We start from the raw sequence: 227,741 nt of genomic DNA, 5'->3' as shown, positions 1-227,741 counted from the left end.
CCAGCGAATAGGCATGCAGCGCCTCGACCGCCGCGGCGGCGGGCATCGCATCCCGCACATCGAACAGCGCCGCCGACTTCGAGCACGAGAAACGCCCGCAGCCGCTTGCCACCCGTCGCCGCATAGGCCATCGCGTCGCGCAGCGGACCCGCCGGATAGCGTGCGATCGCGGCGTCCAGCGCGGCGCCAACCGCGTGCTGCACCTGAGACAGACGTTCCGGAAACATCACAGACCTTCGACCGGCACCGTCCCGGTGGGTGCGCCATCGGCGCCGAGGGTGATCTTCTCCACCCGCTCCTCGGCCTCCTTGAGCAGTTTCGCGCAGCGTTCCTTCAGCGCGGCGCCGCGCTCGTAAAGCCGGATTGATTCGTCCAGCGGCACTTCCCCGCGTTCGAGCCGCCCGACGACGCCCTCAAGTTCCTTCATCGCCTGTTCGAAGCTCATCGCGGACACGTCGGCATCGCTCATCGCAGGTTCCTTTTTCTTTGACCGCCACGGCATGCCACGGATGGCCCGCGGTTTCCAGCCTCAGATCGGTGCGCGGGTGGGATTGTGAACCCCCGGGGAAATCCCGCCCGGCGGCGTCCGGGCGCGCGGAGACGCTTTGCCGAGAGGGATTCCGCGCCTGCGCGGGCCGAGACATGCGCAGGGCAGCGGCGTTCCGCGGACGAAAACGGGGGGGGCGGTCGCGGCGGGTGGGGCCGGGAACTGCCGAAATAGAAAGGGCCGCGGCATCCGCACGCGGCCCTCCGAGATCTACGGAGATGGTCCGGTTAGGGTCTTGGACAAGATCCATCCGTCCCAGCCAGGGTTCTCGACCCTTGGGGTTGCCCTCAGGCCTCGGCCCCCCTGGCTGTCCCGACACCTCTCTCCAATATCACTCTAGACACTGGACCACCTCCTTTCATGCGTTGCCGATAAGCTGAAGGTGGCACATATCTGGTCTATGGCAAGTTAATTCACGCAACCCGTGGCGTGTTTCTCCAGACGATTGCCCGATAAGGCGTCAAAGCGATTACGGCTATAGCAACTTTGACACACCAATCGGCCAGCCCGAGCGAAACCCACAGTGGAACCTGCGGCCCGACGCCCAGAAGCGGCAGCACCTCGTTCGCCCAGGCGACATCGTTCGAGGGTTCGAGGAAGCTCAGCTGCGCGGCGAAAGCCACGGTGAAGAAGATCGCCGTATCGAGGCAGGAGCCGAGGAAAGAGGCGAACAGCGGCGCCTTCCACCAGCTTAGCCGCCGCAGCATGTTGAAGACCGAGACATCGGTCAGTTGCGCGCACAGGAAGGCCAGCCCCGAGGCGATGGCGACGCGCAGGCTGACCAGCGCGCCGAATTCGCCCTGCATCTGCGAGCCGATGATCGAACAGACCACGCCGACCGCGAAGCCCGCATAGATCACCCGCCGCGCGGCCTGCGGCCCGTAGAGGCGGTTCATCAGGTCGGTGACGAGGAAGGCGAAGGGATAGGTGAAGGCGCCCCAGGTCAGCCATTGGCCGAACAGGTGCTGCACCAGGATGTTGGACACCACGACGACGATCGTCATGGCGAGGATGCCGGGCATCAGACGTTTCATGGTTCACCGTTTTTACATGGTCGCGGGGACATGGTCCGAAGACAGCGGCGCGGATACGCCCGCCCCGCGCCCCGGTCAAGGTTTTTCGGGGCGCAGCCGGTATTCCACGAATTCGGTGCGCTGGAAGAAACGCTGGTTGTCGTCCGAGATCATCGTCAGCCGGATCGCGCCCTGCCGGTCGCGCCAGACGGCGAGCCCTTCGAGATTGTCATGCGTGCCCGCCGAGGTCTCGACCAGCACTTCGCCGCCCGACACGCTGTCCTCGCCGAAATCGAAGACGCGGACCCGGGTGCGGAAACCGAGCAGCCCCCAGAAATCGCGCTCCAGCAGGTAGAACCGGCCATCCGGGCCGAAATCCGCATCCACCGCCAGCCAGCTGTGATCGCGCGGAATCGCGAAGGGCTGGTCCCATTTGCCATCGCGCCAGCGCCAGACCGGGAAGGGCACCGTGGTCCCGCCCGAGCGTTCGGGCAGGGTGTAGACCGTGCCCCGCGCATCCACCGCCAGCGTTTCGAGCGAGGAATTGAGCTGCATGGCGTTGAACGCCATGGGCCGTGGCAGGACGCGCGCGGGCGCATCGTCCGTCGGATACCAGGCGACGCGGGCCAGCCGGTCGCCCTCGAAGGAGATGTAAATCCCGCCATCGGGCGCCAGCGCCAGGCCCTCCGCATCGGCCTCGCGCCGTTGCAGGGGGCGGCCGTCGCGGGCGCGCAGCACTACCGGCCCGCTGGTCCGGGTCACGCCGATGATCCGGTCCGTGGCATCGCGCGCGATCTCGCCGCGCCAGACGGTGCCGCGGTCGGACTGGGTGACGAAATGACGGCCGTCATCCAGGAACTTCAGCCCGGAAAAGCCGCCGAATTCCGGGTCGGGCAGTTTCCACACCCGGCTTTGCAGGAATTCCCCGCGCAGTGCGGGGTGCGTCTGGGCCGGGGTGCCCCGTGGCCCGAGGCCGAGGGCCAGCCCCGCCAGCCCCCCGATCAGCGTGAGGCGAGAACGCTGCGGCATTCGGCGGGCAGATCGGAAAGGGTATAGGTCCTGGCGGTCTTCGGCGCCGGGGCTGCGGGCCGTTTCGGCGGGTTGCGCAATTCGTCCAGATAGGTCGTCACCCACCAGTTCAGCGTGTCATCGCAGCCGTCCCCGCCGTTCGACAGTTCGGCGACGGTGGGTTTCTGCACCTCGCACAGGGGCGAGCCCGGCGGGCATTTCAGCCGGACGTGGAAATGCGTCTCGTGGCCATAGATCGGCCGGATCTTCTGCAACCAGGCGCGGTCGCCCCGGGGCGCGGCATTGCACATCGCGATCTTTGCGGCGGCGGCGACGAAGATCCGCTCGGTGCGCGGATCCGAGGCGGCGGCCTTCATCAGCGCCATGTGGGCGGGGGTCCAGTTGCCGTTGATCCGGGTCTGGTCGGCGGTGCGGATCGGGATCGAGCTGATCTTCTCGCGCTCGGCCCGGCTGAGGTTCAGCCGCTTCGGCGGCAGCATCCAGATATCGGCATCGAGCCCGATCTGATGGCTGGCATGCCCGCCGGTCATCGGGCCGCCGCGCGGCTGGCTGATGTCGCCGATATACAGCCCCTGCCAGCCGGGCAGGGTGGCGGCATAGCGCGACAGATCCTGAAGATAGGACAGCATCACCGGCTGGCCGTAATAGCGGTTGCGGTTCAACCGCATCATCTGCCAGGTCGGCCCGCTTTCGGGCATCGGTTGCAGCCCGGCGGCACAGCCCCGGGCATAGGAGCCGACGGGCGTCGGCTGTTGGTGCGAGGGGGTCTTCGCCGCGCCGAACAATTCACGCGCTAGCGGTTCCGCTCCGGCGGGCAGGGCGGCCAGACAAAGGGCGGCAAGCAGAAGTCTCATGCGGGGGTCTCTCTTGTTGCGCCGGATGATTTCACCCAGGGTAGCAGCACCAGCCCGGCAAGGAAAAGCACGACGAGCGGCGCGATCCCCACCGCCTGGCTGCCGCTCAGATGCGTGGTCACCCCGATCAGCAGCGGCGCGACGAAGGAGGTGGCCTTGCCGGTCAGGGCATACAGGCCGAAGGCTTCGGTCATATGCGCGGGGTCGGCCTGACGCACCATCATCGTGCGGCTGGCCGATTGCAGCGCGCCCCCCGCCGCGCCGATCAGCCCGCCGAGGGCGTAGAAGGCGATGTCGGGCAGCAGGCTGTCGGGCGCGGTCGCCTGTCCGAACACCCGTTCGCGCGACACGAAGGCCACCGCCACCACCACCGCCGTCAGCACCAGCAGGCAAAAGGCAATGACCGCCTTCGGGCCGAGCCGGTCATCGACCTTGCCGCCCGCCCAGGCGAAGACCGCGCCGGTGATGGTGCCGAGGATCCCGAACAGCCCGATCTGGGTGATCGACCAGCCAAGCACGCCTTTCGCATACAGCCCGCCGAAGGTGTAGATCCCGTTCAGCGCGTCGCGGTAAAGCATCGAGGCGATGAGGAACAGCATCAGGCTGCGCCGCTTCGGCAGGCCCTTCAGCGTGGCGCGCAGCGTGGGCCAGGCGTCGCGCGCGGCGCGCAGGACGGAGACCGAGCCCTCCGGTCGCGGATCGCGCACCCACAGGAAGAACGGCACCATGAACAGCGCATACCACACCGCCGTCAGCGGCCCGACGATACGGGTATCCTCGCGCGCCGCGAGGTCCAGCCCGAACAGGGGCGGCAGGCCGATCAGCGTGCGCCCGGTGGCGGGGTTGATCTGCACGAAGCCCAGCATCACGATCAGCGACACCAGCCCGCCGACATAGCCAAAGGCCCAGCCGGTGCCCGAGACCTTGCCCAGCTGCTCGCGCGGGGCGAGCCCGGGCAGCAGCGCATTGGTGAAGGTGGTGGCGAATTCCATCCCGATCAGGCCGATCGCGAAACAGGTCATGATCAGGACCAGGCTGTAATTCCCCGGCGCCGCCTGCCACAGTGCCCAGGCTCCGCCGACATACATCAGCGAAAACAGCACGATGAAGGGCATCCGCCGCCCGGACCTGTCGGCGATCGCACCGAGGAACGGCGCCCCGAGCGCGATCACCAGCCCGGCAAGGCCGATGCCATAGCCCCAGACGGTCTGCGCCGTGGTGCCCGATCCCAGCAGATCGGCCATATAGGGCGCGAAGACGAAGGTCAGCAGGAGCGTATTGAACGGTTGGCTCGCCCAGTCGAAGAACCACCAGCCCAGGATCCGTTTGCTTGGCGTTTTCATCCAATCCTCCATTGCCGGGTGATCAAGCCTCAAACCGGGGCCGGGCGCAACCACCCGCCGATCACAGTTGCGGCGGCCAGGGGCGTTCGTTCTCCGCCCGGATCCAGTCCTGCACCCATTGCGGCAGGGGCGGGCTTTCGGGCGGCAGCCCCATCGCCCGGCACAAGTCGGCGGGCGGCACGATCCCCTTGGGCGAGGTGACCGCCGCGCGGATCAGGATATGGTTGCAGCAGTCGCCGCCGCGAAACATCGCCTGTTCCAGATACAGGAAGCGCTGATCCCAGCCGATGCAGCGGGTGCGCATCTCGAACCGCTGCCACATGGTGATCCGGCGGCGGTAGCGCGTGGTGTTGCCCGCCACGACGATGCCCCAGCGGTTCGCCCGCAGCGCCCGGAACAGCCCCGCCCGGTGCATCTGCGCCACCCGCCCCAGATCGAACAGCGTCAGCGTGCGGCCGTTGTTCAGGTCCATCCACGGGTCGATGTCCCAGGGCCAGGCGATATGCCGGGTCACCAGCGGCTGGAAAATGTCGATCGGGGTGTTGCGGTCGAGCAAAATGGCCTTTGCCAGCCGGATGATTGGATACATGCGGGCCTCCCTTGTGGCCTCTGGGTGCCGCAGCGCGGCACGCCGGTCAACAGGCAAGCATCGCCTGCCCGCCGATAATGCGTCTGATGGGGGCCGGCGCAGGCCGCGCCCGCCGGGGGGCGCGGGCATCCGGTCGCGCCCGCCCTTTCCGCCGGGCGCGGATTCTCCTAATGTGGCGGCGCAACCGGGGGATGCCATGACCGACGAACTCCTCACCGCTGAAGACATCAGCCAGATGTTCACCCGCGCGGAGGGCGCGTATCTTTTCGCCCGTTGGGGCCGGCCCATCGTGCCGGTGGTGTTCGGCGTCGATGCCGCCACGCTCGCCACCGTCAAGGGCGCGATCGAGGCGGTGGTGGCGCTGGCCGGGCACAGGATGGCCGAGACGGATCCCGAACTGGGCGCGAACCTGATGGTGTTCTTCTTCCGCGACTGGCAGGAACTGCTGGAGGTGCCCAATCTCGACCAGCTGGTCGAGGGACTGGCCGAGACGGTGGCCCGGCTCGACGATGCGGGTGCGAACCAGTATCGGGCTTTCCGATTTGACCGGGAGGGCGCGATCCGCGCCTGTTTCGCCTTCATCCGGATGGATCCCGCGCTGGACGAGGTTCCGGCGGAAACCATCGCGCTGTCGCTCGCGGTGCAGGTGATCCTGCTTTGGGGGGAACATGCGTTTGACGCGCATCCGCCGCTGGCGCAGGCGCGGGGTGTCACCGTGCTGCGGCCCGGGGTCGCGGCGCTGATCCGCGCGGGCTATGATCCGGTGCTGCCCGCCTGTGCCGATGATGCCAGCCATGCACTGCGCCTTGCCGCGAGGATGCGATGAGCCACACCTTCCCCCTGCGCGTCTATTACGAGGATACCGACCTTGCCGGGATCGTCTATTACGCGAATTACCTGAAGTTCATCGAGCGGGGCCGCTCGGAATGGGTGCGTTCGCTCGGCATCGACCAGGGCGCGCTGAAGCGGGACCACGGCATCGTCTTCGCCGTCCGGCGGGTAGAGGCCGATTACCTGCGCCCGGCGCGCTTCGACGACGAATTGACGGTGACGACGGATCTGGTGGCGGCGAGCGGGGCGCGGATCGTGCTGGATCAGGCGGTGGTGCGCGCGGGCGAAGTGCTGTTCACCGCCCATGTCACGCTGGTATGCCTGAATGACGCGGGCGCCGCCGCGCGATTGCCCGCGGATCTGCGCCAGAGGCTTGCGCCGCCGCTGCATTGACGGCAATCTGTTGACGGAATGGGCTGTTAACGGAACGGGTCCAGCCCCGTGCTTGCCGCACTGCGGCATGCTTTTTTGCGCGATGACGCAGATGTTATGGCGTTCCCGCTTAACCTCGGGTAGAATCGGCGTAAAGGAACCGCGAAGACGGTTTCGTCAAAGAGCAGTGAACGCCCAAAGGCACCCAAATGGACCAGCAAACTCTCGCCCACGCGCAGGAGCTCGATTTTTCGTTGCTCGCGCTTTTCGTGCGCGCATCCTTCACCGTGAAGATCGTGATGATCGCCCTGACCCTGGCCAGCTTCTGGTCCTGGTCGATCATCGTGCGGAAATTCATCACCTTCCGCGCAGCCCGGTCCGAGGCGGCGGCCTTCGATCAGGCGTTCTGGTCGGGCGAGCCGCTGGATGAACTCTTCGACCAGATCGGACCCAACCCGGCGGGGGCGAGCCAGCGGATCTTTGCGGCGGGCATGCTGGAATGGCGCCGCAGCCACCGGCAGGATGGCGAGTTGATCGCCGGGGCGCAGGCGCGAATCGACCGGTCCATGGACATCGCCATCGCGAAGGAGGGCGAGGCGCTGAACTCCGGCCTCAGCTTCCTCGCGACCGTCGGCTCCACCGCGCCCTTCGTCGGGCTGTTCGGGACGGTCTGGGGGATCAAGGTCGCCTTCGAGGAGATCGCGATTTCGCAAAACACCTCGCTCGCCGTCGTCGCGCCGGGGATTTCCGAAGCGCTGGTCGCCACGGCGATCGGCCTTGTCGCCGCTATCCCGGCGGTCATCTTCTACAACAAGCTGTCGGGCGACGCGGACAAGATCACCGCGGGCTACGAAGCCTTTGCCGACGAATTCTCGACCATCCTCTCGCGCCAGCTGGACGCCTGAGCGATGGGCGCGGGGGTGATGAAAAAGGCGGAGGGCGGGAGCCGCCGCCGGCGTGGCGCCAAGGGGCGCCATGGCGTGATGGCGGAAATCAACGTCACGCCAATGGTCGATGTCATGCTGGTGCTGCTGATCATCTTCATGGTCGCGGCGCCGATGATGACGGTGGGCGTGCCGCTCGAACTGCCGAAGACGGCGGCCAAGGCCGTGCCGACCGAGCAGGAAGAGCCGCTGACGATTTCGCTGCAACGGGACGGAACGGTTTCGCTGATGAACACGCCGGTGGAAGAGGCCGAACTGGTCGAGAAGCTGCGTGCCGTGTCGCAGGAGCGGACCTCGGACAAGGTTTATCTGCGCGCGGATGGCGGGATCGAATATGCGCATGTCGTGCAGGTGATGGGCGCGCTGAACGCGGGCGGCTTCACCAATATCGTGCTGGTGACCGACACCGGCGGGCCGCAGCTGACGGGGAAGGCTCCGACCGGGACGACAGCCGGGGGGAACTGATCCGCCATGAGCATGGACAGGGCAGAGAAGACCGGCAATATCGTTTCGGGGGTGCTCCACGCGGTGGTCGTCCTGTGGGCGATCGTCGGCAGTGAATGGTTTCCGACGAAACCCGCCGAGCCGGTGAAGATGACCGAGGTCGCGGTGATTTCGCAGGCCGATTTCGAGGCATTGCAGGCGGCTGCGGGCGGCGAGGATACCGTGGCCAGGGGCGAGGCCGCGCCTGCCGCGCCTGCGGGTGGTGGTGAACCCGAGACGGCGCCCCCCGAGACGGCGCCCCCCGAGACGGCGCCCGAGGACACGACGCCCGAGGACACGACGCCCGAGGACACGGCGGCCGAGGCGGCGCCTCCGCCGCCCTCCGCGCCCGCGGCCCCGCCCGCGCCTGCGGCGAAGCCCGAGCCGAAGCCCGACCTGTCGCAGGTCGCCGCGCCGACGCCGAAGGCCGAGGTGACGGAGATCCCGCCCTCGATGATGCCGCCGGTCGAAACGCCGGAGGAAACCCGCTCGCCCGATTTCTCGCCGCGTCCGAAGTCGCGCCCGGCGCCGCGCATCGCGCCCGCTCCGGCCCCCGCGCCCGAGCCCGATATGCAAGTCGCGAAGGCCGCCGAACCGCAGGAAAAGCCCGACGAGGCAAAAAAGCCCGAGCCGGTCGAAAAGCCGAAGGAAGCCGCCGCGCCGCCCGAAGCCGCGACGAAGCAGACCCCGGAGCCGACGGAAGAGCCCGAGCAGACCTCGGCGCCCTCCAGCGCCGCGCGTCCGAAGGGGCGGCCGGTAAAGCCGGTGGAAGCGGAGCCGACGGATGACAAGGCCGAGGAGCTGAAGATCGCGGCGGCGGAGAAGGCGGCTGCCGACAAGGCGGCGAAGGAAAAGGCCGCGAAGGCGGCGGCGGACAAGGCCGCCAAGGACAAGGCGGCGAAAGAGAAAGCGGCTGCCGATGCGAAAGCGGCTGCGGACAAGGCTGCGAAAGACAAGGCCGCAAAGGACAAGGCGGCCAAGGAAAAGGCTGCGGCGGATGCCAAGGCGGCCGCCGACAAGGCCGCGAAGGACAAGGCCGCGAAGGACAAGGCCGCGGCGGATGCGAAGGCGGCGGCCAAGAAGGCCGCGGATGCCAAGGCGAAGGCCGCCAGCGGCTCCGGTTCCGGCAAGAGCGGCGGGGTCGAAGGCGCGCTTGCCGAGGCGATGGGCTCCGACAGCGGCACCGGCAAGGGGCAGGGCTCTGGTTCAGGCGGGCTCGGCATTTCCAGGAACGGCCCGCCGGTCACCGCCGGCGAGAAGGAAGCGCTGATCGTGGACGTCAAGGCCTGCTGGAACGTCGGCGCGCTGAGCTCAGAGGCGATGCGGACCTCGGTCACCGTGCTCGTCAACATGAACGAGAACGGCAAGCCCGACACGAAGTCGATCAAGATGTCGAGCTTCACCGGCGGCACCGAGGCGGCGGCGAAGCAGGCGTTCGAGGCGGCACGGCGTGCGATCGTGCGCTGTGGTTCGGACGGGTTCCCGCTGCCGAAGGAGAAATACGGCTGGTGGCAGCAGATCGAGATCGTGTTCGACCCGAACAAGATGAGAATGAAGTGACGCAAAGAACTCAGTCGCACGAAAATCCCGCCGCTCGACGGGATGTGATGTGCCCCGGGGTTCCGAACCGTTAAAACGGGCCAAAGCCCAACGAGGGAAGTTGAGATGTTCCGTTTCGCACTGGCCGCCGTTGCGGCGCTGATGATCGGTCCGGGCCTTGCGCAGGCGCAGCAGGGGCCGCTGCATATCGAGATCGACGAAGGCGTCGTCGAGCCGATGCCCTATGCCCTGCCGGTCTTCGTGGACGAGGGCGGCGCGGGGTCGGCGGCGGCCGAACTGACGAAGATCGTGGCGGCCGATCTGGACAATACCGGCCTGTTCCGCCGCATCAAGGACAGCGCCTATATCCAGAAGATCGGCTCCTTCGGCACCCCGGTCAGCTATGCCGACTGGCAGGCGATCAATGCGCAGGCGCTGATCGTCGGCGGCGTGTCGAGCCAGGGCGGCAAGCTGGTGGTGAAGTTCCGCCTGCATGACGTCTATGCCGGGCAGGAGTTGGGGCAGGGGCAGCAGCTCGCGGCCTCGGCGGCGAACCTGCGGCGGCTGGCGCATAAGGTGGCCGATGTGATCTATAGCCGGATCACCGGCGAGGGCGGCTATTTCGACAGCCGCGTGGTCTTCGTGTCGGAAGCGGGCCCGAAGAACGCCCGCCAGAAGCGCCTTGCGATCATGGATTACGACGGCGCGAATGTGAAATACCTGACCGACAGTTCGACCATCGTGCTGGCGCCGCGGTTCTCGCCCACGGGCGACCGGGTGCTGTATACCACCTTCGAGACCGGCTTCCCCCGGATCAAGCTGATGAATGTCGGTAATGCCTCCGGGCAGTTGCTGCCCGAGACCCCCGGAACGATGACCTTCTCGCCGCGGTTCGCGCCCAATGGTCAGTCGATCGTCTATTCGCTGGAGCAGAACGGCAATACCGACCTGTATAAATCCGGCGTCAACGGCGGCGCGCCGCAGCGGCTGACCAACAGCCCGTCGATCGAAACCGCCCCCTCGTTCAGCCCGGACGGCTCGCGCATCGTGTTCGAGAGCGACCGCTCGGGCGGGCAGCAGATCTACATCATGTCGGCCTCGGGCGGCGAGCCGGTGCGGATCTCCTATGGCGATGGCCGCTATGGCACCCCGGTCTGGAGCCCGCGCGGCGACCTGATCGCCTTCACGAAACAATCGGGCGGGCGGTTCTTCATCGGCGTGATGCGGACGGACGGCTCCGAGGAGCGGTTGCTGACGGCCTCCTACCTCGACGAAGGCCCAACCTGGTCGCCCAATGGCCGCGTCATCATGTTCACCCGCGAAGCCCCGGGCGCGGGCGGCGGCGCACAGCTTTACAGCGTCGATGTCTCCGGGCGGAACCTGCGCAAGGTGGGCAATCCGGGCGGAGCGTCGGATCCGTCCTGGGGGCCGCTGCTTCCCTGATTCCCAACGGAAATCGCATCTGATAACGTCGCCCCGAAGGGCGGAAACAAAAGGCGGAACTGACATGAACTTCGCAACAAAGGCGGCGCTCGCGCTGGCAGTCCTGGGCCTTGCGGCCTGTAACAACCCCGACAAATACGGCAATGGCGTCGAGGATCCCGGTGGCGCCTACGGGTCCGGCCAATACGGTGCCGGTGGCGCGGGCGGCGTGGACGGTATGGCCCTGGGCAATGTCAACGACCCGAATTCGCCCGCCTATTTCAACGCGAAGGTCGGCGACATTGTGCATTTCTCGGTCGACCAGTCGACGCTGTCGTCCGAGGCGATCTCGATCCTTCAGGGTCAGGCGCAGTGGATGAACGGCCATCCGAACTATTCCGCCATCATCGAAGGCCATGCCGACGAACAGGGCACGCGCGAATACAACCTCGCGCTCGGTGCGCGCCGCGCGACGGCGGTTCAGCAGTTTCTGATCTCGCAAGGCGTCGCGGGCAACCGGCTGCGCACCGTGTCCTATGGCAAGGAACGCCCGATCTGCCCGGACGCGACCCAGACCTGCTTCAACCAGAACCGCCGTGCCGTGACGGTTCTGTCGCTCGGCGCGGGGAGCTAAGGGATGCGGCGGGTTCTGCTAGGGGCGGCGATGGCGCTGGCGCTGGCGGCGCCCGCCTTTGCCCAGGACAAGCAGACGCTGGCCGATATCCGCAAGGAACTCGGCCAGTTGTCTTCGCAACTGCAATCGCTGCGCTCGGAGCTGGTGGCTTCGGGCGCGAAGGGGATGCAGGCGGCGGGCGGTGCTTCGGCGTTGCAGCGGATGGATACGATGGAGGCCTCGATCTCGCGGCTGACCTCGCAGACCGAAGCGTTGCAGAACCGGATCGACCGGGTGGTGAAGGACGGGTCGAACCGGATCGGCGATCTGGAGTTCCGGGTCTGCGAGTTGGAAGAGGGCTGTGACCCGGGTTCGGTGGGCAATGCGCCGCTGGGTGGTTCCGGCGGGGGCGATGCGCCGAAAAGCGCGGGGGCCTCGTCGCTGACCGCGCCGGCGCCGAACATGACGAACGCGCCGAAAGGCGATCTTACGGTAAACGAACAGACGGACTTCGACCGGGCCAAGGGGGTGCTCGGTCAAGGTGACTTTCGCGGCGCCGCAGACCTCTTTGCGACCTTTACCCAAACCTACCCGGGTGGCCCCCTGACGCCGGAGGCGGGCTATCTGCGGGGCGATGCGCTGAACCGGGCGGGCGATGTGCCGGGGGCGGCGCGCGCCTGGCTTGATGCCTTTTCGGCCGATCCCGCGGGGCCGCGCGCGGCGGACAACCTGCTCGAACTGGGCAAGGCACTTGGGGCGCTCGGCCAGACCTCCGAAGCCTGCACCACGTTGCGCGAAGTCGCCGTCCGGTTCCCGGGCAGCCAGGCGGCGGGCAAGGTGCCCGGCGCGCAGAGCCAACTGGCATGCAACTAGACCTTCCCCGTTTGCTGCGGGAAAGCCTTGGCCCCGATGCGCCCCCGCGTGTCGGGGTTGCGCTTTCCGGGGGTGGGGATTCGACGGCGCTGCTGCATGCGGCGCTGCTGGCCGGATTTGCGGTCGAGGCGGCGACGGTGGACCACGGCCTGCGCCCCGGTTCGGCGCAGGAGGCCGAGGCGGTGGGCCGCGATTGCGCCGCGCTTGGCGTGCCGCATGCGGTGCTGCGGTGGGACGGGGCGGCGGCGGTGGGTAATGTGATGGATGCCGGACGCCGGGCGCGGCTGCGGCTGATCGGCGCATGGGCGCGGGGGCGCGGGCTGGATGCGGTGTTGCTGGGCCATACCGCCGACGATCAGGCGGAGACCTTCCTGATGCGGATCGCGCGGGAGGCCGGGCTTGAGGGGCTGAGCGGGATGCGCCCCCGGTTCGCGGCCGAGGGGGTGATCTGGCACCGGCCGCTGCTCTCGGTGCCCCGCGCGGGGCTGCGCGACTGGCTGCGGGCGCGCGGGATCGGCTGGGTCGAGGATCCGAGCAACGACAACCCCCGCTTTGGCCGTATCCGCGCCCGGCAGGCGATGGCGGCGCTGCGCCCCGCGGGGGTGACGCCTGAAACGATCGGCGCGGTGATCGGCCATCTGGCGGCGGCGGATGCGGCGCTGAACCGGCTTCTGTCGGACTGGGGGGCGGAGCATGTCACGCAGCAGGGGGGGGAAATCCGGATCCATGCCGGGGCCTTTGCGGGGCTGGATCCGGAATTGCGGCGCAGGCTGCTGAATGCGGCGCTGGTCTGGGTTTCGGGCGCGGAGTATCCGCCCCGGGCGGCGAAGCTGGCCGCGCTGCTCGCTGCGCCGCGCGATGCGACGCTGCACGGCTGCCGGTTGCGCGTCACGCGCGGGCAGATCGTCGTTGCGCGGGAACTGCGGGCGGTGGCAGGGCTGCGCGTGCCGGTGGGGCAGGATTGGGACGGCTGGCGGATCGAGGGTCCGCCGGGCGAGGTCGTGGCCCTCGGTGCGGGGATCGCGGAGTGCCCGGCCTGGCGCGACACCGGGCTCAGCCGGGCCGCCGTGCTGGCTTCGCCCGCCGTCTGGGCCGGAAACCGGCTGCTTGCGGCGCCCGTCGCGGGCCGTCCGGAGGGCTGGAAGACGCTGAACCGGCGCGGCAGTTTCGCCTTTGCGGGATTATGCCGTTGAACCTCGCCCCGTAATGCCTATTTTCACACGAAAGGCTCGGGCGGCGTCCCGCGGCCCGGTCTGATCTGGAGGTGCCTCTTGGGCAACGCACGCAATCTGGCCTTCTGGGCCGTGTTGTTTCTGCTGATACTTGCGCTGTTCAACCTGTTCGGGGACGGCCAGTCATCCATGAACGCACGGCAGGTGGCCTATTCCGACTTCATCAACGCCGTTGAGAAGGGCGATGTGAAGTCCGCCCAGATCGACGGCGAGGACGTCCGCTATCAGACGGGCGACGGCGCGACCTTTTCCACGATCAAACCCGTCTCCGATCCGATCGCCGAAACGCTGATCGCCAAGGGCGTGACGGTGAATGTGGTCAAGCAGCAGCAATCGGGCTTCATGTCGCTCCTGGGTGTGTGGCTGCCGTTCATCGTGATGATCGGGATCTGGATCTTCTTCATGAACCGGATGCAGGGCGGCGGCAAAGGCGGGGCGATGGGCTTCGGCAAGTCGAAGGCCAAGCTGCTGACGGAAAAGCAGGGCCGGGTGACGTTCGACGACGTGGCCGGCATCGACGAGGCGAAGGAAGAGCTGGAAGAGATCGTCGAATTCCTGCGCAATCCGCAGAAGTTCAGCCGTCTGGGCGGCAAGATCCCGAAGGGCGCGCTGCTGGTCGGCCCGCCCGGCACCGGGAAGACGCTGCTCGCGCGGGCGATCGCCGGTGAGGCGGGGGTGCCGTTCTTCACAATCTCGGGCTCTGATTTCGTGGAAATGTTCGTCGGCGTCGGCGCCTCCCGCGTGCGCGACATGTTCGAGCAGGCGAAGAAGAACGCGCCCTGCATCGTCTTCATCGACGAAATCGACGCGGTGGGCCGGGCGCGCGGCGTCGGCATCGGCGGTGGCAACGATGAACGCGAACAGACGCTGAACCAGTTGCTGGTCGAGATGGACGGGTTCGAGGCGAACGAAGGCATCATCATCATTGCCGCCACCAACCGGCGCGACGTGTTGGACCCGGCGCTGTTGCGCCCGGGCCGGTTCGACCGGCAGATCCATGTGCCGAACCCGGACATCAAGGGCCGGGAGAAGATCCTGACCGTCCATGCCCGCAAGGTGCCGGTGGGGCCGGATGTCGATCTGCGCGTCATCGCGCGCGGCACGCCCGGCTTCTCGGGTGCCGATCTGGCGAATCTGGTGAACGAGGCGGCGCTGATGGCGGCGCGCGTCGGGCGGCGTTTCGTGACGATGGAAGATTTCGAGAACGCCAAGGACAAGGTGATGATGGGGGTCGAGCGCCGGTCGATGGTGCTGACGCCCGAGCAGAAGGAAATGACCGCCTATCACGAGGCCGGGCATGCCGTCGTCGGACTGAAACTGCCGAAATGCGATCCGGTGTACAAGGCGACGATCATCCCGCGCGGGCAGGCGCTCGGCATGGTGGTGTCGCTGCCCGAGATGGACCGGCTGAACTACCACAAGGACGAGGCCAAGCAGAAGATCGCCATGACCATGGCGGGCAAGGCGGCGGAAATCCTGAAATGGGGCGAGGAGCATGTGTCGAACGGCCCGGCTGGCGACATCATGCAGGCTTCGGCCATCGCGCGGGCCATGGTGATGCGGTGGGGCATGTCCGACAAGGTGGGCAACATCGACTATTCTGAGGCGCACGAGGGCTATCAGGGCAATACCGGGGGCTTCTCGGTCTCGACCAAGACCAAGGAGCTGATTGAGGAAGAGGTCCGCGAGCTGATCGAGGTCGGCTATCAGGACGCGCGCCGGATCCTGAACGAGAATCGCGAGGAATGGGAGCGTCTGGCGCAGGGTCTGCTGGAATACGAAACCCTGACCGGGGACGAGATCCGCAAGGTCATGGCGGGCGAGCCGATCCAGGGCGACGACGACAACACGCCCTCGGGCAGCCTGCCCTCCGTCACCGCGGTGCCGAAGACGAAGCCGGTGCCGAAGGGCGATGCCTCGCCCGAACCCTCGGCCTGAGCCATGGCGCAGGACTGGAACCCGGAAAGCTACGCCCGGTTTCAAGACCTGCGTCTGCGCCCCGCGCTGGATCTGATCGCACGGGTGGGGGATCTGCCGCATGGCAAGGTGATCGACCTTGGCTGCGGCACCGGCGCGGCGGCGGAGGCGCTGGCGGATCGCTGGCCCGAACGGAAGATCATCGGTGTCGATTCCTCTCCGGCGATGATTGCGCGGGCGGCAGCGACGGGGGCCTATCGCCGGGTCGATCTGGCCGATCTGCGCGACTGGGAACCGGGCAAGCCGCCCGCGTTGATCTTCTCCAATGCCGTGCTGCACTGGGTCGGGGATCACGCCGCGCTTCTGCCGCGGCTTGCCGGGATGCTGGCGCCGGGTGGGATGCTGGCGGTGCAGATGCCGGTACAATGGGGCGCGCCCTCGCACCGTTTCCTGCGCGATTTCGCGGCGGACATGTTCCCGGACCGGTTCGATTTCGCGGATTGGGTGCCGCCCGTGGCCGCGCCGGTGGAATATGCCCGGCTGCTGGCGCCGCTGGGCCTGCCCGACGTCTGGACGACCGAATATGTGCAGCGCCTGCCCCGGGACGGGGGCGTTCATCCGGTGCGCCGCTTCACCGAATCGACCGCGCTGCGGCCCATTGCGGCGGAACTGTCGCAGACCGAACTCGCGGCCTTTCTGGCGCGCTACGAAGCGGCGCTCGACATCGCCTATCCGGCAGAGGCGGATGGTACCGTCCTGTTCCCGTTCCGGCGGCTGTTCTTCACGCTGAGGGTGCGCTGATGCCGTCGCTCGCGCCGACGCAGTTTCAGGGCGAGGTGGTCTTTCTGGGGCTGGTTCCGCCCCGGGGCGGGCTGGCGTCGGTGCCGAAGGCGCGTCTGGTTCTGGGCTTTTCCGGCGCGCGGGGTGAGGCGCATTCCGGGCGGACGCGCGCCAGTTGTTCGCGCGTGCAGGCGCAGCATCCCCCGGGGACCGAGATCGCCAATGTGCGGCAACTGACCCTCCTGTCGGAGGAGGAACTGGCCGAAACCGCCTTTGCCATGCGGATCCCGCGTCTTGCGCCGGAATGGGTGGGGGCTTCGGTCGTGCTGCGCGGGCTGCCGGATCTGACGCATCTGCCGCCCTCGTCGCGGTTGCAGGGGCCGGATGGCGTGACGCTGGTGGTGGACATGGAGAACCAGGCCTGTGTGCTGCCCGGCCGGGTGATCGACGACATCCACCCCGGCGCGGGTCGGCGCTACAAGCCCGCCGCGCAGGGGCGGCGTGGCGTCACCGTCTGGGTCGAGCGGCCGGGCGTACTGGAGCTGGGCCAGATGCTGCGGCTGCACATCCCCGGTCAGCGCGCCTGGGCGCATCTGTCCGACGCGCGGGGTTGAGCCCGGCCTGTGAAGCTGCAATATCGTTGCAACGGAACAGGGGCAGGGCGGATGCGGGATCCTTCGACGATTGCTGACATGACCGGGCTTCGGGCGGAGATTGATGCGCTCGATCTGCGGCTGCTGGATCTCCTCGCCGATCGGGCGCGGCTGATCGACCGCGCGGCGGAGTTGAAACCCGCTCTCGGCTGGCCCGCGCGGATCGAGGCGCGGGTCGAAGAGGTTGTCGCGAATGTGCGCCGCGCCGCCGGGGCGCGGGCGCTCGACCCCGATCTGGCGGAGCGGCTCTGGCGGCAGGTGATCGAATGGTCGATCGCGCGCGAAGAGCGGGTTCTGGGCAAGGGAACTGACATGAGCGTTTTGATTGACGGGAAGGGCTTCGCTGCGACACTTCGGGCCCGGGTTGCGGGGCATGTTTCGGGTCTGGGCGTGGTCCCCGGGCTTGCGGTGGTGCTGGTTGGGGACGACCCTGCTTCGGCGGTTTACGTCCGCAACAAGGGCATCCAGACGCGCGAAGCCGGGATGAACAGCTTTGAGCACCGGCTGCCCGCGGACACGTCCGAATCCGCCCTGCTCGGGCTGATCCACCGGCTGAACGCCGACCCGGCGGTGCACGGGATCCTGGTGCAGCTGCCGCTGCCCGCGCATCTCAACGCGGACCTCGTGATCAACGCCATCGACCCGGCCAAGGACGTCGACGGCTTCCATATCCTCAACGTCGGGCGGCTCGGCACCGGGCAAAAGGCGATGGTGCCCTGCACGCCGCTCGGCTGCCTGATGCTGCTGCGCGACCGGCTCGGCTCGCTCGCGGGCCTCGACGCGGTGGTGATCGGGCGCTCCAACATCGTCGGCAAACCGATGGCGCAGCTGCTGCTGGCCGAGAGCTGCACGGTGACCATCGCCCACAGCCGCACCCGCAACCTGCCCGACGTCTGCCGCCGCGCCGATATCCTCGTCGCCGCCGTCGGCCGGCCGGAAATGGTCAAGGCGGACTGGATCAAACCGGGCGCCACGGTGATCGACGTCGGCATCAACCGCATCACCCGGGACGGCAAATCCCGCCTCGTCGGCGATGTGGACTTCGCCGGCGCCGCCCAAATCGCCGGCGCCATCACCCCCGTCCCCGGCGGCGTCGGCCCGATGACCATCGCCTGCCTGCTGGCCAATACCCTCACCGCCTGCTGCCGCGCCCACCACCTGCCCGAACCCGAGGGCCTGACGGCCTGAGGGGCCCCGGCCCCTCGCGCCGCGCATGCCCCTCGACGGGGCATCGCGGCGCACGCACCTCAAGGGTTGCACCCCGCGCCCCCCGCGCTCATATCAGGGGCCAGACGCGGAGGACGATATGGCGGACGATAAATTCCCGGGCTGGCACGGCACCACGATCATCGGCGTGCGCAAGGGCGGGCGTGTGGTGGTCGCGGGCGACGGACAGGTCAGCCTGGGGCAGACGGTGATCAAGGGCACGGCGCGCAAGGTTCGCAGGCTCAGCCCCGGCGGGCGCGATGTGGTCTGCGGCTTTGCCGGATCCACGGCGGATGCCTTCACCCTGCTCGAACGGCTGGAGAAGAAGCTGGAGGCCGCACCGGGGCAACTCGCGCGGGCCTGCGTCGATCTGGCAAAGGACTGGCGCACCGACAAATACCTGCGCAACCTCGAAGCGATGCTGATTGTCACCGACGGGCGCGAATTGTTCGTCCTCACCGGCGCGGGCGATGTGCTGGAACCCGAACATGACATCGCGGCGATCGGCTCGGGCGGGAACTATGCGCTCGCCGCCGCGCGGGCGCTGATGGAGACGGATCTGGAGGCCGAAGCCATCGCGCGCAAGGCGATGGCGATCGCGGCGGAGATTTGTGTCTATACCAACGGCAACCTGACCGTGGAAACGATCGGCGCCTGACGCCGTGCCCATGCGGAGTGAACCATGACCAATCTGACCCCTCGGGAAATCGTTTCCGAACTTGATCGTTTCATCATCGGCCAGGCCGAGGCGAAGCGGGCCGTGGCGGTGGCGCTGCGCAACCGCTGGCGGCGCCAGCAGTTGCCCGCTGATCTGCGCGAAGAGGTCTATCCGAAGAACATCCTGATGATCGGGCCGACGGGCGTGGGGAAAACGGAAATTTCCCGCCGTCTGGCAAAGCTCGCGAAGGCGCCGTTCCTCAAGGTGGAGGCGACGAAATTCACCGAAGTCGGCTATGTCGGCCGCGATGTGGAGCAGATCATCCGCGATCTGACCGATGCCGCCGTGGTCGAAACCCGCGCGCGGATGCGCGAGGAGGTCAAGGCCCGCGCGCAGAAGGCCGCCGAGGACCGGGTGATCGAGGCGCTGGCGGGCGCGGATGCGCGCGAGGGCACGCGCGAGTTGTTCCGCACCCGGCTGCGCGCCGGGGAGCTTGACGGCAAGATGATCGAGATCGAGGTTGCCGATACCGCGCAGCCCGCGATGTTCGCGCCGCCCGGGATGGAAAACCAGATGCAGGGGCTTCAAGATCTGTTCAAGGCCTTCGGTGGCGCCCGTCGCACCCGGCGCCGGATGTCGGTGGCGGAATCCTATGATGTGCTGATTTCCGAAGAGGCGGACAAGCTTCTGGATGACGAGGCGGTGAAGGTCGCCGCGCTGGAGGCGGTGCAGCAATCGGGGATCGTCTTCCTCGATGAAATCGACAAGGTTTGCGCCCGCGCGGAAACCCGGGGCGGTGACGTCTCGCGCGAGGGGGTGCAGCGCGACCTGCTGCCGCTGATCGAAGGCACCACCGTTTCCACCAAATACGGGCCGGTGAAGACCGACCACATCCTGTTCATCGCCTCGGGTGCGTTCCATATCGCGAAACCGTCGGACCTGCTGCCGGAGCTTCAGGGCCGTCTGCCGATCCGGGTGGAGTTGCGCGCGCTGACCGAGGAGGATTTCGTCCGGATCCTCACCGAGACCGACAACGCCCTGACCCGGCAGTATACCGCGCTGATGGGGACGGAGGAGGTGACCATCGCCTTCACCCCCGAAGGTATCGCGGAACTCGCGCGGATCGCGGCGGAGGTGAACCGCAGCGTTCGAGAATATCGGCGCGCGCCGGCTTTATACGGTGATGGAGCGGGTGTTCGAGGAACTGTCCTTCACCGCGCCCGACCGTTCCGGCGAAACGGTGACGGTGGACGCGGCCTTTGTTGAAAAGCATCTGGGCGATCTGTCGCGTTCGACGGATCTGAGCCGCTATGTGCTCTAGCCGGGCAGGTTGTCGGCGACGCGGAAGCCTTCGGGCACCGCGTCGCGGCCATCAAGGACCAGATCGGCCATCACCGCGCCCACTTTCGGCGCCATGCCGAAGCCGATCTTGAATCCGCCATTGGCGATGAAATGGCCCGGCCTTCCGGGCCATTCGCCCAGCATCGGCGCGCGGCTGCGTGCGCGCGGGCGGACCCCGGCCCAGCGGTCCACCACTTCGGCGCCCTTCAGGGCGGGGCACAGGGCGCGGGCCTTTTCGATCAGCGCATCCAGTTGTCCATCCGTTTCCAGCCCGGTGAATTCCCGCTCCGAGGTCGAGCCGATCGCCACCGTGCCATCGGCATGGGGCACGATATGGACACTTTCGGCATAGATCTGCGGCGCCTGCGCGGCGCTGAACCGCAAGAGCGCGGATTGCCCCTTCACCCCGTTCCCGGCGCCAAGGGCCGCGAGCCCCTCCCATCCGGTGGCATGGATCACCGCGCCCTCGTCCGGCGCCTCGGCCACGATCTCCCCCCCCAAAGCCGTGATTGCCCGGGCCAGCGCGGCACAGGCGGCACGCGGCGCGGCGCGGGCGGTGAGCGTGTCATGCACCACAAGCCCGGTGGCCGTGACCGGGGCAAGGGCGAATTCCGCCGCCGCCGCCACCCGCCACAGCGCCGCATCGCCCCAATGGTCGCGCGCCGTCTCTGCCCGCCGCTGCGCCAGCGCGAGGTGTTCGGCATCCGCGATCGGCTGGATCCGCCCGGTACGCGCATAGCCCGGATCGCCGCCCCGTTCCGCGACCTCGGCCCAGAAGGCGGGCGCCATCAGCAGGCTTTCCAGCTGGAACTGTTTCTTCGGGTTCCATTGCTCCGGCACATGCGGGGCCAGCGCGCCGACCGTACCGCCCGAGGCCCCCGCCCCCACCCGGCGCGGTTCGATCACCGTGACCCGCGCCCCCCGGCGGGCACAGGACCAGGCGCAGGCCAGCCCGAAAATGCCGCCGCCGCGCACCGTTATCCGCTCACCCCTTGCCATCGCGCGCCCTTTTCGACTAATCGGCCCAACGGACAGACCCGTCCGCAGGACTATATCCGATGACCTCCCCTGACCAGAGCCCGGCAGCCCTCGACTGGCGCGACGGGGTGACGCCGGTGTCCACCCGGTTCGACGACCCGTATTTCAGCCTCGCGGGCGGGCTGGCGGAGACGCGGCATGTGTTTCTGGCGGGCAACGACCTGCCCGGGCGGCTGGTGCCGGGGTTCCATGTCGCCGAACTCGGCTTCGGCACCGGGCTGAACCTGATTGCGCTGGCGCTCGCGGCGCGGGTGCCGGTGCGGTTCACCTCCTTCGAGGCTTTCCCGATGTCCGGCGCCGAAATGGCCCGGGCGCTCGCGGCCTTCCCCGAGGCCGATGCCGCCGCGGGCCCCCTGATCGCCGCCTGGAGCCGGGGGGAGCGGCGCTTCGATCTGGGCCTCGTCGCGGTGGAGATCATCGAGGGCGATGCCCGCGCCATGCTGCCCAACTGGCCCGGCCGCGCCGATGCCTGGTTCCTCGACGGCTTCTCGCCCGCGAAGAACCCCGAGCTTTGGGGCGATGACCTGATGGCCGAGGTCGGGCGCCACACCGCGCCGGGCGGCAGTTTCGCGACCTATACCGCCGCGGGCTTTGTCCGCCGCGGCCTGTCCGCCGCGGGTTTCGCGGTTTCCCGCGTGCCGGGCTTTGCCGGAAAACGCCACATGAGCCGGGGAGTTCTGGCATGACGCAGCAGGATACGCGCAAGGGCATCTGGATGATGGTCGCGACGACCTTCATCTTTGCGATGCAGGACGGGATTTCGCGCCATCTGGCGGGGACGTATAACGTCTATCTGATCGTGATGATCCGCTACTGGTTCTTTGCGCTCTTCGTGCTGGCGCTGGCGATGCGGGCGCCGGGCGGGCTACGGGGGATGGCGCGGGTGCGGCATCCGTGGGTGCAGGCGCTGCGCGGCGTGCTCCTGGTGGTGGAGATTTACGTCACCATCGTCGCCTTCGTGAAGCTCGGACTGATCGACACGCATTCGGTCTTCATCAGCTATCCGCTGATGGTGGTGGCGCTGTCGGGCCCGGTGCTGGGCGAAAAGGTCGGCTGGCGGCGGTGGGTGGCGGTGGCCGTGGGCTTCACCGGCGTGCTGATCATCTTGCAACCGGGGTCGGGGGTGTTTTCGGCCAGCGCAGCGATTCCGCTTGTCGCCGCGCTGATGTTCGCGGTCTATGCGCTGGCGACGCGCTATGTGGCGGACAAGGACGCGGCGGAGGTCTCGTTCTTCTGGACCGGCATCATCGGCGCGGTGACGGCGACGCTCGGCGGGATCTGGTTCTGGCAACCGATGAGCGCGGGCGACTGGGGCTGGATGGCGATCCTGTGCGTGACGGCGGTGGCGGGGCACTGGCTGATGATCAAGGCCTATGAGATCACCGAGGCCTCGGCCCTGCAACCGATCGCCTATCTGCAACTGGTCTTTGCCGCGGCGCTTGGCATGTCGGTGTTCGGCGATCAGTTGCGGCTGAACGTGGCGCTCGGCGCGGCGCTGACCGTGGGGGCGGGGCTGTTCACGATCTGGCGCGCGCGGGTCAGGGCGCGGTCGTCGTAGGTTCCGGCTGCGTTTCCGGTGGCGGCGCGCCGCGCAGCTCCTCGGTGAAGCGGATCGGCCCCTGATCGGGCAGGCCCAGCCGCGCGCGATAGACCGGCAGGCTCTCGGCCACGCGCATGACATAGTTCCGCGTTTCGGCGAAGGGGATCATCTCGATCCAGTCGACCACATCCACCGTGGGCAGGCGCGGATCGCCCATCTCCGTCACCCAGCGGCGCGGACGCCCCGGCCCGGCATTGTAGCCCGCCGCCACCAGCACCGGCGAGGTGCCGAATTCCGCCCGCAGCTTTGCCAGATAGGCGCCGCCCAGTTGCAGGTTATAGGTCGGATCCGTGGTCAGCCGGGGCAAATCATAGGGCAGGCTGGTCGCCGTTGCCATCAGCTTCGCGGTGCCGGGCATCAGTTGCATCAGGCCGCGCGCCCCGGCATGGCTGATCACCGTATGGTCGAATTCGCTCTCGCGCCGGGCGATGGACAGCGCCAGTTCCTCCGGCACGCCAAGGTCATGCGTCGTGAGCACCGGCAGCGGGTAATAAGCCTGTACCAGAATGGTGCCGGTTTCGGCCGCGCGCTTGGCCAGGCTGAGCGCGAGATAGGCATCGCCCCAATCCTCGGCCAGCGCGGCGAGCGGCGGGATCTGCTCGGGCGGCAGGCTTTCTTCGAGATGCAGGATGAAGCGCGCGGCCAGGGCGTTGTCCTTCGCCTCATGCAGGGCCTGCGCCGCCTGAAACACCGTCGAGGCGGCATAGGGGCCGCCGTGCCAAGCGGGCAGGGGGGCGGGCGCGGCGAAGGACGGGTCGAGCGGCGCGCCGATCCGCTCCGCGCTCAGCAGCCCGTAATAGGCCGTCTGCCATTGCGCGCCCTGCCGGAAGGCCGCCATCGCCTCGCCGGTGCGGCCGATGACCTCCAGCGCCCGGCCCCGCCAATAGGCGGCGCGCGACAGGCTGATCGGCCCGCCGACCCGCTCGGCCAGCCGGTCGAAATGGCGCAGCGCGGTGGGCGCATCGCCGAGCTTCAGCGCCGCATAGCCGGAGAGCCATTCCAGATCGGCCCAGTCGCCACCGCCCGGATCCATCCGGTGCCGCGCCGCAAGCTTGTAGGCCAGCCGCGCATCCCCCGCGCGCAGGAAGAACCGCGCCAGTTGCGCCCGGAGTTTCGCCCAGGCCGCCGGATCGCCCAGGCTGTCGGCATCGCCCGAGCGCTCCAGCACGATCTCCGCCGCGCCCGGCTCCATGCTGTTGCGCCAGCGCCAGACCGCCCGGTCCCGCGCCAGGCCCGACGAGTCGCGCATATAGGGCGGCACCGCGTTGATCAGCGTATCCACCCCTTTCGCCCGACGTTGCAGCGCCAGCCGCGCCTCGGCCACGGCGCGGGTGCCCGGCGTGACCAGCGGCAACAGGCGCACGGCCTGCGCGGTTTCGCCCCGGTCGAGCAGGAACTGCATCCGGCTGCCATGCCATGGCCGGAGGATGTCGCCGTAACGCGCCAGAAAGGCGGTCTCCTCGGCCTCGGTCAGTTTCAGCGCGCGCCAGGCATGTTCGGCCACGGTGCGGGCATCGTCCTGTTGACCAAGCGCCTGAAGCGCGGCGATCAGCGTCAGCGCACCCTGCCCGGTCTGCGGCCGACCCTGCGCGAACCAGCGGACGACCTCGGCGGGCGCGGCCTCGGTCAGCTTGTCCTCGGCCTTGCGGCGCAGAAGGTCCATGCCGGGCCAGTCGGCGTTGCGCGCGGCAAAACCGGCGTAATCGGCAAAGCTGCCCTCGCCCGCGCGCAGCCGCATCCAGTCGATCACATCGGCCTGCACCGGCCCCGCGGCCTTCCCCTCGGAGCGCGCGAAGGTCCAGTCGCCCCGCCCCGCCAGCGCGAGCGCCCGGCCAAAGGCCAGCCGCGACAGTTCGGCCGGGGGCGGCAGGGGCGCGGCAACAGCCGTCTGCACCGCCTGCGCGGCGCAGAACGCGGGCGCGGCGGCGATCAGGGCCGCCAGAAGGGTGGCTCGGACAGGGGTCGGGATCATCGGCTGCTCGTGTTTTCCCCTTTTTGCCCGGATGCGGGGGCGATGCAATTCACAAGTTCGGAAAATGGTTTATTGGCAAGACGCGGCGCCTCGCCTATGTTCCGCGCGATTTTCAACCGGACGAATCCGTCCAATCCAAGGAGCGTGTCATGTTCAAAGGGTCTTTCCCCGCACTGGTCACGCCGTTCAAGAACGGCGCGCTGGATCTGGACACGCTGAAAAAACTCGTTGAATGGCATATCGAACAGGGCTCGAACGGCCTGGTTCCGGTGGGCACCACGGGCGAAAGCCCGACGCTGAGCCATGAAGAACACGGGCTGGTCATCGAGGAGGTGGTGAAGGCCGCCGCGGGGCGGATCCCGGTGATCGCGGGGGCGGGCTCGAACGCCACCGCCGAAGGGGTCGAACTGATCCGCCGTGCCGAACAGGCGGGCGCGGATGCGGCGCTGGTGGTGACGCCCTATTACAACAAGCCGACGCAGCGCGGCATGGTGGCGCATTTCACCGCGATGCACGATGCCGCGACCCTGCCGATCATCATCTACAACATCCCCGGGCGGTCGGTCGTCGACATGACGCCCGAAACGATGGGCGAGCTGGCGAAGCTGCCGCGGATCATCGGCGTCAAGGATGCGACCGGCGATCTGGCCCGGGTGGCGAAGCAGCGGATGACCTGCGGCGCCGGTTTCGTGCAGCTTTCGGGCGAGGATGCGACGGCGGTCGGTTTCAATGCCATGGGCGGCGTGGGCTGCATTTCGGTGACCGCGAATGTGGCGCCGAAGCTCTGTGCCGAGATGCAGGCGGCGACGCTGGCGGGGGATTACGCCAAGGCGCTGGAATATCAGGATCTTCTGATGCCGCTGCATGTCGCGATCTTCCTCGAACCCGGCGTGGCCGGGGCGAAATATGCGATGTCGCGGCTGGGCCTGTGTTCGGCCGAGGTGCGCCTGCCGCTGACCGGGGTCACGCCGGAAACGGCGGCGAAGATCGACGCGGCGCTGAAGCACGCCGGTCTTCTGTAACGGCGGCTTCTGTAACAGCCGGGGCGCTCACCCCATGAGCGCCTTTCGCAGCATGTTTCCTGCGAGCAGGAGGATGGTGCAGGCGAAGGTGGTGCGCAGCTGCGCCGGGCTGAGCCGATGCGCCATCTTCACGCCGATCGGCACGGTCAGGGTCGAGGCCACCGCGACCAGCACCACGGCGGGCAGGTTGACGTAGCCTAGGGTGAACGGCGGCCGCCCCTCCAGCCCCCAGCCGGTGAGCAGGAAGGTCACGAAGGCCGGCACCGAAATCAGCAGCCCGAAGCCCGAGGACGTCGCCACCGCCCGGTGCGGCGGCACGCCATAGGCGGTCAGCAGCGGCACGGTGAACGACCCGCCGCCGATCCCCATGATCGCCGAGAAAAACCCGATCAGCCAGGCATAGACAGAGCGCAGCGCCGGCCCCGGCAGCACGTCGGAAATCCGCCAGTCGCGCTTGCCGAAGGCCATATAGAGGCCGAGGCAGACGCCGATCGACCCGAACACCAGCTGCAACTGGTCCGAATGCAGCGCCGCCGCCGCGAACACCCCGATCACCGAGCCGAGGGCGATGAACGGCCCCCACTGCCGGATCATCGCGAAATCGACCGCGCCGCGCTTGGCATGGCCCTGCACCGCGCGGATCGAGTTGAAGATGATCGTGCCGGTCGAGGTCGCGACGCAGACCTGCATCACATGGTCCGAATGATAGCCCATCGCACCGAAGACATAGAACAGCGCGGGCACGAGGATGATCCCCCCGCCCACGCCCAGAAGCCCCGATATGATCCCCGCCAACCCCCCGGCAACCGCGATCACCGCAAGCATCATCAGGATTTCCGCCATGACCGCCTCCGTTCCATTTCGGGCGCACCATCGGCGAAAAGCCGGGCGGACACCAGCCCCGTCAGCCCTCGCGGTAGTAGTAGCTGTAACCGTTCAGCGCGGGCGCGCCACCGAGATGGGCATAGAGAACCTTCGATCCTTCCGGGAAGAAACCCTTCTGCGTCAGGTCGATCAGGCCCTGCATGGATTTGCCCTCATACACCGGGTCGGTGATCATCGCCTCGGTCCGGGCGGCAAGGCGGATCGCGTCGTTGGTTTCCTCGGACGGGACGCCATAGGCGGGATAGGCGTAGTCGTTCAGGATGACGATCTCGTCCTCGCGCACCGCGCGGCCCAGATCGACCAGTTCCGCCGCATTGTCGACGATCTGGCGGACCTGCGCGCGGGTCTGTTCGGGCGTGCCGGAGGCGTCGATGCCGATCACGCGGTCCGCCCGGTCCTGCGCCGCGAAGCCGACGATCATGCCCGCCTGGGTCGAGCCGGTCACCACGCAGACCACGATATAGTCAAAGGTGAAGCCCAGTTCCGCTTCCTGTTGCGCGACCTCCTCGGCAAAGCCGATATAGCCGAGCGCGCCGTATTTGTGCACCGAAGCCCCCGCCGGGATCGGATAGGGTTTGCCGCCGGCCTGTTTCACCGAGTTCGATCGCATTCTCCCAGCTTTTGCGGATGCCGATGTCGAAGCCATCCTCGACCAGTCGCGAATCCGCGCCCATCAGCCGCGTCATCAGGATATTGCCGACACGATCATAAACGGCATCATAATGCGGCACCCATTTTTCCTGGATCACGACGCATTTCATCCCGATCTTCGCGGCGGCGGCGGCCACCATGCGGGTGTGGTTCGACTGCACCCCGCCGATCGAGACCAGCGTATCGGCGCCCGAGGCGATCGCATCGGGCAGGATGTATTCCAGCTTGCGCAGCTTGTTGCCGCCCATCGCGAGGCCGGAATTGCAGTCGTCGCGCTTGGCGTAGATCTGCACCTTGCCGCCGAGCGCCTCGGTCAGGCGGGGCAGGTGTTCGATCGGCGTCGGGCCGAAGGTCAGGGGGTAGCGTTCAAATTTATCGAGAAGCGACATCGGAACCTCACTGGTGGATCATGGAGCGAGCGTAGCTTCTTTGAAATGAAAGGTGCTTTCTGATTGGTGTCTGATTGATACGGATATGCATTACAAAGCATGTATTGATTGATGAAAGCATCCGGAACTAACGATGAAAACGGAAGAAAACGCCATACCCGAAATGGACCGAATCGATCTGGCCATCCTGCGCGCGCTTCAGGCGGACGGCAGGATCAGCAATGCCGATCTGGCGCAGCGGGTGAACCTCAGCGCGGCGACATGTCATCGCCGGACGCAGCGGCTGTTCGAGGCGGGCGTGATCGGCACCGTCCGCGCGCTGGTGACGCCCGAACATGTCGGGCTGGGCGCGCTGGTCATGGTGGGGGTGGTGCTGGATCGCTCGACGCCGGAGAGTTTCGCGGATTTCGAGGCCGCCGTGGCGCGGATGCGCGTGGTGCTGGAGTGCAATCTGGTGGCCGGGGATTTCGACTATCTGCTGAAGGTCCGGGTCGGAGACATGAAGGATTTCAACCGGCTGCATGCCGAAAGCCTGATCGCGCTGCCCGGCGTGCGGCAGATCCGGACCTTTTTCGTGATCCGGGAGGTGAAGCGCGACGGGCCGCTGCCGTTCTAGGCTCAGCGCAGCAAAAGCACCGGCACCCGGCAGGAATGGATCATCTGCGCGGTGGTGGAGCCGATCAGCAGCGACCGGATGCGCGAATGCTGGAACGCGCCCATCACCAGCATGTCGAACGCTTCTTCGTCGACGATCCGGCTCAGAACCACGTCGGGCGAGCCCTGCGCGATCCGGGAGCGCGCCTTGATCCCGCCTGCCCGCAGCAGCGCTTCGGCATCCGCGAGCCGGCGCGTGTTCTCCGGCGTTTCGGGGCCGACATGGACGATTTCCGCCGTCAGCCCGGCAAACAGCGGCGAGCGCGCCATGTGGTCGATCAGCCGCAGCGAGACCGCGCTGCCGTCATGCGCCACCAGCACCTTGTTGACCGGGCGGCAGGCCCGCGCCGCTACCAGAACCGGGCGCTTCGCCGTCCGCACGATGCGTTCGAGGTTCGAGCCGAGATGCCCGATCGCATAATCCGCCGCCTCGCCGCGCTTGCCGATCAGCACCAGAGCCGCGTCGCCTTCGTGGCTGGCCAGTGTCGCCAGCAGGTCGCCATGGACGATTTCGGTTTCGACGGCATCGACGCCGCCCTGCCGCACGATCTGCGCCGCGTCTTCGAGGATCGCCGCCCCGCGCAGGTCCACCAGCCGCGCCCGCTGCGCGTCGAGCGCCGCCAGTTCCGCCTGAAGCCCCGAGCGCGCGCCGAGCGGCCCGCCGGTCTGCTCGCGCCGGCCGATGACATGGATGATGTCCACCCCGGCCTCCAGCCGCCCCGCCGCCCAGGCGGCCAGCCCGCAGGTGCTGCTGGAATACAGAGAAGCCATCGACGAAGGCGATGATCCGTTTGTTCATGGCGACCTCATGGCGCTGCGATTGACTATGGCTAACCCGTTCCGCGCGCGGCGGAAAGAGGGCGTTGCGCTTCGCCGCCCGGTAGGGGATGCTGCACCCCAGAAGAGGAGGCGGAACGCTGGCGACAGGCTCTTTCCTGATGCGGTTCATCGCGCGGCTGGGCGCGACGAATATCATGCTGATCGCGGCCGGGGTGGCATTCTATGCCATGCTGGCGGTCTTTCCGGGGATTTCGGCGACGATCGCGATCTGGTCCACCTTCGCCGATCCGGCGGTGATCCAGTCCTATATGGAGGTGGCCGACGATTTCATCCCGCCCGAGGCGTTCGATCTGCTGAACGAACAGGTGCAGGCGCTGCTGGCCGGGCCGCGCGACACGATCGGCTGGGCGACGATCGTGTCGGTGCTGATCACGCTGTGGTCGGCGCGCGCGGGGGTGGGGGCGCTGATCGACGGGCTGAACGTGATCCACGGCACCGAACACCGCAGCACGGTCTTCGGCTATCTGTTCGGCTATGTGCTGACGGTGGCGCTGGTGGGGGTGATGCTGGTGGCGCTGGCGACGGTGGTGATCGTGCCGATCGCGGTGAATTTCCTGCCGTTCCATGCGCTGACGGGGTGGCTGACCTCCGGCCTGCCCTGGGCGGCGATGCTGCTGTTGCTGATGACCGCGCTTGGCATCCTGTATCGCTACGGGCCGAACACGCCCGGCGCGCGCGATCCCGTCCTGAGCTGGGGGTCGGTGCTGGCGGCGCTGGTCTGGGGCGCGGCGTCGATGGGGCTGACCTTTTACCTCGCGAATTTCGGCAATTACAACAAGGTCTACGGATCCATCGGGGCGGTGATCGCGCTGATGATGTGGCTTTACGTCAGCACGATTTCGGTGCTGCTGGGGGCCGCGCTGAATGCGGAAATCAGCGCGACCCGCAAGGAAATCAGTAGAACGCCTGCAACCCGGTGATCGCCCGGCCAAGGATCAGGGCGTGGACGTCATGGGTGCCTTCGTAGGTGTTCACCGTCTCCAGGTTGACCATGTGGCGGATCACCTGGAACTCCTGCGAGATGCCGTTGCCGCCGTGCATGTCGCGCGCCAGCCGCGCGGCATCGAGCGCCTTGCCGCAGTTGTTGCGCTTGATGATCGAGATCATCTCCGGCGCCGCATTCGCCTCGTCCATCAGCCGCCCGACGCGCAGGCAGGCCTGCGTGCCGAGCGCGATTTCCGTCATCATATTGGCGAGCTTCAACTGATACAGCTGCGTCTGCGCCAGCGGCTTGTTGAACTGCTTGCGGTCGAGCCCGTATTGCCGCGCGGCGTGCAGGCAGAATTCGGCGGCGCCCATCACCCCCCAGGCGATGCCGTAGCGCGCCCGGTTGAGGCAGCCGAACGGCCCCTTCAGCCCCTCGACATCGGGGAGCAGCGCGTCTTCGCCGACCTCGACATCCTTCATCACGATTTCGCCGGTGATCGAGGCGCGCAGGCTGAGTTTCCCGGCGATCTTCGGCGCGGACAGCCCCGCCATGCCCTTTTCCAGAACAAAGCCGCGGATCTTGCCGCCATGCGCCTCGGACTTCGCCCAGATCACGAAGACATCGGCGATCGGCGCGTTCGAGATCCACATCTTCGCGCCGTTCAGCACATAGCCGCCATCGGTCTTCTTCGCGACCGTCTTCATCCCCGCCGGGTCGGACCCCGCATCCGGTTCCGTCAGGCCGAAGCAGCCGATCCATTCGCCGGACGCGAGCTTGGGAAGGTATTTCTTGCGCTGTTCCTCGGAGCCATAGGCATAGATCGGATACATCACCAGTGAGGATTGCACCGACATCATGCTGCGATAGCCGCTGTCAACACGCTCGATTTCCCGCGCGACGAGGCCATAGGCCACATAGGAGGCGCCGATTCCGCCGTATTCCTCCGGCACGGTCACGCCCAGAAGGCCCATCCCGCCCATTTCGCGGAAGATCGCCGGATCGGTTTCCTCATCGGCGAAGGCCTTGACCACCCGCGATTGCAGCTTTTCCTGCGCATAGGAATGGGCGGCATCGCGCAGCATCCGTTCCTCTTCGGTCAGCTGCTGGTCCAGCCGGAAGGGGTCTTCCCAGTCGAAGCGGGTCAGATCGGGCGCGTCCTTGGGTTTCAGTGCCATTGCGGTCCTCCATGCGTTTTACGCTTTATGCGGTTGTGCCGCGCGTGAATCCATCGCTATGTTGGCGCGAAACCATGCACGGAACACATGGATGAGCCTGCCGCGCCGCTATATTCCCTCGGTCTCGCTGCTCTCGGCCTTCGAGGCGGTGTGCCGGCTGGGCTCCACCTCCGCCGCCGCGCGGGAACTCAGCCTGACACAGGGCGCGGTGAGCCGACTGGTGCAGAACCTTGAGGGGCAGTTGTCGGTCACGCTGTTCCGGCGCGAGGGGCGGCGGCTGATCCCGACGGAACCGGCGCTGGCCTATGCGCGCGACGTGCGCAAGGCGCTCGACCTGATCGCGCGCGCCTCGCTCGGGCTGAAGGCCAATCCGGGGGGCGGGGTGCTGAACCTGGCGATCCTGCCGACCTTCGGCACGCGCTGGCTGGCGCCGCGGCTGGGGGAGTTCCTGAACGCGCATCCGGGGGTGACGCTGAACCTTGGCACGCGGATGCGGCCCTTTGACTTCGCGGCCGAGAATTTCGACGCGGCGATCCATTTCGGCACCCGGCCCTGGCCCGATGCCGAACATCTGCCGCTGTTCGAGGAGCGGATCGTCGCCGCCTGTTCGCCGGATTTCGCGGCGGAGCATCCGATGGCCCGGCCCGAAGACCTCGCCGCGCTGCCGCTGTTGCAGATCGAATCGCGGCCCAATGCCTGGGGCGGGTGGTTTGCCCATCACGGCATCGACGCCCCCTATCGGCAGGGCGTGATGTTCGACCAGTTCGCGCCGATGCTACAGGCCGCCGCGCATGGGGTGGGGATCGCGCTGTTGCCCGAATTCCTCGCGGATCCGGAGATCGCCGAGGGGCGGCTGATCCGCACCCCCGGCGATGTGGTCTCCGGCGTGGGCCGCTATGCGCTGGTCTGGCCCGCCGATGTGGCGCCTTCGCCCGCGCTGATCGCGTTTCGCGACTGGATCGCGCGGGCGGCTCAGTAGTCCTTCTCGAAGAACAGGCCGACCGAGCTGTTGCCGTCCGATCCGACCGATCCGCGCGCGGTGATGGCGCGCGTCACGTCGAGGTTGAGGTTCAGCGTGGTCTCCCCCCGCCCGTCGAGCGTGACGTCGGTATAGGCCTTTTCCGAGATATATTTGCCCGCCTTCACCGTCGCATTGCCCTGCGCATCGGTGCCGACGTCGAAATCGTCCAGCCCGAAGTTCTGCCGCAGCCGCCCCATGATCCCGTCGCCGCCCTTGCCCGCGAGCGCCGCGACCGAGGAGGCGAGCTGCGCCGCCTGCAAGGCCGAGAGATTCGTCAGCCCCTTGTCGAACAGCAGCCGCGCCAGCACTTCTTCTTCCGGCAGTTCGGGCGACGAGGTGATGGTCAGCGCGGGTTCCGTCGCGTCGCCTTCCAGCTTCAGCGCGATCGCCGTATCGGCGGTGTTCGTCGTCGCGGTAAACGAGATCCACGGCACCATCGCGCCCTGCATCGTGATCGTGCCATCCGTCAGATCGAAGCGCTTGGCCAGGACCGAGAGCCGCCCCCGGATCAGGCTGAAATTGCCGATCGGGACGATATGGCTGGTGGTGCCCGTCAGCCGGATCTGGCCGCCGAGTTCCGCATCCAGCCCGCGCCCGCGCACGAAGAGCGAATGCGGCGCGGCCACGGTGATGTCGAGCCCGAAGCCCGCGCCGCCGCCGCCGTTCTCCTTGCCGTTCTCCTCGCCCAGCAGACCGGCCCGCGCGCGGGTGCTGCGCGAGGCCGCGCCTTCGGCCAGATGCCGCATTTCCGGGATCGCCGCCGCGCCGCCCAGCCCGCCCGAGGGCACGCGGATCTCGGTCTCGTCCAGCGTCAGCGCGCCGCGGATCATCGCGCCGCCCGTCATCGGCCCGGCGATGGTCAGCCCGCCGCTGATCCGGGTGTCGTAAAGCTGCGGGTCGCGCAGCCGCATCCCGTTCAGGTCGATGCGCAGATCCGCGTTGTAGGGCGCGGTGAGGGCGACCGGCCCGCTCAGCCGCAGGCTGCCGCCGCCCTTGACATTGCCGCTGGCCGTCAGTTGCATCCGGCTTTGCGCCAGGTCCGCGCGCAGGTCCAGCCCTTCGAGCGCCAGCCCGGCCCCCGGCACGGTGATCCGCCCGCCCGCCGCGCTGATCCGGCCCGACAGCGCCGCAAGGCCCGGCCGACCGTTCATCCGCAGATCGAAGCTCAGCGGCCCCTCGACCGATTGCGGCGTGATGAAGGCATTCGCCAGCGCCATCTGCGTATTGCCCCGGATCGTCAGGTCCGAGGCCGACATATCCGCCGCGATCGTGCCGGTGACCGTGGCCTGCGTCTCGCCCGGGGCGGTGCCCCTCAGGTCCAGCCGGTAGCTGTTGCCGGTCTGGCCCAGCGTGCCGGTCACGGTGACCGGCCCCGGCAGGTTCGGCTCCAGCAGTGCCGCATTGGCGAGGCGCGCGGAGACGTTCATCCGGCTCGGGTCGCCCTCCGCCGTTACCTGAAGCTGCGGGTTGTTGAGTTTCAGCGCGCGCAGCAGGATCCCCTTGCCCGCATCGGCGGCTTCGGCGGAAAGCGTGGTGTTGCCCGCAAGCAGCCGGTCCAGCTGTTCGTTGCCGATCGCCACGCCATGGGCGGTGCCGTTCGCGGCATAGCGCCGTTCGCCGTTCTGATCCTTGACCGTCGCCGTCAGGTTCACCGCGCCGCGATAGCCCCCGCCCAGCACGGCCAGATCCGGCATCGCGATCTTTGCGTTCAGGTCGGTCGTGCCGGTGGCCAGCAGGCCCTGCGCCTCGGCGGTCAGGTTGCGGGCATTGGCGGTCAGGCTGCGCAGCGTCAGCCCCTTTTCATCGCGCCGGGCCGAGGCGGTGATCTTCGACGCCCCCGCCAGCAGGTTGTCCACCTGTTGCTGGCCGATCTTCAGATCCTGCCCGGCGATATCGGCCGTCAGGTCGAAAGCCCCGGTGAGCAGCGTCGCCGTACCCGTTACCGTGCCCCGCGCCGCGCCCGCAAGCGGCATCCCCGCCACCCGCGCGAAATTCGCCAGCCGCTGCGCATCGAGCCGCAGATCCGCCGTGACATCGACGCCGTTCGACAGGTTGTCGATGCCGATATCGCCCGCCAGCGTCAGATCCTTCGCGCTCAGATCGAGGCCCGAGAGTTTCAGCGGCTGGTTTTCGGTCCAGGCAAAGCCCGTGCTGCCGCGCAGCCGCGCGCCCACCGCCTCGGCCAGCGCGGGATCGGCGAGCGCAAGGCCATCGGCGGTGAAGGTCACCTGCCCATCAGCGGCGGGGGTGCCGGTGGGGGTGATCGTGCCGCCACCCGCAAGGGTCAGCGCGGCGATTTTCACATCGCTGCGGTCCAGCCCGTTCACCACCCCGTCGAGGGTCCAGCGCGCGGATTGGCTTTGGTCGTAGCTCAGCGCGATCGTGCCGTCCTGCACCCGCATCGGTTCGCCGGACACCGGCAGCAGCACCGGCGTGCCCGAGGCGAGCCCCAGCTTCGCCGTCAGGTCGAACCGCGAGGGCATCCCCGAGGCCAGCAGGTCCAGTTGCCCGTCCAGCGTAAAGGCATCCGCCGTCACCCCGAGCTTCGTCAGGTTCAGCATGCCATCGGGCTTCTGCGCGCCGGTCAGCACGAAGGCGACATGATTGCCGAAAAAGGCGCGGTATTCCTCGGGCAGCATCGGGGTGATGTCCCCGGCCAGATTGGCGTCAAAGGTGCTGTCGGCGGCGGTGGCGCCTTCGGGGGTGTGGCTGCCCAGGATCACCTTGCCCGAGAGGCGCGGCTGGCCGTCGGTGCTCAGCACGATGTCCGAGTTGAAATTGTCGAGCGGCCCGCTTCCGGCCACGGCGAGCGTCAGCGCGGGTTCCCCCGGCAGGCCCACCTTCTTTGCGACGATCCCGCCCGCGGCCTCGTCCACCAGCAGGTCGAGCGACAATTGCCGCGTGTCATTCGCGAATCCGGCGTTGAACGAGAACTGCCCCTTCGGCCCGCCGATCCGGTTGACCTTCATCACCGTCTTGCCGGTGCCGCCCGAGAGCGACAGCGACCCGTCGAGATCGAAGGCCACTTCCTCGCCCAGAAGCGGCGCGCCCAGCATGACCTTCTGCGCGGTCAGCTTGCCGACATTGACCGAAACCGGCAGGTCGGGCAACGCGAAGGGCGTCACCTCCGGCGCGGCGGCGTCTTCGTCGGGCGGGGTGACGGGCAGGCGGGGCAGGTCGATTTCCGCCGCCGAAAGCTCGCCGATCTCGATCCGGCCGGTCAGCAGGGCAGAGCGCGACCATTGCATCGCGCCGTTGCGGATCGTCAGCCAGACGCCCTGATCGTCGGAGATCGTCAGCTGGTCGAAGGTCGCGCGCGAGGACAGCGCGCCCTGAAACCCGTCAAGCCGCACCGTGCGCCCGGCGCCCGAGAGGTTGTCCTCGATCATCCCGGTGAGCCAGGACCGGTCGCGGTCGGATTCGTCCGTGGTGGGGGCCTCCTGCGCCAGAAGCGGCAGGGGCAGCGACAGCATGAAGATGAGAGCCAGTTTCCGCATCAGAACGCCTGCCCGATCCCGAGGTAAAGTTGCGCGCCGTCGCCGGTGCCGCCGCTGACGGGGCCCGCGATGTCGAGCCGGATCGGCCCGATCGGCGTCTTGTAGCGCAGGCCGAGCCCGGCGCCCGACTGCCATTCGCCCGAATCGTTGAGGTAGTCCTGCGCGCTGACATAGCCCGCGTCGTAGAAGGCGACGACGCCGATGGATTGCGTGACCGAGGCGCGGAATTCGCCCGAAACGCCGATGAACCGCGTGCCCCCGGTTTTCAGCGTGCCGTCGTAAAGCTCGTAGACGCCGAGCGACTGATAGGGCTGGCCGCGCACCGTGCCGCCGCCGCCCGAGTAGAACAGATAGTCGCGCGGGGTCTTCGACAGGCCCGGCCCGAAGACACCGCCCACCTGCAACCGGCCCGCGAGGACATAGCTGTTGTTTTCGCCAAAGCCCTTGTAGGCGCGGGCGTCGGCGGTCAGTTGCAGGCCCGATCCGGTATTGTCGTCCAGCCCGTAGAACGGCGTCAGCCCCAGCTTGCCGTAATAGCCCCGCGTCGCATCCGAGGGGATGTCGCGGTTGTCCCAGGTCAGCGTGCCGGGCAGCGAGACATAGCGATAGATCTCGTCCCCGCGGTCATAGGTGACCTTCGCCCATTGGTATTGCAGCGCGATTTCGCCCGTCAGCCGTTCGTTGAAGATATGCGACAGCCCCGCGCCGAGGGTGAAGCTGCGCTGCACATAATCCTCTTCGTGGTCGCGCGCGGCCTTGGCGACGACGAAGCCCGAGGTGTCGGGCGTGAAGGTCGCCGGGCGGTCGAGCCGCACGCCCAGGGCATAGTCCGTGCCGCCGGTGGTGCCGCCGATCCCGGTGATCTCGGCGTCGAAGCGCAGCCGCTCGCCACCGCCCAGCAGGTTGCGATGCAGCCAGTAGCCGCTGAGCGACACCCCGTCCGAAGTGCCGTATTCGACGCCGAAGCCCAGCCGGCGGCGCTTGTCCTCGGCCACCTGCAACTGTGCGTCGAGCAGGTTGCCGTTGCGCAGGGTCTCGGCCTCGGTCAGGGTGACCGAACTGAAGATGCCGGTGCGGCGCAGCCGGTTGCGCACCTCCTCCATCCGCTTCGGGGTGAATTTCTCGCCCGTCGGATAGCCCGCGATCTCCATCAGCCGCTCGGTGCGCAGCCGCTGGTTGCCCTTGGCGTGGAGTTCGCCGAAATAGGTGACCGGGCCGGGCGCGAGATAGATGTCCGACGACACGGTATTGCGCCGGTGATCGACGGTGATGCGCTGATCGCCGACCTTCGCCTTGGCATGGCCTTCGTCGCGCCAGCCGCTGACGCCCGTGGTGGCGGCGTTCAGGATCACCCCGGTGCGGGCGGTCTCGCCCTGACGGTATTCGACGGGCAGGGTGGTCTTCGGCGCGACCGGGCCGATCCCGGCATGGGAAAACACCGAGCGCGGCCCGGGAATCACCTGAATGTCGATGCTGCGGATCGTTTCGGGCGCGTCGATCGGCTGGATCGTGGCGGCCTCGCGCCCGTTCAGCCGGATCGAGATCGTGCCGGAGAAATAGCCCTGATCGTAGAGCGTGCCGAGGATGCGCGCGTAATCCTCCCGCGCCGAGGCGAACAGATCCGCCGCCCCGGGTGTCGTATCGCCCCGCACCGCCTGCCGGACGAGCGAGGCGCCCTTCACCGCCGTGTCCAGATCCGCGGACGCACCGGGAACGTCGAAGGTGAATTCCTGTGCCGCAGCGGGGCCGGCAAGCCCTGCGACGATCAGACCTGCCCAGATTGCGGAACCGCGCACCGTAATCCTCCTCGTGAAACTGCCTCGGGGTCGCGGCATGTCCGGAAGTCCCGTCCGCCACGTTAGGCCCAAGATAGCCAGGAAACGGGGCATATCGCAAACAGTTCCGGCGGCGTCACGGCATCGTGCCGAAGATCGCGTCCAGATGCCGGGTCAGATAGATCCGCAACCAGGGCGCGAATCGCCCCGGATGACGGTGCACCTCGGCCACCAGATCGTAAAGCCCGACCCAGCGGGTTTCCGAGACCTCGGCCGGATCGGGGGTCACGGTCATGCCCGGATGCGCGAAGGCCAGATAGACATCGACCCGTTCATGCTCGGTCAGGCCATGGCCGACATCGGCGCGGTACTCGACGCGCCGCACGAAGGCCGGATAGACCCCGGTGATGCCCAGTTCCTCGCGCAGGCGGCGCCGCGCCGCGCGGTCGGGCGGTTCGTTCCAATGCGGATGGGTGCAGACCGTATTCGCCCAGAGCCCGGCCGAATGGTATTTCCCCGCCGCCCGGCGCTGGATCAGAACCTTGCCGTCATCGAGCACGAAGACCGATACCGCCGGATGGCGCAGCCCGCGCCGATGCACCTCCAGCTTGTCCATCGGGACGAGCCGGCCATCGAGCCAGGCGGGGATCAGGGGGTCGGACAAGGGGCCTCCGGAACGAAAACGCCGCCCAGCATGGCGCGGGCGGCGTGATTCGTCATCGGTCGCGGGTGTCGCAGGCTCAGGACAGTGTGGCGGGCTGTTGCGTCCGGCGGGAGACTTCGGCGCGATACAGCGCGACGAAATCCACCGGATCGAGGTTCACCGGCGGGAAACCGCCGTCGCGCGTCACATCCGAGACGATCCGGCGCACGAAGGGGAACATCTGCCGCGGGCATTCGATCAGCAGGAACGGATGAAGCTGTTCCTCCGGCAGACCCTCGATATGGAAGATCCCGCCGTAATCGACTTCGAGCAGGAACAGCGGGGTCTTGTCCGCCTTGTTGGTCGAGGTCACCTTGACCTTCATGTTCACTTCAAACTGGTGCTCCACCGGACGCTTGCGCGCGTCGAGGGAGAATTGCACCTGCATCTCGGGCTGGACCTCGCCAGTTTGCAGGCCCTTCAGCGCGACGGCGTTCTCGAACGACATGTCACGGATGAACTGGGCGAGGATGTTCATCCTGACTTGCGGTTGTTCCGGCGCGGCGCCGTTGGTTTGATCGGTCATGGTATCCTCCTGAAGCCGTCGGGACAGGGTGTAGCATCCGGACGGGGGCGGCTCAATGATCCTGTCGGGTCCAGCCGGAGGGTCCGCGCGGCGGCAGGCTGCCGGGGTCTATCTCGTGGAACTCGCCGTCGATCACGCCGGGGGAGGGAGGGGACGACCAGCTTTGCACCTTCACCTTCGGCGCCATCCGGCGCAGGATCAGCCGCTGCACCGGGGGGATCAACAGCAGCAGCCCCACCGCATCGGTCAGGAACCCCGGCGCGATCAGCAGCCCGCCCGCCAGCGCCGACATCGCGCCCCGCGCCATCGGCGCCGTCGGGTCGCCCAGTTCCGCCGCCGCCCGGCGCATGTCATGGACCGCCCGCGCCCCTTCGCCGCGGATCACCGCAAGGCCCAGCACCGCCGAACCGATGATCCACGCCAGCGTCGGCCACAGTCCGATGATGCCGCCGATTTTGATCAGCAGGGCGATTTCGATCAGCGGCAGGGCCAGCGCAACAATCAGGAACCACATTTCGACCTTTCCGGGCGCCGTGGACTTGATCGCGCCCTTCGCCTACATAAGTGGGGAATGCACGAATGCAAAGAAATCGGAACCGGGTTGTCATGTCCTCTGCCGTCATCCAGCTTATCGTCCTTGCGGCGATCGCGATCTTTCTGATCCTGAGGTTGAAGAACGTGCTGGGCACCCGGGACGGCTATGAAAAGCCCGTGGTGCTCGACCGTCCCACCCCGGCGGAGCGGCGCAACTTCGAGGTGATCGAGGGCGGGCCGGATCGCGACATCATCGACCATGTGCCCGAAGGGTCCGATGCCGCCGCCGCGCTGGCGCAGATGAAGCGGGTCGAGCCCGAGTTCAGCGTGGCGCAGTTCCTGCAAGGCGCGCGCTCGGCCTATGAGATGATCCTGATGGCCTTCGAGACCGGCGATCTGGAGAAGGTGCGCCCCTTCCTGTCGCCCGATGTCTTCGCGGCCTTCGAGCAGGCCGTGGCGGCGCGCAAGGCGCAGGGGCTGGATGTTCATGCCGAATTCCTCGGCCTGCGCGAGTTGGTGCTGAGCGAAGCGAAGTTCGACACCGCCACCCGGGAGGCCGAACTCACGGTGCGGTTCGGGGCGGAGCTGATCTCTTCGGCGCAGGATGCCGCCGGAACGGTGGTCGAGGGCGATCCGCGCGCCGCGCGCAAGCAGCGCGACGTCTGGACCTTTGCGCGCACGATGGGCAATGCCGATCCGAACTGGCTTCTGGTCGCCACGGGCGGTTGAGCCGTGGAGATCCCCGGTTGGGAGCCCGATTGGGAGAATGACGACCACGCCGCCGCCTGGGCGGCGTTTGCCATGACGGACCCCGGCCCCGCGCGGCCGGACCTGTTCGAGCCGGTCGAGATCGGCGAGACCCATTTCACCGGCTATTACGAACCCGAACTTGAGGGCGCCCGCGCGCCCTCGGCGGCGTTTCCGGTGCCGTTGCATGCGATGCCGCCGGACCTGCCGCCGCTGTGGCATCCCCGGGCGGAGATCGTCGCGCGCGACCTGCTGCGGGGGCATGAAATCGTCTGGGTCGAAAGCGCGATCGAGGCGTTTCTGGCGCAGGTGCAGGGCTCGGTGCGGATCCGCACGCCCGAAGGGCCGCTGCGCCTCGGTTTCGCGGGCAAGAACGGCCATCCCTACCGGTCGATCGGGCGCGAACTGGTGCGGCGCGGGGTCGCGCCGGCGGAGCGGCTGACGCCCGAGGTGATCCGCGCCTGGTGCCGCGACAATCCCGGCGAGGTGGCGGCGCTGCTCGACCATAACCCCTCCTATGTGTTCTTCCGCGTGCTGGACCTGCCGCCCGGCAGCGGCCCGATCGGCGCGATGGGGGTGCCGGTTACCCCGGGCCGGACGCTGGCGGTGGATCCGGAGGTGGTGCCCTTGGGCAGCCCGGTCTGGATCGACTGCCCGGGCTTTGGCGCGCGGCTGATGGTGGCGCAGGATGTGGGATCGGCGATCCGGGGCCGCCGTGCCGACATCTTCATCGGATCGGGGCGGGAGGCCGGGCTGACCGCCGGGGCGATCAACGCCCGGGGCCGGATGATCTGGCTCAGGAGGCGGGGATGAGACGGCGCCGCGGCCTGACCGAGGAAGAGCGCGAATTGTGGTCCCGCGTCGCGGCGAGCGCGCAGGCCATGCACCCCGCCCGGCCCGAGATGCCCGCCGCCCTGACCCCGCCGCCGCGCGAACCGGTGGTGGCGCCGAAATCGCTCGCCAAGGCGTTTAGGGTGGGGGAAAAGGCCCGCCCCAGAACCGGCCACGATCTTGCGCCGCCGATCGGCGAGGGGCTGGCGGCGCTGCCGGTGGTGATGGACCGCAAGGCGCATCGCAACATGGTCCGCGGCAAGCTGGAACCCGAGGCGAAGCTCGACCTGCACGGGATGACGCTGGCACAGGCGCATCCCGAACTGATCCATTTCGTGCTGACCGCGCAGGACCGGGGCCACCGGCTGATTCTGGTGATCACGGGCAAGGGCAAGCCGGGCCGCGACGACGATCCGGTGCCGCAGCGCATGGGGGTGCTGCGCCATCAGGTGCCGCACTGGCTGCGGCTGCCGCCGCTGGGTGCGGTGGTGATGCAGGTGACCGAGGCGCATCTGAAGCACGGCGGCGCGGGGGCCTATTACATCTACCTGCGGCGGTTGCGCTAACGGCTGTCACGAAGCTGTGTGCGGACGGGGCTTGCACGCGGAACGAAACATGCTACCTGCTTAGCACGCTAACACCAATTGCCGGTGCGCATTTCCCTTTGTTTACAGTCGGAAGACCCGTCCCATGCCGGATGAAAACACCTCTGCCTCCGAAGAATCGGCGCTTCTGGTGGATGCGCTCGTCCGCGTGATGCGGGAGCTGCGGCGCAATTACGATGCCAGCGCGGCGGAGCTGGGGCTGACGTTTTCGCGCGCGCGGGTGCTGTCCTGCCTTGTCCGCTGCGAAGGCGCGACGCAGGCGGAACTGGCGCAGTCGCTGGGGGTGGAGCCGCCGACGCTGAAACGGCAGATCGACGCGCTGGAAAAGGACGGCTTCGTCGAGCGGCGCGGGCTGGACGGCGATGCGCGCAAACGTGCCCTGTTCCTCACCGACAAGGCGCGGTCGAGCCGTCTGACATCCTATGTCGCCACCCTGCGGCGCGAGATCAGCCGCGGCATCACGCAGGAGGAATCGCGCATGGTCCGCGCCGCGCTGGAGCGGATCGCCGACAATGCCATGGGGCTGAACCGGCCATGAGCGCGGCACCGACCGAAGGGGTTCTGGCGCGGCCTCTGCATCTGGCGATGTTCTATTTCATGGCGGGCGCGCTGTTCGCGCTGTCGCAGGGGCTGGGGCAGGGGTTCGTTTCGGTCAATACCCAGCAGATCGCCGGAGATCTGGGCATCACCCAGACCGATGCCGCCTGGCTGCAAGCGGCCTATATGTTTCCGCGCGCCTCGGTGCCGCTGCTGCTGATCAAGATTCGTACGCAATTCGGCCTGCGCCGCTTTGCCGAAGTGGGGATCATCGCCTATGTGCTGGTCTCCTTCGCCTCGGTCTGGATCGACGACCTGCGCTCGGCGATCACGGTGCAGTTCCTGTCGGGCATCGCCTCGGCGCCGCTGTCCTCGCTCGCGTTCCTTTACTTCCTCGAACCGCTGTCGCGGCCGTGGAAGCTGCGCATCGGCCTGCCGCTGGCGCTGGTCTTCCTGATGAACGGGCCGACGCTGGCGCGGGTGGTGTCGCCGCTGCTGATCGGGGATGGCGGGCTGGAGGGGGTGCATCTGACAGCCTTGGGGATGGCGCTGGCCTCGCTCGCGCTGGTCTATACGCTGAAGCTCACGCCGGTGCCGCACCAGAAGGTGATCCGGCCGCTGGATCTGGTCAGCTTCGCGCTGATCGCCTTTGCCTTCGGCGGGCTGACGGTGGCCTTCATCCAGGGGCCGATCCGGTGGTGGACGGATATGGACTGGATCGGCTGGCTGCTGGCGGGGGCATTCCTGTCGCTGGCGGTGGCGGTGGTGATCGAACTGCACCGCAAGGAGCCGCTGCTCGATATCCACTGGCTTGCCACGCCCGCCATGGTCCACCTGACGATCTGGCTGTTGCTGTTCCGGCTGCTGCTGTCGGAACAAAGCACCGGCGCGCCGCGGATGTTTCAGGTGATGGGAATCGGGCAGGACCAGATGGTCGGGCTGTTCGGCATCATCTGCATCGCCAATCTGCTGGGCGCGCTGGCCTGTCTGGGCTGGATGCGGCCGGGGCGGGAGGCGCAGTTCCACTGTGTCGCGCTGGTGCTGATCGCCGCCGGGGCCTGGATGGATTCGCAGTCCAGCATGGACACCCGGCCCGAACAGATGATCGTCAGCCAGGCGCTGATCGGTTTTGCCGGGATGCTGTTCATGCCGCCCGCGATGATGCAGGGCCTGATCGCGGCGCTGACGAAGGGGCCGAACTACATCCTGTCCTTCGTCATCGTCTTTCTGGCGACGCAAAGCCTGGGCGGCGTGGTGGGGTCGGGCTTCTTCCTGAGCTTCATCAACCATCAGCAGGCGGCGCATCTACAGGTTCTGCGGGAACAGATCACCGCCACCAGCCCGGCCACCATGACCGGCATCGCCAATCAGATGGCGCTGCTCGCGCCGCAGATCGCCGACACCACGCTGCGGCGTGCCGAGGCGCTTGCGCTGATCGCGCAGGATGCCGCGAACCAGGCCTATGTCATGGCCTATAACGATGCCTATCGCCTCACCTTCGTCGTCGCGCTCGTCGGGCTGGCCTATCTGATGCTGCATGTCCTGCGTGATCTGCTCGTCAGCCGGCGCCTGATGAAACAAGCCCCCTCCCCGGAAGCCAGGAAATGAACAAGACCCTGATTTTGCCCACCGCCATTGCCTCTGTCATCGGCCTTGCCGCCGTGCTTCTGGTGCTGTTCGCCTGGCATCTGCCGCCGTTCCACGCCGCGCAGCCGACCACCGAGAACGCCTATCTGCGCGGCAAGGTGACCTCGCTCGCGCCGCAACTGTCGGGCTATCTGTCCGAGGTCGATGTGGTCGATTTCCAGACCGTGAAGGCCGGGGATGTGATCGCGCGGATCGACGACCGCAGCTTCCGCCAGAAGCTCGCACAGGCGGAGGCGGCGCTGGCCGCCGCGCGCGCGGCCTTGCAGGTGAAGGAACAGGCGGTGCATTCGGCGGGGGCCGTCCTGCATTCCAACGAAGCGGCGCTGGTCGCGGCGGAGGCGGGGCTTGCCAATGCGCGCTCGCAAAGCGTCCGGGCGCGGGCGCTGAAGGCGCGGGGGATCAATTCGGACAGCGCGAATGAACAGGCCGAACTGGTGTTGCAGCAGGCCGATGCGGCGGTGCTTCAGGCCCGCGCGCAGATCGACGTTCAGCGCGAGAACGTCAACTCCGCCCGCACGCAGATCGACGCGGCCAAGGCCGAAATCGCCAGTGCCGAGGCGGCGGTGGAACTGGCGCGGATCGACCTGTCGAACACGGTGATCCATGCCCCCGCCGATGGCCATCTGGGGCAGGTTTCGGCGCGGATCGGGCAATATGTGACGGCGGGGACGGCGCTGGTGTCGCATGTGTCGTCGGATCTGTGGATCGTCGCGAATTTCAAGGAAACCAGCCTGAAGGGCATGGCCGCCGGGCAAAAGGTGCGCTTTACGGTGGATGCGATCGGTCGGGAGGTGTTCAGCGGGACGGTTGAATCCTTCTCGCCCGCGGCGGCATCGGAATTCAGCCTGCTGAGCAATACCAACGCGACCGGGAACTTCACCAAGATCGCGCAGCGGATGCCGGTGCGGATCGCGATCGACCCGGGGCAGGAAACGGCGGCGATGGCGCCGGGCCTGTCGGTGGTGGTCGAGGTGCAGACCGATCCGGAGTAGCGGCCCGCGCGCCGGGACAGCCCGCCGCACGGACCCCTCCCGAATGCGCGGGCAAGCGGAGCCTCGTCTTGTGCGTGCGGAGCGCAGGCCGGAAGGGGGCCTTTGGACCACGGCAGGGGGCGCCTCGACTGGGCATATATTCGCAAGAGGAACCGTTTGAAAAGCCATCGTTTTCGGCGCTCCGGGTGTCTCTGAACGGAGGCGTCGATGTCGGCATTTACATGCTCAGCGACCGGGCGGCTTCCCTGCATGCTTGGCAAGGGCGGCGATCAGATCGATTCTTTTGCCGAAATGTTTCCGGAAAAACCTGGGACGTGGAACGGCGATATTGGTCCGCCGCAAGGCTCCCATATCGGGCTCGGTTGGAAAATGTTCAACGTGACGGCGGCGGAAACCAATCCCATCAGAGGGCTATCCGAGTCGGCTCGCTCATTGCATGTGTTCTGCCCCCGGGCGCGTCGCTCCAACGCGATCCGTATACCCCTTGGCATTCGGAAATTCCGGCTTCCGATTGGCGGTTGAGCATGCCCGGGGCCCGCCCTTTTCCAAGGCTAACCGTTGAATCTCCTGAAGAACAAATCTTCGTATTTTGCGAACACAGACGACTTTCCATCAAACGGAAGGTGATCCAGTCCCCCGATTTTCCATGGCGGGACATGGGCGAGATTTTCGGGTATGTGAAATAAAATCAATAGGGTGGCGGAGGGGAGTGGGAGTCGAACCCACCCGGGACAGGCTCGCTGCCCCAACCGGTTTTGAAGACCGGCCGCCCCACCGGGGACGATTCCCTTCCTCAGTCGAACAGATCGACCCTGTGCGGGTTTATGCGCCGCAGATCGCCGCGCCGCAAGGTTACGCCGTGGCGGTCGAAGAAGTCGAGGATCTGGATCGCGACTTTCCGGCCATTGTCCATCCGGTCGCGGAAGGCGGGGGCGCCGAACCAGTCCGCGCCGCCGACATCGCGGGCGATGGCGACCATCTCGCGCGTGGTGGCGCGCGCAAAGAAATGGTCCTGCGCGATCTGATCGGTGCGGCCAAGCCGCTGTGTCAGCTTCAGCACCCGGCGGATTTCGCGCTCGTCCAGCCCCAGGTCCGTGGCGATGTCGCGCACGCGCGGCGGGCGGAAACGGACGGCGCCAAGGAGCATCGGCTGGATCCGCTCCCACAGCGCCTCATCCGCCGGGGTCAGGGTGATTTCATGCCCCGGCAGGCGGATGAAGGCGCCCTCCAGCACCACATGCCCGGCGTCGGATTCTTCGCGCAGAAAGGTCTGGAACAGATCCTTGGGCAGGCGCGGGGTCAGCGCGATGCGCAGCCGCTCGCGGCCCATGCCGGGCAGGTCGGCGTTCTCGGCATGGAATTCGGCCAGCCGGTCGAGGGTGGTCGCGGTCAGTGCGGCGCGCATCGCGGGGAGCAGCACCAGCGGCCCGAGCCGCACCAGATCATCGAGCGGCCCGGCATCATGTAGCCCCCGGTCGCGCAGGAAGGCGGGCAGGTCCACCGGTGCGAGCGCGGCGAGCGCCCGCAGCGCGCGGCCCGGATCTGTCTCGGCGCTGGCATTCAGCAGGGCGATCCGCTCCGGCCCACGCCGCTTGCGGGCCGGGGCGCGCAGGTCGAGGAAGGTGCCGCCGCCGATAGTCCGGCTGGCCGAGGTGTCGCGCAGGATGAACCGGTCCCCCACCGCCGCCGCAATCGGCCGGTCCAGCACCAGTTGCACCGGCCCCGCTTCGCTCGGCGCGATCGGATCGGCCAGGGGCACGATCCGGGCGCCGACCTCGACCGAATGGCTGTGCAGCCGCGCCGGGAACCAGGTGCCGAGCGGCTTCGGCTCGGACGGCAGCACGGTCAGCCGCGCGTCGATCCGGTCGGTCGGCGCATGGAGCGCGGGGGCCAGGACGACATCGCCACGATGGATCGCCTCCTTGTGGATCGCCTCCCCCGCGAGGTTCAGCGCACAGCGTTGCCCGGCGAGCGCCTGCTGCGCGGGGCGGTTCTGCGCATGGATCGAACGGATGCGGGCGGAAAGGCCCGTGGGGCTGACCGTCACCTCGTCGTCGATCCGCGCACTGCCCGACAGCACGGTTCCGGTGACAACGGTGCCCGCGCCCGGCAGGCTGAAACTGCGATCTACGGCGAGACGCATCGGCCCCTCGGCATGGCGCAGGGCGGTTTCGGCTTCGGCGGCGACCAGCGCGGCGCGCAGCCCGTCGATCCCCGCCCCGGTCAGCGAGGATACCGGCAGGATCGGCGCGTCGCGCAGCGCGGTCGGGGCGAGCAGGTCGCGGATCTGCGCGGTGACTTCGGCGATCCGCGCGGGATCGGCCAGATCGGATTTGGTCAGCGCGACGATCCCCCGGCCCAGCCCCAGCAGGTCCAGAATCGCTAGATGTTCGCGCGTCTGCGGCATCACCCCGTCATCCGCCGCCACGACCAGGAGTGCGAAATCCACCCCGCCCGCGCCCGCCAGCATGGTGTGGATCAGCCGCTCGTGCCCCGGCACGTCGACAAAGCCGGTGATCGCGCCGCCGCCCAGATCGGCATAGGCAAAGCCCAGGTCGATGGTGATGCCGCGGGCCTTTTCCTCGGCCAGACGGTCGGCATCGACGCCGGTCAGCGCCTTGACCAGCGCGGTCTTACCATGGTCGATATGCCCCGCTGTGCCAACGATCATAGCGCGGCAAGAAGGTCTTCGTCGCGCCCGAGGCAGCGCAGATCAAGGATCAATGCCCCGTCGCGGATCCGCCCGATCACCGGCGTTTCGCCCGTGCGCAGCCGTGCCGCCAGCGTTTCGGGCGCCGCGCCGGTAATGCGCAGCCCGGCGGAGGGGATGGTGTCCACCGGCAGCGCGCCCGAGCCGACCTGACTGGTGCAGGCGCAGGGTTCGACCTGCCAGCCGGTGCGGGCCGCGACGAGGGGCGCGAGCCGCGCGGCCTGCGCGGCGATCTCGGCCTGTGGCCGGGCCAGCATCCGCAGCGTCGGCAGCCGCTCGGCCAGCCGATCCGGATCGCGGTAAAGCCGCAGCGTCGCTTCCAGCGCGGCGATCCGGATCTTGTCGAGCCGCAGCGCGCGTTTCAGCGGGTTCTTGTCGATCGCCGCGATCAGGTCGCGCCGCCCGACGATGAACCCCGCCTGCGGCCCGCCCAGAAGTTTGTCGCCCGAGAAGGTCACCAGATCCGCGCCCTCGGCCACCGCCTCGGCCACCGTGGGTTCGCGCCGCAGCCCGTAGCGCGCGAGGTCGACCAGCGACCCGGCGCCCAGATCGTTCAGCAGCGGCACCCCGGCCTTCGCGGCGATCTGCGCCAGTTGCGGGGCGGGCACCTCAGCGGTGAAGCCTTCGATCCGGTAATTCGAGGTATGGACCTTGAGGATCAGCCCGGTCTCCGGCCCGATGGCGCCTTCGTAATCGCGCGGATGGGTGCGGTTGGTGGTGCCGACCTCGTGCAGGCGGACCCCGGCGCGGGCCATGATGTCGGGCATCCGGAAGGCGCCGCCGATCTCGATCAGCTCGCCGCGCGAGACGATGGCATCGCGCCCCTGTCCAAGCGTGTTGAGCGCGATCAGCACGGCGGCGGCGTTGTTGTTGACGATGGTCGCGTCCTCGGCCCCGGTCAGCTCGCACAGCAGGCCTTTGAGATGGCTGTCCCGCTGCCCGCGCCCGCCGGTGTCGAGGTCGAATTCCAGCGCGAGCGGCGCCGCCATCGCCGCGCTGGCCGCCGCAATGGCCTCTTCGGCCAGGATCGCCCGGCCCAGATTGGTGTGCAGCACCGTTCCCGTCAGGTTCAGCATCGGCCGCAGGGCAGAGCGCGCCGCCGCCGCGAGGTCTTCGGCCACCTGCCCGGGGATCAGCGCCGCGATCTCGGCCCCCGCCTCGCCCGCCCGGATCGCCCCGCGCGCGAGGTCCAGCCGCCGCCGCAGCGCCGCCACGACCGCCGTCCGGCCATGCGCGGCCACCAGCGCCTGCCCGGTATCCGACAGCAGCACCTGATCGACCGAGGGCAATGCGCGCAGCGCCTGCATCAATACCCCACGAGGAACGGGTCGAATCCGGCGCGGCGGAACGGGCTGTCCTGCATCAGCAGGTCGAGCCCGAGGCTGCCGACATCATCGGCCACCGGGTCGAGCGTCGGGTTCTGCACCGCGTAGAAGATTTTCACCCAGGAATGGCATTTCGAGCAGCATTCGGCCTTCACCGTCGCCGTCGCCGTTTCGGCGGAGCGATAGGTGATGCCCTCGGTCGAGCCGCAGGACAGGCATTTGATCCGCACCTCGTTCCACTGCGTGGCGCAGGTGGCGCAGGTGGCGTAGCGGACGTTTTCCACCTCGCCCACCGTCCGCACCAGCGAGGACACCGGCCGCCCGCCGCAGCAGGGGCAGACCCCGGTCTCTACCGGAACCAGCCGCGCCGCGTCCAGCGTGGCGGCGAGCCGCGCCAGATGCACCTGCACCGCCGCAGCGGCGAACAGATGCGGCGCGGCACTGTCTTCGGGGATGGTATCGGCCAGCACATTCGCGAGCAGCCAGCGCCGGTCGTCCCCCGTGGCGGCGGCCACGGCCGCGAGCGCCAGCCGCGCGGGATCGGGCATCTCAAGCTCCGCCGCCCGCGCGCAAAGCCGGGCCAGCGTGTCGTGCAGTGCCGGATCATCGGCCAGCGCGGCGCGGTCGATCGGCGGCATGCCCCCGGCCCGCGCGGGTCCGACCGGCGCCAGGGGGGGCAGATCCGCCACCAGCCCGGCCTGAACCGTGCTCAGCGCGCCGAGGAACGCCAGATAGGGGCCAAGGTTCGAACTGGGCGCCAGAAAGCCGAACCGCTTCGCCCGCACCGAAAACAGCCGCGCCGGATCCGGCAGCAGCACGAAAGGCGCGCGGGCAACGCCGCCGATGACCGAAGGGTCGGGTTGCAATGTGGTCGTCATCGTCTCATTCTGCCGGGCCGTTGCCCTGCCGTCCAGCCAGTTCGCGCAACCATTTGCGGTGATGGCGGAAGGCCCAGCCGCCGGTCACCGTGCCGCGCGTCATCGCGCGGATCGTGCCCCGGGTCCAGATCGCCGCGTAGACGTGCAGGATGAAGACGAAGACGATTCCGAGAGCCACCAGCGCATGCACCGCCACCGCCACCCGGCGCACCGGGATCGAGACGATATGCGGGAAATACTGTTCCCAGATCATCACGCCGGTGACGATCAGCACGACGATCCCCCCCGCCATCGCCCAGAACACGGTCTTCTGCCCGGCGTTGTACTTGCCAAGCTCGGGCAGGTTTTCCTCCCGCCCGGCCAGCACGTCGGGGGTGTGTTTCGCCCATTCGATATCGTCGCGGTTGGGCAGGTTCAGCCGCCACATCTGCAAGAACAGGATGAAGAAGCTGATGAACAGCACCACCCCCACCAGCGGATGCAGCCAGCGCGCATTCTGCCCGCCGCCGAACAGGCCGGTGAGGAAGAACAGCGCCGGGTGGAAGAACGCCAGCCCCGTCAGCAGCAGCACGATCATGCACCCCGCCGTGACCCAGTGGTTCAGCCGGGTATAGCCCCGGTAGCGGACCACGGTGACGGGTTCGATCGTCTCGATCTCGTCGCCGGGGGCGGAATATTCGCGTTTCATGCCTTATCCTCCCCGTCCTCGATGGCCTCGTGAACCAGTTCCTCGGCTTCCTCTTCCTCATGCGCGGAAACCGCGTTCGGCTTGGCAAAAAGCCCGTGCAGCGCCGCGCCCGCCACGGCGAGGCCCGCCGCCACCAGACCCACCGACTTTGCCGGACCCTTCCAGCCCTCGACCACCGGGGAAATCCGCGGTTCCTCGGGCAGGCCGGCATAAAGCCCCGGCTTGTCGGCGTGATGCAGCACATACATCACATGCGTGCCGCCCACGCCCTGCGGATCGTAAAGCCCGGCGTTTTCATAGCCGCGCGATTTCAGATCCTCGATCCGCTCGGCGGCATGGGCCTTCATCTCTTCCTTCGGGCCGAAGGTGATACATTGCGTCGGGCAGGCCTTGGCACAGGCCGGACCCTGGCCCACCGCCACCCGGTCGGAACAGAGCGTGCATTTGTAGCTCTTGTGATCCTTCTTCGACACCCGGGGGATGTTGAAGGGGCAGCCCGTGACGCAATAGCCGCAGCCGATGCAATTGTCGTGGATGAAGTCCACGATGCCGTTGGAATACTGCACGATCGCGCCGGGCGCCGGACAGGATTTCAGGCAGCCCGGATCCTCGCAATGCATGCAGCCGTCCTTGCGGATCAGCCATTCGAAATCCCCGGTTTCGGGGTTTTCGTATTCGGTGAAGCGCATCAGCGTGAACATGTCGGGCGTCAGGTCGTGGGGGTTTTCGTAAACCCCCACGTTGGTTTCCACGTCCGGATGGGTATCGTTCCACTCGATACAGGCCGATTGACACGCCTTGCAGCCGATACATTTCGACACGTCGATGAGCTTCGCCACCTCGGTCAGCTTCCGGTCGGGCTTCGGCAGGTTCGGCGTGGCCGAGGCCCGCACGACATCCGACGGCAGCAGGTTCGACTCCATCGGCTGCACCGGCGGGTTGGCGGCCGCGGTGGTGGGTTGGGGGGCGCGTTGGGTCATGCCAGAGGCCCTTTCTCCACGGGTTCGATGTTGACGAGGAAGGCCTTGAACTCCGGCGTCTGGATGTTCGCGTCACCGACGAAGGGCGTCAGGCTGTTCGGCCCGAACCCCTTGCGTGCCGCGCCCATGAAGCCCCAGTGCAGCGGGATGCCGATGACATGGACGGGCTTGCCGTCACAGATCAGCGGCCTGATCCGCTTCGTCACCAGCGCCTTCGCCCAGACCTCGCCGCGCGCGCTCCAGACCCGGACCTGCTGCCCGCGTTTGATGCCCTTTTCTGCGGCCAGTTCCTCGCTGATCTCCACGAAGAACTCCGGCTGCAACACGGCATTCACCCGGTTGTGCTTGGTCCAGTAGTGGAAATGCTCGGTCAGCCGGTAGGACGTCGCCACGAACGGGAAGTCCGCGCTGTTGCCCAGTTGCGCCAGGTCGGCCGGGAAGATCCGCGCCGCCGGGTTGCCCCGGATCTTGCGGTTCAGCACGTTTTCGATCGGGCTCTCGAAGGGCTCCATATGGGTCGGGAACGGCCCGTCCACCATCAGCTTGCGCGAGAACAGCCGCCCGCCGCCCTCGTTGGTCATGATGAAGGGCATGACCTCGCCGGGCTTCGCGGTGGGGGCGATGTCGGGCACGTCGTAACCCGTCCATTTCTCGCCGTTCCACTCGATCAGCTTGCGGCTCGGATCCCAGGCCTTGCCCTCCATATCCGCCGAGGCGCGGTTGTAGAGGATGCGCCGGTTCGCCGGCCAGGCCCAGGTCCAGTTCAGGAAGGTGCCCGCGTCGCCGGGGTCGGAATTGTCCCGCCGCGCCATCATGTTGCCGTCCTCGGTCCAGCTGCCGGCAAAGATCCAGCAGCCCGCCATCGTCGAGCCGTCGTCGCGCATCACGCCGAAGTTCGGCAATTGCTTGCCCGCCGCCACCAGCAGCTTGGCCGGATCCTTCGGATCATGCAGATCCTTCAGCGCGCGGCCGTTCATCTCCTTCGCCAGTTCCGCGGGCGTCGGTTCAAGGGCGTCCTCGTATTCCCAGCTCAGGTTCATGATCGGATCCGGGAAGGCGCCGCCCTCCTTGCGGTAAAGCTCGCGCACCCGCAGGAAGATGTTCGCCATGATCCAGGTATCCGGCTTGGCCTGACCCGGCGGCGTTGCCCCCGCCCAGTGCCATTGCAGCCAGCGGCCGGAGTTGATCACCGCGCCCTCGTCCTCGGCGAAGCAGGTCGTCGGAAGTTCCAGCACCTCGGTCTGGATCGCCCTCGGATCGACATCGTTGAACTGGCCGTGGTCTTCCCAGAAATGCGCGGTCTCCGTCTGCAACGGGTCCATGACCACCAGCAGTTTCAGCCGCGACAGTGCCTGCGTCACCTTGCCCCGGTTGGGGAAGGACAGCATCGGGTTGAACCCCTGACAGAAGTAGAGGTTCACCTCGCCCCGCGACATCATGTCGAAGGTGCGCAGGATGTCGTAGGTCGGCACGTCGAGCTTGGGCAGGTAGTGATAGGCCCAGTCGTTTTCGGCCGTCGCGGCATCGCCCCACATCGCCTTCTGGAACGACACGAAGAACTTCATGTAGTTCTGCCAGAAGCTGGTCTGCCCCGGGCGCAGCGGCTTGTTCGCCTTGCCCGCCGCATAGGTGGCGTAATCGACCTCGGTATCGCGCGGGATGTTCATGTAGCCCGGGATCAGGTTCGACATCAGGCCGATGTCGGTCAGCCCCTGGATGTTCGAGTGCCCGCGCAGCGCGTTCACCCCGCCGCCCATCATCCCGATATTGCCCAGGATGAGCTGCAACATCGCCATGCCGCGGATGTTCTGCGCGCCTTTCGCATGCTGCGTCCAGCCGAGCGCATACATCGAGGTCATCACCTTGTCGCGCGCCGAACATTCCCCGATCGCCTCGCAGACCTTCAGGTAGCGGTCCTTCGGCGTGCCGCAGATGGTTTCGACCAGTTCGGGGGTGTAGATCTCGACATGCTGCTTCAGCAGGTTCCAGACGCAGCGCGGATGCGTGAGCGTCGGATCCACCAGCGCATAGCCATCCTCGCCGATCTGGTATTCCCAGTCGGACATGTCATAGGCGCGCTTGTCCTCGTCATAGCCGTTGAACAGCCCGTCGGACCAGCCGAAGCCCTCCTTCACCAGGAAGGCGGCATTGGTGTAGTTCTTCACATACTCCCACTGCACCTTGTCGTTGGCGATGCACCAGCGGATCACCCCCATCAGGAAGGCGATATCCGAACCCGGACGGATCGGGGCATAGTAATCCGACACGGAGGCCGTGCGGGTGAAGCGCGGATCGACCACGATCAGCTTGGCGCCGCGATGCGCCTTTGCTTCGGTGACCCATTTGAAGCCACAGGGGTGGGCCTCGGCGGCATTGCCGCCCATCACCAGCGCGAGGTCGGTGTTCTTGATGTCAGTCCAGGCGTTCGTCATTGCGCCGCGGCCGAAAGTTGGAGCCAAACTGGCTACCGTGGGGCCGTGTCAGACGCGTGCCTGGTTGTCGAAACTCAGCATCCCCATCGAGCGCACGACCTTATAGGTCAGCCATGCGGTCTCGTTGGTGGTTCCGGAGGCGGCCAGGAACCCGGCGCTCAGCCAGCGGTTGACCGGCGTGCCCTCGGCATTCGTGGCGATGAAGTTCTGGTCGCGGTCGTCCTTGATCGCGCGGGCGATCTTGTCAAAGGCCGCTTCCCAGGTGATGTCCTGCCATTCGGTGCCGCCCGGCTTGCGGATGCGCGGCTGGGTGGCGCGGGTCTCGGACTTCACGAAATCCTTCAGCGCGGCGCCCTTGGGGCAGAGCGTGCCGCGGTTCGTCGGGTGGTCCGCATCGCCTTCGATGTGGAGCAGTTCCGCCTGTTCGCCGATCTTCAGATCGCCCTTGGAATACATGATGATCCCACAGGCGACGGAGCAATAGGTGCAGGTGTTGCGCGTTTCGGTGGTGGCTGCCAGCTTGAAGGCCCGGACATGAGCAGCCTCGGCCGCCTCTGCCGCGCCGAAGCCCATGGCCCCGAGCGATGACGCCGCCACCCCCGCCCCGGCCAGCTTCAGGAAGCTGCGGCGCGAAAGGTCGATATTCATGTGACCCTCCTCATTACCTGTCTCAATCTTGATCTTTAGATCGGTATCCTGAGGTATCCCGCTTTTTGACTGCCAAGTCAACGAAACCTGCCGCGCATCACCCGCGGGTAATGTGCGGAAATCGTTGTATCCAAATGGATATAACGAGGGGTGCTTGCCCCCGCCCGCCCGCGGTGGCACACCATTGGAAACAGTCCGAAGGAGACCGCCATGGCCGAAGACATCACCCCGGAAGAGCCGCGCCTGACCTCGCTCGCCCATGGTGGCGGCTGCGGCTGCAAGATCGCGCCCGGCGTTCTGGAAGGCATCCTGCGCGGGGCGACGGCCCTGCCGGTGCCGCCCGAGCTGCTGGTGGGGATCGAGACCTCGGACGATGCCGCCGTTTATCAGGTCGGCCCGAACCAGGCGATCGTGGCGACGACGGATTTCTTCATGCCGATCGTGGACGATCCGCGCGACTTCGGCCGCATCGCCGCGACCAATGCGATCAGCGACGTCTATGCGATGGGCGGCACGCCGATCTTCGCGCTGGCGCTGGTGGGGATGCCGGTGAACCGGCTGTCGCAGGGCACGATCCGGGCGATTCTGGATGGCGGCGCCGAGGCCTGCCGCGCGGCGGGCATTCCGATCGCGGGCGGGCATACGATTGATTCGGTCGAACCGATCTACGGGCTGGTGGCGATCGGGTTGCTCGATCCGGCGAACCTGAAGCGCAATGCCGATGCCCGGCCCGGCGATGTGCTGATCCTGGGCAAGGCGTTGGGCGTTGGCGTGTTTTCTGCCGCGCTGAAGAAGGGCGCGCTGGATCCGGCGGGCTACGCGCGGATGGTGGCCTCGACCACGCGGCTGAACACGCCGGGGCCGGATCTGGCGCGGATGCCGGGGGTCCATGCGATCACCGATGTAACGGGGTTCGGGCTGGCGGGCCATGCGCTGGAAATGGCGCGGGGCGCCGGGCTGCGGGTGGTGATCGACTGGAACAGCGTGCCGTTCCTTGAGGGCGCGCGGGCGCTGGCCGAGGCGGGCCATGTCACCGGAGCCTCGGGGCGCAACTGGGCGAGCTATGGGGCGGAGGTCACGCTCGACGGGCTGACCGATCTCGACCGCGCGCTGCTGAGCGATCCGCAGACCAGCGGCGGGCTTCTGGTGGCCTGCGCGCCGGAAGCGGCGGCGGGGGTGCTGGGCCTGTTCCACGCCGCGGGTTTTGACGCCGCCGCAGTGATCGGCCATGTCGAAGAGGGTGCCCCCGGCCTGACGGCGCGGCGCTGAGCCGGGTCCGGGTGTCCTTCGGACAGGGGCGTGCCCCCTGAATCCGGGGAAGGCCGTGATCCTTCCAGAACCCGGGGGCAGGCCCCCGGATCCCGGCAAGGGCGCCGATCAGGCGCCGCGCAGCGTTCCGCCGGTTGCCTTCGTCACCTTGTCGACGATCTTCGCCGCCACGGCCTCGATCTCGGCATCGGTCAGGGTCTTGTCCTTCGGTTGCAGCCGCACGGCGAGCGCGAGGGATTTCTTGCCCGCGCCCATCTGTTCCTCGGCCTTCGCCCCGGTGAACTGGTCGAACACCGAAACCGCGGTGACCAGCGCCTTGTCCGCGCCATAGGCCGCGTTCACCGCCGTGATCGCCTCGACCGAAGTATCGACGACAAAGGCGAAATCGCGCTCGACCGCATGCAGCTCGGATATTTCCAGCGCGGGCCGCGTCGGCGTTTTTACTTTCGGGAAGGGCACGTTTTCCAGCCAGAGGGTGAAGGCCACCGCCGGCCCCTTCACGCCCATTTCGCGCAGCACACGCGGGTGGACCTCGCCGAAGGTCGCCAGCACGTTCGGGCCAAGCGCCACATTCCCCGCCCGCCCCGGATGCCACCACCCGGCCAGCTTGCGGTTGATCTGCACCCGGGCCGGGGCGCCGATCGCGGCCAGAACCGCCTCGGCATCCGCCTTGGCATCGTAGACGTCCACCGGACGGCGCGAGCCCCAGGGGTCGCGCGGCGCCGAAGCACCCACCAGAAGCCCCGCCGCCTGCACCACCTGCTCGCCCGGTTCGCCGCCGGTGAAGGCCGGGCCGACCTCGAACAGCGCCAGATCGGCAAAGCCCCGCGCCTGGTTCCGCGCCGCCGCCTGCAACAGGCCGGGCAGCAGATCGGGCCGCATATGGGTCATCTCGGACGAAATCGGATTCTCGATCCGCGTGGCCTCCGCCCCGCCGCCGAACAGCGCCGCCGATGTCGCGTCGATGAAGCTGTAGGAGACGCATTCGTTATAGCCAAGCGCCGCGATCGTCCGCCGCGCCATCCGTTCGCGCAGTTGCATCGGCGTCAGCACCGGGCCGGGGACGCCCGCGGTTTCTCGCGGCATCGGCTTGCCCTTGAGCTTCGTCAGCGAAGCGATCCGCGCGACTTCCTCGACCAGATCGGCTTCGCCCAGAACATCGGGGCGCCAGCTCGGCACATGGGCCATATCGCCGTCGAAGGTGAAGCCAAGCGCCAGCAGCGTGGCACGTTGGGTTTCGGCCGGAATATCCATGCCGACGAGGCTGATCACCCGCGCGGGGTCCAGCCGATAGGCGCGATCCGTGTTCGGCACCGCGCCATCCATCACCACGTTCGACGCCTCGCCACCGCACAGATCCAGCACCATCTGCGTCGCCAGTTCCAGCCCCGGCAGGGTGAAGGCCGGGTCCGCGCCGCGCTCGAACCGATAGCGCGCGTCCGAATTGATCTTCAGCGCCCGGCCCTGCGCCGCCACCGGGATCGGATCCCAGTAAGCGCATTCGAGGAACACATCCGTGGTCGCCTCGGTGCAGCCCGAATGCTCGCCGCCCATGATGCCCGCGATGCTCTCGGGGCCGGTGTCGTCCCTGATCACCATCATCCCGGGTTTCAGCGCATAGGTTTTGCCGTCGAGCGCGAGGATCTTGTCCCCCTCGACCGCGGGCACGATCCGCAGATTGCCCGTCACCTTCGCCGCGTCGAACACATGCAGCGGGCGGTTCAGGTCATAGGTGAAATAGTTGGTGATATCGACCAGCGCCGAAATCGGCCGCAGGCCGATCGCCGTCAGCCGTTCCTTGAGCCAGTCCGGGCTTTCGCCATTGGTCACGCCCCGGATCATCCGGCCCGCGAACAGAGGGCAGCCCTTTGCCTTCAGCGCCGGGTCGATCTCCACCCCGATCGGGCTGTCGAAACCGCCGGGCACCGCCTCAATTTCCAGCGGTTTCAGCACGCCCAGACCGCGCGCGGCCAGATCCCGCGCGATGCCCCGCACGCCAAGCGCATCGGGGCGGTTCGGGGTGATCTTGATCTCGATCACCGGATCCACCGCATCGGGGCGGTTCTCGGCCAGCCAGTCGGTGAACTTCTGCCCGACCTCGCCCGAGGGCAGTTCGATGATGCCGTTGTGTTCGTCGGAGAGTTCGAGTTCGCGCTCCGAACACATCATGCCAAGGCTTTCAACGCCGCGGATCTTGCCGACGCCGAGCGTGACATCGAGGCCCGGCACATAGTCACCGGGCTTCGCCAGCACGACGGTGATCCCCGCCCGCGCATTCGGCGCACCGCAGACGATGGTCTTTTCACCTTCGTCCGTCAGCACGGTGCAGACGCGGAGCTTGTCTGCATCCGGATGCTTCTCGGCATGGAGCACCTTTGCCAGCGTGAACGGCGCCAACCGCGCCGCCGGATTGACAACGCCCTCAACCTCAAGCCCGAGGTCGGTCAGCGTATCGGCGATGTCCTCGACGGTGGCAGACGTGTCGAGATGGTCTTTCAGCCAGGAGAGGGTGAATTTCATTTTTGATCCTCATCATTCGCGTAACATATGAAGGCCGCAGGCTATAAAGAGAAGACCCAGGAACAACATGGCTTTCATGAAGAAATCAAAGACGGATTCCGTCTTTTTGAGGCGCAGATATAGATAGGGGAGGAGTGACAGGATAATTCCCTGAAAAATGAGCAATCTACCTCGTGAGGTGAAGAGGAAGACGAGTGACTTATACAACAGATCTGGAAACAGAAGGGCAAAGCTTGCGGAAATGATGTATAATCCGCCCCAAGCCACGCCTACGGCACCTACCAGATAGGTATGAGCGCCATCCCGCCTGTCACTCGAGTCTTTCCAAAGCGGTGTCTCTACACTCCTCAATGAAGGCCATTGTGGGAATACTTCCTTTAGGCTTACGGCAAGAAGTCCGGTAAAAATGAAGCTTACGACGAAAGACAATGCATAGAAGATCGCTCCGATAACGAAATTGTCGGGCGTTGCGATTTTTTCGATGCCACCTTTCGGAAGGGTCGAGAATACAAACGCAACACAAATAAAAAGCGATGTTGCGGCAATGATGCCCCCGGTAAGGGAAAAAATACGGCTCGCGGCTTGCCTGTCATAGGCCAGTTCGCCAGTTAGACTTTCACTCACCGGCTCAGCCCCCCGAACACCGTCGGCAGGTCGAGCGCGGCGAAGCCGTAGTGGCGCAGCCAGCGCAGGTCGGATTCAAAGAACGCCCGCAAATCCGGAATGCCGTATTTCAGCATCGCGATCCGGTCGATGCCCATGCCGAAGGCGAAACCCTGCCATTCGTTCGGGTCGATGCCGCCCGCCGCGAGAACCTTGGGCTGCATCATGCCGGAGCCCAGTATCTCCAGCCACGAATCCCCCTCGCCGATCTTCAATTGCCCGCCGGCCCAGGAACAGCGAATATCGACCTCGGCCGAAGGTTCCGTGAACGGGAAATGCGAGGCGCGGAAGCGCAGTTCGACATCCGGCACCTCGAAGAACGCCTTGCAGAATTCTTCGAGCGTCCATTTCAGGTTCGCCATCGAAATGTCGCGGCCGATCGCCATGCCCTCGACCTGGTGGAACATCGGCGCGTGGGTCTGGTCCATGTCCATCCGGTAGACCCGGCCCGGCGCGATCACCCGCACGGGCGCGCCGCGCTGCTGCATCGCGCGGATCTGCACCGGCGAGGTATGGGTGCGCAGCACATGCGGCGGGCGCGGGTCGTCCGCTGCGCGGGCCATGAAGAAGGTGTCGTGCTCCTGCCGCGCGGGATGTTCGGGCGCGATGTTCAGCGCGTCGAAATTATACCAGTCGGATTCGATCTGCGGCCCCTCGGCCACGGCAAAGCCCATGTCGGCGAAGATCGCGGTGACCTCATCCATCACCTGGCTGACCGGATGGATTGTGCCCTGACGGCGCGGGCGGCCGGGCAGGGTGACGTCCAGCCATTCGCCCTTCAGCCGCGCGTCGAGCGCCGCATCCGCCAGCGCCTCTTTCTTCGCGCGCAGCGCCGCGTCGATTTCCGTCTTCAGCAGGTTCAGCGCGGCGCCCGTGGTCTGCCGCTCCTCGGGCGACATCCGGCCCAGTTCGCGCATCATCAGGCTGATCTCGCCCTTCTTGCCAAGGGCGGCCAGCCGCAACTCTTCCAGCGCCGCTTCGTCCGCGGCCCCAGCGATGCCCTCCAGATATTTCGACTTGAGCGCGTCCATGTCCAACTCCTGTCTGGTCGGGCCCGTGCTAGCCGCGCCCTTGCGCATTTTCAAGCGCAGGAAACAAAAACCCCGCCCCGGGCGAAGCCGGCGCGGGGTTCGTCATGTCTTCCCGAACGGGAGATTACGCAGCCGCGGCAGCCTTCGCCTTTTCGACGATGGCCGCAAAAGCTTCGGGCTCGTGGATGGCCAGATCGGCCAGAACCTTGCGGTCCACCTCGATCCCGGCCAGAGCCAGACCGTTGATGAAGCGCGAGTAGGTCATTTCCAGATCAACGGCCCGGACGGCGGCGTTGATACGCTGGATCCACAGCGCGCGGAAGTTGCGCTTGCGCTGCTTGCGGTCGCGGGTGGCGTATTGGTTCGCCTTGTCGACCGCCTGGGTCGCGGTGCGGAAGTTCCGCGAGCGGGCCGAGTAATAGCCCTTGGCGGCCTTCAGGACCTTCTTGTGCGCGGCGTGAGTGACCTTGCCGGATTTGACGCGTGCCATGTGTCAGGTCTCCTGATCAGCGGTTGTAGGGCATGTATTTCTTGACGATCTTCGCGTCCGCATCGGACAGGATCATCGTGCCCGCGCTGTCGCGGATGAACTTCGTCGAGCGCTTGATCATGCCGTGGCGCTTGCCGGCAGGGCCCGCGACAACCTTGCCGGTCGCCGTGAACTTGAACCGCTTCTTGGCGGCCGATTTGGTCTTCATCTTGGGCATTTCCATCTCCTCTTCCGAGTGGTGAATGTGCGACTCGGCATGCCACATCGGCCGGCCGCACATGACGTCAGGGGGCGGCCATTACAGGACCGCCCCGCGCTTGGCAAGGGTCATTCCGGATCTGTGCGGAAGATCAGCCGCTCGTCGCAGGGCGCGACGCGCAGGATGTTCGTCGTGCCCTGCACGTTGAAGGGCACGCCCGCGACGACGACGATCTGGTTCGTCTCGTCGGCAAAGCCATAGTCGCGCGCGGCGCGGGCGGCGTTGACCACCGCCATCTTGAACCGCTCGACCTCCTCCGAATGCACCGTATGCACCCCCCACCGCAGGCAGAGTCGGCGCAGCGCAACGGTTTCCGGCGAAAGCGCGATGATCGGCACCCGGGGCCGTTCGCGCGCGATCAGCGCCACCGTCTTGCCAGTCTGCGTATAGCAGCAGATCGCGGAAATATCGGTGGATTCCGCGATCTCGCGCGCGGCGGCGACGATCCCGTCGGCGACGGTCTGGCGCTTCACCTGCCGCGATGCCTCGATCACCTCGCGATAGGTGGTGTCGCCCTCGACCGATTGCGCCACGGCGTTCATCGTCTGGACCGCCTCGATCGGATAGCGCCCGGCGGCGGATTCGGCCGAAAGCATGATCGCATCGGCGCCCTCATAGATCGCCGTCGCCACGTCGGAAACCTCGGCGCGGGTGGGCATCGGGCTTTCGATCATGCTTTCGAGCATCTGCGTCGCGACGATCACCGGCTTCGCGGCGGCGCGGCATTTGCGCACCAGACGCTTCTGGATCGGCGGCACCGCCTCGACCGGCAGCTCCACGCCCAGATCGCCGCGCGCGACCATCACCCCGTCCGAGACCTCAAGGATCGCATCAAAGGCGCGTTCGGCGGCGGGTTTTTCGATCTTCGACAGCACGGCGGCACGCCCGCGCGCAAGCTCCTTCGCCTCGATCACATCCTCGGGGCGCTGCACGAAGCTGAGCGCGAGCCAGTCCACCCCGATCGAACAGGCGAATTCCAGATCGGCCCGGTCCTTTTCCGACAGCGCCGCCAGCGGCAGCACCACATCGGGCACGTTCACGCCCTTGCGGTTGGAGATCGTGCCGCCCGTGGTCACCTGACATTCGGCGAAATCCGGGCCGCAATGGACGACCTTCATCCGGATCTTGCCATCGTTCACCAGCAGCCGCGCGCCGGGTTCCAGCGCGGCGAAAATCTCCGGATGCGGCAGGCAGACACGATGGCTGTCGCCCTCCGCCGGGTCGAGGTCGAAGCGGAACTGTTCGCCCTCCTCCAGATCGGCGGCCCCGGCGGCAAAGGTGCCGACCCGCAGCTTCGGGCCCTGAAGGTCGGCCAGAATGGCGATCGGGCGGCCGGTATCGGCCTCGATCTGCCGGATGATGTCGTGCCGCACCTTCTGCTCGGCATGGGTGCCGTGGCTCATGTTCAGGCGGAACACGTCCGCGCCGGCTTCAAACAGGGCGCGGATGGTCTTGTAGTCGGAAGATGACGGGCCGAGCGTGGCCACGATCTTGACGTTGCGAAGGCGTCTCATTCTGCCTCGATGCTTAAGTTTCAAACACTTCGTGGCGCAGGACCAGCTATGGCGCAATTTCCGCGCGCAGGCAACTGGCTCCCCGCCGCATGCTGCCGTAAATCTCTCGTGACAGAAACAGGCGACGCAATCATGACCATCAGCGAAAATTCTGCCTATCATATCATCAGCGAAGGCCGGAACAGCCGCTGGCTGGTGACGGTGGACCATGCCACGAACCGGGTGCCGGACTGGGTTTCGGGCGGCGATCTGGGCGTCGCGCCCGCTGATATGGCGCGCCATATCGCCTATGACGTCGGGGCCCTGGGGGTGGGCGTGGCGCTGGCCGGGCGGCTGAACGCGCCGCTGATCCACAGCGATTTTTCCCGGCTGGTGATCGACCCGAACCGGGGCGAAGACGATCCGACGCTGGTGATGCAGATCTATGACGGAACGGTCATCCCGGCGAATCGCGCCATATCGGCGACCGGGGTCGAGACCCGCCTGACCCATCTGCACCGCCCCTATCACGCTGCGCTGGCGGCGCAGGCCGCGCGCCGCCCGGATACAGTGATCTGCGCCGTGCATTCCTTCACCCCGCGGCTGCGCGGCCTGCCGCCCCGGCCCTGGGAAGTGGGGATCCTGTCCTCGCCCAAGGATCGCCGTCTGGCCGAACCGCTGATCGCCGCGCTGGCGGCGGAGGGGCTGAACGTCGGTGACAACGAACCCTATGCGGGGCACCTTGACGGCGATTCGATCGACCGCCACGCGCTGGCGCCCCGCCGCCCCAACGTGCTGATCGAAATCCGCAACGACCTGATCCGCGATCCCGCCGGACAGGCCGAATGGGGCGAACGGCTGGCGCCGGTGCTGGAAATGGTGCTGGCGGACAGCGGTTTGTAGGACGCGCAGACCCATGGGTCTGTAGTCGGGCTGACACCGCCGACCGCTATGCGGGACAAACCGGACGTTGAAGCCAGTCGGTTCATCCTGCATTGTCAGGCGCGGAGGGGCAACCATGCACATATCACCGACGGGGCGGATCAGGGACGTATTCGGATGGAATTGCTTTCCGGATTCGCTGTTTTACGAGGCGAAATATGCGCTGCGATTCGATCTCGGTGGAGAGATGCCTTCACATCCACTCAGATTTCTGAGGGCGATGGATCGCGCCAGAGAGGTGGCCGCGACGGTCTTTGAGCAGTCACTAAACTTGACTGCCATCGTCTGCTACTACGATGGTGAGCGCAGATCGTCCCGAGCGGCGTCATCCTTCAAGGCGTTGGCACAGATCGGATTTCAGGCGGAATTTAGCAAGCCTGAGCGCATTCCCCTTAACGACCGGGACTATATCGCGGAGTTTGGCGAAGATCTTTGCGCCTATTGGTGCAGCGCGGAAATGAAGCGTTCGTGTGAAGATCGAGACGCTTTGCTATGGGCATGCACGGCACGCGAGATCGGTATTTTCCCGAAGGCGAGATGGTTGAGCAGGATCTACATCGTCGATTTCGACCGGGGCGTCGTCCTGAACGTTTACGATGATCGAGGCATGGATCTCGCTGCTCTTGACCCCGACAAGCTGCGTCCAGCCTATCACGCGTTCAGTGAATGGCTGTTGGATCATGACCGTGAGAGAATGATTATGACCTTCAAGTCCAGAGACACGAGTGACGGCTAAGGGCTCAAATCATCGTCCGAACTGAGCAAACCGATAGCAGGGAAACAGGGCTTCACCCCCGAGGATCAGAAGACGGTCCGAGCGACAGCGCAGGCCCCGCGGGAGCGGGGCCGCCTTTGGTCAGATCGCGTTTTTGCGGGCTTCTTCGATGTAGATTTCGCGCAGGCGTTTCGAGAGTTTGCCGGGCTTGCCGTCGCCCAACACCACGCCGTCGACCTCGACGATCGGCATGACGAAGGCGGAGGCGGAGGTGTAGAAGGCTTCGTCGGCCTGTTGTGCTTCGGCGATGGTGAAGGGGCGTTCCTCGATCTTCATCTGCCGCTCCGCGAGGATCTTCATCAGCGCGGCGCGGGTGATACCGTGCAGGATGTCGTTCGACAGCGGGCGGGTGATGATCGTGTCGCCCTTGACGATATAGCAGTTGTTCGACGACCCTTCGGTGACGAAACCGTCCTCGACGAACCAGGCGTCATCCTTGCCCGCGGCTTCGGCGGCCATTTTCGACAGCGACGCCCAAAGCAGCTGAACCGTCTTGATGTCGCGCCGGTGCCAGCGCAGATCCGGCACCGAAATCACCTTCACGCCCTTTTCGACCTTCGGGCCGTCGAGCATATGCGGCTGTTCCTGCGTATAGAGCACCACGGTCGGCGGGGTGCCGGCGGGCGGGAAGTGGAAGTCCCGGTCCCCGGCATTGCCGCGCGAGACCTGAAGGTAGACGCCGCCGAGCGTCAGCCCGTTTTCCGCGACCAGCCTGCGGTGGATCGCCAGCCATTCCTCCGGCGTGATGTCGCAGGTGATCTGCAATTCCCGCAGCGAGCGCGCCAGCCGCGCCATATGGCCGTCGAAATCGGTCAGCTTGCCGTCGAGGACGCAGGTCACCTCATAGACCGCATCCCCCATCACGAAGCCCCGGTCGAAGATCGAGACCTTCGCCTCCTCCTCGGGCAGATATTCGCCATTCAGATAGACGATGCGGCTCATGCGTGTCTCCTTAGCCCCACAGGCCCGGTTCGGGCGGGAATACCTTGCCACCCTCGTAGCGGAGCGGCGCGTCGCGGTCTTCGGCCAGAAGCAGCGGCCCGTCAAGGTCAACCACCTCCGCGCCCTGCGCCGCCAGCACCGCGGGCGCCATGGCGAGCGAGGATCCCACCATGCAGCCGACCATCACCTGATAGCCCTCCGCCCGGGCCAGGTCGCGCAGCGCGAGCGCCTCGGTCAGGCCGCCGGTCTTGTCGAGCTTGATGTTGATCATGTCGTATTTGCCCTTCAGATGGGCGAGGCTCGCGCGGTCGTGGCAGCTTTCGTCGGCGCAGACCGGCACCAGACGGTCGAGCCCGATCAGATCCTCGTCTGCCGCCGCAGGCAGGGGCTGTTCCACCAGCGCGACGCCCAGCCGCCGCAGATGCGGCGCGAGGTCGAGATAGACCTCCTTCGTCCAGCCCTCGTTCGCATCGACGATGATCGTGGCCTCCGGCGCGCCCGCCCGCACCGCCTCCAGCCGGGGCATGTCGTCGGGCGTGCCGAGCTTGATCTTCAGCAGCGGGCGATGCGCATTCTCCGCAGCCTTGCGCCGCATCGTTTCCGGGGCCGCCAGCGAGAGCGTATAGGCCGTGGTCAGCGGCCCCGGCGCGGGCAGGCCCGCGATCTCCCAGGCGCGTTTCCCCGCCGCCTTCGCCTCCAGATCCCACAGCGCGCAATCCACCGCATTGCGCGCCGCGCCGGGGGGCAGGGCGTGCTGTAGCTCCGCCCGGGTGATCCCCCCCGGGCAGGCTTTCGATCTGTGCGGTCACGCTGTCGAGGCTCTCGCCATAGCGCGCATAGGGCACGCATTCGCCCCAGCCGAGGATGCCGTCGCGGGTGATCCGGACGGTGAGCACCCTGGCCTCCGTCCGGCTCCCGCGCGAAATGGTGAAGACTTCGGCCAGCCGGAACACATCCGCGGTGACGGTGATCATCTGTCTTCTCCCGTCAGATCGCGGCCAGCGCATCGACCAGCTTCGCCGCGCCGAAGCGGAACGGATCGGTGGCGGGCAGGCCCATGTCCGCTTCGACCTGCGCCAGATAGGCCACCGCTTCGGCCTCGGCCATGTGCTGGGTGTTGACCGAAATCCCCACCACCTTGCAGGCCGGATTGCCCACCTGCGCCAGCCGCAGCGCGACATCGCGCAGATCGGCGAGCGAGGGCAGGGTATAGCCGGGCAGGCCGCGCATATGGGGCCGCGTCGGTTCGTGGCACAGCACCAGCGCATCGGGCTGCCCGCCATGCACCAGCGCCAGCGTCACCCCGGAATAGGAGACGTGGAACAGGCTGCCCTGACCCTCGATCAGATCCCAGTGGTCGGCATCATTGTCGGGCGTCAGGTATTCGACCGACCCGGCCATGAAATCGGCGATCACCGCATCCAGCGGCACGCCGTCGCCGGTGATCAGGATGCCGGTCTGGCCGGTGGCGCGGAAGGTCGCCTTCTGCCCCCGGGCGCGCAGCTCCTTTTCCATGCACAGCGCGGTATACATCTTGCCCACCGAACAATCGGTGCCGACGGCCAGCATCCGCTTGCCGCTGCGCTTCACGCCATTCGCGATCGGATATTGCACCGAGGGCACACGCACGTCATGCAGTTCCCGGCCATGCTCCCGCGCCACCGCCACCAGTTCGGGTTCGTCGCGCAGCAGGTTATGCAGGCCCGAGGCCAGGTCGAACCCCTGTTCCAGCGCCGTCACCAGCACCTCTTTCCACGCGGGTGAAATGATGCCGCCGCGATTCGCCACGCCGATCACCAGCGTCCTGCACCCCGCCGCCTTCGCCTGCATCAGGTCCATGTCCGGCAGGCCCATATCCGCCTTGCAGCCCGGCATCCGGTATTGGCCCAGGGCATAATCGGGGCGCCAGTCCCTGATGCCCTGCGCGACCTTGGCGGCCAGCTGGTCGGGCGCATCGCCCAGGAACAGAAGGTAGGGGGGTTTGATCAGCGACATGTGGTCCTCGTATCCTGTCGGGAGGGCGCCCGGTTTCCGGGCCATTCGCCACACAATAGCGCGGGGCGCCGGAATTTCTTGGGAAAAATGCGCGGGGGCGGGGGATGCGACGCAGATTCTTGCGCCTCTGATCCGCTTGGCCGCGGAATTGTGCGCCGGGGGTGGTTCGACGGATTCGGCCGTTCCTGAGGGCCGATTCTGCGGGTGCATCCTCAGGCTTGCGGTGCTGCGCGCAATATTATATCCCGCAATCGAACCATATCGAAACATCGTTACCGTGAGGGAATATGAGCTTTCGTGTCCAGCCAGCCGCGCCCGCCCGTCCGAACCGTTGCCAGTTGTTCGGTCCCGGCTCCCGCCCGGCGATCTTTGAAAAGATGGCGCAATCGGCGGCGGATGTGATCAACCTCGACCTTGAGGATGCGGTGGCGCCCGATGACAAGCCGCAGGCGCGGCGCAACATCATCCAGGCGAGCCACGAGGTCGATTGGGGCGACAAATACCTGTCGGTGCGGATCAACGGGCTCGACACGCCCTATTGGTATCGCGACATCGTTGAACTGCTGGAAGAGGGTTCCGAGCGGATCGACCAGATCATGATCCCGAAGGTGGGCTGCGCCGCCGATGTCTATGCGGTCGATGCGCTGGTGACGGCGGTCGAGGCGGCGAAGGGCCGCAAGAAGCACATCAGCCTGGAGGTGATCATCGAGACCGCCGCCGGCATCGCCCATGTCGAGGAAATCGCGGCCGCATCCCCCCGGCTTCAGGCGATGAGCCTTGGCGCGGCGGATTTCGCCGCCTCGATGGGGATGGCCACCACCGGCATCGGCGGGACGCAGGAAAACTACTACATGATCCGCGAGGGCCAGAAATACTGGGCCGATCCGTGGCACTGGGCGCAGACGGCGATCGTGGCGGCCTGCCGCACGCATGGCCTGCTGCCGGTGGACGGCCCGTTCGGCGATTTCTCGGATGACGAGGGCTTCCGCGCGCAGGCGCTGCGCTCCGCCACGTTGGGCATGGTGGGCAAATGGGCGATCCATCCGAAGCAGGTCGCACTGGCCAACGAGGTCTTCACGCCCTCCGAAGCCGCGGTGACCGAGGCGCGCGAAATCCTCGCCGCGATGGAGAAAGCCAAGGCCGAAGGTGCGGGCGCGGCGGTCTACAAGGGCAGATTGGTTGATTTGGCGTCCATCCGGCAAGCAGAGGTTATTGTCAGGCAGGCAGAAATGATTAAAGCTTAGGCAAATCGTGAACGGCAATTCACGAGCGAATCGGCTCCCGGAGCGGCAGGAAGGGGAGGTCCTGCCTGCATGAGGGAACCTGAACGCCCCGGGCCCCGGTCCGGGGCGTTTCCATTTACCGCTGCGGGCCGCCTTGGTTGCATTTCCGCCGCCGTCTGGGCATATAGACGCCACCGCGTAACGGAGGGTTGCGATGACCACCTATCTCGAGTTCGAAAAACCGCTGGCCGAAATCGAAGGCAAGGCGGAGGAACTGCGGGCGCTCGCACGCGCCAACGAAGAGATGGATGTCGAGAAGGAAGCGGCCGCGCTCGACAAGAAAGCCGCGACCATGCTGCACGATCTTTACAAGGATCTGTCGCCCTGGCGCAAGACGCAGGTGGCGCGCCATCCCGACCGGCCGCATTGCAAGGATTACATCGAGGCGATCTTCACCGAATACACGCCGCTGGCGGGGGACCGGAACTTTGCCGACGATCACGCGGTGATGGGCGGGCTGGCGCGGTTCAACGATCAGCCGGTGGTGGTGATCGGTCATGAGAAGGGCACCGATACCGCCAGCCGGATCGAGCGCAACTTCGGCATGGCGCGCCCCGAGGGCTATCGCAAGGCGATCCGGCTGATGGACATGGCGGACCGCTTCCGGCTGCCGGTGATCACGCTGGTCGACACCCCCGGCGCCTATCCGGGCAAGGGCGCGGAGGAACGCGGGCAGGCCGAGGCGATCGCGCGTTCGACCGAGAAGTGCCTGACCATCGGCGTGCCGCTGATCTCGGTCATCATCGGCGAGGGCGGTTCGGGCGGCGCGGTGGCCTTCGCCACGGCGAACCGGATCGCGATGCTGGAACATTCCGTCTATTCGGTGATCTCGCCCGAGGGCTGCGCCTCGATCCTGTGGAAGGATGCCGAGAAGATGCGTGAGGCCGCCGAGGCGCTGCGCCTGACCGCGCAGGATCTGAAGAAACTCGCGGTGATCGACCGGATCATCAAGGAACCGCTGGGCGGCGCGCAGCGCGACCGCGCGGCGACTATCGCGGCGGTGGGGTCGGAAATCGCCTTCATGCTGGACGAACTGAAGGGCAGGAAGCCCGCCGATCTGATCAAGGACCGGCGCAGGAAATTCCTGGACATGGGCTCGAAGGGGCTCGCGGCCTGACGGCCCTGCCGGTCGTGGCGGGGCTGAAGGAAATCGGCTGGGGGATCGGGATGCAATATTCCGAAGGCTTCACCCGGCTGTGGCCTTGGCCTGATCCACCTCGGCTTCTGGAACGCGCGGCGCGCGACATGCCGTATGCGGTCTGGGGCGGGATCGGCACCGCCGTCATGGCGATGGGGCTTCGGCGCGTGCTGGGCATCACGCTGAAGCGCGTCTGAGTCACTTCACCACGAAGCCATGGGCGAAGGGGTCGCGGTCGTCGATCATGATCGTGTTGAACCCGGTCTGCCGCGCCCATCCGGCGACCGAGGGCACGATGGCGCCGAAGCTCCCGACCTGCGTCTGTGCCTCCACCCGGCCCTTGAAGATCGACCCGATGATGGATTCGTGCCAGAATTCATCGCCGGTGCTCAGCTTCCCCTTCGCCGCCAGTTGCGCGATCCGGGCCGAGGTGCCGGTGCCGCAGGGGCTGCGGTCGATCGCCTTGTCGCCGTAAAGCACGGCGTTGCGGCCATGGGCGCCGGGCTGTGTCGGTGCGCCGGTCCATTGGATATGATGCACGCCGCGGATTTCCGGATGCAGCGGGTGGATGAATTCATACCGCGCCGCAATCGCATCGCGCAGCCGGTTGCCCAGCACGATCAGGTCGGAGGCGGAGTAATCCGCCATGTCGCGGTAACTTTTCTGCGGCTCGACGATGGCATAGAAATTGCCGCCATAGGCCACGTCGAAGACCACCTCGCCCAGCCCCTCGACCTCGGCGGTCAGCCCCTCCGCCATCAGGAAGGAAGGCACATTGGTCAGCCGGACCTCCTCGACGAAGCGGCCCTCCTGCCGATAGGCGATGTCGACCTTGCCCGCCGGGGTTTCGATCGACAACCGCCCGGGCGCGCGCGGCGTGATCAGGCCGTTCTCGATCCCCATGGTGATGGTGCCGATGGTGCCGTGGCCGCACATCGGCAGGCAGCCCGAGGTTTCGATGAACAGCACGGCGACGTCGCAATCCTCCCGCATCGGCGGATAGAGGATCGAGCCCGACATCATGTCGTGCCCGCGCGGCTCGAACATCAGCCCGGTGCGGATCCAGTCGAACTCGCGCAGGAAATGAGCGCGTTTTTCCAGCATGTTGGCCCCCACCAGCCGCGGCCCGCCCCCCGCGACCAGCCGCACCGGATTGCCGCAGGTATGCCCGTCGATGCAGGAGAAGGTATGCACGGCCATGTCAGAACCTTTCGGGGGAGAACGGGGTGATGTCGATCGGCGGGCGCTGCCCGGTGAGCAGATCGGCCACGATCCGCGCCATGGCGGGGGATTGCGTCAGGCCCAGATGGCCGTTGCCGAAGGCATGGATCACCCGGGGCGTCCGGGCGGGACCAAGCGCAGGCAGGCTGTCGGGGAGCGAGGGGCGAAAGCCCATCCATTGCGTGCCGCCCTCGGTGCGCAGGCCGGGCAGGAAGGCGGCGGCCTTGCGCAGCATCGCCTCGGACCGGCGGAAGTTCGGCGGCAGCTCCAGCCCGCCCAGTTCGACCGCCCCGCCGACCCGGATCCCGGTGGAGAGCCGGGTGACGACGAAGCCATGCCCGCCGAAGGTCACCTGACAGCGCAGATCAAACGCGCCGGGGGCAGGGTGGTGTTGTAGCCGCGCTCGGTCTCCAGCGGGATCTTTTCGCCGATGCTGCGTGCGATCCGGTGCGAAAACGCCCCGGCCGCCAGCACCACATGCCCCGCGCGGCGCCCGGCCACGGTGACGCCGGTGGCATCGGGGAGCAGGGCGGTGACCTCGGCGATGTCGATCACCCCGCCGATGGCGCGGAAATGTTCGGCCAGCGCGAGGGTGTAGAGTTTCGGATCCGCGATCGAATACCAGCCGGGGGTGAAGGTGCCATGGGTGAAGCGGGGCGCAAGGCCGGGCTGCACGGCGGCCATTTCGGCGGCTGTCATGTGCTGAAAGGCGATGCCGTGGCGGGCGCGGGCCTCCCATCCCGGCAGGCTCGCGCGGAACTGCGCCTCGCCCTCGTAGACCTCAAGGTTGCCATCCCGGCGCAGCATCGGCAGCGTGCCGGTGGCGGTAAGGAACGGTTCCAGTTCCGCCTTCGCCAGATCCATCATCGCCGTCTGCGCCGCGACCGAGGCCGCCACCCGCCCCGGCGCACAGGCACGCCAGAACCGCCACAGCCAGGGCGCGATGCCGAAGGCATAGGCGGGCGGGATGGTCAGCGGCCCGAGCGGATCCAGGAGCCATTTCGGTGCCTTCTTCAGGATCCCGGGCGAGGCTAGCGGCAGGATGTCGGTAAAGGCAAAGGCCCCGGCATTACCCGCCGAAGCCCCCGCCGCCGGGCCTTCGCGGTCCAGCACCGTGACCGACAGCCCCCGCATCCGCGCCGCGATGGCACAGGACAGCCCGACGACCCCCGCACCGACGACGATGACATCGGTCATTGCAGATCCTCGGGCAAAAGCGCCTCGGGCATGTTCTGATAGCTGACCGGGCGCAGGAAGCGCCGGATCGCCATCGTGCCGACAGAGGTCGCGCCGAAATTCGTGCTGGCGGGGTAGGGGCCGCCGTGGACCATGGCGTCGCAGACCTCGACCCCGGTGGGAAAGCCGTTGACCAGCACCCGGCCCGCCTTGCGCTCCAGCACCGGGCGCAGGCGGCGCGCGAGGGTGAGGTCATCGGCATCCATGTGCAGTGTCGCGGTCAGTTGCCCCTCGAAGCCACGGGCGAGGGTCAGCATCTCCTCGGGGCCGCGGGTGCGGACGATCACGCCGACCGGACCAAAGATTTCCTCACCCAGCAGCGGGTCGGAGAGGAATTCGGCAGCGGTGGTTTCAAACACATTGGGCAGGGCACTGCGGCCCTCGGCGCTGGTGGTGAACAGCGCGCGGACGGTGTTGCGGGCCGCGAGCCGCGCGACCCCCGCGCGGTAGGCGGCGGCGATGCCATCGGTCAGCATCACCTGCGGGCCGCTCCGCGCCAGCGCATCGACGGCGGCATTCACGAACCGGTCGCCATCGGCGCCTTCGGGGGCGATGACCACGCCCGGGTTGGTGCAGAATTGCCCCGCGCCCATGGTGAGCGATCCGGCCCAGCCGGTGCCCAGGCTTTCGGCCCGGGCGGCCAGGGCGGCGGGCAGCAGGAACATCGGGTTCACCGCGCCCAATTCGCCGAAGAAGGGGATCGGTTCGGGCCGACGGGCGCAGAGGTCGAACAGCGCGCGCCCGCCGCCGAGCGAGCCGGTGAAGCCCACGGCCTTGATCAGCGGATGGGTGACCAGCGCCGCGCCGAGTTCATGCCCCGAGCCCTGCACCAGCGAGAACACCCCGGGATCGACCCCGCATTCGCGGATCGCGGCATGGATCGCCTCGGCCACCAGTTCGGAGGTGCCCGGATGCGCCGGATGACCCTTGACCACCACCGGACAGCCCGCCGCCAGCGCCGAGGCCGTGTCGCCCCCCGCCGTCGAGAAAGCCAGCGGGAAGTTCGAAGCGCCGAACACCGCGACCGGGCCGACCGGCTGCTGCATCAGACGGATTTCCGGGCGCGGCGGCTGGCGCTCCGGCAGGGCGGAATCGGTGCGGCGGTCCAGATAGTCCGGGCTTTCGATGAAATCGGCGAACAGGCGCAGCTGCCCCGTGGTGCGGCCCCGTTCCCCGGTCAGGCGCGCTTCGGGCAGGCCGGATTCCTGATGGGCGATTCCGGTCAGGGCGTCGCCGCGTTCCTCGATCCGCGCGGCAATGGCGCGCAGGAAGGCCGCGCGGGTGGCGCGGGTGGTGTAACCATAGCTCCAGAACGCCGCTTCGGCGGCTTCGGCTGCGCGGGCAATCAGATCGGCGGAACCTTCGGAGAACCGATGCGCCGGGCCGCTGGCGGGGGAGGAGGCGAAGGTGCTCTCCCCCGCGATCCAGTTTCCGGCGATCAGGTGCCTGCCATGCGGTGTGAAGCTCATCCGTCCGTCCCCCGGTTTTCCGCCATCATAGATATTGCATTTTATTTGTCGACAATTATGCGCACCCTCGGCCAGCGCCCGTAGCCGGGCGAGGCGTTCGGCGGCGACGGGGATGCCCGCCGCGCGTTCGGCCCGGATGCGGTGGCGCCGCTCGCCGGGGAAATGGTCGAGCCCGGCCGCGCGCATCTTCGCGATCAGCGTTTCGGCGCGCAGGCCGAAGGGCAGGCCGCCCGCCCGCGCCGGGTCGATGCCCAGAAACAGTTGTCCGGTATGCGGGGTGGCCGCGCCGGGGTGGCCGGACCAGTCGAACTCCCAGGAGAAATTCCCGCCGCCGAGCCCCGCGCAGAGCAGCTCGACCATCATCGAGATCAGCGACCCCTTGTGTCCGCCAAAGGGCACCAGCGCCCCGCCGTCGAGGATCGCCGCCGGATCGCCGGTCGGATGGCCGTCGCGGTCCACCCCGGTGCCGGGCGGCAGCATCCGGCCTTCGCGCCGGGCCACCTGCACATCGCCATGCGCGGTGGTGGTGGTGGCCATGTCGAAGACCAGCACGCCCTCCTGCCCTGCCGGCGCGGCCAGCGCCAGCGGGTTGGTGCCGAACACCGGCCGTTTCGCCCCCGCAGGCACCGAGCAGGTCATCGAATTGATCATCGCGATGGCGATCAGCCCCTCTTCGGCGAAGGGCTCGACATCGGGCCAGAGCGCGGCCAGATGGTGTGAATTGCGGATCCCCAGCATGGCGATGCCGTTGTCGCGGATCTTGCGCACGAAGGCGGGGCGGGCGGCGGCCAGCGCGGCCTGGGTGAAGCCGTTCGCCGCATCGGCCATCAGGCAGCCGGGGGCGCGGTCCTCGACCACCGGCACGGCGGTGCCATCGACCCAGCCCGAGCGCAGCGAGGCGAGGTAGCCCTCGATCCGGAACAGGCCATGGCTGACCGAGCCGTCGCGTTCCGCCGCAACGCAATTCGCCGCCAGAATCGCGGCAACCTCCTCGCAGCAGCCGTTTTGCAGGAATATCCGGCGGACGAGGGCGCGCAGGTCGTCCTCTGACAGGAGGTCATCGGTCATCGGGGTCTCCTTCTTCCGCCTCGGGGCTTTCGCCGCAGGGAAAGCCGCCGCGCCGCGGAAGTCAACCGCGGGTGGGCGGGGACATTTTGCACGGCCATCGGAACACCCCGCCCGGCCAAGGCGGTTTTCGGCTGACCCGAGGTCACCACCCGCCAACAGCCCTTGCGGGCCGCGACGGGCCACCGCATCTTTCTGGGCATCTGAGGAGGCAGTCGTGGCGCGACCGGAACGTGAACAGATCCTGGGGGTCATCCTGGCGGGGGGGCTTGCCCGCAGGATGGGCGGCGGCGACAAGGGGCGGCTCCGGCTCGGTCCGCGCAGCCTGATCGAGCACGTCCGGCTGCGGACGGCGCCGCAGGTGGGGCGGCTGGTGCTGAATGCGAATGGCGATCCGGCGCGCTTTGCCGATCTGGGCCTGCCGGTGGTGGCGGATGGCGTGCCGGGCTATCCGGGGCCGCTGGCGGGGATTCTGGCGGGGATGGACCGGGCGGCGGGCGCGGGGTTCAGCCATGTGCTGACGGTGGCGGCCGATACGCCGTTCCCGCCCGAAACGCTGGCGGCGGATCTGGCGGCGGCGCTGGACCCCGCGCCGATCGCGATCGCGGTGTCCGGGGGGCGGCGGCAGCCGGTGTTTGGCCTCTGGCCGGTCGCGCTGCGCGAGGATCTGCGGCGGGCGCTGGTGGCGGGGGTGTCGAAGGTGATGCAATGGGCCGGGCCGCAGGGCGTCGCCGAGGCGGCGTTCCCGGAGGGCAGCTTTCTCAACGTCAACACGCCTGACGATCTTGAGCAGGCGCGGCGGCAGGTGGAGGGCTGAACCATGCGGCTGGCGGCGGTGGTGTTCGACGACGACAGTGTGGATACGGTGATGGCCGATGCGCTGGCCGCACTGCCCGGCAAGCGGGTTCTGGGCTATCTTCAGACCCGCCGCGACCAGAACGATTGCGACTGTTCGCAGATCGCGCTGACGGCGCTGCATGACGGCTCGCGGCGGGTGATCACGCAAAACCTCGGCCGTGAATCGCAGGGGTGCAGCCTGGATCCCGCCGCGTTGGCGGAGGTTGCGGGCCTGCTGGAGACGCAGCTTTCCGGGAGGCCGGATCTGCTGGTGCTGAACCGGTTCGGCAAGATCGAGGCGGAGGGCGGCGGCATGCGGGCCGTGCTGGAACAGGCGCTGGAGGCCGGGATCCCGATTCTGCTGGCGGTGAACCGGAAACATCTTCCGGCGTGGCGCGACTATTGTGGCGGGCTGGCGGAGGAATTGCCCTGCGACGTGGACACGATCCGGAATTTCGCTCTAACCGCATGATATTATAAGGGTTTCCGGAAACACATTCATCGTTTCCGGGGTGTGAGGCAACCCCGCCAATTCCTTTCAATTGTCCGTTGCCCGCCCGATTTCAGCCCGAATTCGCCGTCAGAAACTGGTCAAGAAATTGCTCCTGCTGTGGAAAATGTCATGGACCGCCTGACCGAGATGGAAGCCTTCATTGCCGTTGTGGACCAGGGCGGTTTCACCGATGCCGCCCGCAAGCTCGGCCTGTCGAAATCCGCGGTGTCGAAATACGTTTCGGCGCTGGAAACCCGCCTGGGGGCGCGGCTGCTCGACCGCACGACCCGGCGGGTCGCGCCGACGGAGGTGGGCCTGGCCTATTACGACCGCGCGCATCGGGTGGTGACCGATGCGTCGGACGCGGATTCGCTGGTCAGTGCGCTGCACGCGCCGCCCGCCGGACGGCTGCGGATTTCGGCGCCGGGGGATTTCGGTGTGGCGGGCCTTGCCCCGGCGCTGAACCGGTTCCTGGCGGCCTATCCCGAGGTGACGGCGAATGTCTCGCTGGAGACGCAGGCCCCGACCGAGGGGATGGATGTGGAGATCCGTGTCGGCGGCGTGGATCCGGCGCCGAACGTGCATCGGCTGGCACAGGCGACCCGGCGGCTGGTGGCCTCGCCCGCCTATCTGGAGAAATTCGGCCGTCCGGCGCGGATCGACGATCTGAACAGCCACAAGCTGCTGCATTTTTCCAGCCAGTCCGACGGCAATGTGTGGCAGATCGTGGCACCCTCGGGCGAGCGGCGTCTGGTGCGGGCGGGCGGCTGGCTGACGGTCGGGGATGGCCGGGCGCTGGTCGAGGCCTGTGTCGCCGGGCTGGGAATCGCCTGGCTGCCCGGCTATCTGACCGCCGCCGACCTGGCCGCGGGGCGGATCGAGGAGGTGATCCCCGGCCTGCCGCCTGAGGTCGAGACGATCAGCGCGGTGGTGCCCTCGGTCCGCTATACGCCGCCGAAGGCGCGGGCGCTGATCGACTTCCTGATCCGCGATTTCGCCAGCGCGGGCCCCGGGGCGTGGTGATCAGCGCAGGGCGGTCAGCACCACCTCCACGCGCCGGTTCCGCTCCTGCCCCTCGGGCGTGAGGTTGCTGGCGCGCGGGGCCAGCCATCCCGCCCCTTCGGCCGTGACCTGCGCGGCATTGACGCCATAGGACTGCACGAGCCGGTTCCGCACCGCCTCCGCGCGCTTGCGCGAGACCGCGATATTCGCGTCCAGGCTGCCCGTCGTATCGGTATGGCCGACCAGCACGATCCGCGCGGTGGGGCGGGTCGCCAGATAATCGGCCAGCGCCCGCATCGAGTCGAACTCCCGGGTGTCGAGCGTGGTCGCGCCGCTCTTGAACACGAGGTCATCCAGCGCGACGACGCCCTGCGCCTCGATCCGCGTGCCGAAATCGGAGACGGTCGCGGGCCGGGCCGGTGGCGGCGCAAGGCCATTGTCCGGCACCGCCGCGGTGATCGCGCCCTGCGCGACGGTGGTCAGGTTGACGAAGCCCGATTCGGAACTGCGCGAGACCGTCAGCGCCAGCCACTCCCCCCCGCGCCGCGCCGCGAGATAGCGGAAATCGCCGAGGTCGATGTGCATCTGCGGTTCCTGCACCAGGTCGAGCGCATAACGGAAATCGAACCCGCCGCAGTCATCGGTCGCGCATTCGTAAAGCAGGGTATAGCCCGCCGCCTCGATCTGCGCGCGCAGCGGGGCGAGGATCTGCAAGGTCGTCTGCTGGTTCGCGCGCAGCCGCCAGGCGGTATCGGTCCGCGCCCCTTCCAGCGCGGTCGCGGCACCGCCCTCCGGGGTCCAGGCGCCGGTCAGCAGCCGGTAGGTCGTCGCGGGCGAGGAATATTGCGCGGTCTGCGCCGCATCCGTGCCAGGCCGCAGCGCGACCGGCTCCGCCAGCGCCGGGCCGGCCAGAAGCAGGGCGAGAGCAAGCGCCTTCATTCGCTGGCCTCGCGGCGGTAGTGGTAATGGCTGGTCGGCTGCATCCCCATCCCGGTATAAAGCGCATTGGCCGGGCCGTTCGCCCGGGTCACCACCAGCGCGAGCGTCTCTGCCCCCTCGGCCTTGGCCCAGCGGGTGGCCTCGGCCATGATCGCGGCGGCGAGCCCCATGCGTTGAAAGGCGGGCAGCACCACCAGCCCGTGCAGCATCGCCGTGCCGCCGTGGATCGCGATGAAGGCCGCCCCCGCCGCCCGGTCCTGCCGCCGCCCGAGGATCGCGACCTTGGGCGCCGGGGCGCGCTCCGCCACCGCCTGCCGGGAGGGGCCGATGCCGCAGCTGTCCCAGACCTCGCGCGTGATGGCGAGGGGCGGCCAATGCGCGAAGGCGGTGACGGGGGGCACATTATCGGCCAGCGCGGCGAGCGGCGCGGTGTAGATCGTCACCGGATCGAACGGCTCATACCCCCGCACGGCCAGCGCCGCATCCAGCGCCTCTTCCCCCGGGCGCACGATGAATTTCGGCGGCTGGCCCAGGGCGCGATGCGCGGCGGCGGCGCTGTCGATATCGGCTTCGGCAAAGGGCACTTCCAGGCTGGCCGAACTGACCCGCGAGCCGCCGCCCCGGCCTTCGCGGATGCGGAAGCCCCCGGCCATGTGGCTGGCGGCGGCGGGCCATGTGGCGTCGAGCACGTCGAACAGGGTCATTTGCCCTCCGGGAACGTCGCGCGCAGCGCGGCGAAGGCGGCCCCGACCGCCGCCGGATCTGTCCCCCGCACCACCAGATTGGTGCCGAACTGCCCGGTTTCGGTGATGAAGGGATAGGAGCCCATCGACACCTCCGGATGCGCCCCGGCCAGCGCGCGCAGCGCATCGGCCGCCGCGGATTCGGGCCGCAACACCCGGAGGCTGTGCGTCACCAGCGGAGCGCCCTGCCCAAGCCGCGGCAGCAGCCCCGCCACCATCGCCTGAAACACATCCGGCACCCCGGCCATGACATGGCAGTTGCCGATGCTGAACCCCGGCGCCGCCGAAACGGGGTTTTCGATCAGCGTCGCGCCCTCGGGGATCCGGGCCATCCGCATCCGGGCCTCGGTGAATTCGGCGCCGCGCGCGGCGTAATGGGCGGCAAGAATCGCGTGGGCATCCGCGCGCACCCCGATCGGCTGGCCGAAGGCCTCGGCCACGGCATCGGCGGTGATGTCGTCATGCGTCGGCCCGATGCCGCCCGAGGTGAACAGATGGTCATGCGCGCCGGACAATTCCCGCACCGCCGTGGTGATTGTCGCATGCTCGTCCCCGATCACCCGGATCTGCCGCAGCGTGATGCCCGCCTTCGCAAGCTCCCCCGCCAGAAACCAGGCATTCCCCTCCCGGGTGCGCCCGGTAAGGATCTCGTCGCCGATGATCAGGATCGCTGCGGTCGGATTGGGCATCTGGGGCCTCCTTTGCCCGATGTATAGAACCGGGGGCGCGGCCGGGGAAGCCCGGCTCTGGTAAAACCTCGGGCAGGGGGCTATCTAGGGGCCAGCAATTGCAGGAGAAGGCCAGTGGAAGAGAAGCCGGGGCGCGTCACCAGGGACGGCATTCGCATCTACAACACTACAAGCGATTTCGACGGAATCCGGGCCGCCTGCCAGGTCACCGCGCAGATCCTTGACGAGGTGGCCGATCTGGTCAACCCGGGGATCACCACGGCCGAACTGGACGATTTCATCCGCCACCGGCTGGTGGAGCTTGGCACCACTTCGGCGACGATCGGCTATCGGGGCTACAAGCATGCCTCCTGCATCTCGGTGAACCATGTGGTGTGCCATGGCATCCCGGCGGACAAGGTGCTGCACGACGGCGATATTCTGAACATCGACGTGACGGTGATCCGCGACGGCTGGTTCGGCGACAGTTCGCGGATGTATGTGGCGGGCAACCTCAACCGCAAGGCGGAGCGGCTGATCGACGTGACCTATGAGGCGCTGATGCTTGGCATCGAACAGGTCCGGCCGGGCAACACCTTTGGCGACATCGGCCATGCGATCCAGCAATATGTCGAGGGCAACCGGATGAGCGTGGTGCGCGATTTCTGCGGCCATGGCGTCGGGCGGGTGTTCCACGCGCCGCCGAACGTGCTGCACTACGGCCGCCCGGGCACGGGCGCGGTGCTGGAGGAGGGCATGATCTTCACCATCGAGCCGATGGTGAATCTCGGCCGTCCGGATACCAAGGTGCTGGCCGATGACTGGACCGCCGTGACGCGGGACAAGTCGCTTTCGGCGCAGTTCGAGCATTGCGTCGGCGTGACGGCGGACGGCTGCGAGATCTTCACCCTCTCGCCCGCGAACCGCTTCCACCCGACCTGGCGTTAAGTTCCGGGGCGTTAGATCCCCAGCAGGCCGGGCACGTCGAACATCGAGCCGACGATTTCGGCGCCCACCCCGGCCAGCGCGGGGCTGGCGCCCTGCGGCGCATAACCCAGAACGCGCATTCCCGCCGCCACCCCGGCGCGCGCACCGGTGGCGGTGTCTTCCATGACCACGCAATGCGCGGGATCGGCGCCCAGGCTGCGCGCGGCGATCAGATACAGGTCCGGCGCGGGTTTCGGACAGCCCAGATCCTGCCCCGAGAACAGCCGGTCCTTCAGTTTCGCCCAGATCGCCGGATGCTGGCCCAGCGTCGCCTCCATTTTCATCCGTCGCCCGTTCGAGCCCACCGCATAGGGGACGCCGGTCGCATCCAGCCGGTCGAGCAGCTCCGGCACGCCGGGCATCAGGGCGGTGCCTTCGGCCAGCCGCGCGCACATCCGGGCATAGAAGGTGTCCGCCCAGTCGGCGGGCAGGTCCGCGCCCTTCGCCCGGGCATAGGCGCCGGTTTCCGCGATCGTATGGCCGAGGAACAGCGGCTCCAGCTCCGCAATGGTCATCGACAGGCCATGCGCCGCGAACTCTTCCTGAATCAGGCCGAAGGTGACGGGTTCGCTGTCGACAAGCACGCCGTCGCAGTCGAAAAGAACAGCCTGGGGTTTCATGCGGGGGCCTTCGCAAGGGTGATGGTGGTATCGCCGTAGCGGCGCTGGTCGATCTGTTCGAGCGGGGCGGGAACTGTAGGCGGCGCGCTGTCCTCCCACACGATCATGGCGCCGGGCGCGATCCAGCCCCCCGCAAGACAGGAGGCCAGAGCCCGTTCGCCAAGCCCCATGCCATAGGGCGGATCGAGGAAGATCAGGTCGTAGCCCGCGCCCCGGCATGGCCCCATGTTCGTGGCATCGCGGCGCCACACATCGGTGACGCCCATCGCCCGCATCAATTCGATGTTGCGGCGCAGGAGCACCCGCGCTGGGGTGCCTTCGTCGACGAAGGCCACCCGCGCCGCGCCGCGCGACAGGGCCTCAAGCCCGAGCGCGCCGGTGCCCGCGAACAGGTCGAGCACACGCGCCCCGGGAATCGGGTTGCCGTGGGTGCCGTTGACGAGGAGGTTGAAAATCGCCTCCCGCACCCGGTCCGTGGTGGGCCGCAGGTGATTGCGGGCATCGCCCTCGCCAACCTCCGCGAGCTTCAATCCGCGTTTTTCGCCACCGATGATCCGCATTCTTGGGGCTCCGGATGTTCCGTTGGGGCCGGTGCAAGGCCGTTGCTTCGCCTCTGCTAGCATCCGCCCGCCGTATTGGCCACCACCTTGGCCACGCCAACCGGGCCGGGCGAGAAGGTCGGGCCGCTGGTCCGGCCCGCGAATCGGTGCGTGCTGGGCATATGGCGGCGGGTGCGGGGTGTCGTCATCGGCCCTCCGGCGCCCCCGCTGTGGGCGAACCGCCGCGCCTTTGCGCCGGGATGAACAGAGAATCTGCGGTATCCCGTGGTTCTTTACAGGTTGTTAGCCTGTTCAGAGGATGCTGGTCGGGATTGTTACGGAGTGTCCGATGTCGCAACGCGCCTTTCCGCCCCAGGATCCGTTCGACCCTGCCCTGACGAGCCCGCTCGATTACGCGATCGCGCGCCGAGATAGCGAGGTTCTGTCGATGGTGCAACGCGCGCTGGACCAGCGCGAGGTGCTGCTGGCGTTCCAGCCCATCGTTCAGACCGCGCGGCCCGGTCAACCGGCGTTTCACGAGGGCCTGATCCGGCTCCTGGACAAATCCGGGCGGATCATCCCCGCGCGCGATTTTATCGGCGAGGTCGAAACCAATGAAACCGGGCGCCGCATCGACTGCCTCGCGCTGGAACTGGGGCTGAAGGCGCTGGCGGAGGATCCGACGTTGCGGCTGGCCATCAACATGTCGGCGCGCTCGATCGGCTATCCGCAGTGGCAGCGGACGCTGAAATCCGGCCTGGCGCAGGATGCGACGGTGGCCGAGCGGCTGATTTTGGAAATCACCGAAAGTTCGGCGATGCAGATGCCGGAAATCGTCATCGCGTTCATGACCGAATTGCAGGAGCGCGGGGTCAGCTTCGCGCTCGACGATTTCGGCGCGGGATATACCTCGTTCCGTTACCTGCGGGAGTTCTATTTCGACATCCTGAAGATCGACGGCCAGTTCATCCGCGGGATCGCCGAGAACCGGGACAATCAGGTTCTGACCGCCGCCCTGATCTCGATCGCGCGGCATTTCGAGATGTTTACCGTCGCGGAGGCCGTCGAGAACGCGGCGGACGCGGCCTATCTGACCGAAATCGGCGTCGATTGCATGCAGGGCTATTACTTCGGCGCGCCGAGCGTCATGCCGCCCTGGAAACTGTCCGAGGCAGCGACCGTGCGCAGCGCCTGATCTGCACCCGGGGCTGCGGGGGCGGGCCATGGACCGCGCGGCCGTTCTGCGGGATCGCCGGTTGAAATCCGAAATTTATCAAACGGATCGCTTCGGGAGGGGCGGGGTTCGGCCTGTGCGGCGCGCATTTCCTGATGCGCTTTTTGTCTCCGCTTGGGGAATCCGCTTGACCTGATCCTCCGGTCGGGCATCCTTCCCGGCGAGACCCCGGGCGCCATCGCCCGGGCATCCTGTGAGGAGAGGATCCATGACCAACGTCGTAATCGTTTCGGCTGCCCGCACGGCAGTCGGCAGCTTCAACGGCTCTTTCGCCAACACCCCCGCGCATGAACTCGGTGCCGCGGTGCTCGAAGCGGTTGTCGCGCGCGCGGGAATCGAAAAGGCGGAGGTCTCCGAAACGATCCTTGGCCAGGTGCTGACCGCGGCGCAGGGCCAGAACCCGGCCCGTCAGGCCCATATCCGTGCCGGATTGCCGGTCGAATCGGCGGCCTGGGGCCTCAATCAGGTGTGCGGCTCGGGGCTGCGGGCCGTGGCGCTCGGCGCGCAACAGATCGCACTGGGCGATGCGTCGATCGTCATTGCCGGCGGTCAGGAAAGCATGTCGCTGTCCACCCATGCTGCCTATCTGCGCGCGGGCCAGAAGATGGGCGACATGAAGTTCATCGACACGATGATCCGCGACGGGCTTTGGGAGGCGTTCCACGGCTATCACATGGGCCAGACCGCCGAAAACGTGGCCGCGCAGTTCCAGATCTCTCGCGAGATGCAGGACGAATTCGCGCTTGCCTCGCAGAACAAGGCCGAAGCCGCGCAGAAGGCCGGGCTGTTCAAGGACGAGATCACGCCCTTCACCGTCAAGACCCGCAAGGGCGATATTGTCGTTGATTCGGATGAATACATCCGCCATGGCGCGACGCTCGACGGGATGCAGAAACTGAAACCCGCCTTCGTCAAGGACGGCACGGTCACCGCCGGGAATGCGTCGGGGATCAACGATGGGGCCGCGGCGGTGCTGCTGATGAGCGAGGCCGAGGCCGAGAAGCGCGGGCTGAAGCCGATGGCGCGCATCGCCTCTTGGGCTACGGCGGGGGTTGATCCGACGATCATGGGGACGGGTCCGATCCCGGCCTCGCGCAAGGCGCTGGAAAAGGCGGGCTGGTCGGCCTCCGATCTTGATCTGATCGAGGCGAACGAGGCCTTTGCCGCGCAGGCCTGTGCCGTGAACAAGGAAATGGGCTGGGATCTGTCGAAGGTGAACGTCAACGGCGGGGCGATCGCCATCGGCCACCCGATCGGCGCCTCGGGGGCGCGCATTCTCAACACGCTTCTGTTCCAGATGCAGCGGTCGGGCGCGCGCAAGGGCCTTGCCACCCTGTGCATCGGCGGCGGCATGGGCGTTGCCATGTGTCTCGAAGGGCTCTGATCACGGCGAAGGCTCCGCTGCGTAATATCATTGCGCAGCGGAAAAACACTTCGTAACAATGTTATCAACGCATCGACCAAATGGAGGATACATGTCGAGAGTTGCACTTGTTACCGGGGGCACGCGCGGAATTGGCGCCGCGATTTCCATGGCGCTGAAAGAGGCCGGCTATACCGTCGCCGCCGTCTATGCGGGCAATGACGAAGCCGCCCGGGAGTTTTCCCATGTCACCGGAATCCACACCTACAAATGGTCGGTCGCCGATTACGATGAATGCGAGGAGGGCATTCGGCGGGTCGAGGGGGAGCTCGGACCGATCGACGTTCTGGTGAACAACGCCGGGATCACCCGCGACGCGCCGTTCCACAAGATGTCGCGCACGCAGTGGAAAGAGGTGATCGACACCAACCTTTCCGGCGTGTTCAACATGACCCATCCGGTCTGGCCCGGAATGCGCGAGCGTAAGTTCGGCCGGATCATCAACATTTCGTCGATCAACGGGCAGAAGGGGCAGTTCGGCCAGGTGAACTACTCGGCGGCGAAGGCGGGTGATCTTGGTTTCACCAAGGCGCTGGCTCAGGAGGGCGCGCGGTTCGGCGTCACCGTCAACGCGATCTGCCCGGGCTATATCGCGACGGAAATGGTGATGGCGGTGCCGGAGAAAGTCCGCGAATCCATCATCGCGACGATTCCGGTCGGACGTCTGGGCGAGGCGGAGGAAATCGCGCGCTGCGTCCTGTTCCTCGCCTCGGATCAGGCCGGGTTCATCACCGGCTCAACGTTGTCGGCGAATGGCGGGCAGTATCTCGCCTGACCTCTTGTCAAAGATACGGGAGGCCCGCATGGTGCGGGCCTCTTGGCTTTGGAGGGTTCATGTCGCGCGGTCAGGCAACGGCGATCGGATTTTCGGCGGTCGCGCTCTGGGCGCTGCTGGCCCTGTTCACGGTCGGATCGGCCCCGGTGCCGCCCTTGCAACTCAACGCGATCTGCTTCGCCATCGGCGGCACGATCGGCTTGATCTGGGTCGGCGCGACGGAGGGCTTCAGCATCCTGCGGCGGATCCCGGCGCGGGTCTATGCCTTCGGCACGCTGGCGCTGTTCGGCTATCATTTCCTCTATTTCACCGCACTGCGTCTGGCCCCTCCGGCGGAGGCCAGCCTGATCGCCTATCTCTGGCCGCTGCTGATCGTGGTATTTTCCGGGCTGCTGCCGGGTGAACGGCTGAAGCCGCTGCATGTGCTGGGTGCGGTGATCGCCTTTGCCGGGGCGGCGCTGATCGTGATGCGCGGCGGGATCTCCGCCCGGCCCGAGGCGCTTCCGGGCTATGGCCTTGCCTTTCTCTGCGCCTTGCTCTGGTCCGGATATTCCTTGATGTCCAGACGGTTGGGCGACGTGCCCACGGCTGCGGTCGCGATCTATTGCCTTGCGACCGCCGTGTTGTCGTCGTTGGCGCATCTGGCGCTAGAGCCGACGCATTGGCCTGAAACCCCGATGGGATGGGCCTCCGTCATAGCGCTTGGGCTGGGGCCGGTGGGGTTGGCCTTCTACACCTGGGACATCGGGGTGAAGCGGGGCGACATTCAGCTTCTGGGCACAGCGTCCTATGCGGCGCCGCTGCTCTCGACACTTGTTCTGGTCATCGCGGGGGTCGCAGCCGCCAGTCCGATATTGTTGCTGGCAGCTGCACTGATCGCGGCGGGCGCCTTTCTTGCCGCCCTGGCCGGTAGATCGAAATAGGGGGCTTCCGGCGGGATCTGCCGGGATTAGCTACCTCAGGCCGGGGCCTGCTCAAGCCGGGTGATCTCTTCCTTGATCCGGAGCTTCTGCTTCTTCATCGAGGCGAGCGTCAGATCGTCGTAACCCGGGGTGCGGCGCGCCTTGTCGACCTCCTCCGACAGGGCCTGATGTTTCCTGCGCAGTTCGGTGATGTGCGAAGTCAGTGACATTGCAGTCTCCTCAGCTGTTTCGGTTTCATCAGTGCAGCATGTTTTCTGAGTCGTGTCACGAGAATGTCGTGCTCATTTGGGAACAGTTTTAGAATTGCGCGCAATCTTGCGAAACCTTCAGGAAGAAATGGGCAACGCTTCGCCGCGACGCAGAATGGATTGCGCCATTTCCGTCAAATCTTCGGCATCCCGGGTGTGGATTCTTTGCTGATGCAGCAACAATGGTGCAAGCAAACGGAACGGCCCGCGCCCGCCTTTGCGCGCCAGAACGATCACCCGCCCCGCCGGGCGCCCGGCACGCGCCGCGACCGGCAGCACGGTGACCGAGCCGCCGGGGATCGCGGCCAGCAGCGCGGGCAGACGGTCGGCGTTCTGGATCATCGTCAGCCAACCCTTCGGATGTAGCCGCCGCATCCCGGCCCGCACCCAATCGGCCAGCGGCGTGGCCTCGCGCTGTGCGGTTTCGCGGCCCGGATCGGCAGCGGCGGTGCCGCTTCCGGCATCGAAATAGGGCGGATTCGCGATCACATGGTCGAACGACCGCGCGCGCAGATCGGCGGGCATCCGCGACAGATCGCCCGCGATCACCTCCAGCCCGATCCCGTTCGCCGCGGCATTGTCGCGCGCCAGCGCCGCATAGGCCGGTTGCAGTTCCAGCCCGGTCAGCCGCAGATCCGCCACCCGCCAGCCCAGGCACAGGCTCGCCACACCCGCGCCGCAGCCCAGTTCCAGCACCGATTGCCCGGGCCGCGCCGGGCAGGCGGCGGCCAGCAGCACCGGGTCCATCGCCGCGCGGTATCCGTGCCGGGGCTGCGCCACGATCAGCCGCCCGTCGAGAAACCTGTCCCGCGTCAGATCCTCGGGCGCGAACATCAGTCGGACCCGATCCCGTTGTCGTGCAGCACGGCGCGCGCCATGAACAGGTCGCGCTCCGCCACCATCACGCGGCGCGGCAGAATCCCGAGGCTGCCTTCAAGCACGCTCATGTGGACGTCGAGCTGAAAGGCCGTTATACCCTCGCCCTCAAGAAGGGCCGTCGCCAAAGCGATCTTCACCGGGTCAGTGCTGCGCAGAAGCTCTTTCATAACCCTCACTTAGGGGCTGCGCCGCGGCCTGTCGAGAGGAGGGAGATCGGAAGGAAGAATGATGAGCCTCGACGAAAAGACGACGAAGCCGCATGATCGCCTCGCGCAGGCGCTGGCCGCCGATATGGATGCGGTCAATGCGCTGATCCGGGAACGCATGTCCTCCGAACATGCGCCGCGCATTCCGGAGGTGACGGCGCATCTGATCGACGCGGGGGGCAAGCGGCTGCGACCGATGCTGACGCTGGCCTCGGCGCGGCTGTGCGGCTATCCCGGCCCCTATCACGTCCATCTGGCGGCGACGGTGGAGTTCATCCATACCGCGACGCTGCTGCATGACGATGTGGTGGACGAAAGCACGCGGCGGCGCGGGCGGCCGACGGCCAACCTGTTGTGGGACAACAAATCTTCGGTTCTGGTGGGGGACTATCTTTTCGCCCGCAGCTTCCAGTTGATGACCGAAGCCGACAATATGCGGGTGCTGAACATCCTGGCGAATGCGTCGGCGGTGATCGCCGAGGGCGAGGTGCTGCAACTGACGGCGGCGCAGGATCTGCGCACCACCGAGGCGGTCTATCTTCAGGTGATCCGGGGCAAGACGGCGGCGCTGTTTTCGGCGGCGACGGAGGTCGGCGCGGTGCTGGCCGGGGTTTCCGAAGAGCAGATCCGCGCGCTGCACGATTACGGTGATGCGCTCGGGATCGCGTTCCAGATGGCGGATGACCTGCTGGATTATGGTGGCTCGGCGGTGGCGATCGGCAAGAATACCGGCGACGATTTCCGTGAACGCAAGCTGACACTGCCGGTGATCAAGGCGGTGGCGAAGGCGGATGCCGAGGAACACGCCTTCTGGATCCGGGTGATCGAGAAGGGCGACCAGAGGGACGGCGACCTCGACCATGCGCTTAATCTGATGCGGCGCCACGGCGCACTGGAGGCGACCCGGGCCGAGGCGCTTGGCTGGTCCGAACGCGCGCGCCATGCGCTGCGGCTGCTGCCCGACGATCCGCTGCGCGGGATGCTGTCGGATCTGGCGGATTACGTCGTCGAACGGGTGCGCTGAGCCGTCGCGGCGGCGCTCTGGTCCCCCAGCACGCCGCAGGCAGACCACCAGGACGGATGCGCGACCCGGATCCGGGTCAGCGCGGCCTCGGCCTCCGCCTCGGTCGCGTAAAGTGCGAAGCAGGTCGCGCCGGAACCCGACATTCGCGCCAGCCGGCACCCCGGCGTGGCGCGCAGCGTGGCAAGCACCGTATAGATCACCGGCGCGATCGCCATCGCCGGCGGTTCCAGATCATTGCGCTGCAAGCTCAGCCAGTCGATGAAATCCACGGTCCCGGCAGGCGGGATCTCCGGCAGGGACGGATTCTCCCGGCAGGTCAGTGCACGGAACACCGCAGGCGTCGCGACCTCGACCCGGGGGTTGACCAGAACGGCGGGCAGCGGGGGCAGGGCGACCGGTTCCAGATCCGCGCCGATGCCGCGCGCGCGCGCCGGGCGGGGCACAAGGCACATCGGCACATCGGCGCCCAGCCCCTCGGTCCCCTTGGGCAGGGCAAAACCCATCGCCGCCAGCCCGCGCAGCGCCGCCGCCGCATCCGACGATCCGCCCCCGATCCCCGAGGCGGCAGGCAGATTCTTTTGCAACACGATCCGCGCCGCCCCACCGGCCAGCGCCGCCGCCCGCAGCACCAGATTGCCGGGACCATCGGGCACGCCCGCGGCCTCCGGCCCGGTCACGGTCAGCGATGCCGCCCCGGGTTCCAGCCAAAGCCGGTCGCCGAAGGGGGCAAAGGCCACCAGCGAATCCAGCAGGTGATAGCCATCCGCGCGCCGCCCGGTCACATGCAGCGCCAGGTTGACCTTCGCGGGGGCGAAAACCTCAATCCGCGGCATGGAGCGGCTCCGCGCCCTCGTCCTTCAGCACCTGATCCAGCCCGACCTCCAGCTTGCGCCGCACCCGGTCCATGTCCAGATCCTCGCCGGGGCCGAAGTTCAGCGCGCGGTGCCATTGGAATTCCGCCTCGCGCTTGCGCCCCACGGCCCAATAGACATCGCCCAGATGGTCGTTCAGCAGCGGCTCGCCCGGGTCCAGCTCGACCGCCTTTTCCATCTGCGCCACCGCCTCCGGGTAGCGGCCCAGCCGGAACAGCGCCCAGCCGAGGCTGTCGACGATAGCGCCATCCTCCGGCCGCGCGGCGACGGCGCGTTCGATCATCGACAGCGCCTCGTCCAGGTTCTCCTTCCGCTCGACATAGGAATAACCGAGGTAATTCAGCACCGAAGGCTGATCCGGGCTGAGCTTCAGCGCCTCGCGGAAATCGGCCTCGGCCTTCGGCCACTGGTCGGAGCGGGATTCGGCGATGCCGCGCGCGAAATAGATGAACCAGTCGCCGGGGCCGGGCGTGCCGATCAGCGCGACGGCCTTGTCATAGGCTTCGGCGGAGTCCTTCCAGCGCTCCTGCCGCCGCAGGCTGTCGCCAAGTGCGACCCAGACCGCCCGAAGCTCCGGATGGCTGCGGGTCAGCTTTTGCAACACATCGACCGCTTCGTCTGTGCGGCCCGCCGCCACCATCGCCTCGGACATGCCAAGCTGCGTCGCCGGATAGACCGGGCTGTCGGGAGCGATGCCCGCGAAGGTCTTGATCGCCAGGTCGTATTGCCCCTGACCTTCCATCACCGAGCCCACCAGCAGCGCCGCATCCCCCAGATCGGGCCGCAGCCAGAGCGCCAGCTGCGCATGGACCAGCCCGACCGCCGAAGGCGACTCCGCGCTCAGCACCTGCGACACGGCGTAATAGATCTCGGCCACACCATCGGTCGCCGAACGGATCACGGTGAAGGGCACCGCCTCGCCCTTTTCCAGCCGCGCGCGCAGCGCAGCCATTTCCGGATCCAGATCGGCGCCGAAGGTGTCTTGCAACAGTTTCAGCGCGTCCTTGTCGCGTTCCAGTTGCGACAGCACTTGCAGATGCGCCAGCAGCCCGCGCCGGGTGCCCTGAACCACCTGCGCCTGCTTGCCGGAAAAGATCTTGTCCGCGCCTTCGTAATCGCCGACCATCGCCAGCGCGAGGCCGCGGTGATAGGCCGCGAACCCCTCCAGCCCGCGCAGTTTCGCGACCTTTTCAAAGGCTTTCTCGGCCTCCGCCATCTGGCCTTCGCCGACCTTGGCCCAGCCGCGATACAGCCCGCCGACCAGCTGCCCAGCATCGCCGCCCTGATCCAGAAGCGCCAGCCCCTTGGCGAAATCCTTCGCCCGGGCATCCTGCGCCAGGGCGACCAGAACGGCGATCTGGCTCGGCTTCGGCTCTTCCAGCATGGCATTGGCCAGCGCCGCCGCCCGGTCGTAATCCGCCGTGGCGATATGGGTGATCAGCGCGCCTTCCTGCACGTCGCGGTTCTTCGGATCGACGACCAGCAGGCGGTCGTAATATTCCATCCCCGCGGCGTAATCATTGACGAGCGTCGCCGCGCGCGCCGCCAGATAGGGGCCCGCCATATCCGCAGCCCGGACGGGGGGCGCCGCCAGAAGGGCAGCGACAAGGGCAAGGCGCAGCAGCGGGGGGGTGGCGGGCACGGGGACGTCCTTTCCGAAATTCGCCCCGACCCTAGCCAAGCCCGCAGGCCAAGGCAATGCGGGGCGCCGGAAACACGCCGATGTGACAGCGCCCTCCGCATCCGGAGGGCGCCGGGGCCTTACATATTCGGGTAGTTCGGGCCGTCGCCGCCCTGCGGCGTGGTCCAGGTGATGTTCTGCGAGGGATCCTTGATGTCGCAGGTCTTGCAATGGACGCAGTTCTGGAAGTTGATCTGGAACCGCGGGCCATCCTCGCCCTCCAGCACCTCGTAGACGCCGGCGGGGCAGTAGCGTTGCGCCGGTTCGGCGAATTCCGGCAGGTTGACCCGCACCGGGACCGTCGGATCCGTCAGCTTCAGGTGGCAGGGCTGCGATTCCTCGTGGTTGGTGAAGGAGAACGCCACATTGGTCAGCCGGTCGAAGCTGATCTTGCCATCCGGCTTCGGATAGTCGATCGGCTTGTAATCCTTGGCCTTTCCGGTCGCGAGCGCATCGTTCTTGCCGTGGCTCAGCGTGCCGAAGAACGAGAACCCGAACAGGTCGTTCGTCCACATGTCGAGCCCGCCCAGCACGGTCGAGGCCACCAGCCCCCATTTCGACCACATCGGCTTGACGTTGCGCACCTTCTTCAGGTCTTGCCCGACGGGGCCGTTGCGCAGCTCGGTTTCATAGGCGGTCAGCTCGTCGCCCTCGCGCCCGGCCTTGATCGCCTCGGCGGCGGCTTCGGCGGCGGCGATGCCCGACAGCATGGCGTTGTGGTTGCCCTTGATCCGCGGCACGTTGACCAGACCGGCCGAACAGCCCAGCAGGACGCCGCCCGGGAAGGTGACCTTCGGGATCGACTGGAAGCCGCCCTCGGTGATCGCGCGGGCGCCATAGGCGACGCGCTTGCCGCCCTCCAGAAGCTCCTTCACCAGCGGGTGCTGCTTGAAGCGCTGGAACTCCATATAGGGATAAAGATGCGGGTTCTTGTAATTCAGGTGCACCACGAAGCCGATGAACACCTGATTGTTTTCCGCGTGATACAGGAACGACCCGCCGCCCGCATTGCCGCCCAGCGGCCAGCCCATGGTGTGCGTCACCGTGCCCAGCTTGTGCTTGGCCGGGTCGATGTCCCAGATTTCCTTCATGCCGATGCCGAATTTCTGCGGCTCATGGCCCTTCGACAGGTCGTATTTCGCGATCGCGACCTTCGACAGCGACCCGCGCGCGCCTTCCGCCAGAAAGACATATTTGCCGCGCAGCACCATCCCCGGCTCGTAGCCCGGCCCGGGGGTGCCGTCCGACTCCTTGCCGAATTCGCCCGCGACGACGCCGACCACCCGCTCGCCCTCGAACACCAGTTCCGAACACGACATGCCCGGAAAGATCTCGACGCCCATGCCCTCGGCCTGCTCGGCCAGCCAGCGGCAGACATTGCCCATCGAGACGATGTATTTGCCATGGTTCGACATGAACCGCGGCATCGGCCAGTTCGGGATCTTCATATGCCCCGCCGGGCCCAGGACGAAGAAGTGGTCCTCCTTCACCTCGGTGGTGATCGGCGCGCCCTGTTCGCGCCAGTCGGGGATCAGCCGGTCCAGCCCGCAAGGGTCCAGCACCGCCCCCGACAGGATATGCGCCCCGATCTCGGAGCCCTTTTCCAGCACGACGACGTTCAGCTCGGGGTCGATCTGCTTGAGCCGGATCGCCGCGGAGAGCCCGGCCGGACCACCGCCAACGATCACGACATCATATTCCATGGACTCGCGTTCGATCTCGCTCATCTGCTTGGCCCCCTCGGCTTGGCATCGCTTGCTGGCCCGTTGCTAGCTTACGCCGGGCATCGAGGCAATTGTGACGCTGCGATTGCACGCAACTTTCGTTCGTCTTCCCATGCGCAATGGTCATATGCCGTGCGGCTGCATCCGGGCCGCGTCCCGGCAAAATCTGATCGCGCCTCTTGAACTCGGGGGCGGGAGGACAGATTTACACTCGGTGATCAATTGCAGGCAGCCGGGCAAAGTCCAATGGAAAAGATACCGATGACGCGCGCCGGGTACGATGTGCTCGACGAGGAACTGAAGATCCTGAAGACGGTGGAACGTCCCGCGGTCATCAAGGCGATCGCCGAGGCGCGCGAGCATGGCGACCTGTCCGAAAACGCGGAATATCATGCCGCGCGCGAGAAGCAGAGCTTCGTCGAGGGCCGGATCAAGGAACTCGAAGCGATCCTCGGTCTGGCCGAGGTCATCGACCCGGCGCGGCTCTCGGGCTCGATCAAGTTCGGCGCGACGGTGACGATCTTCGACGAGGACAGCGAAGAGGAGCGCACCTATCAGATCGTCGGCGAGGCCGAGGCGGATCTGGAACGCGGCCTGCTGAACATCCGCTCGCCCATCGCGCGCGCCCTGATCGGCAAGGACGAAGGCGATAACGTCGAGGTCCGCACCCCGGGCGGCGTGCGCAGCTACGAGGTCGTTTCGGTCCGCTTCGTCTGAGGGAGGCGGCAATGCAGGCAGGGGGGTTCAGGCGGCAGATGCCGCAGATCGGTCCGGCGGAGCAGATCGCCCTGGGGGTCAGCGCGATCTGGCTGCTGCTGGTTCTGGCGTTCTGGCTGTTCCTGCCGGGGGGGGAGGGCGGCGCGGCTTCCGTGCTGCTGACCATCGTCGGCGTGGTCCTGCCGCTCGGGCTGATCTGGTTCGCGGCGCTGTCGGCGCGCAATGCCCGCGCCCTGCGGCAGGAGGCGCAGGAACTGCGCGCGATGCTGGACTCCATGCGCGCGGCGATGGACAACCGTCCGGAGCCGAAGCCCGCCGATATGCCGGTCGCCACCTTCACCTCGCATCGCGCCGCGCCGGAGCCTGCGGCCAGCCGCAAGGTCGCGCTGGCGCCAAAGCCTGCCCCTGCGGAGGAACAGCCCGGCCTCGCCCTTGGCACGCCCACCGAGGCGGAGCCGGTTTCCGTGAGCGATTTCATCCGCGCGATGAACTTCCCTGACAATGCCGAGGACAAGGAGGGCTTCCGTGCGCTGCGCCGCGCGCTGGAGGAGCGGAGCGTGGCCAAGCTGATCCGTGCCTCGCAGGATGTGCTGACCCTGCTGGCGCAGGACGGCATCTATATGGACGACCTGACTCCGGAACACACGCGCCCCGAACTCTGGCGCCGGTTCGCGCAGGGCGAGCGGGGCCGCGAGGTCGCGAGCGTGGGCGGTGTGCGCGACCGGTCGTCGCTGGCGCTGACGGCGGGGCGGCTGCGCGCCGATACGATCTTCCGCGACGCGGTGCATCACTTCCTGCGGCAGTTCGACCGGACCTTCACGGAGTTCGAGCGCAATGCCTCGGATCAGGAGGTCGTGGACCTGGCCGATACCCGTACCGCGCGCGCCTTCATGCTGCTGGGCCGGGCGGCGGGGATCTTCGGCTAAAGCGGCAGCGTCATCGTGTGGCAGGTGCCGAAGCCGTAGATCGCCCGGGTCAGGACGCTGCGGCGCGTTCCGCTCGGCCGGAAGCCGAGCCAGTCGTAGAGCTTGCGCGCGGGGGTGTTGCCCTCGATCACGTCGAGATGCACCGCCCGATAGTGCCTGTCGCGCGCGGCCAGGATCAGCGCATTGGTCAGCGCCGCCCCCACGCCCCTGCCGCGGGCGTCCGGCACCACGGCGAGACCGTCGATCACGATCTCGTCCGGCGGCAGATCCTGCGCCAGAATGGCCAGCGCATGGCTGCGCCACCACGCCCCGAACCGGCCATAGACCGCGCGCAGATCCGCATGGGTGCCGCCGACGAAGGCGCCCTGCGCCGTGCGGCAGCCGATCACGCCCAGCACACGGCCCCCCGCATCAATGGCGACGAAGGCGTGATCGGCCAGCATCACCCGGTCGATGAAGGCCAGCGCCTTCGGTTCCGGCCCCATCACCCGCCCGAGCTTGCCGCCGAAGGCCAGCCAATACAGCCGTGCCGCCTCCCTGCGGTGCGCGGGGGCAATGCCCGGCTGAATGGTGACGTCTTGCAGCACGATGACCGCCTGTGGTTCCTGGGTTGCCGCTTCGATTGCGCCCGATACAATCGGCATCTTGGCGCGCCGGTATCTGCCCGATAAGACTGACGCAACGCAATCCGTCGAGCAAGAAATGTCCGTTACCTTAACACTTCGTGCCGCTTACAGGCGCGGATTTCTGGCTGGCCTGCCATTTCTCCTGGTCATCATCCCCTTCGGCGCGCTGTTCGGCGTGGCGGGGGCGGAGGCCGGGATGCGCCTGACCGAGGTGATGGGCTTTTCGATCCTCGTCATCGCGGGGGCGTCGCAATTCACCGCGGTGCAGCTGATGAACGACCATGCGCCGGTGGTCGTGGTGATCGCGACGTCGCTGGCGGTGAACCTGCGGATGGCGATGTATTCCGCCGCGCTGGCGCCGCATCTGGGGATCAGCACGCGCTGGCAGAAGGTGCTGATCGCCTATTTCACCACCGACCAGACCTTTGCGATCTCGGCGCAGGAATATGAGCGGATGCCGCGCTGGACCCTGGCCGAGAAACTCGCCTGTTTCGCCGGGGCCTGCACGCCCACCTGCCTGCCCTGGTCCGTCGCGACGCTGGCGGGCGCGCTCTTGGGCAAGGCGATCCCGGCGGGGATGGCGCTCGATTTCGCGGTGCCGGTGACCTTTCTGGCGATGATCGCGCCGATGCTGCGGTCGCTGCCGCATCTGGTCGCGGCGGTGGTGTCGGTTCTGGCGGCGCTGGTACTCTCCTTCCTGCCCGCCGGGACGGGGGTGCTGATCGCGGCGGTGCTGGCGATGATCGCCGGGGCGCGGACGGAAATCTGGCTGGCGCGGAGGGCGCAATGACGACCGCGGAGTTCTACGGCGCGCCGGTGATCTGGCTGATCATCGTGGTGCTGGGCATCGGCACCTTCGCGCTGCGCTATTCGTTCCTGGGGCTGGTGGGGAAGCGGCGGCTGCCGGAATGGACGATGCGCTATCTGCGCTATACGGCGGTCGCAGTGCTGCCGGGGCTGGTCGCGCCGCTGGTGCTCTGGCCACAGGCGACGGGCGGGCATCCGGATCCCGCGCGCCTGCTTGCCGCGACGGCGACGGTGCTGGGCGGGCTGGCCAGCCGCAACACGCTCGTCGCCATCCTGAGCGGTTTCGTCACGCTTTACCTCGCGCTCTGGCTGCTCTGACTACTTCCGGTTGAAGGGGGTTTCGCCGTGGCGAACCTTCTCGATCTCCACCATTATCACCCCGGAATTGTCGTCGGGGTCGTTGTCCTCGTGCAGCTTGCTGACCACGCCCGGCAGCTTGCCGAAGGCTTCGGAGAGCTTGATCGGCGAGAAGGTGTGCGGGATCAACTCGAACCCCGGCACGTCGCGCAGCACCCCCGACGTATCCCGGGCGCAGAACATCTTGTTCACCGCGCCGTTGCGCTCCACCCGGCGGATCAGCGCCTCGGCCTGCGCCGGGGTGACCGGCACGCGCTGCTCCAGCACGTTCCAGGTCTCGCGGGCATGATAGTCGATATAGAACTTGTACATCCGCTCGGTGATGCCATAGTCGACATCGTTGCGCTCCGGAACCCAGGGGTGGTTCCAGGTGCCCGCGGGGTCAAAGATCACCCGCTGCGATCCGTCGATCATCAGCGCCGAATGCCCGCCCGCGCCGGTGCTTTTGCCGATCACCGTGAACAGTGTCACCGAAGGCGGATTGCCGGTGTGGACGGCGGCCTTGCGCACCACGTCATCGGGCGCCCAGACGGATTGCGCCCCGCAGGCGGCCAGGAACAACGGCAGGATCAGGCACAGGATCAGTCGGCGCACGTCACACTCCTTGGTGGCGGCGCGTCGCGCCTAACCGTTTGCCAGCGCAAGAAATACCAGAAACGCCAGAATGACAATCACCCCGACCGACACGAAGCGCATGAAACCGGCGTATGTCTTTTCCTGGGCACGGATGTCCATCTGCCCATGCTGATATTCGGCCATCGTCTCCTCCCTGTTCTCCCGCGGAAAGGCTAGCGCGGGCGGGCGCGGCTGTCGAGCGTCCAGATCCAGATGCCGTCCACCATCTCGCGCCGGGCCTCGCCGCGCAGCAGCAGGTGGTTCAGATGGGCCACCGCCTCGACCAGCGCGAGGCCATAGACCGCCTCGCCGATCGGGCGTTTGAACAGCGCGGGGAAACAGGCGGCGGCGCTGCGCGGCCCCTCGGCCAGCAGGGCGCGCAGCCGGTTCAGCGCGCTTTCGTGGTTGTCGATCATCTGCCGCAGCCGCAGGGGCAGGCCGGTGAAGGGCAGCTTGTGCCCGGGCAGGACCAGATGCCGCTCCTCCGCCAGCGGCTGGAACCGGCGGCAGCTTTCCAGCCAGTCCCGCACCGGATCGGCCAGCGGTTGCGTCGCATGCACCCCGAGATTGGCCGAGATCGACGGCAGCAACTGATCCCCGCCCAGCACGAGGTCATCGTCCAGCGACCACAGCGTGGCATGATCCGGCGCGTGGCCCTCGCCGATCCGCACCGTCCAGCGCCGCCCGCCGGCGGTGAGCGTGTCGCCCTCCCGGATCCGGCGGTAACCGAGCGGCAGCGGATGCACGGAATCGGCGAAGTTGAACGGCCGTTCCTGCGCGCGCCGCGCGAGCAACCCGGGCTCCATCCCCGCCGCGCGCCAGAAGGCCACCGTTTCGGGCAGCGGCAGCGGCTGTTCGTCCAGCACCAGCATCCGCGTAAAGAGCCAGGACACCTGCGTCGTCCACAGTTCCGCCCCCCGCGCCTGAAGCCAGCCCGCAAGGCCGATATGGTCCGGGTGGTAATGCGTGGCGATCACCCGCCGCACCCGGCGCCCCGCCAGCCCGCGTTCCAGCGCGGCGCGGCAGGTCTCGGTGTCGATCCCGGTATCGACGAGGGTCAGCCCGTCTTCATCCGCGAGCAGGTAGACATTCACATGGCCGAGCGTCATCGGCAGCGGCAGGCGCAGCCATTCCACCCCCGGCGCCACCGTCACGGTGTCGCCGAAGGCGGGCGGTTCGGGCCACGGGTAGCGCAGCCCGTCCTTGGGCGGGGGATGGTTCAGGACAGCAGATCCTCTTCCGAAAGGGCATAAAGCCCCGCCGCGCCCTCCTTCGCCTCGGTCAGGCAGGCGGCGGCGCGCGGCAGCAGGCGGCGGATGTAGATCGCGGCCAGTTTCGCCCGCGCCGACCCGGCCCCCCCGGCCAGCGCGGCGCGCAGGTGGAAATGCCCGCCCAGAACCAGCGCGAAGGCGTTCAGATAGGGCACCGCCCCGGCGAACCGATCCTGATGGCCCTGCGCCACCAGCCATTCGGTATGTTCGCGCAGCGATTCGGCCGCATCCCAGACCGCCCCGGCCAGATCGGGCAGGGTGGTGCGCGCGGCGGCGGCTTCGTCCTCGACCTCCTGCAACAGGCGGAACGCGGCCGCGCCGCCGTCCATCATCTTGCGCCCCACAAGGTCCATCGCCTGAATGCCGTTGGTGCCCTCGTAGATCGCGGTCACGCGCACGTCGCGGTAGAATTGCGCGGCGCCCGTTTCCTCGATGAAGCCCATGCCGCCGTGGATCTGGATCCCGGTGTCGGAGACCTTCATCCCGGTTTCCGTGCCATAGGCCTTGGCGATCGGGGTCAGCAGGGCGGCGCGCGCCTTCTGGGCGTCATCGCCGGTGGCCTGCGCCATGTCGATCGCCACCGCGCAGGCCAGCGCGATCGACCGCGCGGCAAAGATCTCGGCCTTCATCTCGGCCAGCATCCGGCGCACATCGGCGTGCTGGATGATCGGCGCGAACTGCACCCGTTCGCGCGCATAGTCGCTGGCCTTCTGATAGGCCGCCTCGGCCACGCCGATGCCCTGCACGCCCACATTCAGCCGGGCGTTGTTCATCATCGTGAACATCGCCGCCATGCCCTTGTTCGGCCCGTCGATCAGCCAGCCCGTCGCGCCCTCGAAGCTCATCACGCAGGTCGGCGAGCCGTGCAGGCCCATCTTGTGTTCGAGCGACACCACCTTCAGGCTGTTCGCCACGCCCGGATTGCCGTTTTCATCCGGGATGTATTTCGGCACCAGGAACAGCGAAATCCCCTTGGTCCCCGGCACGCCGTCGGGCAGCCGCGCCAGCACGAGGTGGCAGACATTGCTGGTCACGTCGCCGTCGCCCCAGGAGATGAAGATCTTCTGCCCGGTGACCGCATAGGTGCCGTCGCCATTCGGTTCGGCCTTGGAGCGCAGCGCGCCCACATCCGATCCGGCCTGCGGTTCGGTCAGATTCATCGTCCCCGACCATTCGCCCGAGGCCAGCTTCGGGATATAGAGCGCCTTGATCTCCTCCGAGGCGTGATGCTCCAGCGCGTCGATCTGCCCCTGCGTCAGGAGCGGGTTGAGCTGTAGCGCCAGGTTCGCCCCCGCCATCATGTCGTTCACCGCGATCGCCACCGTCAGCGGCAGGCCCATCCCGCCATGTTCCGCCGGGCCCGCGACAGAGACCCAGCCACCCTCGGCGATCTGCCGATAGGCGTCCCGGAACCCGGGCGAAGACCGCACCACCCCGTTTTCCAGCCGCGCCGGATGCAGGTCGCCGTTGCGGTGCAGCGGCGCCATCACCTCGTCGCACAGCCGGCCCGCCTCGGTCAGGATCGCCTCCACCGTGTCGCCGGTCGCCTCGGCGAATTTCGCGGTCGCGGCGACGGGGGCCAGCGGCACAACCTTGTCGAGGATGAACTGAAGTTCGGCAACGGGCGAGCGATAAGGCATGGTTCCTCCTGCGGCGGTCTCTTGGCATCCGCGTGGGGCGTGTTAAGACCCCGGTGCAGGGGCAACTTACCGCACGGGAGGCCCCCTTCAACCGCAACGCAGCGTCACGGAGCCATGAAATGACCGAGATCCTTGCCCCCGGTCCCGAGGGGCTCGCCCGGGGGGCGGCGTTGCTGGCCGAGGGGCGGCTCGTCGCCTTTCCGACCGAAACCGTCTATGGGTTGGGCGGCGATGCGCGCAACTCTGCTGCGGTGGCGGCGATCTATGCGGCGAAGGGGAGGCCCTCATTCAACCCGCTGATCGCCCATGTGCCGGATCTGGCGGCGGCGGAGCGGATCGCGGTGTTTTCTGACCGGGCGCGCGATCTTGCCGCGCGGTTCTGGCCGGGGCCGCTGACGCTGGTTCTGCCCTTGCGGCCCGAGGCGGGGATCTCCGATCTGGTGACGGCGGGGCTCGATACGCTGGCGGTACGGGTGCCCGCGCATCCGGTGGCGCAGGGGCTGCTGCGGGCCTTTGGCGGGCCGGTCGCGGCGCCTTCGGCCAACCCTTCGGGGCGGATCAGCCCGACCACGGCGGCCCATGTGATCGAAGGTCTGGGCAACCGGATCGCGGCGGTGGTGGAGGACGGGCCCTGTCAGGTCGGGGTGGAATCGACGATCCTGTCGCTCGATCCGCCGATGCTTTTGCGCCCGGGCGGGGTCGCGGTCGAGGATCTGGAGGCGCTGCTTGGCCCCCTGCCCACCGGCGGCAATGCGGCGAAGCCGAACGCGCCGGGGCAGTTGACCTCGCATTACGCGCCGGGGGCGGCGGTGCGGCTTGGCGCCGCCACGCGTCAGCCCGATGAAATCTGGATCGGTTTTGGCGATACGCCGGGGGCGGATCTGAACCTCTCCCCTGCGGGCGACCCGACCGAGGCGGCACAGCATCTGTTCGCGGCACTGCGGGCGGCGGACCGGATGGCGGCGGAGCGCGGGCTGAGCCGGATCGCCGTGGCGCCGGTGCCCGAAACCGGGCTGGGCCGTGCGGTCAACGACCGGCTGCGCCGCGCCGCCGCGCCGCGCTAGGCCCGCCCCGCCGCCGCCGAAAGCGTGCGCGGATCGACCCCGATCCCGGCCAGCGCGCGTTGCCATTTCGTGGCATGGTCGCCGTCGAGCGCGATTTCCGCATCGCCCTCCGCCACCAGCCAGCCATTGGCGAGGATCTCCGCCTCCAGTTGCCCCGGCCCCCAACCGGCATAGCCGAGCGCCAGAAGCGCCTGTTGCGGCCCGTTCCCGGCGGCGATGTCTTCGAGGATGTCGCGCGTCGCCGTCATCGCCAGATCGGGCGAAATCTCCATCATCCCGGCATGGCCCCGCCAGTCGCGCGAATGCAGCACGAAGCCGCGCCCCGTTTCGACCGGCCCGCCGAACAGGATCGGCGCCTGTCCGCCCCGGTCCGAGGCCGTCACCGGAATCCCCAGCTGCCCCAACAGATCCGTCAGGCCCGGCCGCGCCATCGGCTTGTTCACGATCAGCCCCATCGCGCCTTCGGGCGTATGCGCGCAGACCGCCACCACCGAATGCTCGAAGCGCGGATCCTCCATGCCCGGCATGGCGATCAGCATCTTGCCCGTCAGGTCCATGGTTTACCTCCCTGTGCCTGGCCTGAAAGTGGCCCCTGCCGCGCGCCCGATCAACCCCGGACTGCGGCAAAGCCGCCACGTCGCGGCGCGTTGGCGTGTTTGTGACTTGGATCGGCGGCGGAATCGGCGTTAACCCTTGGGTATGAAAACACCCGTTGCCATTGTGCTGGGCGCCTGTCTGGCGCTGCCCGCCGCCGCGCAGGATGCGCTGCCGCCCGGCGTGGCGGGGGCCGAGGTGCTGCCCGGCTGGCGCACGCCCGAGGGCGATTACATCGCGGCGCTGAAGATCGAACTCGATGCCGGGTGGAAGACCTATTGGCGTGTGCCGGGCGATGCGGGCATCCCGCCGGTGCTGAATTTCGCCGAATCGGACAATGTGACGGATGTGGCGGTGATCTGGCCCGCGCCGGAGGTGTTCGACCAGAACGGCCTGCGCACGGTGGGCTATCGCAACGAACTGGTGCTGCCGATCCGGATCCGCCCGCGCGATCCGGCGGCGCCGGTCGAACTGGACGCGATGATGGACATCGGCGTCTGCCACGACATCTGCGTGCCGGTCTCGCTGGACCTTGAGGCCGCGATCGACGGCCCCGGCGCCCCGGATGCCGAGATCCGCCGCGCCATGGAGGCCGCGCCGGTGCCCCGCCCCGGTCATGCCCAATGCTCCGGCGAGCTGATTTCGGACGGGATGCGGGTGACCGCGCGGATCGACCTGCCGCCCGAAGCGGATGAGGTCGCGATGTTCGAACTGCGCTCGACGCCGATGTGGGTGTCCGAGCCGGTGATGCGCCGCGAGGGGCGTTTCCTGGTGGCCACGGTCGATTTCGTGCCCGATGACGGTCGGCCCTTCGCGCTTGATCCGCAAGACCTGCGGATCACCGTTCTGGGCGCGGGAGGCGCGGTGCAGATCGACGGCTGCCCCTCGGAGCCCTTGCAGGCGGCGAACTAGCTCCGGAACCCGGCTTCGGCCATCAGCCGGTCGGAGGCGGTTTCGATCGCGCTCTCGATCCCGGCGGTGAAGGCGTGCAGATCCATCCCCGGCGCGATTTCCGGCAGGAATTCCACCACCGCCAGCCCCGGCCTGCGCAGCAGGCTGTGGCGCGCCCAGAACACGCCGACATTGGTCGCCACCGGCACGCAGGGTTGTTTCAGCGCGTGATAGAGCGCCGCCGCCCCGACCTTGTATTCCGCCTTGACCCCGGGGGCGACGCGCGTGCCCTGCGGGAAGATGATCAGCTGCCCCCCGGCGAAACGCGGGTTCTTCGCCGCCGTCAGCATCGCCTTGATCGCCGCGCCGCGCTTGCCGCGATCGACCGGGATGCAGCCGATCAGCCAGGCATACCAGCCGAGGAATGGGGTCCAGACCAGTTCCTTCTTCATCACGAACTTGCCGCGGGGCAGGGCGGAATAGATCAGCAGGATGTCGAGGAAGCTCTGATGTTTGGCCGCGACCAGCACGTCGCCCTCGGGCACCGGGCCGCGCACCTCGGTCCGCAGCCCGACGATCCAGCGCGCCGAAAACCGCACCCAGTGGCAATACAGCCGACAGACCCAGATCGCCGCGCCGCGCCCGCCGATCAGCGCGACGGGAAACAGGCCGACGGCGATCACCGCCATCATCAGATACATCTGCACGATGAAGACGACGGAGCGGAGATATTGCACCGCGATCATGGAATCCCCCGCAGCATGCGCCGCGCCGCCGCGCGGGTCGCCCAGAAGGCCACCGCCGCTGCCAGCACCGGAATGACGAAGGGCCAGAGCCAGCCCCAGCCGCTGAACCCGAGCCCGGTCAGGAACCCGCCCGCCGCATCCGCCGCAGGCAAGAGCGACACCGCCAGCATCCCGAGCACCGTCCCCGCCAGCGCGCCCAGCGTGCCGCGCAGGGTGAAGCGGCGCTCGAAAGCCGAGGCGATGAAATTGTCCCGCGCGCCGACGAGCCGCAGCACCCGGATCACCTGCCCGTTCGCCGCAAGCGCCGCCTGCGCCGCAAGCGTCATCATGCCCGCCAGCGCCCCGCCGATCAGCAGGAGCGACAGCCCGCCCAAAAGCCGCAGCCGCCCCGCCGCCGCCACCAGGGGCCGCCGCCAGCGGGTGTGATCGTCGAGCACCGCGCCCGGCGCCTCGGCCGCCAGCCGCATCCGCAGCCCGTCCGCATCCATGCCCGATGCCGTCTCGGTCAGTTCGATCAGCACGGGCAGGGGCAGCGTTTCCACCGGCAGATCCGGGCCGAACCAGGGGTCGAGCAGCTTCTTCATCTCGGCCTCGTCCAGCGCGTGATAGCTTTCGATCCCCGGCGTGGTCTTCAGCGCGTCCAGAACCGCGCTCGTCTGTGCCTCGACCTGTTCGGGCGGGGCGGAAATCCGGATCGTCGCAGACCGCGCCAGCGCATCCGACCAACGATCCGCCAGCCGCCCCGATGCCGTTGACAGCGCCAGCGCGAAGACCGCCAGAAAGGCCATCGCCGCCGCGGTCAGCACCGTCAGATTCGCGGTATGGGACGAAGGCGGCACCACCCGGTCCACCGCCGAACCCTCCGACCGCAGGAACAGGATCAGCGCCCGGATCACAGGTCGGCCCCCGCCAGATGCAGCCGCCGCCCGGCAATGCGCAGCACCCGCGCCTGCACCTGCTGCTTCGCCTGCCGGATCAGGTTGAGGTCATGCGTCGCGATCACCACCGTCTTGCCCATCCTGTTCAGTTCGACCAGCAGCGACAACAGCCGCAGCGACATTTCCCAGTCGAGATTCCCCGTCGGCTCATCGGCCAGGATCACCTCGGGCGAGGTCATCACCGCCCGCGCCAGCGCCGCCCGCTGACGCTCGCCGCCCGACAGTTGCGGCGGCAGCGCATTTGCCTGCGCCCGCAGGCCGACCCAGCTCAGCAGCTCGCGCAGCTCTGACATATCAACCCCGCGCCCCGCCACCGTCAGCGGCAGCGCGACATTCTCCGCCACCGGCAGATGGTCGAGGAACTGGCAGTCCTGATGCACCACGCCGATGCGTTGCCGGGTGCGGGCGATGTCGTCGCGCCCCATCATCCGCACATCCTGCCCGAACAGGCCGATGAACCCCGCCGAGGGCAGCAGTTCCGCATAGCACAGCTTGAGGAAGGTGGTCTTGCCCGCCCCCGAGGGCCCGGTCAGGAAGTGAAACGACCCGGGCACCAGCTTCAGCGTCATCTCGGCCAGCAGTTCGCTCCCGCCATACCCCACGGCCACATTCTGAAGCTCGATCAACGCGCACCCCTCTGCCGGCACCAAACCCTTGGACATTGGTCTGGCGCTTGCTACAACATGCGCAGACGAATTGCCAGAATGCCGATGAGGCGGAATGGGGAGGGGCATGCGCCTGATCTGCCCGGGATGCGGGGCCCAGTATGAGGTCGAAGATGGTGTCATCCCGGATGCGGGGCGGGACGTGCAATGTTCCGCCTGCGGCCATGTCTGGTTCCAGAAAAGCAGCCCGATCCTGCTGTCGGAGGAAAAGGCCGTCGCCCTGCCGGAGGACGACTGGGAACCGCCTGCACCGCAGGCCGCCGGTGACGCCGATGTGATCCGCCCTGCGCCCGTGCCGGGAGAGGTGCCGCGCCGGGCGCTCGACGACAGCCTTCTGGCGATCCTGCGCGAGGAGGCCGAGCGCGAGGCTCAGGCCCGCCGCGCCGAAAGCGCCCTGCCCGAGACGCAGGAGGAGATGATCCTCGAACCCGCGCCGCAGCCGACACCCCCGCCGAAGGCGCGGGATGTGGCGATCGCGCTGGCGTTGCCCAAGGTTTTCGCCGCGCGCGATCCGCTGGCCATGGCGATGCAGCGCGCGCCCACGTCCCCCGCCGCGCCCGTGCTGCCCCCCGCGCCGGAACCGGCGGCCGCCTTGCCGGAACCGGCGCGTTTCCCGGCACCCGAGCCTGCGCCCGAAGCGGAGTGGGACAAGGTGGCTGAGCCGGAAGTGGTCTCCCTGCCCGATGTCGGAGAGATCAATTCCTCGCTGCGGGCGAGCGTCGACCGGGGGAACGAGCCCGCGGCCCTCGACGCGCCGCAGGTGATGGGCGAGCGCCGCGCGGGGTTCCGGCGGGGGTTCGGCGCGGTGATGCTCGCTGCCGCTGCGGCGGTGGCGCTCTATGGCTTTGCGCCCCGGATCGCGCAGGCGGTGCCCGCGCTGGCGCCCGCGATGGAGCGCTATGTCATGCAGGTGAACTCCGGGCGGATCTGGCTCGACGAAAACCTCCGCGCGGCGATTTCCGAAATGCAGGGCGTGCTGCGCGGCTGATCGGGCAGGGACGTCATCGCGCGGGGGCGCGTACGGGCGACCCGACCCGCAGGGCAGGCACGGCGGTATGGTCCCGAACGGTTGGGCGCAGGGAAAGACGTTCCGGGCCCCGTCGGATCGGCCGGGGGCGGCAACCGTGCACAGGCCCGGCCCCCATCGGATCGCTTCAGTGCGGGGGGCGGCGGGTCAGAACCGGTCGAGCAGCCGCCGCAGATAGTCCAGTTCCGCCTCCGGCCGCAGCCGTTCCGCCGAGCGGCGCCGGATTTCGTCCAGCAGGTCGCGCGCGCGGCGATAGACGTCTTCGCCCTGCAACATGTTGCGCTCGGAGCCGAATTGCGCGCCGTCGCCCGTTGCCCGGCCCAGGGGATCGCGCGGCAGCTCGCGCCCGGGCTGGCCGCCCGTCGCATCGCCCTGCCGCTGTTCGCCGCCCGAGGGTTGGCCCTGTTCCTGCGCCATCGCGTCGCGCATGTTGCGCATGCCTTCGCGCAGCGCCTCGATCGCATCGGCCTGCTGGTCGAGCGCGGTACCGTTGTCGCCCTGCCGCAGCGCCTGCTCGGCGCCTTCCATCGCGCGGCCGGCTTCGTCCAACTGGCGGCGCGCTTCCTCGCCGGCCTCGCCGCCCAGACGCGGCATCAGCCCGCGCTGGCGGTCCAACTCGCCGCGCAGCGCCTGTTGCCGGTCGGCCAGACTGTCGCCCTGTTGGCCGGGCTGGCCGCCGGGGGCCTGCTGCATGTCGCGGAAGGCCTGATCCGAAAGCTCCTGCTGCTCGCGCAGCGTCTGGCCCAGATCGCGCATCGCCTGACCGCCGGGGCCGCCTTCGCCGCCCTGACCCTGCGTGACCTTCAGGTTTTCCATCATCCGGGCCAACTGGTCCAGAAGCTCCTGCGCCTCGGCCATCCGGCCTTCGTTCATCAGGCGCTGGATCTCGTCCATCATCTGCTGGATCTGGTCGCCGGTGATCTGCTGGCCCTGCTGTTGCTGCTGGCCGAACTGCGGGCCTTCCTCCTCCTGCCGGCCGCGCTCGGCCAGCATTTGCAGATAGCGGTCCGTCGCCTGTTTCAGTTCCTGCATCAGCTTGGCGATCTCGTCCTTCGAGGCGCCGTTGCGCATCGCCTCCGACAGCCGCTCCTGCGCCTGCTGCATCGCGGCCAGCGCATCGGACAGCCCGCCATCCTCCAGCAGTTCGGCCATCTGCCACAGCATCTCGGCAATCTCGTCGCGCGCCTGCGCCGTGACCTCGGGCAGGTCCAGCCGCTGTGCCGCGAGCCGCAGCGCCGCCCCCATTTCGGGTGTCGGGAAAACCTCGTCGGGCCGGTTCGAGATCGCGCGCAGCAACTGCGCCGTGGTCCGGGCATTGGCGCGCGACCACAGCAGGTCGCGCCGCATTTCGGCCAGCGCGGCGGCCCGCGGATCAAAGAACCGCCGCCCCGGAAGTTCCAGCGCCTGCGCGCCGGTGGTGCCGGTCTGACCCCGGCCATCCTCCACATCGAGCGTCAGCCGCACGGGAAGGTTCGCCCAGGGGTGCTTTTCGGCATCCTCGATCAGCTGTTCGGTGAACTCCGCGCGCGAGCCCGAAAACGGCATCGGCAGGTCATAGACCAGATCCTCGCGCGGTTCGGGATCCACCGTCAGGCCAAAGCGGCGCGGCACTGTGGCAAGGTCGAGCGTGATCCGCGCATGGCCCGCCACCACCGCGTAATCATCCGCCGCGCGGAACGGCTGCGCGAGCTTGCCATCCGCCCGCCGCTCCGCCAGCCCGACCAGTTCGACCGAAGGCGCCGCGTCGGGCAAGAGCGTGACCTGAAGCCGCCGGGCCGCCGGGCCGCCGATCTCGATCACGCCGGATTGCACCGCCTCGAAATCGCGGCTGTGGACCTCGCCCGCCGTTTCGGGCTGTGGCTGGGCGGCGGGGCTTGACACGCTTTCGGTGAAGGGCAGATCCCTGCCGTAGAACCGGAAGGCGAAGCGCGTGCCCTCGGGCAGGGTGAGCGTGTCGCCCGCGAAACTGTTGAGGTAGATCCCCGGCTTGCCGGTATAGCGCGGCGGCTCCGCCCAGCCTTCCCAGCTTGGCCCCATCGCGGCCACGGCACTGCCGGGCGCGGGGGCGCCGGGGGCAAGGCGGGTCAGCGGCGCGCCGAACACCGCCGCGATCACCACCGCCGTCAGCGCCGTCAGCCGCAGCCCATAAGGGTCGCGCGGTTCGAGGTCCGGTACCGGCGCCACCGCGCGGGCGCCTTCGGCCACGCGCTGCATCCGCGCCAGATGCGCCTGCCACAGTGCCCGCGCCGCCGGATCATCGCCGCCAAGCGCCAAGGGATCGGTCAGCGCGGTCAGCGGGCGGCCGGGCAGGGTGGCATCGAGCCGTGCCACCGCCTCGGCCCGCCGGGGCCAGCGGAAGCGCCAGACGCCATAGCCGACCGCCAGCCCCAACGGTGAGCTCACAAGAGTGCTGCCCCATGGTGGCGGCAAAAACGTCAGCAGGCGGAACGACAGCGCAACATAGATGAGCCCCAGCACCGACAGCGCCGGCCAGAACGCCCGCAGCCCGCGTTCCACCACCATGCCCGCGCGCGTCAGCGCGAGCGGGCGGGCGAAGGCCGCGAGGGGCGAAGGGGCGGGGCGTTGGCGCATCGGTCCTTTCCGGCCCCGGCGGAAGGTCAGAGCCACTCGGGGATGGTATCGCGGGCCAGCATTTCCTCAAAGCCCGGTCTTTTCCGTATGACGGCGAAGTGATCCCCCGACACCAGCACCTCGGGCACCAGCGGGCGGGAGTTGTATTCCGACGCCATCACCGCACCATAGGCCCCGGCGGAGCGGAACGCCACCAGATCGCCATCGGTGAGCGGCGGCAGCGCGCGGGCGCGGGCGAAGGTATCGCCGGTTTCGCACACCGGGCCGACCACATCGACCGGGGCGAGCGGCGTCGCGGGCGCGGCCTCCCGCACCGGAACGATGTCATGCCAGGCGCCATACATCGAGGGCCGCACGAGGTCGTTCATCGCCGCATCGACGATCAGGAAATTCCGCCCCTCGCCTTCCTTCAGATAGATCACCGAGGAGACGAGGATCCCGGCATTGCCGGAAATCAGCCGCCCGGGCTCGATTTCGATTTCGCAGCCCAGATCGCCCAGCGTGTCCCGGATCACACCGACATATTCCACCGGCAGGGGCGGGGCCTCGTTCGAGCGGGTATAGGGAATGCCCAGGCCGCCGCCGAGGTCCAGCCGCCGGATGTCATGGCCATCGGCGCGCAGCTCCGCCGTCAGGGCACGGACCTTGCGGAACGCCGCCTCGAACGGCCCGAGTTCCGTCAGTTGCGAGCCGATATGCACATCGACCCCCACCACGTCGATCCCCGGCAGCCCCGCCGCCAGCGCATAGACCGCGCGGGCCTTGGCGATCGGGATGCCGAACTTGTTCTCTGACTTGCCGGTGGAGATTTTCTCGTGGGTATGGGCATCGACATCGGGGTTCACCCGCAGCGCGACTGGCGCGACGACACCCAGTTCGGTCGCAATCGCCGAAATCGCCAGCAGTTCGGGTTCCGATTCGACGTTGAACTGCCGGATCCCCCCGGTCAGCGCCTGCCGGATTTCGTCGCGCGTCTTGCCGACGCCGGAGAATACGATCCGATCCCCCGGCACGCCTGCGGCCTTGGCCCGCAGGTATTCGCCGCCCGAAACCACATCCATCCCGGCGCCCAGATCGCCCAGCAGCTTCAGCACCGCCAGATTGGAATTCGACTTGATCGCGAAACAGACGAGATGCGGCATCTCGCCCAGGGCCTCGTCGAACAGCCGGAAATGGCGCGTCAGCGTGGCCGCCGAATAGACATAGACCGGCGTGCCGACGGCGGCGACGATCTCGGGGATCGGCACATCCTCGGCGTGAAGAATGCCGTTGCGATAAAGGAAATGGTCCATGGCGCGCTCCTGTCTCGCCCCCGGCTAGCGCAGAAGGCGGCGCCGCGCAATCAGAACCCGGCGCCCAGGCTGACCGGCCCGAGCCGCGTGCCCAGATAGCCGCCGCCCCGGCTGTTGACGCCCATGCTCACCGGCCCGACGCCGGAGGAGACCGAAGAGGTCACCCCGCCCGGCCCGGCATGGACGCCGACCCCCGGCGGATGCACCGGCTGGGTGCAGCCCGCGAGCAGCAGGGCAAGGACGGCAACCCGGATCACAGCCGCCCGACCACGCCCATCCGCGCCTCGCCCGAGACGCTCAGCCCGGGTTTCGTCTGGCTCGGCGCCCTCGGCGGGCCGTCGATGCCGCAGGCCGCAAGCGCCGCCAGCGCGGCGAGGAATACGACAGCCTTCATCCCAGAAGCTCCTTCCAGCGGGCGATCTGCGCGCGCACCTGATCGGGCGCGGTGCCGCCATAGGATTGCCGCGAGGCGACCGAATTGTGAACCCCCAGCACACCGAACACGTCCTCGGTGATCGCCGGGTGGACCGATTGCATGTCCGTCAAGGTCAGGTCCGGCAGGTCCACGCCCTTCGCCTCGGCCATGGCGACCAGCGTGCCGGTGACGTGGTGGGCATCGCGGAACGGCAGCCCCGCCTTGCGCACCAGCCAGTCGGCCAGATCGGTCGCGGTGGAGAAGCCGCCCGAGGCCGCACCCTCCAGCTTTGCACGGTTCACCGTCAGGTCGGAGATCATCCCCGTCATCGCCGCCAGCGCCAGCATCAGCGTATCGGCGGCATCGAAGACCTGTTCCTTGTCTTCCTGCATGTCCTTGGAATAGGCGAGCGGCAGGCCCTTCATCACCGTGAACAGCGCCACCGTGGCCCCCAGAACGCGCCCGATCTTTGCCCGGATCAGTTCCGCCGCATCGGGGTTGCGCTTCTGCGGCATGATGCTCGACCCGGTGGACCATTTGTCCGACATCGCGACGAAGCGGAACTGCGCCGAGGACCAGATCACCAGTTCCTCCGCCATCCGGCTCAGATGCACCGCGCAGATCGACGAGGCCGACAGGAACTCCAGCGCGAAATCCCGGTCCGACACCGCATCGAGGCTGTTCGCCATCGGCCGGTCGAAGCCGAGCGCCGCGGCCGTGGCGAAGCGGTCGATCGGGAAGCCCGTCCCCGCCAGCGCCGCGGCGCCGAGGGGCGATTCGTTCATCCGGCTGCGGGCATCGCGGAACCGCGACAGGTCGCGCGCGAACATCTCGACATAGGCCATCATATGGTGGCCGAAGGTCACCGGCTGCGCGGTTTGCAGATGGGTGAAGCCCGGCATCACCCAATCCGCCGTCGCCTCCGCCCGCGCGAGCAGCGCCCGGATCAGCGCATCGAGCGCCGTTTGCGCCGCATCACATTGATCGCGCACCCAAAGCCGGAAATCGGTCGCCACCTGATCGTTGCGCGAACGCGCCGTGTGCAGCCGCCCCGCCGGTTCGCCGATGATCTCCTTCAGCCGCGACTCCACGTTCATGTGGATGTCCTCCAGCGCGGTCGAAAACGGGAAATCGCCCTTTTCGATCTCTGACAAGACCGTGAGCAGCCCTTCCCGGATCGCCTCGGCATCGCTATCGGTGAGGATGTCCTGCGCGGCCAGCATCGCCGCATGGGCCCGGCTGCCGCGAATATCCTGCGCGTAAAGCCGCTTGTCGAACGAGATCGAGGCATTGATCGCCTCCATGATCGCGTCCGGGCCAGCGGCGAAGCGCCCGCCCCACATGGCGTTCGAGGATTTTTCCGTGCTGTCGGTCATCGGTCGGCCCTTTACAGGAGGCATCATGCTGCGGTCCCTTGTCCTTTATACGGCCCTGAGCCTCTGTGCAAATTCCGTGGCGGCGGCGGATCTGGCGGCGCTGAAGACCGGCGACATGGCGAAGCTGGTGGTCTATGAAGAGCCGCTCGCCGTGCCCGAACTGCCCTTTACCGACGAAACCGGCGCAGAGCGGCGGCTGGCGGATTACCGGGGCAAGGTCGTGCTGCTGAACTTCTGGGCGACGTGGTGCGCGCCCTGCCGGAAGGAGATGCCCGGGCTCGACGCGCTTCAGGGAACGTTGGGCGGGGCGGATTTTCAGGTCGTGACCATCGCCACCGGGCGCAACCCGCAGGCGCAGATCGACCGGTTTTTCCGCGAAGCCGGGGTGACCCGCCTGCCGCGCCATCAGGACGAACGCCAGGGGCTGGCGCGCGCGATGGGGGTGATGGGCCTGCCGGTTTCGGTGCTGATCGACCGCGACGGCCACGAAGTCGCCCGTATGATCGGCGAGGCCGACTGGAACAGCGAAGCCGCACACCGGCTGATCAGGGCGCTGATGGTGCCGTGAGGGGCGCGGAGGGTAAGCGCCACTATCCGGGGCGCTCTGGTCCGGCCTGGCGTGGACGTCTTTCGGGCAACCGTCGCTATCCGGGGCCCTCTGGCGTGGGTCCGACCTGGTGCGGAGGTTTGTCGGGCAAACGCCGCCATCCGGGGCCGCTTGGTGCGGGTCTGACCTGGCGTAGAGGTTTTTCGGGTAACCGCCGCGACCTGAGGCCCTTCGCGCAGGGCCGACCTGTTGACGGCAAGCTGTGCGGACGGTTTTCGCCGCGGTCGGAGACTGTCTCACGTTACCCTTGGGCAATCCCGGCGCGCGTCGCCTGTGCGCAACGATGGGTGCAGGCCGGGATGACGCGGTTGCGCCTTGGCACGGGATGGGGCCGTCGTCGCTTCGTGCTGCGGCGGGGGCACAGGTCCGGTGGCGCCCGCTTTGCGCAATGATGGGCGGTGGCCCGCCGTGACGTGGTTGCCTCTTGGTGCGGATTCAACTTGCCAATGTGCCGCCGGGAGCGGTTCCGTGCTCCGTGCTCCGTGCTCCGTGCTCCGTGCTCCGTGCTCCGTGCTCCGTGCTCCGTGCTCCGTGCTCCGTGCTCCGTGCTCCGTGCTCCGTGCTCCGTGCTCCGTGCTCCGTGCTCTGTGCTCTGTGCTCCGTGGCGCGGGCTTCGGCCTGCGGTCGATGTCAGGGGGTTTCGTGCAGCGGGGGGCGGCAGTCGTGCGGCGCATAGGCCGAAATGCGTGCCTCGATTGCCTTGCGTTTGAGCGGCTTTGTCAGGTAGTGGTCCGCGCCCGCCCGCAGGATCGCGCCATCCTCGCCTTCGAGGGCATAGGCCGTCAGGGCGCAGATCGGCACATGGCTTCCGCTGTCCTTTTCCTCGGCGCGGATTGCCCGCATCGCGGCCTTGCCGTCCATTTCGGGCATCGAGATGTCCATGAAGATCAGGTCGGGCTGGAAGCTGCGCCAGAGCTCGACCGCCTCGCGGCCATTGGCGGCGAACCGAAGCTCGATGTCGATCCCCTTCATCATCTTGGCGAAAACGAGCTGGTTGGTGCGGTTGTCCTCGGCCGTCAGGACGCGCATCTGCCGCTTCGGCCCCTCCGGCGCGGGGGGCGGCGGCGGAAGGGCGGGCTCCGGGACGGACTGCTCCGATGTGCGCCGCTCCGCCGAAAGCTGCTGCAACATCCGGAACAGATCCGAGCGCAGCACCGGCTTCGCCATGCAATGCACCAGCGGATCGACCGCCCGCGCCCGGGCGCAAGCATCGGGTTCCGAGGTCATCACCACGACCGGGGTTTCGCCGTTCTGCGCGCGCAGCTTTGCCGCCAGTTCCGTCGCATTCATGTCCGCCACGCCCTGATCGGCCAGCACCACATCGAACTGCGCCCCGTCATCCAGCAGCCGGTAAGCCTCGGCCGCGCTGCGCACCGCGGTCACGGTCAGGCCATAGGTCTCCAGCTGCCGTTCCAGCACCAGCCGGTTCACCAGCATATCGTCGATCACCAGCGCTGCGCGCAGGGTGATCGGTTCGCTCGGGCGTTCGGGAGGATCGACATCCTCGTCGGCCTGCAAGGTCAGCTCGAAGCCGAAGCACGATCCCCGGTCCTGTTCGCTTTTGACCCAGATGTCGCCGCCCATCATCTTCACCAGATGGCGAGAGATCGACAGCCCGAGCCCCGTGCCCTCGAACCGGCGGTTGGCATTCGCCTCGACCTGGGTGAATTCGCCGAAGACCCGCTCCAGATTTTCGGGCGCAATGCCGATGCCGCTGTCCTCGACCGAGAAATGCAGTTCGAAATGCCGGTAGGATTGCTCGAACCCCACGACGCGCGCCAGCACATAGCCCTCGGGCGTGAATTTCACCGCATTGCCGATCAGGTTGGTGAAGATCTGCCGGATCCGCCCGGGGTCGACGATGAACCGCGTCGGCAGGAACAGGTCGTAATCGACGATCAGCCGCAACCCCTTGTCGCGCGCGGCGGGCATCAGCAGCGCCATCACCTCATGCAGACAGCGCTCGATGTCGAAGGGTTCCGGATACAGCGTCATCCGGTCGGCCTCGATCTTCGAATAGTCGAGGATTTCGTTGATGATCGACAGCAGCGCCTCGCCGGAGGTGCGGATCGTATCGGCATAAAGGCGCTGGTCGCCCTGCAACTCGGTTTCCGCCAGCAGGTCCGCCATGCCGACGATGCCGTTCATCGGGGTCCGGATCTCGTGGCTCATATTGGCGAGGAAGGCGGTTTTCGCGCGGCTGGCGGCTTCGGCCCGGCGGCGGGCTTCCTCCAGTTCCTGCTCCCGGGTGAAGGTTTCGGTGATGTCCTGCACCAGGCAGACCAGATCGCCCTCCACCCCCCAGCGGTCGATCAGCTTGATATGCCGCCCCGAAATGGTGCGCAGCACCACCGGCGGCAGCGTCGTGTGTTCGATCCGCGACAGCATCCCGGCCTGCCAGTCCGCCGGGTCGCGGCCTTCGAGGTCAATCATCCCGTCGGTCGCCAGCGCCCGCACGACGCGCAGGTAATCCACCCCGGCGACCAGCGTGCCGGTCTTGCGGAACAGGTCGTGATAGGCGCGGTTCGCCATCACCAGCTTCAGCGAGGGATCATAGATCGCGAAACCGTCGCGAATCGTTTCCAGCGCATCCCACAGCCGCCGCTGCGCATTGCGCCCAAGCGCCAGCGCGCGTTCCAGATCGTCCCGCACGCGGCTGTTCTCGCCCTTCAGCGAGGCCGCCTCGGTCCGCACCTGCCGCTGTTCCGCCAGTTGATCGGACAGCACCTGCGCGTGCATGGACAGCTTCTGATTGGCCAGATGCAGTTCGCGCCGGAGTTGCTCCATCTGCCGTTCGGCCGCCAGCCGGGCGCGGCGCTCCTTCACCAGCTTGTCCGGCAGGCTTTCCTCCGTCTTCTGCATCCGCGCGTCTTTCCTGCCCGTCATCTGGCCCGCCATCATTCCGGGGCAGATTGGCAGCCGGCTGTGAATTTATGTTTAAGCTGAACCATCTGATTGAACGGACCTGCGGGCCGTGGCACCCTCGTCCGGACCGTGGAGGGAGGAACTCATGCGTCACCTGCTGGCCCCGCTGATGTTGTCCGCGCTGATGGCGCTTCCTGCCGTGGCGGGGCCGGTGCCCGAGCGGCGGCTGTCCTGGGCGGAGGGGCTGGATCTGGTCGGGCGTGACCTGGCGCAGATCCTCGACACCAGCCTTGAGGGCTGTGCGGCGGCCTGTCTGGCCGATAGCGCCTGCGAGGCCGTCACCTTCAATGCGCGCAACAATTCCTGCTTCCCGAAGGCCGATGTCACCGGCACGACGCCCTATCGCGGCGCGTTTTCGGGGGTGATCGTGCAGACCCCGGCGCAGGTTCTGGCGCGGGCCGAAGAGCGGGCGCGGGATCTGGCCTTTCTGGGCGAGACGGTGAATCGGGCGACGGATTTCGCGCGCGACATCGGGCGCCAGCACATGACCGGTTTTGCCCGGCCCGAGGATATTGCGGCGCAGCTGCCGCAGGCGGAGGGCGATCGGGCGCGGGATCTGCGCGGCGCGCTGGTGGCGCTGGAGGATGGCACGGATCAGTGGCTGGACTATGCCCGGCTGCAACTGTCCCATGATTCGGGTTCGGCGGTTCTGGCGGCGGTGAACGGCTATCTGCGCGCCCCCGCCGCCCCGGCGCAGGCCGAGGCGCTGGCCGTTCTGGCGCGGGGGCTGGAACAGATGGGGCAGACGCGGGACATGATCACCGCGCTGCGGCTGGCGGCGGGGCTGTCGAACCGGGCGGAGATCGCCGCCGCGCTTGAGGATGCCGTGGCGAAATACGGCTTCCGGATCGCCGAGCATCAGGTGGAATCGGACGGCGCGATCCCGCGGCTCTGCGCCGTGTTCTCCGAGGATCTGGCGCGTTCCGGCGTGGATTACGCGAGCTTCGTGCAACTGCCGAAGACCGGGCTTTCGGTTGAACCCGAGGGGCGGCAGCTTTGCGTTGCGGGGCTGGAGCGCGGCGAACGTTATGCCGTGACCTTCCGCAAGGGCCTGCCCTCCGAGGGCGGCGAGACGCTGCTCAGGGATGTCACCCTCACCGCCTATGTGCGCGACCGCAAGCCGCAGGTCAGCTTCCCGGGCCGGGCCTATATCCTGCCGCGCGGCGCGGATCAGGGCCTGCCGGTCGAGACGGTGAACACGAAAAGCGTCGATCTGACATTGCTGCGGGTGTCGGACCGGAACCTGGTCGCGGCGATGCGGGAGGGCTATTTCGCGCGCTCGCTGGACCAGTGGGACGGCGAGACGTTCGAGGACCGCATGGCCGAGGAGGTCTGGCGCGGCACCGCCGATGTCGGGCTTGAGATGAACCGCGCGGTGACCACCCGCCTGCCGGTGCAGCAGGTGACCGGGCCGCTGGGCGCGGGGGTCTATGTCCTCAGGGCGTCGATCGAGGGGACCGATCCCGGGGAAACCCCGCCCGCGCTGCAATGGTTCGTGATTTCCGATCTGGGGATGAGCACCTTCAGCGGCACCGATGGGCTGACGGTCGCGGTGCGGCGGCTGTCGGATGCGCAGGCGGTTCCGGGTGCGCAGGTGGCGCTGGTGTCGCGCGGCAACGAGGTGATCGCCACGGCGCCGACCGACGATCAGGGCGTGGCGCGGTTCGATGCGGCGCTGGCGGCGGGGCGGGGCAATGCGGCCCCGGCGCTGGTTTCGGTGACGCAGGGGGAGGACATGTCCTTCCTGTCGCTGACCGATCCGGAGTTCGACCTGTCGGATCGGGGCGTGGCGGGCAAGCCGCCTGCGCCGCCGATCGACACCTTCCTGACCACCGACCGCGGCGCCTATCGCGCGGGAGAGGTGATCCACGCCACGATCCTGACCCGCGATGCCACCGCCGCAGCACTCACCGATGTGCCGCTGACCGTGGTGCTGCTGCGGCCCGACGGGGTGGAATATGCCCGGCAGGTGGTGGCGGATGCCGGGGCCGGGGGGCATGTGGTGTCGCTGCCCATCGGCGGTTCGGCGCCGCGCGGGACGTGGCGGCTGGATGTGCTGGCCGATCCGAAGGCGGCGCCGCTGGCCTCGGCCCGGCTGCTGGTCGAGGATTTCCTGCCCGAGCGGATCGACTTTGACCTCACCCTGCCCGAGGGCGTTCTGGCGGCGGGTGATGCGGCGCGGATCGGTGTTGCGGCGCGCTACCTGTTCGGCGCGCCGGGGGCGGGGCTGGCGTGGGAGGGCGAGGTGCGGCTGACCTCGGCCGACGGTTTGCCGGGCTATGAGGGCTATCGCTTCGGCCGCTACGACGACCCCTTCGCGCTGGTTTCCGACAGCCTTGGTTCGGGGGAGACGGATGACACCGGCGCGGCACAGATCGACGCGCTGTTGCCCGAACAGGCGGCGACGGCGGGCGGGCCGGTGACGGCGAACTTCGTCCTGCGGCTGCGCGAGGGCTCGGGCCGCCCGGTCGAGCGCAGCGTGACGCGGGTGGTGATGCCCACCGATCCGGTGATCGGGATCCAGCCCCTGTTCGACGGCGGCCTGCCGGAGGGGGCGCAGGCGCGGTTCCGGCTGCTGGCGCTCGGGCCGGGGATGGCGCCGGTGCCGATGAAGGCGCATTGGCGGGTGAACCGGGTCGAGACCGATTATCAGTGGTATGCGGTCGGTGGTTCCTGGACCTGGGAACCGGTGGTGCGCCGAACCCGGGTGGCGGAGGGCGATGTGACGCTCGACGGTCCGCAGGAGATCGCCGCGCCTACCGATTGGGGCGATTATGAACTGGTCGTGGAGAGTGTCGAAGGCGCCTATGCCGCCGCCGCGTTGCGGTTCGAGGCCGGGTGGTATGCCCCCGCCGATGTGACGGACAGCCCCGACCGGCTGCAACTCTCGCTCGACAAACCCGCCTATCGCGCGGGCGATACGGCGCGGCTGCGGATCGTGGCCCCCGCGGATGGGGTGGCGCTGGTTTCGGTGCTGTCGAACCGGCTGGTGGCGCTGCAATCGGTGGCGGTGACCAAAGGGGAGAATGCGGTCGATCTGCCGGTGACGGGCGACTGGGGCGCGGGGGTCTATGTCACGGCCTCGGTGATCCGGCCTCTGGGGGCGCAGGCGGGGCGGGCGCCGAACCGGGCGCTCGGGCTCAGCTATGCCGCCGTCGATCCGGGGCCGCGCAGGCTGAGCGCGCAGTTCGACGTGCCCGCGGCTTCGGCGCCGCGCGCCGCGCTTCCGGTCGCGCTGAAGGTCGAGGGGATCACGCCGGGCGAAACCGCCTATGCCACCATTGCAGCGGTGGATGAGGGGATCCTGAACCTGACCGCCTTCAAGGCGCCCGATCCGCTCGACCATTACTTCGGCCAGCGGCGGCTGGGGGTCGGGTTGCGCGATCTTTATGGCCGGCTGATCGACGGGCGGGCGGGCACGCCGGGGGCGATCCGCTCGGGCGGCGATGCGGGTGGGCGGCAGACGCAGGCCCCGCCGCCGACCGAGGAGCTGGTGGCCTATTTCTCCGGCCCGGTGACGGTGGGGGCGGATGGCGTGGCGAGGGCCAGTTTCGACATGCCCGCCTTCAACGGCTCGGTGAAGCTGATGGCGGTGGTCTGGTCGAAGACCGGCATCGGGCAGGCCTCGGCGGATGTGCTGGTGCGTGATCCGGTGGTGGTGACGGCTTCGGTCCCGCGCTTCATGGCGCCGGGGGATAGCTCGCGCGCGCTGCTGGAGATCGTTCATGCCACCGGGCCCGCCGGGCGGATGGGGCTGGATGTCAGCGCGACGGGGCTGGCCTTGGGCGCAGCGCCTTCGGGCGTCGATCTGACCGAGCAGGGCAAGGCGGTGGTCGAGGTGCCGCTGACCGCGCAGGCCGAGGGGGTGCAGGAAATCCGCGTGGCGCTGACCACCCCGGACGGCAAGCTGCTGGAAAAGGTGCTGAAAATCCCGGTCGAGAGTAACGATCCGCCGGTTTCGCGGCAGTCGCGCTTTGATCTGGCGCCGGGGAAGACCTTTACCTTCGATGCCAATGTCTTTGCCGGGTTCCGGCCCGGAACGGCGCGGGCGGTGCTGGCTGCCGGGCCGGTCGGGCGGTTCGACACGCCGGGCCTGCTCGCGGCGCTCGACGCCTATCCCTATGGTTGTACGGAGCAGATCACGTCAAAGGCGCTGCCGCTGCTGTATCTGTCCTCGGTCGCCGGGGCGATGGGGCTGGTGCCGCCCGCCGACCTGCCCGCGCGGATCGACACGGCGATCACCAAGGTGCTGACCAATCAGGACAGTTCCGGCGCCTTCGGCCTGTGGTCTGCGGAATCGGGGGATGGCTGGCTCGATGCCTATGTCACCGATTTCCTCAGCCGGGCGAAGAAGGCGGGCTATGCGGTGCCCGAAACGGCCTTCCGCAATGCACTCGACAACCTGCGCAATCAGGTGAACTACGCCCCGGATTTCGACAGCGGGTCGAATGGCGGCGGCACGTTGCTGGCCTATCAGTTGATGGTGCTGGCGCGCGAAGGGGCGGCGGCGGTGGGCGATCTGCGCTATTACGCCGATGTGAAGGGCGACGATTTCGCCACGCCTCTTGCGGCGGCGCAACTGGGCGCGGGGCTGGCGGCCTATGGCGACCAGACGCGGGCCGATGCGATGTTCGCCCGCGCCGGGCGGATGCTGTCGGCACAGGCGGAGCGGGAGGGCTGGCGCGAGGATTACGGCTCTGGCCTGCGCGACATGGCGGCGGTTCTGGCGATCGCGCAGGAGGCCGGTTCGACGGCGGTCGATACCTCGGTGCTTGGTACCGCGCTGGCCGAACGGCTGCGCCGGGTGCCGCTGTCCACGCAGGAGGCGACATGGACCCTGCTGGCGGCCAATGCGATGATCGACCGGCCCGATGCGGGCGGGCTGACGGTGGATGGTGTGGCGCCCGGGGGGCCGCTGGTCAGCGTGCTGGATGCCGAAACGGCGGGGCGGTCGCTGGCCATCGCCAATCCGGGGGACCGGGCGCAGGTGCTGACCCTGACCACGACGGGCGTGCCGGAAACCCCCGAACCCGCGGGCGGCAAGGGCTGGAAGATCACGCGCACGACCTACACGATGGAGGGCGCGCCGGTGGATGTTGCCGAGGTCGCGCAGGGCACCCGGCTGGTCGCGGTGCTGGAAATCGCCCCGCTCGGATGGCAGGAGGCGCGGCTGATCGTTGACGATCCGCTGCCTGCCGGGTTCGAGATCGACAACCCGAACCTGATCCGGGGCGGCGATATTTCGGCGCTCGACTGGCTCGACGTCACCACCGACACGCGGATGACCGAGTTCCGGCAGGATCGGTTCCTGGCCGCGGTGGACTGGCGCGGGGACCGGCCGTTCCGGCTGGCCTATATCGTCCGCGCGGTCAGCCCGGGCGCGTTCCACCATCCCGCCGCCTCGGTCGCCGACATGTATCGGCCGGAGATGCGCGCCCAGACGGAGGCGGGCCGCGTGGTGGTGCGGTGAAGGCGCTTTTCGCCGCCGCGCTGGCGCTGTTGCTGGCGGCGGGGGCGCGCGATGCGCTGGACGATTGGGTGGCGGCGACGGATCTGCCGCCGCTCTCCGTGGCCGTGGGGACGGAGGTTCTGGCGCGCGACGGCACGATCCTGCGCGCCTTTCCGGTGGGGGAGCAATGGCGGCTGGCGCCGGGCCCGGTCGATGCGGGCTATCTGCGCGCGCTGGTGGCCTATGAGGACGGGCGGTTCTACCACCACGCCGGGGTTGATGCGCGGGCGGTGCTGCGCGCGGCGTGGCAGGCGGCGACGCGGGGGCGGGTGGTGTCCGGGGCCTCGACGCTGACGATGCAGGTGGCGCGGCTTTTGGAGGACGGCCCGACCGGCAGCCTGCGCGGCAAGCTGCGGCAGGCGCGGGTGGCGCTGGCGCTGGAGCGGCGGCTGTCGAAGGCGCAGATCCTTGACCTTTACCTGCGGCTGGCGCCGATGGGGGGGAATTTGCAGGGCGTGCGGGCGGCGTCGCTGGCCTGGTTCGGCAAGGAGCCGCGCCGCCTGACGCCCGCCGAGGCCGCGCTGCTGGTCGCCCTGCCGCAGGCGCCGGAGAGCCGCCGCCCCGACCGCGCCCCCGAAGCCGCCCGCAAGGGCCGGGACCGGGTTCTCGCGCGGTTGGTGGACGAAGGGGTGATCGACCCCGGCGCGGCCACGGCCGCCCGGAACGAACCGATCCCGGCGCGGCGGGATTTCCCCGTTCTCGCCCCGCATCTGGCACAGAGGCTGGCATCGGCGGCACCGCCGGGCGCGCGGATCGAAACCACGATCGACCCGGCCCTGCAACGCGCGGCAGAGGCGCTTGCGCGGCGTGCGGTGGCCGGGCAGCAGGGCACGGTGTCCGCGGCGATGGTTCTGGCCGATCACCGGACGGGCGAAATCCTCGCGCAGGTCGGCGGGGCGGAGTGGACGGATACGGCGCGGGCGGGATTTGTCGATCTGTCGCGGGCGCCGCGCTCGCCGGGGTCCACGTTGAAGCCCTTCGTCTATGCGCTGGCCTTTGACGACGGGCTCGCGCATCCCGAAACGCTGATCGAGGACACGCCCGTCGCCTTTGGCCTGTGGCGCCCCCAGAATTTCGACCGGCAGTTTCGCGGCACGGTGACCCTGCGGCAGGCGCTTGGCCTGTCGCTCAACATCCCGGTGGTGCGGCTGACCGAGGCGCTCGGCCCCGCGCGGCTGCTCGCCGTGCTGCGGCGCGGCGGCGCGGCGGTGGAACTGCCGGGGGAGCCGGGGTTGGCGATCAGTCTGGGCGGTCTGGGGATCAGCCTTCAGGATCTGGTGCAGCTTTATGCGGGGCTCGCGCGGCTGGGCCAGCCGGTGCGGCTCTCGGCGCTGGCGGGCGGGGCGGCGCCGCTGCCGGGCGCGCTGTTCGGGCCGGTCGCGGCGTGGCAGGTGGGCGATGTGCTGGCCCATGTGCCGCCGCCGCCCGGCGGGTTGCCGAACCGGATCGCCTACAAGACCGGTACCTCTTATGGCCACCGCGATGCGCTGGCAGTGGGGTTCGACGGGCGGCTGGTGGCGGGGGTCTGGCTTGGCCGGGCGGATGGCACGCCGGTGCCGGGGGCCTTTGGCGGTGATCTGGCGGCACCGGTGCTGTTTGAACTGATCGGCCGGGCCGGGCCGGGCACGCCGCTGCCGCCCGCGCCGCCCGCCACGCTGACGGTGCCGAATGCCCTGCTGCCGCAGCCGCTGCAACGGTTCCGGATGCGGGACAGGGCGCCCGCCGATGCGCCGGAACTGACCTTTCCGCCGGACGGCGCACAGGTCGAACTGCCCGAAGGCGCGGATCTGACGGCGAAGCTGCGCGGCGGGCTGCCGCCCTTCCTGTGGCTGGTGAACGGGGCCCCCCTGCGCAGTGGGGAACGGGGGCGGGAAGTCGCGCTGCCCTTGGCCCCGGGGTTCGCCACGCTGACGGTGCTGGATGCGAAGGGGCGCTCGGCCTCGGCCCGGGTGCGGCTTACAGCACCGGCGCCATGAGCCGCGCGACCGGCGCGCCGATCCGCAGGCCCAGCGGCGCCTCGGCCAGGGGCCGGGTGTACAGCGTCGAGCGGGCGAAATCGCGTTCCAGCATTCGCGCCACCTCCGCCGCGAAGCCGGGATCGGCCAGCACCGCCGAAGCCTCGAAATTCAGCCGGCACGAGCGGGCATCCAGATTGTGGCTGCCGATCGCGGCGATCTGATCGTCGATCAGCACCGCCTTCTGGTGCATGAAACCGCCGGAATAGCGATAGATCTTCACCCCGGATCCCCGCAGCGCCTCGATAAACGCATATCCCGCCAGCCAGACCAGCCAGTGATCGCGCTCATCCGCCATCAGCACCCGCACATCCGCCCCGCGCAGCGCGGCGAGCCGCAGCGCCTGCATCAGCCCGGTATCGGGGGTGAAATAGGGCGAGGAAATCCACAGCCGTTCCCGCGCGGCGGTGATGGCATGGTTGAAGAACAGCCCGCCCGTTTCCTCGGCATCCGAAGGCCCGGAGGCGAGGATCAGCGCGGGTACGGCACCCGCCTCCGCCGGGGTCCAGTGGAGGTCCAGCACCTCGCCGGTGGCCCAGTGCCAGTCCTCGGCGAAATGCAGCTGCATCTGCGCGACGACCGGCCCTTCGAGCCGGATCATCGTGTCGCGCCACGGGCCCAGCCGGGGATTGCGGCCGACATATTCGTCGCCGATGTTATAGCCGCCGGTAAAGCCGACGCGCCCGTCGATCACCGCGATCTTGCGATGGTTGCGGAAGTTCACCCGGGTCAGCGCCCATTTCCGCTGTGGGTGGCGGGCGTGGAAGTTGGTGATCTCGACCCCGCCCGCCCGCATTTCGGCGATATAGCTGCGGTGCAGGCCATAGCTGCCGACCGGATCATAGAGCACGCAGACCCGCACGCCCTGTTGCTCCTTCTCCAGCAGCAGATCCTGCAACGCGCGGCCAAGGCCGTCGTCGCGCAGGATATAGGTCTCGATCAGGACATAATGCTCGGCGGCGCGGATTGCGTCGAACAGGGCGTGGAAAACCGTCTCGCTTTCGACCAGCAGCCGGACCGCATTGCCGCCGGTGGCGTCGCGCCCGGCGATCGCCTCGAACCCGGTGAGCAGATGCGCGGCATGCGGCGTCAGCCCGATGCGCGAGGCCGCCGGGGTGCTGCCCTCGCTCATCCGCGCGGCGGTTTCGGACAGTTTGCGATCCCGGATCATCGCCGGATAGCGGATGTCGCCAAAGATCACATAGGCCGGGATCGCGATATAGGGCAGGGTCAGCAGGAACACCGCCCAGCCGACCGCGCCCTGTGGGGTGCGCGCGGTGCGGATCGCCCGGAACGCCAGAAGCAGCGCCGTGCCATGCAGCGCGACGAGCCCGAGCGTGACCAGAAGGGCGACCGGCACCCGTCAGTGCTCCCGCATCGTCAGCAGCCGCTGCACCAGCGTGTCGCGCAGGCCTTCGGCGCCAAGCGCGGCATCCACCGCCCGCATCCGCCGCCGGAGCGTGGACACCTCGTCGATCAGGTTCAGGATCAGCGGCACGGCCTCGTCATTCACCGCCATGTCCTCGGTCAGCTCGACGATCAGCCGCAGCCGCGCGAGGTCGGTATCGTCGAACACCTGCCCCCCATCCGACAGCCGTGGACGGACCCAGGCCTGCGCCACGCAGACCGTCAGCCGGTCCCGGGTCAGCCGCGCGACCCGGGTCAGGATTTCCGCTTCGGTCATCATGTCCGGTTCCCCTCCCAGCTTTTGCGCGGGTCATAGGCGGTTTTCGCGCGCCAGGCCCGGATTGCCTCGGCCAGCGCCGGGTCTTCGGTTTCGGGCAGCACGATCTTCAGCGTGACCAGCAGGTCGCCGCCCTTCACGCCCTTGCCGCGCAGCCGCATCACCTTGCCCGAGGAGGCATTGGCGGGCACCTTCAGCCGCACGCGCCCACCCGGCACCGGCACCTCGACCGGGCCGCCCAGAACCGCCTCGTCAATCGAGATCGGCAGATCCATGTGGATGTCGTTGCCCTCGCGCCGGAACACCGGGTCTTCGGCCACGGTGACGGTGACGAGCGCATCACCCGCCGGGCCGCCGTTGACGCCCGGCTCGCCCTTGCCCGCAAGGCGCAGGGTCTGGCCGTCCTCGATCCCGGCGGGAATGGCGATTTCCACCCGGCCGATGCCGGGCAGGGTCACCGGATGCTTGCCGCCCGTGATGGCTTCGAGGAAGGGGATCTCCATGTGGAAATGCCGGTCCTGCCCGCGCATCCGCGCATTGGAGTAGCCCCCCCGCCCGCCGAAGGCGTTGCGGAACAGGTCGCCCAGATCGTCGAACCCGCCTTCAAAGCCATAGCGCCCCGAAGGGTCGGTTTCGGCATATTGCCGGTAATATTGCTGCTGCGGCCGTTCCTGCCCGGAGGCGTCGATTTCACCCGCATCGAAGCGGCGGCGCTTTTCGGGGTCGTGCAACAGGTCATAGGCCGCCGAGACCGCCTTGAACCGATCCGCTTTGGTCGGGTCGTTGCCGGTCAGGTCGGGGTGCAGTTCCTTTGCCAGCCTGCGATAGGCCTTCTTGATTTCGGCATCCGAGGCGGTCTTCGCCACCCCGAGCGCCGCATAGGGATTGTTTGTGTCGTCTGCCATCGGTCATTCCTTTGCGCCCAGGCGCATGATTTGGGAACAATATGGGCGCCTGCCGCCCTGCGGGCAATTCCCCGGCGGGAATTTTTGCCGCTTTTTCAGGCGTTATTCGGGGTTGGCGCCGGGGGCATGGGGGGCGATATGCTGTTCCCTCCAGGGGGCGAGGCGACCCTGCATGACGACGGCCTGCCGGTGCTGTTCGGCAACCTGTTCCTTGAAGTGTGCCGCCGCCCGGGGAGACGCTGCGCCTGCTGGCCACTGGCGGCGCGGGGGATTTCGGATTGGTGCTGCTGTGGCTGATGGTCTTTGTGGCCTCTGGTCACGGGGGATCTGATCGGGTGGCCCGCGGTGGGGTGGCGCTTTGGGTGTTCGCGGCCTGTCGGTTCGGGGCCGAGGCGCATTTCGCCCGTGGCTAGGTGCCGTCGGGCGCGTTTGGGTTGCGGGCGGGGGCGCCCTCGGCCACCACCTTGATCCCGCCCGAAACCTCCTTGACGTCGAAGCGCAGCGCCGGGGCCCTGCGCCAGCCGCCGTGCAGATAGAGCGCCGTCGCCATGATCAGCGTCGAGACCATCGCCGCCGGAAAGCTGAGCCAGAGCGCATCGACGCCAAGCCAGCCCCGCAGCCCGAAGGCAAAGCCCATCCGCACCGGATACATCGAGATGAACAGGATGATCAGCGGCCAGACCACCTGACCATTCGCCCGGATCGTGCCGAACAGCACCATCGTGATGCCGAAGCACACGAAGCCCCAGGTGGAGACCCGGCCGATATGCTGCGCGATGCCCACCGCCGCGCCGCTGTCGCCCAGGAACAGCCCCATCACCGGGCGGTCGGCGAAGAACAGCGCGACCACCAGCCCCCCGGTCAGGATCAGGTTGAAGACGATGCCCCAGCGGGTGATCCGGCCCACCCGGTCCCAGCGGCCCGCGCCGATGTTCTGCGCGGCCATCGCGCTCACGGCGGCGCCAAGGGCCATCGCGGGCATCTGCACATAGGTCCACATCTGTTGCGTCGCGCCGAAGGCCGCCGTGGTATCGACCCCCTCGCGGTTCACCAGCGTCAGCATGGTCAGCATCGAGGAGGACACCACCACCATCTGAATCCCGATCGGCAGCCCCTTCTCCAGCAGCAGCCGCAGCACCGAAGGCACCGGCACCAGAAGCCCGAGTTCCCGCCCGCGCAGCCTGAGCGGCAGATCCTTCGCGTAGATATAGCCGAGCATCGCCGCCAGGCTGATGTAATTCGCCAGCGCCGTGGCAAAGGCCGATCCGCCAATCCCCATCGCCGACACCGGCCCGAGCCCCAGGATGAACAGCGGGTTCAGCACCGTATCCAGCACCACCGCCAGCGCCATGAAGATCAGGGGCGTCATCGAATCGCCCGAGCCGCGCAGCGCCATCATGATCATCGTCATCATCAGCACCGCAGGCATGGCGGCAAAGATCACCCGCAGGAAATCGAGCGCGAGCGGCACCGTTTCCGCCGGCGTGCCCAGAACGCCCAGCAGTTGCGGCGCCCAGATCCAGCCGCCCACCGAGACCAGCACCGCCATCGGCACGAAGGTTCCGAGTGCGGTGCCCACCACCTCGCGCGCGGCGGCAATGTCGCCCCGGCCGATGGATTGTCCGATCAGGATCGTCGAGGCCATGCCGAAGCCGAAGACGAAGGCCGTGAGCAGGAACAGCACCAGATTGCCGTTCGTGGTGGCGGCGAGCGCGTTTTCCCCCAGAAGCCGCCCGATCCAGATCGCGTCGATCGAGCCGTTCGCCGATTGCAGCACCGAAGATCCCAGCGTCGGCAGGGCGAACATCAGGAGCGCCGGAACGATCGGCCCTTCGATCAGGTTCGTGCGGGTTTTCATGGGTTTCCTCCGTTCGGCCCTTCCATTCTAGGGCGCCGCCGCGCATTGTCACGGCCCGGAGGCGCGGATGACGAAAACAATCCTGATCACCGGCTGTTCCTCGGGAATCGGCCATGACGCGGCGCATGGACTACGGGCACGGGGCTGGCGGGTGATCGCCTCGGCGCGCGATCCCGAGGACGTCGCGCGGCTGCGCGGCGAGGGGCTGGAGGCGGTGCGGCTGGATCTGGCGGATCCGGCGTCGATTGCCGAGGGGTTCGCGGCGGCGCTGGGGCTCGCGGGGCGGCTCGATGCGCTTTACAACAATGCGGCCTTCGCGATTCCGGGCGCGGTCGAGGATCTGCCTGTGGGCGCGCTGCGCGAGATCTTCGAGACCAATCTCTTCGGCCTGCATGACCTGACGACGCGCGCGATCCGGGTGATGCGGGCGCAGGGCGGCGGGCGGATCGTGCAGTGCTCTTCGGTGCTGGGGCTGATGGGGGCGCGCTGGCGCGGGGCCTATGTGGCGAGCAAATTCGCGCTTGAAGGGCTGACCGATGTGCTGCGGCTGGAGATGCGCGGCACGCCGGTGCGGATCGTCACGCTGAACCCCGGGCCGATCCCGACGCGGTTCCGGCTCAATTCCATTCCGCATTTCGAACGCTGGGTGGAGTGGCGGGCCTCGCCGCGCCGGGCGCAATACGAGGCCACGTTGCTGAAGCGGCTGTATGACCCCTCCGGCAAGAAGGATCGGTTCGAACTGCCCCCTTCGGCGGTGACGGCGGCGCTGATCCGCGCGCTGGAGGATCCGGCGCCGCGCGACCATTACTATATCACCACAGCGACATGGCTGGCCGCGCTGACCCGCAGGCTGGCCCCGGCGCGGCTGCGCGATTGGCTGGCGGCGAAGGCGTAGTGGTCCATCGCGCCCTTTCGCCCGGGCGTGCAAAGGCCCATATTGGCGCAAAACCCGGAGGCCCCATGCCCATTCTTGCCCTGATCGTCGTCGGCGCCGCCGCAGGCTTCCTTGCCACGCGGCTGATGAAGATGGAGACCGACATCCCCACCACCGTCGCCATCGGCGTGATCGGCGCGCTGCTGGGCGGGCTGGTGCTGCGGTTCCTGATCGCGCTGACCGGCCTTGCGGCGGGCTTCGTGGGGGCGGTGCTGGGGGCGGTCGCGCTGATCTGGCTGTGGCGCATCTATGGGCCGCGGCGATGATCTGGGCGCTGCTCGGCGGGGCCGCGTCGCGGATCGGGCTGTGGGCTCTGGCGCTGGCGCTGTGGCTGTTCACCCGGCCCGGCGGCTGGGCGGTGGTCGCGGTGGCGGTGCTGGTGGGGGTGAAGCTCCTGCCCGGGAAATGAATTTGCCCGCGCGCCGCGCCGGGCTATGATCGCGCGCAATGCGGAGGAACCATGTATTTCGAGGATGTCATCGGCGACAATGCCGTGCTGATCGCGATTGCGGTCTTTCTGATCGTCGCCGTCTTTCTGGGCGTGCGGATCGTGCCGCAGTCGGAAAAGCATGTGGTGGAGCGGTTCGGGCGGCTGCATGCGGTGCTGGGGCCGGGGATCAACTTCATCGTGCCGTTTCTGGACCGTGTGGCGCATCGGGTTTCGGTGCTGGAACGGATGCTGCCCGCCAGCCGACAGGATGCGATCACGGCGGATAACGTGCTGGTGCAGGTGGAAACTTCGGTGTTTTACCGCATCGTCGAGCCGGAAAAGACCGTCTACCGGATCCGCGACGTGGACGGCGCCATCGCCACCACCGTCGCCGGGATCGTGCGGGCGGAGATCGGTAAGATGGAACTGGACGCGGTGCAGTCGAACCGCTCCAGCCTGATCGGCACGATTCAGGCGAGCCTGGCCGATATGGTCGATGACTGGGGGATCGAGGTCACGCGGGTCGAGATCCTCGACGTCAATCTGGACGAGGCCACCCGCGCCGCGATGCTGCAACAGCTGAACGCCGAACGCGCCCGGCGCGCGCAGGTGACCGAGGCGGAGGGCCGCAAGCGGGCGGTCGAACTGGCCGCCGATGGTGAATTGTATGCCGCCGAACAGCAGGCCAAGGCCCGGCGCATCACCGCCGAGGCCGAAGCCTATGCGACCGAGGTCATCGCCGAAGCCATCGCCAAGAACGGCATCGAGGCCGCGCAATATCAGGTGGCGCTGAAACAGGTGGAGGCGCTGGCCGAGGTGGGCAAGGGCGCGGGGAAACAGACGGTGCTGCTTCCTGCCGCCGCGCTCGATGCCTTCAAGGATGCTTTCGGCCTGCTGAAGGGGCGCGGCTGATGTGGCGCGAGCCGTGGCTGTGGATGGTCGCCGGGGTGGGGCTGGCGATCTGCGAGATGTTCCTGCCGGGGTTCTACCTGCTCGGCTTCGCGGTGGGGGCGGTGCTGACGGGGGCGCTGGTCTGGGCCGGGCTCGTCACCAGCCTACCCGCGATGCTGTTCGCCATGGCCGTGCTGGCCGTGGCGGCGTGGTTTGCGATGCGCCGCTGGGCGGGGGTGCGGCGGGGCCAGAAAAAGATCTGGCACCGCGACATCAACGATTAGGCGATTTCGGCAAGGATCGCCTGAACGGCGGCCTTCGGATCGGCGGCCTTCCACACCGGCCGCCCGACGACGAGGTGATCCGCCCCGGCCCGGAGCGCGGCGGAGGGGGTTTCCACCCGCTTCTGGTCGCCCAGATCGGCGCCCGCGGGCCGCACGCCGGGCGTGACGATCAGCCGCCCCGCCGCCTGCGGCAGCGCCCGGATCGCCGCCGCCTCGCGCGGGGAGGCGATGACGCCATCAGCCCCGGCCTCGAACGCCCGGGCGGCGCGTTCGGTCACCAGATCCTGAATATCGCCCGCGCGGATCAGCGCGCCGTCCAGATCCGCCCGGTCGAGCGAGGTCAGGATCGTCACGGCGAGGATCTTCAGCCCGGTCCCGGCGGCGCCTTCCTTCGCGGCCCGCACCACATGGGGGTCGCCGTGGACGGTGAGGAAGTCGAGGTCATAGCGCGCGATGCCGCGCACCGCCGCCTCGACCGTCGCGCCGATGTCGAAGAACTTCATGTCGAGGAAGATCTTCTTGCCGAACTCCCCCTTCAATTCGTTGGCCAGGGCCAGCCCGCCACCGGTGAGCATCCCGAGGCCGATCTTGTAGAAGGACACGCTGTCCCCCAGCGTCTTCGCCAGCTCAAGCGCCGCCAGCGCATTGGGCACATCGAGGGCGACGATCAGGCGGTCGTCTGCGGGCAGGGTCATCGGGGCCTCCGGGATGATAAACGGTCGTCTTTTGCGCCCGTTGCGGGCTGCGGTCAAGTCAAAGCCTGTGCGCATTTTTTGCGCACCGCAGGGACAGACCCCCTTGAAGCGCCCCGAAAGCGGGACCAACTCTGGCTCAAGACCCGGATCAGAGCGTGCCGCCAGCGCGGGCGCCCAAATCCCCCGGGGGCTTCAGAAAAGGAGATATCCGCATGAACATGGAAAAGTTCACGGAGCGGTCGCGCGGCTTCATTCAGGCCGCCCAGACCATCGCGATGCGCGAGGGGCACCAACGGGTCGTCCCGGAGCATCTGCTCAAGGCATTGATGGATGACGATCAGGGGCTTTCGTCCAACCTGATCCGCCGCGCGGGCGGCGAGCCGCAGCGCGTGCAGGAGGCGGTTGACCTGGCCGTGTCGAAGCTGCCCAAGGTATCGGGCGGCGACGGGCAGGTTTACGTCGAGCAATCGCTGGTGCGGGTGCTGGACGAGGCCGAGAAGATCGCGCAGAAGGCGGGCGACAGTTTCGTTCCGGTGGAGCGGATCCTGATGGCGCTGGCGATGGTGAACACGCGGGCGAAGGATGCGCTGGATCAGGGCGCCGTCACCGCGCAGAAGCTCAACACCGCGATCAACGACCTGCGCAAGGGCCGCACGGCGGACAGCGCCAGCGCCGAGGAAGGCTATGACGCGCTGAAGAAATATGCCCGCGACCTGACCGAGGCCGCCGAGGAAGGCAAGATCGACCCGATCATCGGCCGCGACGAGGAAATCCGCCGCGCGATGCAGGTGCTGAGCCGCCGCACGAAGAACAACCCGATCCTGATCGGGGAGCCGGGCGTGGGCAAGACCGCGATCGCGGAGGGCCTCGCGCTGCGCATCGTCAACGGCGACGTGCCCGAATCCCTGCGCAACAAGAAGCTGATGGCGCTCGACATGGGCGCGCTGATCGCCGGGGCGAAATACCGCGGCGAATTCGAGGAGCGGCTGAAGGCGATCCTGAAGGAGATCGAAGCCGCCACGGGCGAAATCATCCTGTTCATCGACGAAATCCACACCCTTGTGGGCGCGGGCAAGGCCGATGGCGCGATGGATGCCGCCAACCTGATCAAACCGGCGCTCGCGCGCGGGGAACTTCATTGCGTTGGCGCGACCACGCTCGACGAATACCGCAAATATGTCGAGAAGGACGCGGCGCTGGCCCGGCGGTTCCAGCCGGTGATGGTCAACGAGCCGACGGTGGAGGATACGATTTCGATCCTGCGCGGGATCAAGGAGAAATACGAACTCCACCACGGGGTGAAGATTTCGGATAGCGCGCTGGTCGCGGCGGCGACGCTGAGCCATCGCTACATCACGGATCGGTTCCTGCCCGACAAGGCGATCGACCTGGTGGACGAAGCGGCGAGCCGGCTGCGGATGGAAGTGGACAGCAAGCCCGAGGAACTCGATGCGCTGGACCGCGAAATCCTGCAAAAGCAGATTGAGGCCGAGGCGCTGAAGAAGGAAGACGATGCCGCGTCGAAGGACCGGCTGGAGCATCTGGAAAAGGAACTGGCCGAGTTGCAGGACAGGGCCGCCGCGATGACCGCCAAATGGCAGGCGGAGCGCGACCGGCTGGAATCCACCCGCGACCTGAAGGCGGATCTGGAACGGGCGCGGGCGGAACTCGATCAGGCGAAGCGCGAGGGCAATTTCGCCAAGGCCGGGGAGCTGCAATACGGGCGGATCCCGGAACTGGAGAAGAAGCTGGCCGACTCCGACGGCGCCGAGGGCACGATGGTGTCCGAAGCCGTGCGCCCCGAGCAGATCGCCGAGGTGGTGGAACGCTGGACCGGCATCCCGACCACGAAGATGCTGGAAGGCGAGCGCGAAAAGCTGCTGAAGATGGAGGATGAACTGCACAAGCGGGTCATCGGCCAGAACACGGCGATCACCGCCGTTGCCAATGCCGTGCGCCGCGCGCGGGCGGGGTTGAACGACGAAAACCGGCCGCTGGGCTCGTTCCTGTTCCTTGGGCCGACCGGGGTGGGGAAGACCGAACTGACGAAGGCCGTGGCCGAATACCTGTTCGACGACGACACCGCGATGGTGCGGATCGACATGTCCGAGTTCATGGAGAAACATTCCGTGGCGCGGCTGATCGGGGCTCCGCCCGGCTATGTCGGCTATGACGAAGGCGGCGTGCTGACCGAGGCGGTGCGGCGTCGGCCCTATCAGGTCGTGCTGTTCGACGAGGTGGAAAAGGCCCATCCGGACGTGTTCAACGTGCTGCTTCAGGTGCTTGATGACGGGCAGCTGACGGACGGGCAGGGCCGCACCGTGGACTTCAAGCAGACGCTGATCGTGCTGACCTCGAACCTCGGGTCTCAGGCGCTGAGCCAGTTGCCCGAGGGAACGGACAGTGCCGCGGCCAAGGCCGAGGTGATGCAGGCGGTGCGGGCGCATTTCCGGCCCGAATTCCTGAACCGTCTGGACGAGATGGTGATCTTCGACCGGCTGACCCGCAAGAACATGGACGGCATCGTGCGGATTCAGTTGCAACGTCTGGAAAAACGTCTGGCGGCGCGCAAGATCACGCTCGACCTGACGCCCGAGGCGCTGAAATGGCTGGCGGATGAAGGCTATGATCCGGTCTATGGCGCGCGGCCGCTCAAGCGGGTGATCCAGCGCACGCTGCAAGATCCGCTGGCAGAGTTGATCCTGGCGGGGAAGGTGCTCGACGGGGCGACGGTGAAGGTCACGGCGGGGCCGGAGGGGCTGAACGTCGGCGGGCATGTGGCGCCCTCGGCACAGGGCGCGCCACAGGATGTTGTCCTGCAATAAAGGGGAAAGGGCGGCGCGGGCCGCCCTTTTTCATTGCGTCAGGGAATGCAGCAGATCGTTGATCTTGTCGCCCAGCGTTTCCTGTTTCGGCGGTGGGGGCTTTACCAACTGACCGTTGACCACGGGCACGCCGCCTTCGGGGATCGGATCGCCCGCCTGCCAGCTTTCGCCCGGCGTGGCATTCGGCCCGGCGGTGCCGCGCCATTCGGAGGGCGAGGCCATCGGCAGAGGGGTGGCGGGTTCGCCCTTCTCCACCCGGGTCATCACCTCCTGCCAGATCTCCGCCGGAAGGCCGCCGCCGGTGACGCCGGTCAGCGGCCGGTTGTCGTCATAGCCCATCCAGACGCCCGCCACATAATCCGCGGTGAAGCCGATGAACCAGGCGTCGCGCGCGGCCTGGGTCGTGCCGGTCTTGCCCGCGACCTCGCGCCCCTCCAGCCGGGCGCGGCGCGAGGTGCCCTGTTCCACGCCCTGGTGCATCATCCAGATCAGTTCGCGCGCGGCACGCTCGGAAATCACCCGTTCGCCGATGCCGCCATCCGCGCCGAACAGCGGCTCGCTGTCGCTTTTCAGCCGCAGCGAGGTCAGCCCGTAGGGTTTCACCGACGACCCGCCGTTCAGGATCCCGGCATAGGCGCCGGTCATTTCGATCAGCGTCGATTCGGACACGCCGAGCGCCACCGCAGGCCCCCGCGCCAGATCGGAGGCGAAGCCGAAATCGGTGGCCACCGTGCGCACCGCATCGAGCCCCACCGCCATCGCCACCCGCACCGTCGCCGTGTTGATCGAACTGGCCAGCGCGCGCCAGAGCGGGATCGAGCCCAGGTAGTTCTTGGTATAGTTCTTCGGCGACCACGGCCCCGACCCCTTGACGTTGACCGTCAGCGGCGCGTCCTCGACGATCGTGTCGGGGGTCCAGCCCATGTCGAGCGCGGCGGCATAGACGAAGGGCTTGAAGGTCGATCCGGTCTGCCGCTTCGCCTGTGTCGCGCGGTTGAAGGCGCCCGAGACCTTGGTCTTGCGCCCGCCGACCATCGCCCGCACCGCGCCATCCGAGGACATCACCACCACTGCGGCCTCGGCGGCGGAGCTGTCCTTCACCTTGGTGTCGAACACCGCCTTCAGCGCCTCTTCCGCCGCGCGTTGCAGCTTCTGGTCGAGCGTGGTCTCGACGATGACATCCTCCGTCGTGTCCCGGGACAGGAAATCAGGCAGCGAATCCATCAGCCAGTCGGCGAAATAGCCGCCCGCGCGCGCCTGCGCGGCATCGGAAAGCGTGGCGGGATGGGCCTTCGCCTCTTCCCATTGCCGCTCCGTCAGGAAACCCTGCTCGTGCATCAGCGCAAGCACCATGCCCGCCCGTTCCTGACTGCGCTTCAGATCCGTCGTCGGCGCATAGGTCGAGGGTGCCTTCAGCAGACCGGCCAGCATCGCCGCCTGTTGCGGGGTCACATCCTTGGCCGAAACGCCGAAATAGCGCTGTGCCGCCGCCTCGAACCCGCGTGCGCCCGCGCCCAGATAGGCCCGGTTCAGATAGATCGACAGGATCTGATCCTTGGAATATTTCGTCTCCATCGCCAGCGCATAGGGGATTTCCTTGATCTTGCGCTTGATCCCTCCGGAGCGGCAGTCACCTTCGTAATCGGCTTCGGTTTTCCACTGTTTCGGGTCGTAGGGCACGCCCAGGCACAGCAGTTTCGCCACCTGCTGGGTGATGGTCGAGCCGCCGTTGCCCTCCAGCGGCCCGCGCCCCTCGGCCAGATTGATCCGGATCGCGGAGGCGATGCCGCGCGGGCTGACGCCCAGGTGGTGATAGAACCGGCGGTCCTCGGTGGCGATGATGGCGTTGCGCAGGTTGGGCGATACGCTGTCCGCCGTGATCTGCCCGCCATAGGTCTCTCCGCGCCAGGCGAACACATCGCCGTGCCGGTCGAGCAGCGTGACCGAGCCGCGGTTCCGCCCATCCAGAAGCGCGGTATATTCCGGAAGCTGCGCGTGGAAATACCAGGTCGCGCCCCCCAGAATCAGCGCCACAACCGCCGCGACCCGCCAGACGGCGCCCCAGACGAGGCGCCACACGAAGGTCACGATCCCGGTGATGAAGCCGAGAATCCCCCCCCGCCGAGGTGGCCGCCGCACCTGTTTCTTCCTCGGCGGCGGTTTGCGCGGAGCTGCGGGTTTTGCCGCAACATAGCGCTTTTCCGCCACCAGCGGCCCGCGCCGCCCGCCTGTTCCCGCCATTGCTCGATCCGTTCTTGGTGTTTTGCGCCAATCTACATGGCTTGGGGCGGGATGTCAGGCCGCAAGCTCGTGATGTCGGATTCTTCTATGGGTGAAATTTTATGCGTTGTGCCTGTTTTGTGGAATTATCCGCCGCAGGCAGGGGGGCTATATGCCTTGTAAAGCATCACGCTGCTTGTCTGAAACGCCCTCGCGGCGCCTTGATGCGGCGTGCGGTGCCCGTCTCTGGCATCTTCGCTGCAAACCATTAGGAAGGGAAATCCAGTGAAATTGATCATTGCAGCAGTCAAGCCGTTCAAGCTCGAAGAGGTGCGCGAGGCGCTCACCGCGATCGGCGTGCGCGGAATGATGGTGACTGAAATCAAGGGTTTTGGTGCTCAGTCGGGTCACACCGAAATCTATCGCGGTGCGGAATATGCAGTGAATTTCGTGCCGAAGGTGAAGCTGGAAATCGTGGTGCCGGACAGCCTGGCCGATGAGGTCGTGGACACCATTCTGAAGTCGGCGAAGACCGACAAGATCGGCGACGGAAAGATCTTCGTTCTCGATGTCGCGCAAGCGGTGCGCGTCCGGACCGGCGAATCCGGCGATGACGCGCTGTAAGACACGCTCAGGGGAAGTGAAAAAATGAAAAACCTGTCGAAAATCACGGGCCTGGCGTCTGCGCTTGCGCTGACGGCCCTGCCCGCGCTGGCCCAGGATGCGGAGCCGGTGCTCGATACCGGCGATACCGCGTGGATGATCGTGGCGACGGCGCTCGTCGCCTTTATGATCTTCCCGGGCATCGCGCTGTTCTACTCGGGCCTCGTGCGCGCGAAGAACGCCCTGTCGCTACTGGTGCAGACCGCGATCATCGCCTGTATGTCGATCGTGATCTGGGTGATCTATGGCTATTCCTTCGCCTTCGGCGGGTCGGAAAGCCCGTTCTTTGGCGGCTTTGGCCGGCTGTTCCTGTCGGGCATCGGGGTTGATTCGCTCTCCGGCACGATCCCGGAATATCTGTTCGTGGCGTTCCAGATGACCTTTGCCGCGCTGACGCCGACGCTGATCATCGGCGGCTTCGTCGACCGGATCAAGCTGTCGGGCGCGGTGCTGTTCTGTGCGCTGTGGGTGACCTTCGTCTATTTCCCGATCGCCCACATGGCCTGGGATGCGAACGGCCTGTATTTCGGCTGGGGCGCGATGGACTTCGCGGGCGGCACCGTGGTGCATATCAACGCCGGTATCGCGGCGCTGGTCGGTGCGATCGTCATCGGCCCGCGCATCGGCCTGGGCAAGGATCTGATGGCGCCGCATTCGCTGCCGCTGTCCTTCATCGGCGCTGCGGTCCTGTTCATCGGCTGGCTGGGCTTCAACGGCGGTTCGGCGCTGGCGGCGAACGGCACGGCGGTTCTGGCGCTGGTCAACACCTTCACGGCAACCGCGGGCGCGACGCTGGCCTGGTGCCTGATCGAGACGCTGGCGCGCGGCAAGGCCTCGGCCCTGGGTGCGATCTCGGGCATCATCGCCGGTCTGGTTGCGGTCACCCCGGCGGCGGGCTTCGTCGGCCCGGTGGGTGCGATCGTGCTGGGTGCCATCGGTTCGGCGGTGGCCTATTTCTTCGTCGCGGTGGTGAAGAACAAGTTCGGCTATGACGACTCGCTCGACGTGTTCGGCATCCATGGCGTTGCCGGGATCGTCGGCGCGGTGCTGACCGGTGTCTTCGCCTCGACCTCGTTCGGCGGCGTCGGTTATGCCGAAGGCGTGACGATGGGCTCGCAACTCGTCGTGCAGATCAAGGCCGTGGTCATCACCATCGTCTGGGGTGCCGTGGTTTCCTTCATCCTCTACAAGATCACCGATGTCATCGTCGGGCTGCGCGTTTCGTCCGACGAAGAGCGCGAGGGCCTCGACAAGACCTCGCACGGCGAAAGCGCCTATCACGACTGATCCTTCCTTCGCCGAAGGAACCGAAAGGGCCCGGGCATCCCCCGGGCCCTTTTTCGTGATCCGCCGCCCGTCGAGAATGGCACAACGCCCGGGAGGATGATCCGCCGCGCGTCCACCCGTGGCCTTGTCGTGCGACTCGCGCGGCCTGCACGGAACAACTTTTCCCTTGGTCTCCCGGCCCGAAAGAACCGCGCCTGTCGAAAGCCCGCCCTCATCGCGGCCGGAGCCACGGCCCCACTGCGACGCGCGCCGGATCTCGGGCGGGTTGGGGATCTGCCGTCATTGCTCCGCCGGGATGATTCATCCGGGAAAGATCGGCATGCGTATGACGGGCATGCTGTCGCTGTCAGCGGGTCTCGGCGCCCTCCGAGGGCACGCCGTACTGCGCCGTCATCGCGGCGATCGCCCTGTCGTTGCCCGCTTCCGCCCCGTGATTGACCGCGCGCAGGCTCTGCGCCTGGCTTCCCGGCCATTCCACGATCCGCACCGGCGGCCCGACATGGCGCACGACCGAGCCCGCCAGCCGTGCCATCCACCACATCCAGATGTCATCCGCCCCGGGGCAGAGCCGGGTGAACAGCTCCGCGCGCGTGGCATCGGGGTGCAGCGCGCCGGGCGGATACAGCACCCCACCGACGCCGGTGCCGAAGATCCCAGGCCCCTCGACCGCGCCCGCGATGTTCTTGTCCCAGTCGGAATAGGGCGCCAGCGCCGTGCCGCGCCATTTCACCCGATGCGCGCGATGCGCCACCACCCGGCCCGGGGCCCCAAGGGCCACCAGACCGGCCAGCCAGTCGGGGCCATAATACATGTCGTCATCCGCGGTGACGAGCCAGGCGTCCGCAAAGGCCCGCAGCGCGGGAACCGACTTGGTATAGACCCGGATCGGTTCGGCTTCGGTGCGGATCTCCAGCCCCTCGGACCGCAGCGCCAGAACCTCCGGCGGCAGCAGCCGGTCATCGCCTTCGGTCAGCCACAGGATCGTGCGATCCGCCTTCACGCTCTGCCGCAGCAGCGCCTTCAGCGTCCATGCCAGCGTCGCAAACCGCGCCGGATAGGAGGTCAGCGACACCACCAGCGGCGCATTCAGCCCATGCGGACGCGCCGTCACCCGCCGCGCCGCGATTTCGCGTTGCGCACGGGAAACGCGCAGCCGCCGTTTCAGCGCCCGGAACCACTCAGCCATCGGGAGCTTCCCAAGCCCGGCGCAGCCAGCCCACGTTGCCGATCCGGCGATACCATTTCTGCCCGCCGCCCCGCAGCGCGACATCCATCTTTGGCGATCCGGCAAAGACCACGATCTTCGCCCCCTCGGGCAGCGACGGATCGCGCAGGAAGCTGTTCACCCCGCGCGGCACGCAATCGTTCTTGAAGCTGACACACCAGCCGCGCGGCCAGTAGTGCAGATGGCCCCGCGCGGCGAGTTGCGCGCTCTGGAACTGCTGGCTGATCTCATAGCGCGCGGTGGCGGCGGAGGGATCGGCGAGGAAGGTGTCGAGGATATAGCCATGCGCGCCGATCTGATACCGGAACACCGAGGAATTCCCGACCGAATGCAGGAAGGCATCCCGCGCCGGGTTCAGCCTGCGCAGCGGCTTTGGGCGGAACAGATCGTCGTCGCGGATGATGAAGAAATCGCCCGGCAGGTCGAAGAACGGCGCAAGGTCGTCGACGATCACCAGATCCAGGTCCAGGAACAGCGCCGTCCCCTCAAGCCCCAGATCCCGGCGGAACAGCGCCAGCTTGCGCCAGCGCGAATCCTTGTGCCCCGGCGGCAGGCCGAGGTCGGGCAGGGGCCGCGCCTCGATCCCCGGCTCCAGCCCCGCCGCGTCATCGGTAAAGCAGATGAACCGATGCGGCCGCGCCAGATGCCGCCGCACCCCACGCGCAAGGTTGTTCACATAATCGGGGCCATAGAGCGTGCCCCATTTCATGGTCAGGATCAGGATGGGGTCAGACACGATGCACTTCTTCTTTCACCTGCTCCTGAAGGTCGGGCCTGTTTTCCACACCCACGGCGAAACGCCCGTCAAAGACCGGAGCGCAACGTGGCGCATCGAGCAGCTTGCGGCTTTCATCCGCAAATTGCCCCGTCGCCAGCCCGTTTTGCATGAAATGCAGGAAAGCATCGGAACGTTTCTGCCAGGTATCTATATCTCTGCGCTCGCGTCCCGATATGACGCCGAACCGGCGCAACCACAAGCGCAGACGGTAGCGCGCACGACGCACTGCGTTCACCTTGTTGGGGCGGGTATAGTCCTCGGGATCCAGGCCTGCGGCGCGGAACATCTCCTGATATATTTCGGTATAGCCAGGGGCCGTGGGGGCACGCCAGCCGCGGCTGTCGCCATACCAGGGCTTCTGCGTGCGGCAGAAATGCACGAAAACCGGCGCGATGGCCCGCGTCAGCCCCAACTCCATCACATAGGCCTGATAGTTCAGGCGCGGGCTAAGCTCGGTCCATCTTCCGTCGAACAGATGCGCGAGGAAATCCTGATCGTAGCGCGCGGCCTCCGGATAGGCGGCGAAATATCGGCGCAATTCGGTAGCGAAGTCGATCCGCAGCCATTTGGCCGTGTCGATCAGCAGCATCCCGGAATTAAGATAACGCCCCGAGGTCACGCCGATCGAAGCCAGCCACTTTTCCCGCGAGACGCCCTTCATGTCGTAGGGAGCGCTGTCGAGCGTGGCAATGTCGCTCACCGCGCCGATCCCCGCTGGAAGCTCGACATTCCAGATCGCCGGTTCCGCCCGCAGCGAAAGAATATCGGCGTCCAGATACAGAAGCCGATCGTATTGTGCCAACACCGATGGCGCAAACAGCCGCATGTAGACGATGCGCGGCCATTTCCGGTCCTCGGGCAGCCCTTCGGGAACCAGATCGCCAAGTTTTTCGTAATGATACCGTATCCGGTCGTTTTGACGGAACTCACGCACGGATTTCGCAGGATCACGACGTTCCACAAAGATATGGACGTCGCATTGCCACTGTTCGGCGAGGCGCTGCGCCTGAAGACCTGCGATATCGGAAAGCCGGTCATCCGTCACAAGATAGATCGCATTCATGGCTTTCCCCTCTTGCGCCTGAAAACCTGCGGATGGCCCGACTGGATTCGCATCACATTATTTGCCCGTTCTCACAACAAAAAACGACCCCGGATGTTCCGGGGCCGTTTCTGACAAGCACAGAATTGCTCAGGCTTCGGCGCCTTCGCTCTTCTCTTCCTTCTTCTCGGCGATCTCTTCGCCGGTCTCCTGATCGACCATCTTCATGCCGAGGCGGACCTTGCCGCGGTCGTCGAAGCCGAGCAGCTTGACCTTCACTTCCTGGCCTTCCTTCAGCACTTCGTTCGGATGGGTCAGGCGCTTGTTGGCGATCTGGGAGACGTGGACCAGACCGTCGCGCTTGCCGAAGAAGTTCACGAAGGCGCCGAAATCGACCAGCTTCACCACCTTGCCGGTGTAGATCTGCCCGACTTCCGGCTCCGCCACGATCGACCAGATCATGTCATGGGCGCGCTTGATCGCCGCCGCATCCGAGGAGGCGATCTTGATCATGCCGTCGTCGTTGATGTCGACCTTGGCGCCCGAGGTTTCCACGATCTCGCGGATGACCTTGCCACCCGAGCCGATCACTTCGCGGATCTTGTCGGTCGGGATCGTCATCGTCTCGATCTTCGGCGCATATTCCGAGAAGCCCTGCGGTGCGGAGATGGCCTTCGCCATTTCGCCCAGGATGTGCATCCGGCCGTCCTTCGCCTGCGCCAGCGCCTGTTCCATGATCTCCGGCGTGATGCCCGCGACCTTGATGTCCATTTGCAGCGAGGTGATGCCGTTCGAGGTGCCCGCGACCTTGAAATCCATGTCGCCGAGGTGATCCTCGTCGCCCAGGATGTCGGTCAGGACCGCCCATTTGCCATCGTCTTCAAGGATCAGGCCCATCGCCACGCCGGCGACCGGCGCCTTCAGCGGCACGCCCGCATCCATCATCGACAGCGACGACCCGCAGACCGTGGCCATCGAGGAGGAGCCGTTCGATTCCGTGATCTCCGACACGATGCGGATCGTGTAGGGGAAATCCGTCGCCGAGGGCAGGACCGCCTGCAACGCGCGCCATGCCAGCTTGCCATGGCCGATTTCGCGACGCCCGGGCGAACCCACGCGGCCCACTTCGCCGACCGAATAGGGCGGGAAGTTGTAGTGCAGCAGGAAGGACGAACGGAAGTTGCCGTTCAGCGCGTCGATGATCTGTTCGTCATCGCCGGTGCCGAGGGTCGCCACGCAGAGCGATTGCGTTTCGCCGCGGGTGAACAGCGCCGAGCCATGGGTGCGCGGCAGGACGCCGGTTTCCGTCACGATCGGGCGCACGGTGCGGTTGTCGCGGCCGTCGATGCGGGCGCCGCCGTTGATGATGTCGCCGCGCAGGATGCCCGATTCCAGTTTCTTGATCGCCGAACCGAGGTTCTTGTCCGCCAGATCGTCTTCCGACAGCTTCGACTTGATCGTCTCGACCGCCGCCGCGATGGCATTGGTGCGTTCCTGCTTGTCGCGCAGCGCGAAGGCGGCGCGCATTTCGGCCTCGCCCGCGGCGCGGACCTTCTCATACAGCGCCGAAATATCGGGCGCCGCGAAGTCGAAGGGTTCCTTGGCCGAGGTTTCGGCGAGCGAGATGATCAGGTCGATCACCGGCTGCATCTGTTCGTGGCCGAACTTCACGGCGCCGAGCATTTCCGCTTCCGACAGCTCATAGGCTTCGGATTCGACCATCATCACGGCGTCCTTGGTGCCCGCGATGACCAGATCCAGACGCTGCTCCGGGTTGTCCCGCAGCTTCGTCATTTCGTCCATCTTCGGGTTCAGCACATAGGCGCCGTTCTTGAAGCCGACGCGCGCCGCGCCGATCGGGCCCATGAAGGGCACGCCCGAGATCGTCAGCGCCGCCGAGGCCGCGATCATCGCAACGATGTCCGGATCGTTTTCGAGGTCGCACGACAGAACCGTCGCCATCACCAGCACTTCGTTCTTGAAGCCTTCGACGAAGAGCGGGCGGCACGGGCGGTCGATCAGGCGCGAAACCAGCGTTTCCTTTTCCGAAGGACGCGCCTCACGCTTGAAGAAGCCACCGGGGATCTTGCCGGCGGCGTAGTATTTTTCCTGATAATGCACGGTCAGCGGGAAGAAATCCTGCCCTTCCTTCGCCGATTTGGCAAAGGTCACGTTGGCCATGACGGTGGTCTCGCCCAGCGTGGCGATGACCGAACCATCGGCCTGGCGCGCAACCTTGCCGGTTTCCAGCGTGAGCGTTTCACCGCCCCACTGGATGGATTTTTTCGTAACGTTGAACATTCAGCGTATCCTCATGGGGACGCCGGGCCCATCCCGGTTCCCCTGTCTATGGCGGCCCCATTGCCGCCGCCCCCATCCTTTGCATGCGCCCGGGGGCCTCAGGGCGTCACATCGCAGATGGGCGGCGCTTTACAGGAAAAACGTGCTCTTGGAAAGCGGCGAGTTGTTTTTCCTGTCGCCCGGTCAGGCGTGTTCGGCCGTCGATGCGGCCTTGGCGGCCTCGGCTTCGGCTTCCTCGGCGGAACTGATCCCGTTGAAGAAGGCATTGAGCGCCACCGCCACCAGCGCCGCCAGCAGGATGCCGGATTCCAGCAGCGGATGCAGGTCGTGCGGGAAGCTCTTGAAGAAATTCGGCGCGACGATCGGGATCATCCCGAAGCCCACCGCGATCGCGACGACGAAGAGGTTGTTCGGCTGGCTCCGGAAATCCACCGCGCCGAGGATCCGCGCCCCGGTGGCCGCCACCATGCCGAACATCACCAGCCCGGCGCCGCCCAGCACCACCTGCGGCACGCTTTCCACCAGCGCCGACATCTTCGGCAGCAGGCCGAGGCAGATCATGATGCCCCCGCCCACCACCGTCACCCACCGCGAGCGCACGCCCGTCACGCCGACCAGCCCGACGTTTTGCGAGAACGACGTATAGGGGAAGGTGTTGAAGATGCCGCCGATCACCGTGCCGACGCCATCCGCCCGCAGCCCGCGGGTCAGCGCATTCCGGTCGACGTGTTTTTCGGTGATTTCACCAAGCGCCAGGAACATGCCCAGCGACTCGATCATCACCACGATCATCACGATGCACATCGTCAGGATCGGCACGAGGTGGAAGCTCGGCATGCCGAAATGGAAGGGCAGGACGATGCCGAACCAGGCCGCCTCGCCTACCTTGTCGAAGTGCATCACGCCCAGCAGCGTGGCCAGCACCGACCCCGCGACGATCCCCAGCAGGACCGCCACATTGCGCATGAAGCCGGTGGTGAACCGCAAGAGCGCCAGAATGACGCACAGCACGAAGCCCGCGATCGCCAGCCCGACCGGCTGCGCATAATCCGGGTTCGGAAAGGCACCGGGAACGCCATCGACCACCCGGGTCACGGTCGGCACCCCGCCGCCGGCCCAGTTGATGCCCACCCGCATCAGCGACACGCCGATGACAAGGATGATCGTTCCCGTCACCACCGGCGGAAACAGCGGCAGCAGCCGCGAGATGAACGGCGCGATGATCACGCCGAAGATCCCCGCCGCGATCACCGATCCGAAGATGCCCAGCAGCCCCGCATCCGTCGAGGCGGCGATGGCGATCATCGGCCCGACCGAGGCGAAGGTCACTCCCATCATGATCGGCATCCGGATCCCCACCCCCGGCAGGCCCCAGGCCTGCACCAGCGTCGCGACGCCGCAGGCGAACAGATCCGCGCTGATCAGGAAGGCCACATCCTGCGGCGAAAGCTGAAGCGCCCGCCCGACGATCAGCGGAACCGCCACGGCCCCCGCATACATCACCAGCACATGCTGAAGCGCCAGCGGGAACAACTGCCGCATGGGCAGCTTCTGATCTACCAGGTCAATGGTTTGGGACATATGGACACGGCTCCGAAACAAACGCGCCAGAATTGGCGCAATGACAGGCCGATCCTATCCAGACTGCGTGGGGTCGGAAACCGCCGGGCTTCCTTCGGAGAGAGGGATGTTTTGCGCCTTCGCCGTTATTGCCCGCGATTTAGGCGCGGGGCGGGGCATCAGGCAAGAATTCAAGCGATGTTCATCAGACTGTCACACCCCCGGACAGCCAAACGCCCGCGTCTTGCGACACGGGCGTGGATGAGTTCCGCCTGGGAAACGGATCAGCGGCGCAGGCCGAGGCGCGCGATCAGCGACTGGTAGCGGGCTTCGTCCTTCTTCTTCAGGTAGTCCAGCAGCTTGCGGCGTTGCGCAACCAGCATCAGAAGGCCACGACGGGAGTGGTTGTCCTTCTTGTGGATCTTGAAGTGCTCGGTCAGGTTCGAGATGCGCTTCGACAGCAGCGCGACCTGAACTTCGGGCGAACCGGTGTCACCTTGCTTGGTGGCAAAGTCCTTGAGGATCGCGTTCTTGTCTTCGACGGTGATCGACATCGGGATCTCCTTTGGTTGAGGGTCATGGCGCAAGCCGGGATGTCGTCCAGCAAGGCCCGTGGAGTATCCGCTCCGCAGCGGATGGGCGCCCATACAGGATATCGGCGCGAAAAGGAAGCCGAATCAGAGCTGCGCGAATTGCGCGGGCGTCAGCAGGGTCACGTCCGCCGCGCTGAGGTTCCCCGCCTGAAGCACCTCGGCCAGACGTTCGCCATTCGCGGTGATCCAGGCGGCGCCCTCGGTTTCGGAGGGTTCGATGGCCAGATGCGGTGCCTCTCCGTCATAGACCAGCACCAGCCGGTCCTGCCCCGGTTCGTAATCCGCCACGGTCGCGGGATGGGCCGGGTCGATCCAGTCGCCGAGCGCGAAGGTATCCGCCCCGTCGCCGCCCGAGGCATGGTCATCCGTGCCCGCGATCAGCGTGTCATCGCCCTCGCCGCCGTTCAGATAGTCCCGGACATCGGTATCGTGGCCGTTTTCATCCGGCACCCGGCCATCCAGCAGATCGTCGCCCCGGCCGCCGAACAGCACGTCATGGCCCGCGCCGCCGGTCAGCGTGTCGTCGCCATCCCCACCTTCGAGCGCATCGTCCCCCGCGCCGCCGGACAGGCTGTCATTCCCCTGTCCGCCGATCAGCGAATCCGCGCCCGCGCCGCCGTCCAGCGTATCGTTGCCGAACCCGCCCAGAAGCGTGTCCGCGCCATCCCCGCCGGTCAGCGTGTCATCGTCGCCGCCGCCCTCCACGGTGTCGTTCCCCGTGCCACCGTGCAGCGTGTCGTTCCCCGCCTCGCCCGCAAGGGAATCGTCTCCCGCGCCGCCGGTCAGGCTGTCGTCTCCGTCATGGCCGTTGATCTGGTCGTCGCCGTCGCCGCCGTCGATCTCGTCCGCGAACAGGTCGCCCCAGAGCGTATCGTTCCCATCGGTCGGCAGGGGGGAGGGGCCGATGTCCGGCGTGTCGACGCCATCCGTAACCTCGGCCGGTTCGCCCTCCTCGCCCGCATCGGGGCCGGGGTCCAGCGGCACCGGATCTTCGCCAGATCCGTCGGTGACCTCGGCGGGATCGCCGCCGGGGGTTTCTTCGCCCGGGATCGGGTCGCTGCCCTGGCTGCCATCGGTCACATTGGCGAGAATGTCGCCCCCGGACCCATCGGGAGACGTTCCCGGGGAGCTGCCTTCCCCGGGGAGGTCGTCATCGGCATCTTCATCTTCATCATGGACCGCCGCCGCCGCGGGCATCATGCCCATCGCCGCACCGGCCGCCACCAGAAGCCCCAGAACACCGCTCATCATCAACACGGCAGCACCTCTTTAACACGGGTCCACGATAGGGTCGTGTCGCTCGGAACGAAAGCTCTATCCGCTTGAATGTGCGGGATTTCTCCGGTTCTGGTTAACCTCGCGGAATTGCCGCGAAGGGGCCATTTCAGCGCCACAATTCGGGTTGGCGATCGTATCCGATATAGAGAGGATGCTTCGGCGCCCCGGCTTTTGTAAGGCCAAGGTGAAACAATTCGCGTCCCGTGCCGCGCAGCAGCCGTTCCACCGCCGCGCCCCGGTCCAGATGCGCGCCATGCGCCCCCCAGGCACAGACGATTCGCGCCCCCGGCCCGGCGGCCCAGTCCACGCTGTCGAGAATCGCGCGGTCGTTCTGTGGCCCCACCGGATCGGGTTGCGCGCGCATGTCCTTCGGGTCCGTCGCGCGCCAGGCGAAGATATTCGTCACCCGGAACGCGCCAAAGCCCAGCGTCCGCGCCCGGCGTTCGCAGCGTTCGACCGTCGGGTCGTTCTGCACCTCGGTCGCGGTGGAGGGGTTGAGCATCACGAAGAGCGCGCGCGGCCCCGCCGGATCCCAGACCCGCGTCAGCAGGTAGCGATACCGCTCGCAATCGGAATAGACCGCGACCGAGGGCGCATCGCCCTTGGTATGGCTGCGGGTGATCATGTGTTGAACACGCGGGTGGGGTGCAGTTCGCCGCCCATGTAGCGGCCCACGGCGATCGCCCGGCCCTCGAAGCTCGCCCAGACCTCTTCGCCGAATTCGACGCCGCTGGCGATGACCATGCCCGGATTGCCGTGCCCAAGCCGCACCGCGCCCTCCGCCGTCGCCCGCACCTCGGGCAGGTCGGCAAGGCCGAGTTCCAGGGGCAGCATCCGTGCGTCCAGTTCCGGCGTGCGCGCCATCCGGTTGATCTCCTCAAGGCTCAGCCCCTGATCGGCGCGGAACGGGCCGGACCATTCGCGCCGCAGCCAGGCGACATGGCCAAGGCAGCCCAGGGCCCGCCCCAGATCGCGTGCGATCGCGCGCACATAGCCGCCCTTGCCGCAGACCATCTCCAGTTCGACATGATCCGGATCGGGCCGCGCCATCAGGGTCAGGCTGTCCACCCACAGCGGCCGCGCCTCCAGCTCCATCACCTCGCCCTCCCGGGCGATGTCATAGGCGCGCTCGCCATCCACCTTCACGGCGGAGAACTGCGGCGGCACCTGCTGGATCTGGCCGCGAAAGGCGCCCAGGGCCGCTTCGATCTGCGCATCCGTCGGGCGCAGGGCGGAGGTCTCGATCACCGCGCCCTCGGCATCGTCGGTATTGGTCGCCGCACCCAGACGCACCACGAAGCGGTAGCATTTCAGCGCATCGGTGATATAGGGCACGGTCTTCGTCGCCTCGCCCAGAGCCACCGCCAGAACCCCGGTCGCCGCCGGGTCGAGCGTGCCGGCATGGCCCGCCTTCTTCGCTTCCATCGCCCAGCGGACCTTGCCGACGACAGCGGTCGAGGTCACGCCCGCCGGCTTGTCGACAATGATCCAGCCCGAGATGTCGCGTCCCTTCTTGCTGCGGCCCATGCGCCCCTCCGTATCAGAAGGCCCGCCTGCTATCGCGATCCGCGGGTTCGGTCAATGCGCGACCACGCCGACGATCGGCCCGACCGGGAAGCCGAAATCGCTGCGCCCCTGCGCGGGCACCGCCAGCCGCGAGATCGAGCCGTCGAAATACAGCGCGTCGCGCGCGCCCAGTTCGTCGCGGAAGAACCGCCCGAAGCGGTGGAAGTTCACCGCCTTGTCGGAGATCACGAACCAGGCCGTTCTGCCCATCCGCCGAAACGCCGACGCCGTTGCGGATATAGGTGCTGTCGCTGTCGGGCAGGAAGCGCGGATGCAGCGCGCCGCCGATCACCAGCATCGGCCCCGATTGCGTGGCATAGCGGCAGGCGGGGCGCTCCGTGGCGAAGGCGGAGGTCTCGATCACCCGCAGCCGCTCGCCGATGCAAAACACGCCATTGGGTTTCAGCCCGAAGTTGCCGCCGGTGGCACGGGTCGCCAGCGGCTGCCCCTGCTGCCCGTCCTCGACATACAGGCCCACCGGTTCGCGCCCGGGGTCATACATCCCGGCATTCATCGCGAAGGCCAGCCGCTCGCCCGGCGCCAGACCGTCCTCGACCCGCGCGGGCGAGCCGATCAGCCGCCCCTGCGGATCCTTCAGCCACAGCCGGATGTCATCCGTCGCCCGGGCTTCGCAAACGGTAAAGGGCACGCCCTCGAAGGCCACCGTGCGGCAGACATCCCCCGCCAGCGCGACCCGTGGCACCATCAGCGACAGCGCCGCGAGCAGGCTATTCCAGATCTTCGTCATCGTCGGGGCGGGCAATGTCGCGCTGCACCTTCTCGTCCGAGAACAGCCGCCGCGTCTCGTCCAGCCGGTCGAAGGTCTCGTCCAGCCGGAAGCGCAGGTCGGGCGCGTATTTCAGCGTCATCTCGCGCGTGATCAGGTGGCGCAGCTCGCCGGTGTGGCGGCGCAGCGCGGCCAGCATCACCTGCGCATCCTCGCCCCCGAGCGTGCCGCCCAGCGGCGCGACGAAGACCGTCGCCACCTTCAGGTCGGGCGAAGTGCGCACCTCGCCCACGGTGATCGACATGCGGTTCAGGTCCGGGTCATGGACCTCGCCACGGATCAGCACGTCCGACAGCGTGCGCCGGATTAGTTCACCGACGCGCAGCTGACGTTGCGAAGGGCCATCGCCCGAGGAAAAACGGTTCTTTGCCATATCCCGCACATAGTGCCTTGCGGGGCCGCCCGCAACAACCAAGGCCTTGCGGGGCCGCCCGCAACAACCCAGGCTGTGCGGCGCGGCCCGCAACTGAGGCTTTGCGCGGCGGCCCATGCGGGTTAGAAAGCGCCAAACAAAGGAGCACGACATGACCGATCTGCCGGGTATCGTCATCACCGGAGCCTCGGGCCGCATGGGCCGGATGCTGGCGCAAACCGTTCTGGCCTCCGACAAGGCGAAACTGGTGGGCGCGCTGGAACGCCCCGGCCATGACTGGATCGGCCGGGATCTGGGCGAAGTGACGGGCGGCGCCCCGGTCGGCGTGACGGTGACGGACGATCCGCTTGAGGCCTTTGCCCGCGCCCGGGCGGTGATCGACTTCACCGCCCCCGCCGCAACGCTGGAATTCGCGAAGCTCGCCGCGCAGGCGCGGGTGGTGCATGTGATCGGCACCACGGGGTTCGAGCCCGAGCAGATCGCGGCGCTTGCGCCCTGTGCGCGCCATGCGGTGATCGTCCGGGCGGGGAACATGAGCCTCGGCGTCAACCTGCTGACCCGGCTGACCCGCAAGGTGGCCGAGGCGCTGGATGCCGATTGGGATGTGGAAATCGTCGAGGCGCATCACAACCGCAAGGTGGACGCCCCTTCGGGCACGGCGCTGATGCTGGGTCAGGCGGCGGCGGATGGCCGGGGCATCGACCTCGCGCAGAACACCGAAGCCGGGCGTGACGGCATCACCGGCCCCCGCGCGCGCGGCGCGATCGGGTTTTCCTCGATCCGGGGCGGCGACATTGTGGGCGAACATGACGTGATCTTCGCCACGGCGGGGGAGCGGATCGTGCTGCGCCACATGGCGACGGACCGGGGGATCTTCGCGCGCGGCGCGCTGAAGGCCGCGCTCTGGGGGCTGGACCGCAAGCCGGGCGAATATGACATGATCGACGTTCTGGGTCTTTAGGCGCCGATCAGAGGCGCACCGGGCGTCTTGATCGACCGGAGGGCAAGGCGCGCGTTCCGGGCCGGGTGTCCTGTTATCGGCTGGCGCACCCCTGACTGGGCGCAGGGGCTGCAAGCCGCGGCAAAATGCGCGCCCTTGTTGCCCGGGGGCCGGGCGCAGTGTCAGGCGGACCCCCGCGCCCCGCCGGGACAGCGGGTCAGAAGTCGACCGCCAGCCCCTTCTTTTCCCAATCACCATAGCGCACGGGCTCCGGCCCGTCGCGCCCGCCGAGTTCCTCGGGCAGGGCGAGCGGCTTTGCCTTGCGGCGGCGTTCTTCGGCCTCGGCAAGCGCGCGTTGCGCGGCGGGGGGCAGATCTTCGCTCATCTCGGGCTTCCTTGTCTGGGACACGGTTCTGATATACGCCGCGCATCTGATCGCAACAAGGGAAGGCTCCGGCGATGAGCATCGACCTTGCCCGCCGGGCGGCCTGCGCGCTGATCGTGGGCGTTACCGAGGACCGGCAGACGCTGGCCGAACAGGCGGGGGGGCTCGACGGCCTGTCGCCGCCCGAACGCGCGCGGGCGCAGCGGCTGACGCTGGGCACCCTGCGCAATCTCGGGCGGGTGGAGGCGATGCTGAAGCCGCATCTGCGCAAGGCGCCGCCCGCCGATCTGCGGGTGGTGCTGTGGCTGGCGACCTATGAGCTTTGCACCGGCGCGCCGCCGCATGGGGTGGTCAATGCCGCCGTGGCGCTGGTGCGCAGCGGCGGGCGCCGGACCGAGGGTTTTACCGGCCTGACCAATGCCGTGCTGCGCAAGGTGGCCGAGGACACCGCCCGGTGGGAGAGCCTGCCGCCGCCCGCGCTTCCGGGCTGGCTGCGGGGGCGGCTGATGTCGGCCTGGGGCAAGGTCGCGGTGCAGCGGATGGAGGCGGCGCATCTTCTGGGCGCGCCGCTCGACCTGACGGCGAAGGGCGATCCCGTCGCCTTGGCCGAAGAACTGGGGGCGGAGCTGCTGCCCACCGGATCGCTGCGGCTGCCCGCGGGGGCGCAGGTGACGGATCTGCCCGGCTATGCCGAGGGGCGCTGGTGGGTGCAGGATGCCGCCGCGGCGCTTCCCGCGCGGGTGCTGGCGCCCCGTGCGGGGGAGCGGGTGCTGGACCTCTGCGCCGCGCCGGGCGGCAAGACGCTGCAACTCGCGGCGGCGGGGGCGGATGTCGCCGCGCTCGACATTTCCGAGGGCCGCCTTGCGCGGCTGCACGAGAATCTGGACCGCTGCGGCCTGCGCGCGCGGGTTGTGGCGGCCGATGCGCTGGAGTGGGAGCCCGAGGCGCCGTTCGACGCGATCCTGCTCGATGCGCCCTGTTCCGCCACCGGCACGATCCGGCGCCATCCGGACCTGCCCTTCGTCAAGGACGCGGCGGGGATCAAGGCGCTGTTTCCGCTGCAATCGGCGCTGATCGACCGGGCGCTTGGCTGGCTGAAACCGGGCGGGCGGCTGGTCTATGCCACCTGCTCGCTGCTGCCCGAAGAGGGCGAGCGGCAGATCGAGGCCGCGATGGCGCGCCATCCGCTGCGGCTGGCGCCCATGACCCTGCCGGGGATCGAGCCGGATTGGGTGGTGCCCACCGGCCTGCGGCTGCGGCCCGATTGCTGGCCGGAGCGGGGCGGCGTGGACGGTTTCTTCATTGCTTGCGTTTACCGTGATTCGTGACCGCAGAACGCGGTGACAGGACACGGGGCCGCGCATATGATGGCATTGAGGCAAAGAGACCCGGAACCGATGGCGGCAGGCGGCATGAACAGGACGGGCAGGGGCCCCCTGGTGCGGGCGCTCGATTCCCTTGCGGCGCGGCGCGCGGCGCGCGGGCAGGGGGCGACGGGATTCGTCAGCCATCCGGAGCCGCGCACCATCGGCTCCTTTGCGCGCGGGCGGCAGCTTCTGGCGGGGAATTTCCAGTTCGCGGGCTATCTGGTCGAGGGGCCGGGGCTGTCGATCTGGGATCTGCCGATGCCCGATCCGCGCTTTGAACAGGCGCTGCACGGGTTCGGCTGGCTCGATGATCTGTCGGCGGTGGGCGATGGCATTGCGCGGGAGCGTGCGCGGGCCTGGGTGTTCGACTGGATCGCGCGCTATGGCCGGGGCGAGGGGCCGGGCTGGACGCCCGAACTGACCGGGCGGCGGCTGATGCGGATGATCAACCATGCGCTTCTGGTGATGAGCGGGATCGACCGGCCCCGGGCGGATCTGTTCTTCCGCACGCTGGGCGGGCAGACGCGGTTCCTGTCGCGGCGCTGGCGCTCGGCACCCGAGGGGCTGGCGCGGTTCGAGGCGCTGACGGGCCTGATCCATGCCGGGCTGTCGCTGACCGGGATGGCGCCCTTGGCGCTTCCGGCCGCGGGGGCGCTGGCGCTCGAATGCGCCACCCGGATCGACGCGCAGGGCGGCATTGCCAGCCGCAACCCCGAGGAACTGCTGGAGGTTTTCTCCCTGCTGATCTGGGCGTCGGATGTGCTGACGGCTTCGGGCCGGTCCCCGGCGCCCGAGCATTTCCACGCCATCGCCCGGATCGCGCCCACGCTCCGGGCGCTGCGCCATGCCGATGGCGGGCTGGCGCGGTTCCATGGCGGCGGGCGCGGCGCGGAGGGCAAGCTGGACGGGGCGCTGGCGGCGTCGGGCTCGCGCAAGCCCGCGCCGGAGGGTCCGGCGATGGGCTTCGTGCGGCTGCATGCCGGGCGCACATCGGTGATCGTCGATGCCGCGCCGCCGCCTGCGGGCGCCTCGGCCCATGCCTCGACGCTGGCCTTTGAACTGACATCGGGGCGCCGTCCGCTGATCGTCAATTCCGGCTCCGGCGTGCTGTTCGGCCCGGAATGGCATCTGGCGGGGCGCGCTACGTCCAGCCATTCGACGCTGGCGCTGGATGGTTATTCCTCCGCCCGGCTCGGCCCCGCGCGGAAACCGGGCGCCCGGCTCGACGAAGCCCCGCGCGAGGTCTGGTGCCGCCCCGAGGCCGATCCTGCCCGCCATGCCCTGTTCGGCCATGACGGCTATGTCGCGACCCACGGCCTGAGCCATATCCGCGAACTGGAGCTCACGCCCGACGGCGGGATCCTGCGCGGGTCCGAGACGCTGGGCGCGATGTCCACCGCCGACCGCAGGCGGTTCGATGCGGTCTTCGTGCGCGCGGGCCTGCGCGGCATGCCGTTCAAGGTGCATTTCCACCTGCATCCGGATGTGGATGCGACGCTCGACATGGGCGGCTGGGCGGTGTCGATGGCGCTCCGGACCGGGGAGATCTGGGTGTTCCGCTTCGATGGGCCGGTGGAGATGGCGCTCCTGCCCTCGGTCTATCTCGACAAGACCCGGCTGAGGCCGCGCCCGGCGAAACAGATCGTGCTTTCCGGCGCGCTCTTCGAACATGCGGTCCGGATCGACTGGACCTTGGAACGTGCTCAGGTTACTCCGGCAGCGATCCGCGACAGTGGCGCGATGCCGCTGCCTTTTGACATCTGAGCATAAGGACTGCCAGCCGTGACCAGACCTGTCCCCCTCACCCGCGCCCTGATTTCCGTTTCCGACAAGACCGGGCTGATCGACTTTGCCCGGGCGCTCGCCGCGCGCGGTGTCGAGCTTCTGTCCACCGGCGGCACCGCCAAGGCGCTGCGCGAGGCCGGGCTGTCGGTGCGCGACGTGGCCGAGGTCACGGGGTTCCCGGAGATGATGGATGGCCGGGTCAAGACGCTGCATCCGGTGGTGCATGGCGGCCTTCTGGCGCTGCGCGACAACGAAGAGCATGTCGCTGCGATGCAGGCGCATGGAATCCAGCCGATCGACCTGCTGGTCGTGAACCTCTATCCGTTCGAGGAGACCGTGGCCAAGGGCGCGGGTTACGACGACTGCATCGAGAATATCGACATCGGCGGCCCGGCGATGATCCGCGCGGCGTCGAAGAACCATGCCTTCGTCACCGTGGTGGTGGATGTCGAGGATTATGCCGCCGTTCTGGCGGAACTGGATGCCGGAGACGGTGCGACCAGCTACGAATTCCGCCAGCGGCAGGCGCAGATCGCCTATGCCCGCACCGCCGCCTATGATGCCGCCGTCAGCACCTGGATGGCGCAGGCGATCGGCGCGGAGACCCCGCGCCGCCGTGCCTTTGCCGGGACGCTGGCGCAGACCCTGCGCTATGGCGAGAACCCGCATCAGCAGGCGGCCTTCTATCTGGACGGGTCGGACCGCCCCGGCGTCGCGACAGCGAAGCAATGGCAGGGCAAGGAGCTCAGCTACAACAACATCAACGATACCGATGCCGCCTTTGAGCTGGTGGCGGAATTCCCGGTGGATCAGCCCGCCTGTGCGATCATCAAACACGCCAACCCCTGCGGCGTCGCCACTGGCAAGACGCTGGCCGAGGCTTACGCGCGCGCCTTTGACTGTGACCGCACCTCCGCCTTCGGCGGGATCATCGCGCTGAACGGCACGCTGGACGAGGACACCGCGAAGGAGATCGCGGGGATCTTCACCGAGGTCGTCATCGCTCCCGATGCGACCGAGGGTGCGAAGGCCGTTTTCGCCGCGAAGAAGAACCTGCGCCTGCTGACCACCGGCGCCCTGCCGGATGTGGCCGCGCCGATCACCACCTTCCGCCAGGTCGCGGGCGGCTTCCTCGTGCAGGACAAGGACAACGGCCGCATCGCCCCGGCGGATCTCCGGGTCGTCACCGAACGCGCCCCGTCGGAACAGGAACTGAAAGATCTGCTCTTCGCCTGGAAGGTCGCGAAACACGTCAAGTCGAACGCCATCATCTACGTCCGGGACGGCGCCACCGTCGGCGTCGGCGCGGGGCAGATGAGCCGCGTCGATTCCACCCGCATCGCCGCCCGCAAGTCGCACGACATGGCTGAGGTGCTGGGCCTGACGGAACCGCTGACCAAGGGTTCGGTGGTGGCTTCGGACGCCTTCTTCCCCTTCGCGGACGGTCTGATCGCCGCCGCCGAGGCGGGCGCCACCGCGATCATCCAGCCCGGCGGTTCGATGCGCGATCAGGAGGTCATCGACGCCGCGAACGAACGCGGCCTTGCCATGGTCTTCACCGGCATGCGCCACTTCCGGCACTGACCGCCCGCGGCGCAAGCCGCGGGCCTCACCGCCGCCCGCTTGCGGGCGGCCACCGACCCGCCGGGCCTTGTCCGCCACCGCTGCCGTTCATGCCCTGTGCGAAAATGGCGGCGAAGCCGCCCCCGGGCGCCCCGGCAGGGGCGCAACCAGGACCGTAAGGACACACCCTGACAAGAGGCAACCATGCGTCTCACGGCATTGATCGCCGCGGCGATCTTCCTGCTCGACCAGATCTCGAAATACATCGTCGTGCATCTGATGCGGCTCGATGTGGTGCATGACATCGCCGTCCTGCCGCCCTGGCTCACTTTCCAGATGGCGTGGAATCAGGGCGTGAACTTCGGCCTTTTTGCCGGAGAGGGCGACCTCACCCGCTGGCTGCTCATCGTGCTGTCGCTCGGCATCACGCTCTGGGTCTGGGTCTGGGTCTCGCGCCAGCGGCCCACGCGGGCGATGCTGGTTTCGGCCGGGCTGCTGATCGGCGGCGCGCTCGGCAATGTCATCGACCGGCTGCTCTATGGCGCGGTGGCCGACTTCCTGAACATGTCGCTGCCGTTCTGGCGCAACCCCTGGTCGTTCAACGTCGCCGACATCGCGATCTTCGCCGGGGCGCTTGGCCTCGTGCTCTTCACCGGGACCAAGGCACCGAAACGCCGGGGCTGAACCAAGGGGCGTGACGGCACCGCTTTGATAGGCTAAGAGGGGGCGAAACGGTGAGGGAGTGGCCCATGCGCGCGACAATCGGAAAGCTCGGGATCGCAGGAGCGGTTGCGGTGCTGGTCGCGGCCTGTGGCGGGCCGGAGAAGCCCGAACTGATGCACCTGCGCAAGACGACGCAGGGCCCGGACGAATTCGCCATCGTGCCGACCAAGCCGCTGACCATGCCGGAAAACCTGTCGCTGCTGCCCGCGCCCACGCCGGGCGGGCGCAACATCACCGATCCGACGCCGGAGGCCGATGCGGTTACCGCGCTCGGCGGGCGCCCGGGCGCCGGGGTCGCCGCCGATGGCGCCTTCATCGCCCAGATCGGCCGCTTCGGCACCGATCCGGCGATCCGGCAGTCGCTCGCCACCGAAGATCTGCAATGGCGGCGCGATCATGACTCCCGCCTGCTGGAGCGGATGTTCTCGATCAGCACCTATTTCAAGGCCTATGCGCCGATGGCGCTCGACCAGATCGCCGAATCCGAACGCTGGCGTGCCCGTGGCCTGCGAACCCCGGCCTCGCCGCCGTCGTCCGAAGCCCAGAACGCGATGCCCTGAGGGGTCAACTCCGCGTCACCCGCCGTATCCGTGGTTGCCTTGGCCGTGCGGCCCCGTAAAGTCGGCGCCGATACCTACGAGGAGCCTATGTTGCGTGCATCCCTTGCCGCCGTTTTCGCGGTCTTTGCCCTCGGCCCGGCCCAGGCCGGACCCGTCAGCCATTTCACCCTGCCCAATGGCCTTGAGGCCGTGGTGATCGAGGATCACCGCGCCCCGGTCGTGGTGCAGATGGTCTGGTACAAGGCGGGGTCCGCCGACGAACAGCGGGGCAAATCCGGCATCGCCCATTACCTCGAACATCTGATGTTCAAGGGCACTGATACGATGGCGGCGGGCGAATTGTCGAAGACGGTCGCGGCCAATGGCGGGTCGGACAATGCCTTCACCTCCTATGATTACACCGCCTATCATCAGCGCATCGCGGCGGACCGGCTGGAACTGGTGATGCGGATGGAGGCCGACCGGATGCGGCATCTGAAGATCTCGCCCGACGACTGGCGGACCGAGCGGCAGGTGATCCTCGAAGAGCGCTCGCAGCGGATCGACAGCGATCCGGGCGCGCAGTTCACCGAACAGGCCCGCGCGGCGCAGTTCCTCAACAGCCCCTATGGCACGCCGGTGATCGGCTGGCGGCAGGAGATGGAATCGCTGACCCGCGAGGATGCGCTGGCCTGGTATCACCGCTATTACGCGCCGAACAACGCGGTGCTGGTGGTGGCGGGCGATGTGACGCCCGATCAGGTGCAGGCGCTGGCCGAGAAATATTACGGCCCGCTCGACCCTTCGCCCGACATTCCGCCCCGGATCCGGGCGCAGGAGCCGCCGCAGCTGGCGGCCCGGCGTCTGGAGTTTCATGACGACCGGGTGGCGCAGCCCTATCTGATCCGGACCTGGCTCGCGCCCGAACGCAATCCGGGCGATCAGAAGCAGGCCGCCGCGCTGACGTTGCTGGCGGCGATTCTGGGTGGCAATGCGCAGACCTCGGTGCTGCCGCGCAAGCTGGTGTTCGACCGGGGCGATGCGATCTATGTCTCGGCGGGGTATGACGGCATGTCGATCGACCGCACGACCTTCGGCATTTCGATGATGCCGGCGCCGGATGTGTCCCTGCCGGAGGCGGAAAAGGCGCTGGACGAGGCGCTGGCCGAATTCCTGAAGGAAGGCGTCGATCCGGCGCAGTTCGAGCGGATCCGCGCCCAGATCCGCGCCGGCCAGATCTATGAGAAGGACAACACCCAGGGCCTCGCGCAGCGCTATGGCGAGGCGCTGGCCTCCGGCTTTACCATCGACGATGTGCAGGCCTGGCCCGATGTGCTGATGTCCGTGACCGAGGCCGATGTGATGGCGGCGGCGAAGGCGGTGCTGGTGCCTGCCGCCTCCGTCACCGGCTATGTCGCGAAAGGCACCCCCGAAGCCCCCGCCGCACAGGAGACCGCGCAATGATCCGCACCCTGTTCCGCGCCGCCGCCGCGCTGATCGTCCTTGCCCTGCCGGTGCAGGCGCTCGACATCCGGGAAGTGACCTCTCCGGGTGGCATCAAGGCCTGGCTGGTCGAGGCGCATGACATCCCCTTCACCGCGCTGGAGATCCGCTTCCGTGGCGGCGCCTCGCTCGATGCGCCCGGAAAGCGCGGTGAGATCAACCTGATGACCGCGACGCTGGAGGAAGGCTCCGCCGATTACGACAGTCAGGGTTTCGCCGCCGCACAAGAGGCGCTGGCTGCGAAATTCGGCTTCGACGTCGATGATGACACGCTGAGCGTTTCGGCCCGGATGCTGACGGAAAACCGCGACAAGGCGGTGGAACTGCTGCGCGGCGCGCTGACCGATCCGCATTTCGATCAGGCCTCGGTGGACCGGGTGCGGGGGCAGGTGCTGTCGATCATCGCCAGCGACGAGAAGGATCCGGGCGCGATTGCCGGGGCGGCCTTCCGCAAGCTGGTCTGGCCCGATCACCCCTATGGCACCTCGCGCAACGGCACCGCCGAGAAGCGTCAAGGCGCTGACCCGCGAGGATATGTTCGAGGCGAAGGCCCGCGTGCTGGCGCGCGACCGGATGGTGGTTTCGGCGGTGGGCGATATCACGCCCGACGAATTGGGGCCGCTGCTCGACCGGCTGCTGGGCGGCCTGCCCGAAACGGGCGCCGCGATGCCGCCCGAGGTCGCGCCGAAATTCACCGGGGGCGTGACGGTCGTGCCCTTCGACAGCCCGCAATCCATGGTCGTGTTCGGCCAGGAGGGCATCGCGATGGAGGATCCGGATTTCTTCGCGGCCTATGTGCTGAACCAGATCCTCGGCGCGGGCGGGTTTTCGTCGCGGCTGATGGCCGAGGTGCGCGAGAAGCGCGGCCTGACCTATGGCATCTACAGCTATCTGGTGCCGAAGGATCTGTCCGCCGTGTGGCAGGGCAGCTTCGCCTCCGCCAATGACAAGGTGGCCGAGGCCGTGAAGATCACGCAGGCGGAATGGGCGAAGGCCGCGCGCGGCGAGGTCAGTGACCGCGAACTGGCCGATGCCAAGACCTATCTGACCGGCGCCTATCCGCTGCGCTTCGACGGCAATGCGACCATCGCCGACATTCTGGTGGGGATGCAGCTGAACGGGCAGCCGACCGATTACATTGACACCCGCAACGACAGGGTGAATGCGGTGACGAAGGAAGACATTGCCCGCGTGGCAAAGCGGCTGATGGATCCGGCGCGGTTGCAGTTCGTCGTGGTCGGGCAGCCGGTGGGCCTGCCGTAGAATCTGTTCCCCCTTGGTTCGGGCTGTGCTACAGATTGTGGCATGAATGCGCAGCCCCCCCATATAACAGCCTCGCGCCCGGTGATCCGGCAGCTTGACGATACCGCGGCGAACCGGATCGCGGCGGGGGAGGTGGTGGAGCGCCCCGCCTCGGCGGTAAAGGAACTGGTGGAGAATGCGCTCGATGCCGGGGCGCGGCGGATCGCGGTCAGCTATGCCGATGGCGGCAAGACGCTGATCCGGGTCACCGATGACGGCTGCGGCATGACGGCGGAGGATCTGCCGCTCGCGCTCAGCCGCCATGCCACGTCGAAGATCGACGGATCGGACCTGCTGAACATCCACACCTTCGGGTTCCGGGGCGAGGCGCTGCCCTCGCTCGGTGCGGTCGGGCGGCTGGCGATCACCTCGCGCGCCGAGGGGTTCGAGGCCGCGACGATTTCGGTGGCGGGCGGCGCGATCGGCGCGGTGAAGCCCGCCGCGCTGAACCGGGGCACGGTGGTCGAATTGCGCGACCTGTTCTTTGCCACCCCGGCGCGGCTGAAATTCATGCGCACCGACCGGGCCGAGGCGCAGGCGATCGCCGATGTGGTGAAGCGGCTGGCGATGGCCGAACCCTATGTCAGCTTCACCCTGCACGACGCCACGCGGGAGATTTTCCGTGCCGATGCGGAGCAGGGCGAGCTGTTCGACGCGCTCGGCGGGCGGCTGGCGCGGGTGCTGGGGCGGGAGTTCTTCGACAATGCGGTGCGGCTCGATGCGGAGCGCGAGGGGATCCGGCTGACCGGCTATGCCGCGCTGCCGACCTATTCGCGCGGCGCGGCGGTGGAGCAGTTCCTGTTCGTCAATGGCCGCCCGGTGCGGGACAAGATGCTGATCGGCGCGCTGCGGGCGGCCTATATGGATTTCCTCAGCCGCGACCGGCATCCGGCGGCGGCGCTGTTCCTCTCCTGCGATCCGGAGCGGGTGGATGTGAACGTCCATCCCGCAAAGGCCGAGGTGCGCTTCCGCGAGGCGGGCGTGCCGCGCGGGCTGATCGTCACCGGGATCCGCCATGCGCTGGCGGAGGCGGGGCATCGGGCGTCCTCGACGGTGGCGACCGAAACGCTCGGTGCCTTCCGCCCCGAACCGGTCGCGCCCCGGGTCTATCAGATGGATCGGCCCTCGCTGGGCGCGATCCGCACGAGCTTTGCCGCGCAGGCCCCGGTGTTTGCCGAGGCCGCGCGCGACTGGCAGCCCCCGAGCGCCCGCGCCGAGGCGCCTGTGCCGGCCCCGGTGAATGCGCCGCTGGGCGCCGCCCGCGCGCAGGTGCATGAGAATTACATCATCGCCCAGACCGAAACCGGGGTGGTGATCGTCGATCAGCACGCGGCGCATGAGCGGCTGGTCTATGAGCGGCTGAAGCGGCAGATGGCGGAGCGCGGCGTGGCGGCGCAGGCGCTGTTGATCCCGGAGATCGTGGAGCTGTCGCCGGGCGATGCGGCCCTTCTGCTCGACCATGCCGGGGCGCTGGCACGGCTGGGCCTGACGATCGAACCCTTCGGCGGATCGGCGGTGGCGGTGCGCGAAACCCCGGCCATTCTGGGCGAGATCAACGCGGGTGCGCTGCTGCGCGATGTGCTGGATGAACTGGCGGATCTGGGCAGCAGCGATCTGGTTCTGGCGAAGATCGACGCGGTGCTGAGCCGGATGGCCTGCCACGGCTCGGTGCGCTCGGGGCGGCAGATGCGGGTCGAGGAGATGAACGCGCTCCTGCGCGAGATGGAGGCGACGCCCCATTCCGGCCAGTGCAACCACGGCCGCCCGACCTATGTGGAACTGAAGCTGGCCGATATCGAGCGGCTGTTCGGACGGACGTGATGACATTGGACCTGAACGACCCGGTGGTGCTGGGGGCGCTTGGCGTGGTGGCGCTGATCGTGGTGATGCTCATGCTGGTGCTGCGCGCGGCGGGGCGTTCGGCGCAGGCGGCGGTGCCGCTGATGACGCAACTGGCGGCATTGGGGCAGCGGGTGCAGTCGCTGTCGGACGGGCAGCAGCAGCTTTCGGGCGGGCTGCATCATGTGTCGGAGACGCAGGCGGTCAGCCAGACGAAGATGATCGCGCTGGTCGAACAGCGGCTGGCGCAGGTGAATCGGCAGATGACGGAAAGCCTTCAGGGCTCGGCGGTGCGCACGGCGCGCAGCCTGGGGGATCTGCAACAGCGGCTGGAGGCGATCGACAAGGCGCAGGCCAATATCGAGAAGCTGTCGGGCAACGTTCTGGGATTGCAGGACATTCTGTCGAACAAACAGACCCGCGGCGCCTTTGGCGAAATCCAGTTGCATGACATCGTGCAAAAGGCGCTGCCCGCCGACAGTTATACGATGCAGGCGACGCTCTCGAACGGGCGGCGGGCGGATTGCCTGATCCACCTGCCCAATCCGCCGGGGCCGATCGTGATCGACAGCAAATTCCCGCTCGAAGCCTATGAGGCGCTGCGCCGGGCCGAAAACCAGAGCCAGTTGATCGAGGCGCAGCGGATGATGCGGATCGCGGTGCGCAGCCATATCAAGGCGATTTCGGAACGCTACCTGATCGAGGGCGAAACGGCGGATGGCGCGCTGATGTTCCTGCCCTCCGAGGCGGTCTATGCCGAACTGCATGCGAATTTCCCGGAACTGGTGCGGGAGGGCTTTGCCGCGAAGGTCTGGATCGTGTCGCCGACCACCTGCATGGCGACGCTGAACACGATGCGCGCGGTGCTGAAGGATGCGCGGATGCGGGCGCAGGCGGGGGCGATCCGCAAGGAACTGGCGGCGCTTTATCAGGACGTGGAGCGGCTGAGCGCGCGGGTGGCGAACCTCGACCGGCATTTCACTCAGGCGGCGAAGGACGTGGAGGAGATCAAGATCTCTGCCGAAAAGGCCGGCAAACGCGCGCATCGGCTCGACAATTTCGATTTCGAGGAACTGGCGCAGGATCCCCCGGCGAAAGTGCTGCGCATCGAGCGCTGATCGCGCTTGCGCCCGGCGCGCGGGCGGCGCAACATCCGCTCAAGGAGGTGTCCCATGCAATTGCCGATCAGCCCGTCGAAGGTCGCCCATATCATCATCCGCGCGCGTAAGTTCGACGCCGATGTGCCCGGCTCCGGCCAGGGGCGGGAGTTGCGCGCCTTCATTGCCAACCTGAACGAGGATGAGCAGGCCGCGCTGACCGCCGTGATGTGGATCGGGCGGGAGACCTTCGAGCCAGAGGAACTGGACGAGGCGATCGCGACCGCGAAGGCGGAGGCTTCGGCCCCGACCGAGGATTATCTGATGGGCATCCCGATGCTGGCCGATTACCTCGAAGACGGTTTGATCGCGCTCGGCATCTCGCTCGAAGACGCGGAAGAGGACGTGGACCGCCCGGTCTGAGAATGCGCGGCATTTTAAACCGCGAGCGGTAACGGCCTTGACGGGATGCCGCGCCGCGGCGAGGTTGGGCCATCCGTCACGCACGAGGCACCATGTCCGAAGTCGCTCTGGTCGTTGTTGCCCTGGCCGTGGCCGGGGGGTTGGGTCTCCTGCTGGGAACGTTGCAATGGCGCGGCGTCGGGCTGGGCATCGGCGGCGTGCTGTTCGCGGGCATCGCCGTGGGGCATTTCGCCGACGGGATGGGCCTGCATTTCAATGCCGAAATGATGGAATTCGTTCGGGAATTCGGCCTGATCCTGTTCGTGTTCACCATCGGGATCCAGGTCGGGCCGGGCTTCTTTGCCGCGCTGCAATCCACAGGGCTGCGGCTGAACGCGGCGGCGGCGGCGATCGTGCTGCTGGGCGTCGCGGTGACGGTGGTGATGCACTACACCTCGGACATTCCGATGCCGGTTCTGCTGGGCCTGATGTCGGGGGCGGTGACGAATACGCCGGGTCTTGGCGCGGTGACGCAGGTGCTGAAGGATTCGGGTGCCGATGCGGGGGCGCCCAGCCTGGGCTATGCGGTGGCCTATCCGTTCGGGATTCTGGGCATTCTGATCACCATGCTGGCCCTGCGCGGGGTGCTGCGGATTTCCGTCGATCGCGAGGCCGGGGATTTCGACGCCGAGCGCAAGGCGGGCGACGCGGCGCTTCCGGTGATGAATGTCGAGATCCGCAACCCCAATATCGCCGGGCTGCCTCTGGGCGATGTGCCGGACCTGTTCGATGCGGGGGTCGTCGCCTCGCGGATGCGCAAGGATGGCGCGCTGATCGTGCCGACGCGCGACACGGTGGCGGCGGTCGGCGATGTGCTGCACCTTGTCGGCCCGGCGCCGAAGCTGCGCGCGATGCAGATCATTCTGGGCGAAGAGGTCCAGACCGCGCTGACCACCAAGGGCACGGCGCTGACCTGGACCCGGGTCGTGGTGACCAACAAGAAGCTGCTGGGACGCCGGTTGCGCGACCTCGGCCTGAGCGAGGCGCATGGGGTTTCGGTCTCGCGCATCAACCGCGCGGGGGTCGAGCTTCCGGCGCAGGGGGCGAGCACGCTCGACTTCGGCGACACCGTGACCGTGGTCGGCACACCCGAGGGGATCGCCGCCATCCGCGGCCTGCTGGGCGATGAACGCCACGCGCTGGAGGAGGTGCAGTTCACCGCCGTGCTGATCGGGATTGCGCTTGGCGTACTGCTGGGGTCGATCCCGATTCTGGTGCCGGGGATGCCCGCGCCGGTAAAGCTTGGCCTTGCGGGGGGGCCGCTGGTGGTGGCGCTGATCCTGTCGCGGATCGGGCATCTGGGGCCCTTCGTGTGGTATATGCCGCCCGTCGCCAACCACGCGCTGCGGGAATTGGGCATCGTGCTGTTTCTGGCGGTGGTGGGGATCAAGGCGGGCGACCGGTTCCTTGAAACGCTGATCAATGGCGACGGCCTGTATTGGATGGCGCATGGCGTGCTGATCACGCTGATTCCGCTGTTGATCGTGGGGTTTGTCGCGCGGATCGTTTTCCGGTTCAACTACCTGACGCTGTGCGGGGTGCTGGCGGGGTCGATGACGGATCCGCCCGCGCTGGCCTTCGCCAATGGGATGAGCCGGTCCCCGGCGGCGGCGATCGGCTATGCCTCGGTCTATCCGCTGGTGATGTGCATGCGGATCCTAGCGCCGCAGATCCTGTTGATCTTATTGGGAAGCTGAGGGTTTCCACGCGCGCGCAAGGCTGCGGGCGATCAGGGCGGGCACGTCTGGGTGTTCGCCCACCGGCGGCAGAAGCGGCCCTGCAAAACCGGCAAGCGCCGTGGGCAGATCATTCAGCACATGCCCCGCGCGCAGGGCAAAGAATGGCAGGCACAGGCCACCCCGGCTGAGCGCCGCGACATCGGCGATATGGGGCGGCTCCTCGACGAAGGCGGGCAGGATGCGCCAGAACGGCGTGGATCGGCGCAGGAAGGCGGCCATCGTGAAGGTCGTATCCTTGGCCCGGCTCGGCACGCGCGATCCGTGGGCGGCGAGGATCAGATCGGAGCCGCGCGGGTCGATGCCATGGCTCTTCGCGGCGGTCAGAACGATGTGGCGGACCAGTTCCGGCAATTCTGGCTCAAGCCCGAACGGCGGCAGGATCCGCACGGAGCGTCCGGACAGGCGGCGGGGCAGCTCGCGGCGGGTGAACCAGCCTTCGGCCATGAACAGCGGATAGACCAGCGCCGGCTCGGTCCCGGTGGCTTCGAGCGCGCCGGGTTTGGCGAGCGTCGCCGCGCGGACGGGCATGCCAAGCCCGACCGCGACCTGTTCGGCCAGCGTTTTCAATCTGGCGTCAGGCGGTTCCGGATCCGAGGGGGATCCATGTGCAACGATCAGGACATCTGTCATGGCGGCGAGGGTAGCGTGTCGGAAATGGATTGTAATCTATTCATATTGTTCGGATTCGCCGATTGTGACGAATCGCCGGACAGGATAGCTATATCGAGACCGGCTAGGATGGCCAGAACCCATAGAGAATTCATGGTTCCATGTGGTGCATTGGGTGTGCGCATGGGGGTGAAGGAGGGTCCTGGTAGGGGTGCCGGGGCCCTCCGATTTATTGCGTTGGACGATCCCGGTGTTGTGCGGGTTTCGCCGAAGGACCGCTTTCCCACATGCTGCGCCAAGGACACTGCGATTCCTATGGCTATCGGCATGGCCTTGAACTGCGGGCGTTTGGGGCGATGCCTGTAGGGGGATTGCCGGAGCCGGTGAATTGAGCCTCCAACGAAAAGACGCAAGAGCGCATGTCCTCTTTTGCCGGCCCTGCCTTGACGGGTCAGTCTGTATCCTGACCGTCTGGCGGCGGATGCTGTCCTTTCTGCGGCGGCCCATAGGGCGGGTTTTGCGTGAACGAAGAAGTTTTCACTCACGTCGGGTCAAATGCAGATTTCGTGAGCCACATATGGACATAATAATCGGCGGGAATTTCGGCGAACTGCACAGGATTATTCATTTATGCCACCTGTATAACCGCCGCTTGCGCAAGGGGGTATTCTGGATCCTTTTGGCGGGTCATAGGGGCTGACATGTATCCGACCTCTTTGCAGCCATCGTCATGCTGCGGGCCGGTATGGTGTTCGCGGATCAGGTCCAGATCAAAGCCGCGTGCTCGAAGGCACTCTGTTGCACACTGGTTCTCCCGATCCCGTCTCACGACGATTGCGCCAAACCGCTCCTTGCGCTCCGACGTCCGCGCGACCGACGACGATTTACACCGCCGTGGCCGGAGCCTTGTAGACACCCCGGGCCATCACGGCCCAGACGATCCGCGCCGTTCGCGATGAGCTTGAACCCGTGGCGCTTCATCGCTCATTGTTGGCCAAAGCCACCCGCACCAGCATCGGTGGTTTGCGCAACAGCAGACTGCTCAGCCAGCTTCCTTGTGAACATTACGTTTGATCACCACGCTGTTGGCGCCATTGATCAGCAGGCGCCGCAAGGATCGTTCCCCCATTCCGGCCGTCGCTCCGAGACATTGCTTCCCGCCGGTCGAATGCTGCCGTGGCACCAGACCAAGCCAGGCGGCAAAATCGCGGTCCTTGCGGAACGTCTCGGGTGGCGGAGCCAGAACCGCAATGGCCGTGGCGATCAGCGGCCCGATCAGGCACCGTCATCAGCCGCCGGGCGACGTCATTCTCCTTGGCGCGCCGCGCGATCTCCGCATCTCTGCCTCCAGGTGCGCGCGTGCCGCGATTAAAGCCTTCAGCGTGGGAATGGCATCGGTAGGCAGGTCACTTTCCGCATCCTCGACGAGGACAATCAGCCGTGCCGCGTTGGCCGCTTCCTGCGGCACGATCTGCCCGAACTCGGTCAGATGGCCGCGCAATGCGTTGATCGCCCGCGTGCGCTGCCGGATCAGCAGCTCGCGCAGGCGGAAGACCATCGCCGCGCCCTGAGTCTCTTCGCTCTTCACTGGCACGAAGCGCATTGTCGGCCTCTGAGCCGCTTCGCAGATTGCCTCGGCATCCGCCGCATCGTTCTTCTGGCGCTTCACGAACGGCTTGACGTAAGTGGGCGGGATTAGCCGCACGTCATGGCTCAGCTTGCCGATAGTAATGCGCCCCTCCACAAGCTTCCATCGCCACGACGCAAGAGGGCAACTGGCTGAAAACCCCAGCACCTGCGACCGCCGCAACTTCCTACGCAGAACGGCCTGTCCTGCGCCGTCGGCTCCATGCACCTGGAACACATTCTGCGCCAGTTCGAGCCCGATCGCGATAATCTCCAACATGACCGCTCCCCGAAATGGATCCTCGCAGACCCACCCGGGCACACAAATGCCCGCAGGGGGGAGGGACAGCAACAGGGCCCATAGAGCGATCTGCATCGGAAACGCGGGTCCTCTAAAGACGCTCGACAACCGCTGGAAGCGATAGAGCCGGATGGGTGTGTTTGCCGCCATCATGATCGAACGGATCACGCAGGCGCAGGAAACCGGGATCGTGATGATCGACGCCGAGCCTCGTGCGGAAGCGGCGAGGGCGTCCGAAGGCGCATCGGACGGCGTTAAGCCTGGGGGTTCAAAAGGGGATGGGGACGGCTGATCGGGCGAACCAAGGGGGGGCTGAACTCGAAGCTGCGCGTCCTGACAGATATGAAGTGCCGCCCGATCTGGATGTTTCTGTCGGCAGGCTAGACCTCGGATTATATCGGGGCGTAGGCGTTACGGTCTTCCATCCCTCAAGGCGGAGTGCTGCTTGCCGACCGGGGATAAGATGCCGGATGGCTTCGCAACGCACTGATCAACATGGGGATTTCGTCCTGCATTCCGCCCCGCATCGCACGGTAGATCCCGATTCCGCACAACGTCAGCCTCTGCCGTCAACGCCGCAGGATCGAGAACATGTTCGCAAGATTGAAGGACTGGCCAATCGTCGGAAACACAGTCCCCGGAGCGTTTTTTGATCCTCTTCATAGAACGCAACCCGCTGCGACCGATGCCCCATCCTGTTCCTATCAGCCTGCGCGTTGGTCATATATTGGTTGAGAATCTTGGCTGCCGACGCACCTGCCGGGCGCTGATGAATTGATGCCAGTTTTGGGCCCTGACTGCGGATTTTGCGGAATTGGGGCGCCGATTCCACGGCATCGTGGGCAGCTATTCCATGGGTCGGGCATAGTGACCGACGGGTTTCATGGGGTCAGGTCTGCGGGTTGAGGTCAAGGGGTTTTGCGGCTCTTCTTCGCATGCTTTCACCCGAGAGCCGGGGGCGGTGGGCGTTGTGGATGAGGCGGTCGATCCAGCCGCCGTCGTTCAGATGGGCCATGACGGCGCGGTCGATGCCGCGGGGCGTGCGCAGGTCGAGATCCTCGACACTGGCGGCCTGACGTAGGGCGGCGGACTTCAGGCGGGCGGTCAGCCGCTTGGCGTCGCGCTCGGCGGCCTCGCGGTCGACGAGCAGGCCTAGCCGGTCCTTGAAGGTGGGGCCGGCGCGGCGCTGCTCGTCCAGCGCGCGCCATTCCGGCCAGGCCGAGCGCGATGAGGCGCTCGGAAGTGTGGGCAACATGGGTTCTCTCCTTGTCAGTGGCATAGCCTTGGCCACGGATATTGGCGGGGCGCAGGGGGCGGTCTTCGGGGCGCTCCTCGAAGAAGGCGCGGTCGAGGTCGTTCTTCAGGATCAAGGTGACGGACCGGGCCCGGATGGCCAGCCCGCGCCGGCAGGCGGCATCGAAGCGCATGGCTTCTCGCCAGGGCCAGAACGCCCATGCAGGCGCGGAAGCCCTGCTCGGATGGGCGGGCCGACCCCCGCGAATGACCTGACCGCCATGCAGCGGAAGCCCTCGTCGGGATCGCGGCGGGCCGTCATGAGCGCCTCGCAAAGGCGGTGGCACCGCCTGCGCCAGCATCCGGGCCGGGGTCCATTCCGCGTGGCGCCTGTGAGCGGAGGGCATGTGATTGGGCAGCGTCACATGGCTGCGCCGCCCCGGGCAGATGGCTCGCAACCCTCTGGCCCTTGTGGAAAACCCCGACGATCCCGCCGCAGGTCCGGACATCCATCGCCGCGCGGATCAGGCCGAAGGGCACGGAATGCCAGGAACTGTCCATCTCGATGTGATGGTCCGTCGCCACCCGGGCGCGCTTCCAGCGTGCAAAGGCATAGGCCTCTGCTGGCAAGGGCTGGAGATGCGGCCGATCCAGCGTGGCGAAGAGATCGGCGCGGCTGGCGCCGTAACTCCGCATGTTCAGCACGTCGCGCAACACCGGATCGCGGCGTTCAACCCGGCCAGCGAGAAGAAGCGCCGGTTGCGCAGCCGTGCATCATGCCGAAGGCGCGTCTGCGACACGACGATCCAGTGCTGCGCCACCTGCACCGCGATCTTGGCCTTGTCGCGGGGTTTGCGCGGCCGGGCTAGCAGGATGGCAGGGCCGTAATGTCCGGCCATCTCGGCATAGCTCCGGTTCAGCCCGGAAGGTCGGTCTTCAGAACCGCCGCCTTCAGATTGTCGGGCACCACCCCCTTCGGCACGCCGCCGAGGAAGACGAACATCCGGGAGCGCCGATCCAGTCCTCCAGCCCTTCCGTGGCAACAGCCTCGGCATAGGTGTAACTCGACGCGCCCATCGCGGTGACGAACAGCTTCATCGCCCGCACCTCGCCGCTTGCCGGATCAATGACGTCGATCCTGTCCCCGGCGAAATCGACGAAAACCTTATCGCCCCCGACATGCGTCTGCCGCATCGCCGGACGCACCCGGCCTTTCCAAGCGTCATAATGGGGGCAGAACCAGGTGTAGGCAAAGCCCTCGGGATAGACGGCGCGATATTCTTCCCAAAGCAGGGCCCGCGTGACCCCGGGCCAACGAAGTTTCCGATCGACAGAGGCCCAATCCGGCACGGGACGCTCATGATCCGGCACAGAGGGGCGGCTGGAAACAGGAGCAGTTCAAGGTCGTCATCCAGGCCTGCCGGCAATGGCCAACCCAGGCCAGCCTTGCGTGCCCGCCGCAGGTAAGTCCCGTCGCTGGTCTTGCTCAGCCCGAGCGAGGCCGCAACCTGACGTTCGCTCACCCCATGGGCGTGCTTCAATCTCATCACGTCGCGTATCCGCCGCATGTTCAGCCGTCCTGTCGGCATTCAGCCCCTTCGTTCAAACGAAGGGCACCTTGGCTTCTGGCCGTCGGTCACACCGAATCGCCCACGATCACATGGAACGGCCGCCCAGCATCCCGTGGAATCCGCGCCAGCCATCGCGTGAAACACGCAAGCCTTCTCGCCGAGGGCATTGCGGTTCCGCTAACGAAACTTTGTGCCGGACAGTGTATTACCGGCGAACCAAGGCGGCTCCGAAGGTCGATCCGCGCTTTGCCGCGCCGATCAAGGCGATGATCGAGCAGGGGCCGTCTTTCGGCTACCGGACCGTGGCCTGGCTTCCGAGGCTCGACAAGAACACGGTTCAGCGGACCTTTCAGATCAAGGGCTGGCATGAAGCGACCGGGGGATGCGCCCCGCATCGCGGCGATCCCGTCTTGCGCCAAAACGCCGGTCGATCGGACAGGATGGCGGGGCCGCGCTGGCCTTGGTTATGGAGTGCCACACCCACGAACTGCCGGGCTGGCACCGGTTTGTGAATGCCGCAAGGCCCGGAGAGTTGCCGTTCTGATTGGCGGTATTACTTTCATGGCTGAGATGTCGGCGTGCGTCGGTTCGAGACATCGGCCAAACGAATCGCCGATCTTAGCTTGATGTCGACTGAATGCATGAGGGGCAAGATGAAAAAGTGCTGGGGAGTTGCCTGAGAGTCAAGGTCCCCGTGTGACGAAAATTGATTCAGAGGAATTGGATTTATCGCCTGTAGATGCGACCGGGCGAGTGCAAGATATACATCCTCAAAGAGCAGTGGTCGGAGATCAGGAGGTTTTTCGGATGACGCAGTTCCGTTTGACGATAATATATTTCCCTGATTTTCTGCCTGTTTCTTGGAGGGGCGGATAAAATTGTGAGTCAGGAGCCGGAGTGAGACTGTGACGAGGCGGAAGTTCTGCCGTGGGTTCAGGATCGGGGCGTAGTGGCGGAGCTGGCTGTCCGTGACCTTGATGTGTCTGAGCTGTTCTGGTGGGTGCGCGAACGGAGTGCAACACTTGCCGCGGCGTTCTACGGGAACGGTCAGATGCGGGCCGATCTGGGGAAATTGTGGCGCGGGGGAAAGAGCGGGCGCAGCTGTGCCACGGATTCAGTCAGCGGCGCGAACCCGCGCAGAAAGCATTTCAAACCCGGATACCTCAGGCCAGTCGAGTTCGACCCGCCCAAAGCCAGCTTAACCCCCCTCTTCAAGACCGACAGCAGTTTACCCGCCGGGTCAGCGCGACAAGAAATCGTCTGTGGTGACAACAGCTATAGCGAAGGAAATGGAAGCGTTCATGTGGTATATCGCGCATCGCGCCATGTCTGCGCCCTGAGCATGCGCACACATGCGCTCAGTGCCGGGGAATATCCGACAGTTGCTTTGGCGAAAACTTCATGATGGCATTCGGTGCGAAACAAAAATAACCCTGAGATACACAATCGACGTTCCTGTTATCCAGCCTCCACTTTATCACGCCTTCAGGTATCGTGCCCACCTTTGGATGCCAAGATCACGATAAATGCGCAAGTGTCTTTCATCTTTGGGGAATACTTGAGGGAATATAACCTGCTGTCATTCCGGTCGCATTTTCTGGAATTTTCCGCGGCCCGGTGTGTTCGATGATGACCTCCATAGACTGACATACTCCGAAATTTTCGGAAACGCGATGATTGATCTTGATCTCTTCCGCATTCATGCGAAGGGATGGCGGTTGCGTGGAATATCTTGTATTCGTGATTTGCGACACCCTGTTGCATTGAAGGCAGAGGTGAGTGTGGGAGGCTTGATTTTGAAGAAAATGGTTATCCTGTCTTGGTTCCGGGCGTTTCATCAGCATGGTTTTTCGGATTTTCAGGCGTAATTCTGTTTTGCTGTACAAATCGAAAGGTGCGACGGAAAGTCAAAAATTCGATCTGACCGGCATGAAGGAGCTTTTCTGCACGGCTTTGTTTCAAAAATTCCGTGAGGGGGTCATCTTTTACGGCCATGGTCCTATCTGGGGCGCATGAGCATACAGGCATCCCAACCTACAGGACCAGGAACTCGCCCCCGTATAAGGCATCGCTGACGCGGCGAGGTTCTCTGACGATCTGGTTCGATTCCGAGATGAGTTGGGATGCCGTGCCGACAGGCGGGCGGGGCTGCTATCCAGATTGGCCTGACGATGAAAGTGCTTTTCGGCGGATCGAACCACAGGAACGCCACTGGGTCGATGGATAATGGTGAGTTTTGTCGAATGCCTGTGGCATCCGGTCGGCCTCGGTGGAACGGTGCCCGATTTCAGCACGCTGAGCCACCATCCAGTCGAGGCGGCCAACATTCCCTGTCGCGGCTCCAAGTAATTGCTGATCGACAACACGGGATCAAGGTCGGAGGCGAATGGGATGCGCGCAAGCACGGTGGTCCGAAACGCCGCGTCCGGCGCAAGATCCATCTCGGGATGACGAACGGACATTGGGAATCCGGGCTGCGGAGATCACCGCGCCACATCGGCGATCGCCCATTCTGCCCGATCTGCTCAGCCGGATCCCGGCGGATCGGGAAGTCGCCAGCGTTACCGCGGACGGCGCCTGTCCCTTCCCGCCTTCGTTGTCGAAGACATACGGCATCGCGCATGCCCGTTATCAGATCAGCGCGCGCCAGAGCAGCACGGTGGCGGAGGCTGCCGAGACCGTCAGCACGATCCTTTTCATATGCCCCTTGTGCACCAGCCGCCGACCCCAGCCAGACAGCAGCAGCCCCGCCAGCGCGAAGGGCAGCAGCGCCGCCGCCAGCGCCACGTCCCGCGCGCCGAAATGCCCGCCCGCCCGGAGCGCGACCATCGACACCACCCCGCCGACGACGAAAAAGGCGTTGAGCGTGGCGCGCATCCGCGCGGGGTCCGCGTCCTGATAAACCATCGCCATCGGCGGCGCGCCGATCGAGGTCAGCGTGCCCATGAACCCCGAAACCAGCCCCGCGCCGAACAGGTTGCGCGGCGTGCAGCGAAAGCGAATCCCGGCAAGGCTGAGCACGACCCCGAGCAGGACCGCGAGCCCGAAGACCAGCGAAAAGCCGCGCGGGGTCATCAGGCCGATGGCGAATGTCGCGAACAGCGCCGCGATCAGCCGCCCCGACAGCGCATAGCGCAGGTCGCGCCAGTCGATCGCGGACCGTTCGGAAACCGCCCCGCCGATACAGACCAGCGTCGAGACGGCCACCACCGCGCCCGGCACGAAGGCCGGGTCGATCAGCGCGAGCAGCGGCGCCGAGAGCATGTTGAACCCGAAGCCGGTCGATCCCTGGATCGCGCCCGCGGCGATGACGGTGACGATGGCCGCGAGCCCGGGCCAGGACAGCAGAAGGTCGATCATGTCTCGCGGTTCCAGCAGGCGGCGAAATGCTCGCCACGTTTGCGCAACAGCCGCGGCGCCTCGATCCGGCAGCGGTCTGTGGCGAGGGGACAGCGCGGGTGAAAGCGGCAGCCGGCGGGCGGGTCGGCGATGTCGACCGATTCCCCCGGATGCACGATCCGGCGCCGGGCGCGCTGCGCCGCCGGATTGGCGACGGGCACGGCGGAGAGCAGCGCCTCGGTATAGGGGTGGATCGGGCGGTCGTAGATTTCATCGCGCGGGGCGATTTCGACGATCCGCCCGGCATACATGATCGCGACGCGGTGCGAGATATGGCGCACGATGGCAAGGTCATGGGCGATGAACAGATAGGACAGGCCAAGCTCCGCCTGAAGATCCTGCATCAGGTTCACCACCTGCGCCCGGACGGAGACGTCCAGCGCCGACACCGGCTCGTCCGCCACGATCAGCGCGGGTTTCAGCGCCAGCGCCCGGGCGATGCCGATCCGCTGCCGCTGCCCGCCGGAAAAGCTGTGCGGATAGCGCGCGGCGGCATCGGCGGGCAGGCCGACACGATCCAGCAGCGCCAGTACCCGCCCGCGCGCCTCGGCCTTCGTTGCGAGGCCGTGGACGATCAGCGGCTCGGCGACGATATCGCCGATGGTCTGGCGCGGGTTGAGCGAGGTATAGGGATCCTGCAACACGATCTGCATCCGGGCGCGCAGGCGGCGCAGCGGCTCGCCCGTCAGGCGGGTGATGTCCTGCCCCTCGAAGACGATCCGGCCCTGCGCGGCCTCGATCCGGCGCAGGATGGCACGCCCGACGGTGGTCTTGCCCGATCCGGATTCGCCCACCAGCCCCAGCGTCTCGCCCGGCGCGATGTCGAAGCTGACATCCGAGACGGCATTGACCGCGCGGCGGCGGCGGAACAGCCCGCCGCTGCGGGTTTCGTAGTCGATGCCGAGGCCGGTGACGGAAAGCGTCGGGGTCATGCGGCCCTCCAGGCGTTTTCCCCGGCCTTGCAGCAGGCGACGGTGCCCGCGGCCCAGGGCCGGAGGCCCTGCGGCAGGGCGCATCGTCTGGCGGCGATCGGGCAGCGCGCGCGGAAGGCACAGCCCTCGGGCGGCTGGAGCAGGCCGGGGGGCGTGCCGTCGATCGCGGTCAGGCGGTCCTCGGGCACGTCGAGGCGCGGGGTCGAGCGGATCAGCCCCTGGGTATAGGGATGGGCGGGGCGCTCGAAGATGTCGTCGACCGGCCCGGTCTCGATGATCTGGCCGGCATACATCACCGCGACGCGGTGGCACAGGCCCGCGACGATGCCGAGGTCATGGGTGATCAGGATGATCGACAGGCCGAGGCTGGCCTGCAACCCGGCCAGAAGGTCGAGGATCTGCGCCTGGATCGTCACGTCGAGCGCGGTGGTGGGTTCGTCCGCGATCAGGAGTTTCGGTTCGCAGGCGATCGCCATGGCGATCATCACCCGCTGCCGCATGCCGCCCGAAAACTCATGCGGATACTGGTCGAGCCGCCGCCGCGCGCCGGAAATGCCCACCGCCGACAGCAGCTCCGCCGCCCGCTCCCGCGCGGCCCGGCGCGGCAGGCCCAGGTGCAGGCGGATGGTTTCCGTGATCTGGTCGCCGATGGTCATCAGCGGATTGAGCGAGGTCATCGGGTTCTGGAACACCATGGCGATGTCCTTGCCCCAGACCCGCCGGGCCGCCCGGCCCGAAAGCGGTGCGCCCTGCCAGCGGATCGCGCCGCCGGAAATCCGCCCCGGCACGTCGATCAGGCCCATCACCGCCTGCGCGGTGACGCTCTTGCCCGAACCGGATTCGCCGACGATGGCCAGCGTTTCCCCCGCCGCGACCGAAAGCGTCACCCCGCGCAGCGCCTGCACCGTGCCCGCGCGGGTGTCGAAGGCGACCTGAAGGGTGTCGATCTCCAGCAGGGGGGTCATGCGCGGGCCCTCCGCCGTGCGGCGACACTGCGGGCGAAGCGTTTCTCGCGCTCTTCCGGATCGGTCGTCACCCGCAGCCAGTTCGCGAACAGGTTGATCGACAGCACCGTGGCGACGATCGCGAGCCCGGGGAAAGTGGCCAGCCACCAGGCGATGAACAGGTAATCCCGCCCCGAGGCGACATCGAGGCCCCAGGACGTCGCCGGCGGCTGCACCCCGAAGCCGAGGAAGGAGACCGCCGCCTCTGCCAGCACGATATTGGTGAATTCGAGGATCGCCAGCGTCAGCAGCGGCGAAACCAGATTGGGCAGGATATGGCGGAAGATCACCCGCGCGGGACGGCAGCCGATGACCTCGGCCGCCTCGACATAGGGCAGGGCGCGGGTGGCGGAGACGATGCCGCGCACCAGCCGCGCATAGACCATCCAGTTCGTCACCGACAGCACTAGGATCAGCGTCCAGACCCCGGGGCCGAGCACCCCCACCACCAGCAGGATCAGCAGGATGCCGGGAAAGGACACCTGGATGTCGACCAGCCGCATCAGCACCGAATCCGTCCGCCCGCCGCGAAACCCGGCCCAGAGACCGACCACCGTGCCGAGCGTGGCCGCGAACAGGCAGGTCAGCGCGCCGATCATCAGCGTCGACCGCCCGCCCCAGATCACGCGTGACAGCACATCGCGCCCGAGGTTGTCGGTGCCGAGGAGATGGTCCCAGCCGCCCTTCGCCATCCAGACCGGCGGCTTCATCCGCGCCGTCAGCACCTGCGCCGCCGGGTCGTAGGGCGCGACCAGCGGTGCCGCCAGCGCCGAGGCCACGATCAGCACGATCACCAGAAGGCCGATCGCCGCCGCCTTGTCCTGCCACAGTTCCGATAGAAAGGCGCGCATCAGTTCAGCTCGATCCGCGGATCGACCGCGCGGGAGGCGACATCGAGCGCGATCCCGATCAGCACGATCAGGAAGGCGATGACGAAGACGATGGCCTGCAACAGGAACAGATCGCCCCGCTTGATCGCCTGCACCGCCGTCATGCCGAGGCCGGGCCAGCCGAACACGGTTTCCACCACCACGGTATAGCCCGACAGGGTGGAGATCAGTTCCCATCCCGAGATCGACAGGAACGGCACCAGGATATTGCGCAGCGTATGCACCCGCAGGATCCGCGCAAGACCCAGACCCTTGGCCCGGGCGGTCTTCACATAGGGTTTGTTCATCTCGTCGATCATCGCGGCGCGCACCATCATCGTGAACCGCGCGAGCGGGGTCAGCGCCATCGTCGCCGCGGGCAGGATCAGGTGCCGCCACGAGCCATAGCCCGATGTAGGCAGCCATTTCAGCACCACCGCGAACAGCATGATCCCCATCAGCCCAAGCCAGAACTGCGGCATCGCCAGACCGAGCAGCCCGACCGACATCGTGATCCGGTCCACCACGCCGCCGGGCCGCAGCGCCGCCACCGCGCCGAGCGGGATCGCCAGCACCACCGCCGTGCCGAGCGACGCGCCGATCAGCAGGAGCGTCGCCGGAAGGCGCTCGAACACCACCTCGATCGCCGGGCGGCGCTGCCACAGGCTGTTGCCGAAGTCGAGCGTCGCAATATCCTGCACGAAGCGGCTGAACTGCACCCAGATTGGCTGGTCGAGGCCGATCTGGGCGGCAAAGGCCGCGCGCTGCGCCTCGGTCGCCGAAAGCGGCAGCATCAGCGCCACCGGATCGCCAAAGACCCGGGTGACGACGAAAACCGTCGCCGTCACGCCGATCACGACGAGCAGCCCCTGCAACAGGCGTCTGACGATGAAACCCAGCACGCGCGCCTCCGTCCGTCACTCGGTGACGGTCATTTCCCGGATCATCAGCTTGGCATCCGTGCGCGGCTGCCAGGTCAGGCGCTCGGACATGCCATAGATGTCTTGCAGGTTGAAGAGCGGCACGGTGTAGTTCAGGTCGTGGCCCTTCTGCTCGATCGCGTCATAGAGCGCCTTGCGCCGGGTGGGGTCGGTTTCCACCCGCGCCGCGTCGATCATCGCCGCCATCTCGGCATCCGAATTCGAGGCGGCGGCCCCGTCCTTGTGATAGATGAAGGACATCTCCCGGTCGGCATCCAGCAATTCGTTGGAATTGGCGATGAAGATCGCATCCGGGCGCGGGCCGCTGCCCATCAGGCTGTCGAGATACTGGGAGAATTCCTGAATGTCCGTGGTCACGTTCAACCCGGTTTCGGCCCAATAGGCGGCGACGGCCTCGATCTGCTCGCGGTCCTTGAGCCAGCGGCCGGCCTCGCCCACCACGGTGATCGGCTTGCCCTCGGCCCCGGCCTCGCGGATCAGCGCCTTGGCCTGATCCGGGTCGTAGGGATAGGGGGTCAGGTTCTGGTTGAAGCCGAAGGCGGCGGGGTTGACGTGAACGCCCTTCGCCACCGTGGCATAGCCCATGAACAGGCTGTCGGCCATCGCCTGCCGGTCGATCGCGAGGTTCAGCGCCTGCCGCACCTTCGGATCCTTCGTCACCTCGTTGTCGGTGCCCAGCACGAAGACCGAGGTCTCCAGCCCCGGCACCGCCACCGCCTTCGGCGCGGAGGCCGCGAATTCCGGCAGCAGGTTGGTGATCAGGTCGAACTCCCCCGCCATCAGGCCCGAAAGCCGGGTGCCGGGTTCGGGCACGAAACGGTAGGTCACTTCCTTGATCTGCGGCGCGCCGCCCCAGTAATCCGGATTCGCGGCCAGCGTGAGGTCGCTGCCCCGGTTCCAGCTTTCCAGCCGGTAGGCCCCGGTCCCCACCGGCGCGGCGGCGAGGTCGGCCGTCTTCGCATGGCCCGGTGCGATCATCTTCATCCAATACATCCGCGACGGCAGGATCGGATCCGGCCCCGAGGTCAGGATGTCCACCGTCAGGTCATCGACCTTCTCGGCGCCCTTGATCGTGCCGAAATAGGCCATCTGCTCGGAATTGTTCGCCGGGTCGATCACCCGCGCGACCGAGGCCACCACCGCATCGGCGTTGAAAGGCTCGCCGTTGTGGAAGGTCACCCCCGGGCGCAGCGTGAAGCGCCAGCTCAGCGGCCCGGTCTGAACCGGCGGCGCGGCGGCAAGGCCCGGGACCAGATCGCCCGTCGGCGTGCGCGCCATCAGCGCCTCATAGATGTTGTCGTTCACCTGCCGCTCGCCGCCGTCGTCGCGCAGTTGCGGATCGAGCGTCGAGGGCTCCGAGCCGATGGCGATGGTGATGGATTGCGCCCCGGCCATGCCCGCAAGCGCGGTGGTGGCGAGAAGGGTGGCGAGGCTCAGAAATCTGGTCATATGTCCCTCTTCAAGTTCAGCTCAGCCCCGGATCGCGCGCGGCGAAACGGGCCGGATCGGTCAGTTCAAACGCCTCGGCGATGTCGAGCAGCCGATGGTCCGCCCCCGCCGCGCCAAGGATCTGCACCCCCAGGGGCAGCCCCTCCGCCGTATGCCCGGCGGGGAAGGCCAGCGCCGGAAGGCCGGTGTAATTCGCAACGATATTCGGAATCGGCTCTTTCATGAAATAGAATGGATGGACGTCGGCGAGCGGCCCGGGCGGCGCCATCGCGCCGGGGATCAGCAGGGCATCGACCGCCGCGATCCCCTCGGCCAGCCGCCGGGTCAGCAGCGGGCGGATGCGTTGCGCGCGGGCATAGTCCTCGGGCGCGATCGCCTCGCCCAGCAGCGCGCGGGCGCGAAAGATCGCGCCGAAGCGGTTCCAGTCCGCGCGCACCGCCCCGGCATGTGCGCGCGCCACCTCGGCCATCATCACCACCGTTCCGGGGGCGTGGAAATGGTCGAGCGGCGGCAGGTCGAGGACATGGACCTCGCCGCCCTCGGCCTCGACCAGCGCGAGCGCCGCGTCGAGCGCCCCGCGCACCTCGGGGTGGATCTGCGCGCCTTCGCCCCAGCCGTCCCGGGGGATGCCGATGCGGACGCCCTTCAGGCTGCCGCTGCCCCGGGGCGCGGGCGGGCGGCCCGCCATCGCGTCGAACAGGATCCGGGTGTCGTCGGCGCTGCGCGCGATGGGGCCGGCATGGTCCATCGTTTCGGCCAGCGCCGAGATCCCCGCAAGCGGCAGCAGCCCGCGCGTGGGTTTCAGCCCGAACACGCCGCACATCGTTGCCGGGAGCCGGATCGAGCCCGCCGTATCGGTGGCGAGCGAGCCGAGGCACAGCCCCGCCGCCACCGTCACGCCCGATCCGCTGGACGATCCGCCGGGGAAGCGCCCGGTGTCCCACGGATTGCGCGCGGGCGGGAAGGGCAGGTCGAAGGACGGCCCGCCAAAGGCCAGTTCGTGGCAGTTCGCCTTGCCCAGCACGATCCCGCCCGCAGCCTTCATCCGCGCGACCACCGGCGCATCCCCGGCCGCGATCCGCCCCGCGCGCGAAGCCGAAGCCCCCGCCGAGGGCAGCCCCGCCACATCGGCAATATCCTTGACCGAGAGCGGCACCCCGGCCAGCGGCCCCACGGCCCCTTCGCGGCGCGCATCCAGCGCGCGGGCCGCCGCCAGCGCCATTTCCGGCGCGACGACATTCATGCCCGCCAGCGGCCCGTCGAGCCGCGCGATCCGGTCGAGGAAATACGCCGTCACCTCCGCGGCGCCGATGTCGCGCGCGGCGACACGGGCGGCCAGCACCCGGATCGGCGTGGTCTCCAGGCTCATCCGGACACCTTCCCCGCCACGTCGCGCGCGCGGCGCAGGATGTCGCGCAGGATCTCCTGCCCCTCGCGGAAGGCGGCGCGCTCGGCCGGGCTGGCGGCCGGCGGCAACTCGGGATCAGTCATGGACCTTCATTTCCTTGACGAGGATCTTCGCATCGACCCGCGGCTGCCAGTCCATCCGCGCCGACATGCCATAGATGTCCTGGTGGTTCAGCAGCGGCACGTCATAGGCCGCGTCATGGAGCTTTTGCGTGATCGCGTCGTAATCCGCCTTGCGCTTCGCCACATCGGTTTCCGACCGCGCCGCCGCGATCGCCGCGCCCAGGGCCCTGTCCGAATTCGACGCGCCGCCCTGACCGGGTTCATAGGCAAAGGCCATCTCGCGGTCGGCGTCGAACAATTCGTTCGAGTTCAGCACGAAATAGCTGTCCGGCCGGGTCTCCCTGTCGAAGATCCGGTCGAGATAGACCGAGAATTCCTCGATCCGGACCGCCACGTTCAGCCCGGCCGCCTGCCAGTAGGCGGCGACGGCCTCGGTCAGTTCGCGGTCCTTCAGCCAGCGCCCCGCCTCGGAGACGAGGGTGATCGTCTGCCCCGTGGCCCCGGCCTCCGCGATCAGCTTGCGCGCGCCCTCCGGATCATAGGGCCAGTCACCGAGCGTTTCGTTGTAGCCGAAGGCGCCGGGCAGGATCAGCTGCCCCCGCGTCGGTTTCGCCAGCCCGGCGAACAGGCTGTCGGCCAGGGTCTGGCGGTCGATCGCCATATTGAGCGCGCGCCGCACGCGCACGTCCTTCACCACCGGATTGTCGACGCCCAGCACGATGACCGAGGTTTCGAGCCCGCTGACGGCCTTGTATTGCGGCACCGCTCCGGCGAATTCGGGCAGCAGGTTCAGCACCACGTCGAATTCGCCCGACATCAGGCCCGACATCCGCGTGCCGGGTTCGGGGATGAAACGGTAAGTGACCTCCTGCACCTGCGGCGCGCCGCCCCAATAGTCCGGATTGGCAACGAGGGTGATGCCGCTGCCATGGTCCCAGCTCTGGAGTTTGTAGGGGCCGGTGCCCACGGGCCGTTCGGCGATCTTCGGGTCGGCGGCATATCCGGCGGGCACCATCTTCAGCCAGTACATCCGCGCGGGCAGGATCGGATCGGGGGCCGAGGTCCGGATCCGCACCGTCAGGCCATCGACCTTCTCGGCATCGGCGAGCGGCCCCATATAGGCCATCTGCTCCGAGGCATTGGCCGGATCCACCACCCGCCGGACCGACGCCACCACGGAATCGGCATCGAAGGGCGTACCATCGGTGAAGCGGATCCCCGGGCGCAGCGTGAATTCCCAGGTCAGCGGGTCGATCTGCACCGGGGCGGCGGCGGCCAGCCCCGGCAGCAATTCCCCCGCCGGGCTGCGCGTCATCAGCGTTTCATAGATGTTGTCGTTCACCTGCCGCTCGCCGCCATCGTCGCGCAGTTGCGGGTCGAGCGTCGATGGCTCCGACCCGATGGCGATGGTCACGGATTGCGCCAGCACCGGCAGGGCGGAACTGACCGACAGCAGCAGGGCGGCAATGCCTGACCGGAAGAACGTTCTGTTCATGGGAACCCCGTTGGCTTTCGGCGTCTCACGGAGGCCGTTGGGGCAATAGTATTTACCTTCCGGGATGTAAGGAATTTTGAAAAAGTGGGTTTGGCATGAATTTTCCGCATGGCGCGGAGGGTCAGGGGGCGCGGAAATCCCGCGCCTGGGTGGAGATCAGCGCGGGGGGATAGTCCTCCCGGCGCGGCAGCGTGGCGATCAGCACCGTCTCCCCCGTGCCCGCCGCGGCCAGCGGGCGCGCATCCGGCCCGGCGATCAGCGACCGGCCGCCGAATGCAAGCCCCGTCTCGGTGCCACAGTAATTCGCATAGGCCACGGTCAGCGCGGACTCATGCGCCCGGGCGGGGACCAGCACCTCCTGCACATGCTCGAACCCCGCCGGATTGGCCGTGGGCACCAGGATGATTTCCGCCCCGCGTTGGGCCAGCGCCGCGGAATGGGCGGCGAATTCGATGTCATAGCAGATCAGCAGCCCGAACCGCCGCCCGTTCAGGTCGAACACCGGCGGCGGGGCGGTGCCGGGGCGGAAGGAGGCGCGCTCCATCGGGCCGAAAAGCTGGATCTTGCGGTAATGCGCCAGCACGGCGCCATCCGGCCCGATCGCGGTGGCGGCGTTGTAGACATCCTCCCCCGCGCGTTCGGCCCAGCCAAGCGTCAGCCCCACGCCCGCCGCCCGCGCCATTTCGCGCAGCCGCGCGATCCAGGGGCCCTGCGCCCCGGCATGCAGGTCGGGCCGGTTGTAGCCGGGCAGGAACAGTTCGGGCAGCAGCACCATCTCCGCCCCCGCCGCCCCGGCCATCCGCAGCAGCATCGCGACATGCCCGAAGGCGGCTTCGGTGTCGCCATTCGTCGGCGAGGGTTGCGAAAGGACGAGTTTCACGATTGGCTCCTGTTCCGGACGGGGCAGCGTCGCATGGCGCGGCTGCTCCCGGCAACTCCCAACCGAAGGGACACTGGATGACCGACCTTTCCGCCTTTGGCCCCGATTTTCCCTTTGCCTACGATACATGGCTGACGCATCCGGCGGGGCTGGGGCAGGTGCCCGCCGCGCGGCACGGGGCCGAGGTCGCCATCGTCGGCGCGGGGGCGGCGGGGGTGATCGCCGGGCACGAGCTGATGAAGCTCGGGCTGCGGCCCGTGCTTTACGAATCGGGGCAGTTCGGCGGGCGGCTCCGGTCGCAGACCTTCGAGGGGACGCAGGACGTCATCGCCGAACTGGGGGGCATGCGGTTTCCGGTGTCGTCGCGCGGGTTCTACCACTATGTCGATCTGACCGGCTGCGACAGCGCACCCTTCCCGAATCCGCTGACCGAGGCGGCGGGATCCACGGTGATCGACCTTGAGGGCGAGACGCTGTTTGCCCGCACGCTCGACGACCTGCCCGGCCTGTATCGCGAGGTCGCCCGCGCCTATGACGCCGCGCTGGAAGAGGGCGCGCGGTTTTCCGACCTGCGCGCCGCGATGATCGCGCGCGACGCCGCCCGGGTGAAGGAAATCTGGGATCCGCTCGTCGCCGCCTGGGATGAGCGCACCTTCTACGACTTCGTGACCTCCTCCGACGCCTTCCGCGCGCTCAGCTTCCGCCACCGCGAGGTGTTCGGGCAGGTCGGCTTCGGCACCGGCGGCTGGGACAGCGATTTCCCGAATTCGATGCTGGAGATCCTGCGGGTGAACCTGTGCGGGCTGGACGACGATCAGCGCTTCATCAAGGGCGGGGTGGAAAACGTGCTGCACCGGCTCTGGCGGCTGCCCGCCGACTGCGCGCATTGGGGGCAGACTTCGCTGGCCGCGCTGAACGGCGGGGCAACGCGGTCGCGCGTCACCCGGATCGCGCGGGACGGCGAGCGGATCGCGGTGACCGACCGCTGGGGCCGGACGGACCTTTACGATGCGGTTCTGGTCACCTGCCAGAGCCACCTGCTCACCACCTCGATCGACACCGACGAGGCGCTGTTCGACCAGAAGCTGTGGATGGCGCTCGACCGCACCCGCTACATGCAGGCGGCGAAGACCTTCGTCATGGTCGACCGCCCGTTCTGGAAGGACACCGGCCCCGACGGGCGGCCGCTGATGTCGATGACGCTCACCGACCGGATCACCCGGGGCACCTATTTCTTCGACAACGGCCCGGATCGGCCCGGCGTGATCTGCCTGTCCTATTCGTGGATGACGGATGCGCTGAAGGTGTTGCCGCATGATGCGGAAAAGCGGGTGGAACTGGCGCTGGCGGCGCTTGGGCATATCTATCCGGGGGTGGATGTCGCCGGGCATATCCGGGGCAATCCGATCTGCGTCAGCTGGGAGACGGACGAGAATTTCCTCGGCGCGTTCAAGGGTGCGCTGCCCGGCCATTACCGCTACAATCACCGGATGTATGGCCATTTCATGCAAGGCGCGCTGCCGCCCGAACAGCGGGGCATCTTCCTCGCGGGGGACGGGATCAGCTGGACCCCGGCCTGGGTCGAGGGCGCGGTGCAGACGGCGCTGAACGCGGTCTGGGGCATCATGGCGCATTTCGGCGGGGCGTCGGATCCGGCCAATCCGGGTCCGGGGGACGTTTATCCGGTGCTCGGCCCCGTCGCCCTCGACTGAGGCGCGATCCAGGCGCGGAAGCGGGTGACGTTTTCGCGGTGGATGCGGTCTTCGGGGATCACCAGCCAGTAGCTTTCGCCCGTGCGCACCGGCGCGCCGAACAGCGGCAGCAACTGCCCCGCCGCCCGTTCGCGTTCGACGTAATGCACCGGCAGGAGGGCAAGCCCGATGCCCTCCACCGCCGCCCGGATCACCATCTCGCTATGCGCCAGGCGCAGCCCCTGGATCGCGCCGTCGAAGGTCCGCCCCGTCGTGCGCAGCCACGACAGCCACAGGCTCGGGCGTTGCGCGTTTTGCAGCGTCGGCATGGTGCGGAAGTCGATGGTCTCCGCCGTGCCGATCCGGGCCGCAAGCGCGGGGGCGGCAAAGACCGCCAGTTCCTCGCGGAACAGTTCCATCGTGCGGCTGTTGCGCCACGATCCAAGGCCGCGCAGCAGTGCCACATCCACCTGTGCCTCCGCCGGGTCCGCACCGGCGGGGAGTTCGGTGATCTCGACCGGGGTCGTGCGGTTCGCCGCGAGGAAATCCGCGATCCGCGGGATCAGCCAGCGCGTCGCAAAGGCGGGCTGCGCGCCGATCATCAGCGCGGCATTGGCCTTGCGCCCGCGCACCGCGTCGATCGACACTTCCTCCAGCCGGTCGAGCGCCTGCTGCACATCCGCCGCATAGGCCCGCCCCGCATCGGTCAGCACGAGGCGCGAACCCACCCTCTCGAACAGCCGCACGCCCAGATAGGTTTCCAGATTGCCGATCTGCCGGCTGATGCCGCTTTGCGTCAGCATCAGATCTTCGGCGGCCCGGGTGAAGTTCAGGTGCCGGGCGGCGGAATCAAAGGCCTGAAGGGCCGAGAGCGAGGGCAGGAAGCGGCGCATGGGGGATCCGCATGGAAGATGCCCCATTGTCATGTATTTTGCTCATCGGGTCCAGTGGAACCGCGTGGCCGTGAAGGGTGCGGGGTCCAGAACCGGCGCGCTGCCCCCGATCAGATCGGCGACCAGCGCCGCGGTCTTCGGCCCCGAGGCCAGCCCGACATGGCCGTGGCCGAAGGCATGGAACACGCCGGGGATGCCGCGCGCCGGGCCGATCACCGGCAGCCCGTCGGGGGTGGAGGGGCGGTTCCCCTGCCAGTGGCGGCGCTCCGCCGCGGGGCTCAGCCCGGGATAGCTGCGCAGCAGGTGGCGGAACAGGATCTCGGCCCGGTTCCAGTCGGGCGGGGCGTCGGCGCTGGCCAGTTCCACCTGCCCGGAGGCCCGCAGCCCGCCACGCACCATCGTATTGGCCATCTTGCCGTCCTGCGGCATCACCGGGATCGCGGGGCCGGTGCCGGGATGCGGGAGTTCGACGTGATAGCCGCGCTCGCTTTCCAGCGGCACCCGGTCGCCCGCCTGCCGCGCCAGCGCTTTGGACCGGATGCCCGCCGCGATCACGGCGGCGTCGCAGGGCAGGGGTCCGGCATCGGTGCGCACGGCCAGCCCGGGCCCGGTGTCGAACCCGGTCGCGCGGGCGCGCACGACCGTCGCGCCACGCTGGCGGCACCATTCGGCCAGACCGGCGACATAGCCGCCCGGATCGCTGCAATGGCCGCCCCCGGTGACCAGAATGCCATAGGTGTAATGCGGGCTGAGGCCGGGGATCAGCGCCTGAATCTCCGCCGCCGAAAGGTCGCGCAGCGCCACGCCGAGGTCGCGCCGGACCTGCCACGACAGCCACTCCGCCTCTGCCGCCCGCCGGTCCGCGAAGGCATAAAGCAGCCCGTCGCGATGGATCAGCCCGCCCAGCCCGGCCCGGGCGGCCAGCGCCGCGTGCCGCGCCGGTGCATCGGCCAGCAGCCCGTTCAGCACCCCCGCCGTGCGCCGCAGCCGTGCCTCGGTCGCCCCGGACAGGACGAACCGCGCCAGCCACGGCAGCAGCCGGGGCAGATGCGCCCAGCGGATCGTCAGCGGCCCGTCGCGGTCGGTCAGATATCCGGGCACCTTGCGCCACATGCCGGGGAAGGACATCGGGATGACGGAGGCCGGGCTGAGGAAGGCGCCGTTGCCATAGCTCGCGGCCTGCGGCCCGCCGGGATCCGCCGGATCGACCAGCGTCACCCGATACCCGCGATCCAGCAGTTCGGCCGCGGTGCAGCACCCCACGATGCCCGCGCCGATGACCACGACATGCCCAGACGGTGTTCCCACGCCCAACCCCTTGCGGCCCACGCGTTCTGCCGCGCTGTTGCCTCATCGCATGGCGGATCGTGGCTGAAAATGTATGAAATACTTGCTTGGCAATGAGCAAAACTCATGCCCGGCGGCGGACCGCTCTCCCGCGGGGGGATGGGAAAGGGCCGGCCCGGAGGCCGGCCGCAGGGATCAGTGTCCCGCCCGCACCTGAGCGACATCGGCGGCGGAGACCGGCCCCGCGCCATTGCCCCAGGCCCCGCGCAGGAAGGTGGCGAGGTCCGCCACCTCGGCATCGCTCAGCCGGTCGGCATAGCCCTGCATCACCAGGTTCATCGGCCGCTTGGCGGTGCCCTTGACCGTGGCGCCGTGCAGGATCGTGTCGATCAGCGGCCGCGCCTGAGCCGCCGTCACCACCGCGTTGCCCTGAAGCTCGGGGAAGATCCCCGGCGCGCCCTTGCCGGTGACAAAATGGCACGCGGAGCAACTGTCGAGGTAGAGCCGCGCGCCGAGCGGCATATCGGGCTTCGCCTCGGTCAGCATCAACGCCGTCTGCCTGCCTGCGTCATCCGCCTCGGCCTCCGGGGTCGCGGTCGGGCCGGGCGCCGCGAAGCTCTGAGGCAGATCGACCTTGCCGCCGTCCAGCCCCTTGAGGAAGGCCGCCATGGCGATATTGTCGGCATCCGTCAGATATTGCAGCGAATGCTCGACCGCGAGGCCCATCTCGCCATTGGCGGTGGAATGGGCGTTGCGGCCGGTGGCAAGGTAGGCCGCCATCTCCGCCATGCTCCACCTCTGCGAGGCCGAATCCGGGCCGCGCAGCGAAGGCACGTCCCAGCCCTCGATGCTGCCGCCGGTGAGGAAGGTCTTCTCGCCCAGCGTCACGCCGTCCTGCGCCATCAGCGGCGTGCGCGGGCTGTGGCAGGCCGCGCAGTGGCCGGGGCCTTCGACCAGATATTGGCCGCGATCCTCGACCGCCGATTTGCCTGCGGGGGTAAAGCCCGGGCCATGGGTCAGCGCGAGCCAGTTCCACGCCCGGATGCCGAAGCGCATGTTGAACGGGAAGGACAGCTCCGTCTTCGGCGCCTGCGCCGCGACCGGCTCCACCCCGTGCATGAGGTAGTCGTAAAGCGCGCGGATGTCCTCCTCGGTCATCAGCCGGTAGTTTTCATAGGGCATAGCCGGATAGAGATGCGTGCCGTCCGGCGCCACCCCATCCACCAGCGCGGCGCGGAAATCGTCGAGCGACCAGGTACCGATGCCGGTGGCCTTGTCCGGCGTGATGTTGGTGGACCAGATCGTGCCCATCGGGCTTGCGATCGCCAGCCCGCCCGCGAAGGGCTTGCCCTCCGGCCCGGTGTGGCAGGCGACGCAATCCGAGGCGCGGGCGATATATTCGCCGCGCCCGGGTTCGGGCTTCCAATCCGCCGGAAGCGCCGCCGAAGGCGCGCTGCGTTGCACCGGCACGAAGACGAAGGCCAGCAGCGCCAGAACCCCCAGCAGGACCAGCGCCGAGAGGATACGAAGAAACTTGATCATCGGTTCTCTCCTTACACCAGCGGGCCGGGGTTCTTCAGGTATTGCGTGCGGATCGCATGCACCGTGTGATAGGCCAGCCCGCCGACAAGGCCGGTGGGGTTGTATTGCGTGTTCTGCACGAAATTCCCCGCGCCGGTGGCAAAAACGTTGTGCATCCCCCAGACCTGGCTGAACTTATTCACCACGCCCTGATCCGGCGTTTCGGACATGATATGCCCGCCGGTGTTGTGGGTGGTCTGATAGGGGCGCACGTCATATTGCGCGCCGATATCCTTGAATGCCGCGCTCATGGAATCCGCGCCCATGGTTTCGGCCAGTTCGACCATTTTCTGCTTCTGATACTGGTTCATCCGCAGGTCGTTCGGGTTCCAGTTGAAGGTCATCCGCATCAGCGGGCGGCCATGCCGGTCCCTGTAGGTGGGATCGAGGTCGAGGTGGTTCGTCCGGTAGGACATATGCGAGCCGTGCGAGCCGATCGACATCGAATGGCCGTACCATTCGCCGATCCCCTGCTTCCAGCCCGCGCCCCAGCCGGGCGTGCCCTTCGGCAGCGCCATCGAGCGGATCGGCTGGCCGTTGAACGTGCCCGCCCGCCAGTAGGCCCCGCCGATGAAGCCGAGCGCGCCGTAATCGTTCTGGTTGACCGAGAAATCGTCGATGCAGATGCCGTTCGCGCCATGCCCGACGAAGGGGTTGAAATTCGCCTCCCTGAAGAACAGCGTCACGCCGCCGTTCATCTGATAGGCGTAATTCTTGCCGGTGACGCCCTGTCCCGTGGTGGGGTCGTAGACCTCGCCGATGCCCGAAACCAGCATCAGGTGGACGTTGTTGAGCGAATAGCTCGACATGATGACGAGATCGGCGGGCTGGAACACCTCTTCCTGCGTCGCCTCGTCGAAATAGGTCACGCCGGTCGCGGTCTTGCCATCCGCCGATTTCTCGACGCGCAGCACCTCGGCGTGCGTCCGGTAGGAGAAGTTCAGATAGCGTTTCAGCGCATCGAGGATCGTCGTCTGCGGCGAGGATTTGGAATACTGGTAGCAGCCGAACCGTTCGCAGAAACCGCAGAAGTTGCACGGCCCCATCTGCATCCCATAGGGGTTGGTGTAGGCGGTCGAGGCAATCCCCGCCGGGGCCGGGAACGGGTGGTAGCCCATCGCCGCCGCGGCCTTGCCAAACAGGCTTGCGTCATAGGTCGCCGGATGCGCGGGCATCGGATAGTCGTCCGAGCGCCAGCCCTCGAACGGGTTGCCGCCGGGCTGGATCCTGCCCTTCAGGTTGCCCGCCGTGCCCGCGATCCCCGCGACCTTCTCGAACCGGTCGAAGAAGGGTTCGAGCTCATCATAGCTGAGCGGGTAATCGGCGAGGGTCATGTCCTCGGGGATGATCGCTTCGCCCCAGTTGTCGCGGACATGGCTGCGCAGCTTGATCTCTTCGGGCTGCGGGCGCCAGTTCAGCCCGTTCCAGTGCGTGCCCGCGCCGCCTACCCCGTTCGCGGGCAGGAACGAGCCCATGTTGCGATAGGGCAGGGCGGTTTCATCCGCGCTGCGGCGCACCGTCACGGTCTGCTGGCTCGGGTGCTGCATGTTCTTGAAGCGCACGCCGTATTTCAGTTCGTCGATCTGGTTCGGATACTGGAATTCCGGCACGGTGTTCTGGTCCCGCCCGCGTTCCAGCGCGACGATCTCCAGCCCCTCCTGCGCCAGTTCGATCCCCATGATCGAGCCGGTCCAGCCGAGGCCGATGATCACCACGTCCTTCTTCTTTTCCTGACGTGCCATGGTTACGCCCTCTCGCCTTTGATCGACACCGGGCCGAGCGGATATTTGATGTTGTGGCGCGTCGGCCATTCGCGGAACGCCGCGCGGGCGCCGGGGAAGCCGATATAGACCCAGGCCTGCATGCCGTGGTTGCCGCCATACATCGGGTCGGCGAAATAGCCTTCCTTGGTGTTGGCGAGCAGGGTGGTGAAGAAGATCTTCAACTCGTCGCCGATCTTCGCATCGCCCTTTTGCAGCGCGGTCAGTGCTTCGTCCTGCTGCGCGGAGTCCAGCACGGCGAAAGCCTTGCCATATTGCGCTTCGCACCAGGCGTTGAAGGCCGGGATCGCCTGCCGGTAAAGCTGTGCGGGGTTCAGCGGCGTCTGCCAGCCGCGATCGGCGCCCACCGTGGGATCATGCGGGCCGGTCATATACCAGTCATCCGCCCGCCCGTAATCGCTGGCAAGCTGGCGGTCGATGAACACCGGCACCCGGGTTTCGAGCGCGCCGGGGCCGTTGCCTTCGGACGGGATCAGCCGCGCCGTCGCGGCCATGACGAAGGCCCATTCGTCGGCGGTGAAATATTCCGGCTTGTAATCGGACAGCGGGACGGGCTGCGCCGGAGTTTCGGCCTGTGCCTGCGCGGTGACGCCCAGGATGGCTGCGCCTGCCGCAGTCGCCTTGAGGAAACTGCGGCGGCTCGGGTAACCGGGTAGGTCGGTCATTGTTTGCCTGCCGTATTGGTTGGTAACCATACCGTGGTATACCCATCCGGCAGAAAGAAAAACCCGGCACGTCAAGCCGTCATGATGTCGCGTTGTGCGCTGGTGCACAGACGCGATGCGGCATTTGCCGATGCCTGGGGGTCAGTGCTCAGGCTGCGCGCAGCTTTCGCACCAGACGCAGGGCCCGGCGCAGCGCGGTGGCCGCCGCGCCAAGGGTAACGAGCCAGAGCGCGGCGCTCAGCACCTGCCCCCGCCCGTCCCACAGCGGCTCCGCGAGCGACAGCAGGGCCGCGGCGGTGATCACCGCCATCCGGTGCTGTTTCGCCATCGGTCCGGCGAAATCCGCCCCGCCGCCGCAGGTCACGCCGAGTTCGCGCACATAGGCGGTCAGGAAGGCGAAGCTGACCGCCGCCCAGCCCAGCCCGGGCAGGCCGAGCCCGAGCGCCACCCCCATCAGGATCAGCCCATCCGACACCCGGTCCGGAAATTCGTTCCAGAAGCCGCCGTCCGGCGCGGCCCGCCCGGCCTCGATCGCCACCATGCCGTCGAACAGGTTGCACAGCAGGCGGATCTGGCACCCCGCTGCGCCGAGCAGCAGAAACAGCCAGCGCCCCGCCCCCGTTCCCGCCGCCCAGAAGCCCAGCCCCGCCACCAGCGCCGCGCCCATCCCGGCGATGGAGATCTGGTTCGGCGTGATCCGCGTGGCCGCGAGCCAGCGCACGGCACGCGCGGCCCAGCGGCTCTGGCGGCTGGCGAGGGGTCTGCGGGTGGCGGTGTCAGCCATGATGCGGCCTCCGGAGGACAGGGGGCGGGGCGCTCATGGCACCGCCCAGAAATAGCGGGTGACGTGGAAGAAGACCGGCGCCGCGAAGATCACCGAATCCAGCCGGTCGACGAAGCCGCCATGCCCGGCGATCGAATGGCCCCAGTCCTTCACCCCGCGGTCGCGTTTGATCGCCGACATCACCAGCCCGCCGAGGAACCCCATCAGCGTGATCAGCAGGCTCATCCCCGCCGCCTCCAGCGGGCGGAAGGGCGTCATCCACCACAGCGCCGCGCCGATCAGCGTGGCCGAGGCGCAGCCGCCCACGAAGCCCTCCACCGTCTTCGAGGGCGACAGCTCCGGGGCGATCCTGTGCCGCCCGATCAGCTTGCCCCAGACATATTGCAGCACGTCGCTCAGTTGCACGACGATGACCAGGAAGGCGATCAGCAGCACCCCGCGCCCCTCGAAGCCGGGGATCCTCAGGTCGATCAACGCGGGCACATGCGACACGCAGAACACGCAGATCATCAGCGCCCATTGCATCTCGGCCACCCGGACGAGGAAATTGCGGGTCACCCCGGACAGCGCCGACACGATGGGCAGCAGCAGGAACACATAAACCGGGATGAAGATCGAATAGAGCCCATACCAGTCGATCCAGATCAGCCAGAACTGCGCCGGCAGCACGACGAAGAAGGTGGCGGCGAGCGTCCGGTGATCGGCGCGGGTGGCCTTGGTCAGGGTCATGAACTCGCGCAGCGCGGCAAAGGCGCAGAGCGCGAACAGCACGATCACCCCGGCCCGTCCGCCCAGCAGCGCCACCGAGATCGTGCCCGCCATGACCCACCAGGCGCGGATCCGGTCGTTGAGGTTCTCGATCACCGGCTTGTCGCCGAGGCGCCAGCGCAGCACCAGACCCACCGCCGAGGCCAGCAGCAGGACCGCCACGATGCCGCCGATGACCCGCAGCAGATCGCCCTGTGCCTCCGTCATGCCGCGCCCTCCGCCCCGGGGCGCAGCGCCAGCAGCCCGGCGCGCGCCCGTTCCAGAAACTGTTGCTTCGTCTCCTCCGGCCCGATGCGGATCGGTGCGCCAAAGCTCACCCGGCACATCAGCGGCACCGGGATCAGCGCGCCCTTCGGCAGGACGCGGTTGAGGTTGTCGATCCAGACCGGCACCAGATCGACCCCGGGCCGCGCCTGCGCCAGCCGCGCGAGGCCCGATTTGAACGGCAGCAGGCCGGTGTCCTCCGGGTTGCGGGTGCCTTCGGGAAACAGGATCAGCGACGCGCCCGCATCCAGCGCCGCCGTCATTTCGCCGATCGGGTCCGAGCCGGTGGCGCGCGGATCGCGGTCGATCAGGAGGCTGTTGAACACCCGCTCGCCGATGAACCGGCGCAGGCGCCCGCTGCGCCAGTAATCGGCCCCCGCGACGGGCCGCGTCCGCCGCCGCAGATGCGGCGGCAGCACCGCCCAGAGCAGCACGAAATCCCCGTGGCTGACGTGATTGGCGAAGTAAATCCGGTTGCCTCCGGACAGCGGATCGAGGCCGCGCCAGTCGGGTTGCACCGCCGTCAGCAGGCGCGCGAAGGTGGTGATGGCCCATGACAGGATGCGTGCCAGCGCCCGGCTGGCCACGGTCTGGTTATGCTCGCCCGGCACCGCTCCCCTCCCGGCTTTTCCGCTGGAGGCTAGAGCGCGGCAAGACGGCGCGCAAGCGCCATTGTTTCGGGCAGGTCGGGGTGTGGGCCCGCCCCGGCCCCCCGCGTCAGCCGACGGAACGGGCCCGCTCGAAGGCCGCGGTTTCGGCGGCGAGCCAGCGGGCGAAGCGGCGCAGCGGTTCGTGGCCTTCCTGTTCGCGCGGCCAGCACAGGTAATAGGCTTCGGTCGAGCGCATCGGCACCGGCAGCGCGGCGACCAGACGACCCGAGGCGATTTCCTCCTCGACCAGGAACCGGGGCAGCAGCGCCACCCCCAGCCCGGCGGCGGCGGCCTGTGCGCTGGTTGCGAATTCGTCCAGCAACATGCCGTGGACATGGCTGGCATCGACCCCGTTGAGCGCGAAATACCGTTCCCAGGCGTCGGGGCGCGAGGTCAGGTGCAGAAGCGGCGCCGCGCGCAGGTCGGCCACCGTGGCGAAACCGTGCCGTGCCAGCATTTCAGGCGCGCAGACCGGCACCACCTCTTCGCCCATCAGCCGCAGGCAGGTGGCGCCGGGCCAGTCGTCGCGGCCGAAATGGATCGCGGCGTCAACGGCGATGGCGCGGAAGTCGAACTGGCTGAACTGACTGCGCAGGTTGATGGTGATGCCGGGGTTCTGCGCCAGGAACCGCGGCAGGCGCGGCGCCAGCCAGCGGGTGCCGAAGGTCGGCAGGATCGCCAGCGACAGCGTGCCGCCATGCGGATTGGCGCGCAGGTTCATCGACGCCTGCGAAATCTTCTGCAACGCCTCGCGCACCTCGCGCGCATAGGCCGCGCCGCCGTGGGTGAGACGGATCGTCTGCCTTTCGCGGTGAAACAGCGGCGTACCGATCTGGTCTTCGAGCGCGCGGATCTGCCGCGACACCGCGCTTTGCGTCAACGACAGTTCCCGCGCCGCCTCGGTGATGGATTGCAGCCGCGCGGCGGCCTCGAAGGCTTGCAGCAGCGAAAGCGAGGGCAGGAAGCGGCGCGGCGTCTTCATCGGGAACCTCCGGGTGGGGCTTTGCCGGATACATCGCGGATACGGACGCAAGGCAAGGGGCCATGGCGTGGAACCACGGCTTTTGCGGCCGCTGGCGTTGGCGCGCGGGGGGGATCCAATCGGCGTGGCTGACACAGTAGCGGGCGAGATGCAGGCTCTGGCGCGGGGAGAAGGCAATCCTGCTTCGGCGCGGTGACGATCTGTGCCGCGCTGCGGTGTCCGACATTCTCGCCATGCCGCAAGAGCAGAACGCGGTCGCACGGGCGGTGCGCTGACGAACACGCCAACGCGGTTCCGCCCGTCGATCCCCGGCGCCCGGATCGGCGATCGCCCGGGGACGGGAGGGCAGGCGCCTGCCTCCGGCACGGAGCGGAACGCCACGCGGCGCGGGCTGACCGGTGTGCACTTCAAGGAAACCGTGGAAATCGCGAGGAACGCCACGCGGCGGCGGGCTGACCCCCTCCGGGCTGGTGCCGCGGGCCTGCCGCAGGGTTGAAACCCTGGCCGGATAGTGAGAAAACAGGTCGATACCGAACCCAATGACAGGCACGGTTTTCCTTGTAGCCTCAGTGGGGCCCACATGAACAAACTTTCCGTCAGATCCCTGCTTCTTGCAACCGTCATGGCCGTTGCGCCCGCGGCCATCGCTTTCGCGGAAACGCCCTGGGCACCGGCCTCCACCACGCTGCCGGGGGCTGCCCGGGCCGGATCGCGCGAGGTTCCGGTCAAGGCCGGGGATGCCACCTCCGTCGCGCTGCAACGCCTGCCCGCGGGGGCCAGCGTCTCGGTGCTCTACGGGACGGAACTGCTGACGCCCGAGCCGCTGAAGGCGGATGCGGAGGGCAAGGTTACGGTGCCGCTGAAAGTGCCGGAGGGCGCCGAGCGGGGCTTCTATCCGCTGACCATCGTCACGCAGAACCCCGCCAGCGTGTCGCAGGTGGTGCTGAAGGTGTCCGAGGTGGTGCCGCCGCTGAACGCCGATGCCTTCACGCTGAAGACCGTTCCCGTCGGCGAGCGCGCCTATCAGAGCGCGCTGTCCGCCGATGGCAAGCTGTTCGTCGCCACCGCGCGCGGGCCGAATGACGGCAGCACGCTGGTGCGTCTGGATGCGGCGACGCTCGCCGTCGAGGCGCAGGCCGAGGTGCCCAAGGATGCGAAGGGCAAGCAGATCGGCGTTTTCGGCGTCGCGGTCGATAATGCGCATGGCAAGGTCTGGACCACCAACACCCTGTCGGAAACGCTCACCGTCTATGATGCGGCCGATCTGAAACCCGCCAAGATCTTCCCGGAAGGGTCGATCCAGCATCCGCGCGACATCGCGATCGACGAGGCGAACAACCGCGCCTATGTCAGCGCGGCGCTCAGCCCCTTTGTCGAGGTCTATGATACCGAGACGCTGGAACATGTCGGCCAGCTCGAATTCGTCGCCGATCGCGGCCGCGCGGCCTTCGGCACCATCGACCTGACGCTGGATGCGAAGAACGGCAGGCTCTATTCGATCAGCCGCGACACCCCCTGGATCGGCTGGATCGACCTGGCCACCGGCAAGAGCACCACGGTCTCCGTCCCGCAGGCGCAGGGCGCCACCGACATCGACCGCGATCCGGAGACGGGGCGGCTTTATGTCGTGTCGCAGGAGTCGAACAATGTCGTGGTTCTGGATGCCGAGGGCGAGGTGCTGGCCGATACCTATATCGGTGCGGGCGGGGTTTCGGTGGTCTGGGACGCGAAGACTGCGCAGGTCTTTGCCGCGACCCGGGCCGGTGGCTCCGTCGCGGTGCTGGACCGGGACGGCAAGCTGGTCGCCAATATCCCGGTGGACGAGACGCCGAACCACCTGACCGCGGGGCCGGATGGTGCAGTCTATCTGGTGTCGATGTATGGCAAGCCGGGGGATGACGATCAGGCGGGTTCGGTCACGCGGATCACCCCGGCGAAATAGGCATCTCGCCGCATCCCGCTCCGGCGGGGTGCGGCCCCTCTCCGCTGCGGATCCCGGGCGATGCGGATCCTGCGGAAGGCGGGGATGGAACCGAAGCCCTCCTTTCCGCATTTCCCTCTCGACGCGACGGCCAGCCCCTCCGGGCCCGGACGGGCGTGTCCGGAGGGGCGTTCATGATAGCATCCGTCATCAGGCCGTCGCATGGCCAGGGGCCGCCCGCCCGGGCCGCTTCGGCACGCTGACCGGCGCCATTCCCCATCCCACCCATTTTCATCCCACCGAAGAAAGGCAGGACGATGGCACGCAAACCCTATGAGACCAGCACCGGCCATGCGGGCGAAACGCAGCAGCGCGGCGGCGCGGTTCTGACCACGAACCACGGCATCCCGTTTTCGGACAACCAGAATTCCCTGCGCGCGGGGGAACGCGGGCCGACGCTGCTCGAAGATTTCCTGCTGCGCGAAAAGATCTTTCATTTCGACCATGAGCGCATCCCGGAACGCATCGTTCATGCGCGGGGCTCGGCGGCGCATGGCGTGTTCACCTGCACCGACCCGATCCCGGACCTGACGCGCGCCAGCCTGTTCGCCGAAAAGGGCAAGGAGACCCCGGTCTTCGTGCGGTTTTCGACCGTGGCGGGCGGGGCCGGTTCGGTGGATACGCCGCGCGACGTGCGCGGGTTCGCGGTGAAGTTCTACACCGATCAGGGCAACTGGGATCTGGTCGGCAACAATGTCCCGGTGTTCTTCATCCAGGACGCGATCAAATTCCCCGATCTGGTCCATTCGGTAAAGATGGAGGCCGACCGTGGCTATCCGCAGGCCGCTTCGGCGCATGATACGTTTTGGGATTTCGTCTCGCTGATGCCGGAAAGCCTGCACACCGTGATCTGGGCGATGTCGGACCGCGCCATTCCGCGCAGCCTGCGGATGATGGAGGGGTTCGGCGTCCACACCTTCAAATTCGTCAATGCCGAAGGGGCGGTGCGCTTCGTCAAGTTCCACTGGCGCCCGGTTCTGGGGATGCAATCGCTGATCTGGGACGAAAGCGCGAAATTGCAGGGCGCGGATAACGACTATCACCGCCGCGACCTGTATGAGGCGATCGCGGCGGGCGATTTCCCGGAATGGGATTTCGCCGTTCAGGTCTTTGATCAGGCGCTGGCCGACAGCCTGCCCTATGACGTTCTGGACCCGACGAAGATCATCCCCGAAGAGGTGGTGCCGCTGCGGGTGATCGGGCGGATGGTGCTGAACCGCAATCCCGACAACCATTTCGCCGAGAACGAGCAGGCGGCGTTTTTGCCCTCGAATGTCGTGCCGGGGGTGGATTTCACCGACGACCCCCTGTTGCAGGGGCGGCTGTTTTCCTATCTCGATACGCAGAAGTCGCGGCTGGGCACGACGAATTTCCACCAGATCCCGGTGAATGCGCCGAAATGCCCCTATGCCAACATGATGCGGGACGGGCTGATGCAGACCCATGTGCCGAAGGGGCGCGCGAATTACGAACCGAACAGCCTCGATCAGGCGGGCGAAGACCCGGGGCCGCGCGCGGGCGACGGCTTCGCCACCGCGCCGCAGCCGGTGGCGGGGGAAAAGCTGCGGATCCGGGCCGAGACATTCGGCGACCACTACAGCCAGCCGCGGATGTATTGGCGCTCGATGACCGAAAGCGAGCAGGCGCATATCGCTTCGGCCTTTGTGTTCGAACTGTCCAAGGTCGGGCTGGATCATGTGCGCAGCCGTGTGCTGGGCCATCTGCGGGTGATCGACGAAGATCTGGGCCGGCGCGTGGCCGATGGGCTGGGGCTGGATCTGCCCGCGCCCGCCACGCCGTTCCGCGCGCCGGTGGACCTGGACCCTTCGGATGCGCTGTCGATCCAGAAGAACTGGAAGGACACGCTGAAGGGGCGCAAGATCGGCCTGCTGATCGCCGAAGGCTCGGACAAGGCGGCGATCGACCGGCTGACGAAGGCCATCGAGGCCGAGGGCGGCACCGTCTTCACCATCGCGCCGAAGGTCGGGCCGCTGAAGCTCAAGGGCGGTACGATCACGCCGGACGGGCAGTTGGCGGGCAGCCCCTCGGTGCTGTTCGATGCCATCGGCATGATCCTGATGCCCGATCAGGCGCAGAAGCTGGCGCGCGATTCCGCCGCGATCGGCTTCGTGATGGACGCTTTCGCGCATCTGAAGGCGATCGGCCATTGCATGGGCTCGGCGGTGATCCTGGACCGCGCCGGGATTTCCCCGGACGAAGGTGTCGGCCCGTGGGAGGATCTGCCCGGCATGGCGAAGCGGCGCTATTGGGCGCGCGAACCCGGCTTGCGGGATCTTGCATGACGCTGCGGGCGGAGGAGATCGTCTATCCCACCCCGGCGGGGCTGTATTGCGCGCCGGGGGATTTCCATATCGACCCCCTCCGCCCGGTTCCGCGCGCGCTGGTGACCCATGGACATTCCGATCACGCCCGCCCGGGCCATGGCGCGGTGCTGGCCACGCGGCAGACGCTCGACATCATGGCGATCCGCTATGGCGAAGGCTTCACCGCCACCCGGCAGGTGGCCGAAGGCCCGCTGCGGATCGGCGGCGTCACGGTCAGCTTTCATCCGGCGGGGCATGTGCTCGGCTCGGCGCAGATCCTGATTGCGCCGGACGATGGGCCGCGGATCCTGGTTTCGGGCGATTACTGCCGCACGCCGAACCCGGTCTGCGCGCCGTGGGAGCCGGTCGCCTGCGATGTCTTCATCACCGAGGCGACCTTCGGCCTGCCGATCTTTCGCCATCCCGATCCGATGGCGGAGGTGGCCCGGCTGCTGTCCAGCATGGCGGAATTTCCAGAGCGCCCGCATCTGCTCGGGGCCTATGCGCTCGGCAAGGCGCAAAGGCTGATCGCGCTGGTGCGCGCGGCGGGGTATGAGGCGCCCATCGCCATTCATGGCGCGCTGAAACGGCTGTGCGATTACCATATCGGGCAGGGGGTGGATCTTGGCCCGCTGGTCCCGGTGGGCGATGCGCAGCTGGTGCTGGCGCCGCCTTCGGCCTTTGCCACGCCCTGGGTGCAGCAGTTCCGCGATCCGGTCCTGTCCGGGGCCTCGGGCTGGATGACGGTGCGGGCGCGGGCGCGGCAGCGGGGGGTGGAACTGCCGCTGGTGATTTCCGATCATGCCGACTGGCCGCAACTGACCGCCACCATCCGGGATCTGGCGCCCGAAGAGGTCTGGATCACCCATGGCGCGGAGGATGGCCTTTTGCGCTGGTGCGCGATCGAAGGCATCCCCGCGCGCCCGTTGCGCCTGATCGGCTATGGGGGGGAGCCGGAATGAGGGCCTTTGCGCGGCTTCTGGAACGTCTGGCCTTCACGCCGGGACGCAATGCCAAGCTGACGATCCTGTCGCATTACCTGCGCGACACGCCGGACCCCGATCGCGGCTATGCGCTGGCCGTTCTGACCGGCACGCTGGACCTGCGGCAGGTGTCGCCCGCGTTGCTGAAGCGGCTGGCGGCGGAGCGGGTGGATGCCGAACTGTTCCGCCTGTCCTATGATTTCGTTGGCGATCTGGCGGAAACCATCGCGCTGATCTGGCCCGTCTCCGGTCCGGGGGCGGAGATGACGCTCGCGCAGGCGGTGTTGCTGCTGCGCGAAACCGGGAAGCTGGCGCTGCCGGGGGTGGTTGCGGATCTGCTGGACCGGCTGAGCCCGCCCGAACGGCTGGCGTTGCTGAAGCTCGCCACCGGGAACCTGCGGGTCGGGGTTTCGGCGCGGCTTGCGCGGATGGCGCTGGCGATGGGCACGGCGCGCAGCGTGGAGGAGGTCGAGGAGATCTGGCACGGGATGGCGCCGCCCTTCGCCGACCTGTTCGCCTGGCTTGCGGGTGGGGCGCCGCCCGCGCCGGTGGCGGCACCGTTCCGCCCGGTGATGCTTTCGACCCCGGTGACGCCCGAAGACCTCGCCGCGCTGGACGCGCGGGACCATGTGGCGGAATGGAAATGGGATGGGGTCCGGGTGCAGGCGGTATCCGAAGGCGGCACGCGCCGCCTTTATTCCCGCACCGGCGAGGACATCGGCGCGGCCTTCCCCGACATTCTCGATGCGCTGACCTTCGAGGGCGCGGTGGATGGCGAATTGCTGATCCGGCGCGGCGCCGAAATCGCCCCCTTCGGCGATCTGCAAAAGCGGCTGGGGCGCAAACAGGTGGGCCGCGCGCTGCTGCACAGCCATCCGGCGGCGCTGCGGCTGTATGACATCCTGACCTGGCGGGGGGAGGATCTGCGGGCGCTGCCGCTGAGCGTACGCCGGGCGCGGCTGGAGGCGGCGGCGTTCGACAGCCCCCGCATCGACCTCTCGCCGATGTTGCCCTTTGCCACATGGGACGACCTTGCCGCGCTGCGCGCCACGCCGGGGATCGAGGGCGTGATGATCAAGCGCCGCGATGCGCCCTATCTTGGCGGGCGCCCGCGCGGGCCGTGGTTCAAGTGGAAGCGCGACCCGATGCTGGTGGATGCCGTGCTGCTTTATGCGCAGGCGGGGCATGGCAAGCGCTCGGGCTTTTACAGCGATTTCACCTTCGGCCTGTGGCAGGGGGCGGATCTGGTCCCGGTGGGCAAGGCCTATTTCGGCTTCACCGACGCGGAACTGCGCGACCTCGACCGCTTCGTGCGCAAGAACACCGTGCAGCGCTTCGGCCCGGTGCGGCAACTGGCGCCGAAGCTGGTGGTCGAGGTGGCGTTCGAGGGGCTGAATGCCTCGCCCCGCCATCGCTCGGGGCTGGCGATGCGTTTTCCCCGCATCGCGCGGATCCGCTGGGACAAACCGGCGGCGGAGGCCGACCGGCTGGACAGCCTGAGGGCGCTGCTGTGACCCCGCTGGAGTGGTTCGCCACGCGGGGCTGGCAGCCGCATCCGCATCAGCTGGCGCTGCTCGGGGCGCGGGGCGATACGCTGCTGATCGCGCCGACGGGCGGCGGCAAGACGCTGGCGGGGTTTCTGCCCTCGCTCGTCGATCTGGCGCAGGGGGGTGGGGGGCTGCATACGGTTTACGTCTCGCCGCTCAAGGCGCTGACGGCGGATGTGGGGCGCAACCTTGCCCGGCCGGTGGCGGAGATGGGGCTGCCGGTGCGGATCGGCGACCGCACCGGCGACACCCCCGCCAGCCAGCGCAGGCGGCAGCGCGCCGACCCGCCGGAGATTCTGCTGACCACGCCGGAATCGCTGGCGCTGATGCTGTCCTGGCCGGAGGCGGCGCGGATGTTCGCGGGGCTGAAACGGGTGGTGCTGGACGAACTCCACGCGCTGGCGGAATCGAAACGCGGGGATCAGCTGATGCTCTGCCTCGCGCGGCTGCGCGCGCTGGCGCCGGGGGTGATCACCACGGGCCTGTCGGCGACGGTCGAGGATCCGCAGGCGCTCGCGCGGTTCATGGGGGCGGAGGCGGTGATCCGCGCCGATCCCGGCCCCGCGCCGGACATTGCCCTGCTGGAAACCCGCCAGCCGCCGCCCTGGGCCGGGGGCGGCGGGCGCTATGCGGTGCCCGATGTTCTGGGGGCGGTGGCGGCGGCGAAGACGACGATCATCTTCCTGAACACGCGCGCGCAAGCGGAGCTGTTCTTTCAGGCGCTGTGGATGGCGAATGACGCGGGCCTGCCGATCGGGCTGCATCACGGGGCGCTGGCGCGCGAGGCGCGGCAGCGGGTCGAGGCGGCGATGGCGGCGGGCGACCTGCGCGCCGTGGTGGCGACCGGCAGCCTTGATCTGGGTATCGACTGGGGTGATGTCGATCTGGTGATCCAGGTCGGCGCGCCGCGCAACATCAAGCGGCTGGTGCAGCGGATCGGGCGCGCGAACCACCGCTACAATGCGCCGTCGCGCGCGCGGATCGTGGCGGCGAACCGGTTCGAGGTGATCGAATGCCTCGCCGCGCTGGAGGCGGCGCGGGCGGGCGAACTCGATGGCGAGCCGCGCGGGCCGGGGCCGCTCGACGTGCTGATCCAGCATATCCTGCTGACCGCCTGCGCCGGGCCGTTCGATGCCGATGCGCTTTATGCCGAGGTGCGCGGGGCGGCGCCCTATGCCGCGCTGACGCGGGCGGATTTCGATGCCTGCCTGGATGTCGCGGCGACGGGGGGCTATGCGCTGCGGGCCTATGACCGCTGGCAGCGGCTGATGCTGCGGGGCGGGCTGTGGCAGTTGCGCGATCCGCGCGCGGCGCGGGGCCTGCGGATGAACATCGGCACCATCACCGAACCCGAAAAGCTGAAGGTCCGCCGCCGGGGCGCCCTTCTGGGCGAGATCGAGGAGACATTCGCCGCCAGCCTTTCGCCCGGCGATACCTTCCTGCTGGGCGGGCAGGTGCTGCGCTACGACCGGATCCGCGATCTGGTGATGGAGGTCACCCCCGCGCCGGGGCGGGAGCCGAAGATCGCCACCTGGTCGGGGCTGAAATTCGCCACCTCGACGGTGCTGTCGCAGCGGATACAGGCGATCTTGGCCGATCCCGGTGCGGATCTGCCGCAGGGCATCCGCGACTGGCTGGCGCTACAGGCGCGGGTCAGCGCCTTGCCCCGCCCCGGCATGCTGCTGTGCGAGACCTTCCCGCGCGGGGGCCGCTGGCATCTGGTGATCTACGGCTTTGCCGGGCAGAACGCGCATCAGACGCTGGGCCTTCTGGTGACACGGCAGATGGAGGATCTGGACCTCGCGCCCCTGGGGTTTCTGGCGATGGATCACGCGCTGATGGTGACCTCGCTGCACAGGGTGGCGGATGCCGCGCCGCTGATCGCCGCGCCGGTTCTGGACCGGGGGCTGGAGGATTGGCTGGTGGCGAGTTCGCTGATGAAGCGCAGCTTCCGGTCCGTCGCCACCATCGCCGGGCTGATCCAGCGCAACCGCCCCGGCGCGCGGGCCACGGCGAAACAGGCGACGTTTTCGAGCGACATCATCCATGACACGCTCCGCCGCCACGACCCCGGCCATATCCTGCTGCGCGCAACGCGCGAGGAGGCCCGGCGCGGCCTGATCGACTTCGACCGCCTCACCGCGATGCAGGGCCGCCCGGTCGAGATGCGCAGGCTGTCCCGGGTCTCGCCGCTCGCCGCGCCGCTGCTATTGGAGATGGGGCGGGTGCGGCTGGGTGGAGAGGGTCCGGCGCGGCTCGCCGAACGGCTGGCGCGGGAGATGATGGCGGAGGCGGGGCTGGATGACGCAGGGGCGGGGCCGGGCGATGGCTGACCATGCGTTTCGCTTCGCCGGGGCGGGCTTCGTCGCCCGGCCCTCGGGTGCGCTGTGGTGGCCCGAACGGCGGATGCTGATCGTCGCCGATCTGCATCTGGGCCGGTCGGAACGCTATGCCCGGCGCGGCGGTGCCCTGCTGCCGCCCTTCGAGGTGGTGGATACGCTCGACCGGCTGGAGGCCGAGATCGCCGCGCTGGATCCGGCGCATGTGGTGTCGCTCGGCGATGCCTTCGACGACGACCTTGCCGCCCGGCGGCTGGCCCCGGAGACGCGGATCCACGGCATGGCGACGGGGCGGGACTGGCTGTGGATCTGCGGCAACCATGATCCGCACCCCCCGCCGGGCCTGCCGGGGCGGAGCGCGGCGGAACTGCCCGGTGCCATTGCCTTGCGGCATCAGGCGGCGCAGGGGCCGGACATTTCCGGCCATATGCACCCCTCGGTGCGGCTGGCGGGGCGGCGGTGGCGCTGTTTCGTGCTGGGGCAGGGGCATCTGATCCTGCCCGCCTTCGGCACCTATACCGGGGGGCTGGATATTGCCGATCCGGCCTTCGCCGCGCTGGCAGGGGGCGGCATCGCGCTGGCCTGCGGCGAGAGGATCTTCGCGCTGCCTCTGCGGGAACCGCGCGGGCCCCGGCGCGTTTGACGCCATACCCCGGCGGAGGCGGCGATGGCAAAGCAGAAGGCGAAGACCCGCAAGGACGACCTGAGGACCGGCGCCCCGTTCTGGGTCCGGACCCCGCATTCGACGGTGGCGGTGCAGGCGACCCTGACCCGCGACCGGTTCGACGTGATCGTGGTCGGCGCCGGGATTTCCGGCGCGCTGGTGGCCGAGGCGCTGACACGGGCGGGGAAATCGGTGCTGATCCTCGATCGCCGCCCGCCGGTGCGCGGCTCCACGCCCGCCTCGACCGCGATGATCCAGCATGAGATCGACGTGCCGCTGACCCGGCTGCGCAAGCAGATCGGCGCGGAGCCCGCGGACCGGGCCTGGCGGCGCTCGGTGCGGGCGGTGGCGGATCTGGTGGATCTGGCCGCAAAGCTGAAGCTCGATTGCCAGATGGCGCCGAAGCCCGCGCTCTATCTTGCGGGTGACGAGATGGGCGCGCGGGCGCTGGCGGCGGAGGCACAGGCGCGGGAGGACGCGGGCATCCGGGCCGAATACCTGAAACGCGCCGAACTGAGGGAGCGCTACGGCATGGACCGCACCGCCGCGATCCGGTCCGAGGCGTCGGCCTCCGCCAATCCGGCGCAACTGACGGCGGGGCTGCTGCGGGCGGCGATGGCGCGCGGGGCGCAGATCGTTTCGCCGGTCGAAATCACGGATATGGCGGAGCTGCCCTGCGGCGTGGCGCTGGCGACGCGGCGGGGGGAGGTTCTGGTGGCGCAGCATGCGGTCTTCTGCACCGGCTATGAATACCTGCCGCAGATGAACACGCCCTCGCATCACGTCACCTCGACCTGGGCGCTGGCGTCGGAGCCGCTGCCGGGCCTGCCGGAGTGGATGGGCGACACCATCGTGTGGGAGGCATCGGACCCCTATCTGTATTTCCGCACGGATGACGCGGGGCGGGTGATCGCGGGCGGCGAGGACGAGGAGGCCGCCGACACCAATGCCGACCCGAAGAAGCTGAAGGCAAAGGCGAAGGTGATCGCCCGGAAGCTGCGCGCCCTGACCGGCGTCGATATCGGCAAGCCCGCCTGCATCTGGTCCGCGCCGTTCAGCGTGACGGACGACGGCCTGCCGATCATCGACCGCGTGCCGGGTTTCGAGCGGATCTTCGCGGTCATGGGGTTCGGCGGCAATGGCATCACCTTTTCGGTGATCGGGGCGCAGATCATCGCCGCCGCCATCGCGGGAAAGCCGGATCCGGATGCCGAAATCTTCCGCTACCGCTGAAGGCGTGCCTTCAGCCGCGCCCAGCCCTTGAACAACCCGCGCTTCGCGGGGGATTCGAACATGTCCTCGGGGCCGTTCGGGTCGAGGATCTCGTTCTCGGCCAGCCATTCCTCGAACTCCGACAGTTCGGGCAGTTCGTAGGGCACGAGGCCACGCCCCGGCCCGCGCAGCGCCTCGACCGTGGCGATCAGCGAGCCGGTCCGCGCGAGCGTCTGCGCCACCTCCTGCGGATCCACGCCCAGATGTTCGGCCAGCAGGTCGTCGCGCAGCCGGGCGATGCTGTCGCGCAACCGCTCCTGCGCCGGAAGGATCACGTCGCATTCGCTGTCGAGCCGCATCGAGCGGTTGTTGAAATTCGACGATCCCACCCGCAATAGGCGGTCATCCACCACCATGACCTTGGCATGGACATAGATCGGCGCGCCGCCCGCCGTCTGCGGGTGATAGATCCGCAGGCGCCCGTGCCGGTCGATCCGGCGCAGCGCCTCGACCAGCTTCGCCCGCGCGGTATCCATCGCCAGCGGTTCCAGCCAGCCATCGGCGGAATGCGGGGTGATGATGACGATCTCGGGCGGGTCTTCCCCGGCCAGCCGCTCGGCGATGGCCCGTCCGATCCGGCGGGAGGCGAAATACTGGCTTTCGGCATAGATCATCCGCCGCGCGTCGTGGATCATGTCGACCCAGGCGGCCTCGATTTCATGCACCGGCTGCTGATCGTCCATTTCCGGGATCGTCCGCGCGATGGCGAGCCGCATGTCGGTGAAGGTCGGCGCCAGTTCTTCGGGCCAGCAGTCATGGCAGTCCGCCTCGGGCCGCAGCTCTTCGCCGGTGGCGGTGCGCCAGCGCGCCCGGGCCAGATCGCCGATCGCGCGCGCCGCTTCGCCGTCAAAGGCGCTGGTCGCGTCATGCCACGGGTCGGTGGGCTTGCCGTTCGGGCTGATCCGGCGCGGGTCGCCGTCCAGATGCGCGCGGGTATCCCACCGCTGCATCGTCAGGTCGATCCCGCCGCAAAACGCCAGGCTGTCGTCGATGACCACGATCTTCTGATGGTGCGACCCGGCCAGCGGATGCTTCGCGTCCAGCCGCAGGGTGATCCGGGGATGCGCCTTCCAGCGCAGGACGGTGAGCAGCGTATTGCCCCGCAGCAGCGACTTGAACGCTCCGGTGTCCCAGCGGAGCAGGCGGATCTGCAACGACGGGGTGCGCTCCGCCAGCCACAGGATGAAATCGCCCAGCCGCTCCGGCCCGCCGTCGTCCGCGTCGCCAAAGCGGATCCGCGGGTCGAAATCCCAGCCGACGAGGATGATAGACCGCCTTGCCCGAAGCAGGGCCTTGCGCAGGGTGACGAAGTAATCCGCGCCGTCGACGATGAAGGCGAACCGCCGGGCGGGCTCGATCCGCCAGCAGTTCGTTCCGGGGCGCAGCAGGGATGTTTCCGGCATTGTGGTCCACCCATGAAATCCGCTCTGCCGCCAACGCCCGAGGCCGCGAAGGGTTCCCGATGGCCGCTCTAGGGCTCCTGGCGGATCGGCAGGTCCAGCCCCGGCCCGGTGTCCCGCTCCAGCAGGCCCGCATCCTCCAGCGCCTCGATATCCGGCAGGTCGCGCAGGGTTTCCAGCCCGAACTGAACCAGAAAGCCGCGCGTGGTGACATAGCTGTAGGGGGCGCCGGGTTCCGGGCTGCGCGGGCCGCGCGCGATCAGCCCCTGCCGGTGCAGCCGCGCGATCAGGTCGCGGCTGACCTCGCGCCCGGTCAGGCGCGAAATCTCGCTCCGCGTCACCGGTTGCAGATAGGCGATGACCGCCAGCACCAGCATTTCGGTGCGCGACAGGGGGCGGGGGGTGTCGGGCTCGGCCCGCGCGGCGCGGATCGCGGCGGCGTGCCGGGGCCGGGTGCGGAACTGCCACCCACCCGCCACGCGGGCGATTTCATAGGGGCGATCCGTCAGTTCGGTGGCGATGTCCTCGATCAGCAGGTCGAGCGCGCAATCCCGCCCGACGACCCGCGCCAGCACCTCCCGCCCCACCGGGGCGGACGAGGCGAACAGCACCGCCTCGACCCGCGCCATCCATTCGCGCCAGCGCAGCGCGGGGGGCAGGTCCACGAGTTCGGTATCGAGGCCCATGCTACAGCCCATAAAGCCGGAAGGTCGCCCGCCCGGTCAGTTCGCGCACCAGGCCCAGCCCGGTCAGGCGCTCGAACAGGCGGCGGGCGGCGCGGTCGCTTGTCCGGGCACCGGCCTGCGCGGGGATCGCATCCTCGGCCATCAGCGCCGCGACCGCTGCCTGCGCATCCTTGCCGCGCAGCTTCGGCGCGGCAAGGCGCAACGCCTCGGCCCGCCGCACGAGATCGCCGTGCAGGTCGAACGCCGCAACGGCCCCCCGCGCCCAGGCCCCGGCGCAGGCGGTCAGCCAGTCCTCCCCCGTCAGCCGGAAGGCCGCGCGCGGCAGATGCGCGGCGATGAGCGGCACCGGACGGGCCCAGCCAAGCGCACGGGCCAGAACCGCATCCCCGACCCACAGCGCCAGCCCGCGACAGGGCGGCCCGAGGGCGCGGATCTCGTTCGCGGCCTCGGCGGCGGTGCGCAGCGGCAGGGCCCGGCCCGCGAGCCGCGCGCCCAGCCCGCGCAGCAGATCGGCAACCGGTTCGGGCGGCAGGTCAAAGCAGCCGGGCAGACGGCTGGGCCAGTCCGCCGGGCGCAGCCCGAGCAGGCGCCAGCCCTCCAGCATCCGACCATCCGGCCCCGGATCGTCGCCCGGACGCCGCAGCGCCCAGTGATCGCGCAACTGTGCCTCGCCCGCGCGGCGCCCGTCGAGCGCGGATGTCGCCACCGCCGCCATCAGCGCAAGCCGCCGCCGCCAGACCATGCCCGCGGGATGTTCGCTCCGCGCCGCCGGATCCAGCACCGCCAGCGCCGCCCCGGCGGCGAACAGCGCGGTTTCCGCATCGTCCCGCGCCACGCCCTGCCGGATCCAGCGGGGAGGGGCGACGGGGGAAGGGGGAAGGTGCTCGGGCATGCCCCATCCTATGTGGCGCGGCGCGCCGGATCCACCGGATTTTCCCCGTGCTCAGGCATTGGTGAGGTTGGATTCGAGCAGGTCCGTCGCCTGCACCATCCGGCGCGCGGTATCTTCGGGGATCTGCCGCCGCTGGACCGCCAGATAGATCGCCGCCCGCTCGGCCCGCACGGCGGCAAGCCAGACCTGCCGCTCGGCTTCGAGCGCGGCATGGGCGCGGGCGGTATCGGCGATTTCCTTGGCCGCATAGCCCTCGATCCGCTCGCGGTAATAGTCGGTCAGGCGCGAGACGGCCCGGGTGTACAGCTCGGTCTGCGCGCCTTCGGGGACGCTCTGCTGCACCGCCTGCGCCGCCTGGATCGCGGCCTGCGCGGCGGCGGTGCGCACCGCATCTTCGGCCCGCTGCTCGCTGGGCGGGGCGGGCATGTCCATCCCGCGGAGCAGCACCGGCAGCGCGGTGCTGGCCATGACCAGCGACACGATGATGACGCAGGCGGCGAGGAAGATCGCCAGATCGCGCGCCGGGAACGGGCTGCCATCGTCGAGCAGCAGCGGCAGCGACAGGATACCCGCCAGCGTCACCGCCCCGCGCGCGCCCGCCACCGATGTCGCCGCCACCAGCCGCCAGCCGGGCAGCTGCTTCGGCGTGCCGTTCCGCCGCGCGCGGTAGATCGTCAGCCGCAGCGCGACCCAGACCCAGCCGAAGCGCAGCGCCGCCAGCGCCGCGTTGATCGCCAGCACATAGACGATCATCCAGGCCGGATGGACATGGCCGGTGTCGCGCACCACCTGCGCCGCCTTCGACACGATCGCGGGCAACTGTTCGCCCAGCACGACGAACATCACCCCGTTCAGCGCGAACTGCACCGCATCCCACACCGCGTTGCGGCGGATCCGCGTGGTGGCGAGGGTGCGGCCCGTCTGTTCGGCATAGCTCATCGCCATGCCCGCCGCGACGGCGGCGAGGATGCCCGAGGCATGCAGATGTTCCGCGATCAGATAGGCGGTGAAGGGTAGAAGCAGGCTGACCAGGATCTGCGCGCTGGCATCCTCGCCGAAGCGGCGGGCGATCCAGCCCTTCGCCTTGGTCACCACCCAGGTCACCGCGACGCCCACCGCGATCCCCGCGAGCGCCAGCCACAGGAAGGTGCCCACCGCCTGCGGCAGCGAAAACATCCCCGTCATCGCCGCCGCCACGGCAAAGCGCATGCACACCAGCCCCGAGGCATCGTTGAGCAGCGATTCCCCTTCGAGGATATGCATCAGCCGCTTCGGCACCTTTACCCGCCCCGCAATCGCCGAAACCGCGACCGGATCCGTTGGCGACAGGATCGCCGCCAGCGCGAAGGCCACCGGCAGCGGGATCCCCGGGATCATCCAGTGGACGAAGAAGCCGATCCCCAGCACCGTGAACACCACAAGCCCGAGCGCCAGGTCGAGGATCGCGCCGATATCGGCGAACAGCCCCTGTTTCGGGATCCGCCAGCCATCGAGAAACAGCAGCGGCGGCAGGAACAGCACGAAGAACAACTCCGGATCCAGAACGATGCCGAGGTCGGCCACCGCCGCGATCAGGATGCCGGTGCCGATCTGGATCAGCGGCAGCGGGATCGCCTGCGGCAGGAACCGCGCCACCCCGCCGCTGACGACGACCGCGAACAGAAGGATCAGGACAGTGATCAGCGTTTCCAAGGGGCACCTGCATCGGGGGGAGGGACCGGGGGTCTTGCCGTGGCCGGGCGGAACTGGCCCGCTTTTCCGATTTCTCTCCGATCAGGTCAATGCGCTTCGTCGGGCGCCGAGGCGAGGCGACCACCGGCATGGGAGGGTTAGGCGGCTCGGGCGAAGATGCCGGGGCGGGGCCGCGCAATGCGCGCTGGCGCAACCCGGCCTTTGCGCAGTATAGCAGAGCCGTCCCCATCCAGCGGAGGCCGGAATGCTGCGTCAGTTCATGTCCTATTACCGGCCCTGGCGTGGGCTGTTCTGGGTCGATTTCGGCTGTGCGGTGCTGTCGGGGCTGCTGGAACTGGCCTTCCCGGTGGCGATCGCGGCCTTCATCGACCGGCTGCTGCCGCGCGGCGACTGGGGCCTGACGCTGGCGGCGGGGGCGGGGCTTCTGGGGATCTACCTGCTGAACGCGGGGCTGATGGCGATCGTGATCTACTGGGGCCACCGGCTGGGGATCAACATCGAAACCGAGATGCGCCGCCGCGCCTTTGACCAGCTTACCCGACTGAGCTGGCGCTGGTATGACCGCGCGCGCACCGGCAAGATGGTCGCCCGCGTCACCCGCGACCTCGAAGAGATCGGCGAGGTCGCCCACCACGGCCCCGAAGACCTGTTCATCGCCATCATGACCTTCGTGGGCGCCTTCCTGCTGATGCTGTCGATCCACTGGAAACTGGCGCTGATCACCGCCACGGTGGTGCCCGCGATGTCCGTCCTCGTCACCGTCTACGGCGGGCGGATGACCAACACCTGGCGCGAGATCTATGCCCGCGTCGGCCAGTTCAACGTCCGGCTCGAAGAGGCGATCGGCGGCATCCGCGTGGTGCAGGCTTTCGCCAACGAACGCCACGAACGCGCGCTCTTCGATGTCGACAACCAGAATTACCGCAACACCAAGCTGGAGGCCTACAAGGTCATGGCCGCCTCCAGCGCGCTGCAATACATGGGGATGCGGCTGGTGCAGATCGTGGTGATGGTCGTCGGCGCGGGCTTCGTGCTGAACGGGTCGATGACCACGGGGGGATTCGTCGGCTTCCTGCTGCTGGTCGGCGTGTTCTTCCGGCCGCTCGACAAGATCGCCTCGGTGATCGAAACCTATCCGCGCGGCATCGCCGGGTTCAGGCGCTATCTGGAACTGATGGAGACCGAGGCGGAAATCGCCGACGGTCCGCAGGCCCGCCCGGCGCCGGGGCTGAAGGGCGATATCGTCTTCGACCATGTGGGCTTTGCCTATGACACGACGCGCCCGGTGCTGCGGGACATTTCGCTGCATGTCCGGCCGGGGGAGACGGTGGCCTTCGTCGGCGCGTCCGGCGCGGGGAAATCCACGCTGCTGTCACTCTTGCCGCGGTTCTACGAGCCGACCTCGGGGCGGATCACGGTGGACGGGCGGGCGCTGGACGCGATCACGCTCGAAAGCCTGCGCAGCCAGATCGGGCTGGTGTCGCAGGACGTGTTCCTGTTCGGCGGCACGCTGCGCGAGAACATCGCCTATGGCCGGCTGGGCGCCTCGGAAGACGACATCCGCGCCGCCGCCGCCCGGGCGCAGCTCGCGCCGCTGATCGAGACACTGCCCGAGGGGCTCGACACGCTGGTGGGCGAGCGCGGGGTGATGCTCTCGGGCGGGCAGCGCCAGCGGGTGGCGATCGCGCGGGCCTTCCTGCGCAACCCGCCGATCCTGATCCTGGACGAGGCGACCTCCGCGCTCGACCGCGAAACCGAGCGCGAGATCCAGCAGGCGCTTGAGGAACTGTCGAAGGGCCGCACCACGCTGGTCATCGCCCACCGTCTGGGCACGATCCGCAACGCCGACCGGATCGTGGTGATGGAAGCGGGCCGGATCGTCGAAACCGGCACCCATGACGCGCTTCTGGCGCAGCAGGGCGTCTATGCGCGGCTGGCGGCCTGATCCACCGGACGATCGTCAGGGAAGGGGCTTCGCGAAATAAACGCGATTGAAGCCGTCTTCGGATCTGCGGTCCACTTCATGGTATCCAAGTTTCGGGTAGATCGACAGGTTCTCTGCCATCTTCTCGTTCGTATAAATATGGACGGCACGTTTGCCGCAAGCCCGTGCCTGGCTCTCGCAGAAGGCAATAAGCGCCTCGCCAACCCCACGACCCGCTGAAGCTGGCAACACGGTAACGTTCTCCAGAAGGATATGCTCGCCCTCGGGGTAGAATACGATGAAGCCCTGAAAATCGCCGTCGTCGGTTGCGGATACATAAACCCGACCCGCCGCGATCTGATCTGCGAAGTCGGCGGTCATCGGCGCGGGTTTGCGTCCGACCAGCGGCACATAGCGGGCATATGCCAGTTCGGCGCATTCCCTGATCTTCGGTTCATCGCGGGCCACGGCCTGACGGATCATGGGCGTTCGTTTCCTTTGAAATGCCATATACGGCGCAGATCATTCCCTGTGGCACTGACCGCGACGGCGCCGTCAGGCCGGGTCGGCGGCGTAGCGTTGCGAGATCCAGAAGGACAATTGCGCGATGATCCCCGCCGCCGTCATCACCAGCGCCGCCGCCAGCGCGGGGTTGCCGCCGATGCCGCTCAGCGCGGCGCAGATCGCCCCGATCACCATCTGCACGCAGCCATACAGGCCCGAGGCCGAGCCCGTCGCCGCCGGGTTGAGGTTCAGCGCCTCGGACAGCGCCATCGGCGAGGCGATCCCGGCGCCATAGCTGAAGACCAGCATCGTGGCCACGGTGAGCGGAACGCTCAGCCACCCCGTCAGCACCGCCAGCAGGAACAGCCCCGCGCCGAGGCAGCTGAGCAGATTGCCCGCAACCAGCAGCCGCCGCATCCGGATCCGTCCGGCAAGGCGGCTGACCGTCAGGCTGCCGAGCCAGGCGCCGAGGATGTTGAAGGCGAGATACACGGCGACCTCGCCCGACGGACGGTGCAGCTGATTGATGAAAATGAAGGGCGCGGCGCCGACATAGGCGTAAAGCGCCGTGGTCGCGAAACCGCCGCCGATCGCATAGCCCAGAAAGCCCGGCGAGCCCAGCAGCGCGACGTAATTCGCCATCACCACCCGCAGGCTGCGGCCCTCCGCCTGTGGCACGCGCGGCAGGCGGCGCCAGACCAGCGCGAGGTTCACCAGCCCGAGCAGGCACAGCAGCAGGAAGATCGAGCGCCAGCCCGTCGCCGCCGCCAGCCCCGCGCCCACCAGCGGCGAAATCCCCGGCCCCGCCATGACGATCAGGTTCATCAGCGAGAGCTTGCGCGCCGCGTCCTCCGGCCCGGCGCCGTCGCGCACCATGGCGCGGCCAAGGACCAGCCCGGAGCCGCCGCCGAGCGCCTCGAAGAACCGCGCGACGATCAGCACCTGGATCGACGGCGCCGCAAAGGCCGCCGCCCCGGCCAGCGCATAGATCGCCATCCCGGCGATCAGCACCGGCCGGCGCCCGATATGGTCGGCGATCGGACCATAGACGATCTGCGCCAGTGCCAGGCCGACGATATAGGCGCTGAGCGTCATCTGCGCCGCGCTGGCGGTGGTGCCGAAGGCCGCCGCCACCTGCGGCAGGGCGGGCACGAAGATATGGATCGCCATCGTCCCGCTGAGGGTCAGCAGCGCCAGCAGCCAGATCGGGGCGGGTTTGGAAGGGCTCACGGTTCACCGTCCTTGTCGGAGCCGCCGGGATCCAGCCGGTCCAGAATATGTTGCAAGACGTCGCGGGCGGCGGCGATCCGGTCCGGGTCGAGGCCGGAGAGCACCTCGGCCTCCAGCTCGACGGAAATGGCGAGGGCGCGGGCGGCGAGGGCGGCGCCCGCCGGGGTCGGGCTGAGCGCCCGGGCGCGGCCATCCTCCGGGTCGGGCGTGCTGTGGACCAGGCCATCGGCCACCAGCCGCGCCACCACCCGCACCAGGGACGAACTGTCGAGCCCGAGCGCCGCCGCCAGATCCTTCTGCCGCAGCGGTTCCCCCGCCTGCGCCAGCTCCACCAGCGGCGCAAGGCCCGCCTCGGTGACCGCGACATCGTGCAGCCGGTGGTCGATGGCGCGGCGCCAGCGTCGGCCGACCTGTCCGACCAACCGCCCCAGGCGGGGCGGCGATTGTGTTCCGTGTTCGGCCATGGCGAGTCCCGTTGCTGCGCGAAAATAGATGACATGCAATCTAATTCGTCGCAAGCGCCATCTTTTCGGCGTGTAACGATGCCCCCGATACCCGGACCGCCGGGAGAAAGGGGCGGCGCGACGCCCAGAGCAGACCGGCCCGATACCCGGACCGCCGGGAGAAAGGTCCGGTCGCTGATCGCCATCGGGGACGCTGGACCGGGGGTGGGAAAGGAGGGGCGCCCGCAGGCCCCCCAACCGGGCAAAGCGGCCCTGCTTACCGCTCTGACATGGCCGCCAGGGCCGACCAGTAGCGCCCGCCCGCGACATTCTCCGGCGCAAAGGTCCGCTCCAGAAGCGCCCGTTCGGCGGCATCCAGGGTGACCCCCACGGCGGCGACGTTCTGTTCCAGATGGGGGATCTGCTTCGCGCCGGGGATCGGGATCACATCGGCGCCCTGCGCCAGAACCCAGGCCAGGGCGACCTGCGCGGTGGTGGCGCTCTTCGCGGCGGCGATCCCGTCGATGACCGCGACCAGCTTGCGGTTTGCTTCGGCATTCCCGGGCTGGAAGCGCGGCATTCTCTGACGGAGGTCGCCTTCGCCCATCGTCACCGTTCCGCTCAGGAAACCACGACCAAGCGGGCTGAACGGCACGAAGGTCACGCCAAGGTCGCGGCAGGCGGCCAGCACGCCGTTCGTCTCGACATCGCGGGTCCAGAGCGAATATTCGCTTTGCAGTGCGGTGATCGGATGCACGGCATGGGCGCGGCGCAGGGTTTCGGCCGAAACTTCGGACAGGCCGATCGCGCGGACCTTGCCCTCGGCCACCAGATCGGCCATCGCACCCACGGTTTCCTCGATCGGCACGGCGGGATCGGCGCGGTGCAGATAGTAGAGGTCGATCACATCGGTCTCCAGCCGCTTCAGCGATGCCTCCGCCACCCGGCGGGCATTGGCGGGCGAACCGTCGGTGCCGGTGATCTCGCCGAAATCGGTCCGGTCCGGATTGTAGGTGAAGCCGAATTTCGTCGCGATCACCAGCCTGTCGCGATGGGGCTTCAGCGCCCTGCCCAGCAGGCGTTCGTTGCGGTGCGGGCCATAGATTTCGGCGGTGTCGAAGAAAGTCACGCCCAGTTCCACCGCCCGGTGCAGGGTGCGCACGGAGGCCTCTTCGTCCTGCACGCCATAGGCCTGGCTCAGCCCCATGCAGCCCAGACCGATGGCCGAAACGGTGAACTCTCCCAGCTTGCGCTGTTCCATGTGATCCTCCTTGGATGCTGTCAGGATGGCGGCAGGATAGCGGCGCGGGATAGGGGCGATAATCCGTGCAATCGCGCACGGCCTGTTCTATCAATTCGATCAATGGACAGGGTGCAGCTTTCCCAACTGGTGGTCTTCGCGGCGGTGGCGGAAACCGGCGGCTTTCGCGCCGCCGCCGACCGGCTGGGCGTGGCGCCTTCGGCGGTCAGCCATGCGGTTGCGGCGCTCGAAGACAGCCTTGGGGTGCGGCTGCTCGCACGCACCACGCGCTCCACCCGGCCGACGGAGGAGGGGGAGCGGCTGCTCGCGCGCGTGTCCGGGCCGCTTGCCGAAATCGCCGGGGGGCTTGCCGAGGCCGGTCAGGGTCCGGGCGACCCCGGCGGCCCGTTGCGGATCACCTTGCCGCTTCTGGCGGCGGAGGAGGTCATCATGCCACGGCTGCGCGATTTTCAGACCCGCTATCCGAAGATCGAACTGGATCTGCGCGTCTCGGATGTGTTTCAGGATCTGGTGGAAAGCGGCTGCGACGCGGGGCTGCGGCTGGGCGAGAGCCTTGAGGCCGACATGATCGCGGTGCGCGCCACCGGTCCGCGGCGCGGGGTGATCGTGGCTTCGCCCGGCTACTTCCGCGCCCATCCGCCGCCCGAAACCCCCGCCGAGCTGACCGCGCATAACTGCATCCGGCGCCGGTTCGACAGCGGACGGATCTACCGCTGGGAACTCGAACATGCGGGCCGCGCGCTCAGCGTGGAGGTGCGGGGCAACCTGATCTTGCCGCAGCAGAGGCTGATCCGGCAGGCCGCGCGCGACGGGCTGGGGCTGGCCTTCCTGTTCGAGGATGCCGTGGCCGACGACCTGCGCGCGGGCCGTCTGATCGCCGTCATGCGGGAGTGGTGCCCGCCCTTCGACGGGTTCCATATTTACTACCCGTCGCGGCGGCAGATGCGCCCGGCCCTGCGCGCCTTCGTCGATTTCTACAGGCTCCGCTAGGCCAGTTTCGTCACATGCACCGCGGGCAGGTGGCCCAGGTTCCAGCGCCCCCCGATCGCCCGTTCGACCTGCGCGGCGAGTTGCAGCAGCAGCCCGTCATTGCCCTGCCTCGTGTGGATCTGCATCCCCAGTGGCAGCCCGTTTGCATGCAGCGCGAGCGGCAGCGACATCCCCGGCGTGCCGCACAGGTTGCTCAGCGGCGTATAGGCGAAGAAGCCCCACAAATTCTCGAACCAGTCGCGCGCGCAGGGAGTGTCGCTCAGCGTCAGATATTCGGTCGTGCCGATCGGCGGCGTTTCGCGCGCGGTGGTGGGGGTGAGCAGGATGTCCCAATCCTCGTAGAACGCCCCGAAGGCGCGGGCGGTTTCGTTGAACACGGCCTGCATCTCGGCGCGTTCGGTATAGGTCGCGTCCTTGCCCTGTTCCCAGATCCGGATGTTCATCGGCTCGATCAGGTCGGGCGGCGGCGCGGCCAGCCCCCGGCTGCGCAGCAACCCGTTCACCGTCTGCGCGAAATTGGTGATGTAGCAGGTGGTCTGCGCGGCATAGGCGCGGGCCAGATCGACCTTTGGCACCACCCAGTCAACATGATGGCCCAGTGTTTCAAAGAATGCGGCGACGCGGGCGAGTTCGGCGGCGATATGCGGCGTCGCGGCATAAGGCCCCCATTCATGCGAGACGGCGATCCGCAGCGGCGCGGGATCGCGGTCTATCAGCGTCCTATAGGGCGTGCCCGGGGTGACATAGGGCATGAATTCGCCCGGCGCACCGCCCCGGCAGGCATCGACGAAGGCCGCCGTGTCGCGCACCGTGCGGCTGATGCAGCCCTGCGTCGAGACGACGGAGGTGAAATCGGACCCGTAGGGCGCGATCGAAAACGTCCCGCGCGAGGTCTTGAGCCCGATCGCGCCGCAGCAGCCCGCCGGGATCCGGATCGACCCGCCGCCATCGGTGCCATGCGCGAGCGGCAGCACCCCGGCCCCCACCATCACCGACGATCCGGCCGAGGATCCGCAGCTTGTAAACCCGGTGTCCCAGGGGTTGCGGGTGACGTAAAGCGCCGGGTTCTCCGCCGAGCTGCAACAGCCGAATTCCGGCGTCGTGGTCCGGCCGATGATGTTCAGCCCGGCGGCCTTCATCCGGGTCACCAGATAGCTGTCGGCGGCGGGGCGATTCCCCTTGAGGAACAGCGACCCCTGTTCCTGCAACCGCCCGGCGAGCGTGGGGCCGAGATCCTTGAGCAGGAACGGCAGCCCCGCGAAGGGGCCATCCGGCGCGGCGCCGTTCACGCGGGCATCCGCGACGGCATCGCCGAAGACCTCGATCACGCCGCTCAGTTGCGGGTTGACGGCGGCGATGGCGTCGGCGGCCTGCGCGGCCAGTTCCTCCGCCGTGACCTCGCCCCGCCGCACCAGATCCGCCAATGCGATGCCGTCGCGGGCGAACCACTCGTCCCAGCTCATGATCTTTGCCATCTGGCACCCTGCCCTGTTGTCGGTGATCTTGCGACGAGGCTAGTTCGGTTGTCGGCCACGGGCAATATCCGTGGACGCCTGCCCTCAATAGGCCGCGAACGGCGATCTCCTGGCGCCCGTTGGGCAGGCAGACCGCCGGAAAGGCGCTTCCGGCCCGGCCCCGGGACAGATGCGGGCCGCGGCCTCCCGGTTCCGCAGGCCCGGATTGTTGAACGCCGCAGTCCCGCGATGCGGAGGCCGTCGTCGGGGTCGATCGGCACCTCGAACTGGGGCGGTGCGTCATTCCCCGCGCACGCGCCTGCGCGATGTGGGAATGCCCGCAATACTGACAGGCATTCGCCGTGGAATCCGCGATATAGAATCTCGCGCAGCATCGGGTCGATCTTGCGCCGAGGTCGCCATCACCGCCTTCAGCCCCGCCCATCTCCGCGCCAGAAGCGCTGGGTCAAAGGTCGGCGCGCGTCAGAAATTGTTGATGAAATCGCGGTTACGGGTGGCGCGGATGTGGTCGAACATCGCCTTGACCGCCGGGATTTCATCCGTTTCACGGTTGCCATGTTCCCGCCTCAGTGAACGGCCGCATACATGGTCTTTCCCTCCGTCGCCTCGGCGGGGGAGGATGCCTTGACGATGCGGCCCTGTCGGCGGATCAGGATACGATCCGACAGGTTCAGCACTTCGGGCAGGCAGAAGGAGATCACCCGCCGGGGCCGTTCGATCAGGCCCTTGCTTCTGCGGATTGCCGTCCGAAAGCTCCACCACGCGGGCCGTGTCGTTGATCGCGCGGATGTTCAGCCTTTTCGTCCAGCCCGCCGCGCCAGTTCCGCCCGGCCGACCATGCAGGCGCGGTTGTGGGGTGAGCAGGCCGGAATACGGGGTCTCGGCGATGCCCATCGTCTCGAAGAACCCCTCGGCCTTGCGATCCTTGGTGACATAGACGATGGCGCCCTGCGACAGATCCTGAACCGAAAGGATCTTGCGCCCCGGGGCGCGCAGCCCCGCCCCCGGCCTGTCGCGGTAAAGCGCGCCCGAAAGCCCGCGCCCGACCATCGCCGCGATGATGCTGTCACGGGTGAAACCGGAGGTCGGGCCGGCCCGACCGGGAAGTTCAGCGATTGCAGGAACTGTTGCGCCGAGAAGCGGATGCCGCGCAGCCGGTTCAGCGGCTTTTCCGGGCCGCGAGTTCAGGTTCTGCGCCACGACCCGGGTGCCGTCCGGCGCGACGGCGAAAGGCCAAAACCGGCGCGGCGAGGGTCTCGACAGGGGGTTGAGCGCATGACCCGAACTGCGCAGCACGCCACCGGGGCCGGATGCCAGCAGGTCGGGTTCGGGCAGGTCGGCGAAGACCGGCGCCTCCGCCAGCACGGTAATGGGGCGGAAGGGGCCGTCCATCGGCGGGATCGTCACCGCCTTGCCCCGGAACAGGTCGATGGCCATCCGCGCTCCCAGTATTGGAATCGGGCTTCGCCACCACCTGCAAATCCGGATGTCGCGCCGGAACCATGATCCCGGCATATTGGAACAGGCTGGTCACATTCACCTGATCGCCCTGCACGAGGCCGATCGTCTTCGACGAACCTTCACCACCGCCTCGGCCTCCGGCCGGTCAGGGGCCGGTCCGGGCCGGTGAAGACGTCGGCCTTGAAATTCGCCGGGGTGTCGACAAGGATCACATGGATCCCCGCCTGTTGCGCCTTCTTCACCAGCCTGGAATAGCTGTTGAGGTCGGCATCACGATCAGCACATCGGGCTTCTGCGCCGAGGAAATCGCCTGTGCCGACCAGTTCGGATCGCGGGTTTCGAGCATGCCGTCAAAGGCGTCGATCTCGCGTTTCAGATAAGCCTCCCGGCCCTGCGCCAGATCGAAGCCCGTCGCCATTGGCCCGAGCATGACGCGCTTGCTCGGCACAGACCTTCGGCCCGGCATCTTCGAGCGCAGGCCGGAGCGCGCCGACAGCACATAGCGCAGCGTCATCATCGGGCGCACCGGCATGCCGATGTTCCGCGCCGCCGCCATCCTCCAGCCGGATCTCGATCCCCGGGTTCGCGGCACGCCCGGGGCCGTGGAAGCTGATGATCTGCGAACAGGCGCGGCATTGCGGCAACGTCAGCGGGCGGCCTTGCGCAGGGCGGAGATGGTCGTGCGGGTCGAGATCTGTTCCGGATCGGTGACCAGTTCGATCACCGCGGGCCGTCCGCAGGCCCGCGCGCGGGCAAAGGCGGCGGGGAAATCCGCGGTGCGGGTGACCCGTTCGGCATGGGCGCCGAGGGCTTCGGCCATCTTGCAGAAATCCGGGTTCTCCAGTGTGGTGCCGGAAACCCGCATCGGGTGTTCGCGTTCCTGATGCATCCGGATCGTGCCGTAGACGCCGTTGTTGAACAAAAGCACGATCGGCCGCCCGCCGAATTGCGCGGCGGTGGCGATTTCATTGCCGCTCATCATGAAGCCGCCATCGCCGACGAAGGACAGCACGCAGCGTTCTGGGTCGCGCAGCGAGGCCGCCACCGCCGCAGGCACCGAATAGCCCATCGCACCACAGGTCGAGCCGAGGATCCGCCCGGGCCGCCCGAACCGCAAAAACCGCTGCGGCCAGCCGGTATGGTTGCCCGCGTCGAGCGTGACTACGGTGTCTTTGGGCAGGGTGTCGCGGATCGCGGACAGCGCCTGTGCCATGTCGAGCGGCCAGGGGCTGTCTTCGGAGGGTGTGCTGTCGGCCAGGTATTCGCCATGCAGAAGCCCGCACCAATCGGCCCATGCCGCGCGGCGGCCCAGATCGACGGGTTCCAGCGCGGCGGCCAGCGGCCCGGGGGCGCAGGCGATGCCGAGGTCGGGCGCATAGACCCGGCCGATCTCGTCCGGATCCGGATAGACATGCACCAACCGGCAGGACAGGTTCGGCGGCGTCAGCGCGGCATAGGTCCTGGTCGTCATCTCTCCCAGCCGGGCGCCGATGACCACCAGCAGATCGGCCTGAGCGATCCGGCGGAACAGGGCGGGGCTGGTCGAGGTGCCCAGATCCCCGGCAAAGACCGGCGACAGCCCGGGCACGATGTCCTGGCGGCGGAAGGAGCAGGCGACGGGGATGCCGTTCGCCTCGGCAAAGCGGGTGATCGCGGCCGAGGCCGGATCGCTCCAGCCCGAGCCGCCCAGCAGCAGCAGCGGCCGTTCGGCGGCGGCGAACGCTTCGGTCAGGGCGGATACGTCCTCGGGTGCGGGTTTCGCCATGGCGGGACGATAGGGGCGGGCGTCCTCCACCACCACGGTGTCGGTCAGCATGTCCTCCGGCAGGGCGACGACCACCGGGCCGGGGCGGCCCGAGGTCGCCACCCGGAAGGCGCGGGCGATATATTCCGGGATCCGGCGGGCATCGTCGATCTGCGTCGCCCATTTCGCCACGGTGCCGAACATCGCGCGATAGTCGATTTCCTGAAACGCTTCGCGGTCGGTGGTGGCGCGGTCGATCTGGCCGACGAAGAGGATCATCGGTGTGCTGTCCTGCTGCGCGATATGCACGCCGATCGCGGCATGACAGGCGCCGGGACCGCGGGTGACCATGCAGATGCCGGGCCGTCCGGTGAGCTTGCCATAGGCCTCGGCCATGTCGGCGGCGCCGGCCTCGTGCCGGGCATTGATCAGGCGGAAGCGGTCCCGCACGTCATGCAGCGCGTCCAGAACCTCAAGGTAGCTCTCGCCCGGCACGCAATAGGCGGTGTCCGCGCCATGGATCAGCAGTTGATCGACGAGGATCTGGCCTCCGGTCCGGGCGGCGGGTTGGGGGATGGGCATCGGCGGGCTCCATGGCTGGGACAGGGGCACTATCCCGTGGATCCGGCGCCGGGTCATCGGGGAAATGCGGGTGGGGCGATGACATCTGTTCATGAATTCATGATGGCGGGGCATCCGCCCGTGGCGCCGCGCGATGGCATGACGACCGGCGGGCGGCGATCCGGCCCGGCGTCTGGTCCGATATTGACGAACATTTAGGGAACATTTACCTTGCACCACATGGCAAGACCCCTTCAGGACAAACTGGCGATCCTTTCGGATGCCGCGAAATACGATGCTTCCTGCGCTTCTTCCGGCGGGAAACGGGATGCTTCGGGCGGGAGCGGGATCTGTCATGCCTATACGCCGGACGGGCGCTGCATCAGCCTGCTGAAGATCCTGATGACGAATTTCTGCATCTTCGACTGTGCCTATTGCATCAACCGGGTGTCGTCGAATGTGGAACGCGCGCGGTTCTCGGTCGAGGAGGTCGTGACGCTGACGCTGGACTTCTTCCGGCGGAATTATATCGAGGGGCTGTTCCTGTCCTCCGGCATCATCCGCTCGCCGGATCAGACGATGGCGGATATGGTGCGGATCGCGCGGAGCCTGCGGCAGGACCATGGTTTCCGGGGCTATATCCACCTCAAGACGATCCCCGATGCGAGCCCGGACCTGATCCGGCAGGCGGGGCTATACGCCGACCGGCTGTCGATCAATGTCGAGCTGCCGCAGGATGCGGGGCTGCGCCGCTTCGCGCCGGAAAAACGCCCCGAGACGATCCGCGCCGCGATGGCGCAGGTGCGGCTGGAGGGGGAGGCCGCGAAGGAGCGCAGCCATACCGGCAAACGCCCGCCGCGCTTTGCCCCCGCCGGGCAGTCGACGCAGATGATCATCGGCGCGGATGGTACCGATGACGTGACGATCCTGACCAGCGCGACCCGGCTTTATACCGGCTACAGGCTGCGGCGGGTCTATTACTCGGCCTTCTCGCCGATCCCGGAGGCGTCGGCCGCGCTGCCGCTGATCCAGCCGCCGCTCATGCGCGAGCACCGCCTGTATCAGGCCGACTGGCTGCTGCGGTTCTATGGCTTCACGGCGGAAGAGATCGCAACGGGCACGCAGGCCGGGCATCTGGACCTGGAGATCGACCCGAAGCTCGCCTGGGCGTTGCAGCACCGGGGGCTGTTTCCGCTGGACGTGAACCGCGCGGGCAAGGACATGCTGCTGCGGGTGCCGGGGTTCGGCACGCGGACGGTCGCGCGGATCCTCGCCGCGCGGCGGGGGCGGACGCTGCGCTATGAGGATCTGGCGCGGATGGGGGCGCTGATGAAGAAGGCGCGGCCCTTCGTCACCCTGCCGGGCTGGTCACCCGGGGCCTTGACCGACAGCGCCGATCTGCGCGCGCGGTTCGCGCCGCCGCCGGAGCAGTTGCGCCTGCTATGAGCTATGCGGTCACCCTGCCGGAGCGGGGCCTGTCCGGGGCCTGGCGCGCGGCGGCGCGGATCGCGATCAGCCACCGGATCGCGCCCGGCGATCTGGAGTGGAGCGGGGAAGGCGGGCTCTTCGCCGCGGAGCCGCTGCCGGGGGCGCCCGGCCCGCATCGGGTGCAGGTGCCCGCGGGGTTTCTGGATCTGGCCGGGACGGTGATCTGGCATGCCGCGCCCGAACGGTTTGCCCTGCTGTATCAGGCGCTCTGGCGGCTGGACCGGCGGGAGGGCGATCCGCTCGGCCCGGCCGATCCCCTGGGGCGGCGGCTGGGGCTGATGGCCGGTGCGGTGCGGCGCGACATTCACAAGATGCACGCCTTCGTGCGGTTTCGCGAACTGCCCGGGCACCGCTTTGCCGCCTGGTTCGAGCCCGAACACCATACGCTGGAACCCGGCAGCGCGTTCTTTGCCCGCCGGTTCGCCGATATGGATTGGCTGATCGCCACGCCGCGCCTGACCGCGCGGTTCGAGGCGGGGCGGCTGAGCTTCGGCCCCGGCGGGCAGCGCCCCGATCTGCCGGAAGATGCGTCGGAAAGCCTCTGGGCCACCTATTTCGCCCATATCTTCAACCCGGCGCGGGTGAAGGTGCAGGCGATGCGGTCGGAGATGCCGAAGAAATACTGGAAGAACCTGCCGGAAACGCGGCTGATCCCCGGCATGCTGAAGGATGCCGAGGCGCGGGTGGAACGGATGCGCCGGGCGACCAGCGTGCCGCGCCCCGGGGCGGCGGCGGTCTCGGCCCGGGTGCGCGCCACGCTGTCGCAGGCGTCGGAAAGGCCCGGAACGCTGGACGAAGCCCGGGCAGGGGCGATGCACTGCCGCCGCTGCGGGCTGTGCGCGGCGGCGACGCAGACCGTCTGGGGGGAGGGCGCGCCGGGGGCCCGGCTGATGCTGGTGGGCGAGCAGCCCGGCGACCGCGAGGATCTGGAAGGCCGCCCCTTCACCGGCCCGGCGGGGCAGTTGCTGCGCGCGATGATGGCGGAGGCGGGGCTCGATCCGGCGGCGGTCTGGCTCACCAATGCGGTGAAGCATTTCAAATTCGCTCCGCGCGGCAAGCAGCGCCTGCACCAGAACCCCGATCGGGGGGAAATCGTGCAGTGCCGCTGGTGGCTGGGGCTGGAGCTGGCCTTTGTGCGGCCCGCGCTGGTGATGGCACTGGGCGCATCCGCCGCCTTTGCGCTGACCGGGGATGACGCGCCGCTCGGCCCCCGGCGCGGCGGGATCGAGACCGGGCTGCATGGCGGGCCGGTGCTGATCAGCGGGCACCCGTCGGCGATCCTGCGGCAGGGCGACGGGCGGCTGCGGGCCGAACTGGTGCGGGATCTGCGCCGCTGCGGGAACCTGACCGGCCTTCGGGCGTTTTCAACCCGGGATCAGGATCCCGGACGATCACAGAAGGAGAACGCCAATGGCCAATAGTTCGGAGGACATCCGCGCCTCGATGGAACAGCAGATCGCCGATCTGAAGAAGGAGATGGCGAAGATCAGCAAATCGCTCGCCGCGCGGGCCTCGGATATGGCGGATGAGGCCGGGGAGGCCTTCGACGAAGGCAAGGGCCGCGCGCGTCAGGCCGTGTCGCAGGTCCGCGATCAGGCGCAGGTTGCCGCCGGGGCGATGCGGGAAAACCCGGGCACGGCGGCGACGGTGCTGTCCACGGTCGGGCTGATGGGGCTTGCGGTCGGCTTCGTGCTGGGCGGGGCCTTCTCCGGCGGTCGCCGCTAGACGACCGCCTGTTCGAGGAAGGGCCTGCCCTCGGCGATCCGCTCATAGCGCATCTCGCTCAGGTCGATGCTGCGAAAGCCGCCGTAGGTGATCAGTTCCATCACCGCGCGGCCGACGGCAGGCCCCTGTTGCAGCCCGTGGCCGGAAAATCCGTTCTGGAAGATGAAGTTGCGGATTTCCGGATGACGGCCGACGATGCCGTTCTGATCGAAGGTGTTGTAGTCGTAATGCCCGGCCCAGAACCGCACGAGCTTCAGCGCCTCGAACTGCGGCGAACGGGCGGCGAGGGCGGGCCAGATCTGGTTCTCCCATTCCGGATGATCGGGGGCGAAATCGTCATGGGGGGCCGGGGCGTCATTCTCCGGCACCCCGCCGGCGAGGAAGAACCGCCCTTCGGGCCGGCACCAGGCGCCGCTCGGATCCACCATCAACGGCAGGCGGCCCTGATTGACGCGGGCGCTGCCTTCGGGTGTCTGCGCGGCGTCATAGACGAAAAGCGTGCGTTTGCGCGGCTCGACGGGAAGGGCGATGCCCGCCATCGCCGCCACCTGCCCGCCGCGCGGCCCGGCGGCATTGACCACCGTGCCCGCGCCGAGGGTGGCGCCGGAGGCGAGCCGCACCCCCGTGACCCGGTTCCCCGCGCGGGTCATCCCCACCACCTCATCCGTCACGATAGCGGCGCCAAGCGCGCGGGCCTTGCGCCGCGCACCGGCCATGATGCCGGTATTGTCGAACCAGCCCTCGCCGCTCAGCCCATAGGAGGCGAGCCGGATGTCATCGGTATTCAGATGCGGGAAGGCCCATTTCAGCCGGTCGGCATCCCACAGTTCCACCTCGGCCCCCGCCGCGCGCTGCACGTCGTGGTTCTCGCGCAGGATGCGGGCCTGATCCTCGGTATTGGCCAGGAACAGATAGCCGCCGGGGTGGAAGCCCAGGCCGGGGCGGTCGCCGTCCACCTCCATCAGGGTCGGGAAATCGCGGATGAACTCGGTGCCGAACAGGCCGATCTCCACATTCGCCCGGTTCGAGAACTGCACCCGGATCCCCGCCGCCGATAACGCGGAGGAGGAGCGGGCATAGCTCGGGTCGCGCTCGATCAACACGATCGAGCCGTCGAAATCCGGGTTGGCGGCCAGCCAGTAGGCGGTGCAGGCGCCCATCACCCCGCCGCCCACGATCACCACATCATAGGAGTCACGCATGGAATGCCTTTCGCGGGGGAGGGGCGTCAGTCGATGTCGAAGACCACGCCTTGGGCCAGCGGCAGCGCGCGGGAATAGTTGATCGTGTTGGTGGCGCGGCGCATGTAGCCCTTCCACGCGTCCGAGCCGCTTTCGCGCCCGCCGCCGGTTTCCTTTTCGCCGCCGAAGGCACCGCCGATTTCCGCGCCGGAGGTGCCGATGTTGACATTGGCGATGCCGCAATCCGACCCCGCCGCAGAAAGGAAAGTCTCCATCTCCCGCAGGTCGAGCGTGAAGATCGACGAACTCAGCCCCGCGCCCACGGCGTTGTGCTCGCGCAGCACCGCGTCGAAATCGCTGTAGCGCATGACGTAAAGGATCGGCGCGAAGGTTTCGTGCAGCACCGGGCCGGTCTGGGCGGGCATTTCAACAAGGGCGGGGCGGGCGTAGAAGGCCGTTTCGGGGCCAACCGTTTCGCGGCTGCCGCCATGCACGGTGCCGCCCGCCGCCCGCGCGGCATCCAGCGCCGCCTGCATGCCGTCAAAGGCCGCGCGGTCGATCAGCGGGCCGACCAGCGCCTGTGTTTCCAGGGGGTTGCCCACCGTCACGCTGGCATAGGCGCGGATCAGCCGGGGCACCAGCGCGTCATAAACGCTGTCATGCACGAAGAGCCGCCGCATCGTGGTGCAGCGCTGCCCCGCCGTGCCCATCGCGCCGAAGGCCACCGCCCGCAGTGCCATGTCCAGATCCGCCGAGGGGCAGACGATCCCCGCATTGTTGCCGCCGAGTTCGAGGATCGTGCGCCCGAACCGCGCCGCCACCTTCGGCCCGACGCTGCGCCCCATCCGGGTCGAGCCGGTGGCCGAGATCAGCGCGACATCGGGGCTTTCGACCAGAACGTTGCCGACCTCCGGCCCGCCGATCAGCACCTGCGACAGCCCCTCCGGCGCGCCCTCGAACCGCGCCAGCACGCGCGCGAGGATCGCCTGACAGGCAAGCGCGGTCAGCGGGGTCTTTTCCGAGGGTTTCCAGATCACCGGATTGCCGCACACCAGCGCCAGCGCGGTGTTCCACGACCAGACCGCGACGGGGAAGTTGAACGCCGTGATCACCCCCACCACGCCCAGCGGATGCCAGGTCTCCATCATCCGGTGGCCGGGCCGTTCGGTGGCGATGGTCAGGCCGTAAAGCTGCCGCGAAAGGCCGAGGGCGAAGTCGCAGATGTCGATCATCTCCTGCACCTCGCCCTGACCTTCGGACGGGCTCTTGCCCGCCTCGATCGAGACCAGCCGGCCCAGGCGTTCCTTCTCCAGCCGCAGTTCGGCGCCCAGAAGCCGCACCAGTTCGCCGCGCCGCGGCGCGGGCACCACGCGCCAGTCGAGAAACGCCGCCCGGGCCCGGGCGATGGCGGCGGCGGCGGTTTCGGGCGTGTCGGTGGGCAGCGTGGCGACCTGCTCGCCTGTCACCGGGCTGAAGCCGGGCATCGTGCCGCCGGTGAACAGCGCGGGATCGACACCGATTTCGGCAAGCAGGGCGTGGGTCTGGGCGGCAAGGCTGGGCTGGGTCATCGGGGATCCTGTGCGCGGGGCATGTGTGATTCTGCGCCCAAGGTGCCAGAGGGAACCGGCGGGTGCCAATTCCAAATCAACCCGATGTCATTCCGGTTTCACATGAGACCCGCCCGAGGTCACGCAGACCCGATCCCCGGCGTTTCCTTCGGCACTTTGGCGGTGCCCCCCGCGAGGATCGGATGTCCGTCCACCACCGGAAAGGCCGCTTTGGCCACATCAGCTCGCAGGACCGATCGCATCAGGGGGTGCCGCCTTTGTCGAGGAGGAGGACGAGAAGGGCGAACCAGCCCGACAGCACCAGCCAGGCCAGGAGCGCGAAACGGCCGTTCCAGAGCAGGGTGACCTCGCGCGCGCTGCGGTTGACCAGATCGCCGACGATCATGGATGAAGCGGTCATCGCCGAGGCGTTGATCGTGAGCGTCCAGCCCGCCATCAGCGCCAGCGCGAGGATGTCGCGCGGAACCCCCGGTGCCGGAACCGCCGCCAGCGCCGCGCCGAGGATCGAGACCGTGACGATCGGGTTCAGCCCGGCGAGCCCCGCAAGCAGCACCAGCAGCGTGAAATACCCCGGCAGCAGCAGCGCATGCAGCGGCACCGCCATCAGCGCCGCGCCCATCACCGGCGGCGGCACCAGCGCCGAGAGCAGCGTGCCGATGAACCCGGCGGAGGAGAGGATCGCGATCTCGGTGCGGAAGCGGGGGAAGGTGCGGGTGCCCTCGCGCACCAACCGCCGCCCGATCAGCCGCGCGGCCATGGGCGCCGGAAACCGCCGGTGCTGCGCCGCGAGCCAGATCAGCCCCGCCAGCGGCAGCGCGGCCAACACCGCGCGGTTCAGCGGCAGCCCCGCCAGACCCTCGATCGAGAGCGCAAGGGCGAAGATCCCCAGCACGATCCCGATCACCCCCGCCAGCGCGCCAAAGCCGCGTTGCCGGGGCACCGGCGGCAGCAGATGCGCCAGATGCCGCGGCGCGGTGGCATGGTCGAGCGCCCAGCCGAGGACGAGCACGATCCCCCCGGTCATCAGCCCAAGCCCCAGCAGCCGGAGCCAGTCCACCCCCGGCAGCACCGTCAGCAGCACCACCATCGCGATGGAAATCGGCGAGCCGAGCGGCGTCACCGAAAACCCGCGCAGGAGCGGCAGCACCATCCGCCGCTCGCGGATCGTGCGGATATGTTCATGCCCACCGGCGGAGGCGAGCGTGTTGCGCTGCCGGATCATCAGGCCGAGCAGGCTCAGCACGCCCATGTTCAGGATGATGCCGAACAGATAGCCCCCCAGCGTCAGCAGGCCATAGCGCCGCGCGGGCATCTGGTCGATGAAGAACCCGGCACAGCGGCGCACCAGGGCCGAGCGGCGCGCGGGTTCGCGCAGGAAGAACTGATTGGCGAAGAAGGTGGCGAGGAACACGCCCTGATCCAGCGCGCGGCCGAGCGCCGCCATGTCCGCCGCGCCGCGCAGCAGGGCAACCGCCGTCATCGCCGCCGCGATCAGCACCATGATCCGGCCATTGCGCTGAATCGCGCGCCATTCGAGCGCGAGATAGACGAGCAGCAGCCCCCGCGCCAGCATCCGCAGCGCGGGGGTGGGGAACAGCGCCTCGATCATGGCCAGCAGGATCAGCGCGATCAGGGCGACCGCGCTGATCCTGCCGGGCCGGCCGCGGAGCGGGGGGAGGACCGTCATCCGCGGCACTTCGGGTCTGGCTCAGCCCCGCTCCGCCGCGGTGTCGCGGGCGAAGTAGAGGTCGTGCAGCCGGTCGAGATCCACATCGCCGACACTCTCCGACAGCATGACCTTGCCGCCGCGCACCAGATAGACATGATCGGCGATCTCCAGCGCCTTGTGGGTGTTCTGCTCGACCAGCACGATCGTGCGGCCCTGCGTCTTCAGCCGGGCGATGATGGCCATCACCTCGTCGGTCAGCAAGGGCGACAGGCCGAGCGAGGGTTCGTCGATCAGGATCAGCTTTGGCTCCTCCATCAGGCCGCGCCCCATCGCCAGCATCTGCGCCTCGCCACCCGAAAGCGAACTGGCGAGCTGATGGCGGCGCTCCTTCAGCCGGGGGAAGATGTCATAGGCCATGTCCAGATTGGCCCTGGCATTCGCCCGGCAACGCTTGATGAAGCCGCCGATCAGCAGGTTGTCCTCGACCGTCATGTCGC

At 67.8% G+C, this 227,741-nt stretch carries 203 protein-coding genes, 1 tRNA gene and 11 pseudogenes (2 of these 215 running past the window's edge); 92 read left to right on the top strand and 123 right to left on the bottom strand.

What is annotated here, in order from left to right:
* The 7 genes and pseudogenes from QM789_RS16715 to QM789_RS16685 form a co-directional block, all read right to left on the bottom strand.
* Positions 1-227, bottom strand: a pseudogene (locus QM789_RS16715) (polyprenyl synthetase family protein) (it extends 630 nt beyond the left edge of the window).
* Positions 227-469 carry an exodeoxyribonuclease VII small subunit gene (locus tag QM789_RS16710; protein WP_420352966.1) on the bottom strand — a complete coding sequence of 81 codons (243 nt, stop codon included), beginning with the start codon at positions 467-469 and terminating at the stop codon, positions 227-229. Before QM789_RS16710 ends, QM789_RS16715 begins: the two are co-directional and overlap by 1 nt.
* 491 nt (positions 470-960) lie before the next feature.
* Positions 961-1,581 (bottom strand): queuosine precursor transporter, encoded by a 621-nt coding sequence (locus tag QM789_RS16705; RefSeq protein WP_420352965.1) that lies wholly within the window; start codon positions 1,579-1,581, stop codon positions 961-963.
* Between the two features lie 75 nt (positions 1,582-1,656).
* Positions 1,657-2,589 carry an esterase-like activity of phytase family protein gene (locus tag QM789_RS16700; RefSeq protein WP_420352964.1) on the bottom strand — a complete coding sequence of 311 codons (933 nt, stop codon included), beginning with the start codon at positions 2,587-2,589 and terminating at the stop codon, positions 1,657-1,659.
* Positions 2,562-3,443 (bottom strand): penicillin-insensitive murein endopeptidase, encoded by an 882-nt coding sequence (gene mepA, locus QM789_RS16695; protein WP_420352963.1) that lies wholly within the window; start codon positions 3,441-3,443, stop codon positions 2,562-2,564. Before mepA ends, QM789_RS16700 begins: the two co-directional genes overlap by 28 nt.
* On the bottom strand, positions 3,440-4,786 hold the full coding sequence (locus tag QM789_RS16690) for an MFS transporter (protein WP_420352962.1): 1,347 nt from the start codon (positions 4,784-4,786) through the stop codon (positions 3,440-3,442). The genes mepA and QM789_RS16690 overlap by 4 nt, the downstream gene beginning before the upstream one ends.
* 61 nt (positions 4,787-4,847) lie before the next feature.
* Positions 4,848-5,375, bottom strand: coding sequence for an acyl-CoA thioesterase (locus QM789_RS16685; protein WP_420352961.1), 528 nt, complete (start codon positions 5,373-5,375; stop codon positions 4,848-4,850).
* Positions 5,376-5,571: 196 nt separating this feature from the next.
* Here QM789_RS16685 and QM789_RS16680 point away from each other — a divergent pair, with 196 nt between their 5' ends.
* From QM789_RS16680 to hslU, 16 genes and pseudogenes are all read left to right on the top strand, one after another.
* The gene (locus tag QM789_RS16680; protein WP_420352960.1) at positions 5,572-6,201 is read left to right on the top strand and encodes a hypothetical protein; all 630 of its coding nucleotides are present in this window, start codon (positions 5,572-5,574) and stop codon (positions 6,199-6,201) included.
* Positions 6,198-6,599, top strand: a complete 402-nt coding sequence (ybgC, locus tag QM789_RS16675; protein WP_420352959.1) for a tol-pal system-associated acyl-CoA thioesterase — start codon at positions 6,198-6,200, stop codon at positions 6,597-6,599. The genes QM789_RS16680 and ybgC overlap by 4 nt, the downstream gene beginning before the upstream one ends.
* A 188-nt stretch (positions 6,600-6,787) precedes the next feature.
* Positions 6,788-7,483, top strand: coding sequence for a protein TolQ (tolQ, locus tag QM789_RS16670; protein ID WP_420352958.1), 696 nt, complete (start codon positions 6,788-6,790; stop codon positions 7,481-7,483).
* Between the two features lie 3 nt (positions 7,484-7,486).
* Positions 7,487-7,987: a protein TolR gene (tolR, locus tag QM789_RS16665; protein ID WP_420352957.1), complete on the top strand. Its 501-nt coding sequence runs from the start codon at positions 7,487-7,489 to the stop codon at positions 7,985-7,987.
* Between the two features lie 6 nt (positions 7,988-7,993).
* Positions 7,994-9,565: a hypothetical protein gene (locus QM789_RS16660; RefSeq protein WP_420352956.1), complete on the top strand. Its 1,572-nt coding sequence runs from the start codon at positions 7,994-7,996 to the stop codon at positions 9,563-9,565.
* A gap of 105 nt (positions 9,566-9,670) precedes the next feature.
* Positions 9,671-10,987, top strand: a complete 1,317-nt coding sequence (gene tolB / locus QM789_RS16655) for a Tol-Pal system beta propeller repeat protein TolB (protein ID WP_420352955.1) — start codon at positions 9,671-9,673, stop codon at positions 10,985-10,987.
* A gap of 64 nt (positions 10,988-11,051) precedes the next feature.
* Positions 11,052-11,600 (top strand): peptidoglycan-associated lipoprotein Pal, encoded by a 549-nt coding sequence (gene pal / locus QM789_RS16650; RefSeq protein ID WP_420352954.1) that lies wholly within the window; start codon positions 11,052-11,054, stop codon positions 11,598-11,600.
* 3 nt (positions 11,601-11,603) lie between these two features.
* Entirely contained in the window at positions 11,604-12,452 is an 849-nt protein-coding gene (ybgF, locus tag QM789_RS16645; protein ID WP_420352953.1) for a tol-pal system protein YbgF, read from the top strand.
* A complete protein-coding gene (tilS, locus tag QM789_RS16640) occupies positions 12,443-13,645 on the top strand; it encodes a tRNA lysidine(34) synthetase TilS (protein WP_420352952.1) in 1,203 nt (400 codons plus the stop codon). Before ybgF ends, tilS begins: the two co-directional genes overlap by 10 nt.
* A 78-nt stretch (positions 13,646-13,723) precedes the next feature.
* A complete protein-coding gene (gene ftsH, locus QM789_RS16635) occupies positions 13,724-15,622 on the top strand; it encodes an ATP-dependent zinc metalloprotease FtsH (RefSeq protein WP_420352951.1) in 1,899 nt (632 codons plus the stop codon).
* A gap of 3 nt (positions 15,623-15,625) precedes the next feature.
* Positions 15,626-16,402, top strand: coding sequence for a methyltransferase domain-containing protein (locus QM789_RS16630; protein ID WP_420352950.1), 777 nt, complete (start codon positions 15,626-15,628; stop codon positions 16,400-16,402).
* Complete coding sequence (locus QM789_RS16625; protein WP_420352949.1) at positions 16,402-16,995, top strand: MOSC domain-containing protein; 594 nt, start codon at positions 16,402-16,404, stop codon at positions 16,993-16,995. Before QM789_RS16630 ends, QM789_RS16625 begins: the two co-directional genes overlap by 1 nt.
* Positions 16,996-17,046: 51 nt before the next feature.
* Positions 17,047-17,310 (top strand): annotated as a pseudogene (locus tag QM789_RS16620) (chorismate mutase); the annotation flags it as partial.
* A 36-nt stretch (positions 17,311-17,346) separates the two neighbouring features.
* A complete protein-coding gene (gene folD, locus QM789_RS16615) occupies positions 17,347-18,222 on the top strand; it encodes a bifunctional methylenetetrahydrofolate dehydrogenase/methenyltetrahydrofolate cyclohydrolase FolD (protein ID WP_420353332.1) in 876 nt (291 codons plus the stop codon).
* 118 nt (positions 18,223-18,340) lie between these two features.
* On the top strand, positions 18,341-18,898 hold the full coding sequence (gene hslV, locus QM789_RS16610; RefSeq protein ID WP_420352948.1) for an ATP-dependent protease subunit HslV: 558 nt from the start codon (positions 18,341-18,343) through the stop codon (positions 18,896-18,898).
* A 24-nt stretch (positions 18,899-18,922) separates the two neighbouring features.
* Positions 18,923-20,219, top strand: a pseudogene (gene hslU, locus QM789_RS16605) (ATP-dependent protease ATPase subunit HslU).
* Here the strand turns inward: hslU and QM789_RS16600 are convergent.
* Positions 20,216-21,238: an NAD(P)/FAD-dependent oxidoreductase gene (locus QM789_RS16600; RefSeq protein ID WP_420352947.1), complete on the bottom strand. Its 1,023-nt coding sequence runs from the start codon at positions 21,236-21,238 to the stop codon at positions 20,216-20,218. The pseudogene hslU and the gene QM789_RS16600 sit on opposite strands and share 4 nt — an antisense overlap.
* A 59-nt stretch (positions 21,239-21,297) precedes the next feature.
* On the opposite strand from QM789_RS16600, the gene mnmD reads away from it, so the two are divergent.
* Positions 21,298-21,963, top strand: coding sequence for a tRNA (5-methylaminomethyl-2-thiouridine)(34)-methyltransferase MnmD (gene mnmD, locus QM789_RS16595; RefSeq protein ID WP_420352946.1), 666 nt, complete (start codon positions 21,298-21,300; stop codon positions 21,961-21,963).
* Positions 21,960-22,835 (top strand): DMT family transporter, encoded by an 876-nt coding sequence (locus tag QM789_RS16590; RefSeq protein WP_420352945.1) that lies wholly within the window; start codon positions 21,960-21,962, stop codon positions 22,833-22,835. Before mnmD ends, QM789_RS16590 begins: the two co-directional genes overlap by 4 nt.
* Here the strand turns inward: QM789_RS16590 and QM789_RS16585 are convergent.
* Positions 22,816-24,849, bottom strand: a complete 2,034-nt coding sequence (locus QM789_RS16585; protein ID WP_420352944.1) for a lytic transglycosylase domain-containing protein — start codon at positions 24,847-24,849, stop codon at positions 22,816-22,818. The two genes, QM789_RS16590 and QM789_RS16585, sit on opposite strands and share 20 nt — an antisense overlap.
* 149 nt (positions 24,850-24,998) lie before the next feature.
* On the opposite strand from QM789_RS16585, the gene dapA reads away from it, so the two are divergent.
* Positions 24,999-25,871 (top strand): 4-hydroxy-tetrahydrodipicolinate synthase, encoded by an 873-nt coding sequence (gene dapA, locus QM789_RS16580; protein WP_420352943.1) that lies wholly within the window; start codon positions 24,999-25,001, stop codon positions 25,869-25,871.
* 27 nt (positions 25,872-25,898) lie between these two features.
* Here the strand turns inward: dapA and QM789_RS16575 are convergent, their stop codons facing one another.
* The 3 genes from QM789_RS16575 to QM789_RS16565 all read right to left on the bottom strand — a co-directional run bounded on the left by QM789_RS16575 (position 25,899) and on the right by QM789_RS16565 (position 27,796).
* Entirely contained in the window at positions 25,899-26,714 is an 816-nt protein-coding gene (locus QM789_RS16575) for a sulfite exporter TauE/SafE family protein (protein WP_420352942.1), read from the bottom strand.
* A gap of 61 nt (positions 26,715-26,775) precedes the next feature.
* Positions 26,776-27,303 carry a pyridoxal-phosphate dependent enzyme gene (locus QM789_RS16570; protein ID WP_420353331.1) on the bottom strand — a complete coding sequence of 176 codons (528 nt, stop codon included), beginning with the start codon at positions 27,301-27,303 and terminating at the stop codon, positions 26,776-26,778.
* Positions 27,221-27,796 (bottom strand): pyridoxal-phosphate dependent enzyme, encoded by a 576-nt coding sequence (locus tag QM789_RS16565; protein ID WP_420352941.1) that lies wholly within the window; start codon positions 27,794-27,796, stop codon positions 27,221-27,223. The genes QM789_RS16570 and QM789_RS16565 overlap by 83 nt, the downstream gene beginning before the upstream one ends.
* Before the next feature lie 163 nt (positions 27,797-27,959).
* Here QM789_RS16565 and QM789_RS16560 point away from each other — a divergent pair, with 163 nt between their 5' ends.
* Positions 27,960-28,412, top strand: a complete 453-nt coding sequence (locus QM789_RS16560; RefSeq protein WP_420352940.1) for an Lrp/AsnC family transcriptional regulator — start codon at positions 27,960-27,962, stop codon at positions 28,410-28,412.
* Positions 28,413-28,414: 2 nt separating this feature from the next.
* On the opposite strand, the gene QM789_RS16555 is transcribed toward QM789_RS16560, so the two are convergent.
* The gene (locus QM789_RS16555; protein WP_420352939.1) at positions 28,415-29,221 is read right to left on the bottom strand and encodes a universal stress protein; all 807 of its coding nucleotides are present in this window, start codon (positions 29,219-29,221) and stop codon (positions 28,415-28,417) included.
* Between the two features lie 167 nt (positions 29,222-29,388).
* On the opposite strand from QM789_RS16555, the gene QM789_RS16550 reads away from it, so the two are divergent.
* Positions 29,389-30,210 carry a YihY/virulence factor BrkB family protein gene (locus QM789_RS16550; protein ID WP_420352938.1) on the top strand — a complete coding sequence of 274 codons (822 nt, stop codon included), beginning with the start codon at positions 29,389-29,391 and terminating at the stop codon, positions 30,208-30,210.
* On the opposite strand, the gene QM789_RS16545 is transcribed toward QM789_RS16550, so the two are convergent.
* Positions 30,185-31,393 carry an acyl-CoA dehydrogenase gene (locus tag QM789_RS16545; RefSeq protein WP_420352937.1) on the bottom strand — a complete coding sequence of 403 codons (1,209 nt, stop codon included), beginning with the start codon at positions 31,391-31,393 and terminating at the stop codon, positions 30,185-30,187. The two genes, QM789_RS16550 and QM789_RS16545, sit on opposite strands and share 26 nt — an antisense overlap.
* A gap of 91 nt (positions 31,394-31,484) precedes the next feature.
* On the opposite strand from QM789_RS16545, the gene QM789_RS16540 reads away from it, so the two are divergent.
* Positions 31,485-32,372: a LysR family transcriptional regulator gene (locus QM789_RS16540; RefSeq protein ID WP_420352936.1), complete on the top strand. Its 888-nt coding sequence runs from the start codon at positions 31,485-31,487 to the stop codon at positions 32,370-32,372.
* Here the strand turns inward: QM789_RS16540 and QM789_RS16535 are convergent.
* The 5 genes from QM789_RS16535 to QM789_RS16515 all read right to left on the bottom strand — a co-directional run bounded on the left by QM789_RS16535 (position 32,366) and on the right by QM789_RS16515 (position 39,429).
* Positions 32,366-35,911, bottom strand: a complete 3,546-nt coding sequence (locus QM789_RS16535; protein ID WP_420352935.1) for a translocation/assembly module TamB domain-containing protein — start codon at positions 35,909-35,911, stop codon at positions 32,366-32,368. The genes QM789_RS16540 and QM789_RS16535 overlap by 7 nt on opposite strands.
* Positions 35,911-37,707, bottom strand: a complete 1,797-nt coding sequence (locus QM789_RS16530) for an autotransporter assembly complex protein TamA (RefSeq protein WP_420352934.1) — start codon at positions 37,705-37,707, stop codon at positions 35,911-35,913. The genes QM789_RS16535 and QM789_RS16530 overlap by 1 nt, the downstream gene beginning before the upstream one ends.
* A 115-nt stretch (positions 37,708-37,822) precedes the next feature.
* Entirely contained in the window at positions 37,823-38,302 is a 480-nt protein-coding gene (locus tag QM789_RS16525) for an isopentenyl-diphosphate Delta-isomerase (protein ID WP_420353330.1), read from the bottom strand.
* A 124-nt stretch (positions 38,303-38,426) separates the two neighbouring features.
* Entirely contained in the window at positions 38,427-38,915 is a 489-nt protein-coding gene (gene secB, locus QM789_RS16520; protein ID WP_420352933.1) for a protein-export chaperone SecB, read from the bottom strand.
* Between the two features lie 52 nt (positions 38,916-38,967).
* Positions 38,968-39,429: an FxsA family protein gene (locus tag QM789_RS16515; protein ID WP_420352932.1), complete on the bottom strand. Its 462-nt coding sequence runs from the start codon at positions 39,427-39,429 to the stop codon at positions 38,968-38,970.
* Positions 39,430-39,521: 92 nt separating this feature from the next.
* Here QM789_RS16515 and QM789_RS16510 point away from each other — a divergent pair, with 92 nt between their 5' ends.
* The 7 genes from QM789_RS16510 (at position 39,522) to QM789_RS16480 (ending at position 45,330) form a co-directional block, all read left to right on the top strand.
* A complete protein-coding gene (locus QM789_RS16510) occupies positions 39,522-40,178 on the top strand; it encodes a Tim44/TimA family putative adaptor protein (RefSeq protein WP_420352931.1) in 657 nt (218 codons plus the stop codon).
* Between the two features lie 3 nt (positions 40,179-40,181).
* Entirely contained in the window at positions 40,182-41,009 is an 828-nt protein-coding gene (locus QM789_RS16505) for an MltA domain-containing protein (protein ID WP_420352930.1), read from the top strand.
* On the top strand, positions 41,006-41,593 hold the full coding sequence (locus tag QM789_RS16500) for a Smr/MutS family protein (RefSeq protein WP_420352929.1): 588 nt from the start codon (positions 41,006-41,008) through the stop codon (positions 41,591-41,593). Before QM789_RS16505 ends, QM789_RS16500 begins: the two co-directional genes overlap by 4 nt.
* Before the next feature lie 124 nt (positions 41,594-41,717).
* The gene (locus QM789_RS16495; protein ID WP_420352928.1) at positions 41,718-42,170 is read left to right on the top strand and encodes a MarR family winged helix-turn-helix transcriptional regulator; all 453 of its coding nucleotides are present in this window, start codon (positions 41,718-41,720) and stop codon (positions 42,168-42,170) included.
* Positions 42,167-43,777: an MFS transporter gene (locus tag QM789_RS16490; protein WP_420352927.1), complete on the top strand. Its 1,611-nt coding sequence runs from the start codon at positions 42,167-42,169 to the stop codon at positions 43,775-43,777. Before QM789_RS16495 ends, QM789_RS16490 begins: the two co-directional genes overlap by 4 nt.
* A complete protein-coding gene (locus QM789_RS16485; RefSeq protein ID WP_420352926.1) occupies positions 43,774-44,808 on the top strand; it encodes an HlyD family secretion protein in 1,035 nt (344 codons plus the stop codon). Before QM789_RS16490 ends, QM789_RS16485 begins: the two co-directional genes overlap by 4 nt.
* Before the next feature lie 207 nt (positions 44,809-45,015).
* Entirely contained in the window at positions 45,016-45,330 is a 315-nt protein-coding gene (locus QM789_RS16480; RefSeq protein WP_420352925.1) for a hypothetical protein, read from the top strand.
* Positions 45,331-45,505: 175 nt separating this feature from the next.
* On the opposite strand, the gene QM789_RS16475 is transcribed toward QM789_RS16480, so the two are convergent.
* The 7 genes from QM789_RS16475 to fdnG form a co-directional block, all read right to left on the bottom strand.
* A tRNA-Sec gene (locus tag QM789_RS16475) sits at positions 45,506-45,601 on the bottom strand.
* The gene (selB, locus tag QM789_RS16470) at positions 45,602-47,479 is read right to left on the bottom strand and encodes a selenocysteine-specific translation elongation factor (RefSeq protein WP_420352924.1); all 1,878 of its coding nucleotides are present in this window, start codon (positions 47,477-47,479) and stop codon (positions 45,602-45,604) included.
* Positions 47,476-48,825 carry an L-seryl-tRNA(Sec) selenium transferase gene (selA, locus tag QM789_RS16465; RefSeq protein WP_420352923.1) on the bottom strand — a complete coding sequence of 450 codons (1,350 nt, stop codon included), beginning with the start codon at positions 48,823-48,825 and terminating at the stop codon, positions 47,476-47,478. Before selA ends, selB begins: the two co-directional genes overlap by 4 nt.
* Positions 48,825-49,721 (bottom strand): formate dehydrogenase accessory protein FdhE, encoded by an 897-nt coding sequence (gene fdhE, locus QM789_RS16460; RefSeq protein ID WP_420352922.1) that lies wholly within the window; start codon positions 49,719-49,721, stop codon positions 48,825-48,827. The genes selA and fdhE overlap by 1 nt, the downstream gene beginning before the upstream one ends.
* 4 nt (positions 49,722-49,725) lie before the next feature.
* The gene (locus QM789_RS16455) at positions 49,726-50,409 is read right to left on the bottom strand and encodes a formate dehydrogenase subunit gamma (RefSeq protein WP_420352921.1); all 684 of its coding nucleotides are present in this window, start codon (positions 50,407-50,409) and stop codon (positions 49,726-49,728) included.
* On the bottom strand, positions 50,406-51,389 hold the full coding sequence (gene fdxH / locus QM789_RS16450) for a formate dehydrogenase subunit beta (protein WP_420352920.1): 984 nt from the start codon (positions 51,387-51,389) through the stop codon (positions 50,406-50,408). The genes QM789_RS16455 and fdxH overlap by 4 nt, the downstream gene beginning before the upstream one ends.
* Entirely contained in the window at positions 51,386-54,469 is a 3,084-nt protein-coding gene (gene fdnG / locus QM789_RS16445; protein WP_420352919.1) for a formate dehydrogenase-N subunit alpha, read from the bottom strand. Before fdnG ends, fdxH begins: the two co-directional genes overlap by 4 nt.
* 210 nt (positions 54,470-54,679) lie before the next feature.
* Between fdnG and selD the strand changes: the two genes are divergently transcribed.
* Positions 54,680-55,738: a selenide, water dikinase SelD gene (gene selD / locus QM789_RS16440; RefSeq protein ID WP_420352918.1), complete on the top strand. Its 1,059-nt coding sequence runs from the start codon at positions 54,680-54,682 to the stop codon at positions 55,736-55,738.
* A 108-nt stretch (positions 55,739-55,846) separates the two neighbouring features.
* Here selD and pheT read toward each other — a convergent pair whose 3' ends face one another.
* The 6 genes from pheT to pyk all read right to left on the bottom strand — a co-directional run bounded on the left by pheT (position 55,847) and on the right by pyk (position 62,215).
* A complete protein-coding gene (pheT, locus tag QM789_RS16435) occupies positions 55,847-58,258 on the bottom strand; it encodes a phenylalanine--tRNA ligase subunit beta (protein WP_420352917.1) in 2,412 nt (803 codons plus the stop codon).
* A gap of 12 nt (positions 58,259-58,270) precedes the next feature.
* Positions 58,271-58,882, bottom strand: a complete 612-nt coding sequence (locus QM789_RS16430) for a hypothetical protein (protein WP_420352916.1) — start codon at positions 58,880-58,882, stop codon at positions 58,271-58,273.
* The gene (gene pheS / locus QM789_RS16425; protein WP_420352915.1) at positions 58,879-59,952 is read right to left on the bottom strand and encodes a phenylalanine--tRNA ligase subunit alpha; all 1,074 of its coding nucleotides are present in this window, start codon (positions 59,950-59,952) and stop codon (positions 58,879-58,881) included. The genes QM789_RS16430 and pheS overlap by 4 nt, the downstream gene beginning before the upstream one ends.
* 124 nt (positions 59,953-60,076) lie before the next feature.
* Positions 60,077-60,442, bottom strand: coding sequence for a 50S ribosomal protein L20 (rplT, locus tag QM789_RS16420; RefSeq protein ID WP_420352914.1), 366 nt, complete (start codon positions 60,440-60,442; stop codon positions 60,077-60,079).
* Between the two features lie 16 nt (positions 60,443-60,458).
* Entirely contained in the window at positions 60,459-60,659 is a 201-nt protein-coding gene (gene rpmI / locus QM789_RS16415; RefSeq protein ID WP_420352913.1) for a 50S ribosomal protein L35, read from the bottom strand.
* 110 nt (positions 60,660-60,769) lie between these two features.
* The gene (pyk, locus tag QM789_RS16410) at positions 60,770-62,215 is read right to left on the bottom strand and encodes a pyruvate kinase (RefSeq protein ID WP_420352912.1); all 1,446 of its coding nucleotides are present in this window, start codon (positions 62,213-62,215) and stop codon (positions 60,770-60,772) included.
* Positions 62,216-62,347: 132 nt separating this feature from the next.
* Here pyk and QM789_RS16405 point away from each other — a divergent pair, with 132 nt between their 5' ends.
* Both QM789_RS16405 and QM789_RS16400 read left to right on the top strand, forming a co-directional pair.
* On the top strand, positions 62,348-63,097 hold the full coding sequence (locus QM789_RS16405) for an N-formylglutamate amidohydrolase (RefSeq protein ID WP_420352911.1): 750 nt from the start codon (positions 62,348-62,350) through the stop codon (positions 63,095-63,097).
* A 115-nt stretch (positions 63,098-63,212) separates the two neighbouring features.
* A complete protein-coding gene (locus QM789_RS16400) occupies positions 63,213-63,872 on the top strand; it encodes a DUF3885 domain-containing protein (protein ID WP_420352910.1) in 660 nt (219 codons plus the stop codon).
* 120 nt (positions 63,873-63,992) lie between these two features.
* Here QM789_RS16400 and QM789_RS16395 read toward each other — a convergent pair whose 3' ends face one another.
* From QM789_RS16395 to dgcN, 3 genes and pseudogenes are all read right to left on the bottom strand, one after another.
* Complete coding sequence (locus QM789_RS16395) at positions 63,993-64,853, bottom strand: D-amino-acid transaminase (protein WP_420352909.1); 861 nt, start codon at positions 64,851-64,853, stop codon at positions 63,993-63,995.
* Positions 64,854-64,863: 10 nt separating this feature from the next.
* A pseudogene (gene dgcA / locus QM789_RS16390) lies at positions 64,864-65,827 on the bottom strand (N-acetyl-D-Glu racemase DgcA).
* A gap of 13 nt (positions 65,828-65,840) precedes the next feature.
* The gene (dgcN, locus tag QM789_RS16385) at positions 65,841-66,842 is read right to left on the bottom strand and encodes an N-acetyltransferase DgcN (protein ID WP_420353329.1); all 1,002 of its coding nucleotides are present in this window, start codon (positions 66,840-66,842) and stop codon (positions 65,841-65,843) included.
* Positions 66,843-67,135: 293 nt separating this feature from the next.
* Between dgcN and QM789_RS16380 the strand changes: the two genes are divergently transcribed.
* The 3 genes from QM789_RS16380 to QM789_RS16370 all read left to right on the top strand — a co-directional run bounded on the left by QM789_RS16380 (position 67,136) and on the right by QM789_RS16370 (position 69,466).
* Positions 67,136-68,092 carry an L-malyl-CoA/beta-methylmalyl-CoA lyase gene (locus QM789_RS16380; protein WP_420352908.1) on the top strand — a complete coding sequence of 319 codons (957 nt, stop codon included), beginning with the start codon at positions 67,136-67,138 and terminating at the stop codon, positions 68,090-68,092.
* Positions 68,093-68,285: 193 nt separating this feature from the next.
* Entirely contained in the window at positions 68,286-69,248 is a 963-nt protein-coding gene (locus tag QM789_RS16375) for an acetyl-CoA carboxylase carboxyltransferase subunit alpha (protein WP_420352907.1), read from the top strand.
* Positions 69,249-69,298: 50 nt separating this feature from the next.
* Positions 69,299-69,466, top strand: a complete 168-nt coding sequence (locus tag QM789_RS16370; protein WP_420352906.1) for a hypothetical protein — start codon at positions 69,299-69,301, stop codon at positions 69,464-69,466.
* Position 69,467: 1 nt separating this feature from the next.
* Here QM789_RS16370 and QM789_RS16365 read toward each other — a convergent pair whose 3' ends face one another.
* From QM789_RS16365 to QM789_RS16350, 4 genes and pseudogenes are all read right to left on the bottom strand, one after another.
* Positions 69,468-70,469, bottom strand: coding sequence for a 4-hydroxyproline epimerase (locus QM789_RS16365; RefSeq protein WP_420352905.1), 1,002 nt, complete (start codon positions 70,467-70,469; stop codon positions 69,468-69,470).
* A gap of 118 nt (positions 70,470-70,587) precedes the next feature.
* Positions 70,588-71,687 (bottom strand): annotated as a pseudogene (locus tag QM789_RS16360) (NAD(P)/FAD-dependent oxidoreductase); the annotation flags it as partial.
* A complete protein-coding gene (locus QM789_RS16355) occupies positions 71,684-73,195 on the bottom strand; it encodes an aldehyde dehydrogenase (NADP(+)) (protein ID WP_420353328.1) in 1,512 nt (503 codons plus the stop codon). The pseudogene QM789_RS16360 and the gene QM789_RS16355, both read right to left, overlap by 4 nt.
* Positions 73,196-73,288: 93 nt before the next feature.
* A pseudogene (locus QM789_RS16350) lies at positions 73,289-74,263 on the bottom strand (Ldh family oxidoreductase); the annotation flags it as partial.
* 214 nt (positions 74,264-74,477) lie between these two features.
* Here QM789_RS16350 and mobA point away from each other — a divergent pair.
* From mobA to QM789_RS16335, 3 genes are all read left to right on the top strand, one after another.
* Entirely contained in the window at positions 74,478-75,077 is a 600-nt protein-coding gene (gene mobA / locus QM789_RS16345) for a molybdenum cofactor guanylyltransferase MobA (RefSeq protein ID WP_420352904.1), read from the top strand.
* A gap of 3 nt (positions 75,078-75,080) precedes the next feature.
* Complete coding sequence (locus QM789_RS16340; RefSeq protein ID WP_420352903.1) at positions 75,081-75,569, top strand: DUF2478 domain-containing protein; 489 nt, start codon at positions 75,081-75,083, stop codon at positions 75,567-75,569.
* A 150-nt stretch (positions 75,570-75,719) separates the two neighbouring features.
* A complete protein-coding gene (locus QM789_RS16335) occupies positions 75,720-76,613 on the top strand; it encodes a LysR family transcriptional regulator (protein WP_420352902.1) in 894 nt (297 codons plus the stop codon).
* On the opposite strand, the gene QM789_RS16330 is transcribed toward QM789_RS16335, so the two are convergent.
* From QM789_RS16330 to QM789_RS16320, 3 genes are read right to left on the bottom strand one after another with little or no spacing between them, the layout of a single operon-like run.
* Positions 76,614-77,531 (bottom strand): OmpA family protein, encoded by a 918-nt coding sequence (locus QM789_RS16330; RefSeq protein WP_420352901.1) that lies wholly within the window; start codon positions 77,529-77,531, stop codon positions 76,614-76,616.
* Positions 77,528-78,235, bottom strand: a complete 708-nt coding sequence (locus QM789_RS16325; protein ID WP_420352900.1) for a GNAT family N-acetyltransferase — start codon at positions 78,233-78,235, stop codon at positions 77,528-77,530. The genes QM789_RS16330 and QM789_RS16325 overlap by 4 nt, the downstream gene beginning before the upstream one ends.
* Complete coding sequence (locus QM789_RS16320) at positions 78,232-78,963, bottom strand: competence/damage-inducible protein A (protein WP_420352899.1); 732 nt, start codon at positions 78,961-78,963, stop codon at positions 78,232-78,234. The genes QM789_RS16325 and QM789_RS16320 overlap by 4 nt, the downstream gene beginning before the upstream one ends.
* 114 nt (positions 78,964-79,077) lie before the next feature.
* On the opposite strand from QM789_RS16320, the gene map reads away from it, so the two are divergent.
* Entirely contained in the window at positions 79,078-79,890 is an 813-nt protein-coding gene (gene map / locus QM789_RS16315; RefSeq protein WP_420352898.1) for a type I methionyl aminopeptidase, read from the top strand.
* A gap of 11 nt (positions 79,891-79,901) precedes the next feature.
* Here the strand turns inward: map and QM789_RS16310 are convergent, their stop codons facing one another.
* Genes QM789_RS16310 through QM789_RS16300 form a run of 3 tightly spaced genes read right to left on the bottom strand, consistent with a single transcriptional unit; the run spans position 79,902 to position 81,297 of the window.
* Positions 79,902-80,549 carry an HAD family hydrolase gene (locus QM789_RS16310; protein ID WP_420352897.1) on the bottom strand — a complete coding sequence of 216 codons (648 nt, stop codon included), beginning with the start codon at positions 80,547-80,549 and terminating at the stop codon, positions 79,902-79,904.
* Positions 80,546-81,109 carry a 16S rRNA (guanine(966)-N(2))-methyltransferase RsmD gene (rsmD, locus tag QM789_RS16305; protein ID WP_420352896.1) on the bottom strand — a complete coding sequence of 188 codons (564 nt, stop codon included), beginning with the start codon at positions 81,107-81,109 and terminating at the stop codon, positions 80,546-80,548. Before rsmD ends, QM789_RS16310 begins: the two co-directional genes overlap by 4 nt.
* A gap of 56 nt (positions 81,110-81,165) precedes the next feature.
* Positions 81,166-81,297 carry a hypothetical protein gene (locus QM789_RS16300; protein ID WP_420352895.1) on the bottom strand — a complete coding sequence of 44 codons (132 nt, stop codon included), beginning with the start codon at positions 81,295-81,297 and terminating at the stop codon, positions 81,166-81,168.
* Between the two features lie 140 nt (positions 81,298-81,437).
* Here QM789_RS16300 and QM789_RS16295 point away from each other — a divergent pair, with 140 nt between their 5' ends.
* The 4 genes from QM789_RS16295 to QM789_RS16280 all read left to right on the top strand — a co-directional run bounded on the left by QM789_RS16295 (position 81,438) and on the right by QM789_RS16280 (position 85,443).
* Positions 81,438-82,283: an EAL domain-containing protein gene (locus tag QM789_RS16295; RefSeq protein WP_420352894.1), complete on the top strand. Its 846-nt coding sequence runs from the start codon at positions 81,438-81,440 to the stop codon at positions 82,281-82,283.
* 247 nt (positions 82,284-82,530) lie between these two features.
* A complete protein-coding gene (locus tag QM789_RS16290; protein ID WP_420352893.1) occupies positions 82,531-83,706 on the top strand; it encodes an acetyl-CoA C-acetyltransferase in 1,176 nt (391 codons plus the stop codon).
* 91 nt (positions 83,707-83,797) lie between these two features.
* Positions 83,798-84,520 carry a beta-ketoacyl-ACP reductase gene (locus QM789_RS16285; RefSeq protein WP_420352892.1) on the top strand — a complete coding sequence of 241 codons (723 nt, stop codon included), beginning with the start codon at positions 83,798-83,800 and terminating at the stop codon, positions 84,518-84,520.
* A gap of 59 nt (positions 84,521-84,579) precedes the next feature.
* A complete protein-coding gene (locus QM789_RS16280) occupies positions 84,580-85,443 on the top strand; it encodes a DMT family transporter (protein ID WP_420352891.1) in 864 nt (287 codons plus the stop codon).
* A 35-nt stretch (positions 85,444-85,478) separates the two neighbouring features.
* Here QM789_RS16280 and QM789_RS16275 read toward each other — a convergent pair whose 3' ends face one another.
* The 3 genes from QM789_RS16275 to QM789_RS16265 form a co-directional block, all read right to left on the bottom strand.
* Positions 85,479-85,652 (bottom strand): YdcH family protein, encoded by a 174-nt coding sequence (locus tag QM789_RS16275; RefSeq protein WP_420352890.1) that lies wholly within the window; start codon positions 85,650-85,652, stop codon positions 85,479-85,481.
* Positions 85,653-85,769: 117 nt separating this feature from the next.
* Positions 85,770-86,525, bottom strand: coding sequence for a tRNA1(Val) (adenine(37)-N6)-methyltransferase (locus tag QM789_RS16270; protein WP_420352889.1), 756 nt, complete (start codon positions 86,523-86,525; stop codon positions 85,770-85,772).
* Positions 86,525-86,737 (bottom strand): DUF2007 domain-containing protein, encoded by a 213-nt coding sequence (locus QM789_RS16265; RefSeq protein WP_420352888.1) that lies wholly within the window; start codon positions 86,735-86,737, stop codon positions 86,525-86,527. Before QM789_RS16265 ends, QM789_RS16270 begins: the two co-directional genes overlap by 1 nt.
* 61 nt (positions 86,738-86,798) lie before the next feature.
* Between QM789_RS16265 and QM789_RS16260 the strand changes: the two genes are divergently transcribed.
* Complete coding sequence (locus QM789_RS16260) at positions 86,799-87,800, top strand: polyprenyl synthetase family protein (RefSeq protein ID WP_420352887.1); 1,002 nt, start codon at positions 86,799-86,801, stop codon at positions 87,798-87,800.
* On the opposite strand, the gene QM789_RS16255 is transcribed toward QM789_RS16260, so the two are convergent.
* From QM789_RS16255 to QM789_RS16245, 3 genes are all read right to left on the bottom strand, one after another.
* Complete coding sequence (locus QM789_RS16255) at positions 87,776-88,633, bottom strand: 4-(cytidine 5'-diphospho)-2-C-methyl-D-erythritol kinase (RefSeq protein WP_420352886.1); 858 nt, start codon at positions 88,631-88,633, stop codon at positions 87,776-87,778. The two genes, QM789_RS16260 and QM789_RS16255, sit on opposite strands and share 25 nt — an antisense overlap.
* Entirely contained in the window at positions 88,620-90,314 is a 1,695-nt protein-coding gene (locus tag QM789_RS16250) for a tetratricopeptide repeat protein (RefSeq protein WP_420352885.1), read from the bottom strand. Before QM789_RS16250 ends, QM789_RS16255 begins: the two co-directional genes overlap by 14 nt.
* A gap of 119 nt (positions 90,315-90,433) precedes the next feature.
* On the bottom strand, positions 90,434-92,080 hold the full coding sequence (locus tag QM789_RS16245) for a 4Fe-4S dicluster domain-containing protein (protein ID WP_420352884.1): 1,647 nt from the start codon (positions 92,078-92,080) through the stop codon (positions 90,434-90,436).
* 243 nt (positions 92,081-92,323) lie between these two features.
* Between QM789_RS16245 and greA the strand changes: the two genes are divergently transcribed.
* Both greA and QM789_RS16235 read left to right on the top strand, forming a co-directional pair.
* A complete protein-coding gene (gene greA / locus QM789_RS16240) occupies positions 92,324-92,794 on the top strand; it encodes a transcription elongation factor GreA (RefSeq protein ID WP_420352883.1) in 471 nt (156 codons plus the stop codon).
* Positions 92,795-92,805: 11 nt separating this feature from the next.
* Positions 92,806-93,720 (top strand): hypothetical protein, encoded by a 915-nt coding sequence (locus tag QM789_RS16235; RefSeq protein WP_420352882.1) that lies wholly within the window; start codon positions 92,806-92,808, stop codon positions 93,718-93,720.
* On the opposite strand, the gene QM789_RS16230 is transcribed toward QM789_RS16235, so the two are convergent.
* Positions 93,717-94,307: a GNAT family N-acetyltransferase gene (locus QM789_RS16230; protein ID WP_420352881.1), complete on the bottom strand. Its 591-nt coding sequence runs from the start codon at positions 94,305-94,307 to the stop codon at positions 93,717-93,719. The genes QM789_RS16235 and QM789_RS16230 overlap by 4 nt on opposite strands.
* Before the next feature lie 115 nt (positions 94,308-94,422).
* Between QM789_RS16230 and QM789_RS16225 the strand changes: the two genes are divergently transcribed.
* Both QM789_RS16225 and QM789_RS16220 read left to right on the top strand, forming a co-directional pair.
* Entirely contained in the window at positions 94,423-95,136 is a 714-nt protein-coding gene (locus tag QM789_RS16225; protein WP_420352880.1) for an AzlC family ABC transporter permease, read from the top strand.
* Positions 95,133-95,471 (top strand): AzlD domain-containing protein, encoded by a 339-nt coding sequence (locus tag QM789_RS16220; RefSeq protein WP_420352879.1) that lies wholly within the window; start codon positions 95,133-95,135, stop codon positions 95,469-95,471. Before QM789_RS16225 ends, QM789_RS16220 begins: the two co-directional genes overlap by 4 nt.
* On the opposite strand, the gene QM789_RS16215 is transcribed toward QM789_RS16220, so the two are convergent.
* The 4 genes from QM789_RS16215 to QM789_RS16200 form a co-directional block, all read right to left on the bottom strand.
* A complete protein-coding gene (locus tag QM789_RS16215) occupies positions 95,472-96,104 on the bottom strand; it encodes a hypothetical protein (RefSeq protein WP_420352878.1) in 633 nt (210 codons plus the stop codon). It lies immediately after the preceding gene.
* 30 nt (positions 96,105-96,134) lie between these two features.
* A complete protein-coding gene (locus QM789_RS16210) occupies positions 96,135-96,269 on the bottom strand; it encodes an aa3-type cytochrome c oxidase subunit IV (protein ID WP_420352877.1) in 135 nt (44 codons plus the stop codon).
* Positions 96,270-96,298: 29 nt separating this feature from the next.
* Positions 96,299-97,279, bottom strand: coding sequence for an MBL fold metallo-hydrolase (locus tag QM789_RS16205; protein ID WP_420352876.1), 981 nt, complete (start codon positions 97,277-97,279; stop codon positions 96,299-96,301).
* 65 nt (positions 97,280-97,344) lie between these two features.
* A complete protein-coding gene (locus QM789_RS16200) occupies positions 97,345-99,036 on the bottom strand; it encodes an acyl-CoA dehydrogenase (RefSeq protein WP_420352875.1) in 1,692 nt (563 codons plus the stop codon).
* Positions 99,037-99,155: 119 nt separating this feature from the next.
* On the opposite strand from QM789_RS16200, the gene QM789_RS16195 reads away from it, so the two are divergent.
* Entirely contained in the window at positions 99,156-100,100 is a 945-nt protein-coding gene (locus QM789_RS16195) for an L-threonylcarbamoyladenylate synthase (protein WP_420352874.1), read from the top strand.
* On the opposite strand, the gene QM789_RS16190 is transcribed toward QM789_RS16195, so the two are convergent.
* Positions 100,097-100,657, bottom strand: coding sequence for a YqgE/AlgH family protein (locus QM789_RS16190; RefSeq protein WP_420352873.1), 561 nt, complete (start codon positions 100,655-100,657; stop codon positions 100,097-100,099). The two genes, QM789_RS16195 and QM789_RS16190, sit on opposite strands and share 4 nt — an antisense overlap.
* A 142-nt stretch (positions 100,658-100,799) precedes the next feature.
* On the opposite strand from QM789_RS16190, the gene QM789_RS16185 reads away from it, so the two are divergent.
* On the top strand, positions 100,800-101,606 hold the full coding sequence (locus QM789_RS16185; RefSeq protein ID WP_420352872.1) for a protein-disulfide reductase DsbD domain-containing protein: 807 nt from the start codon (positions 100,800-100,802) through the stop codon (positions 101,604-101,606).
* On the opposite strand, the gene QM789_RS16180 is transcribed toward QM789_RS16185, so the two are convergent.
* From QM789_RS16180 to QM789_RS16170, 3 genes are read right to left on the bottom strand one after another with little or no spacing between them, the layout of a single operon-like run.
* Positions 101,603-102,331: a lysophospholipid acyltransferase family protein gene (locus QM789_RS16180; protein ID WP_420352871.1), complete on the bottom strand. Its 729-nt coding sequence runs from the start codon at positions 102,329-102,331 to the stop codon at positions 101,603-101,605. The genes QM789_RS16185 and QM789_RS16180 overlap by 4 nt on opposite strands.
* Positions 102,328-103,227, bottom strand: a complete 900-nt coding sequence (locus tag QM789_RS16175; RefSeq protein WP_420352870.1) for a cell division protein FtsX — start codon at positions 103,225-103,227, stop codon at positions 102,328-102,330. The genes QM789_RS16180 and QM789_RS16175 overlap by 4 nt, the downstream gene beginning before the upstream one ends.
* Entirely contained in the window at positions 103,224-103,895 is a 672-nt protein-coding gene (locus tag QM789_RS16170) for a cell division ATP-binding protein FtsE (RefSeq protein WP_420352869.1), read from the bottom strand. The genes QM789_RS16175 and QM789_RS16170 overlap by 4 nt, the downstream gene beginning before the upstream one ends.
* 106 nt (positions 103,896-104,001) lie before the next feature.
* On the opposite strand from QM789_RS16170, the gene QM789_RS16165 reads away from it, so the two are divergent.
* The gene (locus QM789_RS16165) at positions 104,002-104,922 is read left to right on the top strand and encodes a zinc-ribbon domain-containing protein (RefSeq protein ID WP_420352868.1); all 921 of its coding nucleotides are present in this window, start codon (positions 104,002-104,004) and stop codon (positions 104,920-104,922) included.
* 186 nt (positions 104,923-105,108) lie between these two features.
* Here the strand turns inward: QM789_RS16165 and QM789_RS16160 are convergent, their stop codons facing one another.
* From QM789_RS16160 to argH, 5 genes are read right to left on the bottom strand one after another with little or no spacing between them, the layout of a single operon-like run.
* Complete coding sequence (locus tag QM789_RS16160) at positions 105,109-107,553, bottom strand: DUF4175 domain-containing protein (protein ID WP_420352867.1); 2,445 nt, start codon at positions 107,551-107,553, stop codon at positions 105,109-105,111.
* Positions 107,554-107,579: 26 nt separating this feature from the next.
* A complete protein-coding gene (gene lysA, locus QM789_RS16155; protein ID WP_420352866.1) occupies positions 107,580-108,845 on the bottom strand; it encodes a diaminopimelate decarboxylase in 1,266 nt (421 codons plus the stop codon).
* A gap of 50 nt (positions 108,846-108,895) precedes the next feature.
* The gene (locus QM789_RS16150; protein WP_420352865.1) at positions 108,896-109,102 is read right to left on the bottom strand and encodes a hypothetical protein; all 207 of its coding nucleotides are present in this window, start codon (positions 109,100-109,102) and stop codon (positions 108,896-108,898) included.
* Positions 109,099-109,239, bottom strand: a complete 141-nt coding sequence (locus QM789_RS16145) for a hypothetical protein (RefSeq protein WP_420352864.1) — start codon at positions 109,237-109,239, stop codon at positions 109,099-109,101. Before QM789_RS16145 ends, QM789_RS16150 begins: the two co-directional genes overlap by 4 nt.
* Positions 109,236-110,636, bottom strand: coding sequence for an argininosuccinate lyase (gene argH / locus QM789_RS16140; protein WP_420352863.1), 1,401 nt, complete (start codon positions 110,634-110,636; stop codon positions 109,236-109,238). The genes QM789_RS16145 and argH overlap by 4 nt, the downstream gene beginning before the upstream one ends.
* A gap of 25 nt (positions 110,637-110,661) precedes the next feature.
* Here argH and QM789_RS16135 point away from each other — a divergent pair, with 25 nt between their 5' ends.
* A complete protein-coding gene (locus tag QM789_RS16135; RefSeq protein WP_420352862.1) occupies positions 110,662-111,204 on the top strand; it encodes a TlpA family protein disulfide reductase in 543 nt (180 codons plus the stop codon).
* 669 nt (positions 111,205-111,873) lie between these two features.
* On the opposite strand, the gene QM789_RS16130 is transcribed toward QM789_RS16135, so the two are convergent.
* Positions 111,874-114,129, bottom strand: a complete 2,256-nt coding sequence (locus QM789_RS16130) for a response regulator (RefSeq protein ID WP_420352861.1) — start codon at positions 114,127-114,129, stop codon at positions 111,874-111,876.
* 124 nt (positions 114,130-114,253) lie between these two features.
* On the opposite strand from QM789_RS16130, the gene QM789_RS16125 reads away from it, so the two are divergent.
* Entirely contained in the window at positions 114,254-119,638 is a 5,385-nt protein-coding gene (locus QM789_RS16125) for an alpha-2-macroglobulin family protein (protein WP_420352860.1), read from the top strand.
* Entirely contained in the window at positions 119,635-121,653 is a 2,019-nt protein-coding gene (pbpC, locus tag QM789_RS16120) for a penicillin-binding protein 1C (protein ID WP_420352859.1), read from the top strand. Before QM789_RS16125 ends, pbpC begins: the two co-directional genes overlap by 4 nt.
* Here pbpC and cls read toward each other — a convergent pair.
* The 3 genes from cls to QM789_RS16105 are packed head-to-tail and all read right to left on the bottom strand — an operon-like array spanning position 121,634 to position 124,281.
* The gene (cls, locus tag QM789_RS16115; protein ID WP_420352858.1) at positions 121,634-123,052 is read right to left on the bottom strand and encodes a cardiolipin synthase; all 1,419 of its coding nucleotides are present in this window, start codon (positions 123,050-123,052) and stop codon (positions 121,634-121,636) included. The two genes, pbpC and cls, sit on opposite strands and share 20 nt — an antisense overlap.
* Positions 123,053-123,055: 3 nt before the next feature.
* Positions 123,056-123,379 (bottom strand): chaperone modulator CbpM, encoded by a 324-nt coding sequence (locus tag QM789_RS16110; protein ID WP_420352857.1) that lies wholly within the window; start codon positions 123,377-123,379, stop codon positions 123,056-123,058.
* Positions 123,376-124,281, bottom strand: coding sequence for a DnaJ C-terminal domain-containing protein (locus QM789_RS16105; protein ID WP_420352856.1), 906 nt, complete (start codon positions 124,279-124,281; stop codon positions 123,376-123,378). The genes QM789_RS16110 and QM789_RS16105 overlap by 4 nt, the downstream gene beginning before the upstream one ends.
* Positions 124,282-124,419: 138 nt before the next feature.
* Between QM789_RS16105 and QM789_RS16100 the strand changes: the two genes are divergently transcribed.
* The gene (locus QM789_RS16100) at positions 124,420-124,578 is read left to right on the top strand and encodes a hypothetical protein (RefSeq protein ID WP_420352855.1); all 159 of its coding nucleotides are present in this window, start codon (positions 124,420-124,422) and stop codon (positions 124,576-124,578) included.
* 112 nt (positions 124,579-124,690) lie between these two features.
* Here QM789_RS16100 and QM789_RS16095 read toward each other — a convergent pair whose 3' ends face one another.
* On the bottom strand, positions 124,691-126,139 hold the full coding sequence (locus QM789_RS16095; RefSeq protein WP_420352854.1) for an MATE family efflux transporter: 1,449 nt from the start codon (positions 126,137-126,139) through the stop codon (positions 124,691-124,693).
* Between the two features lie 67 nt (positions 126,140-126,206).
* On the opposite strand from QM789_RS16095, the gene QM789_RS16090 reads away from it, so the two are divergent.
* The 5 genes from QM789_RS16090 (at position 126,207) to QM789_RS16070 (ending at position 128,678) form a co-directional block, all read left to right on the top strand.
* Positions 126,207-127,034, top strand: a complete 828-nt coding sequence (locus tag QM789_RS16090; protein ID WP_420352853.1) for an SDR family NAD(P)-dependent oxidoreductase — start codon at positions 126,207-126,209, stop codon at positions 127,032-127,034.
* Positions 127,035-127,099: 65 nt separating this feature from the next.
* Positions 127,100-127,339 carry a GlsB/YeaQ/YmgE family stress response membrane protein gene (locus tag QM789_RS16085; RefSeq protein ID WP_420352852.1) on the top strand — a complete coding sequence of 80 codons (240 nt, stop codon included), beginning with the start codon at positions 127,100-127,102 and terminating at the stop codon, positions 127,337-127,339.
* Positions 127,336-127,482, top strand: coding sequence for a hypothetical protein (locus QM789_RS16080; RefSeq protein ID WP_420352851.1), 147 nt, complete (start codon positions 127,336-127,338; stop codon positions 127,480-127,482). The genes QM789_RS16085 and QM789_RS16080 overlap by 4 nt, the downstream gene beginning before the upstream one ends.
* Positions 127,483-127,533: 51 nt before the next feature.
* A complete protein-coding gene (locus tag QM789_RS16075) occupies positions 127,534-128,415 on the top strand; it encodes an SPFH domain-containing protein (RefSeq protein ID WP_420352850.1) in 882 nt (293 codons plus the stop codon).
* Positions 128,415-128,678 carry an NfeD family protein gene (locus tag QM789_RS16070; RefSeq protein ID WP_420352849.1) on the top strand — a complete coding sequence of 88 codons (264 nt, stop codon included), beginning with the start codon at positions 128,415-128,417 and terminating at the stop codon, positions 128,676-128,678. The genes QM789_RS16075 and QM789_RS16070 overlap by 1 nt, the downstream gene beginning before the upstream one ends.
* On the opposite strand, the gene pyrF is transcribed toward QM789_RS16070, so the two are convergent.
* Positions 128,675-129,373, bottom strand: coding sequence for an orotidine-5'-phosphate decarboxylase (gene pyrF, locus QM789_RS16065; RefSeq protein ID WP_420352848.1), 699 nt, complete (start codon positions 129,371-129,373; stop codon positions 128,675-128,677). The two genes, QM789_RS16070 and pyrF, sit on opposite strands and share 4 nt — an antisense overlap.
* Positions 129,374-129,585: 212 nt before the next feature.
* Between pyrF and clpB the strand changes: the two genes are divergently transcribed.
* Positions 129,586-132,198, top strand: coding sequence for an ATP-dependent chaperone ClpB (clpB, locus tag QM789_RS16060; RefSeq protein WP_420352847.1), 2,613 nt, complete (start codon positions 129,586-129,588; stop codon positions 132,196-132,198).
* Between the two features lie 30 nt (positions 132,199-132,228).
* On the opposite strand, the gene QM789_RS16055 is transcribed toward clpB, so the two are convergent.
* Positions 132,229-134,439: a transglycosylase domain-containing protein gene (locus tag QM789_RS16055; protein ID WP_420352846.1), complete on the bottom strand. Its 2,211-nt coding sequence runs from the start codon at positions 134,437-134,439 to the stop codon at positions 132,229-132,231.
* 264 nt (positions 134,440-134,703) lie between these two features.
* Here QM789_RS16055 and QM789_RS16050 point away from each other — a divergent pair, with 264 nt between their 5' ends.
* Both QM789_RS16050 and QM789_RS16045 read left to right on the top strand, forming a co-directional pair.
* Positions 134,704-135,042, top strand: coding sequence for a P-II family nitrogen regulator (locus QM789_RS16050; protein WP_420342524.1), 339 nt, complete (start codon positions 134,704-134,706; stop codon positions 135,040-135,042).
* Between the two features lie 24 nt (positions 135,043-135,066).
* Positions 135,067-136,368, top strand: coding sequence for an ammonium transporter (locus tag QM789_RS16045; protein ID WP_420352845.1), 1,302 nt, complete (start codon positions 135,067-135,069; stop codon positions 136,366-136,368).
* A 346-nt stretch (positions 136,369-136,714) separates the two neighbouring features.
* On the opposite strand, the gene QM789_RS16040 is transcribed toward QM789_RS16045, so the two are convergent.
* The 11 genes and pseudogenes from QM789_RS16040 to rbfA all read right to left on the bottom strand — a co-directional run bounded on the left by QM789_RS16040 (position 136,715) and on the right by rbfA (position 147,871).
* Positions 136,715-137,494: a glycosyltransferase family 2 protein gene (locus tag QM789_RS16040; protein WP_420353327.1), complete on the bottom strand. Its 780-nt coding sequence runs from the start codon at positions 137,492-137,494 to the stop codon at positions 136,715-136,717.
* A gap of 52 nt (positions 137,495-137,546) precedes the next feature.
* Positions 137,547-138,329: a hypothetical protein gene (locus QM789_RS16035; protein WP_420352844.1), complete on the bottom strand. Its 783-nt coding sequence runs from the start codon at positions 138,327-138,329 to the stop codon at positions 137,547-137,549.
* On the bottom strand, positions 138,322-139,434 hold the full coding sequence (locus QM789_RS16030) for a glycosyltransferase family 8 protein (RefSeq protein ID WP_420352843.1): 1,113 nt from the start codon (positions 139,432-139,434) through the stop codon (positions 138,322-138,324). The genes QM789_RS16035 and QM789_RS16030 overlap by 8 nt, the downstream gene beginning before the upstream one ends.
* Positions 139,435-139,563: 129 nt before the next feature.
* Positions 139,564-141,714 carry a polyribonucleotide nucleotidyltransferase gene (pnp, locus tag QM789_RS16025; protein WP_420352842.1) on the bottom strand — a complete coding sequence of 717 codons (2,151 nt, stop codon included), beginning with the start codon at positions 141,712-141,714 and terminating at the stop codon, positions 139,564-139,566.
* 183 nt (positions 141,715-141,897) lie between these two features.
* A complete protein-coding gene (locus QM789_RS16020) occupies positions 141,898-143,256 on the bottom strand; it encodes a nucleobase:cation symporter-2 family protein (protein WP_420352841.1) in 1,359 nt (452 codons plus the stop codon).
* A 302-nt stretch (positions 143,257-143,558) separates the two neighbouring features.
* Complete coding sequence (gene rpsO / locus QM789_RS16015) at positions 143,559-143,828, bottom strand: 30S ribosomal protein S15 (RefSeq protein WP_420352840.1); 270 nt, start codon at positions 143,826-143,828, stop codon at positions 143,559-143,561.
* A 123-nt stretch (positions 143,829-143,951) separates the two neighbouring features.
* Positions 143,952-145,118, bottom strand: coding sequence for a calcium-binding protein (locus QM789_RS16010; RefSeq protein ID WP_420353326.1), 1,167 nt, complete (start codon positions 145,116-145,118; stop codon positions 143,952-143,954).
* A gap of 133 nt (positions 145,119-145,251) precedes the next feature.
* On the bottom strand, positions 145,252-145,770 hold the full coding sequence (locus QM789_RS16005; RefSeq protein WP_420352839.1) for a DUF1643 domain-containing protein: 519 nt from the start codon (positions 145,768-145,770) through the stop codon (positions 145,252-145,254).
* On the bottom strand, positions 145,767-146,672 hold the full coding sequence (truB, locus tag QM789_RS16000; protein WP_420352838.1) for a tRNA pseudouridine(55) synthase TruB: 906 nt from the start codon (positions 146,670-146,672) through the stop codon (positions 145,767-145,769). Before truB ends, QM789_RS16005 begins: the two co-directional genes overlap by 4 nt.
* Positions 146,673-146,723: 51 nt before the next feature.
* A pseudogene (locus tag QM789_RS15995) lies at positions 146,724-147,459 on the bottom strand (phosphodiester glycosidase family protein).
* Positions 147,440-147,871, bottom strand: coding sequence for a 30S ribosome-binding factor RbfA (rbfA, locus tag QM789_RS15990; RefSeq protein ID WP_420352837.1), 432 nt, complete (start codon positions 147,869-147,871; stop codon positions 147,440-147,442). The pseudogene QM789_RS15995 and the gene rbfA overlap by 20 nt, the downstream one beginning before the upstream one ends.
* Positions 147,872-148,022: 151 nt before the next feature.
* Here rbfA and dapB point away from each other — a divergent pair, with 151 nt between their 5' ends.
* Positions 148,023-148,832 (top strand): 4-hydroxy-tetrahydrodipicolinate reductase, encoded by an 810-nt coding sequence (gene dapB, locus QM789_RS15985; RefSeq protein ID WP_420352836.1) that lies wholly within the window; start codon positions 148,023-148,025, stop codon positions 148,830-148,832.
* Positions 148,833-149,028: 196 nt separating this feature from the next.
* On the opposite strand, the gene QM789_RS15980 is transcribed toward dapB, so the two are convergent.
* Entirely contained in the window at positions 149,029-149,196 is a 168-nt protein-coding gene (locus QM789_RS15980) for a DUF1674 domain-containing protein (RefSeq protein ID WP_420352835.1), read from the bottom strand.
* A 74-nt stretch (positions 149,197-149,270) separates the two neighbouring features.
* Between QM789_RS15980 and QM789_RS15975 the strand changes: the two genes are divergently transcribed.
* From QM789_RS15975 to QM789_RS15925, 11 genes and pseudogenes are all read left to right on the top strand, one after another.
* Positions 149,271-150,524 carry an RsmB/NOP family class I SAM-dependent RNA methyltransferase gene (locus tag QM789_RS15975; protein WP_420352834.1) on the top strand — a complete coding sequence of 418 codons (1,254 nt, stop codon included), beginning with the start codon at positions 149,271-149,273 and terminating at the stop codon, positions 150,522-150,524.
* A 69-nt stretch (positions 150,525-150,593) separates the two neighbouring features.
* Positions 150,594-152,327: a heparinase II/III family protein gene (locus QM789_RS15970; RefSeq protein ID WP_420352833.1), complete on the top strand. Its 1,734-nt coding sequence runs from the start codon at positions 150,594-150,596 to the stop codon at positions 152,325-152,327.
* Between the two features lie 18 nt (positions 152,328-152,345).
* The gene (gene purH, locus QM789_RS15965) at positions 152,346-153,932 is read left to right on the top strand and encodes a bifunctional phosphoribosylaminoimidazolecarboxamide formyltransferase/IMP cyclohydrolase (RefSeq protein WP_420352832.1); all 1,587 of its coding nucleotides are present in this window, start codon (positions 152,346-152,348) and stop codon (positions 153,930-153,932) included.
* A gap of 183 nt (positions 153,933-154,115) precedes the next feature.
* Positions 154,116-154,595, top strand: a complete 480-nt coding sequence (gene lspA / locus QM789_RS15960; protein ID WP_420352831.1) for a signal peptidase II — start codon at positions 154,116-154,118, stop codon at positions 154,593-154,595.
* A gap of 65 nt (positions 154,596-154,660) precedes the next feature.
* Positions 154,661-155,194 carry a DUF3035 domain-containing protein gene (locus QM789_RS15955; protein ID WP_420352830.1) on the top strand — a complete coding sequence of 178 codons (534 nt, stop codon included), beginning with the start codon at positions 154,661-154,663 and terminating at the stop codon, positions 155,192-155,194.
* A gap of 87 nt (positions 155,195-155,281) precedes the next feature.
* Entirely contained in the window at positions 155,282-156,637 is a 1,356-nt protein-coding gene (locus QM789_RS15950) for a M16 family metallopeptidase (RefSeq protein ID WP_420352829.1), read from the top strand.
* Positions 156,634-157,939: pseudogene (locus QM789_RS15945) on the top strand (M16 family metallopeptidase). Before QM789_RS15950 ends, QM789_RS15945 begins: the two are co-directional and overlap by 4 nt.
* A 42-nt stretch (positions 157,940-157,981) precedes the next feature.
* On the top strand, positions 157,982-159,799 hold the full coding sequence (gene mutL / locus QM789_RS15940; protein ID WP_420352828.1) for a DNA mismatch repair endonuclease MutL: 1,818 nt from the start codon (positions 157,982-157,984) through the stop codon (positions 159,797-159,799).
* A complete protein-coding gene (locus QM789_RS15935; protein ID WP_420352827.1) occupies positions 159,799-160,935 on the top strand; it encodes a DNA recombination protein RmuC in 1,137 nt (378 codons plus the stop codon). The genes mutL and QM789_RS15935 overlap by 1 nt, the downstream gene beginning before the upstream one ends.
* Positions 160,936-160,989: 54 nt before the next feature.
* On the top strand, positions 160,990-161,337 hold the full coding sequence (locus QM789_RS15930; RefSeq protein WP_420352826.1) for a DUF3775 domain-containing protein: 348 nt from the start codon (positions 160,990-160,992) through the stop codon (positions 161,335-161,337).
* Between the two features lie 92 nt (positions 161,338-161,429).
* Positions 161,430-163,073: a putative transporter gene (locus QM789_RS15925; protein ID WP_420352825.1), complete on the top strand. Its 1,644-nt coding sequence runs from the start codon at positions 161,430-161,432 to the stop codon at positions 163,071-163,073.
* Here the strand turns inward: QM789_RS15925 and QM789_RS15920 are convergent.
* Both QM789_RS15920 and QM789_RS15915 read right to left on the bottom strand, forming a co-directional pair.
* The gene (locus QM789_RS15920) at positions 163,059-163,682 is read right to left on the bottom strand and encodes a cobalamin biosynthesis protein CbiX (RefSeq protein WP_420352824.1); all 624 of its coding nucleotides are present in this window, start codon (positions 163,680-163,682) and stop codon (positions 163,059-163,061) included. The two genes, QM789_RS15925 and QM789_RS15920, sit on opposite strands and share 15 nt — an antisense overlap.
* Before the next feature lie 926 nt (positions 163,683-164,608).
* Positions 164,609-165,630, bottom strand: a pseudogene (locus QM789_RS15915) (IS110 family transposase).
* Between the two features lie 151 nt (positions 165,631-165,781).
* Between QM789_RS15915 and QM789_RS15910 the strand changes: the two are divergent.
* The gene (locus QM789_RS15910; RefSeq protein ID WP_420352823.1) at positions 165,782-165,943 is read left to right on the top strand and encodes a hypothetical protein; all 162 of its coding nucleotides are present in this window, start codon (positions 165,782-165,784) and stop codon (positions 165,941-165,943) included.
* A gap of 597 nt (positions 165,944-166,540) precedes the next feature.
* Here QM789_RS15910 and QM789_RS15905 read toward each other — a convergent pair.
* Together QM789_RS15905 and istA are read right to left on the bottom strand one after the other, a co-directional pair.
* Positions 166,541-166,906 carry an ATP-binding protein gene (locus tag QM789_RS15905; RefSeq protein WP_420352822.1) on the bottom strand — a complete coding sequence of 122 codons (366 nt, stop codon included), beginning with the start codon at positions 166,904-166,906 and terminating at the stop codon, positions 166,541-166,543.
* A 22-nt stretch (positions 166,907-166,928) separates the two neighbouring features.
* Positions 166,929-168,473: pseudogene (gene istA, locus QM789_RS15900) on the bottom strand (IS21 family transposase); the annotation flags it as partial.
* 931 nt (positions 168,474-169,404) lie between these two features.
* On the opposite strand from istA, the gene QM789_RS15895 reads away from it, so the two are divergent.
* The 3 genes and pseudogenes from QM789_RS15895 to QM789_RS15885 form a co-directional block, all read left to right on the top strand.
* Positions 169,405-169,860: a hypothetical protein gene (locus tag QM789_RS15895; RefSeq protein WP_420352821.1), complete on the top strand. Its 456-nt coding sequence runs from the start codon at positions 169,405-169,407 to the stop codon at positions 169,858-169,860.
* Between the two features lie 268 nt (positions 169,861-170,128).
* Entirely contained in the window at positions 170,129-170,323 is a 195-nt protein-coding gene (locus QM789_RS15890; protein WP_420352820.1) for a hypothetical protein, read from the top strand.
* Positions 170,324-170,448: 125 nt separating this feature from the next.
* A pseudogene (locus tag QM789_RS15885) lies at positions 170,449-171,033 on the top strand (transposase); the annotation flags it as partial.
* Positions 171,034-171,086: 53 nt separating this feature from the next.
* On the opposite strand, the gene QM789_RS15880 reads toward QM789_RS15885, so the two are convergent.
* The 10 genes from QM789_RS15880 to QM789_RS15835 form a co-directional block, all read right to left on the bottom strand.
* Positions 171,087-171,815, bottom strand: a complete 729-nt coding sequence (locus QM789_RS15880) for a sulfite exporter TauE/SafE family protein (RefSeq protein ID WP_420352819.1) — start codon at positions 171,813-171,815, stop codon at positions 171,087-171,089.
* A complete protein-coding gene (locus QM789_RS15875; RefSeq protein WP_420352818.1) occupies positions 171,812-172,786 on the bottom strand; it encodes an ABC transporter ATP-binding protein in 975 nt (324 codons plus the stop codon). The genes QM789_RS15880 and QM789_RS15875 overlap by 4 nt, the downstream gene beginning before the upstream one ends.
* Positions 172,783-173,751 carry an ABC transporter ATP-binding protein gene (locus QM789_RS15870; RefSeq protein WP_420352817.1) on the bottom strand — a complete coding sequence of 323 codons (969 nt, stop codon included), beginning with the start codon at positions 173,749-173,751 and terminating at the stop codon, positions 172,783-172,785. The genes QM789_RS15875 and QM789_RS15870 overlap by 4 nt, the downstream gene beginning before the upstream one ends.
* On the bottom strand, positions 173,748-174,641 hold the full coding sequence (locus tag QM789_RS15865; protein ID WP_420352816.1) for an ABC transporter permease: 894 nt from the start codon (positions 174,639-174,641) through the stop codon (positions 173,748-173,750). The genes QM789_RS15870 and QM789_RS15865 overlap by 4 nt, the downstream gene beginning before the upstream one ends.
* Positions 174,641-175,561 carry an ABC transporter permease gene (locus QM789_RS15860; RefSeq protein WP_420352815.1) on the bottom strand — a complete coding sequence of 307 codons (921 nt, stop codon included), beginning with the start codon at positions 175,559-175,561 and terminating at the stop codon, positions 174,641-174,643. The genes QM789_RS15865 and QM789_RS15860 overlap by 1 nt, the downstream gene beginning before the upstream one ends.
* Positions 175,562-175,576: 15 nt before the next feature.
* Positions 175,577-177,049 carry an ABC transporter substrate-binding protein gene (locus QM789_RS15855; RefSeq protein ID WP_420352814.1) on the bottom strand — a complete coding sequence of 491 codons (1,473 nt, stop codon included), beginning with the start codon at positions 177,047-177,049 and terminating at the stop codon, positions 175,577-175,579.
* 16 nt (positions 177,050-177,065) lie between these two features.
* A complete protein-coding gene (locus tag QM789_RS15850; RefSeq protein WP_420352813.1) occupies positions 177,066-178,418 on the bottom strand; it encodes an amidase in 1,353 nt (450 codons plus the stop codon).
* Entirely contained in the window at positions 178,415-178,540 is a 126-nt protein-coding gene (locus QM789_RS15845; RefSeq protein WP_420352812.1) for a hypothetical protein, read from the bottom strand. The genes QM789_RS15850 and QM789_RS15845 overlap by 4 nt, the downstream gene beginning before the upstream one ends.
* The gene (locus tag QM789_RS15840) at positions 178,533-180,014 is read right to left on the bottom strand and encodes an ABC transporter substrate-binding protein (protein WP_420352811.1); all 1,482 of its coding nucleotides are present in this window, start codon (positions 180,012-180,014) and stop codon (positions 178,533-178,535) included. Before QM789_RS15840 ends, QM789_RS15845 begins: the two co-directional genes overlap by 8 nt.
* 121 nt (positions 180,015-180,135) lie before the next feature.
* Positions 180,136-180,894: a carbon-nitrogen hydrolase family protein gene (locus QM789_RS15835; RefSeq protein ID WP_420352810.1), complete on the bottom strand. Its 759-nt coding sequence runs from the start codon at positions 180,892-180,894 to the stop codon at positions 180,136-180,138.
* A gap of 77 nt (positions 180,895-180,971) precedes the next feature.
* Between QM789_RS15835 and QM789_RS15830 the strand changes: the two genes are divergently transcribed.
* Positions 180,972-182,606: a flavin monoamine oxidase family protein gene (locus QM789_RS15830; protein WP_420352809.1), complete on the top strand. Its 1,635-nt coding sequence runs from the start codon at positions 180,972-180,974 to the stop codon at positions 182,604-182,606.
* On the opposite strand, the gene QM789_RS15825 is transcribed toward QM789_RS15830, so the two are convergent.
* The 9 genes from QM789_RS15825 to QM789_RS15785 all read right to left on the bottom strand — a co-directional run bounded on the left by QM789_RS15825 (position 182,573) and on the right by QM789_RS15785 (position 192,240).
* Positions 182,573-183,478, bottom strand: coding sequence for a LysR substrate-binding domain-containing protein (locus QM789_RS15825; RefSeq protein ID WP_420352808.1), 906 nt, complete (start codon positions 183,476-183,478; stop codon positions 182,573-182,575). The two genes, QM789_RS15830 and QM789_RS15825, sit on opposite strands and share 34 nt — an antisense overlap.
* A 42-nt stretch (positions 183,479-183,520) precedes the next feature.
* Positions 183,521-184,786 carry an NAD(P)/FAD-dependent oxidoreductase gene (locus QM789_RS15820; protein ID WP_420352807.1) on the bottom strand — a complete coding sequence of 422 codons (1,266 nt, stop codon included), beginning with the start codon at positions 184,784-184,786 and terminating at the stop codon, positions 183,521-183,523.
* A gap of 174 nt (positions 184,787-184,960) precedes the next feature.
* On the bottom strand, positions 184,961-186,307 hold the full coding sequence (locus QM789_RS15815; RefSeq protein WP_420352806.1) for a c-type cytochrome: 1,347 nt from the start codon (positions 186,305-186,307) through the stop codon (positions 184,961-184,963).
* Positions 186,308-186,318: 11 nt separating this feature from the next.
* The gene (locus QM789_RS15810; RefSeq protein ID WP_420352805.1) at positions 186,319-188,088 is read right to left on the bottom strand and encodes a GMC family oxidoreductase; all 1,770 of its coding nucleotides are present in this window, start codon (positions 188,086-188,088) and stop codon (positions 186,319-186,321) included.
* A gap of 2 nt (positions 188,089-188,090) precedes the next feature.
* Complete coding sequence (locus QM789_RS15805) at positions 188,091-188,792, bottom strand: gluconate 2-dehydrogenase subunit 3 family protein (RefSeq protein ID WP_420352804.1); 702 nt, start codon at positions 188,790-188,792, stop codon at positions 188,091-188,093.
* 148 nt (positions 188,793-188,940) lie between these two features.
* Positions 188,941-189,576 (bottom strand): CDP-alcohol phosphatidyltransferase family protein, encoded by a 636-nt coding sequence (locus tag QM789_RS15800; protein ID WP_420352803.1) that lies wholly within the window; start codon positions 189,574-189,576, stop codon positions 188,941-188,943.
* Between the two features lie 33 nt (positions 189,577-189,609).
* Complete coding sequence (locus tag QM789_RS15795) at positions 189,610-190,551, bottom strand: phosphatidate cytidylyltransferase (protein ID WP_420352802.1); 942 nt, start codon at positions 190,549-190,551, stop codon at positions 189,610-189,612.
* Positions 190,548-191,219, bottom strand: coding sequence for a lysophospholipid acyltransferase family protein (locus QM789_RS15790; protein ID WP_420352801.1), 672 nt, complete (start codon positions 191,217-191,219; stop codon positions 190,548-190,550). Before QM789_RS15790 ends, QM789_RS15795 begins: the two co-directional genes overlap by 4 nt.
* A gap of 106 nt (positions 191,220-191,325) precedes the next feature.
* Positions 191,326-192,240 (bottom strand): LysR family transcriptional regulator, encoded by a 915-nt coding sequence (locus tag QM789_RS15785; protein WP_420352800.1) that lies wholly within the window; start codon positions 192,238-192,240, stop codon positions 191,326-191,328.
* 622 nt (positions 192,241-192,862) lie between these two features.
* On the opposite strand from QM789_RS15785, the gene QM789_RS15780 reads away from it, so the two are divergent.
* The 7 genes from QM789_RS15780 to QM789_RS15750 all read left to right on the top strand — a co-directional run bounded on the left by QM789_RS15780 (position 192,863) and on the right by QM789_RS15750 (position 203,311).
* Positions 192,863-194,182: a YncE family protein gene (locus tag QM789_RS15780; protein ID WP_420352799.1), complete on the top strand. Its 1,320-nt coding sequence runs from the start codon at positions 192,863-192,865 to the stop codon at positions 194,180-194,182.
* 296 nt (positions 194,183-194,478) lie between these two features.
* Complete coding sequence (locus QM789_RS15775; protein WP_420352798.1) at positions 194,479-196,524, top strand: catalase; 2,046 nt, start codon at positions 194,479-194,481, stop codon at positions 196,522-196,524.
* Between the two features lie 2 nt (positions 196,525-196,526).
* Positions 196,527-197,507, top strand: coding sequence for a ligase-associated DNA damage response exonuclease (locus tag QM789_RS15770; protein ID WP_420353325.1), 981 nt, complete (start codon positions 196,527-196,529; stop codon positions 197,505-197,507).
* Positions 197,504-199,042 carry a cisplatin damage response ATP-dependent DNA ligase gene (locus QM789_RS15765; protein WP_420352797.1) on the top strand — a complete coding sequence of 513 codons (1,539 nt, stop codon included), beginning with the start codon at positions 197,504-197,506 and terminating at the stop codon, positions 199,040-199,042. The genes QM789_RS15770 and QM789_RS15765 overlap by 4 nt, the downstream gene beginning before the upstream one ends.
* On the top strand, positions 199,039-201,408 hold the full coding sequence (locus tag QM789_RS15760; RefSeq protein ID WP_420352796.1) for a ligase-associated DNA damage response DEXH box helicase: 2,370 nt from the start codon (positions 199,039-199,041) through the stop codon (positions 201,406-201,408). Before QM789_RS15765 ends, QM789_RS15760 begins: the two co-directional genes overlap by 4 nt.
* Entirely contained in the window at positions 201,401-202,057 is a 657-nt protein-coding gene (gene pdeM, locus QM789_RS15755) for a ligase-associated DNA damage response endonuclease PdeM (RefSeq protein WP_420352795.1), read from the top strand. The genes QM789_RS15760 and pdeM overlap by 8 nt, the downstream gene beginning before the upstream one ends.
* A gap of 24 nt (positions 202,058-202,081) precedes the next feature.
* Positions 202,082-203,311 (top strand): NAD(P)/FAD-dependent oxidoreductase, encoded by a 1,230-nt coding sequence (locus QM789_RS15750; RefSeq protein ID WP_420352794.1) that lies wholly within the window; start codon positions 202,082-202,084, stop codon positions 203,309-203,311.
* On the opposite strand, the gene QM789_RS15745 is transcribed toward QM789_RS15750, so the two are convergent.
* From QM789_RS15745 to QM789_RS15730, 4 genes are all read right to left on the bottom strand, one after another.
* The gene (locus QM789_RS15745; RefSeq protein WP_420352793.1) at positions 203,302-204,753 is read right to left on the bottom strand and encodes a phospholipase D-like domain-containing protein; all 1,452 of its coding nucleotides are present in this window, start codon (positions 204,751-204,753) and stop codon (positions 203,302-203,304) included. The two genes, QM789_RS15750 and QM789_RS15745, sit on opposite strands and share 10 nt — an antisense overlap.
* A gap of 68 nt (positions 204,754-204,821) precedes the next feature.
* Positions 204,822-205,436 (bottom strand): SMC-Scp complex subunit ScpB, encoded by a 615-nt coding sequence (gene scpB, locus QM789_RS15740; RefSeq protein WP_420352792.1) that lies wholly within the window; start codon positions 205,434-205,436, stop codon positions 204,822-204,824.
* Position 205,437: 1 nt separating this feature from the next.
* Positions 205,438-206,328, bottom strand: coding sequence for a DUF1403 family protein (locus tag QM789_RS15735; protein WP_420352791.1), 891 nt, complete (start codon positions 206,326-206,328; stop codon positions 205,438-205,440).
* A 51-nt stretch (positions 206,329-206,379) separates the two neighbouring features.
* On the bottom strand, positions 206,380-208,020 hold the full coding sequence (locus QM789_RS15730) for a Na+/H+ antiporter (protein WP_420352790.1): 1,641 nt from the start codon (positions 208,018-208,020) through the stop codon (positions 206,380-206,382).
* A 244-nt stretch (positions 208,021-208,264) separates the two neighbouring features.
* On the opposite strand from QM789_RS15730, the gene QM789_RS15725 reads away from it, so the two are divergent.
* Entirely contained in the window at positions 208,265-209,965 is a 1,701-nt protein-coding gene (locus QM789_RS15725) for an ABC transporter ATP-binding protein (RefSeq protein ID WP_420352789.1), read from the top strand.
* Between the two features lie 15 nt (positions 209,966-209,980).
* Here the strand turns inward: QM789_RS15725 and QM789_RS15720 are convergent, their stop codons facing one another.
* From QM789_RS15720 to QM789_RS15705, 4 genes are all read right to left on the bottom strand, one after another.
* On the bottom strand, positions 209,981-210,427 hold the full coding sequence (locus tag QM789_RS15720) for a GNAT family N-acetyltransferase (protein WP_420352788.1): 447 nt from the start codon (positions 210,425-210,427) through the stop codon (positions 209,981-209,983).
* Positions 210,428-210,499: 72 nt separating this feature from the next.
* Positions 210,500-211,678, bottom strand: coding sequence for a multidrug effflux MFS transporter (locus tag QM789_RS15715; RefSeq protein WP_420352787.1), 1,179 nt, complete (start codon positions 211,676-211,678; stop codon positions 210,500-210,502).
* A complete protein-coding gene (locus tag QM789_RS15710) occupies positions 211,675-212,142 on the bottom strand; it encodes a MarR family winged helix-turn-helix transcriptional regulator (RefSeq protein WP_420352786.1) in 468 nt (155 codons plus the stop codon). The genes QM789_RS15715 and QM789_RS15710 overlap by 4 nt, the downstream gene beginning before the upstream one ends.
* A 256-nt stretch (positions 212,143-212,398) precedes the next feature.
* Positions 212,399-213,382, bottom strand: coding sequence for an aldo/keto reductase (locus QM789_RS15705; protein ID WP_420352785.1), 984 nt, complete (start codon positions 213,380-213,382; stop codon positions 212,399-212,401).
* A gap of 111 nt (positions 213,383-213,493) precedes the next feature.
* Here QM789_RS15705 and QM789_RS15700 point away from each other — a divergent pair, with 111 nt between their 5' ends.
* On the top strand, positions 213,494-214,372 hold the full coding sequence (locus QM789_RS15700) for a LysR family transcriptional regulator (RefSeq protein ID WP_420352784.1): 879 nt from the start codon (positions 213,494-213,496) through the stop codon (positions 214,370-214,372).
* Here the strand turns inward: QM789_RS15700 and QM789_RS15695 are convergent.
* The 4 genes from QM789_RS15695 to QM789_RS15680 form a co-directional block, all read right to left on the bottom strand.
* On the bottom strand, positions 214,369-215,847 hold the full coding sequence (locus tag QM789_RS15695) for an amidase (RefSeq protein WP_420352783.1): 1,479 nt from the start codon (positions 215,845-215,847) through the stop codon (positions 214,369-214,371). The two genes, QM789_RS15700 and QM789_RS15695, sit on opposite strands and share 4 nt — an antisense overlap.
* 462 nt (positions 215,848-216,309) lie before the next feature.
* The gene (locus QM789_RS15690; RefSeq protein WP_420352782.1) at positions 216,310-217,284 is read right to left on the bottom strand and encodes a hypothetical protein; all 975 of its coding nucleotides are present in this window, start codon (positions 217,282-217,284) and stop codon (positions 216,310-216,312) included.
* Positions 217,285-217,546: 262 nt separating this feature from the next.
* Positions 217,547-217,840 (bottom strand): hypothetical protein, encoded by a 294-nt coding sequence (locus QM789_RS15685; protein ID WP_420352781.1) that lies wholly within the window; start codon positions 217,838-217,840, stop codon positions 217,547-217,549.
* 114 nt (positions 217,841-217,954) lie between these two features.
* Entirely contained in the window at positions 217,955-219,634 is a 1,680-nt protein-coding gene (locus QM789_RS15680) for a thiamine pyrophosphate-binding protein (protein ID WP_420352780.1), read from the bottom strand.
* Between the two features lie 219 nt (positions 219,635-219,853).
* Between QM789_RS15680 and QM789_RS15675 the strand changes: the two genes are divergently transcribed.
* Genes QM789_RS15675 through QM789_RS15665 form a run of 3 tightly spaced genes read left to right on the top strand, consistent with a single transcriptional unit; the run spans position 219,854 to position 222,826 of the window.
* Positions 219,854-221,059, top strand: coding sequence for a putative DNA modification/repair radical SAM protein (locus QM789_RS15675; protein ID WP_420352779.1), 1,206 nt, complete (start codon positions 219,854-219,856; stop codon positions 221,057-221,059).
* Positions 221,056-222,522, top strand: coding sequence for a UdgX family uracil-DNA binding protein (locus tag QM789_RS15670; RefSeq protein ID WP_420352778.1), 1,467 nt, complete (start codon positions 221,056-221,058; stop codon positions 222,520-222,522). Before QM789_RS15675 ends, QM789_RS15670 begins: the two co-directional genes overlap by 4 nt.
* A complete protein-coding gene (locus QM789_RS15665) occupies positions 222,512-222,826 on the top strand; it encodes a hypothetical protein (RefSeq protein ID WP_420352777.1) in 315 nt (104 codons plus the stop codon). The genes QM789_RS15670 and QM789_RS15665 overlap by 11 nt, the downstream gene beginning before the upstream one ends.
* On the opposite strand, the gene QM789_RS15660 is transcribed toward QM789_RS15665, so the two are convergent.
* The 4 genes from QM789_RS15660 to QM789_RS15645 all read right to left on the bottom strand — a co-directional run.
* Positions 222,823-224,028 carry an NAD(P)/FAD-dependent oxidoreductase gene (locus tag QM789_RS15660; RefSeq protein ID WP_420352776.1) on the bottom strand — a complete coding sequence of 402 codons (1,206 nt, stop codon included), beginning with the start codon at positions 224,026-224,028 and terminating at the stop codon, positions 222,823-222,825. The genes QM789_RS15665 and QM789_RS15660 overlap by 4 nt on opposite strands.
* Positions 224,029-224,054: 26 nt before the next feature.
* Positions 224,055-225,575, bottom strand: coding sequence for an aldehyde dehydrogenase family protein (locus QM789_RS15655; protein ID WP_420352775.1), 1,521 nt, complete (start codon positions 225,573-225,575; stop codon positions 224,055-224,057).
* 241 nt (positions 225,576-225,816) lie between these two features.
* Positions 225,817-227,262 carry a hypothetical protein gene (locus QM789_RS15650; RefSeq protein WP_420352774.1) on the bottom strand — a complete coding sequence of 482 codons (1,446 nt, stop codon included), beginning with the start codon at positions 227,260-227,262 and terminating at the stop codon, positions 225,817-225,819.
* A gap of 21 nt (positions 227,263-227,283) precedes the next feature.
* On the bottom strand, positions 227,284-227,741 hold the 3' portion of the coding sequence (locus tag QM789_RS15645) for an ABC transporter ATP-binding protein (protein WP_420353324.1). It continues 268 nt past the right edge of the window; the window shows 458 of its 726 coding nt (coding positions 269-726); the start codon falls outside the window, past its right edge; it ends in the stop codon at positions 227,284-227,286.

The sequence above is a fragment of the Paenirhodobacter sp. genome (genome assembly GCF_047600745.1).
Lineage (GTDB): Bacteria > Pseudomonadota > Alphaproteobacteria > Rhodobacterales > Rhodobacteraceae > Rhodobacter.
This window is presented reverse-complemented; position numbering and strand designations above follow the sequence as displayed.

Coding starts and splice junctions, on each gene's coding strand:
- QM789_RS16710 (WP_420352966.1), bottom strand. CDS start 469: ATGAGCGATGCCGACGTGTCCGCGATGAGCTTCGAACAGGCGATGAAG.
- QM789_RS16705 (WP_420352965.1), bottom strand. CDS start 1,581: ATGAAACGTCTGATGCCCGGCATCCTCGCCATGACGATCGTCGTCGTG.
- QM789_RS16700 (WP_420352964.1), bottom strand. CDS start 2,589: ATGCCGCAGCGTTCTCGCCTCACGCTGATCGGGGGGCTGGCGGGGCTG.
- mepA (WP_420352963.1), bottom strand. CDS start 3,443: ATGAGACTTCTGCTTGCCGCCCTTTGTCTGGCCGCCCTGCCCGCCGGA.
- QM789_RS16690 (WP_420352962.1), bottom strand. CDS start 4,786: ATGAAAACGCCAAGCAAACGGATCCTGGGCTGGTGGTTCTTCGACTGG.
- QM789_RS16685 (WP_420352961.1), bottom strand. CDS start 5,375: ATGTATCCAATCATCCGGCTGGCAAAGGCCATTTTGCTCGACCGCAAC.
- QM789_RS16680 (WP_420352960.1), top strand. CDS start 5,572: ATGACCGACGAACTCCTCACCGCTGAAGACATCAGCCAGATGTTCACC.
- ybgC (WP_420352959.1), top strand. CDS start 6,198: ATGAGCCACACCTTCCCCCTGCGCGTCTATTACGAGGATACCGACCTT.
- tolQ (WP_420352958.1), top strand. CDS start 6,788: ATGGACCAGCAAACTCTCGCCCACGCGCAGGAGCTCGATTTTTCGTTG.
- tolR (WP_420352957.1), top strand. CDS start 7,487: ATGGGCGCGGGGGTGATGAAAAAGGCGGAGGGCGGGAGCCGCCGCCGG.
- QM789_RS16660 (WP_420352956.1), top strand. CDS start 7,994: ATGAGCATGGACAGGGCAGAGAAGACCGGCAATATCGTTTCGGGGGTG.
- tolB (WP_420352955.1), top strand. CDS start 9,671: ATGTTCCGTTTCGCACTGGCCGCCGTTGCGGCGCTGATGATCGGTCCG.
- pal (WP_420352954.1), top strand. CDS start 11,052: ATGAACTTCGCAACAAAGGCGGCGCTCGCGCTGGCAGTCCTGGGCCTT.
- ybgF (WP_420352953.1), top strand. CDS start 11,604: ATGCGGCGGGTTCTGCTAGGGGCGGCGATGGCGCTGGCGCTGGCGGCG.
- tilS (WP_420352952.1), top strand. CDS start 12,443: ATGCAACTAGACCTTCCCCGTTTGCTGCGGGAAAGCCTTGGCCCCGAT.
- QM789_RS16630 (WP_420352950.1), top strand. CDS start 15,626: ATGGCGCAGGACTGGAACCCGGAAAGCTACGCCCGGTTTCAAGACCTG.
- QM789_RS16625 (WP_420352949.1), top strand. CDS start 16,402: ATGCCGTCGCTCGCGCCGACGCAGTTTCAGGGCGAGGTGGTCTTTCTG.
- folD (WP_420353332.1), top strand. CDS start 17,347: ATGAGCGTTTTGATTGACGGGAAGGGCTTCGCTGCGACACTTCGGGCC.
- hslV (WP_420352948.1), top strand. CDS start 18,341: ATGGCGGACGATAAATTCCCGGGCTGGCACGGCACCACGATCATCGGC.
- QM789_RS16600 (WP_420352947.1), bottom strand. CDS start 21,238: ATGGCAAGGGGTGAGCGGATAACGGTGCGCGGCGGCGGCATTTTCGGG.
- mnmD (WP_420352946.1), top strand. CDS start 21,298: ATGACCTCCCCTGACCAGAGCCCGGCAGCCCTCGACTGGCGCGACGGG.
- QM789_RS16590 (WP_420352945.1), top strand. CDS start 21,960: ATGACGCAGCAGGATACGCGCAAGGGCATCTGGATGATGGTCGCGACG.
- QM789_RS16585 (WP_420352944.1), bottom strand. CDS start 24,849: ATGATCCCGACCCCTGTCCGAGCCACCCTTCTGGCGGCCCTGATCGCC.
- dapA (WP_420352943.1), top strand. CDS start 24,999: ATGTTCAAAGGGTCTTTCCCCGCACTGGTCACGCCGTTCAAGAACGGC.
- QM789_RS16575 (WP_420352942.1), bottom strand. CDS start 26,714: ATGGCGGAAATCCTGATGATGCTTGCGGTGATCGCGGTTGCCGGGGGG.
- QM789_RS16565 (WP_420352941.1), bottom strand. CDS start 27,796: ATGTCGCTTCTCGATAAATTTGAACGCTACCCCCTGACCTTCGGCCCG.
- QM789_RS16560 (WP_420352940.1), top strand. CDS start 27,960: ATGGACCGAATCGATCTGGCCATCCTGCGCGCGCTTCAGGCGGACGGC.
- QM789_RS16555 (WP_420352939.1), bottom strand. CDS start 29,221: ATGGCTTCTCTGTATTCCAGCAGCACCTGCGGGCTGGCCGCCTGGGCG.
- QM789_RS16550 (WP_420352938.1), top strand. CDS start 29,389: ATGCGGTTCATCGCGCGGCTGGGCGCGACGAATATCATGCTGATCGCG.
- QM789_RS16545 (WP_420352937.1), bottom strand. CDS start 31,393: ATGGCACTGAAACCCAAGGACGCGCCCGATCTGACCCGCTTCGACTGG.
- QM789_RS16540 (WP_420352936.1), top strand. CDS start 31,485: ATGAGCCTGCCGCGCCGCTATATTCCCTCGGTCTCGCTGCTCTCGGCC.
- QM789_RS16535 (WP_420352935.1), bottom strand. CDS start 35,911: ATGCGGAAACTGGCTCTCATCTTCATGCTGTCGCTGCCCCTGCCGCTT.
- QM789_RS16525 (WP_420353330.1), bottom strand. CDS start 38,302: ATGGACAAGCTGGAGGTGCATCGGCGCGGGCTGCGCCATCCGGCGGTA.
- secB (WP_420352933.1), bottom strand. CDS start 38,915: ATGACCGATCAAACCAACGGCGCCGCGCCGGAACAACCGCAAGTCAGG.
- QM789_RS16515 (WP_420352932.1), bottom strand. CDS start 39,429: ATGTGGTTCCTGATTGTTGCGCTGGCCCTGCCGCTGATCGAAATCGCC.
- QM789_RS16510 (WP_420352931.1), top strand. CDS start 39,522: ATGTCCTCTGCCGTCATCCAGCTTATCGTCCTTGCGGCGATCGCGATC.
- QM789_RS16500 (WP_420352929.1), top strand. CDS start 41,006: ATGAGACGGCGCCGCGGCCTGACCGAGGAAGAGCGCGAATTGTGGTCC.
- QM789_RS16495 (WP_420352928.1), top strand. CDS start 41,718: ATGCCGGATGAAAACACCTCTGCCTCCGAAGAATCGGCGCTTCTGGTG.
- QM789_RS16490 (WP_420352927.1), top strand. CDS start 42,167: ATGAGCGCGGCACCGACCGAAGGGGTTCTGGCGCGGCCTCTGCATCTG.
- QM789_RS16485 (WP_420352926.1), top strand. CDS start 43,774: ATGAACAAGACCCTGATTTTGCCCACCGCCATTGCCTCTGTCATCGGC.
- QM789_RS16480 (WP_420352925.1), top strand. CDS start 45,016: ATGTCGGCATTTACATGCTCAGCGACCGGGCGGCTTCCCTGCATGCTT.
- selB (WP_420352924.1), bottom strand. CDS start 47,479: ATGATCGTTGGCACAGCGGGGCATATCGACCATGGTAAGACCGCGCTG.
- selA (WP_420352923.1), bottom strand. CDS start 48,825: ATGCAGGCGCTGCGCGCATTGCCCTCGGTCGATCAGGTGCTGCTGTCG.
- fdhE (WP_420352922.1), bottom strand. CDS start 49,721: ATGACGACCACATTGCAACCCGACCCTTCGGTCATCGGCGGCGTTGCC.
- QM789_RS16455 (WP_420352921.1), bottom strand. CDS start 50,409: ATGAAACGCGAATATTCCGCCCCCGGCGACGAGATCGAGACGATCGAA.
- fdxH (WP_420352920.1), bottom strand. CDS start 51,389: ATGACCCAACGCGCCCCCCAACCCACCACCGCGGCCGCCAACCCGCCG.
- selD (WP_420352918.1), top strand. CDS start 54,680: ATGGCCGAAGACATCACCCCGGAAGAGCCGCGCCTGACCTCGCTCGCC.
- pheT (WP_420352917.1), bottom strand. CDS start 58,258: ATGAAATTCACCCTCTCCTGGCTGAAAGACCATCTCGACACGTCTGCC.
- pheS (WP_420352915.1), bottom strand. CDS start 59,952: ATGGACGCGCTCAAGTCGAAATATCTGGAGGGCATCGCTGGGGCCGCG.
- rplT (WP_420352914.1), bottom strand. CDS start 60,442: ATGGCACGCGTCAAATCCGGCAAGGTCACTCACGCCGCGCACAAGAAG.
- rpmI (WP_420352913.1), bottom strand. CDS start 60,659: ATGCCCAAGATGAAGACCAAATCGGCCGCCAAGAAGCGGTTCAAGTTC.
- pyk (WP_420352912.1), bottom strand. CDS start 62,215: ATGAGACGCCTTCGCAACGTCAAGATCGTGGCCACGCTCGGCCCGTCA.
- QM789_RS16405 (WP_420352911.1), top strand. CDS start 62,348: ATGACCATCAGCGAAAATTCTGCCTATCATATCATCAGCGAAGGCCGG.
- QM789_RS16400 (WP_420352910.1), top strand. CDS start 63,213: ATGCACATATCACCGACGGGGCGGATCAGGGACGTATTCGGATGGAAT.
- QM789_RS16395 (WP_420352909.1), bottom strand. CDS start 64,853: ATGAGCCGCATCGTCTATCTGAATGGCGAATATCTGCCCGAGGAGGAG.
- QM789_RS16380 (WP_420352908.1), top strand. CDS start 67,136: ATGAGCTTTCGTGTCCAGCCAGCCGCGCCCGCCCGTCCGAACCGTTGC.
- QM789_RS16375 (WP_420352907.1), top strand. CDS start 68,286: ATGACCACCTATCTCGAGTTCGAAAAACCGCTGGCCGAAATCGAAGGC.
- QM789_RS16370 (WP_420352906.1), top strand. CDS start 69,299: ATGCAATATTCCGAAGGCTTCACCCGGCTGTGGCCTTGGCCTGATCCA.
- QM789_RS16365 (WP_420352905.1), bottom strand. CDS start 70,469: ATGGCCGTGCATACCTTCTCCTGCATCGACGGGCATACCTGCGGCAAT.
- QM789_RS16355 (WP_420353328.1), bottom strand. CDS start 73,195: ATGAGCTTCACACCGCATGGCAGGCACCTGATCGCCGGAAACTGGATC.
- QM789_RS16340 (WP_420352903.1), top strand. CDS start 75,081: ATGCGGCTGGCGGCGGTGGTGTTCGACGACGACAGTGTGGATACGGTG.
- QM789_RS16335 (WP_420352902.1), top strand. CDS start 75,720: ATGGACCGCCTGACCGAGATGGAAGCCTTCATTGCCGTTGTGGACCAG.
- QM789_RS16330 (WP_420352901.1), bottom strand. CDS start 77,531: ATGAAGGCGCTTGCTCTCGCCCTGCTTCTGGCCGGCCCGGCGCTGGCG.
- QM789_RS16325 (WP_420352900.1), bottom strand. CDS start 78,235: ATGACCCTGTTCGACGTGCTCGACGCCACATGGCCCGCCGCCGCCAGC.
- QM789_RS16320 (WP_420352899.1), bottom strand. CDS start 78,963: ATGCCCAATCCGACCGCAGCGATCCTGATCATCGGCGACGAGATCCTT.
- QM789_RS16310 (WP_420352897.1), bottom strand. CDS start 80,549: ATGAAACCCCAGGCTGTTCTTTTCGACTGCGACGGCGTGCTTGTCGAC.
- rsmD (WP_420352896.1), bottom strand. CDS start 81,109: ATGCGGATCATCGGTGGCGAAAAACGCGGATTGAAGCTCGCGGAGGTT.
- QM789_RS16300 (WP_420352895.1), bottom strand. CDS start 81,297: ATGACGACACCCCGCACCCGCCGCCATATGCCCAGCACGCACCGATTC.
- QM789_RS16295 (WP_420352894.1), top strand. CDS start 81,438: ATGTCGCAACGCGCCTTTCCGCCCCAGGATCCGTTCGACCCTGCCCTG.
- QM789_RS16290 (WP_420352893.1), top strand. CDS start 82,531: ATGACCAACGTCGTAATCGTTTCGGCTGCCCGCACGGCAGTCGGCAGC.
- QM789_RS16285 (WP_420352892.1), top strand. CDS start 83,798: ATGTCGAGAGTTGCACTTGTTACCGGGGGCACGCGCGGAATTGGCGCC.
- QM789_RS16280 (WP_420352891.1), top strand. CDS start 84,580: ATGTCGCGCGGTCAGGCAACGGCGATCGGATTTTCGGCGGTCGCGCTC.
- QM789_RS16275 (WP_420352890.1), bottom strand. CDS start 85,652: ATGTCACTGACTTCGCACATCACCGAACTGCGCAGGAAACATCAGGCC.
- QM789_RS16270 (WP_420352889.1), bottom strand. CDS start 86,525: ATGTTCGCGCCCGAGGATCTGACGCGGGACAGGTTTCTCGACGGGCGG.
- QM789_RS16265 (WP_420352888.1), bottom strand. CDS start 86,737: ATGAAAGAGCTTCTGCGCAGCACTGACCCGGTGAAGATCGCTTTGGCG.
- QM789_RS16260 (WP_420352887.1), top strand. CDS start 86,799: ATGAGCCTCGACGAAAAGACGACGAAGCCGCATGATCGCCTCGCGCAG.
- QM789_RS16255 (WP_420352886.1), bottom strand. CDS start 88,633: ATGCCGCGGATTGAGGTTTTCGCCCCCGCGAAGGTCAACCTGGCGCTG.
- QM789_RS16245 (WP_420352884.1), bottom strand. CDS start 92,080: ATGAGCGAGATCGAACGCGAGTCCATGGAATATGATGTCGTGATCGTT.
- greA (WP_420352883.1), top strand. CDS start 92,324: ATGGAAAAGATACCGATGACGCGCGCCGGGTACGATGTGCTCGACGAG.
- QM789_RS16235 (WP_420352882.1), top strand. CDS start 92,806: ATGCAGGCAGGGGGGTTCAGGCGGCAGATGCCGCAGATCGGTCCGGCG.
- QM789_RS16225 (WP_420352880.1), top strand. CDS start 94,423: ATGTCCGTTACCTTAACACTTCGTGCCGCTTACAGGCGCGGATTTCTG.
- QM789_RS16220 (WP_420352879.1), top strand. CDS start 95,133: ATGACGACCGCGGAGTTCTACGGCGCGCCGGTGATCTGGCTGATCATC.
- QM789_RS16210 (WP_420352877.1), bottom strand. CDS start 96,269: ATGGCCGAATATCAGCATGGGCAGATGGACATCCGTGCCCAGGAAAAG.
- QM789_RS16200 (WP_420352875.1), bottom strand. CDS start 99,036: ATGCCTTATCGCTCGCCCGTTGCCGAACTTCAGTTCATCCTCGACAAG.
- QM789_RS16195 (WP_420352874.1), top strand. CDS start 99,156: ATGACCGAGATCCTTGCCCCCGGTCCCGAGGGGCTCGCCCGGGGGGCG.
- QM789_RS16190 (WP_420352873.1), bottom strand. CDS start 100,657: ATGGACCTGACGGGCAAGATGCTGATCGCCATGCCGGGCATGGAGGAT.
- QM789_RS16185 (WP_420352872.1), top strand. CDS start 100,800: ATGAAAACACCCGTTGCCATTGTGCTGGGCGCCTGTCTGGCGCTGCCC.
- QM789_RS16180 (WP_420352871.1), bottom strand. CDS start 102,331: ATGATCGCGGTGCAATATCTCCGCTCCGTCGTCTTCATCGTGCAGATG.
- QM789_RS16165 (WP_420352868.1), top strand. CDS start 104,002: ATGCGCCTGATCTGCCCGGGATGCGGGGCCCAGTATGAGGTCGAAGAT.
- QM789_RS16160 (WP_420352867.1), bottom strand. CDS start 107,553: ATGCGCCAACGCCCCGCCCCTTCGCCCCTCGCGGCCTTCGCCCGCCCG.
- lysA (WP_420352866.1), bottom strand. CDS start 108,845: ATGGACCATTTCCTTTATCGCAACGGCATTCTTCACGCCGAGGATGTG.
- QM789_RS16145 (WP_420352864.1), bottom strand. CDS start 109,239: ATGAAGGCTGTCGTATTCCTCGCCGCGCTGGCGGCGCTTGCGGCCTGC.
- argH (WP_420352863.1), bottom strand. CDS start 110,636: ATGACCGACAGCACGGAAAAATCCTCGAACGCCATGTGGGGCGGGCGC.
- QM789_RS16135 (WP_420352862.1), top strand. CDS start 110,662: ATGCTGCGGTCCCTTGTCCTTTATACGGCCCTGAGCCTCTGTGCAAAT.
- QM789_RS16130 (WP_420352861.1), bottom strand. CDS start 114,129: ATGACGGGCAGGAAAGACGCGCGGATGCAGAAGACGGAGGAAAGCCTG.
- QM789_RS16125 (WP_420352860.1), top strand. CDS start 114,254: ATGCGTCACCTGCTGGCCCCGCTGATGTTGTCCGCGCTGATGGCGCTT.
- QM789_RS16110 (WP_420352857.1), bottom strand. CDS start 123,379: ATGATGACCGAAGCGGAAATCCTGACCCGGGTCGCGCGGCTGACCCGG.
- QM789_RS16105 (WP_420352856.1), bottom strand. CDS start 124,281: ATGGCAGACGACACAAACAATCCCTATGCGGCGCTCGGGGTGGCGAAG.
- QM789_RS16100 (WP_420352855.1), top strand. CDS start 124,420: ATGCTGTTCCCTCCAGGGGGCGAGGCGACCCTGCATGACGACGGCCTG.
- QM789_RS16095 (WP_420352854.1), bottom strand. CDS start 126,139: ATGAAAACCCGCACGAACCTGATCGAAGGGCCGATCGTTCCGGCGCTC.
- QM789_RS16090 (WP_420352853.1), top strand. CDS start 126,207: ATGACGAAAACAATCCTGATCACCGGCTGTTCCTCGGGAATCGGCCAT.
- QM789_RS16085 (WP_420352852.1), top strand. CDS start 127,100: ATGCCCATTCTTGCCCTGATCGTCGTCGGCGCCGCCGCAGGCTTCCTT.
- QM789_RS16080 (WP_420352851.1), top strand. CDS start 127,336: ATGATCTGGGCGCTGCTCGGCGGGGCCGCGTCGCGGATCGGGCTGTGG.
- QM789_RS16075 (WP_420352850.1), top strand. CDS start 127,534: ATGTATTTCGAGGATGTCATCGGCGACAATGCCGTGCTGATCGCGATT.
- QM789_RS16070 (WP_420352849.1), top strand. CDS start 128,415: ATGTGGCGCGAGCCGTGGCTGTGGATGGTCGCCGGGGTGGGGCTGGCG.
- pyrF (WP_420352848.1), bottom strand. CDS start 129,373: ATGACCCTGCCCGCAGACGACCGCCTGATCGTCGCCCTCGATGTGCCC.
- clpB (WP_420352847.1), top strand. CDS start 129,586: ATGAACATGGAAAAGTTCACGGAGCGGTCGCGCGGCTTCATTCAGGCC.
- QM789_RS16055 (WP_420352846.1), bottom strand. CDS start 134,439: ATGGCGGGAACAGGCGGGCGGCGCGGGCCGCTGGTGGCGGAAAAGCGC.
- QM789_RS16045 (WP_420352845.1), top strand. CDS start 135,067: ATGAAAAACCTGTCGAAAATCACGGGCCTGGCGTCTGCGCTTGCGCTG.
- QM789_RS16030 (WP_420352843.1), bottom strand. CDS start 139,434: ATGAATGCGATCTATCTTGTGACGGATGACCGGCTTTCCGATATCGCA.
- pnp (WP_420352842.1), bottom strand. CDS start 141,714: ATGTTCAACGTTACGAAAAAATCCATCCAGTGGGGCGGTGAAACGCTC.
- QM789_RS16020 (WP_420352841.1), bottom strand. CDS start 143,256: ATGCGGCAGTTGTTCCCGCTGGCGCTTCAGCATGTGCTGGTGATGTAT.
- rpsO (WP_420352840.1), bottom strand. CDS start 143,828: ATGTCGATCACCGTCGAAGACAAGAACGCGATCCTCAAGGACTTTGCC.
- QM789_RS16010 (WP_420353326.1), bottom strand. CDS start 145,118: ATGATGAGCGGTGTTCTGGGGCTTCTGGTGGCGGCCGGTGCGGCGATG.
- QM789_RS16005 (WP_420352839.1), bottom strand. CDS start 145,770: ATGATCACCCGCAGCCATACCAAGGGCGATGCGCCCTCGGTCGCGGTC.
- truB (WP_420352838.1), bottom strand. CDS start 146,672: ATGGGCCGCAGCAAGAAGGGACGCGACATCTCGGGCTGGATCATTGTC.
- rbfA (WP_420352837.1), bottom strand. CDS start 147,871: ATGGCAAAGAACCGTTTTTCCTCGGGCGATGGCCCTTCGCAACGTCAG.
- dapB (WP_420352836.1), top strand. CDS start 148,023: ATGACCGATCTGCCGGGTATCGTCATCACCGGAGCCTCGGGCCGCATG.
- QM789_RS15980 (WP_420352835.1), bottom strand. CDS start 149,196: ATGAGCGAAGATCTGCCCCCCGCCGCGCAACGCGCGCTTGCCGAGGCC.
- QM789_RS15975 (WP_420352834.1), top strand. CDS start 149,271: ATGAGCATCGACCTTGCCCGCCGGGCGGCCTGCGCGCTGATCGTGGGC.
- QM789_RS15970 (WP_420352833.1), top strand. CDS start 150,594: ATGGCGGCAGGCGGCATGAACAGGACGGGCAGGGGCCCCCTGGTGCGG.
- lspA (WP_420352831.1), top strand. CDS start 154,116: ATGCGTCTCACGGCATTGATCGCCGCGGCGATCTTCCTGCTCGACCAG.
- QM789_RS15955 (WP_420352830.1), top strand. CDS start 154,661: ATGCGCGCGACAATCGGAAAGCTCGGGATCGCAGGAGCGGTTGCGGTG.
- QM789_RS15950 (WP_420352829.1), top strand. CDS start 155,282: ATGTTGCGTGCATCCCTTGCCGCCGTTTTCGCGGTCTTTGCCCTCGGC.
- mutL (WP_420352828.1), top strand. CDS start 157,982: ATGAATGCGCAGCCCCCCCATATAACAGCCTCGCGCCCGGTGATCCGG.
- QM789_RS15935 (WP_420352827.1), top strand. CDS start 159,799: ATGACATTGGACCTGAACGACCCGGTGGTGCTGGGGGCGCTTGGCGTG.
- QM789_RS15930 (WP_420352826.1), top strand. CDS start 160,990: ATGCAATTGCCGATCAGCCCGTCGAAGGTCGCCCATATCATCATCCGC.
- QM789_RS15925 (WP_420352825.1), top strand. CDS start 161,430: ATGTCCGAAGTCGCTCTGGTCGTTGTTGCCCTGGCCGTGGCCGGGGGG.
- QM789_RS15910 (WP_420352823.1), top strand. CDS start 165,782: ATGGGTGTGTTTGCCGCCATCATGATCGAACGGATCACGCAGGCGCAG.
- QM789_RS15905 (WP_420352822.1), bottom strand. CDS start 166,906: ATGTTGCCCACACTTCCGAGCGCCTCATCGCGCTCGGCCTGGCCGGAA.
- QM789_RS15890 (WP_420352820.1), top strand. CDS start 170,129: ATGATTGATCTTGATCTCTTCCGCATTCATGCGAAGGGATGGCGGTTG.
- QM789_RS15880 (WP_420352819.1), bottom strand. CDS start 171,815: ATGATCGACCTTCTGCTGTCCTGGCCCGGGCTCGCGGCCATCGTCACC.
- QM789_RS15875 (WP_420352818.1), bottom strand. CDS start 172,786: ATGACCCCGACGCTTTCCGTCACCGGCCTCGGCATCGACTACGAAACC.
- QM789_RS15870 (WP_420352817.1), bottom strand. CDS start 173,751: ATGACCCCCCTGCTGGAGATCGACACCCTTCAGGTCGCCTTCGACACC.
- QM789_RS15865 (WP_420352816.1), bottom strand. CDS start 174,641: ATGCGCGCCTTTCTATCGGAACTGTGGCAGGACAAGGCGGCGGCGATC.
- QM789_RS15855 (WP_420352814.1), bottom strand. CDS start 177,049: ATGACCAGATTTCTGAGCCTCGCCACCCTTCTCGCCACCACCGCGCTT.
- QM789_RS15850 (WP_420352813.1), bottom strand. CDS start 178,418: ATGAGCCTGGAGACCACGCCGATCCGGGTGCTGGCCGCCCGTGTCGCC.
- QM789_RS15845 (WP_420352812.1), bottom strand. CDS start 178,540: ATGACTGATCCCGAGTTGCCGCCGGCCGCCAGCCCGGCCGAGCGCGCC.
- QM789_RS15840 (WP_420352811.1), bottom strand. CDS start 180,014: ATGAACAGAACGTTCTTCCGGTCAGGCATTGCCGCCCTGCTGCTGTCG.
- QM789_RS15830 (WP_420352809.1), top strand. CDS start 180,972: ATGACCGACCTTTCCGCCTTTGGCCCCGATTTTCCCTTTGCCTACGAT.
- QM789_RS15825 (WP_420352808.1), bottom strand. CDS start 183,478: ATGCGCCGCTTCCTGCCCTCGCTCTCGGCCCTTCAGGCCTTTGATTCC.
- QM789_RS15815 (WP_420352806.1), bottom strand. CDS start 186,307: ATGATCAAGTTTCTTCGTATCCTCTCGGCGCTGGTCCTGCTGGGGGTT.
- QM789_RS15810 (WP_420352805.1), bottom strand. CDS start 188,088: ATGGCACGTCAGGAAAAGAAGAAGGACGTGGTGATCATCGGCCTCGGC.
- QM789_RS15805 (WP_420352804.1), bottom strand. CDS start 188,792: ATGACCGACCTACCCGGTTACCCGAGCCGCCGCAGTTTCCTCAAGGCG.
- QM789_RS15800 (WP_420352803.1), bottom strand. CDS start 189,576: ATGGCTGACACCGCCACCCGCAGACCCCTCGCCAGCCGCCAGAGCCGC.
- QM789_RS15795 (WP_420352802.1), bottom strand. CDS start 190,551: ATGACGGAGGCACAGGGCGATCTGCTGCGGGTCATCGGCGGCATCGTG.
- QM789_RS15785 (WP_420352800.1), bottom strand. CDS start 192,240: ATGAAGACGCCGCGCCGCTTCCTGCCCTCGCTTTCGCTGCTGCAAGCC.
- QM789_RS15780 (WP_420352799.1), top strand. CDS start 192,863: ATGGCCGTTGCGCCCGCGGCCATCGCTTTCGCGGAAACGCCCTGGGCA.
- QM789_RS15775 (WP_420352798.1), top strand. CDS start 194,479: ATGGCACGCAAACCCTATGAGACCAGCACCGGCCATGCGGGCGAAACG.
- QM789_RS15765 (WP_420352797.1), top strand. CDS start 197,504: ATGAGGGCCTTTGCGCGGCTTCTGGAACGTCTGGCCTTCACGCCGGGA.
- pdeM (WP_420352795.1), top strand. CDS start 201,401: ATGGCTGACCATGCGTTTCGCTTCGCCGGGGCGGGCTTCGTCGCCCGG.
- QM789_RS15750 (WP_420352794.1), top strand. CDS start 202,082: ATGGCAAAGCAGAAGGCGAAGACCCGCAAGGACGACCTGAGGACCGGC.
- QM789_RS15745 (WP_420352793.1), bottom strand. CDS start 204,753: ATGCCGGAAACATCCCTGCTGCGCCCCGGAACGAACTGCTGGCGGATC.
- scpB (WP_420352792.1), bottom strand. CDS start 205,436: ATGGGCCTCGATACCGAACTCGTGGACCTGCCCCCCGCGCTGCGCTGG.
- QM789_RS15735 (WP_420352791.1), bottom strand. CDS start 206,328: ATGCCCGAGCACCTTCCCCCTTCCCCCGTCGCCCCTCCCCGCTGGATC.
- QM789_RS15725 (WP_420352789.1), top strand. CDS start 208,265: ATGCTGCGTCAGTTCATGTCCTATTACCGGCCCTGGCGTGGGCTGTTC.
- QM789_RS15720 (WP_420352788.1), bottom strand. CDS start 210,427: ATGATCCGTCAGGCCGTGGCCCGCGATGAACCGAAGATCAGGGAATGC.
- QM789_RS15710 (WP_420352786.1), bottom strand. CDS start 212,142: ATGGCCGAACACGGAACACAATCGCCGCCCCGCCTGGGGCGGTTGGTC.
- QM789_RS15705 (WP_420352785.1), bottom strand. CDS start 213,382: ATGGAACAGCGCAAGCTGGGAGAGTTCACCGTTTCGGCCATCGGTCTG.
- QM789_RS15695 (WP_420352783.1), bottom strand. CDS start 215,847: ATGGCAAAGATCATGAGCTGGGACGAGTGGTTCGCCCGCGACGGCATC.
- QM789_RS15690 (WP_420352782.1), bottom strand. CDS start 217,284: ATGGCCATCGACCTGTTCCGGGGCAAGGCGGTGACGATCCCGCCGATG.
- QM789_RS15685 (WP_420352781.1), bottom strand. CDS start 217,840: ATGCCGGTGCGCCCGATGATGACGCTGCGCTATGTGCTGTCGGCGCGC.
- QM789_RS15680 (WP_420352780.1), bottom strand. CDS start 219,634: ATGCCCATCCCCCAACCCGCCGCCCGGACCGGAGGCCAGATCCTCGTC.
- QM789_RS15675 (WP_420352779.1), top strand. CDS start 219,854: ATGGCAAGACCCCTTCAGGACAAACTGGCGATCCTTTCGGATGCCGCG.
- QM789_RS15670 (WP_420352778.1), top strand. CDS start 221,056: ATGAGCTATGCGGTCACCCTGCCGGAGCGGGGCCTGTCCGGGGCCTGG.
- QM789_RS15665 (WP_420352777.1), top strand. CDS start 222,512: ATGGCCAATAGTTCGGAGGACATCCGCGCCTCGATGGAACAGCAGATC.
- QM789_RS15660 (WP_420352776.1), bottom strand. CDS start 224,028: ATGCGTGACTCCTATGATGTGGTGATCGTGGGCGGCGGGGTGATGGGC.
- QM789_RS15655 (WP_420352775.1), bottom strand. CDS start 225,575: ATGACCCAGCCCAGCCTTGCCGCCCAGACCCACGCCCTGCTTGCCGAA.
- QM789_RS15650 (WP_420352774.1), bottom strand. CDS start 227,262: ATGACGGTCCTCCCCCCGCTCCGCGGCCGGCCCGGCAGGATCAGCGCG.